Source organism: Nocardia sp. XZ_19_369 (assembly GCF_015355715.1).
In the GTDB taxonomy this organism is placed as follows: domain Bacteria; phylum Actinomycetota; class Actinomycetes; order Mycobacteriales; family Mycobacteriaceae; genus Nocardia.
Map to the genome: position 1 here is coordinate 975,282 of NZ_JACVED010000002.1, position 230,686 is coordinate 1,205,967.

Sequence of the window (230,686 nt, forward strand, 5' to 3'; positions counted from 1 at the left end):
GTCGAACGACCGGAGTACAGCAGCAGGTCGACCGGGCGGCTCAATCCTGTTCGCCACGTGTTGATTCCGTCGATCAGGGCACGTAGCGCCAGAGGCCGGTCGGTCGGCTCGCCGCCGCAGATCGTGACGCCGTCGATCCGGTCGGCGGGCAACTCGCGCAGCCAGTCGAGAACCGCTTCGACACCGCAGCGGGTCGATTCGTCGAACACCCAGGTGTGTCCCGTCAGACAGTCGCGACAGAAGATCCGGCAGCCGGGCAGCCATACCTCCGCGCGAACTCCATAACCGATGTCCACCACCGGAAATCGCAGCCGCGACAACAGCATCGCCGGGCTGTCCGGGTGCCGACTCGAGTGCACGTCCTTCTCCCTGTGTCCATTCCGCCCGGGGGCGGTGCGCCCCCGTGGCCTCATCCAGTGAGTCTCGTGGCGCCGGTGCCCACTGTCTGTCCGCTGAACACTCGACACCTACATCCATGATCCGGGACCACCCCCGCCACCATTCGCGCCTCGGTGAAGTCAAAATAGGTAATTCGGAGCAAATCCAGGAATTAATGCGCGCACCGCACACACGTCGACTGATGTCCGATCCGCATGTGAAAATGCGGAATTCGAATCAGCATAAGCCTAGGTGCCGAAAACAGCTACGGACCACCGACGGGTACGGCCGCTGATCACCACTGCCACAACCAGTTTCACCAGGTATCGCACCGAACCGACCGGTCGATATCAGATTACGTTGTACGACGCGCAATGCCGGACCCGGCATTCGCTCCCACCGCCGCCGAGGCCGAAATCCTAATTGCCGAACGGATTCACTTGGAACTTTCGGGACCGAGTGATTTAATGCCATTCATGGTGCTCCGTCGACTCCTCACAATGGCCGGCGTCGCCGTCACCGATCTGCCAGGCCCCTACGCGACACCGGGCACCGTGCGCCGCATCGGCATCGTCGAAGACCACCAGGCGGTCGCGGTCGGCCTGGCCGCGATCCTGTCCGAACAGCCCGATCTCACTGTCGTGGCGATCGCGCAGACGGTGCCCGCCCTCCTGGAGCGGACCACCGATCTCGACCTGGCCGTGCTGGACCTGCGGCTGCCCGACGGCTCCAGCCCGCGCGCGAATGTCGAACTGCTGCACAGCCTCGACATTCCCTGCCTGGTCTACACCACCGGCGACTGGCGGGACCTGATCCGCTCCGCCGCCCGCGCGGGCGTGCTCGGCGTCGCGCTGAAAAGCGATCCCGCCGAACGCACCACCGCGATGATCCGCGCGGCCGCCTCCGGCAGGCAGGTCGCGACAATGGCCTGGGCCTCGGCCATCGACAGCGACCCGGCGCTGACCAACATCGATCTGCCGCCGCGGCAGCGAGACGTGCTGGAGCACTACGCGAACGGCGAGACCGCCGCCTCGGTGGCGCACAAACTCGGCCTCTCCGAACACACGGTCAACGACTACCTGAGCCGGATCCGCCGCCGGTACGCCGAGGCGGGCAGACCGGTCCGCTCGCGCGTGGACCTGTACCGCGAGGCCAAGCGGGACGGCTTCCTCGGCGGCGATTCCCGGCCCCGATGATCGAAACGGCCGCGCCACGGCGCAGCGCCGAAGCCCGACTCGTCCGTGGCGCAAGCCTGTTCGTCGGTTCCGGGGGCATCTTCTACGCCGCCCTGACCATGCCCACCGCCTTGTCCCAGTCCTCGCTCGCCGCGCCGTGGTGGACACCGTTCGCGCTCACCGCGATCTACCTGCCCACCGTTGGCCTCGTGGTCGCCGCGGCGCGCTGGCGCTTCGATCTGGTCCGGTACGCGGTCCTGGCTTTCGCGCTCGGCTACCTGCTCGCCGCGATCGGCTGGCTGGTGGTGCGCGCCGATACTCTCGTGCCTGCCGAGAAGTCGTTGTGGATCACCTGGATTCCGGGTCTGCCCGCGCTGGCGCTCTGTATCTTCTGGCGGCTCATGCCCTTCGGCTATCTCACCGTTGCCGCGACGCTCGCCCAGATCGCCGCCGCGTACGCCCGAGGACCGGACGCGGGCAACCCGATCGTGCCGGAACTGCTGTTCGCCCTGGCCTATTCGGCGCTCCCCTGCGCCGCGTGCGTGGTGCTGGTGCGGGTCGGACGCACGCTGGATCGGACCTCACACGCCGTCCGTGCCAAGGCCACCGCCACCGCCGCGGCCGAGGCGCGCCGATTCGAGCGGCGGCGCTTCGACGCCCTGGCCCACGACTGGGTCATCGCGACATTGCTCGAGGCCTCGCGCGCGCCGAACTCCACCGTCCTGACCCATCACGCGGACGTGACGCTGCGCGATCTCGAGCGGCTGCGCACCGGGCGGCCCGAGCCGGACACCGTCGACCTCGACCAGGTGGTCGCCGGCATCCGCGCGACGGCGGCCGAGGTCGACGACTCGGTGCGGCTGCACGCCGACCGCCCCGCGAGCGGCACCCTCGCGGTGCCGAGCGACGTGGCGACCGCGCTGGCCGCCGCGGTGGGCGAGGCGCTGCGCAACTGGCAGCGCCACGCCGGTTCGCGCACCCGCGCGGCCGACTGCGCGGTGCGGGTGACGGCCGACGCGAATTCGGTGCGCGTCGATGTCGTGGACGACGGCGTCGGATTCGATCCGGCGACCGTCCCGCCGGACCGAATCGGCTTGCGCGCCAGCATCACCGATCGGCTCGCCGAACTACCGGGCGGTTGGTCCGCCATCGATGCCGCGCCGGGGCGCGGCTGCCATGTCAGCGCCGGGTGGGTGGCACGATGACGGCGAACCAGACGGTCCGGGACGACGTACGCGACATCCTCGGCATGCGCACCCCGGCGGCGTGGCTGCTGTCGGGCCTGCTCGCCGTCGCGGTCTGTTCGATGGCGCTCGCCGCGAACGACGGCATCCGCGATATCCGACTCACTGCCTTCGCGGCACTCCTCATCCTCAGCGCCGCCGCCGCGATGATCCTCGCGCCCGGCGATCCGCTGCCGGTCCGGTTCGCCGCGCCCGCCGCGCTGGCCGCCCCGCTCGCGACCGCACTGGCCATCCGGCAGCTGCCGATTCCGATGGACAACTCCACCCAGCTCTGGTTTCTCGGCGCGGGGTCGGCGTATCTGAACTTCCTCTGCGTGCGCGGGGCGCCGCTGTGGGCCTGGTCGGGCGTGCTCGGGCAGATCGCCGTCTGCGGCTGGTGGACCGCGCGCACCGGTCAGGGACTCCTTACCGGCGTGGGGTTCTCGTTCATCAACCTGACCCCGCTGCTGATGGCGACCTTCTTCGCCAGGGTGGTCCGTCCGATGGCGCATTCGATTCTCGCGCTGCGCCAACAAGATACCGACCGCGCCGCCGCCGAGGCCGCGGCGCAGGCCGCCCAGCAGGAGCGCGACGAGCGCGTCGCCCGGCTCGACAGCGCCGCGCGGCCGCTGCTCGAGATCATCGCGTCCGGGCGCGCACTCACCGTGCAGGAGCAGGCCGAGTGCAAGCTGGTCGAGGCGGAGTTGCGCGACGACATCCTGGGTGGTCTGATGATCGATGCCTCGGTCGGCACCGCGGCACGCTACGCGCGCCAGCGCGGGGTGACGGTGGTGCTCGACGACGGTGGCGGGCTGGACGAGGTCGACACCGACCTCCGAGAACAGGTGCGCACGGTCTTACGTGACGCGCTCGACTATGCCGACGGCGGGACCGTCACGGCGCGCATACTGCCACCGGGCCGCGCGACGCTCGCCTCGATCCTGTTGCGCGACAACGGCGAACTGCGCATCGAGGTGCAGGCCAACGGCGCGATACGGTCCGACCTGGACGACCACCAACTCGTTCGCGACGCGAAGCAAGACCCCAGACCTGCGGGCTGAAAGCTGGGGAATTCCCAGAAGCTTCCGCGGATCGTATATTCAGTGGGCACATCGGTTATTGGTCTGCAACCTTCGGGGAGGTGCGGCACCGGAGCCGACTTGATACTGCACGAAGCGGGAAATACAGATGCACTCCATCGTTCCGGATCCCCGATCTCAACCGACCCCGAACCCGATCGCCTTGTGGCGCGACCCGCACCTGTCGGCGCGCGAACTCGAAGTGCTGGTCGCCTGGGTCAAGTGCGACTCGAAAACCCAAGTGGGCATGCAGCTCTACCTGTCGATCGGTACGGTCAACACCCACATCACCCGCATCCGCGCCAAGTACGCGGCGGTCGACCGGGCGGCCAACACCAAGGCCGCGCTGGTGGCCCGCGCCCTGCAGGACGGTGTGATCACGTTGGATGAGTTGTAGTCGCATTGCGCCACTGTCTTTCGTTCATTTCGACGCTAACATCGCGATAGTCGAAGCGAAGTCATTCGAACAGTGGATGCGGTCCGGTAACCTCCATTACTCCCCGACGACGGTGTCGGACATTTGACCGACAGACAACGATGCGAAATCGTGACATCGTCAGGGTTCGCGGACGGAACAGACCACGGCACTCGGCAAGCACTCTGCCGTCGTGCACATCGGTTGCGCCCTCGATCTTCTCGGGCATTACTTGTTCTGGACTCGGTCGCCGGTGCGACACATCGCGACCACACGCGGAAGGTGTGGGCACCTATCGTGAACCGTCGCTATACCTATGAGGTGACCGTCCCCGCTCCGGCGCTGGACGATCTCATCCTCGCGGTGCACGAGGCCGTCGGACAGTCGGGCGGGCGATCACCGCGCCGGTGGCGCTACGGCAACGTGGTCGGCATCAGCACCCCGCGGGTGCGCGACCTGCCGCTGGCCACCGTGGAGGTCAAGCATTGCGTCGAGCGCCGGGCGATCGCGGCGATCACCGTCACGGTGCACCGCAAGGTCGCCGTCGATGTGATCTTCGCGCTGGACGACAGCGTGGCCTCCGCTCAGTTCCACTGCACCACAGCGAACTCCGCGATCGCCCTGGCGCAGGAGTTGTCCTGGGCCGAGCATCTGGCGTCCAAGACCTCGGCGGCGCTCACCGCGAGTGACATCGAGGTCAGGATGTCCCACGAGTGCGCGAGCGCCGCCGAGTCGGCGTCAGAGATGTCCGCCGCCGCCGATCAGCCACGGGTTGAAGGTGCAGACTAGATCCGGGTGCCCGGCCGGGTCCAGGGCGCGCAGGGCGATGGACAGGGCGCGGGGTGAGTACATCATCGTCTGGTGATCGGAGAGGTCCTGTTCGCAGCCCTCCTGGAGGGTGATGTTCTGCACCGACGCGTCCCGGCCCGGGCGCAGGAAGGTCAGGTTGTAGGGGGTCATGATCTCGTCGTAGCGGGTGCCGACGATGGTGTAGTCGACGCCGGGGACGGTGTCGCCGTTGGCATTGAGCTGGTTGACGAAGTCCGAGCCGATGGTCTGCTCGGCGACCGCATGGCCGACAACGATCGAGCTGGCGCCGACGATGTCGGCACCGATGTTGTTGATGGCCCGGCCGAGCGCGGCGATACCGTCGATGGTGGAACCGTGATGCGTTGCGCCGTAGGTGATCAGGTTCTGCACCTTGGCCGCGCCGCCCTCGAACTTGGTGTACCAGTTCGCCATCGCGCCACCCTGCGAATACCCGATGATGTCGACGGCGGGCGCGCCGGTGGCGGCCACTACCCGGTCGACGAAGGCGGCCAGCTGCTTGGCCGAGATCTCGATGTTGCCGGTACCCATCACGCCGGGTAGCAGCGGCGGCAGGCCGCCGCCCTGGGTCGGATCGGCGCGGCCGTAGTTGAACGCGAAGGTGCAGAAGCCCGCGTCCTTGATCGGCTGGCTCATGAACGCAAAGCTGTTGTAGGCGTTCATCCAGGTGCCGTGCAGCAGCACCACCGGGCGCGGGTGCGCGGCGGTGGGCCGGCAGTTCCAGTCGTTGGCGCCGGGCGGGGCGGCATCCGGATGGGTGAGACCGTAGCCGAAGGCCGCCAGCCACGCGGGCAGCGCCGGACCGGAACCGACTGTGTCGCTGGCGAATCCGCCGGAAAGACCCGCGCTGAAGCCGTAATCGGCGACCGCGGCGCCGGGTCCGCTCGCGTCGATCCGGTCGGCGATGCGCTGCTCGAGCGACGCGTCCGGCGGTGCCGCGTTCGCGCCGGCACCCGCAACACCCATGAGGAGCGCGGAGACGCCGAGCAGCGCCGCCGCCATCGATAATCGACTGGAGGTCTTTCGTTTCATCGACATGCCTTCCTGCGTCGGGCGCAGCGTTCGGGATACACGGAAACGGCACAGTCCGGCACGGGAAGATCCGGGGCGATTACCCCGAACAAACCCGTGCCGGACGGTGCGACCTACAGGCAAACAGCGACTCATGGAGCGGATATAACCACGCGACCAATGCCGCGTAAATTTCATCCAGATTCGGTAAACCTGATGCAGATTCGGTGAAAAGCACAGTGCCCACCGGGCGGCGCGTGCGGTCGCCATCCGGTGGGCACTTTCGCCACGGGCCGAAATTCGCTACGGAACAGAGAGGCGGGGTTGAAGAATCCGTTCTGTGCGCATCGGCCGCGACGGTGGCGCATCCGTCGGAACAGGCTCGGAGGGTTGGGGTTCCACCTGTTCGCCGAGATGCACGTTCTATCGAGGTGCTACAGCTGCCCGCCGCCGCCGATCAGCCACGGATTGAAGGTGCACTCCAGGTTGGGGTGGCCCGCCGGGTCCAGTGCACGCAGCGCGATGGACAGGGCGCGCGGCGAGTACATGATCGTCAAATGATCCGAAACGTCCTGTTCGCAGCCGTCCTGCAAGGTGATGTTCTGTACCGAGGCCCCCGGTCCCGGCCGCAGGAAGGTCAGGTCGTACGGGTTGGTGATCTCGTCGTAGCGGGTGCCGACAATCGTGTAGTCGACGCCGGGAATGGTGTCGCCGTTGGCATTCAGCTGGTTGACGAAATCGGAACCGATCGTCTGCTGGATACCGGCGTGCCCGACGAAGATCTCGATGAAGCCGAGAATGTCGATGCCGAAGTTGTTGATCGCCCGGCCCAGCGCGCCGATGCCGACCAGGGAGGTGCCGTGATGGGTGGCACCGTAGGTGATCAGGTTCTTCACCTTGTCCGCGCCGCCCTCGAACTTGGTGTACCAGTTCGCCATCGCGCCACCCTGCGAGTGCGCCATGATGTCGACCTCGTCGGCGCCGGTCGCCGCGATCACCCGGTCGACGAAGGTGGCGAGTTGCTTGGCGGAGTCCTGGATGTAGCCGGTGCCCATCACGCCGGGCAGCACCGAGCCGAGGCCGCCGCCCTGGACCAGGTTGGACCGGCCGTAATTGAAGGTGAAGGTGCAGAAGCCGGCGTCCTTGATCGGCTGCCCCATGTACGCGTAGCCGTTGTAGGCGTTCATCCAGGTGCCGTGCAGCAGCACCACGGGGCGCGGGTGCGCGGCGGTGGGCTTGCAGTTCCAGTCGTTGGCACCTGGCGGCGCGACGTCCGGATTCATCAGGCCGTGGCCGAAGGCGGCCAGCCAGGAGGTCATCGGCGGGCCGTAACCGACTGTGTCGCTGGCGTATCCGCCGGACAACCCGGAGCTGCTGCCCGAGCCGCCGAAACAGTTGCCCGAACCGTTGCCCGAACCGGCGCCGCTGCCGGAATTGCAGGCGGAGCCGGACGAGCTGCCGGATTCGGCGACCGGCGCCGCCTTCCGGCCCGCGGCGATGTAATCGGCCAGGGACTGCTCGGTCGCCGCGGCCGCCGGGTCAGCGCTCGCGCCGACCCCGGCGATGCCCATGATCAGCACCGAGACACCGGTCAGCACCGCCACCGCGAGCGACGATCGGCCGAAGGTACTTCGTTTCATTGCATGCCTTCCTACGTCGAGCAAGAATTGGTGTCGCAGTGCCGAGGGGGATGCCGTTCGGCGGCACCGAAACTGCGCCAACGCTAAAACCGGGAAGGTCGCAGGCCGACGGGACAGCGCGGTTACTGGACAGCTCACCAAAGCTGCTGTCGCGGTTAGGTATACGACACAGTGCGGCCCGGCAAACCGGTCTATGAGGAATGGTCACAGTGCGGCGGCACGATATTTCCGGTTTCCCACAAAAGGCACGTGCTTATCTCCGAAACGCGGCGGCGCCCGACGGTGAGGTCTACAGACAACAAAACAATTCTGCGGCGAATACCAGCGAATAGCCGAGCATGGGTGAATCTTTCCCGCTGTTCGCAGCCGGCTGATCCTCGGAGCTGCCCATGTTCGCTAATCCTTTTCGCGGACCGTCGTGCCCGGCACGGCGCACCGTACGCACTCTCTTCGGCGCGGTCGCCGTCGCCGCCGCGCTCGTCCACTACCCGGCCGCGCTGGCCGAGGGCACCGGCTCGACCGACCGCGCACTCCCGGATGTGCTGCGGGCCCTGGTGCCGCCCGAACCGGAACCCCTTCCCGCGCTGCACGGTCCGGCGACCGCGATCGTGGTGCTCGGCTACGGCCTGTTGCCCGACGGGTCGATGCGCCCGGAGCTGATCGACCGCCTGCACGCCGGCTTCGTGCAGGCACTGCTCGCCCCGGCGTCGCCGATCATCGTCACCGGCGGCAATCCGCACAACGGCATCACCGAGGCGCGCGCCATGGCGGATTGGTTCGTCGAACACGGCATTGCCCCCGAGCGGATCCATTTGGAGCCGGAGGCGGCGTCGACCGTGCAGAACGCCGAACACTCCGCGCGGATCATGCGGGCGATCGGCGCGCGGGACGCGGTGGTGGTCACCTCGGCCGACCATATCGACCGGGCCGTCGGCACCTTCACCGATGCGGGCGTCGAGGTGGTCGGCACGGTGACACCCGATCAGATACCGCCGCTGGCATGGCAATTCGGACCCGGTTCGTAAGGCAGGAGCAATGATGCGCGACCTTTCCGTCACACCGTCCGACCAGGTCGGTGCCCTGGTGAACCACCGGTACCGGTCCACGACCGCCTACGCGATCGACCGGGCGACGATTCGCGAATTCGCCCGCGCGGTACAGGATTATCACCCGGCGCACTGGAGTGCGGACGCGGCCGCCGAGCTCGGTTTCGCCGGGCTGCTCGCGCCGGCCACGCTGTCCTCGATGATCCTGAACCGGGTGCAGCGGGAAATACTGGACACCTTGATCACCGGTTATCCGCCGACCCGGATTCTGCACGCGGACCAGGTCCTCGACCTCGGCAGGCCGCTGGTCGCCGGCGACCGGCTGAGCTGTGACATCTACTTCGAGTCGTTCCGGCATTTCGCCGACTACGACGTGCTGGCGATCAAGAGTGTGCTGATCGATCAGCACGGCGAGACCGTGCAGACCGGCTCGACCGCGCTGCTCACCAGGACCGGGCTCGCCGAGTCGGTGCAGGGCTACTCCCCTATCCGGCCGGGTCCGAAGCCCGGCAACCTCGTCCCGATGGCCGCTGCCCGCGTCGCCCCGCCGTGTGCGACGCGGATGCCCCGCACCGTCATCGATTTCGACACGCTCGCCGTCGGCACCGAACTTCCTTCGCACACTGTGCATCTCTCGCGCGGTGACGTGGTGAACTACGCGAAGGTGGTGGGTGACGCCGAGTCGGCCACCTACGACGAACGGACCGCGACCGGCCTGCCGTCGGTGGTCGCCCCCGGCATGCTGAAACTCGGTCTGGCAGCGGGCTTTCTGAGTTCCTGGCTCGGTGATCCGTCCGCTGTCAGCAGGTTTCGCGCGCAGTTCGCCCATTTTGCGCACTCCCTGCGGGTCCCGACGCGTGCGACGAGCGCTATCGAGTTCAACGGCCGGATCACCTCCCTCGATCCGCGCCGCCGCCGGGCCACCATCGCGATCGACGCACGGTCCGACGGTCGCAAGCTGTTCGGCTATGCCGCCGCGGAAGTCCGCTTCCCGCCGGCCGATTGAGCCGTGGGCTACACCGCCGAGGTTGTGCGGGCGGCGCTCGCCGAGCCGAGCAGTCCGGTGAGTCGCGCGAGCCGGCGATGCGACTCCAGCCGGGCCGATCGATCGTAAGTGCTTGTGTGCACCAGGATTTCGTCGGCGCCGGTGCTGAGCACCAGCCGCTCCAATTGGTCGGCGACCTCGTCCTCGGTGCCGTGCACCTGACCGCGCAGCGAGTCCTCGAAGATGCGCCGTTCCCGATCGGTCATGGTCATCGCCTCGATCTCGGCGGGCGGGATCAGCGTCGGGAATTCGCCGCGGGTCCGCGAATACGCGTTCGACCACGCTTCAGGCAGCAGCAGCCGGTGCGCCTCCTCGGTGCTGTCGGCGATGACGACCGACCCCGACACCATGACGTACGGGTGCTTGCCCCAGGCGGTGGCGCGGAACTCGGTCCGGTAGCGCTCGATCGCCTCGATCATCCGGTCCTGCCCGCCCACCGCGGCGATCACCAGCGGCAGCCCGAACCGCGCGGCCCGCTCCGCCCCGGAGCCGGTCGCCAGCAGGAACGCCGGAATCCGCAGCCCTTCGGCAGGCCAGCCGTGCACGCCGTTGCGGCCGTGGTCGAAGTAGTCGAGCAACTCGGTCAGCTGGGCGTCGAAGTCCTCGGCGTCGCGCTTGTCGTGGCCGAGTGCACAGCGTACCCCGTCGGTGAAGCCGACCGAGCGGCCCAGACCCATGTCGATCCGGCCCGGATACAGCGACTCCAGCACGCCGAACTGTTCGGCGACGATCAGTGGCTGATGGTTGGGCAGCATCACCCCGCCGGTGCCGATCCGGATGCGTTCGGTCGCCGCCGCGGCCGCCGCGGCGAGCACCGTCGGCGCCGACCCGGCCACACCGGGCACGCTGTGGTGCTCGGACACCCAGAAGCGGTGATACCCCCACTCCTCGGCGAGCCGGGCGAACTCGACAGTGTCGCGCAGCGCCGCAGGGTGACTCTGCCCGCGCCGAACGCGCGAGCGGTCCAGGATCGAGAACCGGACGGAGGGAAGTGCCGAGGTCATACCTTTGTCAACGCAACAACCTCCCGCTGATTCCACCCGACCACAGCACAGCCGCACTCTCTCTCGGGATCCGCACCGACTCTGGGCACCGTAAGCAGTGCGGATCCCGAGAAAGAGTGCGGATATTCCGGCAGCGGCGTCAGTAGAGGGCGGGCGTCAGGAATTCCCATGCCTTGGGGAGTTGCGCCTCGAAATCGGGCCAGGTGTGCATGCCCGCGGTGTCGTAGTGCACGGCAGCGGGGATGTTCAGCTCGATCAGCCGTCCGGCGAACCGCTCGGTGCACGAGCGGGCGCCGGCTTCCAGCGCCGCGCCGCCGCCCGCCAGCCGCAGCGCCTCGACGATGGTGGGCGACTGCGCGATGGCCACCAGGTCGGCGCCGGTGGGCACGCCGGTGGCGGCCGAGAGGTAGATGGCGGTGCCGCGCAAGGCTTCCGCGCCGAGCAGGCTGTCGTGTGCCGCCCACTCCGGCGATGTCGGTGGGCCCCAGAGGTTTTCGACATTGCCGCCGCGCGAGGCGACGGTGATCGTGGTAACGGCGCGGCCCAGTGGATCCGCCGTCGAATAGCACCCGCTCATCCCCGCCACGGCGTGGTAGCGCCCCGGATGCCGTTGTGCCAGCATCATTGCCGCCTGCGCGCCCATCGAGACCCCGGCGATGGCGCGGCGGCCGCTGGACCGTAACAGCGATTCCACGATCGGCGGCAGTTCCTCGGTGAGGAAGGTTTCCCACCGGTTCAGGCCGAGGGCGGTGTCGTGCCGGACCCAGTCGCTGTACATGCTGCCGGTGCCGCCGCCGGTCAGCACCACGTCCACCGGTTTGTCCGCGAAGAACTCCGCCGCGCCGCCCTTGCTCAGCCAGCCCGAGGTGGCCTCGCCGTCGACGCCGTCGAGCAGGTACAGCGTCGGGCGCGGTGCCGTGCCGGTGCCGCGCAGCACGTCGACCTCGATCACCCGCCGCATGGCCGCGGACGAGATCCGCAGCCGCTCGCGCTGCGGGCCCACGCTGTCGATCGAGAGCAGCCCGGTCCTGGTCATCGCCGGGTCGACGGCGGGCGGCGGGGCGCTCGCTACGCCCGGAGTGTCGGCCACCGCGGGCACAGCGACCGTCGCGGCGATGACTGCCATCGCCGCCGCGCTGATCGGACCCCGGAGTCTCATGGTTTCGCGGCGGCTCGTTCTGCCTGTCTGGCCGCCACCCGGTCGCGCTGTTCTTCGAATCGTGTTGCCTTCTCGGCCAATTCGTCGAGGTAGGCGCCGAGCTCGTCGCGGGCGCGTTCACCGTCGCCGGATAGGTCGGTGCGCTCGAACACATCCCACGCTCGCAGCACCGGCCGGACCACCACGTCGAGGTGCTGGCGCAGATCGTAGATGCCGTGTTTGGCGAGCACGACCGCGTTGCGGCGGAAGTTCGGCTGGGTGAGGCCGGGCATCTGGAAGCGCGTGACGACGTCGGTGATGGCACGCAGCGTCTCGTTCGGCATCAGGTCGAGAGCCGCGGCGCTGATGTTGCGATAAAAGATCATGTGCAGATTTTCGTCGGCGGCAATCCGTTGCAGCATACGCTCGGCGATGGGTTCGTCGCACGCGGTTCCGGTGTTGCGATGACTGATTCTGGTGGCTAATTCCTGCAGCGTGACATAGGCGACCGAACGCAGGAACTGCTGGCCCTTCACGGGTTTCGCGATACCGGTGGTCATATGCGCCATCCTGGCCTGTTCCAGCAGCACCGGATCGACCGCGCGGGTGACCACCAAATAGTCGCGCATGACGATGGCGTGGCGATTCTCCTCGGCGGTCCAGCGACCGACCCAGGTGCCCCAGGCGCCGTCCAGGGAGAAGGTTTCCGAGATCTCCCGGTGATAGGACGGCAGATTGTCCTCGGTGAGCAGGTTGGTCACCATGGCGGTCCTGGCCACCTCGGTCAGCCTCGATTGACCGGGCTCCCAGTCTATTCCGCCCATCGCGGCGAAATTGCGGCCGTCGTCCCACGGCACGTAATCGTGTGGATTCCAGGCCTTGGCTTTGCGAATGTGGTCATTGAGCAAACGTTCGGCGACGGGTTCCAGTTCACACAGAATATCGCGATCGGTCAACGCGGTGGTCACACGGACTCCTTATGCTCGGCGCGGCGGAATTCGACCCTAAAGGCGAGACATCAAGCGGAACGACTGATTTCATGATCGTTGGGCGAGGTGACGACGGGAATCCGGACCGGCTGGGCCGGGTCACAATCGGGCGAATCCTGCGGTTCGGCCACCCGGTAGAGCCCGGGCGCCCGCTCCGCGCCGCGGATACGGTCCAGCAGATCGTGTGTGCGCGCGGCGAGTTCGGGAATGCGCGCGGTCGCACCGACCGCCGCCACGGCGGTCAGCGGCACCTCGGCGGCGTCGCTCAGCATGGCGAGCACCTCGGCGGTCATCGCGGGCGAGCCGATGCGGGCGGGCCGGACATCGGTGGGCACGAGCACGGTGCCGCCCGCCGCGGACAGCAGCGACAAGGCCCGGGAGCCCAGCGGTTTGGCCAGCGCGGACTGCACCCTGCGCAATTTGCGCCGGGCCGCCGCGGCGCCGAGGCCGGGTCTTCGCTCCTCGGGATGGGCCGGAATGCTCAGCGCCACCACCTGATACGCCGGTGCGACCGCGATCCCGGTCTGCATCGCCAGATCGCCGACGGCATGGCCGCCGAGCAGTGCGGACACCAAAGTCTGTGCGGCTGTTTGGTGTTCCCTGGCCACCACTCGATGCTCGTCGACATAGGCGGTCGACGCCGTGAGCGTCACCATTTCCAGGATTCGCAAGATCAGTTGCGCCCCCGCGACGACGTCGTCGCCTTCGGTATCCGCCGCGACGAATTCGAGCCCGGCTCGAATTTCGTCGTGGTAGGCGGCCAGCACCGTTTCCAGCGCGATGCCTTCGCGTGCCCAACGCGTTGCGGTACCCGCGATTTCGGGCGGCTCGGCCACCCGCGACGGTGTCCGGGGCGCGAGCAACCGCACCGCGGCGACCACACAATCTCGGGTGGTGGCCGTGACCTCGCCCGGCAGACCGGCGCCCGCGTGCCCGGCTAAGTAGTCGAGCAGTTTCGTCGCCAAACTCGCGGAACTCGAACTCACTTGCATTGCCGTCATGACTCATGAAGGCTAGCGCCGGATCGTGATCAAATCGGGATACGAGCGCGAAATCGGGGATCTCATCAGTGATCTCGCCACCCATTGGGCGAATTCACAAGCCACCGAGTGATTTTCGGCACAGCCAACCGACCACCCGGGCATGATTTCGGCGGCGACCGCGCATTCGGCCCGCCGGGATTTTCCACCGCACAGCGGCCGCGCGCATCAAAGAATGTGTGACGCAGCGCCGACCGCGCATTCCGGCGCTGCGTCGGCGTCACCTTAACGTCGCCCGAGGGTCCCCGAACAGACATCCGCGCGAACCTCGGGACCACTCATCGGCGCGGCCCGCGCAGACTGGTAACTTGCACAAACACCGTGCCCCTGCGCAGGCCGCTCGGGGTGTCCCATACACCGAGAGCGGGCCGACCGCACCTGTGAGCTGTCCCATCGGATGTGACGAACAACTGTGCAGTAGCTCTCACCACGGATAACATCGAGCGCTGCGCCCCCGTACGGCGACGCTGCAGAGTTTCGAAGGGCAAAACACTACCTATGACCGGTACGCGAGAGAAGCTGGAAGAGCTGCGGGGGATCCTGGAGCTCGCTGAGGAACCCGCCGGCGAGACCGGCATCGCGAAACGCAAGACCAAAGGCATTCCGAGCGCGCGGGAACGGGTGCGGGCGCTGCTCGACCCGGGCAGCTTCGTGGAGATCGGCGCGCTGATGCGCCAGACGGCGCAACCGGGCGCCATGTACGGCGACGGCGTGGTGACCGGCCGCGGCCGCATCGACGGTAGGCCCGTCGTGGTGATCGCGCACGACCAGACCGTGCACGGCGGTTCGGTCGGTGAGATGTTCGGCCGCAAGGTCGCCACCGCGATGGAGTTCGCCTACGAGAACGCCTGCCCGGTGGTGGCGATCAACGACTCCGGCGGCGCCCGCATCCAGGACGCGGTCACCTCGCTGGCCTGGTACGCGCTGATGTGCCGGCGCCAGGGCGACATGTCCGGCTATGTGCCGCAGGTGGCCATCATGCTCGGCAAGTGCGCGGCCGGTTCGGTGTACGGCCCGGTCAATATGGACGTGCTGGTCGCCACCGAGAAGTCGTACATGTTCGTCACCGGCCCCGAGGTCACCAGGGAGGTGACCGGCGCCGACGTGAGCGCGGACGAGCTGGGCGGCGCCGCGGCGCTGGCCCGCAACGGCACGGTGCACCACGTCGCGCCCGACGAGCAGGCCGCCTTCGACTGGGTGCGCAGCTACCTGAGCTTCCTGCCGTCGAGCTGCCTGGAGCTGCCGCCGGTGGTGAACCCCGGTCTGGAGCCGGAGGTGACCAGCCATGACCTGGAACTGAATTCGATCATCCCGGATTCGGACAAGGTCGGCTACGACATGCACGAGATCCTCGTCCGGATCTTCGACGACGGCGACTTCCACGAGATGGGCGCGGCCACCGCGCAGAATCTGATCACCGGTTTCGCCAGGGTCGACGGCCGCAGCGTCGGCGTCGTCGCCAATCAGCCGCAGGTGCTCGGCGGCGCGCTCGACGCGCAGTGCTCGGACAAGGCCACCCATTTCATCCGGCTCTGCGACGCCTACGGGCTGCCCCTCGTCTTCGTGGTCGACACCCCCGGCGTGCTGCCGGGCATCGAGGAGGAGCGCAGCGGCGTGATCAAGCGCGGCGGCCGCTTCTTCCGCGCGGTCATCGAGGCGACCGTGCCGATCGTGACGGTGGTGACCCGCAAGGCCTACGGCGGCGGCTACGCGGTGATGGGCTGCAAGCAGCTCGGCGCCGACATCAGCCTGGCCTGGCCGACCGCCCGGATCGCGGTGATGGGCGCCGAGAGCATGGTCGGCATCGTCGGCCGCAGGCAGCTCGAGGCCGCCCCGGTCGATCAGCGTGCGACGGTGCGCCAGCAGATGATCGACTTCTACAACGCCACCATGGCCACGCCGTGGATCGCCGCCGAACGCGGCTACATCGACGCGGTCATCGAGCCGTCGCAGACGCGGCTGGAGATTCGCAAGGCCCTGCGGTTGCTGCGCGACAAGAACACCGCCAAGCCGAATCCGCGCAAGCACAGCCTCTTGCCGGTGTAGTCGAGCGCGTCCGGTCGCGCTGTGTCACAACGCGACCGGACGCCGACAGTGGCGTATTCGCGTCAGCTGTGGCTGCCCCAGCGCAGATCCGCTGTCGCCCACTCCATTTCCCACATCCGCAGCCGCCTGCGGTCGAGGCTGCTGCGCAGCGCGACGTAGCAGCCCGCCGCCACGGCCATGGTGCCGAGCACAGCGCCGGTGGTGAACAGCACCGCCTTGCTGAGCGCCTGGCTCGGCGACGGCGGTTCGACGAGCTTGCCCGCGCTGTTGCGCCAAATGGTCACGGCCTGACCGGGTTGCACGACGGTGGTCGATTGGTAGTCCTCGTTGTGCACCACGCCGTCGGCGTCTGTCCACCGGACCTTGGCCGGCATGATCGGCGCGTACAGCGGCGCCTTGCCGGTCTCGGTCACCGTCGCCTCGATCCGCTGCAACTGTGCCGTTTTCGCCTGCACCACAGCGGTTTCGGTGTGATAGACCCGCGCGCCGACCGACATCACCAGCACCGGTACGAGTATCAGGAACACCAGCGCCAGGGCTACCCCCACCATGGTCTGCACCCGGTCTTCTTTGCGGCGCATGGGATTTCGATCGAGTCCGACGCGACGGCACGTCCTGCGATACATATTCACCGACCCTGTGGTCATGACGGTGACTCCTCGGTCCGGAATTCGGTGGTGAGTGCGACGAGTGTGTCGAAATATCCCTCGATGAGGTCGGGCAGGCCGCTCGGATCGTCGCCGGCGGCCCAGGTCTGCAAGGCCGAGATCAGCAGGCCCGCACCCGCGGCCACCGCGGTGGCCGGGCGCAGGTCCCGCTCCGGGTCGACGCCGAGCCGGGCGGCAATGATCCGCACCGATTCTCGCTGACCTTCGATGCGGATGCGCTGATATCCGGCGAAAAGTTCGGGTTCTTCCTCGAAGCGCTGGAACAGCGCCCACCGCCTGGCCAGCAGCGCGGCGCGTTCGCCGCGGTATTCGGCGTCGAACCAGTCGTGCACGGCGTTGCGGTAGGCGACCAGCGGCGATTCGTGCGCCGGTCGGCGACACAGGGCCTCGTTGAACAGGTGGACGTCTTGGTCGACATCGCCGAGGATCGCCTCCGCGATGGACGTGAAATGCCGACTGAAGGTGCGCCGGGTGACGCCGGCCCGCACCGCGATGTCCTCGACGGCGACCGCGCCGAGCCCCCGCTCGGTGAGCAGCTCGAAGGCCGCACGCGACAGCGCTTCCCGGCTGCGTCTGGTCCGCAGCCTGCGGCCATCGAGATCGACACCGGTGTCGCTCATAATGTCACTTTACCACCTTATTGTCCCATTGGGACAATACTTCGCGCCCTGCGAGGACTCGGTTTCGGGGGTCACGCTGACCGACCTCGACCGAGCGCGCTACAGAGCGCGAACGTCCAGTTTGTTCGACTATCGGGTGCCCAATTGAGCCGAGCCGAATCCACTTCGGCCGAGCGGAATCACTTGACGAAAAGCCGTCAGACTCGGCGGGTGCCGGCCGGCTGATCGAGGATCGGCGGCTGACGGCGGCGCAGCGCTTCCAGCAGCGAGATGGTGTACTCCGGCGGCGCGGCGTGCACCGAGAGTTGGTTGGCCACGGCGCGATACGCGTCCACGTCGGCCTGCTTGTCCAGGTACAGCGCGCTGGTGAGCTGCTGGAGATAGACGATGTCGGGCAGGTCGGCCTCGGCGAAGCGGAGCATGGTGAACGCGCCGTCGGCGAGCGCAGGCCCGCCGACATGGTCGGCCAGCACCTGGACGGTGATGTTGCGCTTCTCGACGACTTTCAGTAGGTGATTGATCTGGGCGTTCCACACCGCGGATCCGCCGATCGGCCTGCGCAGCGCGGCTTCCTCCACGATCACCCAGAGCTGCGGCGGATGCGGGCGGCTCAGGATCTCCTGGCGGCGCATCCGCAGCGCGACGCGGCGTTCGATGTCGGGCTGTAGCTCGCCCGAGTGGGCCAGCGACAGCAGCGCGCGGGCATACTCCGGGGTCTGCAGAAGTTCGGGCACCGCACGCGGTTCGTAGGCGCGGACCAGTGTTGCCGCCTGTTCCAGGCCGAGGTACGTGTCGTACCACCTGGGTAACCAGTCGTTGTCGCGGTGCCACCAGCCCGACTGATTGCCCTGCCGCGCCAGCTCCAGGAATTCCTCGCGCTCGGTGGGGTCGGTGACCCCGTAGAGGTCGAGCAGATCGGTCAGGTCCCGCACCCGGAAACCGGTGCGGCCGAGCTCCAACCTGCTGATCTTCGAGTGCGAGCCGCGAATGGCCTCGCCCGCGTCCTCGCGGGTCATCCCGCAGGCTTCACGGAGTTTGCGCAGCCTGCTGCCCAGCATCATGCGCAGCACCGTCGGTGCGCCCGCCGGAACTGCCCCACCGATCAGCGAGGATTCAGCCGACTGACGCACCTCCGAAGGACGCATAGATCGAGTCTGCCATGCGAAGCTTGTCTGTTTCTACTGACCAAAGACCCTGTGCCCGGTGCCGGGCCCTCGATACAGCGCCAGCTCACAGTGGATCCAGCGCCGAACCGGCGCGCGGGATCAGCGCAGCGCGACGTCCGCCGTCGCGCGACCGAACAGCTTGCGGCCGTCGCAGGTGGCGGTGAGGGCGACGGTCGCGGTCCGCCGTTCCGGGTCCAGCGACTTGACCTTGCCCCGGAATTCGATGGCACTCGCCTTGGTCGCCGCGACCGGCGCGAACCCGGCGAACCGCACGCCGTAGCTGGTGACCGCGGCGGGATCGCCGAGCCACGAGGTCAGATACCCCGCGCCGAGACCCATCGTCAGCAAGCCGTGCGAGACCACGTCCGGCAGGCCCGCACTGTGCGCGACCGCGTCGCTGAAGTGGATCGGATTCGAATCACCGGACACCCCTGCGTAATTCACCAGGTCACCGCGCGACAGCGGCATCGACTGCACGGGCAGCTCCATGCCGACGGACAGTTCGTCGAAACTCGGCACGGTGCGCGGGGTCCGCTTGCGGTCGAGCGGGTCGGTGCGCACGGGTTCGTCGAAGCACTCGACCACACCTGAGTCCTCGCCGAGCGTGCTCCGCTGCGTGGCGGCATCGTGCCGATCGGCGGTCGACTGGCCGGTCATGATGACGCCGTCGACCGCGGACCGCAGCTCGGTGGCGATCGCCACGCCGGTCTGCGCGACGGCGGTCGAGGTCGCGATCTGCAGCAGTTCCTTGTGCTGGTTGGTGAGCACGCTCTTGGTCACCATGAAGTCTTTGTCACCGAACTGCCGGAACGACTCGATATAGGAGACGCAGTGCAGCTGGTCGCCGGCCAGCACCGGGCGGTGCACCTCGATGGACTGCTCGGTCTGCAGCACCTGGCCGATGTCGTAGGCGGTGAGCACCGACTCGAACATCTTGCGCTGCATCAACATCAGCACGATCGAGGTGAAGGTCAGCGGCGCGATCAGCGCGTCGTAGCCGAGCTCCGCGGCGGCCGCCTCGTGCCAGTGCGCCGGATGCCGCTCGTGCACGGCGCGGGCGAATTCCCGGATCTTCTCGCGCCCTACTTCGTAGTGCTCGGTCATCCGGTAGTGCCGGCCCACCAAGGCCAGGGCCTGTTCGGACGCGGTGGTCGTGATGTCGTTCATCTGCCTCTTTCGAAAAGTCCCGGCGTCGAGCCCGCCCGGACCGGCCCACAATACCGAAACACGGCAGAGTCGAATCGCGTGGGCGGCAAGTCCGGACGTCGCCCAACCGGCATCGTGCAGGGTTTGTGGTCCGTCATAGATCGCGACAAGCGCGGCAAACGCTAACAGCAATAATTCAGTGGGCTTGACGGCGCGCCGGGGTTCGGCAAATCGTCAGCACTCATTCGGTGCGGGCACTCCCTGAAGCCGATCGTCGAGCCACAGCATGGCCTCCGGATAACCGAGCCCACCGGCGATGATGTGCTCGCCGAGCACACTGCGATAAACCGAAGGCACGCCGAGCCTGCATTGCTCGAGATAGAGATTGCGCGCACCTTCGGCCGGGATCCAGAATTCCTGCTCGCCGTTGTAGATATACAGCGGCGTGCCCGACTTCATCTCCGCCATCCTGGTCACCCGGTAGATCTCGGACGCGACCTCGGAGTGCAGCGGGTCGGGGATATTGGCGGCGATATCGATCGGCAGCATGAGCAGACCGATCGCGCCGAAGGTGCTGCCGCAGAGGTTCTTCACCGGCGAGGTCGCCACCCACTGCGCCAGATTGTTCATGCGCGCGAGGATCTCCGGGCGCTCCCGGCCGATGCCGAACACCGCGCCCATGAAGATCGCCGAGGCCAGGTTGCCGTTCATGCTGCGCGCCAGGATCTCGTAGTCCGCCGGCACGCCGCCCAGCACCGCGCCGACGATGACGTCCGCCAATTCGGGTGCGTACCCGTCGATCAGCTTCACCGCGCCGTGTGTGGCGATGGCGCCGCCGGAGTAGCCGGCCATGCCGAACTTGCTCGCGCCGAACTCGTCCGGGAGCAGGCCGCGCACCGCACGGATGCCGTCGAGCACCGCGTGGCCCGCGACGAACGGCTCGGCGTAGGCCATCCGCGGACCCTCGTGATCCGGGATGAGCACCGCGTAACCGCGCAGCGCAGCGACGTAGCTGGTCGGCGGGATGAAATCGGTGACGCTGGTGTCGGGGTTGAGGCCGTGCGCCAGCGTGTATCCCGCGGTGCAACTACGGCCGAGCGCATCGATCGGCAAATTGTTGACCACCACCGGACGAGGACCCTGCCCCGGCCAGGCCGCGCTCGGCACCACCAAGGTCGCGGTCGCGAAGGAGGGCGCGCCGTGCGCGTCGGTGGTGCGGTACTTGAGCAGTTGCGCGCGCTGGGTCGGCAGCAGCATCAGCGGTGCGGCCGTCGCGGTGATGTCCCTGACCTCGATAATCTGCCCCGGGGCCAGTTCCGCAAGGTCAGCAGGCCAGGCATCGAACATCGGATCACCGACGTTCGCGGGCATCGACGCGTCGCGCAAGGCGACCACCGACGGCCCGAGACTGCTGGCCTGCCAGCCGGGCGTGGACGACTCGGGGGCGGGGGCGATCGGCGGCGGCGGGATGACCTGATCGATCAGCTTCTGCACGCCGGGCAGCAGCGAACCACCGGGCGGCGGTGGCGGGAACAGCCCGGGGAATTCAGGCAACGCGGGCAGGCCGGGTGGCGGGGGCAACGGCTCGGCGGCCGCCTGCCCCAGCGTGGTCGGGCAGACGAGCAGCAGTGCCATGGCAATGGCGGGTAAGCATCTCATGGCACACGCCTTTGGGTGCGGACGTCGGGTTCACCTGGCGCGCAGGGAGATGCGACGTGCGCCCCCGAAAGGCCCTGTTGTACCAGACAGTCAGGCTAACCCGCCGTACGCGCTGCGACGCGCCGAAACGACCGAGTTGTGGGTGACACGTGGCCGAACCGCAACAACCGAGCCCAATGCCGCTCGTGGCGAGACAGGTTCGGCTCGGTGCTGTGCGTGGTTTCAGCAGTTGTTCGGGGCGGGCTCCCCTCGGAAGCGGGCGTCGAGCCAGTTCAGCGCCGACGGCATGCCGAGCACCGCCGCGGTGAGATGGTCGGGCACCGGAATCTGTTCGGACTGCACCGCCGCCCCGGCGGCACACCAGCGCTTGGCGGTGTTCACCACGGCGTCGATCGGGATGAGCCCGTCGATCGGCGAATGCCATTCGAACACCGGCGTTTTCGGCACGCCGTCGTAGAGCTCGAGGCTGTTCTCCTCCACCACCGCGCGGGCGGTGCTGTCGTTGATCATCGACGTCGACTTCGCGAAGTCCAGCGCGCCCTTGCCCGCGCCCGCGGAGAGGATGTCGTTGGTGCAGCTGTTGGCCATCTTCGCCCGGGCGGCGAGGCCGCGCTCGTTCAGTTGCTCGCTGAGCGGGAAACGCTCGGGATACTCGCGTTCCAGGCCGAGACCCGCGGCCAGCGCGAGCCCGAACACCGGATGCGAGCCCAGACCGAGCCCTTCCAGCATCTTCACCAGGTTCATCGGCACGCCGCCCATCGCCGCGCCCGCGATATCCAGTTCGGGTGCGTACTTCGGGGCGAGCGCCGCGGCCCACGCCGTGGCCATGCCGCCGCCGGAGTAGCCGACCATCGATACCGGGCTCTGCCGCACTTTCAGTTCGGCCACCTGCTTGACCGCGCGGATGCCGTCGAGGGTGATCTGACCACCCAGCTTCGCCGCGCCGTAGGCGAAATTCGGGCCGAGATGATCGGGCAGCGCCACCGTCCAGCCACGTTGCAACAGCACATTCCAGCCCGGCGCCTCGCGCACGACGAGATTCGGGTCTTCGGTGTAGAGCACCTTGGAGACCGAGCATTCGGCGCCGAGCCCGTTGATGATGTGCTGGAACGACAGCAGCGGCCCGTCCTCGACGTGCGCGCGCGGCGTGAGCACGGTGGTGGTTGCCGCGATCGGCTTGCCCTCGGAGCTGGTGGAACGGAAACGCACGACCGTCACTGTGGTGTCCGGGAAGATCAGCAGTGGCGGCATCACCCGGGTCGCGAGGACATCGCCGGGATTCTTGTCGGCGATATCGGCCGGGGTCGAATAGAAGGGGTCGGGGTCGGGTGCGGGATACAGCGGGGAGCCGGTGCCGGGTCCGGCCGTCGTGGCGACGAGCGCCAGCCCGACGGCCATCGCGCCGAACGCCCGGAGCACTCTGTTACGGGTCGCTCCCCTGCCCATAGAACGTAGGGCCTGACTCATCGATAGATGCCTCTCGAATGGGTCCAACGTTGTGACTCATCCTCGGCAATTTCGCCGACGAGCGGCAGAGCAGGTGGAGATCATGTTGATATCTCACAAGTTTGGAGCGACCGGTCTGTGATGGTTGTCCGCATTCGCTCGTGACACGACCCCACCATCGCGCGGCGGCCCTGTGACATGTCCAGCCAACGAGACGGAACATGTTCCGGTCCATGGCCTGGCCTTACCTTCACAACTACCCGGCGCGGTTGCCGCGCCCGGTCCGGAAGGAGACGGTGGCATGGACGGCACTGTGCGCAGACTGGCTTACCGCGAGAACATCGACGAGGCGCCAACACGGCGCGTCACCGTGTACTTCGACGGCCCGACTCCCGATGACGCGCTGGTCCTCGAATACGCGGCAAGCAGCACGGAGGCCTGGGAATTCACCTCCGCCGCGGTGCACGCCGGGCTCACGGTCACGGTGGACGGCATGGTGCGGCCCGGATTACGCCGACTCCCCTGCCGATCGCTCTGGCACTGAACGGATTCCGCCGCGTGGGCGGCGGAAATCACCGTGTTTCAGCACATTCCGCAATTCGGCACCGCACGCCAGTCGGCACCGAGTGCAGTTTCAGAGGCCTGTCTAGGCCGGATCCAACACACGATGCAGGAAGGACACCGCATCGGGCAGCGCCGCCCGCGCGGCACCCAGATGATCGCCGGGATAGAGGTGGGTTTCCAGGTCGGTGCCCGACAAGCGCAGCTCGGCAAGCAGTTTGGCGGTCAACGGCGGCGGCACCTCCATATCCGTCAGGCCCTGCCCGACGAACAACGGCAGCGTGTACCCGGCGGTCGGTATCCGCATCATCGCCCGCGCGGCGGCCCACAGCGCCGGATCGTCGAGCGGCTTGGCCAGCATCGCGCCGATCGCGACGTCGGCCAGCCTGGCATTCGCCTCGGTGATGCACTCCGACTCCACCACCCGCAAGGCCTCCTGGCCGGTCTCGGTCAGGTAGCTGTCGACATCGAGTTCCGGTGCGCTCGCGCGCAATCCGGCCAGCAGCATGGCCACGTACGCAGGTGTCTTCTCCAGCGGCAACCGCGGAATCCACGGGCCGGCGAGCGGAATGAGCAGCTCGAGGTTCGACGGCGGGCCGGTGGCGGCCGCGCCGCGCAGTTGCAGTTCCGGCGCGTCGGACGGCGCGAGATTCGCCGTGAACAAAGCGGCTTGGGCGCCCTGCGATTGGCCGAACACCGCCCACTTGGTGCCCAGGGTCGGTGCGACCGCCCGCGCGGCACGGACACCGTCGATCACGCTGCGAGCCTGCGAGGGTCCGTCCAGGTAGGGGTGCGTGCCGGGGGTGCCGAGGCCGACGTAGTCCGTGACCATCACCGCGTATCCGGCCCGCAGCAGCTCCGGATACAACGTATCCAGGTAGTACACCCGGGGTTCCAGGGTGAACGCGCACTGATCGGCGATCCCGGTTGTGCCGTGCGCGTAGGCGACGATCGGCCAGCCACCGGGTGGCGGCGGGCCCTCGGGCACGTAGATCGCCGCAGTGCTCTGCATCGGTCCGCGTGGCCCGCGCGACCAATAGGTGAGCCGCTCCGCCGTCGCCGCGCCGTCCACCCGGAAGCGCCCGGTCAGTTCCACCGAATTCGTCACCGTGCCCGGTGCGTCACCCACTGCCGCCACCGCGGGCGTCGCGAACGCGAGGCCCACCGAGATCACGACCCCGGCCGCCCCCGCCATGATCCGTGTACACATCATCGAACGACTATCCCCATCCGGGTCTCCAGGAGCAAGCCACCACAATCGGTGGCCTAACCGGGGGCAGCATGCCATTCGACCGAGTGTCGTCGGGGCGCGGCTCGGCCCGCGCTGCGGTCGACCGAGATGCCGTAGGTACCGGGCGGTCGCTAGGCTCGAAGGGCGGGGCCGGATCACCGACGGTCCGAACGCGACGCGGAAGGAGCCGGAGTGGGGCACCCGAATCGGCCGACTCGCGCGTCGCGGCGGTCCGATATCGCGCGTCAGGCCAGGACGACCGTGCTGCTCTTTGCCGCACTGCTGCCGACTGCCTGCGGGTCGAATGCCCCGGCCGATCAGTCGGTGACCACGTCTTCCGTCACGACCTCCGCCCCACTGCCGTCCCGGACGGTTACGACAGCCCCTGGCACGTCCCGGGCAGCTGCCACACCCACCGTCGACCCCTACGCGGGGATGCCGCTGATCGACCACGTCGAGTGGATCGAAACCGTCGACGGGTCACGGCTGCGCGTCTACCCGACAACCGCCGGGCGGCAGACCACTTTTCCGGGCACCGATGAACGGGCCTGGCAGGAAGTGCTCGCGGAATCGCCGGACGCGGACACGCCCGGCATGCGTGATCAATTCATCTGCCATTGGATCTGGGCACGATTGGTCGAGCCGAACAAAACGAGTTGGAATTTGGAACCCTGGCGTCCGGCGGTCGGTTATCAGGCCACCGTCGATGCGCGCTGCAACCCGGGTGGCCCCGAACGCTGAGTCCAGGACCGCCCCCGATCGGAAGGACCGACCCATGCGCATTGTCATCGCAGGCGGACACGGAAAGATCGCCCTGCTCCTCGCCGACCTGCTCACCCGCCGCGGCGACGAGGTCGTAGCGCTCATCCGCAATCCCGACCACGCCGCGGACGTGACCGCCGTCGGGGCCGAACCCGCCGTGCTCGACCTGGAAAGCGCCGCAACCGCACACCTGATGGATACCGTGAAGGGTTCGGACGCAGTGGTTTTCGCGGCGGGCGCGGGGCCGGGCAGCAGCGCCGAACGCAAGTACACTGTCGACAGGGACGGCTCTGTCCGGCTGGCCGACACCGCCGAACGGGCAGGCGTGCGGCGTTTCGTGCAGATCTCCACGATGGGCGCCGGTCAACCTCCCGCACCCGGGAGCGACGACATCTGGGCCGCCTACATCGATGCCAAGACGCAGGCCGAAAACGACCTGCGCGAGCGGATTCTGGACTGGACGGTCCTGCGGCCGGGGCGCCTCATCGATACCGCGGGCACCGGACTGGTCACCCTGGCCGCACCCCGCGTTCCGCGCGGCGACATCCCCCGAGCCGACGTCGCCGCCGTGCTCGCCGAACTGCTGCCTGCGACACACACCGCGGGCGCGACACTCGAACTCGTCTCCGGCGACACGGCGATCAGCAGGGCGGTTGCCGAGCTCGCCGACAGCATCGTTTCGGGAAATGCTGCCCCCCTTGCCGATTGACCTTCGCGTTCTCGTTAGGAGAGAGCAAACTTGTTCAGCCGCATCGTGTCCATGAAAATCCGGGAGGGATCGCGCGCCGACTTCCTCGACGCCATCTCCCGCAGTGCGGTGTCGGCCCTGCGCGACGAGCCGGGTTGTCTGCGCTTCGATGTCTGTGCCGACCGCGTCGATCCGCATCGATTCTTCCTCTACCAGCTATATACCGACGACGAAGCGGCCGAGGCACACCGCTTCACCGAACATTTTGTGGCCATGCGGGCAGCGGCCGACCGGTATGTAGAACCCGGCACGCAGATTCATTACAGCACAGACGTCCTTTTTGCCAACTGATCGTCTTATTGGAACACCGTGTCAGCAAACTTGCAGACGCCAAATCCCGCACGTGCGCTTGCAAATCGATCGTGCAGATGTACTTGCATCTGAAAGGCACAGCGACCTAAACTCAGTCGCGCAACGCTTTACAGGGGACAACCAGGGGAGGCCGGATGGTCGAGCCGAAGGCAGAAGTCGCCGTGGGTCCGCTGCCGCCAAACGTCAGGGGCGTTCGAATGAACCAACCACTCTCCGCCGGCGGCCGGCTCGGAATAGCCGCCGCCGCACTGGTCGACAAGCCAGCGAACGGTACAAAAATGAGCACACCGTCGGCCCGTAGCGGCCAAAGGAACACCGCGTACTCGCGGGAAACCGCCGTCGCGTTCGTCATCGATGCCGTCGAATCCAAGGGTGCGGCCACCCGACATGATTTCGACATCGACCGGATCGTCACCACGGCGCACGACGTCGTCGACGACTGGGACTTCCATACACTGCAGCCTTCGACGTTCTGGCGGATTGCCTCCAGCTTCATCAGGCAGTAACACTTCCGGGCAGCCCGATGTCCGGCGGACACCGAATTGCCTTGTGCCGCAAGCACTGAGCCACCCTGCTCCACTGGCGATGATCCACCCTCAGGCCCAGTACTCGCGACACAAGGCATTACGGCCCCACCCCGACTTGCGCCGCCCACCCGCGCCCCCGGCCCCCAATCGGAGCCGCCGCGCCGCCCCGCCGAAGTGTTCCGCAGCCCTAGTGAAGGTCCACGAGCCCGCGCCAAGTCACCCAGCGCCCCCGCCCCATTGCGCAGCGCCCGGGTCCCGTCGCCCAGCGGCACCGCCGAATAGCTGAGCATCCGCGCCTGATTGCGCGGCACCCCCGCCGGGTCGTTCAGCGCTCGCGCTCCGTTGCCCAGAGGCACCGATCCATTGCACAGCGCACCCGCTCTGTCGCTCCACCGGCCAGCCGGACTGCGCCGCATCGGCGCCCAGTTACTTAGCGCCCCTAGCGAATTGCGCGACGGACCCGCCCAGCCAGCCAACGCCTGCGGCGATTCGCGCGGCAGCCAAGACCAGTCGCTCGGCACCTTCGCCTGATTGCGCGGCTCCCCCGCCGAATCATGCGGCTCCTGCGCCGAGTCGTTCAGCGCTCGCGCTCCGTCGCCCAGCGGCACCGATCCGTTGCAGAGCGCACCCTCTCGGACGCCCCACCGGCCAGCCGAATCGCGCAGCAGCCACGCCCAGTTGTTTAGTGTCCCTAGCGAATTGCGCGACGGACCCAGCACGCCGGTCGAATTGCGCGCCGGCCGAATCAAGTTGCCCAGCGGCCACGCCGAATTGCTAGACCCTGTGGCGAAGTCCCAGCCAGCCCAGATGCCGCAGTGGTGTCCCGTTGGGCACCGGCGGCATTCGAGAATGGGACTTGGTGGCGGGGCCACTCGATAAATGGCGCTGTGGTGTCCCGTTGGGTGCGGATGGTCTTTGCGGGCGGGACATGGCGGTGGTCCCACCCAGTGGGTGGCGCTGCGGTGTCCCGTTGGGCGGGGATGGTGTTGGCGGGCGGGACGTGGTGGTGGTCCCATTTGGTGGGGGCCGCCGTCGTGTCCCGCTGGTCGCGGATGATGGTTGCGGGGGCTGAGGATCGACGCCCAGTTGCTTAGTGTCCCTAGCGAATTGCGCGACGGACCCGGCCCGCCGGTCAACGCGTGCGGCGAATCGCGCAGCCGAGCCTCGGTGCCGAGCGCACCCGCCGAATTGCTGGACCCTGTGGCGAAGTCCCAGCCAGCCCAGATGGCGCAGTGGTGTCCCGTTGGGCACGGATGGCATTCGGGAATGGGACTTGGTGGCGGGGCCACTCGATAAATGGCGCTGCGGTGTCCCGTTGGGCACGGATGGTCTTTGCGGGCGGGACATGGCGGTGGTCCCATTCGGTGGGGGTCGCCGTGGTGTCCCGCTGGCCGCGGATGATGGTTGCGGGGGCTGAGGATCCACGCCCAGTTGCTTAGTGTCCCTAGCGAATTGCGCGACGGACCCGGCCCGCCGGTCAACGCGTGCGGCGAATCGCGCAGCCGAGCCCCGGTGCCGAGCGCACCCGCCGAATTGCTGGACCCTGTGGAGAAGTCCCAGCCAGCCCAGATGGCGCAGTGGTGTCCCGTTGGGCACGGATGGCATTCGGGAATGGGACTTGGTGGCGGGGCCACTCGATAAATGGCGCTGCGGTGTCCCGTTGGGCACGGATGGTCTTTGCGGGCGGGACATGGCGGTGGTCCCATTCGGTGGGGGTCGCCGTGGTGTCCCGCTGGCCGCGGATGGTGGTTGCGGGGGCTGAGGATCCACGCCCAATTGGTTAGTGTCCCTAGCGAATTGGGTGACGGACCTGACCAGCCGGTTAACGCGTCCGGAGAATAGCGCAGCCAAGTCTCGGTGCCGGGTGCCCACGCCGAGTTGCCCCGTTCCCGCGGCCGGTCGCCCAGCGCGAACTGCCAGCCGTCCGGCAGTCGCGCCCAGTTGCCCGGCGGCCACCCCCGTTTGCGCCGGGCCCCCTCCTTGGAACCCCGCCTAACCTGCGCTCGGTTGCTCGGCGCCCACGCCCGGTTGCTCAGCGGCCCCTGCGAGCTGCCTCGCATACCCGGCGCTCGCCTCCGAATGCTCAGCGCGCCGGTCGAATTGCGCGCCGGCCGAGCCGAGATGCCCAGCGGCCACGCCGAATTTCTAGCTCCTGTGGCGAAGTCCCGGCCAGCCCAGATGGCGCAGTGGTGTCCCGTTGGGCACCGACGGCATTCGCGAGCGGGACTTGGGGGCGGGGCCACTCGACAAATGGCGCTGTGGTGTCCCGTTGGGTGGGGATGGTGATTGCGGGCGGGACATGGCGGTGGTCCCACCCAGTGGGTGGCGCTGCGGTGTCCCGTTGGGCGGGGATGGCGTTTGCGGGCGGGACGTGGTGGTGGTCCCATTTGGTGGGGGCCGCCGTCGTGTCCCGCTGGTCGCGGATGATGGTTGCGGGGGCTGAGGATCGACGCCCAGTTGCTTAGTGTCCCTAGCGAATTGCGCGACGGACCCGGCCCGCCGGTCAACGCGTGCGGCGAATCGCGCAGCCGAGCCCCGGTGCCGAGCGCGCCCGCCGAGTTGCCCCGTTCCTGCGGTCGGCTGCCCAGCGCGAACTGACAGGCTCCCGGCAGCCGCGTCCAGTTGCTCAGTGGCCCTGCCGGACTGCTCAGCGCCTGTTGCGGGTTCCGAGCTTCCGAGGCCGAGTTGTCCGGTGCTGGACCACCGCGCGTTCGCGTTGAGTCGTTCGGCTTCGCTGACCGAGCACTGTGCAGTGTCGTCGGCACGGCGAGGACTGCCCTGTCGAGTTGCGGTGCGCCACAGGCACCGTCGAACCTCGGTGGTCCAGCGCGCGGCAACGCGACTGCGGCAGAGCTCGGATCATGGGGCAGCGCTGACGAATAGCCAGCGTCTGCGCGTGCCCGCATAAGTCCCCCTCGCAGGGGTGATCAGCGATCGTAGCCTTCGGCGTACTTCGCCAGGATTTCTATCGACTTCTCCGGGCGCTCGGCCTGCACGCTGAGTCGGTCCATGACCGAGAGATACAGTGCGAGGTCTTGTCTGCGGTCCAGGTAGAGGGCGCTGGTCAGGTGTTCGAGGTAGACGATGTCGGGGAGCTCGGTTTCGGAGAAGCGCAGGATGCTGAACGAGCTGCCCGCGGCGGCGTGCTCGCCCGCGGAGTACGGCAACACCTGTACCGTGACGTTTGGCAGCTGGGCGAGTTCGATGAGATGTTCCATCTGTTCGCGATGCACGCGCGGACCGCCGACCGGCCGATGCAACGCGGCCTCATCGATGACCGCCCACACGATCGGCGGATCGGAGCGGTGCAGAATCTCTTGCCTGCGTTGCCGTACCTGAACCCGCCGATCCGTGTCGGCATCTTCGTAGCCGAGGGCGACTACCGCCCTGGTGTATTCGGGAGTTTGCAGTAGTCCGGGAACAAGATGCGCCTCATAGGTGCGGATCTTGCTCGCCGCCTGTTCGAGACCCAGGTAGGTGCCGAACCATTGGGGCAGCAGATCGCTGTAGCGATGCCACCATCCCGGCTCGTTCGCCTGCCTGGCCAGATCGAGGAACTTCTCCCGCTCTTCGGTGTCGTGGACGCCGTACAGCGACAGCAGGTCCCTGATGTCACGTTCTTTGAAACCGGTGCGGCCCAACTCGAGACGACTGATCTTCGCGTGCGAACCACGAATGGCGTCGCCAGCTGCTTCTCGGGTGATGCCGGTGGCTTCTCGCAGCCTGCGCAACTGGCCGCCGAGTGCAATACGCAGCACTGTCGGACCACGTTCCGCGACAACGGGATGCACCAGACCATCGTCGTCGGGTTCAGCGATCATTGAGTTCGTCTCCGATACTCGGGGAGGTTGCCCACAGTGTGTCACAACCACCTGTCGCGAAACACACCGCACCGATCGCTTATGTTACCGCTCAACTCGTCAGATAGTCGAACTCCCCGGCCTTCGCGCCGCGCACGAACGCGTCGATTTCCGGGCGGGTGTAGAACAGCACCCCGCCTTCGGGATCCCGGGAGTTCCGTACGGCGACCTGGCCGTTGGTCGCCTCGGCGACTTCGACGCAGTTCCCGCTCGGATTGCTGTACGTGCTCTTTCGCCACGAGCCAGTGATCTTGTTGGTGGATGTATCCGACATGTTCCCCACTCCTCGGTTACGCCAATGTTCGGCTGATCGGTTCGTGCAGATGCACGCTCAAACGTTCTTGCATCTGCACCGACAGTTTGGACGATAGCACGAAGTTCGCCGCCGCGCGCCTACTAATTCGGACCACTCGGTCCGCGATCTGACGTACCTACGTTTCGCCTCGCGAACCCCCTGCTCAGACAGTCGAACGCGACCATCCAGCAGAGTTGAATCTTGTACTGTCGCAGGGCAGATCGGATATTTCAGTCATTGGCGACACCCCCGGCACACACCGGCAACCGGTGCCCGCGCCGGCGTTCCCGAGGAGCCCCATCCATGCCGCACGCGGACAACAGCCCCGTGATCCGGACCGACATCCCGCACTCGGCCCGCATCTGGAACTACTGGATGGGCGGCAAGGACTATTACGAAATCGACCGAATCGCCGGCGACGCGGGCATCGGCATCGACCCCGAGATCGTCACCATGGCAGTGCAATCGCGCCGGTTCCTGATCCGCGCGGTCGGCTGCCTCACCCGCGAGGCCGGCCTGCGCCAGTTCCTCGACATCGGCACCGGCCTGCCGACCATGCAGAACACCCACGAGGTCGCCCAGGGCATCGCCGCGGCGTCGAAAGTCGTTTACATAGACAACGACCCGATGGTGCTCGTTCAGTCAAGGGCCCTGTTGACCAACACAACTCGCGAAGGTGTGACCACCTATATAGAGGCCGACTACCACGATCCCGAGCGCATCGTCGCCGACGCGCGCAACGTCTTGAACTTCGACCAGCCGATCGGCGTCATGTTCATGGGCGTGCTCGGCCACGCCGAGTCGTACGCCGACGTGTCCCGCATCGTGCGGACCGTGCTGGACGCCGTGCCATCGGGCAGCTACCTCGTCCTGTGGGACGGCACCGACGACAGCGCCGACTTCGTCCAGCTCTGCGACAACTACATCGGCACCGGCGGCGCGCCGTACATTCCGCGTCCCAAGGAACAGCTCCGGCAGCTCTTCGACGGGCTGGAACTCGTTGAGCCCGGCTTCGTTTCGATCACCCAGTGGCGTCCCGACGGCTCCGACACCGCCCTGACCAGGCCGATCTCTGCCTACTGCGCGGTAGCCCGCAAACCCTAGCCTTATCGACGACGATAACGGCGGTCGATAAGGGCCGCCGTTCCCTCCGATTTCGTCCGGAGTTCATCGACGGCGTCCGTGCAAATGTACTTGCATCTGTAAGCGACGCAGGCATAGACTCGTACCCATATCGGGGAGGTACGCAGGGAGTTCGAGCCGGCGGCGCCTACACAGCAACTTCCCCACATGCCACACGCGAGGGGCGGTCGAATGAGCCAGCCATTCCGGACTCCCCGCCGGGTTGCCGTCATCGGCACCGGCGTCGAGACTTTGCGGCAATGTCCCGCTCCGGTTCCGGTATCCGACTGCACTGTCGAACCACCCGGTCTCACCTACCGGCAGGCGCGGGAAATCTTAGCCGCCCACGAGGTACACGGCCCGCAGTGCAGGCAGTGGCTGGCCGCGGCCGCCTACCTCTCCGCCGGTCTCGACGACGAGTAGTCGCTCGAATCCTTTGGTGCCGATCGATGTTCGAACATGTCGGCTATTCCATCCGGCCGAACATTCCACGGAGCATAACGTGATTCCACGTGGATGTTTCGCCAGTAGTGGTATGTCACGAACGGGTCACCGCATAATGCCGTAGGCTCCCAAGGGATCTCGCTGATAACTTCCCACGCGCAGGACCCTTTCGTATAGTGAGCCGAACGATTCGGGCACAGTTCTATTACGCCCGACGTGGCAATGGAGCGACCCGAATGACCTTCTCCGCGCTGCATCTACCCCCCGATTCGCCAGAATCGGCGCTCGAAATCGGTGGCCAGTTGGCTTCGGTGCCTCTGCAGAACACCGACCGAGTCGCCTCACGGATGGTGGGTTACTTCGCCACCTGCATGGCGCCGTGCCGCACACTGCCGGGCGAGCAATTGCGCGGTGACGTCACCAAACTCACCCGCACCTGCCTGGGCCTGGTGGCCGAAATGTTCGACCGGCGTACCGTTCCCGGCGACGAGCAACTCGGCGAGGTGCGCGAGGCCGCCGCCCAGTGGGCTCGAGAAGGCGTGCCGCTCAGCACCATTCTGCGCGGTTACCACGAAGGCGTCCGCATCGCGTTCGGCCTGGTCACCGCGCCGGCCAGGGCCGATGACGTCAACGAACTACTGGTCGCCACCGACCTCATGCTGGAACTACTGGCCGCCGTCACCGCCGCCGTGGCCGACGCCTACGTCGACGAACAGCATCTCGTCGCCAAGGAGCACCAGACCGCCGCGCAAACCCTGGCCTCGGCGCTGCTGAGCGGGCGTGGCAGCTCGGCCCTGGCCAGGCAGGCGGGCATCCCGATCGCCGACGCGTATCAGGTAGTGGCCCTGTCTCTTTCGGAACATCCGGACGAACGCGATCCGCGGGTCGACGCGAACGTCGCGGCCCGGCGCAAACTACGCAGGTTGCAATCGGCCTTGGCCACCGTGTTCGCCTCCCGGGCGCTGGCATTGCTCAGCACCAAGGGCGGCACCATGCTCATCCCGGTGGACGACGGCGAAACCCCGCTCACCCCTGAGACTCTCGGGCAACTGGCCGAGGCCGCCGAGGTGCCGCTCACCGCGACCGTCGTCGCCTGCGACACCGACGAGATCCCCGAATCCGCCGACCAGGCGCACGAACTGCTCAATCTGGTTCGGGTGGGTGGCAAGCCCCCTGGCCTTTATCACATGGCCGATCTGGCGGTGGAGTACCAGCTCACCCGCGGCGGCCCGGCGACCCGGCGGATCGCCACCATCCTCGACCCGCTGGAAGCGCACGCCGAACTGTTCGAAACCATGCGCGCCTATCTCGGCAACGATATGAATCGGCAGCTCACCGCACGTCAGCTCTACGTGCACCCGAACACCGTCGACTACCGACTACGCCGCATCGCGCAGCTCACCACCATCGACCTGGCCACCTCGGCCGGGATCTCGCAGGCCGCCATCGCACTGCTCGCCCGCGACCTGGACCGCAGTGTCACCCGCCGCCTGTGACCACCCCGTGACCCTGTAACTGATTCGTGCTGGTCACCAGCGCCCGAACTTGGGATCCTGAAACTGCCGCAGACATCTGGATGGGTGACAGCATGCGAATAGCCGAGATCTTGCGCAGAAAAGGTAGCGACGTAGCAATGGTCGCGCCCGACACGACAATTCGAAGCCTGCTGGCCACGCTGGCCGAGCACAATATCGGCGCCGTTGTCGTGTCACGTGACGGCGAAGGGATCGTCGGGATCATCTCCGAACGCGACGTGGTGCGTAACCTGCATGCGCGCGGCGCGGAGCTGCTCGATACCCCGGTGTCGGAGATCATGACCACCGACGTGCGCACCTGCGCGCCCGACGACCGCGTCGACGGACTACGAAATACGATGACGGAGCATCGAATTCGGCATCTGCCGGTGATCGACCAGGGCCGACTGATCGGCATCGTCAGCATCGGCGACGTGGTGAAGAGCGCGATCTCCGAACTGACCACCGAGCGTCAGCACCTGGTCGAGTACCTCCAGGGCAAGTACTGAGCCGACCGGCTCACACGCCGCCGAGGTCGGCGGACAGCCAGTGCTCGGGCCGCAGGTACACCACGACCTGATCGCCGAAGCCTTCCGCCTGCTTCAGGTAGTGGTCGACGGCGTCGCCGGTCAGGTAGCGCCGCACCATTTCCACGTGCAGCTCCTCGGTGAGCGGGATGATCTTGGCGACCGGACCCTCCACGGCAACATACCGAGTAGTCGGTTCCGTCCGCTGCACCAGCAGCGTGAACCGGCCGGCCTCCTGGATCAACCGCAGCTTCCGCGAATCGGCCCCGGTCATCACCCACGGCTCACCGCCGGGCTCGTATTGATACCAGATGGGCACCGACAGCGGACCCCGGTCGGGACCACCTGCCACCGACAGGGCCGCGACGTGCGGCTGCGCGAGGAACTCTTGACGCTCTTTCAAGGTCAAAGACATGGCTCCACCCTAGTAGGTGAAACCCGTTGCCCACGAGAATCCTTCGAAGACCTGCCAGAAGTGCGTATCGTTGGTGGCGTCCAACGCACCTTGTGAAACGGTTTTGCGGAGGGAGCGTCAGGTTGCGATCCCATGCCTCGAGGCCGCATTTCGCGCGGGCCTCGGCCGGACGACTATCGCCGGCGGCGGCGCACGCCCCCGCCGACATCCGCAAGCTCTTCCCCGCACTCGCCGACTCCACCGAGATCTATCTGGACAGCGCCGCGACCACGCAGAAGCCGCTGCCGGTCATCGAGACCATTCACCGCTATCACAGCTCACGCACCGCCAACGCCGGACGCGGCACGTACCCGTGGGCGACCAGCCTCACCACCCGCCTGAGCAGAATCCGGGACCGCACCGCCGCCTTCATCGGCGCCGAACACCCGGACGAGGTGGTCTTCACCGGCGGCGCCACCGCGGCAATCAACGCCGTCACCCTCTCCTGGGGTCTGACCGTACTGGAGGACGGCGACGAAATCCTGTACAGCCCAGCCGATCACGCGTCCAACGTGCATCCCTGGCATCACCTGCGCGGGCTGCTCGCGCGATTCGGGCGCCGGATCGAGCTGATCCCCTACCGGGTGACCGCCGGTGGCGAGGCGGACACCGCCGACATCCTCGCCAAGGTCACCCCGCGCACCCGATTGATCACCGCCAGCCACCTGCACCACGTGTACGGCGGACTGACCACACTGGCGCCCCTGCGCGGCAAGCTGGACCCCGCGATTCTGCTGTGCGTCGACTGCAGCCAGAGCGGCGGGCACGTTCCGGTGGATGTGACCGAACTCGGCGCGGATTTCGCAATCTTCGCCGCGCACAAGATGTTCGGCGCACCGGGAACCGGAATCCTGTACTGCCACAGGCGAGTCCACGATAAACTGGTGCCCTTCCTGCCCGGCGGCAATTCGGGGGTGCTGGTGAGCGAGGCCGGGCTTGTCCCAGCGGCGATGCCCGCGCTCCTCGAGGGCGGTACCCACAACATCCCCGGCATTCTCGCGTTCGGCAGCGCGCTCGAGGTGCTGGAGTCGTTCGATATCGGCGCCATCGCGGCGCACAATCGCGAGCTGACCGTGCGGCTCATCGACACCCTCCGGCCGATCGACGGACTCGAATTCCTGCCGGGGCCCGCATATACGCCGTCCCCGGTCGGCTACGGCATCGTCTCGTTCACCCTCGACGGGATCACCGCGACCGACCTCGGCTTCGTGCTGAGCGAACTGGGTTTCCTGGTACGCACCGGCCTGCACTGCACGGCCGCCGACGGCGCGCAGGCCGACGACTCGGTGCGAGTCAGCACCCATATCTACAACACCGCCGACGAGATCGACCGATTCACCAAGTGCGTCATGACGATTGCCGAGGAGGTCAGATGACAATGGACACCCCGCGCTACGACCGGCGGGCCGCGTCCCGGGTGCTCGCCGAGCTGGCACAGCCGGGGCTGTTCGCGACACCGGTAGCCGTCCCTGAACAGCGCAGGTTCGAATTCACCTGCACCGCACTGCATACCGAGCCGAACAGTCACCTGACCTACTCGCAGCGGTTGTACCTGGAGCGGTTCATGCGACCGTGCCGGCCCTACCAGGTCACCAGCGCCACCCACCGGATCACCTGGACCGACAGCGACGGCATCCCGAACACCGGCCACTACCGCGCCGACGGCCTCGGCCCGCTGGTGCCGATCGCCATGCGCGAGACCGTGCTGGCGCTGTGGCACGCGCTCGACGCCAATACCGCCTTCGCCGAACGCATTTCCGCGCTCGGCCCGCGCGCGCACGCGGTACTCGACGGCACCACCACCGATCACGAGCCGATGGATATCTTCCGGGTCGGCATCGAAGCCGCCGGGCGAGCGCTGGCCCAGCATGCCCTGCTGGCCAGGCAGACGCCGTATCGCAGCGCCATCGAGCTCGCCCTCGGCATGCGCGAATCCGGCCTCTTCTCGGCCGTCGCCACCCGCTGGTATTGGGAGTTGCAGGCGTCGACCTATCGGCGCGGGATGATCCCGGTGACACTCATCGCGCAGCCGGACGGCACGGTGCGCTACTCCGCCGAGACCGTCGCGACGCTGCGGGCGATGAAGGACGCGACGATCGCCGACGCGCACACCGTAATGCGCCGGGCCACCCATGTAGAAGGCCTCAGCATCCCGGCGGCCCTCGCCAAGTATCACGACGACCTCGACCTCATCTCGCGCCAGTACGCGCTGCTGCCCGCGGGGACCCGGCCCGCCTGCCTGGCCGCGATGCCGCATCACCTCGGCGGCGGGCACTACACCGTCCTGCCGGTGGTGGTCGACCAGTTCGTCACGGTGTTCACCCAGGCCGTCAGCCGATGCGAGCTCGTCGAGGTGAGCGCCGCGCTGGACGAGGACACCGCCGATCGCGCCGCCACCGCCGAAGATCAGGTGTTCTACGTGCCGGACATGACCTGTAAGCACTGTGTCCGGACCATCGGCGGGGTGCTGGAGTCGATGGACATCCGGGTGGTCGAGATCGATCTGATCAGCAAGCGGGTGGTCGCCGAATTCCGTAGCCCGCGCAACCGGGCCAGGGCCTTCGAGGCCATCCGGGACGGTGGCTACAACCCGGTCGCGGAGAAGCCGGAACGCGCGGCGGAGGGCGCCAGGACCGCCGAGCCGTCGGAAACCGCGGTATGACGGCACCGCTACCGGCGCTACCCGCGAAGCTGCATCCGCTGGTGCGTGCCTTCCTCGATACCCCGGATGCGGTGGCGGAGACCCTGATCCGGTTCGGCTCCCCGGTGCACCTGGTTTTTCCGCAGGTGTACGCGGAGAACGTGCGGCAATTCCGCGAGGTGCTCGACCGCGGACTGCCGCGGCATCGAATCTGCTACGCGCACAAGGCCAATCAGTCGCGCGCCTTCGTGCGGGCGGCCGAGTACGCCAAGATCTGCATCGATGTCGCCTCCCCGCAGGAGCTGGCGAGCGCGATCGGCGGCGGGTTCGGGCCGATGCGGATCGAGGTGACCGGGCCGAAAGGTGAAGTGTTTTTGCGTGATCTGATCGACTGCGGCGTCACGATCAATGTGGACAATCTCTGGGAGCTCCGGCGCATCGCGGAGCTGGCCGGTGACCGCGCCAAAGTGCCGGTGCTGCTGCGGGTCTCCGGTTTCGACGAGGGCCAGATCAGTCGTTTCGGAGTGCCGCTCGCCCACATGCAGCGTGCGTTCGACGTGCTTTCGGCGCACCGCAGCCGAATCAACCTGCTCGGCTTCGCCTTTCACCTGGACTCCGGCGACCTCGGCGAACGGGTCCGCGCGATCGACGCCTGCCTGGCGCTGATCGAACGGGCCTACGGCTACGGGCTGACACCGACCGTGCTGAATATCGGCGGCGGCTTCCGGCAGGTCTTCACCGAGGACGCCGATCGGTTCGACGGTTATGTGCGCGCACTGCGCGAATCACTACTGGGCCGCGGCGAACCGATGAGCTGGGGCAGCAACACTTTCGGCTACCACGTCGCCAATGGCGCGGTGCACGGCACACCGGTGTTCCACAAGTACGCCAACACGATTCCGGCCACCACAATGCTCGACGATCTGCTCACCGCCCCGCTGGAGCGCCACGGCGGGCGCACCGTCGCCGAGGTCGCCTCGGACAATCTGCTCGAGGTGTGGCTGGAGCCGGGCAAAGCGCTGCTCGACCACGCGGGCGCGACGGTGGCCAGGGTCGACTTCGTCAAGGAGCTCGCCGACGGCAGTGTGCTGGTCAATGTCGATCTCAGCCGCGACTCGGTGACCCCGGCCGACCAGGAGGTGATGGTGGATCCGATCATCCTGCCGAGCACCGCGCACCGACCCTCCCCGCCGGTGCCGCCGGGCGGCGCGGTGGTGCCGACCCGCGGCGCGGGCGACACCGCGCCGAGCCTGCATCCGGTGACCGAAACCGGGCCCGTCGGAGTGTATTTCGCGGGCCGGCTCTGCCTGGAGCGGGACCTGATCACCAATCACAAGGTATGGCTGCCGGAACGGCCACGCGCCGGCGATCTGGTGGTGTTCCCCAATACCGCTGCCTACCACATGGACCTGTCCGCGGCGACGGCCTCGATGCGGCCGCCACCGATCAAGCTGGCGGTGGCGCACCGGGCGGGCAGCTTCCAGGTGTACCGCGATGCCGACTACGAACCGCACCTCTCGGTCGCGCTGCCGCCGCAGCGGCGCACCCCGCCGCGCGGGCCGTGGCGTCCGCCGGTACCGCGCCGACCCACCGGGGCGCCCTGATGCGCTACGACCACATCACCGAACTCATCGGCAACACTCCCCTGCTGCGGCTCGATCCCGCGGTGCATGGTCTGTCCAATGTCGAGTTGTACGCGAAGCTGGAGTCGCACAACCCCTTCGGCTCGGTGAAGGACCGGGTGGCCTGGGGCATGATCCGCGACGAGCTCGACGCCGTTCGGGCCGGCGGGCAGAGTTTCATCGAGGCGTCCAGCGGCAATACCGCGAAGGCGCTGCGGGTGCTCGGCGCGCTGCACGGCATTGGCTTGCGCGCGGTGACCAACCGGATCAAGGTCACCGAGGTACGAGAACTGTTGCAGCTGTTGGGCACTGAGATCGTAGAACTGCCCGGCCTGTCCGAGTGCCCCGACCCGACCACGCCGAACGACGTGTACTCGGTGATCGAGGCGACGATGGCACAGCAGCCCGACGCTTACTACCACGCCTCGCAGTACACCAACGAGAAGAACATCGAGGCGCACCACGACGGCACCGGCCGGGAGATCCACGAGGACCTGGCCGCCGACGGTATCAACCGGGTCGACTACCTTATCGGCGGGCTCGGCACGACCGGGTCCACCAGGGGCACCGCCACCTACCTGCGCAAGCACAATCCCGAATTACGCACCGTGGCAGTGGTTTCCGACCGGGCCGACTTCATTCCCGGGATCCGCTCGGAGAGTGAGATGTGGGATGTCGGGCTGTTCCAGCCTGATTTCTACGACAACATCGTGACCGTCGAGTCCGGCGTCGCGGTGGACGCCACTTTGCGGCTGGCCACCGGTTACGGCATCCTGGCCGGGCCGACCAGCGGCGCGAGTTACGCGGCCGCGCTGGAAGCCCTTGCGGTACCGGATGTTTCGGCACACCGGCCGGACGGGCCGATCGTCGCGGTGTTCATCGTCTGCGACCGGCTGGAACCGTACCTGTCCTATATCAAGAAACGCAGGCCGGAACTGTTCGACCGCGCCGAGCGCCGACCACCCCCGAGCGCCGCCGAACAGGCGGCCACGCCGACCCTGACGCCCCACGAGCTGGCCGAGCTGGAACGCACCGGCAAGCCGACCATCGTGGACACCCGCGGCGCGATGGCCTACCGGATCGGACATGTGCCCGGTGCGCTCAATATTCGCGACGACCAGCTGGACGAGATGTTCGCCCAGGGCATCCCGTTCCCCCGGTCCCGGCCGGTGGTGTTCGTCTGCCCGGTCGGCGAGCTGTCGCTGCGGTTCGCCACCCGGGCCACACAGGCGGGTTACGACGCGAGCAGCCTGGCCGGGGGCGTCGTCGCCTGGCGGGACGCCGGTCTGCCACTGGAACGTGGCGGGTGACGCGCGCGAGTCATCCGGCCATTACGGGCGTGTCTCTTTCGCGACGCGCGGAGACTACTCGAGAGCGCGGACGCCCGCGCCGTCTCCATTTCACGCCCGAGAGAGAAGATTCCTCATGTACCGGTCGAAGAAATCCGTCGCCGCCGCACTGACCTCCTTCGGTGCCATGACCGCCGCCCTGGTGCTCACCGCACCCGCCGCGCCCGCCGCCGTCACCGCCGTCGGCGTGGCACCCGGCCTGAGTTTCGGCAGTTCCACCGCGTTCGGCACCACCTGCAGTTACATCGCCACGGCCACCGCGGCACCCGGTGACGTCATCGGCTTCTTCGACGCCACCGGCACCTTCGATCCCGGCGGCTGGATCACCGTGCCCGCCTCCGGCACGGTGACCGCGAAGTGGACGCCACTGCTCCCCGGCAACCACACCGTCTACGCGGTGCAGAACTCGGGTGGGTTCGTCTCGACCGCCGCCACGGTCGGCAACGGGGTCAACCTCGGCCCGGTCTGCGTCGTCCTGCCCTGACCGACGCGCCGCAGGCAAGCCCGGCGACCCGCGTGCCCAATCCGTTTCGGCAGGACCCGAAGTCGGGCGGTGCGGGTCGGCGGGCTCGCCGCGGACTAGTCTGGTGCGGTGCAATCAGCCCAGGAATCAGACGACGACGCGGGCCCGCGGATCTGGGGCGGCACGACCCTCACCGAACGCAGGGAGGCCCGCCGCAGCGCGCTACTCGAGGCCGCACTCGATCTGATCGGTGAGGCCGGCGCCAGTGGGGTGACCATGCGCGCGGTCTGTCGCCGAGCCAACCTCACCGACCGGTACTTCTACGAGAGCTTCACCAGCCGCGACGAGCTGCTCGACGTGCTCTACCGGCAGGTGGCCGAGGAGTTCCTCGAGCCGATGACCGCGTTCGCCGCCGCCGACGAGCCGTCGCGCGACCGTGAGCTCGCCCGGATCCTGGTCGACAAGGTGCTCGCCGACCCGCGCAAGTCCCGGCTGTTCCTGGTGGAGCCGTACTCCAGCACCGGCCTCGGCCAGACCACCATCTCGGTGATGCCGGTGTTCACCCGGCTCATGCAGGACCACCTCTTCTCCCACATCGACGACCCGGTCAAACGCAGGCTCGCCGCGGTGACCATGGCCAGTGGCAACGCGGGCATGTTCTCCGCGTGGCTCAACGGGTCGCTGCGCGCCACCCGCGACGAGATCATCGACCACTGCGTCGCGATGATCACCGCGTACCGCTCGCTCTACCGGTCCTGATTCGCCCTCGGCGCAACGGGATTCGGCCCCGGGTGCGACTGCGCTCACATCTGGGTTGCCAATGTTTCCATTCGGGTGTTTACTGACCAGCGCAAGGTGCCGATCGTTCGCTGAGGCTCCTTCACGGAAACAGGCCAGCGACCCCGAACGTCGAGAGACGCCCCGGGTCAGGACAGATCTCCCCGGCTTAAGGGGTGATCCCGATTGGCTCCCGGATCCACCGGGTTTACGCCGTGAAGTGCCAAAGGTCTTACGAGGACGGGTGCTGACCGGCGTTTTTAGCGGTCATTCGTGCTGCGCTCTGCAACGATCAAAGACGTGAAGCCCGGCATTTCGTCGTGCGCTGATGGACGAAGGAGGTGAGCCGGATGCCCGGCGGTAATAGTCCGTATCCCCCGTTAGCCAAATATTCACCCGGTGACACCTCATCAGCCGATTTCGTTTCGGGAAATACCCCGTAACCTGCTGGTCTCGACGGTGCGCTGACGATTGTTCAGGGAGTGCGGTCATGACAACAGTGGAAATGATCCTCCGGCTGCTCGCCGGCGTCGGCCTCGGTGCCGCCATCGGCTTCGAGCGGCAGTACCGGGCCCGGATGGCGGGCCTGCGCACCAACGCGCTCGTCGCCGCGGGCGCCACACTGTTCGTGCTGTTGTCGGCGCACGGCTTCTCCGGCGGCACCGCCGACCCGACCCGGGTGGCCGCCCAGATCGTGTCGGGCATCGGCTTCCTCGGCGCGGGCGTGATCATCCGCGACGGGCTCAATGTGCGCGGTCTCAACACCGCGGCCACGCTGTGGTGCGCGGCGGCGGTCGGCGCCCTCGCCGGCGCGGGCATGTTCAGTACCGCGGCCGCGGGAACGGTCGCGGTGATCGTGGTCAATGTCGCGCTGCGGGCGGCGGGGCGCGCGGTCGACAAGCAGCCGGAAGCCGGACACGAACAGCCGGCGTCCTACGAGTTCGTCGCGGTCACCAACGACGACAACGAAGCCCATGTGCGTGCCCTGCTGGTGCAGGCCCTGACCCGCACCGACTTCCAGCTGATCTCGATCTCCAGCGCGAATACCGGCACGCCGGGCCGGGTCGAGGTGCGGGCCGAACTGTTCGGTGATCAGCGCGACGACCGGCAGATGGAGACGGCGGTCAGCAGGCTCAGCCTGGAACCGTCGGTGACCAGCGTCGGGTGGCACATCGCGACCTCGGATGTGAAGGGGCCGCAGGCATGACGTTGCTTCGTTCCTACCCGGCGGGCACCGCGCTCGATCGGCCGCGCAACCGGTTCGCCGATGTCGTGGTGTTCGTCGGGGCCGCGGTGCTGATCTGGCTGGTCGTGCGGGTGTCGGCGAGCGCGAACGTGCCGTTCGACCAGGCCGCCGCGCCCGCCACCGTGTCCACCGATCCCGGACAGCTGCCCTACTACGCGGCGCGCTCGCTGCTGCGGATGTTCGCCGCGCTCGGGCTGTCGATCCTGTTCACCTTCGTCTACGCGACCGCCGCGGCGCGGCTGCGGCGGGCCCGCACGGTGTTGCTTCCGCTGCTCGACATCTTGCAGTCGGTGCCGATCCTGGGGTTCCTGTCGATCACCGTCGCCGGGTTCATCGCGCTGTTCCCCGGCTCCGAGCTCGGTCTCGAAAGCGCCGCCATCTTCGCGATTTTCACCTCGCAGGCCTGGAATATGGCGTTCGCTTTCTACCACAGCTTGGCCGCACAGCCGCGTGAGCTCGATGAGGCCGCGCGCAACCTGAGACTGTCTCGCTGGCAACGGTTCTGGCGGGTCGACGTGCCGAGCGGCATGATCCCGCTGGTCTGGAACGGGATGATGAGCTTCGGTGGCGGCTGGTTCTTCCTGGTCGCGTCCGAGGCGATCAGCGTGAACAACCATGAATACGCGTTGCCCGGGATCGGGTCCTACGTCGCGACGGCCACCGGGGACGGCGATCTGAGCAAGGTGTTCATCGCGATCGGGGTGATGATCGTGATGGTCGTCGGGGTGAACTTCCTGTTCTGGCGTCCGCTCACGGCGTGGGCGGAGCGGTTCCGGGTGGAGGACACCGGCGCCGCCGAGGCGCCGCGCAGTGTCGTGCTGAACCTGTTGCGGCGCTCGCACACTCCGCTGCTGCTCGGTAAGGTGCTCGGTCCGCTGGTGGCGCCGTTGGATCGGCTGATGAGCGTGTTCGGCCTCGCCGAGTACCCGCTGCACGCCTCACCGGTGCGGCGCCGGGCCGGTGATCTGGTGTTCGCCGTGCTGGTCGGCGCGGCGGTCGCCTACGGCGGGTATCGCGTGGTCGGGTACATCGAATCCACCGCGGGCTTCGGCGAAGTCGGGCACGCGTTCGGGCTCGGCTTCCTCACCTTGCTGCGGGTCGTGGTGCTGCTCGTGTTCGCCACCGTGATCTGGGTGCCCATCGGCGTGTGGATCGGGTTGAACCCCAGGGTGTCCCGGCTCGCGCAGCCGGTGGTGCAGGTGCTGGCCAGCTTCCCGGCCAACTTCCTGTTCCCGTTCATCACCGCGGTGCTCGTGTGGAGCGGGGCCAGCCTGAATTGGGCGGGCACCATCCTGATGGCACTCGGCGCGCAGTGGTACATCCTGTTCAACGTCATCGCGGGCGCGAGCGCGGTACCGACCGATCTGCGCGAGGCCGCGGCCAATCTGCAACTGCCGCGAAAACTGTGGTGGCGCAGGCTGATTCTGCCCGCCATCTTCCCCAGCTATGTGACCGGCGGGATCACCGCGGCCGGTGGCGCGTGGAACGCGTCCATCGTCTCGGAGGTCGTCGACTACGGGTCCACCACGCTGGTCGCGGCCGGGCTCGGCTCCTACATCCACGAGGCGACGAAAGTCGGTGACGCACCACGGATCCTGATCGGCGTGCTGGTCATGAGCATCTACGTGGTCGGCATCAACCGGCTGTTCTGGCGGCGGCTCTACGCACTCGCCGAACGGCGGTACTCGCTGTGACCACCGGCTACCGCTCCACTAGTTCGACGGGAGATCGATCATGACCGTGACCACCACCGAGGCCGATCGCGCTGTGCTGCTGGACATCTCGGGCGTCGGCAAGCGATTCATCGGCGCCGCAGGCGACGAGTTGCGGGTGCTCGACGGCATCGATCTGCAACTGCGCAGCGGCGAGATCGTCGCCCTGCTCGGCCGGTCCGGCTCCGGCAAGTCCACGCTGCTGCGCATCATCGCCGGGCTCATCGCGCCGTCCGACGGCGAGGTGACCTACCGCGGCACACCGCTCAACGGCAGCAATCCCGGTGCCGCGCTGGTGTTCCAGTCGTTCGCGCTGATGCCGTGGCTCACCGTGCAGGACAATGTCGAGCTCGGGCTGGCCGCGCGCAACGTGCCGACCGCCGAGCGGCAGCAGCGGGCGCTCGCCGCGATCGACATGATCGGCCTGGACGGCTTCGAATCCGCCTATCCCAAGGAGCTTTCCGGCGGGATGCGCCAGCGCGTCGGCTTCGCTCGCGCGCTCGTGCTCGAACCGGATCTGCTGCTGATGGACGAGCCGTTCTCGGCGCTCGACGTGCTCACCGCGGAGAATCTGCGCACCGAGTTGGTGAACCTCTGGGCCACCGAGGGTTTCCCAACCAAGGCGATCTGCGTCGTCACCCACAACATCGAGGAGGCCGTGCAGTTGGCCGATCGCGTGCTCGTCCTCGGATCCAATCCTGGCCGCATCATCGCCGAAATCCAAGTGTCGCAACCGCGTCCGCGGGACCGGCGCGCACCGTGGTTCGAGGCGATGGTCGATCAGATCTACGGCTTGCTCACCGGGCGCGACACCGAACCCGTTGTCGCCGAACCGGATAAGGCCACGCCGACCGCGCAGCCGCTGCCCGACGCGTCCGTCGGTGGGCTGGCCGGTCTGGTCGAGCTCGTCTACGCCAACGGCGGCCGCGCCGACCTGCCCGACATCGCCGACGAACTCAACTTCGAGATCGACGACCTGTTGCCGCTGGTCGACGCCGCCGAGATGCTCGGCCTGATCACCGTCGAGGACGGCGACGTCCTGCTCACCGACATCGGCTCCCGCTTCACCACCGCCGACATCCAGGAGAGCAAACGCATCTTCGCCGAACAAGCCCGCCACCGTGCGCCTTTGGTCCGCACCATCTGTAAGGGCCTGGCCGGTAGTGCGGACGGTAGCCTTCGCGCCGGGTTCTTCCTCGACCTGCTCCGTCGCGGGTTCGGACCGGAGGACGCGCGCAGGCAACTCGACATCGCCATCGACTGGGGGCGGTACGCCGAGTTGTACGACTACGACACCGATTCCGACAAGATCACCGCGGATCCGGCGGCGCAGGTGTTCGCGGGCGTGCGTGGGAAGTGGACTTCGTAGCGGTCGATACGGGGTCGATTACCTCCGAGGTAATCGACCCCGCACGGCCTTTCGGGGACCCTCGTGTTCATGGCAACGAACACCACGCCGACCCGCTCCCCGCTGGCCGGCCCACTACGCGGCCTCGCCGTCGGTCGAATCGTCTTGGGCGCGGCGGCCCTCGCCCTACCAGGAAAACTGAGCGCCGCCTTCGGCATCCGCTCTACACCTGAGCTCACCTACATGACGCGAATCTTCGGCGCACGAGCCATCGCACTCGGCGTCGGCTACCTCACGGCCCCCGCCGAGGAGCGGCCGCGCTGGCAACGCATCGCCCTCATGGTCGACATCATCGATACCACGCACGGTGCCACCCACGTTGCCCGCGGCGACGTCCCCCGCCCCACCGCCCTCGCCATGACCGCCCTCACCGGCAGCTACATGGCCGTCGGCGCGACCCGACTCGCGCGGGATCTGCGGTAGCTACACCGCTTGCATCAGTGGCATGGCCCCGCGCCGATGGCTGCGTTGTATTGGCGGGCGCATCGACACGGCCGCGGTCAAACCGGGCTCGGTGCCGCCGAGTTGCCTCGAGGCTCACTATTCGTGGAGTCGGGAGTGCCACTGCGCCAGGTTGTTTCGGGTTACCTCGGTGTCACGATGATCCGCGCCCAACACCCGCTCCCGGTCGGTGAGCAGGCGCGCGAGGTCGGCTACCGCGCCCGCGATATCGCCGGCGTGCGCGCGATAGGCGGCGAGGTTGTTGCGGGTGAGCAGCGTGTCCGGATGGTCAGGGCCGAGTACCCGGAGGCGGTCGGCGAGCAGCTGCTGGGTGTCGTGCACAGCGCGCTGCACGTCGCCCGATCGCTCCCGGTACGACACGAGGTTGCTGCGCGTGACCAGCACGTCGGGGTGGTCCGGGCCCAGGACGCGCAGCTGATCGGTGATGACCTGCTCGGCTTCGGCGATCGCACCGGTCAAGTCGCCACCGCGCGCCCGGAGGGAGGCGAGATTGCCTCTGCTGTACAAGGTTTCGCGATGATCGCGGCCCTGCACCCGAATTCGGTCGGCCACTACGTCTTCCAGCTCGGCCGTCGCCCGCGCCAGGTCGCCGGCCTGTGCGCGATAAGCCGCGAGGTTAGTGCGCGTCCGCAGCACGTTCGGGTCGTCGGGCCCGTGCAGGCGAAGCTGTTCGGCGAGCACGGTTTTGGCCGCCGCGATCGCCCCGGCGATGTCGCCGTCGCGCGCTTGCACGGTGGCGAGTTTCGCACGCGTGAGGCGCACCCGGCTGTCGTCGGGCCCCAGCACCTCGAGCTGATCGGTGAGTAGCTCCGACAGCTCCGTTATGGCGCTCGCCGAGTCCCCGTTCTGGCTGAGATATCCCGCGAGGTTGCTGCGGGTCGCCATGGTGTCGGGGTGATCGGAGCCCAGGATGCGACGCTGATCGTCCAGCAATTCTCGTGCCTCGGCGATGGCGCCGGACAGATCGCCCCGCAGCGCCTGGAGTGAAATGAGCCTGTTCCGCGTCGCCAACGTCGACTCGTGGTCTACGCCGAGCACTCGACGCCGGTCGGCGAAGACCCTGGTCAACTCTGCCGAGGCGTCCGTCGCATCGCCGGACTCACCGCGGCACACGGCGAGGTGGTGGCGTGTCGCGAGAGTGTTCGGATGGTCCGGGCCGAGGATCGTGAGCTGGTCGTCGAGCAGGCGCGTGTACTCGGCGATCGCACCGGGCAGATCGCCGCTCTCCGACCGCCGCAGCGCCAGATACTCCCGGGCCTGCAATGCATCCGGATGAAGCGGACCGACCACTGCCTCGATCGACGGCAACCACGCGGCCCACAGATCGCGGTTGTCGGCGGCACGCGGCGTCTCGAGGGTGGTGAGGTAGGCCAGCGCTCGGCCGCTGTCTCCACATTCGAGGTAGTGGCGGGCTGTCGATCCACGGGCGTACTCGACAGCTCGGGGGCTGGTGCACCGCACAGTCGCCGCGATGATCGCGCGGTGCGCGTCGTCGAGGCCCACCTCGAACTGCTCTGCCAGCGCCGGCAGCAGTGCGGTGTGGGCGATCCCGAGGGATTCCTGCGCGGTGCCAGGGTTGCTGCGCGTGATCAACGCGCCCAGGCTGACCGTGATGTCGCGGATACGGACCGAGGTGATGTCTTCGCGGAACGACGACATTGCGCTCTCGAGCACCTCGATGGGCAGCACTGGGCCTGCCCCGGCCGCCGCGAGGACAGCGAGCATCGGACCTATCGCACTGGCCGCGGCGGATCCGACCGTGTACATCGCTGTTCGCACTCGCTGGGCCACAACGGCTTCCAGTTCCGTGCCGACCGATACCGAGCGCCCGGACAACAACAGAAGCACTTCGCTTTGCAACCGGGCCAGCAACCAGCCCCCGGCTGCGACATCCAGCTCTTTGTCGGGCGCGCGTGCGGGCTCATCCTCGGAGATGCCGCGCCGCTTTTCACCGTGGCCTGGGTCCTCGTGCGACCGGTCCGTCTCGTAGAGCCAGGGCGGGAGCCCTTTTCGGGTGGGCGGCGCGCCGCTCGGCGACCTCGTAGGCTCACCGAGTGCGGCGGGCACGTCGGACTGGCCGAACGGACTGGTCGGGGCGACGGGAACGAACTCACGCCACCCAGCACGAATAAGGGCCGCGATGTCCGCGGCGGTCGGCTCGGGCAGCGCGACGCGATGCATGTGTCCAAGGGCAGGGTGCCGATCGGTGCCGGATCCCTCCCGTATCGCGGCGATGACCCGGACATGTCGCAGATCGTCGCCACGGGTGAGCTCGGCTACCGCAGCCACCAGCAGTTTTCGGCTGCCTGCGGCCGGCTGATCCAGGCCGTCCAGTACAAGCGTGATCCGGCTACCCGGCCGCGACACCTCGGCCAGCGGCCGCCGGACCCAGATTTCGAAGACATCCGACTCGGCGACGTCAGCACGCTCCTGAGCTGCGCGCAGCGCTTCGGCATACCCCGGAACCCGCGCTGCCAACTGAGCAGATAACTCCTCGGCCACCGATTCGAGCGAGCTGCTCGCCGTGAGAAAGATTGCCGCAGTGACATATTCGGGCGCGATGGCCAGACCGTCGACCACGCTGGGCCGGATCAACAGTGCCATCAGCGTCGACTTGCCTGCGCCAGGCGGACCGACCACTCCGCGCAACCGCTGCCCACCCGCGTCGATCACGTCGGCAAGGCACTCACGCATCGTGTCGGTGCACAGCAATCGGCGGGTCAGCTGGTCGACGACACCGGCCGCAGGCCGACCGGTGAGCGCGTCTCTGCGCCGAGCCGCGTTGGGTACCAGCCACAGTCCGGCATCACCACCGGGACTGGTCGACACCGTGCCCGCGGTGAACGACAAGTGCAACGGCTGCTGCAGGGCACAACCGCGCGCGACCGGATCGACCAGGTCGTAGGGCAGCAGATTCTCGCCACGCAGCGGCAGTCCGGCACCGAAGGTGGAAAGCATTGTGCGGGTGAAACATCCCGCATAGGCAGGCCCGTCCCCCGCCGCCACCAGCAACTCCATCCGCCCCGCCGACCGCGCCAGCGGCCCGGTCCACAACCGCGCGGCACCCCGCACCCCCTGCTCGGTCTCACACGCGTCGACCAGCACGATCAACCCGTCCAGCGCCGAAGTATTGAGCCGCTCCCTGATCCCCTGCGTCAGATGAAACGCGTTGTCCGACCGCGGCATCACCGGCGAATCGCGCGCCATCAAATAGAAGTCCCCCGAATTGGTAGCCGTCCCATGCCCGATGAACGCAACCAACAGCGTTGCCCGCTGCTCCGAAGCCCGGTCGAACGCCGCATCGATCGCCGTAACCAGTTCTCCCGCAGTCGGATCGAGCACCGGCCCGTCGACCCCCGTCGCACTCCCCCACCCACCCGCCTCCCGCAGCCGCGCATACAGATCAGTAGCCAGCCCATCCGTGAACCCCAGCTCCCCCAACGCCGCACACTCCGACCCCACCACCAGCGCAAGCCGTCCTCCCATGCAAGGGAACATACTCGTTCACCTGCACCCGGCGGACGCCGCCGACCGATCAGCCCACGCCCGCTGCCATCAGCAGCACGTGCCCGCCGTCACGAATTGCCAGGGCCGGCGCCCGACAAATCGTCACTTGTCGCGGCCCAGTACGCGAGTCTCGCTTCGGCGGCAAGTGTATTCGGATGAAACGAACCGACGGCCGCGGCGAACAGCGGCGACCACGCGGCCCACAGGTCGCGGTTGTCGGCAGCTCGGGCCGTCTCGAGCGTGCCGAGGAACGCTAAGGCAGCGGCGGAGTCGCTGTACGCGAGATAGTGGCGCACCGCTGAACCGCGGGCATAGTCGTCCGCCCCGGCACTGCCGCCCGCCTCGATCGCCGCGGTGATCGCGCGGTGCGCGTCCCCGAGGTCGAGGTCGAGCGCGGCGGCCAGCCCTGGCAACAGTGCTTCGTGAGTGATACCGAGCGATTCCCGCGCACTGCCCGGCCGATCCCGCGTGACGAGGACGCCCAGACTTACTGCGATATCACGGATTCGAGCCGTGCCGATGGGGGTCCCCAGCGCGACCAGCGCGGCATCGAGCAGTTCGATGGGCAGCACGGGCCCGGCACCGGCCGCGACGAGAACAGCGAGCAGCGGGTCGATCGCGCTCGCCACCTCCATGATCGGTGTCGCCGTAGCGCGCTGCACACGTTGAGCGACAACAGCATTCAGCTCCGTTGCGCCCACGACGGAGTGGTCGTAGAGGGCGACGTCGACCTCGACGAGGAGCCGGGCCAGCAGCCAGCCACCCGCGTCGGGCCCGATCCTCGGTCCGCCGAGCGGCCCCAAGGTCACCGGTTCGGCGTCCCACGGCGCGGGGCCGTACGGCGGCCGCACCCGGCTGGCACGGATAATGGCAGCCAGCGCGCCGTCGGTCGGCACGGTGAGCGCGATGCGGTGCATGTGCCGGAGTTCCGGCACCTGCTCGACGCCGGTGCCTGCCCGAATGCCGACGATGACCCGCACGTGCCCGAGATCGTGGCGGCGCGTCAGATCGGCGACCGCGGCGATAAGCAGCCGCCGGGGACCTTCCGCCGGCTGGTCGAGCCCGTCGAGCACAATCGTGACGCGCACGCCCGGCCGCCCCATGTTGGCCAGCGGCTGACGGACTTCGACGTCGAAGGCGTCCGAGTCGAACCCCTGACTGTCGGCGAAGTACCGCGCCTCTTCGAGGGCATCAACGTACCCGGGCAGGCGTTCGCTCAACTGCGCGGACAGTTCGGCGGCGACGGCCTCGACAGAGCTGTTCACCGTGAGAAAGACTGCCGCGGTGACATATCCGGGCGAGATCGGCAACCCGTCGGCCAGGCTCGGCCGAATGAGCAACGCCAGCAGGGTCGATTTGCCACTACCCGCTGGTCCGACGACGGCACGGAGCCGATGACCACCCGCGTCGACGACATCGTCCAAATGCCCGCGGATGGTGTCGGTGAGCAGCAGGGTGCGCGTCAGCTGATCCACGAACCCCGCCGCCGGGCGCCCCGTCAACGCATCTCGGCGGCGGGCGGTGTTCGGCACCAACCAGAGGCCGGGATCGCTGCCGGGAGCCGTCGAGATCATGCCCGCGGTGAACGACAAATGCTGTGGAAACTGGTAGCGGCACGAGTGCGCGATCGGCGCGATCAGATCACCGGGCAGCAGATTCTCGCCGCGCAACGGCATCCCCGCGTCGAACGTCTCCAGCATTGTCCGGGTGAAACATCCGCCGAACGCGGAGTCTTCGTCCGCGGCGACGAGCATCTCCATTCGGCCGTACGACTGAGCGAGCAGGTCGGCCCAGCGGCGCGCGGCGCCTTGCACACCCTGTCCCGTCTCGCAGGCATCGATCAGCACGATCAAACCGTCCAGTGCCGACGCGCCGATCCGTTCCCTGATGCCCTGCGCCAGGTGAAACGCGTTGTGCGAGTTCGGCACCGCCGGGGAGTCGTGGGCCAGCAGGAAGAAATCACCGTCGCCGATCGCCGCGCCGTGCCCGACGAACGAGATCAGCAGGGTCGCCTGTTGCGCGGATGCCGCACCGAACGCCTCGTCGATGACCGAGACGAGTTGTGCGGCAGACGGATTGAGCACCGGCCCGGCCACCGCCGTGGCGGGCAGCCACCCACCCGTGTCACGCAGCCGCCCATACAGGTCGGTGGCCAGTTGATCGGTGAACCCCAACTCCCCCAGCGCAGCACCTCCGACCCCACCACCAGCGCAAGCCGTCCTCCCATGCAAGGCAACATACCGTGTGCGCGCTATGCCTAGACCCTGCACCGACTCTCGGGACCCGAGCCCTGCCCGTGGTGCCCCTGACGATGCGGATCCCGAGAACCAGTGCGGATCAGCCCCTGATCAAAGCCCGAGCTGCTCGCGCCAGTAGGCGAGGGTGGTTTGGGTGCGGATGGTGGCGGCGTGGGTGGGGCCCAGGGCGCGGAGTTCGGCGACCAGGAGGACTTCGAGTTCGGCGATGGCGCCGACGATGTCGCCGTTCCGGGCTTCGCGGTCGGCCAGTTCGTTGCGGGTGGCGAAGGTGTCGGGGTGGTCGGGGCCGAGCACGCGCAGCCGGTCGGCGAGCAGGCGGGCGAAATCGCCGATCGCGCCGGGGAGGTCACCGGCGTCGGCACGGTAGCTCGCCAACGAGCTTCGGGTGGTGAGGGTGTCGGGGTGATCGGGACCGAGCACGCGGAGGCGGTCGGCGAGCAGGTGTTTGAACTCGGCGCCCGCACCGGCCAGGTCGCCGCTGCGAGCGCGAAACGCGGCCAAGCTGTTTCGCGCGGCCAGGGTGGCCGGGCGGTCGGGACCGAAGACGCGCTGGCAGTCGTCGAGTATCTGCTCGAAATCGGCTCGGGCGCCGGCGAAGTCGCCGGTCTCGGCGCGCCAGTAGGCCAGGCTGTTGCGGGTCTTCAGGGTTTGCGGGTGCTCGGGACCGAGCACCCGGGAGCGGTCGGCGCGTAGTTCTTCGAAATCGGCGATGGCGCCGACCAGGTCGCCCAGGTCGGCACGGTTGGACGCCAAATCGTTTCGGGTGCGCAGCGTGTCGGGATGGTCGGGGCCGAGCAGGCGACGCTGGTCGCTGAACAGCCGCTTGTATTCGGCGCGGGCGCCGATGTAGTCGCCGCAGCGGGCCCGGTAGGTAGCCAGATTCGCGCGCGTGCCAAGGGCTTTGGGGTGATCGGGACCGAGGATGCGCAGCCGGTCGGCCAGCAACAGCTCGAAGGCGGTGATGGCGCCGACCAGGTCGCCGCTCTCGGCGCGGTGGTAGGCCTCGCGACTGCGGGTCGTCAGGGTGTCGGGGTGGTCGGGGCCGAGCGTCTCGATGAAGGCCGGTACCCAGGCCGCCCAAAGATCGCGGTTGTCCGCGGATCGCGCGGTCTCCAGTAGTTCGAGGAAGTGCAGGGCGCTGGCGGAATCCCGATAGGCGAGGCAGTGCCGCACGGCCGAGCCGCGCGCGTAGTCGGCGGCGCGGTCGCTGGTGCTCTCCTTGATGGCGGTCACGATGGCCCGGTGCGCGTCTTCGAGTTCCGCGCCGAGCAGCCTGCACTCGTTGCGCAGTCCGGGCAGTAGGGCGCTGTGCGTCACGCCGAGCGACTCGCGCGGGGTGCCCGGCCTGCTGCGCGTCACCAGCGCGCCCAGGGCCACCGTCATATCCCGGATCCTGGCGATGTGGAAGTCCACGCCGAGCGCCGTCATCGCGGCATCGAGCAGCTCGATCGGCAGCACCGGCCCCACCCCGGCGGCAACCAGCACACTGAGGAAAGTGCCTGCCGCACCGGACGTTTCGGCCGACATGCCGCGCACTGCCCCCTCGACCCGCAAGGCGACGATGCGGTCGAACCCGATACCGGCGGCGACCGCGCCATCGGTGATGCTCGACGCCACCTCCGCCAACATCCGAGCCAGCAGCCAGCCGCCGGAAACCACATGCGACTCGTCGCCGACGGCCGTCGGCGTCTCGGCCAGCAACGACTGGATCCAGTTCACCCAGTCCGCCGGGTCGGCGGGCGCCCCGCTGCCGCGCGCGGATCCGACCACGGTGGCGATGTCGTCGGCGGCCGGTTCACCCACCTCGATCCGGTGCATGTGCGCCAACTTCGGCGTGCGTTCGACGCCGGTCCCGTCCCGGATTCCGACGATCACCCGCACGTGCCGCAGATCATCGCGCCTGGTCAGATCGGCGATGGCGGAGACGAGCAGCCGCCGGGTGCCTTCCTGCGGCTGGTTCAATCCGTCCACCACCAGCGTGACCCGCCTGCCCGCGGTCGACAGTCGCGCCAGCGGATGCCGCACCGACAGGTCGAAGATGTCGAACTCGTCCCTGGCCCGGTGCGCGCGCACCGTCTGCGCCGCCTCCGCGAACCCGGGCAGTCGCGCGGTCAGCTGCGCCGCCAGCTCTGCCGCGACCGCCTCGATCGAGCTGGCGGCGGTGAGAAATACTGCGGCGGTGACATATTCGGGCGTCACCGCCAGCCCTTCGACCAGGCTCGGCCGAATCAGCATGGCCAGCAAGGTGGACTTACCCGCACCCGCCGGACCGATCACCACGCGCAGGCGATGGCTGCCCGCGTCGACGATCGCGTCGAGATGTTCGCGAACATCCGGCGTCACCAGCAGTCCACGGGTGAGCTGATCGACGAATCCCGCTGCCGAACGGCCGCTTACGGCATCTCGATGCCGCGCGGTATTGGGCACCAGCCAGAGCCCCGGATCCGCGGTGTGCGCCACCGAGACCGAACCCGAGGTGAACGAAAGATACTGCGGCTGTTGGTGAACGCAGCTGCCTGCGATCGGATCGACCAGATCGGCGGGCAGCAAATTCTCGCCACGCAGCGGCAGTCCGATGTCGAACGTGGACAACATCGTTCGGGTGAAACAGCCGGAGAACGCGGGTCCCTCGCCGGCCGCGACCAGCATCTCCATCCGCCCGGCCGACTGGGCCAGCAGGTCGGTCCACCGGCGCGCGGCACCGATCACGCCCTGCCCGGTCTCGCAGGCATCGACCAGCACCACCAGGCCGTCCAGCGCCGACTGGTTCAGCCTTTCCCTGATCTCCTGAGTGAGATGAAAGGCGTTGCGCGAGTTCGGTACTGCGGGCGAGTCATGCGCGAGCAGATAGAAATCCTCGGCGCTGGTCGCCACGCCGTGGCCGATGAACGCGAGCAACAAGGTCGCCTGCCGTTCCCCGGCCTCGGCGAACGCCGCATCCATCGCCGTCGCCAGTTGCCCCGCAGTCGGATCCAGCACCGGCCCGTCCAGCTCCGTGGCCGAGCGCCAGCCACCGACCTCGGTCAGACTCGCGTACAACCCCGTGGCGAGTTCGCCGGTGAACCCCAGTTCCCCCAGCGCCACACACTCGGACCCGACAACCAACGCGAGCCGTCCTCCCATGCAAGCAACATACCCGTGGGCTATCGACGGCGATCAGACACCCGCAACCTGGGCATTCCGTCATGACAACGATCGCGTTACGTTCGCCGCCTCCGTTCGGATACCGAAACGTGCTGTGCGGGACGTAGTGTGGCGGTCTGGTTGCCAGCGGGAGGAGATCGGTGCGATGAGCGACCCGGTGGTCGGTTTGGCGGGTACGCTCACATCGCCGATCCGGGGTCCGGGCTTGCTCGCAGAGGTGCTGATAGCGATTCGAGGGGGGACAGAGCTGTACATCGCACGCGCCGCCGAGGCAATTCCGGCGGGCGCGACCGTGTTGGTCATCGCGGTGAATCCGGGACGCATCCTCGATGTGGTGCCGTGGATTCCGCTGACGCCGGAACCGGCCGGGCCATTCTGAAGCAGTTCTGAAACAGTAAGGGAGACAACCGTGCTGGGTTACCACGTACCCAACCCGGACGAGGCGATGCTGATCAGCGGCGCCAAGAGCAAGGACAATGCGCCGTTCAAGGTGGTGATCGGCCGCGGCAGCTGGGTGATTCCACTGTTCCGCAAGGTCAGCTACCTGTCGCTGGCCATGTTCGAGGCCGAGATCAAGGAGCGCTGCGTCACCAAGCAGGCCATCCAGCTCGAGGTCCGCGCGGTGATCGCGTTCAAGGTCGCCAACGACACCACCTCGATCGTCAATGCGGCGCAACGCTTCCTGTCCGAACAGGAGAAGGAGATGTCGGTGCTCACCGGCCGCATCTTCTCCGGTCACCTGCGCTCGATCGTCGGCTCGATGACGGTCGAGGAGATCATCCGGGAGCGCCAGAAGCTGGCCGATGAGGTGCTTGTGGCCTCGAAGGTGGAGATGGGCAATATCGGGCTCTGGGTGGACTCCTTCCAGATCCAGTCCATCGACGACGGCAACCTCGGCTACATCCAGGCGCTCGCCGCGCCGCACAATGCCTCCGTGCAGCGCGACGCGCAGATCGCGCAGTCGCAGGCGGCGCAACTCTCCGCGCAGGCCGAGCAGGAGTCGCTGCGCAGGCAGGCGGAGTACCAGCGCGAGACCGCGATCCTGCGCGCGCAGTACCAGCGCGACATCGACAAGGCGAATGCCGAAGCGGCACAGTCGGGTCCGCTCGCCGAGGCGATGGCGATGCAGGAAGTGCTTACCGCACAGGCCATTCAGGCGCGCAAGGAAGCCGAACTCCGCGAACAGCAGTTGCAGACCGAAGTGGTGAAACCCGCTCAGGCCGAAGCGGAACGGGTGCGCATCCTCGCCGAGGCGGAGGCCGACCGCACCAGGATCCAGGCCGCCGCGGCCGCGTCGAACAACCGGATCGCGTTGGACCAGTTGTTGATCGAACAACTTCCGGAAATCGTCAAGCAGGCCTCGAACGGACTGGCGAACGCGAATCTGACCGTGCTCAACGGGCCGGACGGAGTGAGCGAACTCGTCAACGGAATGGTCGGCCAGGGCCTCACCGTTTTCAATTCATTGCAAAAGGCGCTTTCAACCAACGACAGCGAAAACGCGGGCTAAGGTGGCCGGGTAGCGACGGCGCGGCGAGGAGCGGGTGTTGGTGTCCATCGGGAAATTGGTGTCGTTCGACAGCTCTCGGGGATTCGGTTTCATTCGACCGGAAGATGGCGGGCCGGACGTATTCGTGCACGTCAACGACATCGGTCTGGACGAAGACGAGTTGCGCCAGGGGCGGGTGTTCGAATTCGACATGACAGAGGGTGATCGTGGGCCGAAGGCCGTCAATCTGACCGTGGTGGCAGGTCAGCCGGGCCCGCCGCCGGCACCGCACAAATCCAAACATCGGTCGAACTCGGGCCAGCTCAACGCGAGCGAACACAAACGACTGATCACCGAGCTGCTCCTGGACGCGAGCCCCGCGCTCACCGCGGGCGAGATTCTCACCATCCGCGACCGGCTCACCGTCTTCGCCGAGCAGCATGGCTGGCTGGACAGCTGAGCGAGAACCGCCGCATCCGCACGTTCGATGATCTTGTCGGATGCGGCGCATACGATCATCGGCGAGGCCACTACCCGTACCGATGAATTTCGCGCGATCGCGGCGTCGGTACGGGTAAGCAACGAACCCGAGGAGGATCGCGTGGACCTGCCGGTCATGCCGCCCGTCAAGCCGATGCTGGCCAAAACCACGTCCGGCGTGCCACGCGAGGCGGGGCTGAGTTACGAGCCCAAATGGGACGGATTCCGCTGCATCGTATTCCGCGACGGGGACGAGGTAGAACTCGGCTCACGCAACGATCGCCCGCTGACCAGGTACTTCCCCGAGGTCGCCGAGCTGCTGAAGCAGGCGCTGCCGGATCGGTGCGTCGTCGACGGCGAGATCGTGGTGGTCACCGAGCAGGGCCTCGACTTCGACACTTTGCAGAACCGGCTGCACCCGGCCGCGTCGCGGGTGAACAAGCTGGCCGTGGAGACCCCGGCCAGTTTCGTCGCGTTCGACCTGCTCGCCCTCGGCGACAAGGACCTGACCGAGGAACCGTTCGCCGAACGCAGGCGGCTACTGGAAACGATCTTGGACACCGCGCTCGCGCGCGTGCATCTCACGCCGATCACCCAGGATCCCGACGTCGCCGAGGACTGGTTCACCCGGTTCGAGGGCGCCGGCTTCGACGGGGTGATGGTCAAGGGCAACGACCTCACCTACCTGCAGGACAAGCGGGTGATGCTCAAGGTCAAACACGAACGCACCGCCGACTGTGTGGTCGCCGGATTCCGCTGGCACAAGGACGGCGAGGGCGTCGGTTCGCTGCTGCTCGGCCTGTTCGACGACGAGGGCAATCTCAACCACGTCGGGGTTGCGAGCAGTTTCACCGCAGCCCGGCGCAAGGAACTGGTCGAGGAACTGGCACCGCTGCGCGAAAACGCCTTGGAAAACCATCCGTGGCGGGCATGGGCCGACGCCGCGGCGCAGGCCAGGGCCGACGGCAAGATGCCGGGCGGGGTGAGCCGCTGGACCGGCGGCAAGGACCTGTCCTGGGAGGCGCTGCGCACCGAACTGGTCGCCGAGGTCCGCTATGAACACGTGCAGTCCGGGCGGCTGCGCCACGGCGGCAGGCTGGTCCGCTTCCGGGCCGACCGCACGCCGGAATCGTGCACCTACGCCCAGCTCGATGAGGCGCCGCCCGCCGAATTGAGTGCGATCTTCACCGAGGCACGAGCTCAGGGCCCGGAGGCGGTAGCGAAGCGTGACCACGCAGGGCCTGCGAGTGCCTCGAAATCCAATACCGAGGCGCCGGTCCCGGCAAAGGGCGACGGGGCAGGGCCGGCGAAAGCCGATAGCGAGGCGAAGTCATGACCGAGTCGGTCGATATCGAGCTGGACGGCCAGACGGTCACCATCAGCAATCCCGACAAGGTGTATTTCACCAAGCGGGGCGAGACGAAACTCGATCTCGTGCATTACTACCAGGCGGTGGCCGAACCGTTCCTGAATGTGGTCGGCGGGCGTCCGCTGCTGCTGGAGCGTTATCCCGACGGCGCCTCCGGTAAGTCGTGGTTTCAGAAGCGGGTGCCGAAAACCGCGCCGAAGTGGCTGCACACCGTCGAGGTGTCCACGCCGAACGGCACCACCGCCGACGCGCTCGTCGCCCACGATCTCGCGCACATTCTGTGGGCGGTGAACCAGGGCTGCCTGGGTTTTCACGTGTGGCCCAACCGGGCCGACAACCTGAAGATCGCCGACGAACTGCGCATCGACCTCGACCCCTCCCCCGGCATCACCTTCGACGACCTCAAGCACGCCGCCGTACTCACCCGAGAGTTGTTCGCGGAGTTGGGCATCGAGTCGCGGATCAAGACGTCGGGCTCCCGCGGCTTGCACATTTATGTTGCGCTGGAACCGAATTGGGATGGCTACCAGGTGCGGGCCGCCTCCGTCGCGCTGGCCAGGGAGCTGGAGCGCCGCCATCCCGAGGAGATCACCGCGCAGTGGTGGAAAGAGGAGCGCGGCAACCGCGTGTTCGTCGACTTCAATCAGAACGCCCCGCACAAGACGGTGTTCGGGGCGTGGTGTGTGCGCCCGAAGGTCGGCGGGCAGGTCTCCACCCCGATCGACTGGTCCGAATTGGACACCGTGGTCCCGGATGAGCTGACCATCGCCACCGTGCCCGCGCGGCTGGCCGACAAGGGTGATCCATGGGCCGACCGCGCACCGCAATCGATTGCCCCGCTACTGGAAATGTCGGAACGCGATATGGCCTCGGGTCTCATGGACGCGCCATGGCCACCGCAGTATCCGAAGATGCCGAACGAACCGCCCCGCGTTCAGCCGAGTCGTGCCAAGAAAGAGGAGTAGAGCGCTACTCGGTCCAGAGCACCCAGGTGCCGCTGCGGCCCGAGAGTTCACAGACCAGCGCGCGCCCGTCCGCGGTGCGGCCCGTCTTCGCGGTGCTGCCATCGCATTTGCCGCCGGCCTGCTGGATCGCCGTCGACACCACGAACGGGCCCGACCACCGATAGCTGCCCGAACTGAGTAGACAGATGAGCGTGCCGCCCTCGGCGCCGCTGCCGATCTGGCCGACCTGACTCTCCGTGCACGACGCACCCTTTTTCAGGTTGCTCGGCTCGGTCGTGCTCGTACCCGTCGTGGTGGTCGCCGCCGTGCTCGGCGCGACGGAGGTGGTCGGCGGGGGTAGTCGATCGGCGGTCGACGGCGCCGACAGGCTCGCCGTGGTCGGCAGCTTGTCCGCGCGAGTCAGCGAGTCCGGCAGCATGTTTCCCGACAGCACCACCAGTCCCGCGACGGCGGTCACCTCCGCGACACCGATCAGCAGCGCGAACATCGCCATCACCCGGCCGCGCGGATGCGAGAACGCGATGAACCCGAAAACGATGGCGACCGGAAACAATCCGATCAGCGCGGCCACCAGCGCGACGATCGCATAGGGATTCACAATGGGCGGAATCTCCACCCGCAACCGGCCGGTCCGGCGCCGCGGCGCCTCCTGCCAACGCTCCTCGGGCTCCGGCTCGACCCACTGCTGCTCTTCTTCGGCCGCCGGCCACCTGTCATCCGGCGCTGCCGCAGGCCAACGTTCACTTTCACGGCGATCCGCCCGTGCCATGCCAGGACCCTCTCCACACAAACCACCGTGCAGGAACCTCGGACTGCCCGGACCCGCCCCGATATCCCGACCCACAATAGGGGCACGGCGGCGCGACATCATCTGAAACGTCCAATTGCTGGCTGTTTTGCCATTCGAGGTTCATGCTGATCGGAAAGTGTCACTGATCTTGCGCTGACTCCCCAGGAGGAACCATGTTCGGTAGCACCACCCCCGACGACCGCGAAAACCGGCCGTGGCACGCCCAGGCGGGCGATCTACTCGGCGACAATTACAACGTTCCCGGCCTCATTCTCTGCGCGCTCGGCATGGTCGCGCTGGCCTGCACCCTCACCGCCGCCGGCTACGGCTTCAGCAATTGGACGCAGATCGGCGCGATCGCGACGGCCGCGCTGTGGATTCTCGGCATCGGCGCACTGCTGGTCGAGCATCGGCGCGAGGAGGTGCTCGAACGCAAGTACGGCAGGCTCGGCCACGCGCCGGGACATCGGCGGCCGGTGCGCTACAGCATGGATCCCGCCACCCCCGGCGATGCGGCTCCGGAGCCACTCACCTAGGCCCTGTGTCGAAGTCCGGCCGGATACATCCGGACTCAACGAACACGGACCGCCGTGCGCTCAGCGCCGGCGGTCCACCTTCGGCAGCGACTCGGTGACCAGAGTCATCAGCATGTCGGCCAACAGCTCGTGCACCTGCGGGCGGGTGAGCGTGCCGCGGGTGATCCATTCGCGCCCCGCGACTTTCACCAGCCCGCCGTACGCGCGGACCATCGCGCGCAGTGCCGCACTGCGTGCCGAATCGGCCAGTCCGACCATGAGCAAGAGGCGCTCGGCGGCCGCGTCGTCGGCCTGATCGAGGATCTGCTGCACCTCGGGGTCGTCGCCGACGCCCTCGTGGCTGGTCACCTTCACCCAGGTGCTGCCGTGCTCGGCGATGGTATCCAGCAGCCAGTGCACACTTGCATCGACACGCTCGCGCTCGGTGCCGGTCGGCACGATCATGTCGTCCAGCTTGGGCAGGGTGACCATGCGGCGCACCACCGCGAGATACAGGTCGCGCTTGTTGCCGAAGTAGTGGTTGATCAGCCCGCGGGCCACCCCGGCGCGCTGGGCCAGCTCGGCGGTGGACACGGCCGCGTAGGGCCGCTCGCCGAACATGTCGATCGCGCAGGCCAGGATCTGGGCCCGCCGCTCGTCGGGTTCGAGCCGACGCCGGCGCGGCAGCGCGGCTGCGTCGGTGTCGTCCCGGCGAGCGGTGGGATCGCTCGTCGTATCAGAGAGACCGGGCAATGAGATCCTTCATCACCTCGTTGCTACCCGCGAGGATGCGCAGGACGCGGGCGCCGGTGTAGAGCTGCGAAATCGGATACTCCGTCATGTAGCCGTAGCCGCCGAACAGTTGCAGGCAGCGGTCCACCACGATACCCAGCTGGTCGGTGAGCCAGTACTTCGACATCGCCGCGGTGGGGATGTCGAGTTCGCCGCGCAGATGCTTGACGATGCAGTCGTCGAGGAAAGTGCGGCTGACCTTCGCGATGGTGGCGCACTCGGCGAGCTCGAACTTGGTGTTCTGCATCGCGAACAGCGGCTTGCCGAAGGCCTCGCGGCCCTTGGTGTAATCGATGGTCAGCTGCACGGCCTGCTCCATCATCACGACCGCGATGATGCCGGTTACCAGGCGTTCCTGGGCCAGCATCTGCATCATTTGATAGAAGCCGAGGCCCTCCGCCTCGCCGAGCAGGTTCGAGGCGGGCACCCGCAGTCCGTCGAAGAACAGCTCCGCAGTGTCCTGCGCCTTGCCGCCGATCTTGTTCAGGATGCGGCCGCGTTTGAAGCCCGGGGTGTCGTCGGAGACGTCGGCGAAGATGAGCGAGACGCCGGAGGCGCCCTTGGTCGGGTCGGTTTTGGCGGCGATGATGATGCCGTCGCAGAGCCAGCCGTTGGTGATGAAGATCTTCGAGCCGGTGATGACGTACTCGTCGCCCTCGCGGATCGCGCGGGTCTTGATGTTCTGCAGGTCGGAGCCGGTGCCCGGTTCGGTCATGCCGATCGACAGCACCATTTCACCGCTGGCCGCCTTGGGCAGCACCCGCTGCTTCAGTTCCGCGGAACCGAATTCCTTGAGGTAGGGCGCGATGATCGAGGTGTGCACCGGCATGCCCATCGAGCCGTCACCCGCGCGGGACTGTTCCTCGATGATCGCGGCCTCGTGCGCGAAGGTGCCGCCGCCACCACCGAATTCGGTGGGAATGGCGGTGCACAGCAGGCCGAGCTCGCCGGCCCGGTTGTACAGCGCGCGGTCGGGGTGGCCCTGCGCGACGAACTTCTCCTCGTGCGGGACGACCTCCTTCTCGAAGAACGCCTTCGCCAGGTCGCGTACCGCCTCGACCTCGTCGTCACTCCATGCGGCGCGTGCCATCATCGGATCCTTTGCTCGCTGCTCTCCGGCCTCGGTGCCGGTCACTCGCCATCAGATTCTCGCACTATTGGCAGCGTGTCAACAAAGCGGGCACGCGTTGATTCGACCCGGTGCGATGGGTTATCGGAAAGCGGTCAGCTTGCGGGCTGCTGCGCCTGATTCACGGCGGCGAGCGAGGTGAAGATCGGTGTCTCCGGATCGGCGGAAATGCCCTGCCTGCGCAGGAAACCGTCGATCAGGCCCCAGACGAACTCGGTGGCCTGATCGATGAATTCGGCGGTCCGGTCCGGGTGCGGCACCACCGAGTCGGCCAGCCACAGGTCGGTGATCGCGACGACCACACCGACCACCGCGCGGGACAGATAGTCGATGCCCGCGGTGTCGATCGGGATGGACTCGGCGATGTCGCGGGCCTGCCTGGCAAAACGGTCCGAGGCCGCGCGCCCGAGATCGAATTGCAGCACCGTGCCGTCGGCCTGCTGGGTCACCTGCGCCTGGCCCAGGAAGCGAAAAACGTTGGGATGCTGGAGAATGCTGTCGGCGTATCCGGTGAGCACCCGCCGCAGTGCGGTTCGCGGGGGTTGCAGCATGAGCGTCAGATCGTTGCCCGCGGCGGCCGCGGCGGCCTTGGCCATCCGGTTGCCGATCTCAGTGTAGAGATCGGCCTTGTCGGCGAACTGCCGATACAGGCGGGGCTTGGTGATGCCCGCTTCCCTGGCGATGTCGTCCATGCTCGGCCGCGGCCCGTCCCGGTCGATCACCCGGATCGCGGCATCGACGATCTCCGCGCGGGAGGTCGGCGACGAACGAACGCTGGGACGGGGCACGACCGCAGCATACACGTACCGCCGGTACGGTTATCAGCGTGAGCTACGCCATAGTCTGCGGCTAGGTCTCCCGTTGCCGGAGTTTTCTTCGTACTGTCAGTATCGGAAAACGTACTAGCGGTACGGGAAGCCGATTTCGAGCCACCCCACCGACGAAGTGCGTGCACGGCCGGCCGCTCGCACCGAACGAGGCAACGACATGACCAACCTGCTCGACACCGACACCGACACCCCCCGCCCGGACCGGCAGTGGACGGTGACCGCCGACGGCGCCGAACTCGCGGTCTTCGAGTGGGGCGACCCCGCTGCCCTGCCCTTGGTCCTGGTGCACGGTCTCACCGATACCCACCGCGTGTGGGCCACGGTGGCCGCCCTGCTCACCGACGGCTTCCGCGTGATCACCTACGACGTGCGCGGCCACGGCCGCTCGACCAGCCCCGCGCTGCTCGAAGACTTCCGGCTCGACCGGCTCGCGGACGACTTCTACGCGGTGATCGACGCGGCGAGCCCGAAGCGACCGGTGCATACGTGCGGGCACGGCTGGGGTGCGGTGCAGCTATGGGAAGCGGTGTGCGATCCGCGGGCGAACACCCGAATCGCCTCGTTCACCGCCATTTCCGGCCCCAACCTCGACCATCTCGGTCTGTGGTTGCGGGCCGTCGCACCGCAGGCCAAGCTGCGGGCCGGCGATCTCGGCTGGTGGTTGCGTAACGCCCGTGGGACGCTCAGCCCGGTTCCGGTGGCGCGCAGGCTCTACCCGCCGCGCATCCGCACGCTGCTGCTGGAACAGCTCGGTGGGCTCTCCCCCGTGCCCGCCCGGATCGCGCGCACCTGGCGCACGGATCTGCTGGCGGGCGGGCGGATCGCGCAGGCCAACCTGCTGCATCATCTGCGACGGCCGCGGGTGCGGCGCACCGCGGTGCCGGTGCAGTTGCTCGTCGACAGCACCGACCCGTTCGTGCCCGCCGCCCTCTACGACACCTCGACCCGCTGGGTGGACCGGCTGTGGCGCTGTGCGGTCCCGGCCGATCATTGGCTGCCGGTCACCGAGCCGCTGCTGGTCGCCGAGGCGATCGCGAATTTCGTGGACGACATGCGCGCCGATCGAGCGGCGATCACTCCGCGCAGCAGCTGACCTCTTTCGACAACTCGACACCGATACGGAGATCTCATGCCGGACGCAGCCCTGAGCCGAACCCTCGGCGCACCACTGCCCGACGAATTCGACCGGCTCACCGACTCCGACCTCGATGAACTCGACCGCCTGCTGCGCAACGCGGTGGCCGCCCGCGGCGAGCGCCTCGGCGCTGCGGTCGAATCCTCGCTCCAGCTCATTCCCCGGCTGATGCGGCCGACCGTGAAAAGAGCGCTGGGTTTATGAGTACCCCACTGATGGCCCGGGCGGAGACCACGAAACTCGCCCGCCTGCTCGATATTTCCGATCCGGCGCAGCTCGACTTCCTCAATGAGCTTTCGCCAGAAGCCATTCGGGCTTTCCGCGAGCGAGCCACCGATCTGCTCTTCGACGGTGACGCCGCACGCATGAAACGCGTTGCCGCCGCGACGAAGTTGGTACCGACCGCGATCAGCGCCAAGGCCGCCGAGCGCGCGTTCGGTCCGGTGCTGTGCGCGGCCGTCGCGGGCTCGGTCGAACCGTCGCGCGCGGTCGATATCGCCAAGGCGCTGCCCGCGCGGTTTCTGGCCGAGACCGCGGTCCAGCTCGATCCGCGGCGCACCGCCGACATCATCGCCGCGGTGCCGCCCCGGCTGGTGGTCGAGGTGGCGCGGGAGTTGCTGCGCCGCGACGATCACGTCACCATGAGTCGTTTCGTCGGCGTGGTGCCGGAGGAATCGATGCGCGCCGCGGTGCCCGCGATGGGCGACGCCGATCTGCTGCGCATCGGCTTTCTGATGGAGGACAAGTCGGCCGTCGACCGGCTGATGGGCCTGGTCACCGACCGGCTGGCCGGCGTCATCCGGGCCGCGCACGAACAGGATCTGTGGGCCGAGGGCCTCGACCTGCTCGACAGCGTCGGCCCGGAGAATCGGGCCGCGCTCGGCGATATCGCGGCCGGGCTCGGCGGCGAGGTGCTCGACGGCCTGATCGAGACGGTGCGAGCACTGGACGCCTGGGAATCGCTGTTGCCGATCACCAGCGCGATGAACGCCGACAGCCTGCGCGTCTTCGCGGAGCGGCCCGCGGTACAGGAGGAATCGGTGCTCGCCTCGATCATGAATGCCGCACTGAGCAAAGGGTTCTGGCTCGACCTGCTGCCGCTCGCGGTGCACTTGCAGCCGGCACAACTCGCGGTGCTGGCCGCGCGCCTGGCCGACAAATCCGACGAGGAACTCGGCGACCTTGTCACCCAGGCGGATTCGGCGAAGCTGTGGGACGCCATGCTGCCGATCGCGCTCGCCATGACCGATACCGACCGTCGCCGGATGGCCGGCCTACCGATCATGCGTGACCCGGCGGTGCTGCGCGCGGTGATCGCCACCACCGCCGAGCACGAACTCTGGTCCCAGGCACTGCCTTTGGTGGATGCGCTGCCCGACTCCGCGACCCCGATCCTCGCCTCGTGCCTCGGCGATCTCACCAGGGAGCAGCTACTCGCCGCCGTGCTCACGGCCATGCGCAGCGACAACATCGACACGCTGGTGGATGTCGCGCTCGCCCAGGACGTCGACGGCCGCGCACGAGTACTCGACATCATCGACGGGATGGATGATCTCGACGAGTTCCTCGCCGCATTGACGCCGGAGACGCCAGATGTGGTGTGGGCCGGTCTGATCGAGGTCCGTGCGGAGATCCCCGCCGAATTGCGCACCCGGCTCGCCGCCCGCGCGGACAGCTGCGGCCGCGGCGGCGAGGCGGCCGATCTGCGCGCCGAACAGGCCTGACCGAACGACCGGCGGCGCCGACGGCGAAGTGATACTTTCGCCCCCATGACGGGACCGGCGGGTCAGGGTCCTCGCCTCAGCAACGCCGGCTGGCTGCATCAGCCGTTGGCGCCGATCGGACCGATGCGGCCGTACCCGGACGGCCGGGTGCCGCCGCAACCGCTCGGGCGCTGGAAACAGCCCGGCGGCAACCGACTACGCACGCTCGGCGCCGTGGTGGGGGTCTCGACGCTGGTGATCGTCGGCGTGCTCGGTGTCGCCGACAGCGACCGCCACGCCGACCCGGTGCCCGATCTGCGGGGCTATCACTACGTCGACAATCTGTGCGCGATCACCGACACCGCGCCCTACACGAACTCCGGCTTCGTCTTGGCGCCGTCGAGTTCGACCGGGCCGAAGTATCCGCTGCATCAGACCCTGCTGCACAACGCCGTCGACTCGATGACCTGCACGATTCGCCTCGCCCCGCCGGGGTCCCGGGAGCGGTCCAAGGACACCACGCTCAAGGCCGGCGCCGCCGTGCACAAGCAGACCGACCCCGGTCCAGAATTCACCGCCCGCTTCGAGACCTGGAACAAATCCGAACTCACCGAGGACGATGACGTCACGAAGATCGATGGTCTCGGTGACGAGGCCTACGTCGTCCGGAAGCAGTCCGAGCACGGCCCGAACACGGGCGTCACCGTCGCCGTCCGTGAGGGCTGGACCACCTATGAGATCAGCTGGCTGCACCCGCCCTCGCTCAACCCGAACACCGATCTCACGGTGGCCGCCGTCATCGAGTTGCTGAAGGGGACCGCTGCCTCGACCATGGTGCTGCTGCGCGCGTAGGTGACCGCGCGGTAGCCGGGTGGTGGGGTTTGCGACAATGGTCGGGTCGATTTCCCAGCTCACCGAAGGATGCCTGTACCACCGATGGCCGAAAGCATGATTGATCCGGACGAGCTCGCGACCTGTCTGCGGGTACTGGACCAGGCCGGGCAGCTGGAAAAGGAGCATCCCGACTCGGTGGCGGTGCAGCGCGCGGTCGGCCACATGTTCAAGAAGCTCAAGCAGCGGCGCCGGATCGAGGCCAGGACGGCGGTGGCGCAGGCCGACCGCGAGGTGATCGCCGCGACGGCCACCGGCTCGCCGCAGCGGATCGACGACGAGACCGCCGGCATCCCGCTGGCCTCCAACGCCCGCGGCGCGAGTGCGGGCACGCTGCTCCGTGCGCGGCCCTGCTACATCTGCAAGCAGTCGTACACGCAGGTCGACGCGTTCTATCACCAGCTGTGCCCCGAGTGCGCGGCGAGCAGTCACAGCAAGCGGGACGCCCGTGCCGATCTGACCGGTCGCCGCGCGCTGCTCACCGGCGGCCGCGCCAAGATCGGCATGTACATCGCGTTGCGGCTGCTGCGCGACGGCGCGCACACCACCATCACCACACGTTTCCCGAACGACGCCATCCGCCGCTTCGCCGCGATGGACGACAGCGCGGACTGGCTGCACCGGTTGCGCGTGGTCGGCATCGATCTGCGCGATCCGGCCCAGGTGGTCGCCCTCGCCGACGATGTCGCGGCGCAGGGCCCGCTCGACATCCTGATCAACAATGCCGCCCAGACCGTGCGCCGCTCCCCCGGCGCCTACAGCGCGCTGGTCGACGCCGAGTCCGGTCCACTGCCTGCGGGCGCGCTGCCCGACGTGGTGACGTTCGGCAAGACGATGCAGGCGCATCCCACCGCGCTCACCGCCTCGCTCACCCCGACGCTGACCGCCGCCGACGTCGCCGAGCTCGCGCTGGTCGCGGGATCGGCCACGCCCGAACGCATTTCGCGTGGCGTGGCGATCGACGCCGGTGGCCTGGTGCCGGATCTGGCGCACACCAACAGTTGGGTGCAGACAGTCGCCGAGGTGGACCCGACCGAACTGCTCGAAGTGCAGCTGTGCAATTCGGTCGCGCCGTTCATCCTGGTCTCCCGGCTGCGCCCGGCTATGGCCGCGTCCGCTGCGCGGCGCAAGTACATCGTGAACGTGTCAGCGATGGAAGGCCAGTTCGCCCGCGCCTACAAGGGACCCGGCCACCCGCACACCAACATGGCCAAGGCCGCGCTGAACATGCTGACCCGCACCAGCGCCGGCGAGATGCTCGAAGCCGACGGCATTCTGATGACCGCCGTCGACACCGGCTGGATCACCGACGAGCGGCCGCACTACACGAAGGTCCGGCTCGCCGAGGAGGGCTTCCACGCGCCCCTCGACCTCGTCGACGGTGCCGCACGCGTCTACGACCCGATTGTCCAGGGCGAGAACGGCACCGATCTGTACGGCTGCTTCCTGAAGGATTACCGCCCCTCGCCCTGGTGACCCCGGCGCGGATCGCGGGTCGATGGCTAGGCTGGTGGAGTGTTGTACCGGTTGCTGGCCGATGTCACCGCCGCGGCGCATTTCGTGTTCGTGGCGTATGTGGTTGTCGGCGGGTTCCTCGCATGGCGCTGGCCGCGCAGTATCTTCCTGCACCTGATCGCGTTCGGGTGGGGGTTCAGCACGATCTTGTTCGGGCTCGACTGCCCGCTCACCCATGCGGAGAACTGGGCGCGGCACAAGGCAGGCGACGCCGGACTGCCGTCGAGCGGGTTCATCGACCATTACCTCACCGGGGTGATCTATCCGGAGAGCGCGCTCGCGACCGTGCGGGTGCTGGTCGCGGTGTGTGTCGCGGTGTCCTGGGTGGGGTACGGATGGCTGCGGCGGCGGGCAGCCGGGTCGGCCACCCGCCTGCAGGCATCCCACTAGTGACACGCGTGAAACAGTCTGGGCCGGAATAGTTTTCATGCGCGCGTTCGGTCGCGCGCGAGGTGTTCCGCGACCACCTCGGCCACCTCGGCGGGGCGTTCGTCCAGATAGAAGTGACCGCCGGAAAACGTTGCGCGGTCGAAGGTTCCGGTGGTGAAGTCGCGCCACTCGTCGGCCTGCTCGGGTGTCATCGTGGGGTCCTCGGTACTGACGAGGGCGGCGATATCGGCGGTCAGCGGGTCGCCCGGGGTGTACCGGTACGTCTCGACGGCCTGGTAGTCGCCGCGCACCGCGGGCAGCACCAATTCCGCGAGACTCGGTTCGTCACGCAGCATTTGGATCGGCGCGGGATCGGCGGCCAGCCGCTCCAGCTGCCCGATCAGTTCCGCGTCGGTGCCGAGGTGCACGCGCTGGGTCTCCACGAAACTCGGTGCGGGACGGCCGGATGCGAACAGCGTCGTCACCGGCTGCCCCCTGCGCTCCAGACGTCGCGCGGTTTCGAACGCGACGCTGGCCCCCATGCTGTGGCCGAATAACGCGAGCCGGTCGATGATTCCGTGCCGCAGCACTTCTTCAGCAATCCGGTCGGCGAGCTCCGCGAGGTCGGTGATCGGCGCCTCGCCGAGCCGGTCCTGCCGACCCGGATACTGCACCGCGACAACGGCGATGCCCGCCCCGAAGTGCTGCGCCAACTCCCGATACGCGGTCGCCGGACCGCCGCCCGGCGGGAAACACAGCAGGTGGTGCCGGGGAGTCGCCTCGGATCGCAGGATCCGCAGCCACTCGCCGGACTCGATTGTTCGGCCCACGTAAATCTCCTTCTCAGACGGAACTATTACGCTCTTTCGCGTGAACGCGCACACACGGCTGGTCCACGACTACGAAGCCGGAATCGGTGTCACCCCCTCTGCCATTACGCCCGCTCCCGATCCCGGCAGCAATCTGGCTGCGACACTGCCGGTCTGGTCGCTGGCTGCCGGGTCGGTCGCCGCGCTCATCGCCGCGGCGAACCGGATCCGCGTTGTCCGCGGACTCGATCCGGTCGCGCATCGCATCGACCCCGCGCGTATCACCGCCGCCTTCTGTAGCGAACGCTTACTACTGATCAACGGTCGTCCCGCGACCTTGTTCGGTGACCTCTCCGGATTCTTCCCTACCTTCGACGGATGGGTTCGCACCCACGCCAACTACCCGCACCACCGTGATCGCTTGCTCACCGCGCTGGGCCTGCCCACCGATGCGCCCTTCGATCTCGCCGTGGCGCACATGGCGATGAGCCGCGCTGCCGACATCGAGGATCATGCCGCCGCGCACGGGGCGATCGCGGTTCGCGTGCGCACCGAACAGCAGTGGCTGGGCAGCGCCGAAGGGTGGGCGGCCGCCACCGGGCCCGTGGTGGCGATCGAATCGCGCGCCGACCGTGGCGAACCCGGATTGCCGATCGGTGCCGCGCCGTTCCAGCCCTTGCGCGGACTCCGGGTGCTCGACCTGACCCGGGTGATCGCCGGGCCGGTCGCGACGCGGACGCTGGCGCTGCTCGGTGCGGACGTGCTGCGCGTCGATCCGCCGCAGCTGCCAGAAATTCCGTGGCAGTACGCCGACACCTGTCAGGGCAAGCGCTCCACGCTGGTGGATCTGTGGACGCAGCTGCCGTTGATCAGGGACCTGCTGGCCTCGGCCGATGTGCTGGTCACCGGATACCGGCCCGGTTCGCTGGAACGCGCGGGGCTGATCGCCGCCATGCGGCCCGGTCTGGTGCACGGCCGGGTGAGTGCCTGGGGTGAGGTCGGGCCGTGGGGTGGGCGGCGCGGGTTCGACAGTATCGTGCAGGCCGCGTCGGGCATATCGATCGCCGAGGGTGCGCCCGCCGTGCCGAGCGCGCTGCCCGCGCAGGCCCTCGATCATGCCTCCGGATATCTGCTGGCCGCGGGCGTGATCGACGCGCTGGCCGCCCGCGCCACCGACGGCATCGGGCGCGATGTGCGAGTTTCGTTGGCGCGCACCGCTTCCTGGCTGCTCGCCGCGCCGGACCGCACGCCACGTCATCCGCAGGCAGCGCTGCCCGATCCCACCGAGGTGATGTCGCACGGGGAGGTCATCACGGCTACGCCCGCCATTGCCGAGTACCCCGCGTACAACTGGCCGGCCCCGGCCTACGGTGGGGATCGGCCGGCCTGGCCGTTGAAAACCCGGTAGTCACTGCCCGCATGCCACGCACGGTTCGCGTGCGCGAACCGAAAATCGTTTGCGGTTTCTTACCGGTGACCGATGAGATAGACGTGCCGTGTTCGTCTGAACCGGCATGACCCGCTCGGCCACCACGGAAGGAAACCGTCCCGTGGACAGCACCCTCGACCGGACCTCGGACACGGTGCGGCCACGCGCCGGACGGCGGGAGTGGATCGGGCTTGCGGTGCTCGCACTCGCCTGCTTCGTCTACGCCATGGACCTCACGGTGCTCCATCTCGCCGTGCCGATGCTCAGTGCGGATCTGCATCCGACCAGCGCGCAACTGCTGTGGATCATCGACGTGTACGGGTTCATGGTGGCCGGACTGCTGATCACCATGGGCACCCTCGGTGATCGGATCGGACGGCGCCGCATCCTGCTGGCCGGCGCGGCGGCGTTCGCGGTGGTGTCCGTGATCGCGGCGTTCGCCCCCACCGCGGAGCTGCTGATCGTCTGCCGCGCGCTGCTGGGCATCGCGGGTGCGACGCTCGCGCCGTCGACCCTGTCGTTGATATTCAACATGTTCCGCGACAGCAAGCAGCGCTCGGTCGCCGTCGGCGTGTGGGTCGGCGCGTTCTCCGCGGGCGGCGCGGTCGGTCCGCTGTTCGGCGGGGTGCTGCTGGAACAGTTCTGGTGGGGGTCGGTGTTCCTGCTCGCCGTGCCGGTGATGGCGTTGCTGCTGGTGATCGGGCCGAAGGTGCTGCCGGAGTTCCGTGATCCCGAGGCAGGCAAGCTCGATCCGGTCAGTGCGCTGCTCAGCGTGGCCACGATGATCGCGCTGGTGTTCGGCATGAAGAAGATCGCGCAGGACGGGCTCGGTTTCGCCGCGCTGCTGGCATTGGCCGTGGGCACGATCGTCGGCGTGCTGTTCGTGCGCCGCCAGCTGACCAGGCCCGATCCGATGCTCGATCTGCGGCTGTTCCGGCTCGGCGCGTTCCGGCTCGCCTTGCTGATCAATATCGTCGGCATCTTCGTCGCCTTCGGCTACTTCCTGTTCGTCGCCCAGTATTTCCAGCTGGTGCTCGGGCTTTCGGCGCTGGCCACCGGTGTGGCACTCGCACCCTCGGGTATCGCGTTCATCGTCGGTTCGCAGATGTCGCCGCTCATCATCCGGGTGGTTCGGCCCGCGTATGTGATCGGCGTCGGCATGGCGATCACGGCCGTCGGGTTGCTGATGATGACGCGGGTCGGGCTCACCGGCGGCGTCGCGCTCACCGTCGCCGCCTCGGTGATCATCTCGCTCGGTCTCGCGCCGGTGTACGGCATCACCACCGAGCTCATCGTGGGTGCCGCGCCGCCGGAGCAGGCGGGTGCCGCCGCGGGCGTCTCCGAGACGGGCGCGGAACTCGGTGGGGCGCTGGGTATTTCGATTCTGGGCAGTATCAGTATCGCGCTGTATCGCGGCGATCTGGCCGACACGTTGCCCGCGGGGCTGCCTGCCGAGGCGAGTCGGTCGGTGCGCGATACCTTGGGTGCGGCGGTGCAGACGAGTGCTGAGTTGCCCGGGCAGCTCGGTGAGGCGGTGTTGCTCGCGGCGCGAGAGGCGTTCCTGCATGGCATGCAGGTCACCGCTTGGGTTACTGCCGTTGCGGCGGCTGTTATTTCGGTGGTCGCGGTGGTGCGGTTGCGGCATTTGCCCACGGGGGTCGGTGAGGAGCTGCACTGATCGGGGTGCGGGACGGGGCGTTGCTGCAGTCGGCTCTCGCGGGGCTGCCATAATCGGCTCGCACAGAGCGCTGCCGCATCCGCCTCTCACATAGCGCTGCCGCAATCGGCTCTCGTAGAGCGCTGCCACATCCGGCTCGTCGCACGACGTCGGCGCAATGGGCTCGTCGCGCGGCACTGCCACATTCGGATCATCGCGGGGGTGCCGCATCGGGCCCGTCGCGGGGTATCGCCACATTGCGCTCATCGCGGAGTGCCGCGGTCGGCTCGTCGCGGCGGGCAGGGCGGTGAACGGGGTCCAGCCCGCCGGGGCGGGGCGGGGCAGAACGGCAGCGTTAGTCTCGTGGGGTGCGGCAGAAGATCATCATGGATGTTGATACCGGGGTCGACGATTCCCTTGCGCTGCTCTACCTGCTTGCCTCGCCCGAAGCTGAGATCGTCGGGATCGCCTCGACCGCGGGGAACGTGCCCGCGCCGCAGGTGGCCGCCAACAATCTCGCCTGGCTGGATGTGTGCCGTGCGCCCGAGATCGAGGTGACGCTCGGCGCTGTCGAGCCGTTGGCGGTTCCGCTGCGCACCACCGAGGACACGCATGGTCCGCAGGGTGTGGGTTATGCCGAGTTGCCGGCGTCGGACCGGGTGCTTTCGTCGCGGTCCGCCGCTCAGATGTGGGTTGATCTGGTGCGCGCGCATCCCGGCGAGATCGTCGGGTTGTGTACCGGGCCGCTGACCAATCTCGCGTTGGCCGTCCGGTTGGAGCCCGCGTTGCCGACTCTCCTGCGCCGACTCGTGATCATGGGCGGTGCGTTCAACCACCCCGGTAACACCACGCCCACCAACGAATGGAACGTGCACGTCGATCCGGAGGCGGCGAAGGAGGTTTTCGACGCCTTCTCCGCCGCGCCGCCGGACCGTAAACCGATCGTCTGCGCGCTCGACATCACCGAGACCATCGAGATGCGGCCGAAGCATCTGTCGCTGCTCGCCGAGCGGGCGGGCAGCCTTCCCATAGAAGCGGTTTCGGAGGCCGATCTGTCCGACGCACGATCGGTGGCGAGCAATCCGATCATCCGGCATGTCACGGACGCGGTGCGGTTCTATTTCGACTTCCACCGGCTCTACGACCTGGGTTACCTCGCACACATGCATGATCCGTTCGCGGCGGCGGTCGCGTTGGATCCCGCCCTCGCCGTCACCCGACCGGCGACGGTCGACGTCGAGCTCGCGGGGACGCTGACCCGCGCGACCACGGTGGCCGACTGGGCGGGCATGTGGGGTCGAGAACCCAACGCGGACATTGTGATCGGCACCGATCAGGAGTTGTTCTTCGACCGGCTGATCAGCCGGATCGGCGACTTCGCGCGGGTGCTGTACCCGCACGAGGCGGGAGCACCCGAATGACAGGAGAAGCCGTGACCGGCGATCAAGACGACAACACCTACCTCGCCGACTTCCGCCACCGGCTCGGCCTCCCCGGAATCATCGACGTGCACACACATTTCATGCCGGAACCGGTGATGCGGAAGGTATGGGCCTACTTCGACTCGGCCGGTCCACTCACCGCCCGCGCCTGGCCGATCGCCTACCGAGCCGACGAAGAAGTCCGGCTGAAGACGTTGCGCGGCTTCGGTGTTCGCGCCTTCAGCGCCCTCGTCTACCCGCACAAGCCCGAGATGGCAGCCTGGCTGAACGAGTGGACCGCCGAGTTCGCCGAGCGCACCCCCGACTGCCTGCACACCTCGACCTTCTATCCCGAGCCGAGCGCCGAAACCTATGTGGCGGAGGCGATCCGACGCGGCGCCCAGCTGTTCAAAGTGCACATCCAGGTCGGCCGCTTCGACCCCCGCGACCCACTGCTCGACCCCGTCTGGGCGCTGATCCAGGATACGAGCATTCCGGTGGTGATCCATTGCGGGTCCGGGCCGGTGGCAGGCGAATTCACGGGCCCGAAACCCATCGCCGCGCTCCTACGCCGTTTCCCGCGCCTACCTTTGATCGTCGCGCACATGGGTGCCCCCGAGTACACCGAATTCCTCGACTTGGCCGACGAATATCCAGACCTCCGCTTCGACACCACCATGACCTTCACCGACTTCTTCGAAGAGGCCGACCCCTTCCCCACCCACGAATGCACCCGGCTGCTCGCTTTCGGCGACCGAATCCTGTTCGGCAGCGACTTCCCCAACATCCCCTACACCTATGACCACGCCATCGACGCGCTGGTTCGCCTCGACCTCGGCGACGACTGGCTACGCCGAGTCTGCTACCAGAACGCCGCCGACCTGTTCGGTATCGAGTAGCGGTCAGGACGTCGGACGGGGCGGACTGCCGGGAGATGGCGTCTGCGGCGGCGCGCTCGGGCTCGGCGGGGGCGAAGTCCTCGATGGCACAGGGGTTTTCGACGGAGCTGTTCCGGTTGCTCCCGATGGCGTGAACGGAATTTCGCGCGCGATCGCATCCTTCATCCGATTGCGCACCTCGTCCCGATTCTCGGGCGGCCGGTTCACCTTGGCACGCGGAGAGCCGTTGCCCGTGACGGGGATATCTCCAGCCACCGGAATCAACGTGTACCAGTCCTCATCTTTGCTGAACCGCGCCGCGATCAGATACGACTGGCCCAGCACGAGCAGTTCGTCCCCAGATTCGACGACAACAGTCCTGTCTTTGCGGCCACCCCGCTGATTGACGGTGACCCTTCCCGCAGCGTCGCCCTTCAACCGCTCACTGACCTCGATCGAGAACTGCGACTCCAGCTGTCCCCGCCGTTCGGTAGATCCGATCGACTCGACAACCTGGCCGAAAAAGATGTCGGTAGCCGCCCCGGTGACCGCTGCCGGATTGTTGCGATCGATGACACTGCTCGAGTTGAGATAAGAGGTGACAGGCGGTGCCGTGCTCGGCACGATCGATGGTCCCTCTACCGGCGAGCACCCCACCACCGCTGACATCAACAGCAACGCAGACGCTGGTCGTGCGATCCGATTCTCGCGCATGTCACCCATCGTTGCGGTACCGGCCGACGCGTGTCTCGTCCGATATCGAATCCGTTGTGATTTTCTAGGTTGCGGCGACGGTGAATCGAGTGCGCCGGTGGGTGGGGTTTTCGGCTTCATCCAGCAGGGCGACGGCGAAATCCTCCATGGAGATCGTTGATTCGCCATCGGGTCGAACGAGGAGTTCGTTCGTGCCTGACTGGTAGGTGCCGGTGCGGGGGCCGGGGCGTAGGTCGGCGGGGGGGCTCAGATAGGTCCAGTCTGTGGTGGTTTCGGCTCGGCAGAGGGCGAGTTGGTCGGCGCAGGCTTGGGCTATGGGGCGCAATTCTGCTGGGAAGTCGGGGGTTTCGTGCAGTGTGACGCCGTTCGTGCCGGGGACGAGCAGGGTTGATGCGCCGCCGACGAGGAGCAGGCGGACTTCGGTGTGGGCCAGGGCTTTCAGTAGTACGGCGGTGATTTCGGGGAGCTCGTGTTCTCGGCCTGCGGGTGGGCGGGTGGCGGTGATTACGAGATCCCGTCCGAGACTGAGGGATACGACGTCGTCTAGGTCGGCGGCGTCACCGATGCGGACCTCGGCGGCGGCGGGTACGGCGGCGGCGCGGGCTGGGTCGCGGATGACGGCGAGGACCTCGTGTCCGCGGGCCAAGGCCTCGGCCACCACTCGACTGCCAACGTCACCTGTCGCGCCGAATACCGTGATGCGCATGATTCGTCCTCCTGTCGGACCCGAGCCCGTTTCGATTGCTTAGCACTAAGTAACTTAGCTTAGCGCTGAGTAATTCCCGCGTCGAGATACCTCAGCGCTGAGGTATTCGCTAGAGTGCGGTGGTGACCGATCACGTCGACCAGGTGCTTGCGCAATGGCGGGAACAGCGGCCCGACCTGGACGTATCCCCGATGGCCGTGCTCGGGCGGCTGTCCAGGCTGACGCAGCTCACCGGTGTCGAGCTGCGCAAGACCTTCACCGCGCACGGGCTCGACGCGGCGTCCTTCGACGTGCTCGCCACCCTGCGGCGCAGCGATCCACCGCACTCGCTGACCCCGACGGAGTTGATGCACTCAGCCATGGTGACCTCCGGTGCCATCACGCAGCGACTCGATCGGCTCGAGGAGCGGGGGCTCGTGCGGCGAACTCCCAACGAGTCCGACGGCCGCGGGGTCCGCGTCTTTCTTACCGACGCAGGGCACGACCTCATCGACGAAGCGCTACCCGATCACGTCGCCACCGAGGAGCGCATCCTCGGTCCGCTCAGCTCGAAGCAGCGCGCTGCGCTCGCGGATACGTTGCGCGTACTGCTCGAATCACTGGGCGACACAATCTGATCGGCGCACGGGACCACAGGTGATTCCGCCGCACGTGAACGTCGGGCCGACCTTCGTCGCAATTGGTGTCCGACCACCCGCGTTTCCCCGCGCGCGAACTCCGGGCAGACCTTCGCGGCAATCGGCGGCAGGTCAAGCGGCAGGCAACGCGGCGACCAATGCGCGGATGTAGTTGACGCGCTGTTCGGTGTCGAAGACCTGGGCGCGATCGGTGATCTTGACCTGGGTCGCGTAGTAGAAATCCGGTCCTTGCACGCTGACCTGGACGAACCCCTGGATCTTCTCCTCCTTGACGGCCAGGAACACCAGCCCGAGCAGACAGAAGATCATGAGCAGCACCGCGAGCACGATCGCGTACGAAGGGATGCGGCGGTCGACGGTGGTCTGATTGGTGACAATCCAGACGGTACCCGCCAACGGACGCTGCCCGGACGGTGTCATCACCCGGGTCGCCGTGCATCCGATATCGCCGACGGTCACCAGAACCGGCTCCGGAGTGAACGGTTCACGCTGTGGCGGAGGTGGCTCCGGCCCCGAAACCCATTGCGGCCGACCCATTTCGGGTTCGGGCGTGCGATCGATCGCATCATCGGACATCGCCCTGCACCTCCCTGCCCGCGAAGGGGACGATCCCCCCGCATCACGTCGGCCGGCGAGTCCTCGTTGCCGCGTCGTCGCCAGCTGAGGAACCTTCCACGTTACTACTCGTCAATGCCACTCGACAACTAGTAGACGGTCAGCAAATATGCCTTCCGGTCGAGGACTATGCAGGTAGAGCGGATGGCAGAGGCGGCCAACAACCCGCCGCCTCCGCCGTCCAGCGACCGATCAGCGCTCGGTGCGCTCCCAATGGAACGGGCAGTGCGTGCCGCCGAATCCGATGGTGGTGGCGCGGTCGAAACGGAATCCGTGCTTCGCCGGGTCGATGGCACGGATCCAGTTCGCGTCGAACTCACACATCACCGGCGTCAGCTCCGACGCCGAATGCGCAACCAGCACATCATGATAGAAGCACTGGACGACGTCCACGTGATACCGCTGATGGTCGTCCGCAGGTCGCTCGAAGGTGAATCCCGCGCCGAACGCGTGTTCCTCGCGCGACTTCGACACCGCGACCATGGCGGCGAACGGGTCGTCGGCGGAATCGAGCATCGACCGGGTCGCTTCCTGAACGGCGTCGCCGAGCGGTTCGACGAACGCACTGCGCAGCGCAGCAATGGTGGCGTCGCGGCCGAGCCGAGGGCGCAAGGCCCGGTAGGCGACCACCAGGGCCAGGGTCATCCGCAGGTTGTAGCGCGCGGGCTCGTCCACGCATCGATGCGCGTCGGCGGCTTCCAACTCCGCGAGTTCCCCGCGCATATCGGCGATCAGGTCCTCGGGCAGGTCCGCATCTGGCAACCCCGCTGCGAGGTGGTCGGAAAACGCTTCGACGACGGCCGCCGAATCGCGTGCCGCATCGGGCACGTAATCGTTGTCGGCAAGGTCGAAGGGGTCGGTGTGCATACTGCGTCCTTTCGAGACATCGCCGGTCTCGAACACAGCACAACCACAAGGCAGGGGTCGGCCGTGCCCGTCACCGACGAGCACGCCAACGCGCTCCACCGACCTACCTGGCGCTGACGATATTCTTGGATAGTCCCGCGGCTGCGAGACATCCGCAGCATCCCACGCGCGGCAATTCTTGTCCAATTCCCCTGGTACCGAACCCTTTTCGCGGTCGGCAGGCCCGCTCGGTCAGCAGTCGCACTGTAGACCCCCGACGGCCGCATCCCAAGGGTCGACATACCCGATCCGGTCTGTCTAGACTGTCCAGGCGGGGACACTTCAGCCAGACCAGGAGGCAGAGACGGTGCAATGGCAAGTTCAGGAGGCCAAGCAACGATTCTCCGAGGTATTGCGCGCGGCGGAATCGGACGGGCCACAGACCATCACCCGCCACGGTGACGCGGTGGCGGTAGTCCTCGATATCAACGAGTACCGCAAGCTGACCCGACCGGACATCAGCTTCGTCGACCATCTCCTGGTGACGTTCTCGGGTCTCGGCGACGACGTAGCCGACGTACTCGACGAAGTCGAGAGCGCGCGACAGCACAGCATGCCGCGCGACGTCGACCTGTTCGACGATGCGGCCGGGTAGTCGTGCGGGAGCGCCAGCGAGCGAACCGAAAACACAGCGCGCCGGAGCGCACGACGGAGCCGAGCGCTAGCGAGGCGGAGTCGTGAGTTACCTCCTCGACACCAACGTGCTGTCCGAAATCATGCGCCCGAAGCCCGCACCTGCGGTTCTCGACTGGTTGAGCAAGGCCCGCCTGGCCGACCAGTGGCTCAGCGTCGTCACCGTCGGTGAGCTGCGCCGAGGCGTCGCGTTTCTGCGCCATCGGGGCGGGACAGCGCGGGCGCAGCTCTTCGAGCAGGCGATCGCCGATATCGAGACCCGGCACGGCGATCGGATCTTGCCCGTCACCACCGAGATCGTCCGGGCGTGGGCCCGCATCAGCATTCATTCGATCGACATGGCGGACGGGCTCATCGCGGCCACCGCACTGACGCATGGACTAGCCGTGGTCACCCGCAATGTGAATCACTTCGAGGAGACGGGAGCGGCCGTGATCAACCCGTTCGGGTGAAGCGGGTCAGCGGCTGTCGAAGGCGCGCAGGAGTTCTTCGGCCGCTAGTGCGGCGGTGAGGGTTCCGTCGCGGACCTGCTTCTCCACCTGTGCGCGAATGGCTTTCACCTCGGGATTGTCGGCGAGACGGCGCAGCAGCTGATCGTGCACCATGGTCCACGTCCAGTCGATCTGCTGGCGGCGGCGCTTCTCGTCGAATTCGCCTGCGTCGGTAAGGACCCGGCGATGTTCGAGGACGGTGTCCCAGAACTTGTCCAGCCCGATGCCTTCCAGGCCGCTCATGGTGAGCACCGGCGGACGCCACAGCGCGTCGTGCGGGTGGATCAGCCGGAGCGCGCCGGCGAGTTCGCGGGCAGCGGACTTGGCTTCCATCTCGTGCTTGCCGTCGGCCTTGTTCACCGCGACCAGATCGGCCAGCTCCAGCACACCTTTCTTGATGCCCTGCAACTGATCACCGGTCCGGGCCAACGTCAGAAAGCAGAACACGTCGACCATATTGGCGACCGTCACCTCGGACTGACCGACCCCGACCGTCTCCACCAGGATCACGTCGTACCCGGCGGCCTCGAGCAACACGATGGTCTCCCGGGTCGCCTTGGCCACACCACCGAGGGTGCCCGCGGTCGGCGACGGCCGGATATAGGCGTTGCGCTCCACCGACAGTCGCGCCATCCGCGTCTTGTCACCCAGGATCGAACCACCGGTCCGCGTGGACGACGGATCGACCGCAAGCACCGCGACCCGATGCCCCTTGCCGATCAGATCCATCCCGAGCGCATCGATGAACGTCGACTTGCCGACCCCCGGGACACCGGTGATGCCAACACGATTCGACACCACCGCCGTCTCGGAGCTGTGCTTGTCGGGCGTCAACTTCAGCAACAACTGCTGCGCCTGATCCCGGTGATCGGCGCGCGTCGACTCCGCCAGCGTGATCGCCCGCGCCAGCGCGGCCCGCTCCCCCGCCCGCACCGCCTCGGCCATCGCGTCGATGTCGATCGCCCGACCGCGTCGAGCGGACCCAGTACCCTCCGCCCGCGAGCCCGGCTCGAGAGCGGCCGACCCACCCGATGCCGGCCCCTGACCCGCACCGGACGAGTCGGACCGAAGGCCGCCGTCGACCGAGGTAACCGCGGGATCCCGCTCGCTCATTCGGCCGCGGCGGAATCCTCGGCGCCGCTGCCGCTTTCGGGAGACAACTCCGGGTGGCCGAGCTCGGTGGCGAGCTTCTTCAGCAGATCGATCGCGGCGTCGGCGATGACGGTGCCCGGCGGGAAGATCGCCGCGGCGCCGGCTTCGTAGAGCGCGTCGAAGTCACCGGGCGGGATGACGCCGCCGACGATGACCATGATGTCGGGTCGCCCCGCCTCGGCCAGCGCCTGCCGCAGGGCAGGCACCAGCGTGAGGTGGCCCGCCGCGAGCGAGGACACACCGACAACGTGCACGTCGTTGTCGGCGGCCTGCTGCGCCACCTCTTCCGGGGTCTGGAACAGCGGGCCCACGTCCACGTCGAAGCCGAGGTCGGCGAAGGCGGTGGCGATCACCTTCTGGCCGCGGTCGTGCCCGTCCTGCCCCATCTTCGCGACGAGGATGCGCGGGCGACGACCTTCCGCCTCGGCGAATGCCTCGACGAGATCGCTCGCCTTGGTGATGTTGCTGACCTTCCCGGCCTCGTCGCGGTACACACCGGAGAGCGTACGGATCTCGGCCTGATGCCTGCCGTATACCTTCTCCAGCGCGTCGGAGATCTCACCGACGGTGGCCTTGGCGCGCGCGGCATCGATGGCGAGGGCGAGTAGGTTGTTCGCCATGCCGCCCTCGGAAGAGGCTGCGGCACGGGTCAATTCGGCGAGTGCGCGTACGACCGCGCCGGCGTCCCGATCGGCGCGCAGCTGCCGCAGCTTCTCGATCTGCTCGGCGCGCACCCGGGAGTTCTCGACCTTGAGCACCTCGACCTGCTGGTCCTCTTCGGCCTGATACTTGTTGACGCCGATCACCGGCTGCTGCCCGGTGTCGATCCGCGCCTGGGTGCGCGCGGCGGCCTCCTCGATGCGCAGCTTCGGGATGCCCTCACCGATCGCCTGCGCCATGCCGCCGTGCGCTTCCACCTCGGCGATGTGCGCGCGGGCCCGGTTGGCCAGCTGGTGGGTCAGCCACTCGACGTAGTACGAACCGCCCCACGGGTCGACCGGCCGGGTGGTGTTGGACTCCTGCTGGATCAGCAGCTGGGTGTTGCGGGCGATGCGGGCGGAGAAGTCCGTCGGCAGCGCGAGCGCCTCGTCCAGGGCATTCGTGTGCAGCGACTGGGTGTGCCCCTGGGTCGCCGCCATCGCCTCGATGCAGGTGCGTGCGACGTTGTTGTAGGCGTCCTGCGCGGTCAACGACCAGCCGGAGGTCTGCGAATGGGTGCGCAGCGACAGCGATTTCGAGCTCTTCGGCTCGAACTTCGCGACCAGCTCGCTCCACAGCAGCCGCCCGGCGCGCAGCTTGGCGACCTCCATGAAGAAGTTCATGCCGATGGCCCAGAAGAACGACAGCCGCGGCGCGAACTTGTCCACCTCCATGCCCGCGTCGATACCGGCCCGGATGTACTCGACGCCGTCGGCGAGGGTGTAGGCCAGTTCCAGGTCGGCGGTCGCGCCCGCTTCCTGAATGTGGTAGCCGGAGATGGAGATCGAGTTGAACTTCGGCATCTTGGCGCTGGTGTACGCGAAGATGTCGGAGATGATCCGCATCGAGGGCTTCGGCGGGTAGATGTAGGTGTTGCGGACCATGAACTCCTTCAGAATGTCGTTCTGAATGGTTCCGGCCAGCTGCTCCGGTGCGACGCCCTGCTCTTCTGCCGCAACGACATACAGCGCGAGGATCGGCAGCACCGCGCCGTTCATCGTCATCGACACGCTGACCTGGTCGAGCGGGATATGGTCGAACAGCTGGCGCATGTCGAGGATGGAGTCGATGGCCACGCCGGCCATGCCGACGTCACCCTGCACGCGCGGATGATCGGAGTCGTAGCCACGGTGCGTGGCGAGGTCGAAGGCGACCGAGAGACCCTTCTGCCCGGCCTGCAGGTTGCGGCGGTAGAAGGCATTCGAGTCCGCGGCGGTGGAGAAGCCCGCGTACTGCCGGATAGTCCACGGCTGGTTGACGTACATCGTCGGGTACGGACCGCGCACGAACGGTGCGACGCCGGGCACGCTGTCGAGCGGATAGCCCTCGGCCGCAACGGCATCCCGGTCGGCCTTGGTGAACACCGGTGGCACGTCGATGCCTTCGGGGGTCGACCACTTCAGCTGCTCCGGCGCGTAGTGGTTGGCCGCGGCCGCCTCGCCCACGAAAGCCTCGACCTGCGCGGCGTCCACGGCGGCGGGCTCGGGTGCCCGTTCGGTCAGCGGCACCTCGGCGAAATTGCCTATCAGGTGCTTGATCTCGCGAGTAGTCATCAGGCTCCCACCTTCTCCAACAGGCCGGACAGCGCGGCGACCGCATCGATCTTCGCCGCGAGGAATCCGTCCGGACGCTGCGCGTCATCCAGCTCGGCGATCGCCTTCGCGGCACCCGCCAGCAACACCGTTTCCACGCCCGCCGCACGTAACTGCTGCACTGCCGCACCGGCTTCCGCGCCGTAGCGCTTGTCCGAACCACACAGCACCGCGATCGGCGCACCGGCTTCGGTTGCCGCCGCGGCGATTCCGTCCACCGTCAATGGTCCGGGATTGACGGACTCGATACCACCGGAGGCGAGCAGATTCGCGATAAAGGTCACTCGCACGTTGTGCTCGGCGACCGAACCCAGCGGCACGAGCAGCGCTTTCGGCCGCGTGCCGTGCTCGGCCAGATAGGCGTCGGACCGGTTGCGCAGCGCCTCGAACGTGGCACCGTAGCGAGCCACCTGATCGGCCTGACGCGCCGCCTCGGACAGCGGCGGTTCGGCCAGGTTCGGGAATTCGTTCACCCCGGTGACCGACGTCTTCCGGTGGGCCACATCGGTATCCCGGGCCGCCTTGGTGGCGGCGATGCGCTCGGCGATGAGCCCGCTGTCCAGTGCGGCGAGATAACCGCCCGCGGCCTCGATCTCCTGCATGAACTCCCACGCCTTCGCGGCGAGCGCGCCGGTCAGGTCCTCGACATACCAGGAGCCGGCACCGGGATCCTGCACGAAGCCCAGGTGCGATTCCTCGAGCAGCAGCAGCTGGGTGTTGCGAGCCATCCGGTCCGCGAAGGATTTCGAGACGCCGAGCTCACCGGCGGGCAGCGCGGCGTCGAACGGCAGCACGGTTACCGTGTCCGCGCCGCCGACCCCGGCGCCGAACGCCGCGAGGGTGGTGCGCAGCAGGTTCACCCACGGGTCGCGCTGGGTCATCATGGCCGCTGAGGTCACCGCGTGCTGCGGTGCGCCACCGAAATCCGGTGCGCCGCACACGTGCGCGACACGGGCCCAGAGTTGGCGAGCGGCACGGAATTTGGCGATCGTGGCGAACTGGTCGTCGGTGGCGGCGAAGCGGAAGTTCAACTGCTCCAGCGCATCCGCGATATCCAGGCCCTCGGTGAGGGCGCGCAGGTAGGCCAGTCCGGCGGCGACGGCGGCGCCGAGCTCTTGGGCGTCGGAGGCGCCCGCGTTGTGGAAGACGGTGCCGTCCACGGTGATCGCGCGGACCGTCTCGGCGCGCGCTACCGCGGCCCCCGCCAAGGTCACCGTCTCTGCAAGCCCGATGTCGGCGATTCCGGCGAACCGGCTGGTGAGCGGCGCAGCACCGAGCGAAACGTGAATGTCCTTGCGCGAGGCCGTGTCATAGCTGTCGAGCGCGGTGTACAGCTGCGCCGCCGCCTCGACCGTGGCGGTGCCCGCGTCGAGGGTCACCGGCGCGAGGTCGAACAGCAGCCCGGCGAGCGCGGCGGGCAGCTCGGCCGCCGGAACACCCCGGTCGCCGACGCCGAGCCAGACAGCGCTGATCCCGCTGCCCAGACCGGCCAGGATCTCCCGATTGACCGCAGCCGCATCGCCGCCGCCGAAATGCGCGCTGACGTACCAGCCGCGGTGGACGTCGCGGGTGGCGTCACCACCGCGGACGAACGGATAGGTGCCGGGCAGTGGCTGCTCGGGCAGCTCGTCCTTGCGGGTGTACAGCGGGGCGATGGTCAGCCCGTCGTAGGTGGTTTCCGCGAGCAGATGCTCTGGTTCCGCAGGCAGGTCGGCAATATCGACCCGGCGGACCTTGGCCAGCACCCCGGCCACGCCCTTGCGCCACGCGGCGAACTGCGGAACCGGATCCGCGCCCGTGGGCGCCGCATCCGGCCCGGGCTCTGAAGCAATCGGCATAGCTTGCTTTCCTCTTCCACTCGACTGCAGGCGCACCCGTGGTGTGTGCCGAAACCGCCGCATTCGCCCAGTTCAGCGACTACTTTGGTTAACGAGCATTCGTCCCGTTTCTTCTGATGCTAGCGGGACCGCTGCGACACGTTGTCCCCCAGTACCACTACCACCCGGTAACCTGGCCCCGGTGACCAGGCTGATCCGTGACCCGCGCGTGCTCGCGACGATCGTCGGCGTCGCCGCGTTGTTCGTCGCCGCGCTGCTGGTCCCGCTGCCGAGTCCCCAGCAGATCCAGGACTGGGCGGGCTCGGTCGGCCCGATCTTTCCGTTGGTGTTCTTCGCGGTGCACGCGCTGGTGACGGTCGCGCCGATCCCGCGCACCGTGTTCACCGTGAGCGCCGGGCTGCTGTTCGGTCCGGTGCTCGGCATCGCGCTGGCCGTCGGCGCGACCACTGTCAGTGCCGCGCTCGCCGTCCTGCTCGTGCGCGCCCTGGACCGCGAACAGGTGGCCTCGCGCCTCACCCACCCGGCCGTGCGCGCCGTCGACGATCGGCTGCGGCGGCGCGGCTGGCTCGCGGTCGGCTCGCTGCGCCTGATCGCCTTCGTGCCGTTCTCGGTGCTCAACTACTGCTGCGGACTGTCGTCGATCCGCTTCTGGCCGTACATGGTTGCCACGCTGCTCGGTGTGCTGCCCGGCACCGTCGGCACCGTCATCCTCGGCGACGCGCTCACCGGCAACACCCACCCGGCCCTGATCGTGTTCTCCGGTGTGCTGATCGCCATCGGCGTAGTCGGGTTGGTTGTCGACGCGCGCTGGAACAACGGCGAGAGTGTCGTACCGGCCGAGGAACCCACACCGGCCGCGGTCGCCAAGTAGCCTGGCCGGTCGGTTCAGTCGACGGTCAACTCGATCGGGACGGCGACCACGTCGACCATGGCACCGTTGCGCAGCACGGTGACCGGCAGTTTGACACCGATCGCCTCGGCGAACAGCTGGCGTTGAATGCCCTGTGCGTCACGGACTTCGGCGCGACCGACGCTGAGGACCAGATCGCCGCGGCGCAGGCCCGCCTGCTCGGCCGGACCGCCGCGGACCACCTCCATGATGCGGACACCGGCGCTCTGCCCGGTGCGGGCGGCGACGGCAGCGGGTAGCGGCGCGGGCATGCCGACCAGGCCCAGGTAAGCGCGGCGCACTCGCCCGTCGGCGTGCAGGGTATCGATGATGCGCCGAGTGGTCGCGTTGATCGGAATCGCCAGGCCCAGACCGATTCCCGCGACGGCGGTATTGATGCCGACCACCCGGCCCGCCGAATCCGACAACGCGCCACCGGAATTGCCGGGATTGAGGGCCGCGTCGGTTTGGATCACGTCTTCGATGACCCGCCCTGCACGGCGCGAGGCCACCGGAACGGCGCGGCCCAGCGCGCTCACCACCCCCGCGGTGACCGAACCGGCGAGTCCGAGCGGACTGCCGACGGCCACCACCAGCTGGCCAACGACGAGCTCGTCCGCGTCGCCCAGCGTCACTGCCGCGGGCGCGCCGTTGCGAGAATGCAGGACGGCCAAGTCGGAGAGCGGATCGATGCCGACGACCTCGAACTTGGCTTCTACTCCGTCGGCGAACACCACCTCGCCGCCGCTGGCCGACCCGATGACGTGCGCATTGGTCAGCATGAAGCCGTCTTCGGTGAACACCACCGCCGACCCGCTACCCCGCCGGGTGCGCACGCTGGCCACGTGCGGCGTGACCGACGCGGCAACCCTGATCACCGTGCGCGAATAGGCATCCATCGCGGCGTCATCGTCCACGTCGACCACCACCCCTGCTTACACGTCTACACCAACCCCTCCAGCATGCCCGGACTCAGCGCGGGGCGCACTGTGTTCACCAGAGCCCCAACCAAATCGACCAGGCGAACCGGGGTGTCGGTCAGGCGGCGGGGCTCATGGTGGCGCCTTCGAAGAACTCCGCTTCGGTCATGCCGAGCCGGGTGGTGACCAGCTCGAGGGCGAGGCGAAGCACCTCCGGCGCGGTCGGCGCGACGACCTGTGACTGCTCGAGTCGCGTGGTCCCGCATTCGACGCGTACCCGGCAGCGCCAACCGGTGCGGTCGGGATACGGCTGGGGTCGTCCGATCGCGACGTACACCGGCACACCGTCGTGCAGGAACTCGTTCGTGGCCAGCAGGTCGTCGGCCGGCGTGATCATCACAGCCATATCAGCCACGACCGATCACAAGCAATGTTGCAGCTACAAGTCGGTTCCTCATCGGATGCTCCCGGTAATACTCAACAGGCAGGGCACTTACGACTATCCGTTCGCGATGAATCTAGCTCGACCGCCGACACTCCGCAACATTTGAGCAAACATTCAGTCACGGCGGTTGAACCCCACACCTCGGCGACGGCGGCGGCGACCGTCGGCCGACCAATTCGGACCAGCATTACCAGACACGCCAGGCCAACAGGCACAACAGAATTGCGTCTACCCGCGGCATCCGAAACACCTATTGCCTCATCCGTCTGAGACGGTATCGTACTAGTAGTACCGCATACTGACGGTACCGAGCTCAATGAGGTGCGAGATGACCGAGCAGAGTGTGCGAACCAAGGAACGCGCGGGCAGCGGATATCCGAGAGCGAGGCGAATCAGATTCCGCTTCGGCGAGCCGGTGCCCATGTCGAAGTACTACGCCGGCGGCGACATGGTGTTCAGCCATTTCATCGCCGGGCTGTCCGCGGGATTCCCGCCGGGCGAGGAGTCGTTCATCCGCTCGGTGCGCCGATTCGCCGACGAGATCACCGATCCGGTGCTCAAGAAGCGAGTCGCCGGGTTCATCGGCCAGGAGGCGATGCACGGCCAGGAACACCGGCGGCTCAACGAGAAGCTGATCGAGATGGGCTACCCCATCGAGTGGCTGGACGCACCGGCGGCCGTCGAACGGCAGAAGCGCCTCGAACAGCGCATCCCCGCACGGTTACACCTGGCTGCTACCGCGGCGGCCGAGCACTACACGGCGGTGCTGGCCGAACGGGTGCTGTCCAGTCCGGAGATCCAGGCCCTCGCCGGCGACGACGAAGTCCGAAACCTCTTGAACTGGCATGCTTTCGAGGAGCTGGAGCACAAGTCGGTGGCCTTCGACGTGTACCGCGCGGTCGGCGGCACGGAGACGATGCGCATCCTCACCATGGCGACGCTGGTGGCGCTCACCCTCCCCCTCACAGCCGTCGGCCTGAGCGTGTCGCTGGGCCGGGATCCGGACGCGCGACGTTATCCGTTGAACCTGGCCAGAGAAGCTTTCACGCTGTTCCGCGGGCCGGTCTTCCGTGGCATCGGCCGCGAGCTGGTGCTGTATCTGCGGCCCGGCTTCCATCCCGACGACATCGATTCGCGAGAGTTGTTGCAGCGCTGGCAGAAAGAACTCTTCGGCACCGACGGCACCCTCGTCGGCCACCTCAAGTAGCCCCACCGAACCCCGAATCAATGGAGATTCCCATGACTTCCAGCGTGCAGCACACCGGCGCGGGCAGCTACCCGAAGGTGCGGCGGATGAAATTCCGCTTCGGCCAGCCGGAACCGATGACCAAGTACTACGCGGGCGACGACATCGTGCTCAGCCATCTGGTCGCACTGCTCTCGGCCGTCTTTCCGCCCGGCGAGGAATCGTTCATCCGCTCGGTGCGCCGATTCGCCGACCAGATCACCGATCCGGTGCTCAAGAAACGAGTCGCCGCCTTCATCGGCCAGGAGGCGGTGCACGGCCAGCAGCACGGAAAGCTGAACGAGCAACTGTTCGCGCTCGGCTATCCCCTGCAACAGGTGGTGAGCCGACAGCACCGACTCGTCCAACAGGCCGAGCGGCTGGCACCGCCCGCCGCGCACCTCGCCATCACGGCCGCCGCCGAGCACTACACCGCCGTGCTGGCGGCGCGGGTGCTCTCCAGCAGCGAAATCCAGGCCCTCGCAGGCGATCCCGAGGTGCGTAACCTGCTCAACTGGCACGCCCTCGAAGAGCTGGAACACAAGTCGGTGGCCTTCGACGTCTATCGCGCGGTCGACGGACCGGAGTGGCTGCGGATCGCCGTCATGTCGGTGCTGTACGCCTTCACGATTCCGGTGGTCGGGCTGGGCGTGCTCGCCTCGATCGCGGCCGATCCCGCCGCATGGCGGCCGGTCACCGTCGCCCGGCAGTCCTACCGGCTGGCGCGCGGTCCGATCGTGCGCGGTCTGCTCAGCGAGATCCAGGTGTATCTGAAGCCGGGCTTCCACCCGGACGATGTGGACACCGCCGCCCTGCTACGGCAGTGGCAGACCGAATTGTTCGGCGCCCGAGGCGCGCTCGTGGATCGCGTCCGATGAGCGCGGCGCTGCCCGACTTCGAGGTGATCGTGGTCGGGGCGGGGTTCGGCGGCATCGGTGCTGCCATCGCCCTGCAACGCAAAGGTATTCACGACTTCGTCATCGTGGACAAGTGGGACCGGGTCGGCGGAACCTGGCATGCCAACACCTATCCCGGTGTCGCCGTGGATATCCCGTCGTTCATCTACAGCTTCTCCTATGAGCAGCGCGGCGACTGGTCGCGAATCTTCGCGCCGGGCACCGAGTTGCGCGACTACGCCGAGAGCATGGTCGACAAGTACGGGCTCCGGCCGAAGCTGCGGCTTAACACCACGATCGTCTCTGCGGTGTTCGACGCGGAGGACAGCGTCTGGTTGCTCGGCACCGACGGCGGCCGCACGCTCACCGCCCGCTACGTCGTGATGGCGATCGGCGGACTGGAACGCCCGAAGATGCCCGACATTCCGGGCCTGCACGACTTCGGCGGCACCCTGATGCACACGGCGCTGTGGGACGACGATGTCGCGCTGACCGGCAAGCGGGTCGCGGTGATCGGCACCGGCGCGACCGCGCTGCAACTGGTGCCCGCGATCGTCGACGAAGTGGCGCACCTGAGCGTCTTCCAGCGGACACCGATTTGGGTGTTCCCGAAAACCGATGCGGCGGTGGGCTGGATCGGGCGCGCGGTGCTCGAACGCCCATGGGTCCGTTCCGGTATCCGCCTGGTCGGCACCGTCGCCACCGAAATCGGCATGGGCGGCATGGTGGCCGGCCCGACCTGGCTGTCCGACGCGGGTCGGCGGCTGGCGGAGATTCCGGCGCGGCGGTGGATGCGCGCCCAGGTGCACGATCCGGTCCTGCGCGAGAAGCTGATTCCGGCCTACGGGCTCGGCTGCAAGCGGCCGTCGATGTCGAACGACTACCTCTCGACGTTCAATCGACCGGATGTCAGCCTGGTCACCGAGCCGATCGGGTTCGTCGGCGAGCGCGGGATCACCACCGAGGACGGGGTAGAGCACCCGGTCGACGTGCTGATCTGCGCCACGGGATTCAAACTGTGGGAAAAAGATTCGATACCGCCCTTCCCGGTGACCGGCCGCGACGGCCTCGATCTTGGCGAATTCTGGGACCGGCATCGATTCCAGGCGTACCAAGGTGTTTCGGTGCCCGGGTTCCCGAATATGTTCACCATCACCGGACCCTACGGTTTCGTGCTCGGCTCCTACATCTGGATGATCGAGGCCACCGCCGCACACCTGAGCCGGGCCATCGCCGAAACCAAGCGCCGCGGCGCCACCGAGTGCGAGATCAGCAGACAGGCGCACGACAAGTACTTCGCCCAATGCCTACGCCGCCAGCAGAAGAACTTCCTGTTCACCGACGCCTGCACCGGATCGAACACCTACTACATCAACAGCCACGGGGATTCGCCCTTCCGGCCGTCCACGCATGGCGAGATGTACTGGCAGAACCGGCATTTCGATCTCGACGACTACCACTATCGGAATACCGTTCCCGCACCGCGGACCGGCGCGATCCTCGAGGAATCCGTATGAAACTCACCAACATCGAGCCGAACCTGGTGGTGGTGACCGGTGCGGGCAGCGGCATCGGCCGGGCCATCGCCCTCCGATTCGCCAGGGCGGGCGCGCATGTCGTGGTCTCCGACCTCGACCTGGATTCGGCCCTGGCGACCGAGGCGATGATCCACGCACGCGGCCGCCGGGCCTCCGCCGCCCGTCTCGACGTCACCGATCCGGCCGCGTGGGAAGCGTTCGCCCGGGACGTGCTCGCCGACCACGGTGTGCCGGATGTCCTGGTGAACAATGCGGGCATGCTGGTCAGCGGCGCGTTCGTGGACCTCTCGCCTGCGGATTGGGATCGCCAGCTCAGTGTGAACCTGCTCGGCGTGGTGCACGGCTGCCGCGTCTTCGGGCAGCAGATGATCGACAACCGTAAGCGCGGGCACATCGTGAATATCGCGTCGGCGGCCGCGTTCACGCCGACGCCGGTGATGTCGGCGTATTCGGTGTCCAAGGCCGGGGTGAAGATGCTCACCGAGTGTCTGCGACTCGAGTTCGGGCCCAAGGGCATCGGGGTCAGCGCGATCTGTCCCGGCGTGATCAACACCAATATCGGCGAGCACGCCGTCACCGTGGGAGTGGATCAAGACCTCATCGAGCGCGGCAAGGAACTGACGCGGCGGGTACAGGACGCGGCCGCGAAACTGCCGTTCTCGCCGCTGAGTCCGGATCTGGTCGCGCGGGCAGCGCAACGGGCGGTGCGCTATGACCTCGCGGTCGTACCGGTACGGGCCGAGGCGTGGCTGGGGTACTTCATGCTGCGCATCGCGCCGGGGGTGAACAGGCGTTTGACGCAACCGCTGGATGTGCAACGGCTCGAACGGATCGGGCGGCGCGTGCTCCGGCTGATCGATCCGGTCGCGGCAACGCCGGCAGCCCAGCCGCTTTCACCGCCGCTCGAGGTGTCGAGATAGCACGATGAACGCGGACAACGGCGTGCGCGGACATGTTTTGAAGGTCGGTGCGGTCGTCGAGGAGACGGCCGATGCCCGCACCCTGTTCTTCGAGGTACCCGACGAGCTGAGCGAACGCTTCCGCTACCGACCCGGTCAGTTCCTCACGTTGCGGGTGCCCAGCGAGCGCACCGGCTCGGTGGCGCGGTGCTACTCGTTGTGCAGCAGCCCGCACTGTGACGACCGGATCGCGGTGACCGTCAAGCGGATCGCGGGCGGCTATGCCTCGAACCTGCTCTGCGACAACGTCGCCGTGGGTGATCTGATCACGGTGCTGGAACCGTCCGGTTCGTTCGGACCGCGTGATCTGGATGCCGATGTGCTGCTATGCGCGGCGGGCAGCGGCATCACACCGGTGATGTCGATCATCAAGTCCATGCTGGTCGGCGGTAGCGGGAATATTGTTGTGCTGTATGCCAATCGGGATCGGCAGTCGGTGATCTTCGCTGACGCGCTCGACGAGTTGGCGAGCCGCTACCCCGGTCGTTTACGCGTATTGCACTGGCTGGAATCGGAGCGCGGGCTGCCGACCGCAGAGGTGGTCGCCGCACTCGTACAAGCACATTCGGATCGTGACTGGTTTCGTTGCGGGCCCGCCGGATTCATGACTGTCGTCGGCGCAGCGGCCGAGGCGTTGCACGTACCGGCGACTCGTATACACACCGAGGAGTACCGATCACTACAGTCGAATCCGTTCGATGAACCTCGCCGCGCCTGCGAAACACCACCAGCCGCAACAGATGTAGCCATTGCCGAAGTGGAGATCGATGGCGCAACCCACATCCTGAACTGGCCCAAGCAGACTCCCCTGCTGGATGTGCTGCTGAACAACGGGATCGACGCGCCCTACGTCTGTCGCGAATCCGCCTGCGGCACCTGCGTCTGCTCGGTGCAGCAAGGCCGCACCCGAATGCGGCAATGCGAGGCACTCATCGATGACGAGATCGCGCTCGGCCTCACCCTCGCCTGCCAAACCCTGCCGGAGTCACCCCGGGTACACATCGCCTTCGACCAATAGCCGGGGCGATTCACTCCGGCTGGAACGCGAGATGAGCCGGTTTATCCACGTCGATCGACAGATTATTGAGTTCGGCGACACCGTCGAGCATGCCGCGGGCGATGGTGCTCACGTGCTCGGTGAACCGCTCGGTCGACATCACCTCTGTCCTGGCCCGATTCGCGCCGAGCCACCAGTCGGTCGCCGAGCCCACCGCGCCGAAGATGGCGTAAGCGGTGAGCTCCAGACTGCCGGTATCGACGTCCTGCCCAGCCAGCCGTTCCTCGATCAGCTGCGCCGCCACCAGTGCCGAGCGCTGGGCCACCTCGATGGCGCGTTCCGGCTGCTCGGCCTGCTGCGCCATCCGGCTGTGCACCAGGAACCGGAACACATCGGGCTGTTCCTCCACCACCGCGACATACTCGGCGATCGCGGTGCGCAGCAATTCGGCCACCGAATCGGTGGTCAGGCTGATCTTCGCGAGCACGCGCTCCCACAGCAAGCTCTGCACCCGCTCGAGAATCGCCAGATACAGATCCGACTTGTCCGCGAAATGCCGGTACAGCTTGGGCTTGGCACAACCCGCCGCCCGCGCGATGTCATCCATACTCACGTCGGGCCCGTGCTCGGCCAGCGCGCGGAACGCGGCATCCACGAACTCCCCGCGCACCTGCTCCCGATGCGCACGCCACCGTTCGGTCCTGGCATCCAGGCGCGGCGCGGCGGGCGAGCTACTACCGGCGGCCGTCATGCCAGTCATGATATTGAATGCCGAGCTCGGCCACGCCGCACGGGCCGGTTCCACCGTCAGCGCAGCCAGCCCTTTCTTTTGATGTAGGCGAGCGGGATCACCGCGGCCACCAGGGTCATGCAGGTGGTGGCGACGAAGCCGTGTTGCCACTCCAGTTCGGGCATCCAGGTGAAATTCATGCCGTAGAACGTGGCGATGAGGGTGGGCGGCAGGAAGACCGCGGTGATGATGGTGAACACCTTGACGATCTGATTCTGTTTGACGTCGAGCCAGGTCATCACCGACTGCTGCAGGTAGCGGACCTTGTCGTGCTCGAAGCCCGCGTGCTGTTTCACCCCGTCGATGTCGGCGATCAGGATGGCGAGCAGGCTCTCCAGTTCGGCGCTGTGCACGGTGCTGTCGGCCATCAGATGCCGTGCGGCACGGGCCAATTGGAGTTGCGTCTCCTGGGTGCGCGAGACGATCTCCTCGGCCGCGTTCATCCGCGACATGGTGCCGCGCATGTCGGCCACGCCGATCTCGCGGCCGCGCTGGTCGTAACCGTTGGTGGCCATCTCGATCTCGTCGTTCATCGCCTCCAGCGCGTCGCTGGCGTAGTAGATGACCCGCTCGGACGCCTCGTTCAGCGCCCAGAGCAGCGCGTACATCACGCCGTGCGCGGAGCCGGTGAGGGCGGGGTTGCGGCGCATCTTGGCGATCGCCTTGTCGAACGGGACGAAGTGCTCGTCCGGTTGCAGCGTCACCAGGAATTCGGAACCGAGTGCGAAGACGATCGTTTCGCGTTCGATGGCGTCGCCGCGCTTGTAGTTGGCGACGACCGGCAGGTACAGAAAATTGTCGGTCTCCCAGACCCGGTTCCGCGCGGCGGCGAAGTCGACGCCGAGCCGCTCGCGCAGGACCGCGGCGGTGTCGGTGTCGCCCGCCGCCAGCGGAATCCAATGTTGTTGCAGGACTTCGGTGTCGAACCGGTCGGCGGGCACGGCGCTACTGAGGGCAGGCATCACTACCGACCGTACGATGACTGGGCGGGTGAACCCGACGAGGAACCGACGGGCCCCTGCGGATGGGCGTAGTGCATGGTCAGCAGTCCCGCGCTGATCAGCAGGTAGAGGCCGATGGTGAACCAGATCGACTGCCGCTCCAAATTCGGTGCGCGGTGCGATGTTTCGGCCTTCTTGAACATGATCGCCATGGCGGAACTCCCCTACTTCGTTGCGTCTGGTACTGGCAGTGCCCGCCTACCTCGCGGGTCGAATGTCCGTGCGCGGGTGGATCGAACCGCGCCCGGATGCCGGCGCGCGGCCTTGCACATGCGCGCCGGTAAGCGCCCTGTGCGACCTCCCGCGCTCGCACTTTGCCACGCTGTATCCGGTAGACAAGTGCTCCGTCGGGGACGGTCGCGCCGACTGGACAGGCTGACGCCGTATGCGCCGACCCGTCGGGTCGAAAAGATCGAGAAATGGTGCCGCGTCAGGCGACCGGCCGCTCAGCACGGCCACGGATCGCGCGGGCAGATCAACGACGAACCGGCACAACCCGTTTCGTTAGGGAGAACCGGCCAGAGACGTCGATACTGTCAACCGGCATCAGCCGCTCACCCCGCTTCGTTGGTTGTTCATTTACGCGGACTCGCGCACTCATTATTAGAAACCCGCTGCCCCACATCCGTCAATCAGTTGCGCAAGTATTCCACTCCGTGCCACGCTACCGACAGGTTGGAGGCGGACGTGACCGAGCACGGCGAGCCGGGTCCCATCCCGGCGGCTCAACTACATGACGCGGCAGCGGTTTTCGGCATGCTCGCGGCCACCGCCCGGCTGCAGATTCTCTGGTTGCTCAGTCAAGGCGAACGCGATGTCGGCACGCTGGCCACCGAGATCGGCCAAACCGTGCCCGCGGTGAGTCAGCATCTCGCCAAACTCAAACTGACCGGTCTGGTGCGTATGCGCAAAGAGGGCCGGCGCAATGTCTATACGATCGCCGATCCCGGCATCGCCGATATCGTCCGACTCGCCTTCCGGCACCACCGGCTGCACGGCGGCCGATTGCCCGATGGAGTCGACTGAGACCAAGATCGCCGCTGCTCAGGTCGCATATCTACAGACCGGTCGGTACCGTGACCTGGTCCGACCCCTGTGATGATCCAGAAAGGGAGCGGTGATGACTCCGTTCTCTGCCCGCAATGCCGGATTCGCCGTGCTCGCCTTGGCCGGGTTGGTGACGGGATGCAGCAGCACCAGCATCCCGGACGCCGCCCCCGCGGCGCCCGCCGGTCCGTTCGCCGACTGTGCGCCGGTGACCACCCAGCAGCTCAGCGACGCCGTCCATGCCGACAGCTTGACCGCCCATCGCACCGCGCAGGCCTGCTTCTGGGAGGCGCAGGTGGGTGACGGCGACGCGGGTATCAGCTTCACCTTCTCCGCGCAGGACTCGCTCCAGCAGCTGTGGGACCGCGCCAGAGCCGGCGGCTTCCGGACCGAGCACATGGTGATCACCAAGCAGGCCCTCGGCACGGTCACCGCGACCGCGTTCTACGTGCGCAACCCGCACGATCCCGGCGACTGCGCGGTCGTCGCCGCGTCCAACGGCGCCATCACCTGGCGGGTCCAGAACCGTTCGCGCACAACACCACTCGACCCCTGCGCGGCTGCCTTGCAGCTGGCCACGCTGATGGTCGACCTCTCCCCCTAGAACAGGAAATAGCGCTGTGCCATCGGAAGTTCGGTGGCGGGCTGCTCGGTCCAGACCTCGCCGTCGATGCGCACGGTGAAGGTGTCCGGGTCGACCTCGATGCGCGGCATGGCGTCGTTGTGCGGCATGTCGGTCTTCTGGCGATCGCGAACGTTCTTGACCGGAGCCAGCTTTCGGTTGATCCGCAGCCGGTCGGCGAGCCCGTCGTCGATCGCCTGCTCGGAGACGAAGTGCAGGGAGGTCGCGGCCGCCACGAGCGGGGCGGCACCGAACATGGGACGCGGCAGCACCGGCTGCGGGGTCGGAATGGAAGCGTTGGCATCGCCCATCGCGGCCCAGGCGATGGCGCCGCCCTTGAGCACCGCGTGCGGGCGGACACCGAAGAAGGCAGGCTCCCACAGCACCAGGTCGGCGAGCTTGCCGACCTCCACCGACCCGATCTCGTGGTCGAGACCGTGCGCGACGGCCGGGCAGATGGTGTATTTGGCGATGTAGCGCTGCACCCGGGCGTTGTCGGCGGCACCGTCGCCGGGCAGCGCGCCACGGCGGCGCTTCATCACGTGCGCGGTCTGCCAGGTGCGCATGACCACCTCACCGATGCGGCCCATGGCCTGGGAATCGCTGCCGATCATCGAGATCGCGCCGAGGTCGTGCAGCAGGTCCTCGGCGGCGATGGTGGACGGGCGGATCCGGCTCTCCGCGAACGCGAGGTCCTCGGGGATGGACGCGCTCAGGTGATGGCACACCATCAGCATGTCGAGATGCTCGTCGAGGGTGTTCACCGTGTGCGGGCGAGTGGGGTTGGTCGAACTCGGCAGCACGTTGAGATGCGCTGCGACAGTGATGATGTCGGGCGCGTGGCCGCCGCCCGCGCCCTCGGTGTGATAAGCGTGGATGCCGCGGCCCGCGATGGCGCCGAGGGTGTCCTCGACGAAACCGGCCTCGTTCAACGTGTCCGAGTGCAGGGCCACCTGGACGCCCGCCGCGTCGGCGACGGTCAGGCAGGCGTCGATCGCGGCCGGGGTGGAGCCCCAGTCCTCGTGCAGCTTGAAACCTGCTGCGCCGCCGCGCAACTGCTCCCACATGGCGTCGGCGCTGACCGTGTTGCCCTTGCCGAGCAGCACGATGTTCAGCGGCCAGCCGTCGGTGGCCTCCAGCATCCTGGCCAGATGCCAGGAACCGGGCGTGACGGTGGTCGCCTTGCTGCCCTCGGCCGGGCCGGTGCCGCCACCGATCAGCGTGGTGATGCCGCCGCCGAGGGCCTCGTCCATCAGCTGCGGACAAATGAAGTGCACGTGGCAGTCGATGGCGCCCGCGGTGAGGATGCGGCCGTTGCCCGCGATGATCTCGGTGGACGGGCCGACGACCAGGTCGGGGTGCACCCCGTCCATGGTGTCGGGGTTGCCCGCCTTGCCGATGCCGCAGATGCGGCCGTCCCGAATTCCGATGTCGGCCTTGATGATGCCCCAGTGGTCGATGATCACCGCGCCGGTGATCACCGTGTCCGGGGCACCGTCGGCGCGGGTCGCGCGGGACTGGCCCATGGATTCGCGCAGCACCTTGCCGCCGCCGAAGACGGCTTCGTCGCCCGCGAGTCCCGGTCCGCCGCTGCGGTCTTCGGTGATCTCGACGAAGAGATCGGTGTCGGCCAGCCGAATTCGGTCGCCGGTGGTCGGCCCGAACAGCTCCGCATACCGTGCGCGGCTCAACTCACTCATAGTGCCCCCTCCGGGTCGCCGCACACTTTTTGATTTCCCGCACCGAAAATCGCATGCGATTTCGTGTGCGGGAAATCAGAAGTCGTGCGGCTACGCTTGCTCACTGCGGATCGTCCAGGTGACCGGGGGCCGGGAAGGTGATGCCGTGGACCTCGCGGGTGCCGCCGATGGGGACCAGCGAAACGCGTTGCCCTAGACCGGGTTCGAAACGCACGGCGGTGCCGGCCGGAATGTCGAGCCGGTGGCCGTGCGCGGCTTCGCGGTCGAACCGCAGCGCGGCATTGGACTGCGGGAAGTGCACATGGCTGCCGACCTGCACCGGCCGGTCGCCGGTGTTGACCACGTCGAGTTCGATCCGGACGGCACCGGCGTTCAGCTCGATAGTGCCCTCGGCACAGTGATATTCACCGGGAATCATGCCGCGCGCACCCGGCCATCGGCTTCGCGTCGTTGTCTCATGCGGCGCTCCTAGCCGATCGGATGGTGGACGGTGACCAGCTTGGTGCCGTCGGGGAAGGTGGCCTCGACCTGGACGTCGTGGATCATCTCCGGCACACCCTCCATCACATCGGCGCGGGTGAGAACCGTTCGCCCCGAAGACATCAGCTCGGCCACCGAGCGACCGTCCCTGGCGCCTTCGAGCACGTGGTCGCTGATCAGCGCGACGGCTTCGGGATGGTTGAGCTTGAGCCCGCGCGCCTGCCTGCGCCGGGCCAGCTCGGCCGCGTAGCTCAACAGCAGCCGTTCCTGCTCGTGCGGCGACAGTCGCATTCGGGTTCCTCACCGGGTCGGGGTGGTCGGGGTGACGGTCATTCTGGCACGCCCGTCCCGGCGGTGCGGGACGAGCGCCTGGTCAGTCCCTGGCAGGCAGGTTCTGCAGCCGGACTTGGCCGCGCGCGACCACCCGCTCCTGCTCGTCGGTGATCACCACCTGCCACAGCTGTTGCAACCGGCCGCGGTGGACCGGGGTCGCCTCGCCGTAGAGGGTGCCGTCGCGGACCGCGCGCAGGAAATCGGTGTTGTTGTTCACCCCGACGACCGTGCCCTTGCCGCCGTACCAGATCCCGCCCGCGACACTGGCGAGCGTCTCGATGACGGTGCAGTAGACGCCGCCGTTCTGGATGCCCGCAGGCTGGTACAGGTGCGGTTTGACGGTCCACTCGCCGCGCACCCGGTCCGGGCTCAGCTCGGTGTATTGCAGGCCGATCAGGTCGCTGAACGTGCCTTCGCTGGCCTCGGTCATCTGTTCCGGCGTGATGGTCGCGAGCCAGTCCGCCGCCGGCTTCTCCTGATCTGTCATGTGGTCCACTTTTGCACAGCGGTGTGCACCGATTACCGCTGGCTCACCCGCCCGCCAGCGTGACCGGTCGTCCGTTCAGCGGCTGGGTGGGGCGGTTGCTGTGCGGGAACAATGCTCGGAACCGATCCACGCCTGCGGTGGCGACCGGCACCGGGTGTTCGAGCACGGTCCACGAGACGCCCTCGCTGCACGGTGGCGTGGTGAGCGAGCCTTGGTAGCGGAACTGGTCGAGGTCCGGGGGCAGGAGCGCGCGCAAGTCGGTCGGGGTGTCGATGATCGTCTCGGTGTCCACCGTTGTCGGTGCGGTGGAAAGGATTTGGTCGAACGAGGACGGCTCGTCCACCTCTTCGAGCAGTACGCCGAGCACCGCGAGCTTGCCCGCGCTGCTCTTGTGCACCAGGTGCAATTCCATGGCCGTGCCGCTGCCGTCGACGGTGTGTTCGCTCGGCAGGTGGAAGTGGAACTGCGTGAGCTCGTGCGCCACTCCCCCGGCGACGAGGCGATTTCCGTTGCCCGCCTGCAGGTTCGCCTGCACGGTATGTCCGTTGTCGACCAGCCGCAGCGTCGGCACCGAGCCGTAGTCGAGGGTGATGTGCTCGGCCGGGTCGAGCCGAGTATGGCTCGGTAGATCGATGGGCGACTGTTCGTGGCCGCTGCCACAAGTGAGGTAGTCGTGATCCAAATCGGCCCAGTGGTCGGGACCTTCGGCGTCATAGTCCCAATGCGGTGCGGCATGCGCGGCCGCGCTGACCGGAACCTGACTGCGCGATTTCGGCTCATCGCCACAGGCGGCGAGCAGCAGAGCCGTCGCGGCCGAGGCCGCGGCGACGGAACGGAAACGGGATGGTTCGGCGAGCACCCGGCACACTCCTCGGTACAGGATGAGCGACGGCGAGAACGTTTGCCGAACAAGGCAAACGGGCGTCGGCGACTCGGCAGCGGTGCGGCGGCGGTCGCACCGAAGGTCGGCGACACGGCATCGGACAGCTCGGCGATGCGACGGTTTCCGACCCGCCGTTCTGTCCGAAATGCGACGAATCACCCAGGGGTTCAGGGGATTTCGCTTCCGTGTCGGCGTCACAGTAGACCCGCGAAATCGCGGCACGCCAGGAAACGGAAAAGCGAGATAGGTCACATCTGGACAAAGCGAAGGGCTCCACCCCTAGGGGTGGAGCCCTTCGCGGCAATGGATCGGGGGTCACCGCAGCCCTCGGGACTCTCGACCAATCCTTACGCCGGTTATGAGTATAGGTCAGGCTTACCTAACTTAGCAAGGCCGTCGCGCGGCGAACCGGTAATCCACGCTGCTCCAAGGCCGCCAAGAGCCCTTGACCGCGGCGCGTGCCGATCACGGCGTCGGTGCCGGCCAGGTCCGGCACGTACGTCGAAGCGCCCGCGATGGATTCACCGACCAGCAACCAGAATCGGCGCGCGCTCAGCCCGGAGTAGCGGGCCATGCTCGACTGGATCAGCGTCAGCGAGGGCTCGCAGCGATGCGCGAGCCAGACATACATCGCGCCCTCGCACGGCAGGCTCACCACACCCGGCTCCTCGGCCAGCGGGTCGCCGTCGAGCACGCGAATGGTGGTGTCGCCCAGCCCGGCCCAGTCGATGCCACCATCGTTGTCGGTGTGGATCCACAGGTTCTCCAGGCCCGGATCCCAGGCCCGCCCCTCGGCCACCAGCAGCGCGATCACCCGGCCGACCACCGCGTGGATCAGCGCGGTCGCCACCACCTCGGCCGCGACATCGGCGCGGATCATCTCCGCGGCGTGCCTGCGATACATCCGTTCGATGCGACCTTCGCGCACCCCGTCGGCGAGCCGCCACCATCGGCGCTTGCCCTGCTCGACCATCGCCGCCACCGCATACACACGCGGATGCTCGGGCTGCAGCGCGCGCAGCCTGTCACACGTGCGATCGAACGCCAGGTACGTATGGCGCGGCGGGCAGGTGGTCATGAGCTCGGGCATTGAACCTCCTCGAGGATTGGCCGTAGCGGTGCGTACCGCAAGATAGGTTAGGCTTACCAGACCAACCAGTACTCTGCTACAACGAATCTCAGGAGTAGTTCGTCACCGTGACCACGCTCGGCAACACACGGCGGCGTCGCCTGACCGGCCTGCTCGTCCTGACCGCACTGCTCCTGCTCGCCTTGGTTGCCAGCATCGCGATCGGCACCAGGTCGCTCGCGCCGGGCACCGTCTACGACGCGCTGCACAACGCACTGACCTGTCCTGGTGGACCGTTCAGTTGCCCGGCCGGTTCCACCGCCGAGGAAATCGTACGTGGACTTCGGCTCCCGCGCACGGCACTGGCGCTGGCCACCGGACTCGCCCTGGGCATGGCGGGCGCGCTGATCCAGGGTTACACGCGCAACCCGCTCGCCGATGCGGGACTCCTTGGCCTCAACTCCGGCGCGGCATTTCTCGCGGCACTGAGCATCTACCTGTTCGCGTTCACCTCGCCGGAGCAGTACATCTGGTTCGCCTTCGCCGGAGCGCTGATCGCCGGGGTGGTGGTGTTCAGCGCCTCGGCCATCGGCGGCGGCAAGGCGAGCCCGTTGAGCCTGGTGCTGGCCGGCGCGGCAGTCACCGCATTTTTGCAGGCGATGACGAATGCCATTGTGCTGCTGGATCCCGCGGCGCTCGATACCTACCGGTTCTGGGTCGTCGGCACCGTCGCGGGCCGCGACGCCTCGGTGTTATGGCAGGTACTGCCATTCCTGGCCCTCGGCCTGCTGCTCGCCCTCATCGCATCCCCCGGCCTGAACCTGCTCAGCCTCGGCGACGACGTGGCGCGCGGGCTCGGCGTGAACATCGGCCGCAGCCGCGCACTCGGACTGGCCGCGATCGTGCTGCTGTCCGGCGCGTCGACCGCGGCGGTCGGCCCGATCGCATTCCTCGGCCTCGTGGTGCCGCACCTGTCCCGGGTAATCACCGGGCCGGATTACCGCTGGCTGGTCCCGTACTCCGGATTGTTCGGCGCGCTGCTGCTGCTGATCGCCGACATCGTCGGCCGCGTCGTGGCCAAACCGGGTGAGCTGCAGGTGGGCGTGATGCTGGCCGCGGTCGGTGCGCCGTTCTTCATCGCGTTCGTCCGTCGTCGGAAGTTGGTGAGCCTGTGACACTGTCGCTGAAGACCGAGAGCGCACGGCCCGCGCTGCGGGTCGGGCCCGCCTCGGTGGTGTTGCGTCCGGTGATGGTGCTCGTCATTCTGGCACTTGCCGCGCTGCTGGTGCTGTGCTTCTGCCTGGACATCGCCACCGGCGAATCGCACATCCCGCTCGGCCGGGTGATCGACGTGCTGACCGGCGGCGGAACCCGAGCCCAGCGGTTCATCGTGCTCGATTCCCGGCTGCCGCGGGCGCTCACCGCGCTGGTGGTCGGGGCGGCGCTCGGGCTCGCGGGGGCGATCACCCAATCCATCCTGCACAACCCGCTCGCCGCGCCGGACATGCTCGGCATCACCAGCGGCGCCAGCCTCGGCGCCGTCGCGGTGGTGGTGCTCGGCGGCGGGGGCACCGGGCTGCTCGCCACCTTCGGCGCGCCACTGGCCGCGCTGGCCGGCGGTCTGCTCACCGCCGTGGCGATCTATCTCCTGGCCTGGGGCCGCAGTCCGACCGGCGACCGGGGCGTCACGGGTTTGCGCCTGGTCCTGATCGGCGTCGGCATGAACGCCTTGCTGCTGGCCGGCATCAGCTGGTTGCTCACCCGCGCCACGCTGCAAGACGCCCAGCGAGCCCAGTTGTGGCTCAACGGATCTCTGAACAACGCCGATCGATCCGGTTTGCTCCCAGCGACATTGGCGCTGGCCGTGGTGGTGGTCGTCGCGCTCGGCTCGGCCCGCACCTTGGCCGCGCTGCGGCTCGGCGCCGACACCACCCGGTCGCTGGGTGTGCGTATCCAAACCCAGCAGGGCATCCTGATCGGCGCGGCGGTGGTCGGCGCCTCGGTGGCGACCGCGGCCGTCGGGCCGGTGAGTTTCGTCGCGCTGTCCGCGCCGCAGATCGCGCGGCGGCTGCTGCGCACCCCCGGCGAACCGCTGATCGGGTCGGCGCTCACCGGTGCCATCCTGGTGGTCGGCGCGGATGTCGCGTCGCGCTCGATCTTCCCGGCCGACCTGCCGGTGGGCATCGTGACCGCGGCGTTCGGCGGACCGTTCCTGCTCTACCTGCTCGTGCGAATGAATCGGAAGGCGACGCTGTCATGACCACAGACGCTGCGACCACCGCGGAATCGGTGCCCACCCGGCTCGCCGCCGACGACGTCACGCTCGCCTACGGCGACCGGGTGATCATCGACGGGCTGACCCTCGACATCGCGCCCGGCGTGATCACCACCGTGATCGGACCCAACGGCTGCGGCAAATCCACCCTGCTGCGCTCGCTCGGCCGGCTGCTCCGCCCGCAAGAGGGCCGAGTGTTGTTGGACGGCAAGTCTATTTCGACGATGAAGACCAAGGACGTGGCCAGGGTGATCGGCATGCTGCCGCAGTCACCGGTCGCGCCGGAGGGACTGACCGTCGCCGATCTCGTCGCGCGCGGGCGTCATCCGCATCAGTCGTGGTTCCGGCAGTGGTCGGCCGCCGACGAGGACGAGGTGATGACCGCGCTCGCGCAGACCGGCATCGCCGACCTGGCCGACCGCGCCCTCGACGAGCTCTCCGGCGGACAACGCCAGCGGGCCTGGATCTCCATGGCGCTGGCCCAGGGCACCGACATCCTGCTGCTCGACGAGCCGACCACCTATCTCGATCTGGCGCACGCGGTGGACGTGCTCGACCTGGTCGACCGGTTGCACGCCGAGCTCGGCCGCACCGTGGTGATGGTGTTGCACGACCTCAATCTGGCGATCCGCTACAGCGATGAGCTGATCGTCATGCGCGAAGGTCGCATCGTCGCGCAGGGCAAGCCCGCCGACATCATCGACGTCGCTTTGCTGCGCGAGGTTTTCGACCTCGACGCCTCGGTTCTGGAAGATCCGGTGTCCGGTCGGCCGATGGTGGTGCCGATCGGAACACGCCATGTTCTCGGCAAGGCAGGCGGGCCCGTCATGCCCGAATCCACCGCCATATGACAAATACCACACCAGCTATTCCATAGTTACGACACCCTGTAGTACGCATGCGCGTCGTTGAGTCCGTAAAATTGTGGAATGGCAGGACTTGGTGAACTCGAGAAAGCGGTCATGGACCAGTTGTGGTCGACCGACGAACCGCAGACAGTCCGGCAGGTGCACGAGGCATTGGCCGCACGCCGCGAGCTCGCGTACACCACGGTGATGACGGTGCTGCAACGACTCGCGAAGAAGAACCTCGTGGTCCAGCAGCGCGACGACCGTGCGCATCGCTACGCGCCCGTGCACAGCAGGGACGAATTGGTCGCCAGCCTCATGGTGGACGCACTGCAACAGGCCGACGCCGCGGGCAGCCGCGCCGCCGCGCTGGTGCACTTCGTGGAACAGGTCGGAAAGGATGAGGCTGCCGCACTTCGCGAAGCACTCGCTAAGCTCGAAGCGAACGAGGACACACCGCCCCCGCAGTAGACTCCTCGCGACCTTGCCCCCAACGCAGTGAGCTGAGTCGATGAACGCAACCGCGCCGGTATTCGCCGGACTCGCATTGCTTCTCGCGGGGCCTGCCCCGGCCTTGCTCAGCCGGGCGACCTGGACATACCGGACGCCCCGCGCTGCGCTCGTGCTCTGGCAGGCCATCGCGCTCGCCGCCGTGCTCAGCGCGTTCGGCTCCGGTTTGGCCATCGCCGCCGAACTGCTGGTGCCCGGACCCGACGGCAGGCCGACCACCGCACCCACCCGCGAGATCGACGCGCTCGGGTTACCGCTGTGGCTGGCCTACGTGTTCGTGTTCGCGCTGACGCTGCTGGTCGGCGCGCGGTTGTGTTACGCGATCGTCCGGGTCGGGGTGCACACCCGGCGCAGGCGGGCCAGGCACCGGATGCTCGTCGACCTGCTCGATCAGAGCGGTCCGCGCCGCCGCGCTTCCGATATCCGGGTGCTCGCCGCGACCGAACCGATCGCCTACTGCCTGCCCGGGCTCCGCCAGCGCGTCGTGATCAGCGAAGGCACCCTGACAAACCTGGACGACGCGGAGATCACCGCGATCGTCAGCCACGAACGCTCACATCTGCGCGCCAGGCACGACCTGGTGCTCGAGGCGTTCACCGCTGTGCACGAAGCGTTTCCGCGATTCGTGCGAAGCAAGGCCGCGCTGGGCTCGGTGAAGCTACTCATCGAACTGCTCGCCGACGACTCCGCGGTGAAGGTGACCGGGCCGAAGCCACTGGCGCGCGCGCTCGTCGCCTGCTCGAAGTCCACCGCGCCCCAGGGTGCGCTCGCCGCGGGCGGGCCGACCACCCTGATTCGGATCCAGCGGCTCACCGGGCGGATCGGTGACGTTCGGGTTGCCACCGCCGCGTATCTAGGCTCGGCCGCCATTCTCGTCGTGCCGACCATGGCCGTCGCGGTGCCGTGGCTGGTGGAGCTCGAACGCCTGTTCCGCGGTTAGCGGATCGTAGGACGTATCCTGGACACTTGGCCTGCTACTCGGCCGGCATCGTCTCTTCGCGCTGTTGTTCTCCCGTAGCGCGCACCGCCCCACCTACAACGCGTTTTCCGAGCACGTCCTACGAAAGGCACACAGCACCCGTGACCCCCTCGACACCCGTCGCCGCGGCGCCCTCCGTGACCTTCATGGACCTGGGGCTGCCCGCCGTGCTCGTGCAGGCACTGCGCAACGACGGCATCGAGGCACCGTTTCCCATCCAAGCCGCCGCGGTGCCGGATGCGTTGGCGGGCAAGGATGTGCTCGGCCGCGGCCCGACCGGGTCCGGCAAGACGCTCGCGTTCGGGCTGCCCATGCTGACCCGGCTGGCCAGCGGGTCGACCAAGCCGGGACGGCCGCGCGGGTTGGTGCTGGTGCCCACCCGCGAACTGGCCGCGCAGATCGAACGCGCGCTGGACGGGCCCGCGCTCGCGATGGGGCTGCGGGTCGCGTCGGTGGTCGGTGGCGCGCCGATCCGGCGCCAGGCCGAGCGGCTCGCGCGCGGTGTCGATCTGCTCATCGCCACACCCGGGCGACTGTCCGATCTGATCGCGCAGGGTTCGGCCGGGCTGTCCGATGTGCGGATCACCGCGCTGGACGAGGCCGATCACATGGCCGACATGGGGTTCCTGCCGCAGGTCACCAAGCTGCTCGACCAGACACCGAAAGACGGTCAGCGCCTGCTGTTCTCAGCCACGCTGGACGGCGAGGTGGACAAGCTCGTCAAGCGCTACCTCCGCTCCCCCGTCACCCACTCCACCGCGCCCGCGTCCGCGTCGGTCACCACCATGACGCACCACCTGCTCTTCGTGCGGGACAAGCTGGCCAAGCGATCCGTGGCCGCCGAGATCGCGGCGCGCGACGGGCTGACCATCATGTTCGTGCGCACCAAGCATGGTGCGGACCGGCTGGCCAAGCAGTTGCGCGGGGCAGGGGTCGCGGCGGGTGCGTTGCACGGTGGTAAGGCGCAGAACAACCGGACGCGCACGCTGGCGGCGTTCGCGGACGGGTCGATTCCGGTGCTGGTCACCACTGATGTCGCGGCCCGCGGTATCCACGTCGACAACATTTCGCTTGTGGTGCACGTTGATCCGCCCGCGGAGTCCAAGGCTTATCTGCATCGCGCCGGGCGGACCGCGCGGGCGGGTGAGGACGGAGTGGTCGTCACGCTGGTGATGGACGAGGAACGTCGCGAGGTCGAGGCGATGACTCGTAAGGCGGGCGTCGAAATCGTGGGCATCGATGTGCGGCCCGGCGATCGTCGGCTGATCGAGATCACCGGGGCGCGGCAGCCTTCTGGCGTTCCGGTCGCCGCGCCCGCACCGCCCAAGCAGCCTGTGGCGGAGCGTAATTCGGGGACTGGTCGGCGACGCTCCGGAGCCGGGCGGCGGTCGGGTGAGACGCGCGGCGGGGGTGCGCCGGTGCGGGCGGAGCATGCTGCGGCCGATCGGCGCAAGGATGGTTCGGCGAAAGGATCGTCGCGCGATCAGGGTTCGAAGGGCCGGTCCAATGCGGGTGGCGCGGGCGGGCGCGCTGCGGGTTCATCGAGTGGCACTGGGTCGAGCGTGCGTGGGGCCGGCTCGGCGAAAGTCGGGGGTGGCGCGGGCGGACGTGGGCGCGGGTCCGGGACCGGCTCGGCGAAAGCGCCGGGTAGCTCGGGCGGTCGCGGATAGCTCGGGCGGTCGCGGGCCGCCCAGGTGACCTCGGATAACTCGGGTGATCGCGGGCACCTCAGGTGAGCTCGGGCAGCTCGCGTGGTCGCGGGCAGCTCAACAACGGTCGCGGACGGTGAGCGCGCGTGGGGGCCGGCTCGGCCAAAAGTCGGGGGCGGCGCGGGCGTGGGTCAGGCTCAGCTGGACTACCGGCGGCGACACGCCCGGGAATGCGCGGCGACGCGCCGTGCACCCGGAGCGCTCGCTGAGGACTCGCAACCGTGGGGCAAACTGACGGTTGTGACCAACCATCCGGTGGGTGCTGTGGCTTGTGCACTGCTGGCGGCGTTGTTCTTCGCGGTGGCTGCGGTTGCGCAGCAACAGGCGGCGGCTGCGGTTCCCGAGGGTGATTCGCTCGTCCGGGCACTGCTGCGCAGCCCGCGCTGGTGGGCCGGGATAGCCGGCGATGTCGGTGGTTACGCGATGCAGGTCGCCGCGCTCGCGTTGGGCGCGGTGCTGCTGGTGCAGCCGATTCTGGTGAGCGCGTTGGTGTTCGCGCTGCCACTGGCGGCCAAACTCAACGGCCGTCGCATCAGCGCACGCACCTGGGCGGCCGCTCTCGCGCTCACCGCAGCCCTGGCCTGTTTCCTCCTCGTCGGCAATCCCTCCGCCGGCAATACCGATGCGCCCCTACATCATTGGCTGCTGCCGCTAGCCGTCCTGGCCGTGCTCATCGGCGCAGCCACGATCATCGGCCTCCGCAGCGCCACCCCCGGCCGCCGCGCCCTCCTCCTCGGTGCCGCGAGCGGTTCGCTCTACGGCGTCGCCGCCGCCCTCACCTCCTACGTCACCACACTGTTCGAACACGGCCTCACGGATGTACTCGGCAGCTGGCAGACCTGGACCCTCGCCGCCGTCGGAATCACCGGCGTCTACCTGCAGCAACGAGCATTCCAAGTCGGCCCCCTCGCCGCGTCCCTGCCCGCGGTCACCATCGCCGAACCCCTCGCCGCCGCCTTCATCGGCGTCACCGTCCTCGACGAACGCTTCCGCACCAACACCTTCGGACTCGTCGTCACCGCCCTCGCGGTGGTCGTCATGTGCGCCACCACAATCCGTCTATCGAGTGCCCAAGCCGCCGCCTGATCCGGCATCATGAGTAGCGGGCTGTCAGCGATAGCCGAGGATCAGGGGGAACGCATGCAAGGGTTTCTGGTTGCCGCGCTCGGGGCCTTCGTCGGCGGGTTGGCCGGTTTCCTGTCCTCGCTGCTGCTGACCCGGCAGGAAAGACGAGCCACCATCACCAGTGAGCTCATGGCCACGTTCTTCTCGGATGCGTTTCTCGCGCATCGTATTTCGATCTCCGACCTCTGGTACAAATTCAGGGCCGGTGAGGTAGCGGCCGAGGATATCGCCGGTGGGTTCTGGTTCCCCGGCGTCTCCCCGCACTACATCGGGGACACCTTCGGCACCCTCAACACCCATCAGCACCTCACGGCCTACATCGGCTTCATCGTGCGACTCGATCACGAGATGACGCACCGCCGGCTGCATCGAGACGAGATCCGTAGCGCATTCGGGATGCAGTTGCACTACGCCGACGAACTGCTCACCCGAGTCGCACAGGCGACAGCCGCGCAAGCCGAGCGCCACAACGCGCTCGCACCCGCGTGGATCGAAGCGGTGCAGCGCGTCCACGATGCCCTAGTCGTCTCGACCACCTCGATGAACCGCCGCTGAATCCGGTCCGCCGCGCACACAACGCCTGCCCCTTCGGTGTACTGGATACGCGACCTTGCACGCCGCACCTTCTCTCGGGATCCACACTGTCTCTGGGCGCCCTAGTGGGTGCGGATCCCAAGTAAGAGTGCGACAGTCGGGACGCGCCTCCGCCGGGCCGTAACCGCCGCGCTGTGGCCGCCGGGCCGTAACCGCCGCGCTGTGGCCGCCAGGCAGTGGTCGCCGGACCGTGGCCGCCGCACCCTCTCTCGGGATCCGGACTCTCTGGGCGCCCCTAGTGGGTGCGGATCCCGAGTAGGAGTGCGGCTATCGGGACGTGCTTTCGTCGGGCCGCGGGCTGTAGCCGACGGGCCGTAACCGCCGGGGCGTGGCCGCCGCGCCGTGGCCGCCGGCTGGTGGCCGCCGGGCTGTAGCCGCCAGCGTCGTAGCCGCCGCACCCTCTCTCGGGATCCGCACTGTCTCTGGGCGCCCTAGTGGGTGCGAATCCCGAGTAAGAGTGCGGCTGTCGGGTCGCGCCTTCGCCGGGCCGCCAGGCCCTAGCCGCCGCGCTGTGGCCGTCGGGCAGTGGTCGCCGGACCGTGGCCGCCGGGGAGGTGGCCGCCAGGCTGTAGCCACCGGGCCCTAGCCGCCGCACCGTCTCTCGGGATCCGCACTGTCTCTGGACGTCCCTAGTGGGTGCGGATCCCGAGTAAGAGTGCGGCTATCGGGACGCGCCTTCACCGGGCCGCCGGGCAGCGGTCGCCGGGTCGTGGCCGCCGCACCCTCCCGAGTAAGAGTGCGGCTATCGAGACGCGCCTTCACCGGGCCGCCACGCCCTAGCCGCCGGGCCGTGGCCGTCGCACTTTAGCCCCCGGGGTGTGATCGCCGGGCTGCGGTCGCGGCAGGCAGTCTGTTTCGCAATGCGCACGCCGGGACGTTGCGGACGACGGCCGCAGGCGGCTCAGCGATATGGGTTCCGCCGTCCTCGCAGCCAGCGTGCCCGCACCACCCTGTGACCTTCATCTCCGCCGAGTGCTGGAGAATTGCGCGCTACCGACCGGACTTGGTTATCATCGGTTAAGTGCAGTTTCTCCCTGGCCATCAGCCGCCGTATGACCTGACCTACGACGACCTCTTCCTCGTCCCTAATCGGACGGATGTCGCCTCACGGTTCGATGTCGACCTCTCCACCGTCGACGGGTCCGGCACCACCATTCCCATCGTCGTGGCCAATATGACCGCGGTCGCGGGTCGTCGGATGGCCGAGACGGTGGCCCGCCGCGGCGGCATCGTGGTGCTTCCGCAGGATCTGCCGATCAGCGCGGCCGCCGACACCATCGCGTTCGTCAAGAGCCGCTCGCTCACCGCCGACACCCCGGTCACCCTCGACCCGGAACGTTCGGTGTCCGAGGCCGTCGCCCTGATGCACAAGCGCGCCCACGGCGCCGTCATCGTGATCGACGCGGGCCGCCCGGTCGGCGTCGTCACCGAGGCGTCCTGCACCGATGTGGACCGGTTCGCCCGGCTGCGCGACGTCGCGGTCACCGATTTCGTGCAGGCCCCCGCCAGCACCTCCCCGCGCGACATCTTCGAACTGCTCGAAGCCAAGCACGCCCAGCTCGCGGTGCTCACCGCCGAGGACGGCACGCTGGCCGGCGTGATGACCCGTACCGGCGCGGTCCGTGCAGGCATCTACCAGCCGGCCGTCGACAACCAGAGCCAGTTGCGCGTCGCCGCCGCGGTCGGCATCAACGGTGACGTGGTCGCCAAGGCCAAGGCCCTGGTCGACGCGGGCGCCGACGTGCTGGTGATGGACACCGCGCACGGCCACCAGGCCAAGATGCTCGAATCTCTCAGCGCCGTACGCGATCTCGGCCTCGGCGTGCCGCTGGTGGCGGGTAATGTGGTGTCCGCGCAGGGCACTCGCGATCTGGCCGCCGCGGGCGCGGACATCATCAAGGTCGGTGTCGGCCCCGGCGCCATGTGCACCACTCGCATGATGACCGGTGTCGGTCGCCCGCAGTTCTCCGCGGTCGCCGAATGTGCCGCTGCCGCCAAGGAACTCGGCGTGCACATCTGGGCCGACGGCGGCGTGCGGCACCCGCGCGACGTCGCTCTGGCGCTGGCCGCGGGCGCGTCCAACGTGATGATCGGCTCGTGGTTCGCAGGCACCTACGAATCCCCCGGCGACCTGCGCCTGGACCGCGACGGCAACGCCTACAAGGAGAGCTTCGGCATGGCGTCCAAGCGCGCCGTCGCGGCCCGCACCGCCACCGACAGCGCCTTCGACCGGGCTCGCAAGGCCTTGTTCGAGGAGGGCATCTCCAGCTCGCGCATGCGCCTGGACCCCGAGCGCCCCGGTGTGGAGGACCTCATCGACCACATTTGCTCCGGCGTGCGCAGCGCGTGCACCTACGCGGGTGCCCGCAGCCTGGCCGAGTTGCACGACAAGGCGGTGCTCGGCGTGCAGTCGGCCGCCGGTTTCGCCGAGGGACGCCCGCTGCCCAGCGGTTGGTGAGACACGCCGACACGGCACGACCACCGGCCCACGCGACTCGACGCGTGGGCCGGTAACATAGTGGTTGCCGGTCTCCGGCATTACATCTTCGGCTTGCGAAAGGATCCAGTTGTCACCCGCGTCCGAGGGCGCAGCACAGGAGGGCTCCTCTACCGAGCCGGGTGACAAACCCGGCGTCCTCCTTCCCCCAGCCCCATTCCCCACCGTGCAGTTCCCAGTCCCGTTCGGCGGGTGCTGACGATGTCCGTCGCACTCACGGTGCTCAGCCTGCTGGGGTTCGTCGCTCTCACGGCAGGCACCGCCCTCTTCGTCGCCGCCGAATTCTCGCTCACCGCGCTGGAACGCAGCACCGTAGAAGCGCATGCGCGCGACGGTGACGTTCGCGCCAGGATGGTCCGCCAAGCCCATCGGACGCTGTCGTTCCAGCTGTCCGGCGCCCAGCTCGGCATCACCATCACCACCCTGATCACCGGTTACATCGCCGAGCCCGTGCTCGCCCGGCTGCTGGATCCGCTGTTCACCGGAGTCGGGCTGAGCGACACCGCCGCCCGGGGCATCTCGCTCGCCCTCGCCCTGGTGCTGGCCACCTCGCTGTCGATGATCTACGGCGAGCTGGTGCCGAAGAACATCGCCATCGCCAAGCCGCTGGCCACCGCGCGCACCACGGCGCCGCCGATGGTCGCGTTCTCTGTGATCTTCAAGTGGCTGATCCATTTCCTCAACAACACGGCCAACTGGGTCGTCCGCAGGCTCGGTGTCGAGCCGGCCGAGGAACTGCGTTCGGCGCGGTCGCCGCAGGAACTCGGGTCGCTGGTGCGCACGTCCGCGCTGCGCGGCTCGCTGGACCAGCGCACAGCCCTGGTGATCGACCGGTCGCTGCAGTTCGGCGAGCGCAGCGCCGAGGAACTGATGACGCCGCGGGTGAAGATCGAGGCGCTCGACAAGCTGGACACCATCGCCGACCTCATCGACGCCGCCCGCCGCACCGGTTACTCCCGCTTCCCGGTGATCGACGGCGACCTGGACAACACCCTGGGTGTCGTGCACGTCAAGCAGGCGTTCACCCATCCCGCGAACGTGCGCCGCACCATCCCGCTGCAGATGCTGGCCCACCCGGTGCCGATCGTGCCCGCCAGCCTGGACGGCGACGAGGTGCTCGAACGAATCCGCGCCGACGGCATGCAGGTCGCGCTGGTCGTCGACGAGTACGGCGGCACCGCGGGCATCGTCACGATGGAGGACATCATCGAGGAGATCCTCGGCGACGTCCGCGACGAGCACGACGAGGAAGAACTCGACGTGCGCCGGGTAGCCGACGGCTGGGACTGCTCCGGCCTGCTGCGCATCGACGAGGTCTCCCGCGCCACCGGATACGACGCTCCCGAAGGCGAATACGAGACCCTCGGCGGACTCGTGCTCACCCGGCTCGGACGTATCCCGGAGGCCGGTGACGAGGTCGTGCTGCCCAATCCCCGTTCCCAGCAATGGTCTTCGGGCGACCAGCCGAGCACCGGCGGCTGGATCGCGCGAGTAGAGCGCATGGACGGTCGCCGGATCGACCGGGTCCGGCTGCTTCCGGTCGCCCCCGACGACCTCGCGTTCCGGCAGCTGCAAGCCGAACCAGAGCAGGAGCACAGCCATGGGTGACCTCTTCGGTGTCCTGCTCACCGTGGTGCTGCTCGCCAGCAACGGCTTCTTCGTCGCCGCCGAATTCGCCCTGATCTCCGCGCGCCGCGATCGCCTGGAAGCGCTCGCCGCCCAGGGAAAGCGCAACGCCGACATCGTGATTCGGGCGGGCGAGAATCTGTCGATGATGCTCGCCGCCGCCCAGCTCGGCATCACCATCTGCTCGATCCTGCTCGGCCGCGTCGGCGAACCCGCGGTGGCCCACCTGCTGGAGGGGCCGTTCGATTTCCTCGGCATGCCCGAGCAGCTGCTGCATCCGGTGGCCTTCGCCATCGCCCTCGCCATCGTGGTGGTGCTGCACATCCTGTTCGGCGAGATGATCCCCAAGAACATCGCGCTGGCCGGGCCGGAACGCAGTGCGCTGCTGCTTGTTCCGGTGCACCTGATGTGGTTGCGGGTGGCCCGGCCACTCATCGCCTTCTACAACCTCTGCGCGAATCTCACGCTGCGGATGTTCCGGATCGAGCCGAAGGACGAGCTGCAGGCGACCGTCTCCTCGGTGGAGCTCGCCGAGATGATCGGCGAGTCGCGCTCGGAGGGCCTGCTCGACGAGGAGGAACACCGCAGGCTCACCCAGGCGCTGGGCACCAGTGATCGGGTGGTCGCCGATGTGATGGTGTCGCTGGCGACGACCAGAACAGTTCCGTTGCGCGGCAACGGAACCACGCTCGGTGACATCGAAAGCGCAGTCGCCGAGACCGGATTCTCCCGCTACCCCGTGCGCGCGAGCGACGGGTCGCTGGTCGGCTACATGCACGTGAAAGACGTGCTGGACAAGGTCGCCGACGAGAACGCGGGGCCGACGACGCCCATCCCGCGCACCGACATTCGGCCGTTGCCGACGTTGAGCGTGCACACACCGCTGTACGAAGCGCTGGCCAGGTTGCGCCGGACGAACAGTCACCTGGGTCGCGTCGTCGATGCGCGCGGTAACACCACCGGCATTGTCGCGCTGGAGGATCTGGTGGAAGAGTTCGTCGGCACCGTCCGCGACGGGACGCACCGGATCGTCGAATGAGCGGGTCGGAAGTCGCTGTCCTAGCCGAAACGCAGTGGCGGGCAAAGGCGGCGGAGCATCTGGATCGGGTGGATCGATTGGTCGGCCCGTATGTCGAACGGCGGGCTTCGGGGTCGTCGCATCCGGTGATCGACTTCCTGTTCACCTATTACGGGCACAAGCCTGCCCAGTTGCGGCGCTGGCATCCGGGGTTCGGCGTCGGACTGGCGGGAGCTCGCGAATACGACGGTGCGCGTGGATACCACCGGCTCGAGGCGGATTCTTCCGTGATTTTCACGGCGGACCCCGGTTATCTCGCGCGCCGTCGCGACACCATTCAGTTCATCGCGAACCTGTTGCGCGCCACCGCATCCCGGCCCGCACAGCTGTCCTGCTTCGGGTTGCACGAATGGGCGATGGTGTATCGCACCGACGACGTCAGACATCAGCAGGTGCCGCTGCGACTGGGCCGGTCCGGCACCGACGAGGTCGTCGAGTCGATGTCGCTGCGCTGCACGCATTTCGACGCGTTCCGGTTCTTCACGCCCGACGCGGTGGGCCGCAATATCGAGCCGCTGACCCGTGCCGATCAGGTCAGCCGGGAACAGCCCGGGTGCCTGCACGCGAATATGGATCTGTACAAGTGGGGTTTCAAGCTGGTCCCGCTGATCCCATCCGCGCTGATTCTGGACTGCTTCGAATTAGCCTGTGCGGCACGTGAACTCGATATGCGTGCCAGTCCCTACGATCTGGCCGAGTACGGGTATGAACCGGTGCGCATCGAAACACCCTCCGGGCGTGCGGAATACGTGCGGTCACAGTCTGCGTTGGCGGAGCGATCGGCGGAGTTGCGTGGGGTACTGCTCGAGGTCTGCGAAGACCTGCTCGCCCATGACGTGGCGACACTTCTTACAGACTGAACCCCGCACAGCGAGTGGCGGCTGACCCCCGCTCGCACTTCCGGCCCTGTCTGTGGCCCGCGCCCCGCTCCTCGCCCCAAGCCCCGGCACCACGCCCGCGCCCCGCACTCGCATTCCACACCCAGCGCCCTTGGCACCGCGCCTCGCGAGAGCGCCCAGCACATCGAAACATCCTCCGGACGTGCGGAATACGCGCGGTCCCAGTCTGCGTTGACGGAGCGATCAGCGGCGTTGCGGCGGACGCGCTGCTCGAGGCCTGCGAAGACCTGCTCGCCCACGACGTGGCGACGCTTCTTGCAGACTGAACCCCGCACAACGAGTAGCCGCTGACCCCCGCTCGCACTTTCCGCGCGCCCGTGTCCCCGCATCTCACCCCGCATCTCGCGCCTCACTACAAGCGTCCCGTGCCCACGCCCAGCTTCCCGAGCCCCCACGCCGCACGCCCCCGCCCCACGTCCCAACTCCGACGGCCCCGAGTCTCACGCCCCGCGTCTCCTCCCACGGCCCCAAGTCCGCGGCCCACGGCCCACCTCCCGCGCCCCACGTGACGCGCCCCGCGTCCTGTGCCCATGTCCTGCACCCCACCTCGCACGCCCAACCTCCCACGGCCCACTTCCCTGCGACCCCAAGTCCGCCGGCCCCACGTCCTGAGTCCCGCCTCGCGCGCGCCGCATCCCATGCCCAGCCACTTATGCCCCGCACCGCCGAGTCCTGCACCCTGCGCCCGCGCCTGAGACGGTCCGCCATGCCGACGACACCTTCCTGACCAGCCAGTTCATCGCATTTCCGCAAAACCCCCCGCATAAGTTAACGGTAATTACTACCATTCAGTCAGTTCCCCGAGCTGTCCCAGTCAGCGGAGGGATGACACAGCAACACCTGATGAAGGTTGGGGAGTCCGACGATGCGCTCATTGGCGAGCCTGCGGCGTTTCAAACCACTGGCCCTGGTCACGGTCGGTCTTGCCGCCGTGTTGATGCTGCCCACCAGCGCATCGGCCGACCTGCAATCCGATATTCAGAACGCGGTCCAGGAGTTCCTGGACGTCGGCCGCACCTCGGTTCCCCGGGCCGACTGCGGGCCGGGCTCGCTACCGGAGAACGGCATGCAGGGCGACGTCACGGCGGCCGACCGAGACAGTGGCCGCAGCACTCAGGGCTATCGCTGCAACATGTCGTTCGTGGGCGGGTTCGCCGGTCGCGGCGCGGGCATCACCTCCACCAGCTTCGAGCACTGCTCCTACATGGGCTCCTTCTTCCCCGGCGACCTGATCAGCGAGGGGCGCGGCGTCCAGGTCGTCGACGCGTCGGATCCCGCGAACCCGCGACCGACCGCCAACCTGACCGAACCCGCGATGCTCGCGGGCACCTGGGAGAGCCTGAAGGTCAACACGGCGCGGAAGCTGCTGGTCGGCACCGGGGTCCCGGTCGGCATGGGCGTCGGCTACCTGTCGGTCTACGACATTTCCGATTGCGCGCATCCGCGGCTGCTCAATCCCGGCCCCGGCACGAATATGCTGATGCCACTGCCGATTACGACGCACGAGGGCGGTTTCTCCCCCGACGGCAACACCTACTGGGCCTCGGGCATCGCGCCTGGCTTCGTCAGCGCGATCGACCTGACGGATCCGGCCAACCCGCATGTCGTCTGGCAGGGCCTGACCGGGATCGAGGCGCACGGCTTCGGTATCAGCGCGGACGGCAACCGGATGTACATCTCCGCGCTCGGCGGCTTCACCGTGCTCGATATCAGCGCGGTGCAGCGCCGCGATCCCAACCCGCAGGTGTCCCATATCGGCCGGGTGTTCTGGACCGACGGCTGGGCGACCCAGCACAGCATTCCGGTGACCTACAACGGCAAGCCCTACCTCTACACCGTCGACGAGGGCGGTTCGGGCGGTGTGAAACTCATCGATATCTCCGACGACACGAATCCGAAGATCGCCGCGAAGATCAAGCTGGAGATCAACCTGCCGCAGAACCTCGACAGCAATATCGGTTCGTCCATGGGCGGTTCGGCCTTCGCTTACGAATCGCACTACTGCACCGCCGACCGCCGGGACAATCCCACGGCTCTGGCCTGCGGCTGGATCTCCTCCGGTATCAGGGTTTTCGATGTACGCGACCCGTTCAACATTCGTGAGATCGCCTACTTCAACCCACCGGCCCGCACCGGTCAAAACCTGAGCCTGTGGAATTCACCGCACGCGCTCGCATCGATCATCGGGGTGCCGTTGATGAGCGCGCCGCCCGCGATTCGCGCGGTGCTGGAGGGGCAGTTCAATCCGTCGGACGCGCTCACTCCGCGTACCGGCAGGCTCGCCTTCGGCGACGTCTCCACCGACTGGTGCCTCTCGCCGCCGGAATGGCGTGGCTCGCAACTGTATGTCACCTGCTCCGACAACGGGTTCATGGTGTTGCAGCTGGAGAACGACGTGTATTCGCCGCCGGCGGACCAAGAGTCGATCGTCGGGTCCTAGCATGCCACGCTGGATGCGCGGCGCCGCGCTCGCCTCGCTGGCCTTCGCGCTACTGGTGCTCGGCGCAGCGCTGCGCCCGCTCGTCCTGCCGGAATCACACACGGCCGCAACGGTTCTCAGTGCCGTCGAGATCGGTTTCGTGCAAGACATGACCGCGCACCATCAGCAGGCGCTGATCATGGCGCAACGCCTCGACCGCACCGTCGATCCGGCGGTGCTGCGGCTGACCCAACAGCTCGACGACACCCAGCGACTGGAGATCGGCACCATGCTCGGCTGGTTGCGTTTGGCCAACGCCTCGCCGCTGCCCGCGCGGCCGATGGCGTGGATGCACACCGATGAGCCTCTGCCGCATCAGCATTCGGCGCCGGTCGCGCTACCCGATGGGAAGAAGTCATCGGATAGCGTGATGCCCGGAATGGCGACCATGGCGGAACTCGATGCGCTCGCCGCCGCGCGCGGCCGTGATGCCGAGATCCTGTTCCTGCAGCTCATGTTTCGCCATCATCAAGGCGGGATTCTGATGGCGCAGGCGGCCGATCACCTGCTGCCGTCCGGGCCGGTGAAGGAGACGGCGCGTTCGATGATCCACGCGCAGGGGCAGGAAGCCGGGCTGATGGGTGTGCTGCTCGCCCAACGAGGTGCGGCGCCGCTGCCCTGAATGCGGCGAGGGCTGCGCAGACCTCGTCGACACTCGGATTGACCAGTTGGTGCCCGTTCGCCAGCACGGTAGGCGTGATCTCGTCCCCGCCGGTCGACTTAATGGGCGATGTGCAGGCCGAATCCGGTGGACCCCAGCGTTTCCCGGCCTGCCACTAATCGAAGGCTTCGGTCATAGTCGCCGCCACCTTGCGGCCGATAGCGGATCGGTTCGAGCTTTTCCAGCTCCGATACCCGGCGACGCAGATCGTCAGCGATCTCACCGAACCGTTCGTCGTCGACCCGAATCGTCCCGTGCACCACGAACGGCGGCAGCACGTCCATGCCGGGGTAATACAGGATGCCGTGCTGAATCGGAAACAACAGATCCTCGATCGGCCCGTTGATCCCCCGATCGGAATAGGACGGTTCTTTCCCGCCGACCGAAACCACCAGCATCGCCCGCCGTCCCGCCAACACCCCCGCACCGTAGCGCGGTATCGCATCACCGCCCGCCCCATAAGCGAACCCGCAGGTGAGAACCCGATCCACCCACCCCTTCATGATCGCGGGCATGCTGAACCACCACAGCGGGAAATGCAGCAGAACAGTGTCGGCCCACAGCAGGTTTTCCTGCTCAGCGCGAATATCAGCGCTCAGCGTTCCATTCCGATAGGCCTCCCCGGAGGCCAACATGAAATTCGACTCCCCCACTGCCCCGAAGTCCTCAACATCGGCCTGCGCTTTCCACCCCATCGCATACAGATCAGTTATCCGGACCTCATGCCCGTCCGCCCGCAACTGTTCCACCGCAACATCTTTCAACGCTCCGGTCAATGAGCCGGGCTCAGGGTGTGCGTACACGACAAGTACGTTCATTCCAGCTTCCGTCACACCCCCCTCGCAACACCCCACCCACCACAGGAATTCCAGGTGTGTTCGTGGGTGCGACGAAACCCGCTCGGAATGCGGGACCGCGGCGCCGTGTTGGCCACGACGGAGGGCCGAAGCCGATGTTCGGCCTACAGGAGAGAGGCACGGCATTGTCCGAGAAGACGTTTGCGGAGCAGCATGTTGTCGTCACCGGTGGTGGAACCGGGATCGGTCGGGCCGCGGCACTCGCGTTCGCCGAGCAGGGTGCGGCCAGCGTGACGATCACCGGTCGCCGCAGCGCGCCCCTCGACGAAGTCGCCGCCCTGCACCCGGCGGTGATCCCCGTGGTTGCCGACGTCGCTACCGAGGAAGGTGCTGAGGCGGTCGCAGCAGCCGTGCACGCCCAAGGCGGCACACTCGACGTACTCGTGCACAACGCAGGCATTTTCGGCACCACCCCGCTCGACGATCTCGACCCCGCCGCCGTCCGTCGGCAGTTCGAGGTCAACGTTTTCGGCCCGATCCTGTTGACCGCCAAAGTACTTCCGCTGCTGCGCTCCCCTGGCGGCAACATCGTCGTGGTCTCCAGCATCTCCGCCCGCCTCGCCGCCCCGACGCAATCGGTGTACTCCGCGAGCAAGGCCGCCGTCGACAGCCTCATCCGCAGCTGGGCAGTAGAACTCGGCCCCAAGGGCATTCGCGTCAACGGCGTCGCCCCCGGAAACGTCCGCACCCCCATCCTCGCCACCAGCGGCATCTCCCCCACCGAAATCGCCGACTGGCGCTCCGGCTACGCCGACACAGCCCCCACCGGCCGAATCGGCGAGGTCACCGACATCACCCCCTGGATCACCCGCCTAGCCGAACCCACCAGCTCCTGGGTAACCGGCGAAATCATCACCGTAGACGGCGGCAGACTCGCCCTGTAGATCCAATCCGACTTGACGCACGGCGCGTGCTCTTGACGCATGCTGCAACCTACGTCAAGAGCATGCTCAGTACGTCAAGTCAGCGGGTGGCTCGGGTTATGGCGTTGCGCCAGCGGGTAGCGGTGGGGTGGAAGGGGTTTAGGTCGGGCCAGGTCCAGCGGAGGACTTGGAGGGTTTGGGAACGGAGGGCGTCTTCGCGGAGTTTTTCTTCGTAGACGGCTTGGGCGGGGGTGGTGTGGGGGCGTAGGAGGCGGGTGTATTTGGCGCGGCCGTCGAATTCGCCGACTATGCCGAATTCGGGGAGGGCGAAGTCGACGCGGGCGATGAAATTGCCTTGGGCGTCGGTTATTACGTGTTGGAGTTCGGGCTCGGGGAGGCCGGCCAGGTGCATGCGGACTCGACTGCGGGATTCGCCGGGGCTTTCGCTGCGGGCATCCATGAAGGCGATCGCCCGTCGGGCTTTTGCAGCTCCAGGTCTGCGCGGCCAGCGGTCCAACGCTTCCAGCAGGTCTTCCGTGGTGAGCCGATAACTGTGCATTGCGGCGTCACCGATGACCACAGCTTCCTCGAACGGCACCGTCCTGGCCAGATCCACCACGGTGCGGGCAGCCGAGAGCACCCGCAACCCGTCGACGATCGTCACCTCCGTCTCGTCGAATGGCGCACTGTGCACATGAAGGCGATCAGTTTTCCTGGACTGCCCACGCGCACAAGTACTTACATGCACCCGCCCCAACTCCACATTCCACAACGGCAACCCCCGCATGATCGCCGACGACTGATGACTCACCACCACGTCACCCCCGAGCCCACTCAACGCAGCCCGCACACCTAATGCAAGCCGCGCCCCACCATCGAGCCGCTCGAACTCCGCCCGCTCGACATAAACCCCCCGACGAACCCGCTCCAACTCGCCCCGCCGCCGCCCCGCCCGCAACTCCCCATCCGAAACCCCTTCCCGCCGAGCATCCCTCCGAAAAATCAACGACTCCATCCCCCCACCCCACCCAACTCCCCCACCAAAAACCACCCCCACCTCCACACATGTGAACAACGCACACTTGACCCACCGAGCCCGTTCTTGACGAAAGCTGCAGCATCAGTCAAGAGCGCGCAACCTACGTCACGTGAAACTGGCTTGCTGACGGTGCAACTGTCTTGCTGACGGTGGCACCGGCGGTAGGTTTTGGGGTTGCCTGCGGGACGGTGAGGGTGCCGACGGTCTCAGCTGTTGGACGGGCTGGGAGGTGCAGCTGCTCAGGACTCTTCGGTGAAGCGGTACCAGTTTCCTTGGAAGGTTTCGTATCCGATGCCGGAGGTGGGGGTGCCGAGGTAGGGCGGGGCGGTGTCGGGGAAGTAGGCGAAACCCTTGGCGGAGTTGGATTCTTCGCCTTGGGTGTAGAAGAGGCAGCCGCCGTCTCGGCGGGTGATGTAGGTGATGGTGTAGACGCCAAGACGGGTGCGGTTGCCGGGGTTGGCGCAGTCGGCGGCTTGGTTCTGGAGGATGTTGCGGGAGAGTTTCCAGCCGGTGGTTTCGGGGACGTCGTACCAGACGAGGGCGACGAAGATGCCGATCACGAGCGGGGCGATGAGGCTGTAGAAGAAGGAGCGGTAGCGGAACAGGCCGAGCAGGGCGAACAGCAGTGCGACCGCGCCGAGGATGCCGATGGCCGACCACAGCACCACCTGGACGGGGAAGGTGCCTTCGGCGGCCAACTGCCAGAACAAGGCTAGGCAGCACAACACGATCAGGGCTGTCAGCAGCCCCATCCAGAGGACGAACCAACTCGGGGTGCGGCGCGTGGTTCCGGGGGTGCTCACGGTGCTCAACATACGGGGGGTATACCCGGATGGACGGCGAAATCCCGTTAACCCAACGGCGTTCAGCACACGCCGGGCAGATTCCTGCACCCAACGCGGGAGGTACCCACTGGAGCTACGCCGGATCGAAGGACGAACACCTCGGCCGGAAAGACTATGGGGGCCAGATTCCCGCGCCGAACGACGCCGGGAGGTACGCACCAGATCTACACCGGGCCGAACAACGAACACCTCGACCGCAAAAACTATGGCGGCCAGGCTCCCGCGAACGAGGCGGGAGATACGCACCAGATCTACGCCGGGCCAGAGAACGAACACCTCGGTCAAGAAGACTATGGCAGCCAGATTCCTCCGCGAACAAGACGGGAGGTACGCACCGGGTCTACGCCAGGCCGAAGAACCAACACCTCCGTCAGGACACGCTGTTAACGGCGCACCGGAAGAACGGCACGGCACATCGTCTTCGCCGGCGACGTCGACGGCTACTTTCCCGGCCGTCCCGGTGGGAGTGCCGCAAGCTGGCCGCCGAAAACACTAGGGCGGCCAGATACCTGCGCGAACGAGGCCGGGACGTACGCAACTGATCTACGCCGGACCGAAGAACGAACACCTCGGCCGGAAAGACTATGGCGGCCAGATTCCCGCGCCGAACGAAGCCGGGACGTACGCACCAGATCTACACCGGGCCGAACAACGAACACCTCGGCCGCAAAGACTATGGTGGCCGGATTCCCGCGCGAACGAGGCGGGAGGCAGCACCGGATCTACGTCGGGCGACGAGCGAACTCCTCGGTCGAGAAGACTATGGGGGCCAGATAGCTGCGCCGAGCGAAGCCGGAAGTATGCACCAAATCTGCGCCACGTTGAGACGTCGGCGAAAACGAACGCCCCGGTCGAAAGACCAGGGCGTTCGCAAATTATCCGTTCAGCGTGCAATCACAGCGGCGGAAACCCCGACGACCCGGTGGCCATCCAATTCCAGAACATCGCTGCACGATTGGCGAGCAACGCGACAACGTCGAGGACAACGCTTCCCATAAAACTTCCTCACATCCGACAATCTCCAGTGCAGCGCCCAGGGTAGCCGATCCAGCCCGCGCCGACCTGGACGCCAACCACAATCCCCCGGCCCACCGCAGCGGACCAGGGGGATTCCTTGCCGCCCAATGCTTTACAGGCAGTACAGCGCCTTGGCCGACGACGGTGCACAACCTCATCCCCGACCGCGCCGGGTTGGGCGTGCGATTCTGGTCTCGTTATCAGCGCTCGTGGCGGTTGGCTGCTCTGAGGTTCGCCACCAGGTCTGCGGGCGCTTTGTCGGGGGATCCGGCTTGGTAGGGAGGCTGCGGGTCGTATTCGGTCATCAGCTGCACCGCCATCGCAAACTGCTCACCGGCGATGGTTCCGAGCAGACTCAAGCCCATATCGATACCGGCAGAAACTCCGGCCGCGGTCACATACTTGCCGTCGACGACCACTCGTTCGGACGTGGGCGTCGCGCCGAGCCGGCCGAGAGTTTCCAGCGCCAACCAATGTGACGTGGCGCGGCGCCCGTCGAGCAGTCCCGCGGCGGCGAGCAGCAGCGACCCGGTACACACCGATGTAGTCCAGGTACTGGTCTGGTCGACGGCGCGCAGCCAATCCAGCAGCACCGTGTTGCTTCGCTGCTTCGTTTCACCGGGCCCGCCGGGCACCACAATGATGTCGGGCGCGTCGACCTCGTCGAACGCGCGATCGGCGACGATCGCGAGGCTGCCCGCGTTGTCGTTGCGGACCGCACCCCGCTGTTGGGCCACGAACACTGTTTCAGTCTCGGGTAACCGGCTGAGAACGTCGTAGGGTCCGACAGCATCGAGGGCGGTAAACCCGTCGAACAAGACAATCGCGATCTGCATACGGTGCTCCCAAGGAAGTTGTTCGGCCCAGTCCGATAGTGCCCGATAAGAAGGCGATGCTTCACCCGACATCGATCACTCGGCTTCAGTGGAGATATCTGACCAAGATGTCGTACTCCCCCGCTGTCGTGTGGGTAGTCCATCCTTCGTTGCGGTAGAGCCGTTGCGCCGGTTGGTTGTCGCGATGGACCCCGAGTGCCAAAGTTTGCAGCCCCGCTCGTCGGGCGGCGTCCTGAAGTTGCCGGAGCAATGCAGTGCCCAGCCCTCGACCACGAACATGCGCGGTTGTCGCGATAGTGAGTTCGGGGGTGTGGTCATCGATGAACGCCGGTGACCCGATGGAGCCGTCGAAAAGCCTCGCCCACGCCGCGCCGACGGGCGTGCCGTGTTCATCGTGGGCAATTACGCCGAGGTCGCCGGGTTTTCCCCACTCGGCGACGTAGCGGTAGGAGCCGGGGGTGTCGGGCAGGTCGTGGATGGTGAGGGCGTCACCGGAGGCATGGGCGGCTTCGATCAGCATCTCGGCCAGGAATTGCTGGTCTCGGGTGCTGGTTTCGCGGAAGGTGAATCGACTGGGTGACATGGTGGCCTTCGGTGGTCGCGGCGACGGTCCGGTCGGCTCGGATATGCAGTAACGACCGGGCCGCCGCCGCGAGGTTAGTGCGTGCAGGTGGGTCACTACCGGTTGGGCGGCCGTGGTCGAACGCCTGCCTGCGTGCACCGATCGCACGGGTGACCAGCCACGGAGGCGATCGCGATGGCTTTTCGGGATCGGGTGATTCGGTGCAGATCGCATGGAGTCTGGTGCGAAGTGCAGGATCGCTGGGATCCGGCCGCGGCGAGGAGCGATCCGAATCCTCGCGAGCCGGTTGCGTGTGCCGAGGTCGCGCCGCGCATCGACGGCACCGGCAGTCCCCGTCCACGCGCCGTTAGACGCAGCCGAGCCGCCGGTGCCCTGTCGAACCGAGAACCTCAGCGAGCCAGCGCCACCTCGTGCGCGAAGGCGAGCAAGGCGGCCAGTTCCTGCTGCTCGGACTCGTCGAGAACCTCGAAGTAAGGCTGAATCATTCGATCGGTCAAAGCCTCCGCGGCCACCCAGCGCTCGCGCTGCTCGGTCGTGATCTCCTCGTACGGTTCCGGCCAGCCGAGCAGCCGGGCCTGATCAGGCCCGTCGAGAATGGGCGATCCGGCGATCAGGATCGCCTGCAAGGGAGTCAGCAGGTTCGCGGTCAACGCCATGAAGTGCAGCCCACCACGCAGTTCGCGAAGCACGTGAACCAACTGCAGAACTCTGGCAGAGTCGTTCTGCGGCAACGGCATTGCGCGCCACCCCGCGAACAGCGCCAGCCCGGCGGGCGAGGCCGCGGTCGCGACTGCCTGCAGCAGTTCCGCCAGCCTGTCCGCCTCCGGGAACGCGACGAGCTTGCGGCGGCCGAAGTCCTGACATGCGGCGAGGTAGCCGTCGGCGGCCTCGGCGGGCGGGATCGATACCGATTCCCAGGCCGACCGGACCCGGTCCGGTGCGAAGAACCCGAACGCCGCGGTGACCACGTCGGCATCCACCTCACCGAGCACGCCGCCGCGGCCGCGGGTGTAGGGGCCGTGGAATCCGTCCACCCCGGTTGCCCGCCCGAATTCTCTTGCCTCGCGCGACATCATGAACGCCCCACCCAGCTCCAGGATGTGCTTCTTGACCGTAACCGCGGTTGTCATGTCCGTCTTCCCTGCGTCCGATTCGCCCAGTCTCACAAGCTATAGCTAACCATAGTCAGACCGATCAGTCATCACTCAGCGAACAGCGGGTGCAGCCGACGACCGAGGTCGGCAGCGCCACCGAGTTCGGACTCCGGGAGCGAATCACCATCTCCCAGTGCCGATCCGGCAGATCGCGCTGGAGCCGCGAATCGCCGAGCCCTCGATGAGCCAGGACACGCATACGGAGCGGTTGACCGCCCACAGCGAGACACCATCTTGACGGATGACGTACGGCACCAATCAACGAGAAGGACTCAATCTGCCTGCGAATGAGTACGCAAGCCCCGAATACCAGGGTGTTATCTCGACTCGGCAACGCAACCCTTATCAGCATTCACCCAACCTGAGAACGCTTCGGTGCATTCATGCCGAACGCATAAATACGCGAACTCGCTATCCCCCGGCGATTCCGGACACTCGGTTTGTTTCTGTTGCGCCGCAACATAATCGACATGTCACTCTTGACTCGGCCACGGGCGCGGCCGTATGGTCATCGCACGGCCCTATGGGGCCTCAGGAGGGTCGGCGGGGATACCAAAACCCCCTCCAGCATGGGGTATAAGCACACATCATTGACAATTGAGCAAACGCATGCGAGCACGACGTCGATTCAGGCTTTCGCCCTGAGTCTGCGCGCGAAGTCGAACTAACACATATTCATAATTGGACAACCCTATGGGGGGTAGTGTGACAACGTCGGTAGTAATCGGCCAAAATCTTTCGGCCATTGTTCAAGAAATCCAGTTCGGCCCTGCTCGATCCATTCAGGGCCGGTTCAGCGGAGACGCTGCGGCCGAGTCGGCGAACATACTGAGATCAGCCGCCGAGGATACAGTCGAGCGAGCTCGCAAAGGTTCCACCGGCGCCTTGACCGAGTTGCATCTCGCACTGGAGTCCATTCACCGATCGTATTTCACCAAGCCGCGCCCCAACGAGTCGTGGTGCAACCGGAAGGGGATTCTCGATCCGGTACAGGCGATCCTCGAAGATTTCGTCATCGAGTACGAAGACCAGTGGATGGACGAAGGGCAGATCCCTTTCACCGACGATCCCGATCAGTTCGTTCAGCAACTGAAAGAAGCGGTCCGCGCCCACCCCGCCAATCGACACCCCTTCTACATCGACTTTCTTCCGTTCAAAGCCGGCGTTGCCGATATTCGATACTACCTTGCCCAGGAAACCGCCCTCGATCCGCGATTCGACGACTTCATCGCCTTGATGCAACTGGGCTGTGACAGCCAGCAGAAGCTGGAGTTGGCCGGTAACTACTGGGACGAGATGGGCAACGGCAACGCCGCCCAGGTGCATACTTCGATGTTCGAGAACGCGATGCGCGAGGTCGGGGCGGATCCCGAGTTCGTCAACACCCACCGGCTGGTGGAGACGCTCATCTGCGGGAACCTGTCGGCGACGCTGGCGGTGAATCCGCGGTTCTACTACCGCTCCATCGGTAGCTTCGCGGTGACGGAGTTCCTCTTCCCGCGGCGCTGCGCGCAACTCCTCGAGGCGTGGCGGCGGAACAATCTCTCCGAGCGCAACGGCGATTACCACAAGGAGCACATCGGTATCGACGCCCGGCACGCGAGCGGTTTCTTCAGGAACGTCATCAAGCCGGAGATTCGCAAAGATCCGAGCGCAACCGGCGACATCTACTGGGGGGCGATAGCGCGGATGAACTCTTCGCAACGCTATCTCGATGCGCTGCTGAACGAGCTCGTCTCATGCTGATCGAGGTCGACGACAATACGCTGGCCGTCCGGAAGGGCGAGATCAGCGTCGAGTCCGCCGCGTTCCATGAATGGTGTCTGTCCATCAATATGCACACCGCCGAGCTACGCGTTTCGGCAACCGCAGCGGATCTGGACGAGAACGAAAGAGAACTCGTCATCGCCATCACCGAATTGTCGGATGTGTTCGATGTTCCGTGCACCATCACTGTCGCGCCGTCCTGTGCACCACTGATCCACCAACTGCCGCTGGCAGCCGACTTCGTCACCGTGCGTATTTCCGGCTGACCGAACCAGCCCACTTCGAGCGGGCTGCACACTGAAAGGAAGACTCGTGTCCGAACTGCAAGATCGCGGCTTCAAGTTTGTCACCCTGCCACCTGTCGGTGCTGACGTGCTTTCCAGCTATGACGAAATCGAACTCGATCCTTACATGGCGCACGGCACCAGGTACAAGCGGTTCTCCCAGTATCGGCTGAAGTTCTCCGGCGACGAGGGATGGCAATTCGAACTGCTGCCGCACCGGGCCTACTCGGCATTCAAGAAATTCAATAATGTCGCGGGCGGCATCCTTCGTGAGTACACGCCGATCGCCGTCGACTTCGTCAGCACGATCAAACACGTCATCGATCAGGAGCGCTTCCTCGACCAGACCGTCGACTGGCAGATCAACGTCCACCAGAACCGGAGCAAGACCACCACCGACAAGTCGGCGGAGCTCACGCCGGAGGGAATTCACCAGGACGGGCACGAGTTCGTGATCATCTCGATCCTGAGCAGGAACAAGGTCCGGGGCGGCGAAATGCGTCTCTGGCCCGCGAAAGACGCCGACCCGATCTGGCGCGGCACGCTCGGCGCCGGCGACGCGGTCATTCTCGACGACCAACGCGTCTATCACGACGTGACGCCGATCGAACCGGACGGTTCCACGACCGGTACCCGAGACATCCTCATCGTCTCCTTCTCCCGGTGGGACGAACGCTGGTACGGCGAAGAACACGAACAAGCGGTCCTCTCCGATGTCAGCTGAACCTGGTGACGTCGCCTCGGTTCCGTCGGCGATAAAGCTGGTTCACGGTGCCTGTCCACTGGATTGCCCCGACGGCTGCAGTTGGACGGTCACCGTCGACGGCGATGAGCCGGTGAAGCTGGCCGGGCGCAAGGATCACCCGTTCACCGCGGGTGCGCTGTGCGTCAAGGTCGGCCAGTACCTCGAACAGACCCGGTCACCGTCGCGGCTGCTGAACCCGAAACGGCGAGTGGGACCGAAGGGTTCGGGCAAATTCGAAGAGGTCGAGTGGTCCACGGCGATCGACATGATCACCGACCAATTCGAGCACGCGATCGATCGGTGGGGCGGGGAATCGATCTGGCCCTACCAGGGCACGGGAAACCTCGGCTATATCCAAGGCCTGCAGGGCAAGTCGGGCCGGCGGCTGTGGAATGCGATCGGCGCGTCGCGCCATGACATGACGATCTGTTCGATCGCCGGTCAGGAAGGCCTCGCGCAGTCCACCGGTACCTCGTTGGGAATCGACCCCGAATCGTTGGCGGCGTCTCAGCTGGTGCTCATGTGGGGTGTCAATACCGTGACCTCGGGGCACCATCTGTGGAAATTCGTCCAGCAGGCACGCAGGCACGGCGCGTGGATCGTGGCGATCGACCCGATCAGGACCCGGACGGTCAAACTGGCCGACGAGCACATCGCGCCCCGCCCCGGCACCGACGCGCATCTCATTCTCGGCTTGATCCACGAGTTGGTCGCACACGAGGCGGTCGACGTCGACTACCTCGAGTCGATGACCAACGGGTGGCCTGATTTCCGCGGCCGCCTGCCCGAATTCGCGCCTGCCGCCGTCGAAATGACAACGGGCGTACCGGCATCGGTGATCACTCGCCTCGCCGCACGGATCGCGTCGTCGCCCCCGGTCGGCATCCGCGCGGGAATGGGGTTGCAACGCCATGCCGGCGGCGGCAACGTCCTGCGGTTGCTGGCGTGCCTGTCGGCAGCGACCGGCGACTGGGGTCGCTACGGCGGCGGCGTGTCCTATTCGACCGACGGGTATTTCGGGCTCAACCGAGCGGCCCTCGACCGCGACGACCTGCAGACCCGGCCGGTGCGGGGACTATCCATGACCAGGCTCGGTGACACACTCAACGATTTGAACCTGTCGCCGCCGGTCAAGGTGCTGTTCGTCTACGGCGCCAACCCCGTGGCCAGTGCGCCCGGCCAGGCCAACGTCATCCGGGGATTGTCGCGCGAAGATCTGTTCACCGTGGTTGTCGACCACTTCCAGACCGACACCTGCGATTACGCCGATATCGTGCTGCCCGCGACGATGCAGACAGAGCATCTCGACATTCACGACGGTTACGGCCACATGTATATCGCCTGGAACGAACCCGCGGTCGTCCCGGCGGGCCAGTCGCTGTCGACGACCGAAATTTTCCGTAGAATCGCCGCCGGGCTACGGCTGCGTGAACCGTGTTTGTACGACAGCGATTTCGACATAGCATGCCAGCTGATGAACTCTACGCATCCTTCGCTGGAGGGCATCACCGTCCAATCATTGCGCGAGCAAGGATGGCAGCGGCTGAATTATCCCGACGAGTTCATCCCCTTCGCCGATGGTTTCCGCACCGCGAGCGGAAAGTTCGAATTTCCGACGAGCGCAGACTTCAGCGCACAGGTTGCCGCGGAAACATCGGGAGCGGACGCCCGATACCCGCTGTCCCTGTTGGCGACAGCCTCGCATTACACCCTCAACTCGACGTTTCTCAACAACGAGTTGCTGGCGGGCAAGTCGAGTGGGGCTGCGGTCACCCTGAACCCGGCGGATGCCGACTCCCGCGGAATCGCTGCGGGGTGCCGGGTCCGAGTTTTCAACAGCCGGGGCGAATTCAGCACCTGCGCCGAAGTCAGTGACGCGGTTCCACCGGGGGTGGTCGCGATGACAAAGGGCAGCTGGCGCAAGATCGTCGGCGGTCCGACCGTGAACGCGACGGTCGAGGAACGCGACGCCGACCTGGGCGGCGGAGCCGTATTCCACGACAACAATGTCGACGTCGCGCTACTCGACCGAAAGGACATCGATGATTGACTGGAATTTGTTCTGGCCGTTCATGCTCGCCGCGGTCGTCCTGGTGATTATGCCCGGCCCGGACATGATCTTGATCATCACGCTCGGCACTCGGCACGGCAAAGCCGCAGGAGTGGCGGCGGCCGCGGGCGTAGCCGCCGGACTCGCTGTCCATATCGTCATCACGGTGCTGGGATTGTCCGCGCTCGTGCACAAGTTCCCCGCCGTTTACCAGGGGCTGAAGTGGCTCGGCGTCATCTACCTTGTCTACCTTGCGATTTCGTCGTTCCGGGCCGACCCGGAGCCGCCCACCGGCGAGGTTTCCGACACAAAAGTACTGCGCAAGCCGGTGCTGGCATCGTTTCGCAGTGCCGCCATCACCAATATGTTGAATCCCAAAGTGATTCTCTTCAACCTTGCGTTCCTGCCGCAGTTCACCAATCCAGGCCTGGGGCATGTACCACAGCAGCTCGCCATTCTCGGGCTCGTCCTCGTCATAGTCGACTTCGCCATCGACGGCCCGATCGGTTACCTCTCGGGCATGTTCGGTAGCCGCATCGCCGAAACCAGCAACAACTACAGTCGCCGAATCAATAATGTCGCCGGGACGATATTCCTCTGCCTCGCGGGCTGGCTGGCGACGACGTGAAAGTAGCGAATAATGGTCCCCTTCACCAAGATGCAGGCACTCGGTAACGACTATCTCGTGGTCGAACCCGACCAGCTCGAGACTCCGATGGACGGCACCCTCGTCCGGCACCTGTGCGACCGGAACTTCGGTATCGGAGCCGACGGAGTACTCTTCGGCCCGACCGACCGGATCATCGAGCGTGGTGCGGACACATCGGTAGCCTTGCGGATCTTCAATTCCGACGGTTCCGAATGCGAAAAGAGCGGGAACGGCCTGCGCATGTTCGCCGCGTACCTGCGCCGCAACTATCTGCGCTCCGATAAATTCGTGCTCGAGGTCCTGGCGGGCGACTGCCCCGTCGAGATCATCAGCACAGACCCGTGGGAGGTGTCGGTGGACATGGGAATGGCGAAGTCCCTCGGTGATCTGACATTGGAAACCCCCGAGGGCACGGTTGTCACGTTCGATCGCGTCGACATCGGCAATCCGCACGCCGCCGCCTTCGTGCCGGACGCCACCGAGGAGTTGGCGCGCAGTGTCGGCGCCTGGGCGGCCCACCACCCCGCATTCGGTCCGGACGGCACCAACGTGCAACTCTGCACTGCCGTCGACAGGCGAACGTTGAAACTCGAGATTTGGGAACGTGGCGCCGGCTATACGCTGGCATCGGGCAGCAGCAGCTGCGCGGCCGCGTATAGTGCCTTCCGCGCTGGATACGTCGACAGGTCGGTCACGGTCACCATGCCGGGCGGCGAGGTCACCGTGCTCATCGATAACGACCGTATCCATTTGCAGGGGCGCTGCGAGTTCGTCGCCCACGGCAGTACTTTCGACAGCTAGCACGCAAGGTGATCATCTGGGCGACGGCAACGTCGCCGTGGCGAAAGGGACGCTCAGATTTCGGATATCGGTGGGGTTTCGGTGGCAAGCGAAATGAAGCTGTATGTCGTGATCAACAAGGTGCTTCGCGAGGAGCCAGGACGGGCGATCAACGTCGCGACCCACGCAATGGCGGGACTCGTCGCCAAAGCCGCATGCAAGGCGCCCGACTTGCTACAAGCGATGGCATTCATCGACTACCCCGACGCGTCGGGCACCTCGCACGACTTCATCTCCGCCCATGGGCTGATCGTCCTGTCGGCCAAAACCGGTCAGCTGAAGACACTTCGGCGCACCTTCACCGAGCAGGATGTCCACTCGATCGACTTCTGTGACGGCATGCTCGACGGATCGACCGAGGAACAACTCGCCCGTGTCGCGGCAACGCTTGCGGAAGACATCGTCCCGCTGTGCGTCGCGGCGTTCGGGCCGGTGGACACCATCGACCCGCACACCCGCCGACTGTCACTGTGGCGGTAGCGCAGGGCCCGTTTCGGGTGTACTGATCCGGTATTCGAGCTGATCTCCACAATGGAGGAGGCCCCCAGCTCCGCGGCGAACGAGGCAGGATTCCGATGCGCCGCGCCATCCGCGCCGTCTGTGATAGAACGATGCTGGCTAACGACTTCCCGTCCAAGGGATCGCTCTGTCGCCTACAGGGTCGGCGCTGATGCTTCGAATTCGATCAGGAACAGCCCGGCTACTGTCATGGCTCCGGAATCGCTTGGTGCCCGCGACGGGCCTGCGTGCGTCGCCGGTCCACATCGCGGTTGTAGTGGGCGTGCTCGTCGCCGTTGCGGCCGGGTTGGGGTCTTATGCCGTCGTCGCCGCTGAGTCGCGTTCTGAGGCAGGCAGATACAAGGTGGAAGCGACGATCGCCGATGCGCCGCAGCGGGTCGCGCCGTATCGTTATCACGCCCGGGCGGAGTGGCACCGCAGCGGCCGAGACGCAACGGCGACCGTCGCTGTGCCACGTACCGCGGCGCGGGGCGACAATCTGACCGTATGGCTGGACTCCGACGGTGTCCCGGCCAGCGCTCCGATGACCATCACGCAGGCAGTGATGGCCGGAATCGGCGCAGCGGTCGTGACATTGGTGACGGCCGGCATCGCCGCCTGGGCATTGGTCTGGGTGTTCCATCGGCGGCACCGGCGCGCCGGATTCCCATGACCGCCACGTCGGCGCGACCGCACAGCACTGCCACGGACCGCGCGTCGACCCTGTCATTTTCCGGAGCGTCAACCGGGCGGCGTATCAAGTGGATGGCGCCGTCACCCTGGTTTGACCGCGGCTGCCAGCTTGGTCTGTTGTTCTCGGCTTGCCAAGTCGGACAACGTGTTTTCGATGTGCGGTGGCACATCGGTGATCGTGAGATCGACACCGTCTCGGTCCGAGTGGTCGATGAAAGTCAGCAACGCCTTGGCCCCCGACATGTCCAGGTAGCTGACCTTGGCCAGTGACACGGAAAGTTCGGGTTTGTCCTCGCGCAGGTTGCTGAACACGGCGTCGGTGGACAGGAAGGACAACGGCCCGTGGATCTGATATGCGTTGTCGTCCTTGACGATCAAGGCCTTTCGCTGCCGCGACTGCACTAGATGCACTGCGACAGCAAGCGTGACACCGACCGCGACCGCGACGGTGAGATCGACGATCACCGTGATCGCCATGGTCACGAACAACACGACCACATCACCTTTCGGGGAAACGTGCGCCTTGCGCATCGTGTCCCAGTCGAACATGCCGACGGCGGTGACGATCAGGATGCCCGACAGCACCGCCAGCGGGATGTACTGGACGACGACGCCGAGTCCGGCCACGAAGATCAACAGCACGACGCTGTGGGTCGCCGCCGAGAATCCGGTGCGGCCACCGCTTCTGATGTTCACCACCGATCGGACGGTTGCTCCGGCGCTGGCCAGACCGCCGAACAAGCCGCTGGCGATATTGCCGAGGCCCTGCCCGATGAGTTCTTTGTTGCTGCGGTGTCGCGTGCCGGTGATGTTGTCCATCACGACCGAGGTCAGCAGCGAGTCGATCGATCCGAGCAGCGCGATGCTCAACGCGGGCAGCAGCAGGCTGACGATCAACGATCCGCTGAGCTCTGGTGTGTTGATGGTCGGGATGGCCTCGGGAATCTTGCCGATGTAGTCGACCGCGGTGTTGAGCGGCACCGGGCCGACGGTGACATTCGTGAGCCAGTCCGCGGTCAGCGGCAAGAGCGCGGTGATGATCACCAGCACGATCAGGCTGGCCGGAATGGACTTGATCAGCCGTGCTGATACGAGCATCAGCACGATGGTGACCGCGACCAGCAGGAAGCTCTTCTGCGCTTGATCGAGCTCGCCGAGAATGATGATCAGCGCGATACCGCCCATGAAGCCCGAGACCACGGGGTGCGGGATGTAGCGGATGAACGATCCGAGCCGGCAGAGCCCGAACAGGATCTGGAACGCACCCGCCATGATGAACGCGACGAACGCCGATTCGAGTCCGTGGGCGGCGATCACACCGGTGGCGACGACGGTGATCGGGCCGGTCGGGCCGGTCACCTGGCCTGGTGTGCCACCGAACACCGCTGCGAAGAACCCCGCGAAAATGGCACCGTACAAACCGACCAGCGCACCTTCGGGCGTGCCGGTCGCGGTGATGCCGAAGGCGATGGCCAGCGGCAGCGCGACGATCGCCACGGTCAAACCGGACACTGCCTCAGCGGCGAATCGTTGCAACCCCATGCGAGCACCACATCCCCACTGGCAAAACTCGAACCCGACCCACGATGGGTCGAGTTGCCGACCAGACTTCCCGGCGCTCCACCCGTAAAGATGCCGTAAAGACCCAGCAAAGACAAGCGCGCTACGCGTGGGGATCTTGGTAGCACGGCTCTCACCGACCGTTATCCGATCGATCTGGACGACCTAACACCGCTGTGACCGGTTTGTAACAAATGACCGCCTGTTTCGTGGGACGATCTCCGGCGATGTCGATCGTTCGATAGGAGCCCGTCTTGACCGAATTTCTCGCCGCGATCAACGAGTACATCTGGAGCGATGCGCTGATCTACCTGTGCCTGGCCGCTGGGGTGTACTTCTCGATCCGCTCCAGATTCGTTCAGGTACGCCAGGTTCCGGAGATGATCCGGCAGATGCGGAACGGGGAGACCTCGCCGTCAGGGGTGTCGTCGTTCCAAGCACTCGCCATGTCGCTGTCCGGCCGGGTCGGCACAGGCAATATCGCAGGCGTCGCCACCGCCATCGCCTTCGGCGGGCCGGGCGCGCTGTTCTGGATGTGGGCCGTGGCCTTCCTCGGCGCTTCTACCTCGTTCGTCGAGTGCACCCTCGGCCAGATCTACAAGACCCGCGACAACCTCACCGGCGAGTACCGCGGCGGGCCTGCCTACTACTTCAGCCGAGCGATGGCGCACACCAAGGCAGCCCCGGCGTTCAAGGTCTACGGGTTCGTGTTCGCAGCGGTGACGGTACTCGCCTGCGGCCTGCTGATGCCCAGCGTGCAGTCGAATTCGATGGCCTCGGCCATGCACCAGGCCTGGGATATCTCGGAATGGACAGTGGCAGTCGGCACGGTGATCGTGCTGGCCTTCGTGATCATCGGCGGCGTCAAGCGCATCGCGGCGTTCGCCGCCGTCGTGGTGCCGTTCATGGCGATCGTCTATATCGCGGTGGCGCTCGTGATCGTCGTCGCCAACGCGACCGAGCTCCCCGGTGTGCTGCGCTTGATCTTCGCCAGTGCGTTCGGCGTCGACTCGGCGTTCGGTGCGATCATCGGATCGGCGGTCATGTGGGGCGTCAAACGCGGCGTCTACTCCAATGAGGCCGGCCAGGGTACCGGCCCGCACTCGGCTGCGGCGGCCGAGGTTTCCCACCCGGCCAAGCAGGGCTTGGTGCAGGCGTTCGCCGTCTACGTCGACACTCTGTTCATCTGCACCGCAACAGGTTTCCTGATCCTGTCGACGGGCGCGTACCGGGTGTTCGAAGGCGAATCGGCGACCGGCCGAGTGCTCGCCGAGGGCGGTGCGCTGCCCTCGGACGCCGCGGTCGGACCGGCCTTCGCCCAGGTCGGGTTCGACACGTTGTGGAGCGGCGCCGGAGCGACATTCGTCGCGATCTCGCTGGCCTTCTTCTGCCTGACCACGATCATCGCCTACTACTACATGGCGGAAACGAACCTACGGTTCATGCTCGGCAAGTACGCGACGATCCCGGTGCCGCTGATCCGCGGAACAATCGGATCCAACGTCACCCTGCTGCTGCAAGCGCTGATCCTGGTCTCTGTCGCCGTCGGCGCAGTCTCAACCGCGACCGACGCGTGGACGCTCGGCGATATCGGCGTCGGACTGATGGCCTGGCTCAACATCGTCGGCATCATCATCCTGCAACAGCCCGCGTACAAGGCGCTGCGTGATTTCGAACGGCAGCAGAAGGCGGGTTTGGATCCGGTATTCGATCCACTGACACTGAACATTCCCGGCGCCACGTTCTGGGAGACCTACCGCCGGAGTCCCGACAAGGACCAGGTGACGACCAAGGTGTAACCGAAGGCGGTCAGGTACACGAGGGTGTACCTGACCGCGTCTTCAGAGCGATGGCATCACCCTTGCAGGTCGCGTCGGGCGTAGCCGTACATTCCGATCGCTATCGCGGCGATGGTTATGGCGGTCAGCGTGGTGCCGGCAGCCCAATTCGGTGCGGTATCCGGGACGGCGGCGAGGTGGGCGAAGGGCGAGATCTGCCGGATCCAGCCGGGTGCGCCGGTGCTCTGGGCCAGGACGTCGAGCAGGAACCCGCCGACAACGGGTATCGCACCGATCACATCGACCGCGTCGGGACGCCAGCCCAAGGCCAGTACCGCGGCGCCGAGGGCGAGCAGGGCCACCGGAGCCACGTTGGCGGCACCGGCGAGGGCATCACCGAGAGTCAGCGGCGCACCGGCGAGTACCGCGCCCGCCCACATCGCGCTCGCCGCGGCGACCAGCAGGACCACCAAACCACCTACGGTGACGGCGATTTCGGTTCCCGCCGAGTAATAGCGCGACAGCGGCAGCGCGTGCAGGGCGGTCCAGCGGCGTGCCTTCTCGTCGGCGACCATGGCGGAGATACGACTTTCTGCGTAGCCCCCGGCCGGCAGTGCCAGCAGAGCGAACATCGCCGCCGCGAACCCGGCGGCCGAGCCGAGGCCGCCGAAACCAGCTGTCGCGGCGAGTTCGGCGAAACGTGGGTTCTCGTCCATGAATTCGAGGATCGAGGAGATCAGCGCCCCGATCAGCAGGAAGTAGGCGCCGATACCCACTGCCCACCCGGCAGTGGGCGCTGCGGCACGCCGAACTGCGAATCCGGCCACTGATCCGAGCAGGCGGGTACGCGGAGCGCGAGTGCCGGACACGACGATCACCGCACCGCCGAGGTCGCGGCGCGCAACGACGGCGAACGCGCTCGCAGCCGGGACGACAACGAACAGCAACAGCACGAAAAGCGGTGCGACGCGGTTGTCTGCGTAGGGCGCGACCCGGGCGGCCAGGCCGAACGGGGTAAACCACGCCGCCCAGGCGAATGCGGCGACACCGTCGGCGAGCATCCGCAGCAGCAGACCAACTCCTACTACAGCCGAGGCGAGCCAGGTGGCCGCGGCTCGCGACGAAACCAATTGCGCCGTCAGCAATCCCACGCCGCCGAAGGTCGCGGTGGTGCCGAATACGCAGGCGGCGTGCAGGAGTGCGCCCAGTGCGTCGGTACCGGTGACGACCAGCGCGGTCCCGACCCCGACCGCGATCACCGCCGCGGCCAGCCACAGCGTGCCGGTTACCCGCACGAGCAGATCGAGCGGGCGTAGCCGACCGCCGAGCAGCAGCTCCCAGTGCCCCGCGTCCTCCGCACCGCGGGTGAGCCGGGTGGCGGCCAGCAGTGCCCACACCCCGCACAGCACCAGAATCGGCGTGCCGGTGCGCCACACGGTGAATCCACCGGGATCCGACAGAGCCAGCGGCGGACCGAAAAGCACTCGGATGGCCGGGTTTTCAGCCAGCGCGCGGATCGCGCCGGAGTCGACGGTGTCGGCGAAGGTGGTGCGGTATTGAAAGGCGACCAGCGCTGACATACCGGCGGCGACAGCCGCGACGAACAGTGCGCCGCGCTGGGTTTGGCGACGGGTGAGCCGGGCGACCGCCCGTCCTGGCGCGAATACACCTCCCGGCAAAGCTGTCGAGGTAGCCATCGTCACGCCTGCCCGTAGTAGTCGAGGAAGATCTCCTCGAGGCTGGGCTCACGCGAGGACAACGTCGTCACCTGCGCGGCCGACAGCGCGCGCAGCGCAGGCGCCGCCGACCCCGAGACCGTGAATCGGAGCCGGCCCGACTCAGGCGCTTCGACACCCTCGACACCGGCTACCCCGTCCAGCACCGGCGCTTGGCCCTCGTAGGTGACCTCGACGATGGTGCGGTGCAACCGGCGCAACTCGGCCAAGGTCGCGGTCTGCACGAGCCGACCGGCGCGCAAGATCGCCACTCGATCACACAGCGCCTCGACCTCGCCGAGCTGGTGCGAACTCAGGAACACGGTCTGCCCCCGATCACGGGCCTCACCGACGCACCGCCGGAACTCGTGCTCCATCAACGGATCCAGCCCGCTGGTCGGCTCATCGAGAACCAGCAGCGGCGCCCGCGAGGCGAACGCCGCTATCAGCGCGACCTTCTGCCGGTTGCCGGTCGAATAGGCCTTGCCCAGCTTGTCGACCTCCAGGGCGAACCGCTCGATCAACTCCGCGCGATACGCCAGATCGGTGCCCGCACCGATCCGAGCGAGCAGCTCCAACATCTCCGCACCGGTCAGCGACGGCCACAAGGCCACGTCGGCAGGCACATAAGCCAGGTGGCGATGCGCACGCCGCACATCGGCGGCGTCGGCATCGAATACCCGCACGATCCCCGCCGAGGGCCGGATCAGACCGAGCAGCAACCGGATGGTGGTCGACTTCCCGGCACCGTTGGGGCCGAGGAACCCGAACACCTCACCGGTGGCGACCGAGAGGCTCAGCTCATCGACCGCGACGGTACGGCCGAACCGTTTGGACAGATGCTCGATCGAGATAGCAGAACAGGTAGTGGTGGCGTGCACAGGCAACGCCGAAACAGCAGACACGGAAGCCCTCCGAGGTCAGCGAATATGACATGCCGACCAGACTTCCCGGCGCTCCTGACACCAACGCTACGCCGCCACGGCAGGCACCGTGGGCTTTTGTCAAGCGCCGCAACCACAACGGCGAGAGATACCGATCTCCCCCGCTGCTGCGGCCGGTAGCTCGAGCGTGAGCAGCGGTGCAAACGTTCCGTCAATTCGGAACGAGCGGGCTTGTCTCCGGCGCCGCCGATGGGCTTGTATCGCGGTATGACTGCGACTTCGGGCCCTCGGCGCGCTGTGCGCCGGGTCGACGAGGTTGCCCGGCACCGCGGGGAGCGGATGCCTTCTGCCCTGGAGCTTTTCGGCTTCGGCAGTGAGGACGAGCCGCCGAGTCCGGCGTAACGGTCCACCACATCCCGCGCTGCAACGGACGGTCTGTGCCGTGCGGTGTCGCCGCTCTAGAAGCGGTGTCCCACTTATCTTTTCGCGATGACTGATCGCGACATTCCTGCGCGTCTCGTGCACCGGCGCCGATCGGCGCACGACGATCGCACGACCCTGAGGGGAGAACCATGTCCGCAAGCTCGCCGACCACCCGCACCGTCCTGGTGACCGGCGCCGATAGCCGCCTGGGTTTCGCTACCGCACGGCTGCTGATCGCCGACGGCGCCACCGTCATCGCCCACGTCCTGGAAAAAGACCGTGCCGACGAGACGATGGAACGACTACAGGGCGAACCCGAGCCCGGTCGAGTTCGTCTGGTGCACGCCGACTTCACGCGCTTGGCCGAGGTCGACGAACTCGGTCGCGCCCTGGCCGCGGAGCTACCCCGCCTCGACGCATTGATCAACGTCGCGTCCATCCCCGCGCCGCAACGGCGCACCCACACCGACGACGGGCACGAATTGACCTTCCAGGTCGATTATCTCGCGCCACGACGCCTCACCACGGCATTGACCCCCGCCATCGCGGCGGCGCAGGGGCGCGTCGTCACGGCGACCTCGAAACTGCACGCCGGTGGCAACATCGATTACTCGGACCTGGACCGCAACCGAGCCATCTACACCCCGCTCGCAATCTACGCCCAAGCCAAACTCGCGCTGACCATGTTCAGCCGGTCCTTGCCCGACACCGCACCCGAAGGTCTCACCTCGATAAGGGTGCACCCCGCCGACTTCGAAATCGACCTGCCCCAATTACGCAGTCACCGAACCGCTCCCGTCGACGAGGCCGCCGCATTGCTCGTCGAGCTCAGCGCCCCGACGACGCCGGTGGTCAACGGCGGCTACTACGAGGGCCCCGAATGTGCGATACCGGCTGCCCTGGTGCGTAATTCACGCGCACGCACCCGGCTCACGATATGGAGCAACCAGTTCGAACACGCGGCATAACCACCTCCTCAGGACCGAAGGAACATGGCCTCGTCACAGCAGACCGGCTTCATGTCCTCGCGTCGGCGTTCCGGTGCGTTTCGTAGTAGCGCGCCATGAGCTCCCAGTACCAGAGCAACAACACCATCAGCGCCCCGATCCCAACAGACGCAGGAACCGGACGGCGACGCCACGCCCCCAGCAGCGCAATCATCCCCGCACCGGTGGCCGCGGCGTCCACCGCCAATGCAGCATCCCTGGGGTGGCCGGCAAGCCATAGTTCTTCCCCGAGGATGGCTTTCGTCGCCCAGGCCCGCCGGTCGGCAGGCTCGGGGAAAAGCACCGGGTTCACCGCGAACCACGCGCCGACCGCGGCGGCGTGTGGCCAGCTTCGCATCCACACCGGAACCAGGATCAAGGGCGCGGTCGCCCAGCGGGACCACGCGCTCCACGGGTTCGAATGCCTGGCAAACACCGTGCGACGAACACCGGCAAACGTACTTCCGGACCTCATCTCTCCAGTGTGCTCCCTCCAGTGCAGGGTCAACCGACGTCCCGGTCGCGAAGCACTGCGGATAGCGCCACCCGATAACCTGCCGACCGGCGACGCCGACCCCAAGCTCGGCGCCGACGATGTCGATCACGCACCGGAGGCACGCCGCGACCAGCGCCGGCGCTTCACCACCATTGGGTTATTTCGCCGATTCGGCGGCCGAGTTCAGGCGCTATCGAGCGGGCGTAGCTGGCGGTGAGGTGGTGCTCGTCGCGATAGATCAGCACGTTGCCCTCGGCGGCCAGACAACGGTCGGGGCGGCAGATGGCGTCGGACAGGTCCAGCGGAAAGATGTTGGGATGTCTCGATGCCGGTAGCTCGGCGGGGTTCTCCGGGGCGAGCGCGGCCGCTCGGTCCATCCCGCAACTGTAGGGGGTCCCACGCTGCGCCAGGCAGTCGACGGCACGGTAGTGCACCTCGCCACGACGCAGCCAGGGGACGTCGCGGATCGCGAGAACGTTGAGTCCGCGGTCCGCCAATGCGGTCCAGACATCGATGAATTCCGTTGGTACGTAGTCTCCTTCGTCCCAGCGGGGCCGGGTGCCGATGGTGAACAGCCACTCCGGGCGGTGTTCGGCGAGCAGATCCAGGACCTCGATGGACCATTCGCGGCATTCGGGGAACGGCGCCAAGGCATAGGAGGGCTGGTCGGCCAGGGTGAGCGGGCAACTTTCCTTCAGATAGGTCACGATGCGGAATTGATGCTCGCTCGCAAGGATTTCCAAGGCAGGCAACCAGTGTTCGGAGTGTGAGCCGCCGACCAAGGCGATGGTGCGGGCGGCGTTCACGTCACCGTAGGTGCAGACACGGACTTCCCGGCTCGAGGTGATGCAGCCGTCGGAGGTCGGTGCCGGCGCGTCGAGCGGGCCTTCGAACACGGTCGGCCGCATCGGCTCCGGCGCGACGGCTATCTGCTCGAAAAGCGCTGCCGCGCCGGGATATCGGTTGACGGCCAGCTCGGCCGCCGGGTGCGCGGGGTTCGCCCGGACCACCGCTTGCCAGCTGACCGAGGCGGCCAGCACCGCGATGCCCAGTACCGAGACCGCCGCCCCGATTCCGCGCCGAGAACGCGCGGCCACACCGGACCGGGTAGTGGCCTGGCGCAGCCGCAGCGGTGTCTCGATCAGCCGCTGCGTCGCCACCGCGAGGACGAGCGAGACGGCGATGACGAGGATTCCGCCGCCGATGCCGGGACTACTCTCGCCGTATTCGGTCAGGTAGAAGATCAGCACCGGCCAATGCCACAGGTAGAGCGAGTAGGCCAGCGCACCTAGTTCGACGAGCAGCGGTGTCGCCAGCAGCCGGTTGATCCACGGCCGCGGTGCGGTTCCGGTGTTCATACCGGACACGATCAGCGCGGCAGTGGCGAGGACGGGATAAAGCGCGGCGGGGCCGGGGAATTCGGTGCCACCATCGATGAGCAGCCCACAGGAGATCACCATGCCCAGACCGACGACCGCGAGTATCGCGCGCACCGGCTTGGGAAGCGAAATCCAGGGTGCGGCAACGGCCAATGCCGCACCGACGAGCAGTTCCCAGGCGCGGGCGCCGCTGTCGTAGTAGGTCCACGCCTGATGCTGCGCCGATCCGGAGGCCGCGTACCAGAACGAGGCCACGCCGAACCCGGCCAGCCAGGCCAGCAACCGCCCACGAAATCGTAGAGTCCACGACCAGATCCCGACGACCAGCAGCATCAGCAGATAGAACTGCCCCTGTACCGCCATCGACCACAGGTGTTGCAGCGGACTGACCGAGGGATCCGGTGCGAGGTAGTCCAGTTCCGCCCCTGCCAGGTACCAGTTCTGGTAGTACAGCGCCGAGGCGAGCGTCTGGGCTGAGATATCGGCCCAGCGCGTGTAAGGCTGGGCGAGCACCGTGGCGGCCAGCACCGCGGCGAGGACGAGACACAGCGCGGGCAACAGCCTGCGTACAGTTCGACGCAAGGTGTATCCGAGACCGATCGAATCCGTGGTCTCTATGCGGCGCAACAACATTCCGGTGAAGAAGAACCCCGACAGGACCAGGAACACGTCCACCCCGCCGGAGACCCGGCCCATCCACACGTGGAACACCACGACCAGCGCGATCGCGAGGCCACGCAGACCGTCGAGGTCGTACCGATACCCGGCCGCTGCCCCGGTCCGGTCCCCCTCGATTTCGTTCGGCACCGATCTCGGACGCACGGCGCCATGCACCCAAGTCAACATGCGCCACCGCCTTTTACACCGTGCACCGGCTTCGCCGCCGACCTCCGCGTGAGCACCGTCCGACTCCCACCATCGCTATGACCGACCCGCCACCCGGGCCGGGTTGCCGACCAGACCTCCCGGCACTCCGCCCGCAAACCATGCCGCAGCAGGCACCGTCGAATCAAACCGGCAGCAACACCCGGCGTCGGATGATGCGATTCGGTTGCCTTGGCACCGAGGATGTTCAGGGTTCTCGATACATATCGGGAATTCCATCGCAGGCCTCGTGTTCGATGATGACGCGATACGCCCGGTTACGGAACCGCAGCACCCCGGTGGCCGGCAGTGCGGGTGCCCGCTGTGGACCATCGTCGTCGCGGGCGTGGCGTGCGCGCGGCGGGGAATCTTCGCGGTGAAATAAAGGGCTCCGCATCCAGCCGCTCGACTTGCTAGGATCCGGAGGTGAATTTCTTCTTCCTGCGCTGACGAACCCGTCGGCGAAACGAGGATCGCCCGTCGTCGACGAGGCGGCACGGCATACCACCGTGCCGAACCTCGATGCGGGAGCGAAGTATTCATGGGCATTCGCCTGGTGGCGCGGTGTGTGCACGGGCTGGAATCCGTGGTTGCGGCAGAGATCCTGAGCATCGGTCTCGGTTCCATCGTCGAGCTCGGCCATCGCGAAATCCACTGTGACACAGCACAGCCGGAGACGACGGTCCAGCGGCTACGGACGGCCGACGACGCCTTCGTACTGGTCGCGACCACTCCGGATATCGGCCGGACCAAAGGCGAGGTGGCAGCACTGACCGAGCTCGTCACGGAATTGGACGCACCGGCACTGCGGGAGGCAAGGCGACGGTGCGGCGGGCCTGCCGAGTTCGGCGCGGGGATCGCGGTATCGGCATCGTTCCTGGGCCGACGCAACTTCAACCGTTACGACGTAGAGGACACCGTAGGCGCGGCGCTGTCAGAACGCCTTGGACTCCAGTATCATTCGCGCCGCAATGGTGCGCGGCCGCCGGACCACTGTAGTGGTTGGCGCGTAGTTCTGGACGGACGCCGCGCGCGCCTGATGCTCCGGATCGCCGTGCAGCCGCTGCACCGGCGCGCATACAAGCTCCAGTCGGTGCCGGGCAGTCTGCATCCGCCGGTGGCCTCGGCCATGGTCCAGCTGGCCGATCTGCGCGCCGGTGATTGGGTACTCGATCCCTGTTGCGGGGCAGGGACCCTACTGGTGGAGGCGATGCATGCGCAGCCGGACGCCAGGTACAGCGGTTTCGATATCGATCCGGCCGCGGTGTGCGCGATCCGAGCGAACGCCGCGAACACCCTCACCACCGGCTCGGCCGATGCCGCGAATGTCCCACTGCCGCAGGGCAGCATCGACCGCATCGTCTGCAACCCACCATGGGGCGGTCAGGTTCCGGCCCGCGGACGGCTCACGCACGGTTCGACACCGCTGTGGGCCGAACTCCGTCGGCTGATCGCGACCGACGGCACCGCGGTCGTCTTGATCCCGGATACCAGGGAACTCGCCATCGCGATCCGTGCGGGATTTCACCCGACCCACCTTCAGCAGATACGGAACTCGGGCAAGCATTCGTTCATCGTCCGCCTCACCCCGAATCGTGAGCGAAATCGGTGATTACCCCGATGTGGACACAGCCCCGGGCGGCATAGAGTTTATTCGCGGGGCTCGAAACAGCAACGGGCCAACGCTTTCCGAACAATGCGGGGGCTGAGGTGACAGGCAATCGGTGGTCGGCGACCGCTGCCGCGCTGTACACCGTGTGGGGTTTGCTGCACACGGGTCTAGGCATCTCCATGGTGATCGGCGACCTCGCCGACGGCGCGCCCGGCACCGAATCGGCGGCCGAAAGCCTGCTGTACTTCCTTTGCGTGACCACGCTGGGGGCGCAGGCCATCTTCGTCGCGGTGACCATGAACAGGGTCAATAGTCGCCTGGGTTATTGGCTCAACGCCGTCGTGCTCGGCGTGGTCGACCTGGCCTTCCTGGTGCTGCTCGCGGCGCCCGGTTACGTCGATCTGATCGGCGCGATCGTGGGACCGGTCGTCTGGCTGCTGGCCACCGTGTGCGCGACCGTCGCATTGCGGCACCAGTCCACCCGATAGCGGCGTCCCCGGCGGTACCTGCCGGGGACGCCGCGTACTCAGCCGAGTGTGAACGTCGCGCGGCCCGCGATGTGCTCCAGATCAACATTCTGCGGATAGACCTTGGAGTACGTGTCGATCCACGCCTCCACCTTCCCGGCGCCCGGCCCCATGCCCATGCCGGTGATCACGTTGTCCGGCAGGCCGACCACCGAGGTGCCTTCGACACGCTGTGACTGCCCGCTGGTCCGGCCGGTGTCGAGGTTGCGCCAATGCACGGTGACGAAGTAGGCCCCGCAGAACTCCCCGGTCTGCGTGATCTTCACCCGAACACCGAATACACCGGACTGCGGCTGCGGCACCGTCTCGGCATTGATGATCGCCGCACAATTGGGCCCCGGCACCCGCGTGAGAGTCGAGGTGAACTGCGTAACCGGATCGTCGGGGTTGGCGCCGGCCGACCCGGTGAATCCGCTCACCGCGGCCACCATCGCCGTCGCGACCACACCCGTGCGGAAGATAACCCGTTGTAGGAAAACGTTTTTCATACTCATACCCTCGTTTTCGCCCGGCACCGCGGCGGCGTTATCGATCTTCGAGCCCTCAAACTCAGGGGCTGGACAATGCCCGCCACTCGGTGATGGACGGGCCGAAGCGTTTCGATTCCTCGAGGGTTCGGCGAACCCGATCGGTCCCGTTGGACTGGGCGAACTCCGCGCGGGATCCCGGTATAAGCGGCGACCCGGGCCGGGGTCGAGTCTCCGCCCGCCAGCTACTAATTCGCTAGTTGCATGCCGGAATCGGCTGTGTCGCAGGTTATTCGACGTACGGATCTCACCATTCAGCAGGATTGGCGGTCACTGTACCCGACAATGGGGAATACCGGCGTTTCGTTGCCGGTCAGTGGCCGACAGGAGAGCCCGATGACACAGCTCGAATCCCCTTCCACCGCACCAGATTCCCCCAAACCCGACCAACCCGTGGCAACCAGTGTGTTCGTCAATGGATACATTCCGCGGCGCCGTGGGCTGGTCCTACTGCTCGGTGTACTCGCCGGGTTCCTGCTCACCGTGGTGTGGTCGGCGCCGTTCGTGGACACCACGATCGGCGGCACGGTGGCCGACGGGCTGCTCGGCCACGACGCCAAGGAAACCGCGATCACCGGCATCGGCGCGGGCATCGTGTTCGCGTTCGTCTCCGGCCTGGCCGGCACGTTCACCGCGTGCAATATCGCCGTCTTCGGCGCGGTGGCGCCGCTGGCGGGCAGCGCGGGCGGCTGGTGGAGCCGGGTGCAAGCAGTGATGCGGCCGCTGCTGTGGATGGCGGTCGGCATGGTCGCCGTGTCCGCCGCCTACGGTGTCGTGGTCGGCATCTTCGGGACCGACATGCCGCAATTCGACACCGCGCCCAGCCAACCCGGCCAGATCTCGCCGCGGCTGATCCAGTCCATGGTGGTGTTCGGCGTGATCGGGGTGATCATGACCTACCTCGGACTCGCCGTCCTCGGTCTGGTGCGCGACCCGTTCGCCCGCATTGCCGCCCGCTTCCCCAACGCACCGTTGGTCGCCTTCGGCGGCCTGATCGGCGCCTTCCTCATCGGACGCCCGTTTCCGTTGTTCCGCAAGCTCTTTCGCGACGCTGCCGAAGAGGGCAACATCCTCTACGCCGCGAGCGCCTTCGTCCTGCAGTCCCTCGGCAACATCATCATCCTCGCCGTCCTCCTGATCCTCACCGTCCTCGTCGGTGGCCGCCTGCAACGCTGGTTCCAAACCGACCCACGCCGAGTCAGCATCCTCAGCGCCACCGCCCTACTCACCGTCGGCGTCTTCACCTTCCTCTACTGGGATGTGCGCCTACTCGCCATGCGCGACATCATCCCGTGGTATCCGGTGGCGCCCTGGGTGTAGGCGCAGCACGACGGAAGAGGCCCCGCACCGGATGTGTCCGGTGCGGGGCCTCGAGCTGAAAAAAGCTGATCTTCTGCACCACCGAACAGAGCGTCGTCATGCTCGATCTATCCCGCATGTCCGTTGTTCGGCCGACGCGTCGTGCACAAGAAACTGGCTAAACTCCTGTTGTACTTCCACGAACCCAGTTGAGGCTGAACGCATGTCGGCATACGCCTTCGCACACGATAAAAGTGCGCCTGGCTGATCAAATCTCTTCGACTGATGGCCATCGCGAAAGGTACTTTCGCTCGGCCATACAAAGGTTTGATATTTTGCTCGATCGGAGAAATGTGCACAGCCTGCTCGCAAGGCTCCTACTAGTCGGCCTCGGAGTCCTATGCACCATCTGCCCGAGTATGCCGTTCGCTTCGGCAGCCCCTTGTAGCGTGCCGCCGATCCCGCTGTCCGAGGTCGTCGATGCTCTAGAGCTCGACGCTGTGCCGATCGACTACGTGGTAGTGGTCGACACATCCGGCTCGATGCAGGAATCAGGTCTGTACCCGAAGGTAACGAGCGCACTGCGCACCTTCTTCGCCGCAATGAAACCGTCAGATCACTTGTCGATACTGACCTTTGATACCGCTCCGACCTTGCGCTACTCGGATCGCGTCGGTCCCGACGCCTCGGCTGCGATTGGGCAGCTGCCGCCGGTCGCAGACGGTCGAGGTACCGATATCGGGGCGGGGATCGCGGCCGGTCTGGCCGAGTTGGAACGCCCAGGGCACGGCCCGGCCGGGGCTATCGTGCTGGTCACCGACGGCCAGATACAGGCGGACGGCTCTCTCTATGCCACCGCAGAGTCACCGGCCTGGAATGCGCTTCGTGACCGCGCGAACCGTCTTACATCGGATCACCACATCGCGTCCTATGCGTACGCTCTGACGCCGACGACCGATGCCGCACTGTTGAAGAAGGTCTTTGACGAGACGGTAGTGGTAGCGATTCCACCTGCCCAGATCGGGAGCTACCTGAATCGGGTGACCGAGGAGAACCTTCGGCACAAGGCAGCGGCAGCGCTGCAACAGGATTCGCAGGCCGGAGTAGAAGCAACCTGGGATGCGGATATCGCTCAGTTGAATCTGGACGGCGGTGCGGTGGACCTCCCCGTTACCTTGCACTCGACACTTTCCCATGTCCCGGTTGTCGTTTGCGACGTCAGTATCGACGTCAAGGGCTTCGATGCGAACATCTCCGCTTTTGGGCCGCCGATCGAATTGCAGCCCGGCGAATCGAAGACGGTCTCGGTTGGCCTGTCGGTAGACACCCTGGGCGGCTTCGGCTTCGGCAAGAGAACGGAAACCCGAAGTGGCACTGTCGCGCTCACGGGGACAGTCGGCACTGCATGGTCCGATCCCATTGCCAAGGACCTGGGCCTGAAGTTCGCGCCGAAGCTGAGTGGTCCCTCCGGTCCGATCAGCGTCGTAGGCACCACGGGCTGGAGTTGGGTGACGTTGATATCGATCCCGCTCGTTGCCCTCCTGCTCGGAATTGTACTGTGGGCGACCCGGCGACTACGGATGCCGCGATTGACCGGCTCGCTCGAGCTGATGGACGAGGGCAGACCCGTTACCGAGTTCGCGCTCGGCGGCAGAGTTTTCGCATTCGGCAAGGGGACGCGCACAATTCCGGGCAAGCCGCTCAACGGCAGCGTCCGCGCTGTCCATCGGACGACCGACTACCGGGACGGTATCGAGCATGGTGTGCTGGTAGCAGCCAAGCTCGGCGCGGCAAGTCGCAGTGCCCGGCTTTTCGGCGGTGATTCGCTGGACATCGACGGCGTGACAATCACCTACACGAATTATCGAAAATAGAAGGGAGTCGGGCATGTACACCGCTGCCTTGGTAATTGGAGTTGGAGGAACCGGCCGTTGGGTGTTGACCCACCTGCGGTCGAGGCTGCTGGCCGACGGCCGGTTGGCCGGCGCGGATCCTGCGGCACTCGACGCAGTCAAACTGCTGGGCTTCGATATCGACAGTCAGAATGTCTACGAGTTCGCCGGACACTCACTCGCAGAGTCGGAGGTGCAGTATTCGACGCCTGAGCTCGCCGACGTCATCCACAATATCCGTGACAATCGAGACAACGACCACAATGCGCGATACCAAGAGATTAGAGAGTGGATCAGCCAGGAGGACGCCGAAGCGTACGACCTCGCTCTGCTCAACGACTTCATGGATTCGGGCGCGGGACAGATGCGCCAGTGGGGGCGGCTCGGTGTCGTTCTGGCTCAAGGTTTGTACGAGCGCATCCGGACCATTGTCGGCACCCTCGCGAAAGGTGGCCGAGTCGATGTCTTCGTCACTGGTTCACTGTGCGGCGGAACAGGTTCCGCGACGCTGTTCGATGTAGCCGCGATCGTTCACGACGTACTCCAGTATGTGGCACCGGACACGCGGAATGTGAGTGGCGTCTTCCTCCTGCCCGCCGGCCTGACGAGCACGGTGAGCTCGGCCGAATTCCCCTGGCTCGAGGCCTGCGCGTACGCCTCGCTGCGCGAACTCGACCGATTCCAGCGCGGTTCGCTGCATAACACGCTGAAACACAATGGGCGCGAGATCGTGCTGCGAAACCGATTGTTCTCGACCTGCTACCTGCTCGATGGCGTGCGGGAACAGGTGGGCGGCACAGTACAAGACGTCATCAATACCCAGGCCGACCACGGCGTCGACGCAGCCATGGGCGACCTCATCTACAGCTACTTGAACCCGGCCTCCGGCAGCCGCTTGAACTCGGACGCGGGCAATGACGTGTCGCACATGGGCGGCAACCACCCCTTCAAATACAGCAAGTTCGGCGTCCACACCTTGTGGTCACCGCTGCCGCTGGTGCAGCGGTCGCTGGTGATCGACGATGCCCTCGCGGTGCTCGATGCACTCACCGCACCGACCGCGCAGGCGATCAACACGGGCCTGGTCGCCACGCCGGAGACCAGCTTCGAGGGGAAAGACGGTAAGCGCACGGTATTCAATGCCCAGGTCTTTCAAGCGATCGGCCAGCGCGCTGTGCGCGCGCCGCGCTGGTCTGAAGTCCTGCCGTGGTTGTTGCCTGCGGATCCGAAGCAGAAGCCGAAGACACCGGCGAAGCCGGACTTTGCACACGAATTTCCGAACATCCGGCGGTTCAGAACCCCGTACGAGAATGCGACGGTCAAGCCGCGGGTCGATGATCTACTCCGCAGGCATCTCGATGAGATCCGCGACTTGAGCGCTGATCACCGCGCGCCGCTCATTCGCGATTTCCGCACATATCTGCTGGTGCAGTGTCAACGGATCACGAACGAGCCGTCGCGGAAGGGTGGGTTGGCTCGGGCACGAGGCGCGCTGGTGGAGATGGAGACCGCGGCCAGGACATTGCGCGAGCGTTTCACAAGCCTCAACGAGGAAGAGGCGAAGGCCGGACGCTTGGCCACGCTCCGGCTCAACTACGCCGACGCTCGAACTGCGCTCGACAACAACAGCATTCGACGAGATGCCGCCAACCAGAGAGAGCTGTTCGAGGCAGCGTACCGCTTGATCGATGCCGAGCTGGACGCGCAGACCCGCTCGGTCCTCATCGAATTGATGGAGGAACTCGAGCGCACCATCACGAATGTTTGTGACGATGAGATCTCCACTTGGCAGCAGACCCTGGAAGAGCTGAGCGCGGAGGCCAGACAAGCATCGAGCGAACTGGATCGGATCTGGGCTGAGCACAAAGCCGTCGTGGTGCGAACGGTTCTTTTGAACCGGCACTCCGGCTTGGAGCGGGAGGTACGCCAGCAGCTCACCGAGCAGATCGTCGCTCGCGTACCGCGGGGCCGGCGGAGCATGATAACTTCCCCAGCCGCCGCGTTCGTCGAAGAGCAGACGAGCTGGAGCGTGGCGCCGGACCCGCTCAGTGGCACTGAGACCATCACGCTGCGCGGGCCGTGGCGCCGCGAGGGCAGGATAGAACTGACGGATCTGATCACGGCGCTCGAAGCGCAATACGCATTGGTCTTGCAGACGCCCTTCGGTAAAGCCGTCGAGCACGCGGCACAGTCGGTCGAATCCTTGGCTGCTGAGCTGCGGGACAAATCGGGCATGCTCGCTTCGGGCGCACAGGAGGCGACCCGGCCGCCGCATCCGCTACCGATCGAAGACATCGAAGTGTTCGGGCCGTGGGGGGATGGCACCCCGGCAACGAACCTGCTTCGGCGTGAGTTGGTCTCCCGCGGTATTCCAGCTACAGCGTTCGAGGATGTGCTGTCACTGCGCGCCGCCGATCCCGACGCTGCGCGCGACGTGCCGCTGAACCAGAATCTCTGGGCGCTACGCACGTACCACGGCGTCAGCATCGATGGCTTCGGCAAGACCGATGGGCTCCGCCGCCGCTACCTCGAGCTGCGCGGTGGCGAGAAGCCACTGCACATCTTCCCGGAAGAACAGGCCGCGGTAGTGTTGGAAAAGGAGATCCACGAGCTGATCCGCAGTGGCGAAATGTCCTGGGACGGTGGGCTACTCGGCCCTGAGGCGGCCAGCCTCGCCAAGGGTCGGCGGCTGTTACGGCAGGTCGTCTTGGTACTCGCCGGCGATTCGCTCAAATGGGTCTACGACCGCGTGGACGATGTCGGTGAATGGAGCCTGGACAGGGCCGGCGCAGCATCGCTCGTGGTTGCGCGGGGGCCGAAAGCCGCCATCCTGATCCCCACCCTGCTGCAACACACCAACGATTCGTCACCGATGAGTCAACGTGTCGTCGAGGCGATGGACCTGGCCGCCAGAGCGGCGCAGCACCATGAGGACGCCGATACGACTGCCGCCATCGAGCACATCGCGGCCGGAAAAGTCGCCAAATTCGGCCTGGACGGGCTGAGCGACGACGTTGCCCTGATGCTGCGGATAAGTGCGACCGCATTGCTCCGGTAGCTGCTCGTTGTCGATGCGGTCACCAGTGCTCCAACGACCGCGAGCCGGTTTTTGTGACCGTTTTGAGCGTGACGGACCGTTATCCGACCTGAGCCCGAGCAAAGGAAGAGGCCCCGCACCGGATGTCTCCGGTGCGGGGCCTCCAACTGAAAAGAGCTGCTAGCCGCTACTTTTCAGCACTGCTACTTACAAGCTTCCTTGGCCTCCCGCCGACGCCGATGCAAAATCGGCTCGGTGTATCCGTTGGGCTGCTTGGTCCCCTCGAGGATCAACTCCTTGGCCGCCTGGAAGGCGATGCTGCCTGCGAAGTCCGGCGACAGGGGACGGTAGTTCGCGTCGCCGTCGTTCTGCCGGTCCACGACCGGTGCCATCCGTTCCAGGCTGGCCACCACCTCGTCGGCGGTGACGATGCCGTGGCGCAGCCAGTTCGCCATCAGCTGGCTCGAAATGCGCAGGGTGGCACGGTCTTCCATGAGGGCGACGTCTTCGATGTCGGGGACCTTGGAGCAGCCGACGCCCTGGTCGATCCAGCGCACCACGTAGCCGAGGATGGACTGGGAGTTGTTGTCCAGTTCCTGCTGCTTCTCCTCGGCGGACCAGTTCGGTGCCGCGGCGAGCGGGATCTCCAGGATCTGGTCGACGGTCGCGCGCGGGCCGCCCTTGATGATCTCCTGCTGCCGCTCCAGCACGTTCACCTGGTGGTAGTGGGTGACGTGCAGGGTGGCGGCGGTGGGCGAGGGCACCCATGCGGTGTTGGCGCCCGCCTTCGGGTGCCCGATCTTCTGCTCGAGCATGTCGTGCATCAGATCCGGCATCGCCCACATGCCCTTGCCGATCTGCGCCTTACCGGGCAGTCCGGTGGCCAGGCCGGTGTCGACGTTCCAGTCCTCGTAGGACTTGATCCACTGCTGGGCCTTCATGTCGGCCTTGCGGACCATCGGCCCGGCCTCCATGGAGGTGTGGATCTCATCGCCGGTGCGGTCGAGGAAGCCGGTGTTAATGAATACGACGCGGTCGGCGGCGGCCTGGATGCAGGCCTCGAGGTTCACCGTGGTGCGGCGTTCCTCGTCCATGATGCCGACCTTGAGGGTGTTGCGCGGCAGGCCGAGCACGTCCTCGATCCGGCCGAACAGTTCGTTGGTGAACGCGACCTCGTCGGGGCCGTGCATCTTCGGCTTCACGATGTAGACCGAGCCGGTGCGGCTGTTCTTCAGCTCGGTGTCGCCGCGCAGCGAGTGGGTGGCGACGAGCGAGGTGACCAGGCCGTCCATGATGCCTTCGGGCACCTCGTTGCCCTCGGCGTCGAGGATGGCATCGCTGGTCATCAAGTGACCCACGTTGCGCACGAACAGCAGCGAACGACCGTGCAGCACAAGCTCACTGCCGTCGAGCGCGGTGTAGACGCGGTCGGGGTTCATGGTGCGGGTGAAGGTCTTGTCGCCCTTGCTGACCTGCTCGGCGAGGTCGCCCTTCATCAGGCCGAGCCAGTTGCGGTAGCAGAGGACCTTGTCCTCGGCGTCCACTGCCGCCACCGAGTCCTCGAAGTCCATGATCGTGGTGATCGCGGACTCGAGCACCAGATCCTTGACGCCCGCGGTGTCGGTGCTGCCGACCGGCGACTCGGGGTCGATCTGGATCTCGATGTGCAAACCGTTGTGCTTCAACAACACTGCGGTCGGCGCGGCCGGATCGCCGAGGTAGCCGACGAGCTGCGACGGATCGGCGAGGCCGATCTCGGTGCCGTCCTCCAGGCCCACCTCGAGCTCACCGTCGACGATCTTGTAGGAGGTCGAGCCGACGTGCGAACCGGTGATCAGGGTCGCGGAGTCGTCGAGGAAGTTGCGGGCCCACTCGATGACCTTGTCGCCGCGAACCTTGTTGTAGCCCTTGCCCTTCTCCGCGCCGTTGGCCTCGGAGATGGCGTCGGTGCCGTATAGCGCGTCGTAGAGCGAGCCCCAGCGCGCGTTGGCGGCGTTGATCGCGAAGCGGGCGTTCATCACCGGCACCACGAGCTGCGGGCCCGCGGTGGTGGCGATCTCGGTGTCCACGTTCTGGGTGGCGATCTGGAAATCGGCGGGTTCGGGGCGCAGGTAGCCGATTTCGCTCAGGAAGCTCTTGTAGGCGGCCTTGTCGTAGTTCGCGCCGGGGTGCTCGGCGTGCCAGGCGTCGACCTTGCCCTGGATCTCGTCGCGTTCGGCGAGCAGCGCGCGATTGCGCGGTGCGAGATCGTTGATGACCTGCTCGGCTCCGGCCCAGAACGCGGCGGAATCTACGCCGGTTCCGGGGAGCGCCTGGTTCTCGATGAACTCGTGGAGAACGCTGGCCACCTGAAGCCCGCCGACCTGAATCCGCTCTGTCATCTACTGCCTCACTTCTGAGAAAGCCGGGTGGGAAAGACGCATCCATGTTACCCGTGGGTAGTGATAACACCCCGTACCGGGTCGAACGCGGCCTCTCGCCGTGGGAATTTCGGCACGCCGATCGTGAGGGGATCGATCAGTCGGCGCGTCGCGGGGTGTCGGCGGTCGGCCGGACAGCCCCTTGATTGTATCGCCGCCGCGATTTAATGTACTGATCGGAACATTTTCTCAGCTGGCGGGAGTGTGTGTGTCGCTCAGGAACAAGGTCGTCGTGGTGACCGGCGGTAGCCGGGGCCTCGGCAAAGAGATGGTGCTGGCGTTCGCCGCGGCGGGTGCGGACGTGGTGATCGCCAGCCGCAAACTCGACAGTTGTGTGACACTCGCCGAGGAGGTGCGCACCACCCACGGCCGCCGTGCGCTGCCGGTGGCGTGCAATGTCAGCGACTGGGCGCAGTGCGACGCACTGGTGGAGACCGCGTACGCCGAATTCGGCCGGGTCGACGTGCTGGTGAACAACGCGGGCCTCTCGCCCCTCTACCCGAGCCTGGATCAGGTCACGGAGGCCCTGTTCGACAAGGTGATCGGCGTGAACCTCAAAGGGCCGTTCCGGCTCTCCTCGCTCATCGGCACCCGAATGGCGGCCGACGGCGGCGGTTCGATCATCAACATCTCCTCGATCGAGGCGGTCCGGCCTGCGCCGTTCGCACTGCCCTACGCCGCGGCCAAGGCCGGATTGAACACGCTCACCGCGGGTCTCGCGCAGAGCTTCGGACCGACGGTGCGGGTCAACACGATTCAGTGCGGCGCCTTCGCTACGGACATCTCGAGGGCATGGACCGACGAGATGCGCACGCACCTCGACACTCTCAACGCCCAGCAACGGGTCGGCCAACCGCACGAGATCGTGGGCGCCGCAATATTCTTCGCCACGGACGCCGCTGCCTTCTGCACCGGTGCCACCCTCGCACTGGACGGCGGTTGGCGATGAAAGCACTGACTTACCAAGGCCCGCGGCAGATCTCGTACTCCGACGTGCCCGACCCCACCCTCACCGCGCCGGACAGCGCGATCATCCGGGTCACCGCGACCGGCATCTGCGGCAGCGACCTGCATATCTACGGCGGGCACGGGTTCACCGACAAGACCGGCTACAGCGTCGGCCACGAAGCCGTCGGAGAGATCGTCGAACTCGGCCCGGAGGTGCGTCGCCTCGCGGTCGGCGACCGGGTGCTGGTGGCCGCGTCCGCCGGATGCGACCGCTGCGCCAAGTGCCGGGTCGGCATCGTGGCCGCCTGCGAGCGCACGCCCCTGGCGATCGACGCCTGCTACGGGCTCGGTGGCGCATTGCCCGGCGGACAGGCCGAGCTGCTCGCCGTCCCGCACGCCGACGGAAACCTGGTGCGGCTGCCCGAGGAAGTCAGCGACGCCGCCGCGGTGGTGCTCACCGACAACGCACCCACCGCTTGGTACGGCGCCCGGCGTGCGCGCATCGCGCCTGGCGAGACCGTTGTCGTGATCGGCCTCGGCCCGGTCGGGTTGATGGCGATCCAGTCGGCGTTCGCGATGGGTGCGGCGCGGGTGCTCGGCGTCGACCTGATCCCCGAGCGCCGCAAGCAGGCCGCCGAACTCGGCGCCGAGCCGATCGAAGCCGAGGACCCCAAGCTCGCGATCCGCGACATGCTCGACGGCGGCGCCGATGTCGCGATCGAAGCCGTCGGCGCCGACGCCACCATCAAACTGGCCATCAGCGCGGTCGGGCACCGCGGCCGGGTGAGCGTCATCGGCGTCAACCAGAACCGGGCCTACCCGTTCCATATGCCGCTGGCTCAGGTCAAGGAGCTCGAGTTCCATATCGGACTGTGCTCGATCCAGTACGAGCTACCCACCTTGCTGAAGCTGACCGCGGCGGGCAGGCTTCGCCCGGAAGCCGTTGTCACCCATCCGCTCCCGATGTCCGAGGGCGCGGACGCCTACCGGTTGTTCGCCGAGCGCGCCGACGGGGTGAGCAAGGTCGTGCTGGACCCGACCCGATGAGTCCCGCATCGCGCTCCACGCGGGAGATGAGTCGCTGCCGACATCGCGTCGGCGGCGGACCCGACCGGGCGCGGTGGTGAGCCCATGACCCGGGTACCCGATGTTGCACCGACCCGCCGTCGCGGCCGCCCGCCGGCCGCCGAGTCGACGGCGGGCGATACCCGGCAACGCATCGTGCGCGCCGCAGTAGAACTGTTCGCGGAGAAGGGCTTCCACGGCACCGGTGTCGCGGAGATCGGCGACCGCGCCGACGTGCAGCGTGGTGCGCTGTACTACCACATCGGCTCCAAAGAGGAACTGCTCTGGCAGATCCTGCACGACTACATTCAGCTGATGCTGGTCGACGCCGAACGCATCACCGCGAGCGCCGACGACCCGATCACCAAGCTGCGCAAGCTGATCCACAGCCACGTCGGCCTGATCATCGATCACCGCCGCGAGGTCGCGATCCAACTGCGCGATGTCACCGCGCTGAGCGGCGAACGCGGTGCGCAGCTGCAAGAACTCCGCGACCGGGTGCAGCATTGCTGGCAGCGGGTGTTCGACGCGGGCCACGCCGCCGGACTGTTGCGCACCGACGACCACGTGGTCACCAACAGCGTGCTCGGCATGCTGAACATGGTGACCTTCTGGTATCGGCCGCACGGCGAGCACTCCCCCGCCGAGATCGCCGACATCCTCGCGACCACCTTCCTCGACGGCGTGGTGAGCACGTCCGACAACCACACGAAAGGCTGACCATGGCTTGGGATTTCGAGACCGACCCGGACTTCCAGCAGAAGCTGGACTGGGCGGCGGAATTCGTCCGCACCGAGGTGGAGCCGCTCGACCTGCTCTACCCCAATCCCTACGACCGCACCGACAAAGAGGCGATGGCGCTGATGCGCCCGCTCAAGGAGCAGGTCAAGGAGCAGGGGCTGTGGGCCTGCCACCTCGGTCCTGAGCTCGGCGGCCAGGGCTACGGGCAGATGAAGCTGGCCCTGCTCAACGAGGTGCTCGGCACGTCGTTCTGGGCGCCGTCGGTCTTCGGCTGCCAGGCACCGGATTCCGGTAACGCCGAGATCCTCGCGCACTACGGCACCGCGGAGCAGAAGGCGAAATACCTGGAGCCGCTGCTGGCCGGCGAGATCGGCTCCTGTTATGTGATGACCGAACCCACCGGCGGCTCGGATCCGACGACGTTCAAGACGCGCGCCGTGCGCGACGGCGACCACTGGGTGATCAACGGCGAGAAGTGGTTCAACTCCAACGCCCAGTTCGCCAGCTTCCACATCGTCATGGTGGTCACCAACACCGAAGTCAGCCCGTACCAAGGCATGTCGATGTTCATCGTGCCCGCCGACACCCCCGGGCTGGAGATCGTCAAGAACTTCCACGTGCACGGGTTCAGCGAGCACGAGGGCCACCTGCGCTTCACCGATGTCCGCGTCCCCGCCAACCACCTGCTCGGCGCCGAAGGCCAGGGCTTCATCGTCGCGCAGACCCGCCTCGGCGGCGGCCGCGTGCACCACGCCATGCGCACGGTCGCGTTGGTGCGCAAGGCCTTCGACATGATGGCCGAACGCGCCGTCTCCCGTCCGATGCGCAAGGGTCCGCTGGCCGGTCTGCAGATGACCCAGGAACGCATCGCGGACAGCTGGATCGAGATGGAGCAGTTCCGCCTGCTGGTCCTGCGCACCGCGTGGCGCATCGACAAGGAACAGGATTACCTGAAGGTGCGCAAGGACATTGCCGCCATCAAGGTGGCCATGCCCAAGGTGATGCACGACATCGCCCAGCGCGCACTGCATCTGCACGGCGCGATCGGCGTCAGCACCGACCTGCCCTTCGTGGACATGATGAACTACGCCGAGGTGATGGCGATCGCCGACGGCCCCACCGAGGTACACAAGATCACCCTCGCCAGGGAGGTCCTGAAGGACTACGCGCCAGGCGATCCCGTCTACCCCAGCGGCTACCGCCCGGCCCTGCGTGACAAGGCCCGCGAGCTCGTCGCCCAGCGCCTCGAACACATCGTCGGCAACCTGTAGGACGCGCGCCGGACCTCGGCGTAAACCGTCGAGGTCCGCGACTCTATTGTCGACCAAGCGACAGATAGGGCAGCTTCGGTCAGTGCGCCACCGCCATGTACCAACCGACGCGGAGTCGGACGGTGAACGGGACACGGTGGCGGAGAACTGCGAGTGGCGCCGCCGTCATGTCCCACACGACGCGGGGTCAGCTGGTGAGCGGGACACCGTGGCGGGCTCGTGGGCTGGGGGTCCATCCGTCCATGCTGGCCACCGCTGACTGCGGTTTTCGTTCTGGTGGTTATGAAGAAGGTCGATTCGATGTTGCCCGGGTCAGGCCGAATTGCTGTGGGCCAGCGGACTCAACTCAGCCCGACACACAGGAGGGGGCGGCGGGGGTTCCTGAGTCGCCGAGTACCCGAAAAGGTTCACCTACCAATGTATTCGCCCCGATAGTGCTGAGCGCGTCGTGTGCCGTACCCGGCTTTCCCCTTACGGTCAGGTGCGCGGGGGTCAGTTCCAGCGTGGCTGGCCGGCTGTGGTGGCGTCACGAGAGTTTCCGAAGCAAGTCAGGTGTGAATGGCCAGCTCCAGCCTGGGTAGTTTGGCTGACCGCTGTTACCTGACGGGGCTTTGGGGATCGGGCAGAGTCAAATGGTCGTTGGTGGAGATCACATAGCCACCATTTCACTCTGCTCGATTCCGACAAAGACCATTTGACTGTGCTCAACTCGGCACACACCGATCGGTTGACACCACATCCACCAGCCCCATGACCAAGTGGGGGCAATAACCGCGGGGGCGGTGTTGAATGACATGAGGCGGTCGTCCGAAGGAGGAACCATGGTGTCCGCACGCAAGATCGCGCGTTCCCCGATCACCTGGACGCTGGCCGTTCTGCTGGTGATCGGGCTCGGCGTGGGGCTGGCGCTGACTCAGCCGTGGCGGCTGTTCACCAACACCACCGTCAACGAGGCCGCACCCTCGGCCACCGCTCCGGCGGCGCCGGGTGCGACCGCCCAGCCGCGCACGCTCGCGCGCGGCAGCCTCATCTCGCACGAGCATCAGACCTCCGGCTCCGTGGTGATCCTGCAACTGCCCGACGGCAGCCGGGTGCTGCGGCTCGAGAACCTCGACACCTCCGACGGCCCCGACCTGCACGTCTGGCTCACCGACGCCGAGGTGCTGGAAGGTAAGGCGGGCTGGTTCGTCTTCGATGACGGCACCCATACCGATCTCGGCAGCCTCAAAGGCAACAAGGGCAGTCAGAACTATCCCATCGCCGCCGACACCGACCTGTCGGCACTGACCAGTGTCACGATCTGGTGCGAGCGATTCCGCGTCTCCTTCGGCGCCGCCCAGCTCCAGAGCGCCTGAGTCCGGAAATAAATGACCCGACAGCGGTAGGTCCGTTATGTCACCATGGGATTCGACGATGATCACCAGGTAGCGGTGATCGACGAGCGTATGGAGAGGAGGAGGTGGCGATGATTCCGATGAAGGCGAATGCCGCTGCGGTGCACCGATTGTCGACCGGCAAACCCGCATTCGACCGACAGCTGAGCTGCGGACATGAAGCCGGCCACCTCCCGGCCGATAGCTGACCGCCCTCCTCGCCCGCCCGCTCGACCTCTCCCGAAACATGGTGATTCCCATGCCATTTCGCCATGCCGCCGAACCTGCGGCACTCACCCCCGACAACTGGATACGCACCGGCGTGCTGGTGCTGAACGCCTCCTACGAGGCGCTCGACATGATCAGCGCCGACCGGGCCGTCGTGCTGCTGCTGGCGGGCGCCGCGGAGTCGATCGCCGACCGGGCACCGCACTTCCCGGTCCGCTCGAAGCACTTCGAGGTGCTGCTACCGGAGACCATCCGGCTGCTGCGCTACGTGTACATCGAGCACAGCGCGCGGGTACACGACGAGAGCCGGGCCACGCTGGCCGGCGTCCTGCGCCGCGACCGGAACCGGTGCGGCTACTGCGCCGCCTGGGCCCGCACCGTCGACCACATCCGCCCGCGCAGCCGGGGCGGCCCGAACACCTGGAGCAACCTCGTCGCCTGCTGCGGGCCCTGCAACACGACCAAGGCCGACCGCACCCCGGAGGAAGCGGGCATGCGGCTGCTGTGGCAACCCAAAGCACCCAACCACCACGTGAAGCAACAGCGGCAGATCTGGAAGCAGCTCGCCGCCACCTGACCCACCGAGAAAGGAGAGATCGCGATGACCGTTCGCAACCAGACCGCCGCGGTCGCGGAGCTGACCCTGGCCGAGCTGCTCCCGCTCTCGGACTCCCGAGAGTGGCATCGGGCGGCCTGCCGGGGTGATCCGCATCACGAGGCGTGGTTCCCGTACCCGTCGCAGGACTTCGACTACGCCCGCGGCGTCTGCGCGGGCTGCCCCATTCGCGCGGCCTGTGCCGAATTCGCCGCCCGCACCGGACAGTCCGGGGTTTGGGGTGGTCACGAGTTCGACCGCGGGCAGCTGATTCGCCCCTGAACACCGCCGCCGTGCCGCCGCGGGCACGGCGGCGGGCGTTTCGCGGCGGCTCGCCGATCTCGGCGAGCCCGCAAACCGCAGGTGAACATACACTGTGCAGCGTGGGCACTCATCGCAGCGGAGCCAGATCCCGAGGCATCAGCAAAGGTCCGGTTATCGCAGTGGTCGCCATCGTGCTGCTGGTCACCGGGGTCTTCGCATGGTTCCAATTACGGGACCGGGCGGCCGACGAGGACAGCGCCGCCGCGGCGGAGTGCGTGTCCGGCCCCTCGACGCTGTATGTGACCGCCGATCCGGACATCGCCACGCTGGTCCGCGCCGCCGCTGACCGGTACAACGCGACCAAACCACACGTGCGCGACCACTGCGCCCAGGTCGCGGTGACCGCGCAGCCCTCGGCCGCCATCGCCGCCGCCTTCACCAGCGGCAAGCCATGGGACCAAACCCTCGGCCCGCAACCGGTGCTGTGGATCCCCGATTCGTCGCGCTCGATCGAGGCCATGCGAGTGCCCGGGCTGATCGAAGGCACGCCCGCACCCATCGCGGTGAGCCCGATAGTGCTCGCGGTGCCCGACGAATTGCGTGGCGCGCTCGACCAAGCCAAGACCACCTGGGCGGATCTGCCACGCCTGCAACAGGGTTCGCTCAGCGACATCGGCCTGTCCGGCTGGGGCGGCCTACGCATGGCGCTGCCGCCCGGCGATGCTTCGCTGGCCGCCGCCGTCGCCGTCGGGTCCGCGGTCTCCGGCGCCGAGCCGCTCACCGAGCAGGCCGCACAGTCCGGCCAGGCCGTGTCCGCCATCTCCGGACTCGCGGCCGGCGCACCCGAGGCACCGCACACCGCCGCGGCGTTCGGCATCATCGCGAGCGCGCCGCAGACCGCCACCGTGCACGCCGTCGCCACCACCGAACAGCAGGCGAAAACCCAACCGGGACTTACCGTCTACCAGCCGACCGGTGCCGCACCGGTCGCCGACCACCCCGCCGCGCTGATGTCCGGCCCCTGGGTGGACAAGACGCAGAATCTGATCGGCGGCCTCTTCGCCGACTTCCTGCGCGCCCCCGAGCAAGCCCAAACGTTCACCGCCGCAGGCTTCACCACCGCGGCGGCGACCACCCCCGTGCCGGCACGCGCCGCGCTCGACAAAGTGCGCGACACCATGGCCAATCCGGTGCTCGGCGTGCAATCCACTGTCCTGGTGGATGTCTCGGCGTCCATGACGACCACCGACGGTTCGATGACCCGGCTAGCGAATGTCCTGGCCGCCCTGAACTCCACGATGACCGTGATGCCACCCGACTTCGGCCTCGGCGTCTGGACGTTCGGCAAGAACCTCGACGGCAACACGCCGTACAAGGTGCAGGCCGCCACGGCTCCCCTCACCAACGAGCAGCGCACCAAGCTCAGCACAGCCTTGAATGCCGTGCGCGCCAGCGATGTTCGCGCCGATCAGGCTTACCCGACACTGATCGCCGCGTACAAGAACGCGATCAAGGAGTACACCGCAGGCCGCACCAATTCGGTGCTGCTCATCACCGACGGGCCCGAGGACGACTCGACGGTCACCGGCGCGAAACTCGCCGGCGACATGGCCGCCGCGATCGACAAGGCCCATCCGGTGCGCGTCGATATCATCGTGATCGGCGGGCAAGGCACGCAGACGCTGAAGAGCATCTCCGAGCAGTCCGGCGGCACCTACACCCGCGTGGCGACCTCCGACGATCTCAAATTCGCGTCCGCCGTCGTGCAATCCCTCACCACGCCGTAGCGAACTCTCCCGCAACGGCTTTCGCACGCTACAGCGCGTGCGGGAAGTCAGCAGCCTGCGCCGATGCATCAGAGCAGCTTGCACCGTGCCCGCCCTTAGACGCACAACTCGCCGCCCAGATGAAGGCGCCCTCCAGCTGATTCAGCTGGAGGGCGCTTTCGTTGGTCAGTCGGCAGAAACGACTGCCTACCCGGTCCCTGTCACTCGGCGTACGCCTCGAGCGGCGGGCACGAGCACACCAGGTTACGGTCGCCGTAAGCCCCGTCGATCCGGCGCACCGGCGGCCACACCTTCGCCCGCGAATGCCCGAGACCCCGTGGGTAAACAGCGGTTTCGCGACTATACGGGTGCTCCCATTCCCCGACCAGGCTGGCCGCGGTATGCGGCGCACCACGCAGCGGGTTGTCGGTAACCGGCCACACCCCGGCCGCCACCTGATCGATCTCCTTACGGATCGCGATCATCGCCTCGATGAAATCGTCCAGCTCGGCGAGGTTCTCGCTCTCGGTGGGCTCCACCATCAACGTGCCCGCCACCGGGAAACTCATCGTCGGCGCGTGGAATCCGTAGTCCGCCAGGCGCTTCGCGACATCATCGACGGTGACACCGGTCTGCTTGGTGATCTCCCGCAGATCCAGAATGCACTCGTGCGCGACCATGCCGTGCTCGCCGGTGTAGAGCACCGGGAAGTACTCGTCCAGCCTGCGCGCGATGTAGTTGGCCGACGCGATCGCCGTCAAGGTGGCGCTGCGCAGCCCGTCCGCGCCCATCATTCTGATGTACGCCCAGGTGATCGGCAGGATCGAGGCGGAGCCGTAGTTCGCGGCCGACACCGCGTGCGAGTCGGTCACCAGCGGATCGCCCGGCAGGTACTGCGCGAGGTGCGACCGGACCGCCACCGGGCCGACACCCGGACCGCCGCCGCCGTGCGGGATGCAGAACGTCTTGTGCAGGTTCAGGTGGCTCACGTCGCCGCCGAACTTGCCCGGACGAGCAAGGCCGACAAGAGCATTCAGGTTCGCGCCGTCGACGTACACCTGACCGCCCGCGTCGTGCACCAGCTCGCACAGCTCGGCGACCTCGTGCTCGTAGACGCCGTGCGTGGACGGGTAGGTGATCATGATGCAGGCCAGCCGGGCGGCGTGGTCGGCGATCTTGGCCCGCAGGTCGTCCAGGTCGATATCGCCGTTCTCGCGGCACTTGACCACCTCGACGCGCAGCCCGGCCATCGCCGCCGAGGCCGCGTTGGTGCCGTGTGCGCTGGACGGGATCAGGCAGGTATCCCGGTGGGTGTCACCACGATCCAGGTGGTAGCGCCGGATCGCCAGCAGGCCCGCGTACTCGCCCTGGCTGCCCGCGTTGGGCTGCAGGCTCACCGAGTCGTAGCCGGTGATGGCGCACAGCCACTGCTCCAGATCGGTGATCACCTGCAGCAGGCCGGGGGCGTCCTCGACCGGCGCGTACGGGTGCACGCGGGCGAAGCCGGGCCAGGTGATGGCCTCCATCTCGGCGGTCGCGTTGAGCTTCATGGTGCAGGAGCCGAGCGGAATCATGCTGCGGTCCAAGGCGATATCCTTGTCCGACAGCGACCGCAGGTAGCGCAGCATGGCGGTTTCGGTGTGGTACTTGGTGAAGGCCGGGTGGTCGAGGAAATCGGAGGTGCGGTTCTCGATCGCGGCGACCGGGGCCGGCTCGCTCTGCTCGGCCGACAGTGTGGTGCCGAAGGATTCGAGCACGGCCGCGACATGCGCCTCGGTGGTCGCCTCGTCGCAGGCGATGCCGACATGATCGGCGTCGACCAGGCGCAGGTTGATCCCGCGCGACTTCGCCTTCGCGACAACGGCTTCCGCACCACCGGGCACGTGCGCGAGCACGGTATCGAAGAAGGTGTCGTGCACGACCGCACCGTCGAGCCCGGCGGCGATGGTGGCCGCGTGCCGGTGCACGCGGCGGGCGATCTCGCGCAGCCCGTCGGCACCGTGGTAGCTCGCGTACATCGCCGCGACGATGGCCAGCAGCACCTGCGCGGTACAGATGTTGGAGGTGGCCTTCTCGCGCCGGATGTGCTGTTCCCGGGTCTGCAGCGCCAGCCGGTAGGCCACGTCACCGTCGGCGTCCACCGAGACGCCGACCAGTCGGCCCGGCAGCTGCCTGGCATACGCCGTGCGCACTGCCAGATACCCGGCGTGCGGCCCGCCGAAGCCGAGCGGCACACCGAAACGCTGGGTGGTGCCGAAGCAGACGTCCGCGCCCTGGTCGCCGGGCGAGGCGATCAGCGTCATCGCCAGCAGGTCCGCGCCGACCGCGACCAGCGCGCCACGCTCGTGCGCAGCGCTGATCAGCGACGTCCAGTCCACTACACGGCCCGAGGCGCCGGGAGCCTGCACCAGCACGCCGAAGAACTCACCCTCGGGCAGCTCGCCGCCCGCCAGGTCAGCCGGAACGAGCTCGATACCCAGCGGCTGGGCCCGGGTGGTCAGCACGGTTTTGGTCTGCGGGAACAGATCGGTGTCGATGACCAGGCGCGCCGACTTGGACCGGCTGGCCCGGTGCAGCAGGGTCATTGCCTCGGCGGCCGCGGTGGCCTCGTCGAGCATGGACGCGTTGGCCACGTCCATGCCGGTCAGCTCCGACACCATGGTCTGGAAGTTGAGCAGCGCCTCGAGCCTGCCCTGGCTGATCTCCGGCTGGTACGGCGTGTAGGCGGTGTACCAGGCCGGGTTCTCCAGCAGGTTGCGAACGAGCACCGGCGGGGTCAGCGTGTCGTAGTAGCCGAGACCGATCATCGAGGTGGCCACGGTGTTCGAGTGGGCGAGCCCGGCGAGTTCGGTGAGCACCTCGTGTTCGGTTGCCGCGGGCGGCAATCCGGAAAGTCCGGAGCCGTCCAGGATGGTGGCCGGCAAGGCCTTCGTGGCGAGCTCGTCGAGCGAGCCGACGCCGACGACGTCCAGGATCCGGGCGAGTTCGCCCCGGTCGGGTCCGATGTGGCGATCGGCGAATGAGCGAGTCACGGCAGCTCCCATGGGGTCGGGCGGGTCGACGGCGGTCGACGGGTACCAGCCCTCCCCCTCTGTTTTGTTGCCTGAGAGATTCGGACGCTGCGGCCTACTCGAAGGCCGAGCCCCTTTCCCCATCGGCGGGCAGCCCGAAGCCACCGCTTTCCAGAGGCGCCCAAGCCCGCACGGTCCCTGTTGCCTGAGAGATTGACGGGGAGGTGCTGCTCCTTCGGCGCCCGGACTCTGACGAACCCAGGACTCTCCCGCACGGCGTTGGCGCGCCACCAGTTTAAGCCGATGACACGCCGGAACGTGTCACTGGTCCCGTCCCGGCGGTGTCGCGCTCGTCACGTGCAGGTCAGGACCGTTCCAGCAGAAACATAGTTAGATGCGCATATCTACTTAACGACATGTTCTTTGGAACTCCATAAGCCGTGGCCGGGTCCCCGCCCGCTGCACCAGAAATCAAGTGCCACACAGCACAACACCCCGCTACCCTCGACATGTCGGGGAGACGGGGTGTTGTTTCGGTTGGCTACTCTTAACCGGTCTTGCGGCCCATCCGCGCCTTGCGGCGATAGGACAGCTCGTCCTCCGGCCGCTCCGTCACCGCGGACGCGCGTTCCGCGGGGAAGTTGGCGATGGCGCCGGTGAGTTCGTGCATGGCTCCGCTGATGGCGATGCCGAAGACGCCTTGCCCGCCCTGCAGTAAATCAACTACCTCCTCGGCCGAGGTGCACTCGTACACCGAGGTACCGTCGGAGAACAGGGTGATGCCCGCGAGGTCCTGCACTCCCCTGCTGCGTAGGTGGTCGACCGCGATGCGAATGTTCTGTAGCGAGATGCCCGCGTCGAGCAGCCGCTTCACGATCTTGAGGACGAGGATGTCCTTGAACGAGTACAGCCGCTGGCTCCCCGAGCCTGCGGCGCTGCGGATGGAGGGCACCACCAATCCGGTGCGCGCCCAGTAGTCGAGCTGCCGGTAGGTGATCCCGGCCACCTGGCATGCACTGGGTACCCGGTAGCCGACCAGATCGTCGGGAACCGAGTCGTCCGGGAACAGGCCTGGCTGTACCACATCCTGCGATTGCTCTGCCACTGACCACTCCCTTGCTTCGCCGACGGCTAGCCTCATCGATGACCCGGCTCCGTTTCGACCACTGCTTGTACTGACGACCTGGCCAAAACGGACGTGGCCCAACTATCGAGATTACTCCCCTTGATTGTCCAGGGAGCACCATCATCGAGCCAAACGCGACGCGCGGTTGAAGTCTCGACCTCTGGTTCAGCTCCGCGCGTCGTCGGCGTGGCGGCACCGGGGCGGCGGATGGGCCGGTCAGCTGTCGGTGGCCTTGAAGTCGTCCGGTGAGACGGATTCGAGAAATTCCTTGAACTTCTCCACCTCATCCTCGCGCTCGTCCGGCATGACCAGCCCGGCTTCCTCGAGCACCGGCTCCTCGGCGTAGATCGGGCAACCGACCCGCAAGGCGATCGCTACCGAATCCGACGGCCTGGCCGAGATGTGCAGATCGTTCTCGAACACCAGGTCCGCGTAGAAGGTGCCTTCCTGCAGGTCGACGATGCGCACCTCTTTGAGGGTATGCCCGAGCTCGGTGATCAGGATCTTGATCAGATCGTGGGTCAGCGGGCGGATCGGGGTCACCCCCTCCTGCTCCAGCACGATCGCGGTCGCCTCGGCCTGCCCGATCCAAATCGGTAGGTACCGATCCCCCGATACCTCACGAAGCAGCAGCACGGGTTGGTTCTGTGGCTGCTCGACACGAATGCCGATTACACGCATTTCACTCATGCCAGCACCTCGCTCACGAAATTTCGCCCCGGCACGCGCGACACACGCTGTGACATGATTCGTTCGCTACGCTCACTCATCGCACTGCCTCCCAATACTCGCCGGCCGCCCGGCACGACCACCGCCCAGCTCGCCGTACCAACGAGTCTAGGCGAACCCGCGCGGGTGCAGTGATCGGTGTGCACAGCCGAAATCGGCGTGTTGGATGACCGAAACATGGCACGGATCGCGCGTCGGCGGTCGAACGGGATGTTCAGCCGCCCAGCGACGTCCGCACCGACGACTTCACCAGACAGGTGTGCAACGTCAGCGACAGCGCCGCGAGTTCGCGCACTGTTTCTTCGGCGCGGGCGCGGGCACCGGCGTCCCGGCTCTTCGCGATGGGGGCGGCGATCTGTGCGACCAGCGCGGCCTCCCGATCGGCGGCCAGCTTGAACGCACGCAAATGCCGTGCCTCCAAACCGAATTCGGCCATCGCCTTGGCGGTCCTCGCGAGCGTCACGTCGTCGCCGTCGAAGAATCCGGCCGGGCCGGGCGTGATGAGATTCGCGCGAACCAGATCGTTGAGGAAGGTCTCGTCGATGTCGGCCTGCGCGAGCAGATCGGCGCGGGTGAGCCGTATTTCGTGATCGAAACGCAGATCATCGGGGGAAATCTCGCTGGGCACCACGCCGAGCCTCCTCGGCGCCGCGGCACCGTTCCGATTTCCGCCGGGAGCGGCCGGGTGCTCGGAGTCGGACGCTGCCGACTCCGACGCACCCGCACGGCCGGAGTGCGCCCGGGCGCGGGCTTCGCGCACCCCGAGCGTCGCCGCACCGCTGTCGATCGCTTCGAGTTGTTCCTTGATCACCTTCAGCGGCAGGTACTGATCGCGTTGCGCGGTCAGCACGAACCGAAGCCGTTCACAATCGGCGACGGAGAATCTGCGGTAGCCCGAGGGCGTGCGCTCCGGCCGGATCAGGCCTTCCGCTTCGAGGAAGCGAATTTTGGAGATGGTGACGTCCGGAAAATCCGGGCGCAGCAGGTCGAGCACGGAGCCGATCGACATGCCTCCGCGGGCCCACTGCGCCGCGCCCGTCACTGCGCCGAATCCGTCACGACACCGAGTTCCTTCATGACCCCGAGCCCTTCACGTCTCGAAAGAACCCAGCGTCGCGTGCTCATAGGCTGCCTGCACCCGCAGACGGCTCGTTCACCTGGGCCCGCGGTCCGGTGAGGAACACGAGACGGAACTTGCCGATCTGTACCTCGTCGCCGTTCTGGAGTTCCGAGGAGTCCACCGGCTCCCGATTCACATAGGTGCCGTTCAGGCTGCCCACATCGACAACCTGGAACGAATCGTCGTCCTGGCGGAACTCGGCATGCCGACGGCTGACGGTGACGTCGTCGAGAAAGATGTCACTGTCGGGGTGGCGGCCCGCCGACGTCGTCGGCTGATCCAGCAGGAACCGCGAGCCCGCGTTCGGGCCGCGCTTGACGACCAGGAGGGCCGCACCAACGGGCAGACCCTCGACCCCTTGGACCGGCTGTTCACCGGTCGGCTCTCCGGAGCGCGACGCGTCGACCTCGTTCAGGAAATCCGCGCGGAAGACCGACGTCGTCTCGGCCGCGGTCTCCCCGTAACCCGGGTCTTTGTTCTCGCTCACCGTTTCTCTCCTCCTCGAACCTGATTATCCATGCAAGCAGGTGATACCTGTGGCACCACGACCTGCCGTCGAGTCCCTAGATTCCCGACAATGACTGTCGGCGCATCTGTTGGCATTGACCGTACCCTGCCAGGGCGTGCCCGTGCAGGTAGAACCGGGAAGGCTGATTCAGCCCCCGATAACTCCTTGATAACCTGCCGCATCCAGCAGTTCACCGAGGGTGGTGTCGAGGCCCGCGGCGTCCGCGATCTCGAGTTCGAACAACCATCCGTCGCCGTACGGATCGGTGTTCAGCGTTTCCGGCTGCTGCACCAGATCCTCGTTCACCGCAACAACTTTCGCGGCGATCGGGGCGTAGATGTCGGACACGCTCTTGGTCGACTCGACCTCGGCGATGCTGTCCCCGACGACGACGTCCTTGTCGGTTTCGGGCAGCTGCACGAACACAACGTCACCGAGTTGAGACTGTGCGTAGTCGGTGATGCCTACCCGAACCCGGGTCGGGCTGATCCGCTGCACCCACTCGTGCTCCTCGGTGTAGCGCAGATCTTCGGGGGTCTGGGTCACAGGCCGTCCGTCCTTTCCGTTGTGATCGTGTGGGCGCAACTCTATGCGAGGGTCGAGACAATGTTCGACTCGACGCCGTCGGTCAGGTCGAGCGGTGTGGCACAGCCGGTATCGCGCGGGCGACGGCGATCGCCTTACCGGTGTAGAGCAAGCCGGTCCATACATACACAGCCGTGCCCCAGACCAGTAATGCCCCACCGAAGGCGCGTCCGAAACCGTCCAGCGCCCAATCCATCTCCCCGGCCAGCAACCAGGGCAAGGCCGACATCAACGCGAAGGTGGCCGCCTTGCCGAGATAGATGACATCGGGCGGGGGCAGATCGCGGCGTTTGTAGACCGAGAGCGTCAGGGTGAGCACCAGATCGCGGCCGACCAGGATGACCGCCACCCACCAGGGGATCAACCCACGGATCACGAACGCCGCCAAGGTCGTCACCAGGTACAACCGGTCCACGAACGGATCGAGCAGAGCACCCAGGCGCGAGGACTGATCGAGCAGTCTGGCCAGCTTGCCGTCCAGGAAGTCGGTCACCCCGCTGGCGATCAGCAGGACGAACGCCCAGCCGTCGGCGTGTTCGACCAGCAGCAGCCACAGGAACAGCGGAACACCCAGCAGCCGCACGACACTCAGGACATTCGGGACGGTGAGGATGCGGTCGTCGAACACACCGCCTGCCGCGCCGTCGGTGTCGGCGCGCTCCCCCGGTTCCGTGGTGCCCGATTCGGTTGTCACGCCCCGTGCTTACCGCACCGGACCCGTTCGACGCCATCCGGGCACGCCGGTTTCCGCGATATCGCCGGGTAACGATGGTTTCCACCACAGCCCGCGCGGTGACAGAATGAGTATGAAATCGTCTCATCTGCCGGTACGGTGAGTGACCGGCCCGATGGGCCGGTGAACGAGAGGAAGTCATGCCCGCATTCGACTACGACGTGGTGGTGATCGGCTCCGGATTCGGCGGCAGCGTGAGCGCGCTCCGGCTGACCGAGAAGGGGTATCGGGTCGGCGTGCTCGAGGCGGGCAGACGCTGGCCCGCCGAGGACATCCCCAAGTCGAATTGGAATGTGCGCAAATCGATTTGGGCGCCGCGACTGGGCCTGACCGGACCGCAGCGGATCAGCGTGCTCGGCAAGTGCGCGGTGTTCTCCGGCGCTGGCGTCGGCGGCGGCTCCCTCATCTACGGCAATACCCTGTACGAGCCGCTGTCGAACTTCTACACCGACAAGCAGTGGGCCCACATCACCGACTGGCGGGCCGAACTCGCGCCGTATTACGACCAGGCCCAGCGAATGCTCGGCGTGGCGCCGAACCCGCGGCTGACCCCGGCCGACGAGGTGATCCGCGAGATCGCCGAGGACCTCGGCGTCCCCGAGACCTTCCATCCGACCAATGTGGGCGTGTTCTTCAACGAGAGCGACCCGGGCGCCGAAGTGGACGACCCCTATTTCGGTGGCGTCGGCCCCCGCAGGCGCGGCTGCGTGCACTGCGCGCAGTGTTTCACCGGCTGCCCGCACAACGCCAAGAACACCACCACCACGAACTACCTCTACCTGGCCGAACAGGCGGGCGCCGAGGTGCATCCGCTGACCACCGCCACCGAGGTGAGGCCGCTGCCCGAGGGCGGCTACGCCGTGCAGACCGAGCGCTCGGACCGCTGGGTGCGCAAGGAGCGCAAGACCTTCACCGCCGAGCAGGTGGTCTTCGCCGGCGCCGCGCTCGGCACGCAGAAGCTGCTGCACAAGATGCGCGACGAGGCAGTGCTGCCGCATCTCTCGCCGCGCCTTGGCGAGCTGACCCGTAGCAACTCCGAGGCGATCCTCAATGTGGTGAGCCGCTCGCGTCGCGACTTCGCCGAGGGCATCGCGATCACCTCGTCGATCCATCCGGCCGAGGACACCCACATCGAGGTGTGCCACTACGGCAAGGGCCAGAACGCACTGTTCCCGATGTCGGTGCCGATCGTGGACGGCGGCGCGTTCCGGTTCCTGCGCTTCCTCCTTGCCATCCTGGTGCATCCGCTGGTGTTCCTGCGCAGCCTCAATGCCAGGCGCGCCTCGGAGAAGTCGGTGATCCTGCTGGTCATGCAGTCGCTGGACAACTCGCTGACCTCGTTCCGCAGGCGCGGGCTGCTCAAGACGAAACAGGGCACCGGCGAGCCCAACCCGACCTGGATCCCGATGGCGCACGACATCGGCCGCCGGTTCGGTGAGAAGGTGCACGGTGACACGCACGGGCTGGTGATGGACGTGTTCAACATCCCGGCGACCGCGCACTACATCGGCGGCTGCGTCATCGGCGACACCCCGGAAACCGGTGTCGTCGACCCGTATCAGCGGGTGTACGGCCACCCCGGCCTGCATGTCGCGGACGGCTCCGCGGTGACCGCCAACCTTGGTGTCAACCCGTCGCTCACCATCACGGCGCAGGCGGAGCGGGCGATGGCGTTCTGGCCCAACAAGAACGAGGCCGACCCGCGTCCGGAACTCGGCGCGGCATACCAGCGGATCGCCCCGGTGCCGCCGAAGCAGCCCGTGGTGCCCGAGTCCGCCCCCGGCGCGTTGCGGCTGCCGATCACTCCGGTGGATCGGACGGTGCCCGCCACCTGAGACCGGTGGTGCCGCAGCCGACAGCTGGGGTTATAGCCGTCCGAACGTGGTGAAACCGACACCCGCGCAGGCTCCGGCAACCGCTAGCGTCAGCAGCGTGTCAGACAGTCGTATCGATCTACGCTCCTACGTTCCCGCGGCGGAGGTGCGTGCTCGCGGCGAGGCCGTGCGCGAGCGCGTGCCCGTCGACGCCAGGGATCGGGCCGCCGAGGGCGCTCGGCGGCCCGATGTGCTGGAGTTCATCGCCGCGAGCAATGCGGGCAGGCTCACCCACCTGGTGCCGCTGCGGATCGGCCGGATGATGGCGTCCCCGTTCACCTTCTACCGCGGCGCGGCCGGGCTGATGGCCGCCGATCTCGCGGACGGACCCGACACCGGGCTCACCGCTCAGCTGTGCGGCGACGCGCACGCCGCGAACTTCGGCCTGTACGGCACGCCACGCGGCGAAATCATCATGGACATCAATGATTTCGACGAGACCATCGCCGGGCCGTGGGAGTGGGATCTGGAGCGCCTCGCGGCCAGCCTGGTGCTGGCGGGCCGGGAAAGCGGTGCGGGCGAAGACGACTGCCGCACGGCCGCTCATGACGCTGCCCGCGCCTACCGCCTCGTGGTGGCCCAGCTGGCCGAGCAGCCGTTCCTGGAATCGTGGAGCGCGCTGCCCGACGAATCGGTGCTGGATCAAGCCGCCGCGCACGACCTGATCGACGACTTCAAGAAGGCCGCGAAGAAGGCGCGCAAGAACACCAGCGCGAAGGTGGTGGCCAAGTGGACCGAACGCCTCGACGATCACCGGACCGGCATCACGAAGCACCGATTCATCAGCGACCCACCGGTTCTCACCGCGGTCGATGATCGGCTCGCGGCCGCGGTCACCGACGGCCTGGAGCGCTACGCCGACACGCTGCGCGAGTCCCGGCGCAACCTGCTCGCTCGATTCGCGGTGTCCGACATCGCCTTCCGCATCATCGGCACCGGCAGCGTCGGCCTGCACACCTATGTCGCGCTGCTGCACGGCAACGAGGGCGAAGACCTGGTGCTGCAGCTCAAGCAGGCCAATCCGTCCTCGCTCGCCCCGTTCCTGCCCGCGCCCCGGCCGAAACACGAGGGCAAGCGAATCGTGCAGGGCGCCAGGCTGGTTCAGTCGGAGACCGATATCCTGCTCGGCTGGACCAGTGTCGACCCGACCGGCGACGGCACCGAAATCCCGTTCATCGTCCGCCAATTCCGCAATCTCAAAGGCAGCATCGACCCGGCCGGGCTGTCCGCGTCGGACCTCGACGACTACGGCAGGCTGGCCGGCGCGCTGCTGGCCCGCGCGCATGCGCGCTCACTCGATCCGCGACTGCTGGCGGGCTACCTCGGCGACGACGAGCGGTTCGAGAACGCGGTCGCGAATTTCGCGGTCCGCTACGCCGACCGCACCGAATCCGACCATGCCGCACTGGTCGAGGCGGTCAAGGCGGGCAAGTTCGCGGCCGAACTGCCGCAGTGAGCGCGGCACCAACACGCCGACTGTTGCCATGAGGGCGGCGAACTCGCCCGCGCACCTCGTATCCTGTGCACTGTCGAGTGTCGACGTGAAGGGCGGTCGTCAATGCTGGTGCGAGTGCAGAACGCGGCGGGCACCAATGCCGAGCGGGCGCTGATCGATTGGCTGCGCACCTGGAAGGACCCGGACAGTCCGCACGGTGTCGCCACCATCAACTGCAGTCTGTTCCACCGGGATCGGCTGCACCAGTTCGACGCGGTGGTGTGGACGCCGACCAGCTGCGTGGTGATCGAGGCCGAGGCGCTGGTGGCCCGGCAGGACGGCGTGCTGGAGATCCCGCTCAACGGTCAGTGGACGATCAACGGCGACCCCGCCGCCACGGAGGGCCGGGACCGGCGCACGCCGCTGGAGAAGTCGCGCGAGCACACCTTCGCGTTGCAGAGCTGGCTGGCCGACCGCGGCCTCGGTCAGCGCGCGGTGCACGGTCTCGCGCTGGTGGTCCCGCTGCGCGGGGCCGAGCTGACGATCAAGCAGGCCTGGAGCGACCCGAGCTTCGACGTGATCCTCGGCGACGATCCCGGCAGGCTGCGGCACTACTTCGACTCGCTCGCCGAGCAGGAGAAGCACCTGTGGACGGCCAACGATGTCGCTATCGCCTTCCGCGGCCTCGGCATCCTGCCCTACCTGCCCGCCCCCCAGGAGCTGTTGAACGAGGGCTTCCTCGGCCCGATCGACATCACGCTGTGGCACGGCGGGCCGAATCAGGCGCAGGCCGAGGCCTATGCGGAGGAGCTGGCGCAGGCCGAGCGGGAGGCCCAGAAGCCGGTGTACGCGGTTGCGGCGCCGTGGTACAGCCCGTGGAAGCTGTACCCGCGCGAGACTCGCGACATGGATTTCGGCCGGGCTTTCATGCGGATCACGCTGGCGGTGGGCATGGTGATCGCCTTCGCGTGGGTGCTGTGGTTCGTGATCAGCGTGGTGCTGACCTACGGGCCGTAGTCCGGCTCGGGGCTATGTCTTGCGCGCCACCGTGATTCGCGGCAGCTCGTCGTGCGCAGGTTCGCCGCGCCCCGCCCGCTCGGTCGCGGGCTGCGAATCCCGTTCCACCACCAGCGCGACGTGCAGCCGTGACGGACAGTCCAGCTTGATCATCACCTGGCGCACGTGATTGACGACGGTCCACTCCGAAATCCCCAGCTGAGTGGCGATCATCCGGTTGGTCAGGCCGGTGGCGACCAGCCTGGCGATCTCGCGCTGCCGGTTGGTCAGCGCGGCCAGCGGCGATCCGTCCGGATCGGGTAGCGTCGGGCCGGCACCGGCATAGGCCACCGCATCCGCGAGGCTCATCTCCCCCGCCTTGCGCATGATCTCCCGGAACCTGCCCTCGCCCAGGGCGTTTCGGTGGTCCGCTTCACGGGGCGCCGGATCGTCCGCGCCCAGCTGCGGTATACCGTGCGTGGCCCGCAGCTGCCTGGCCGCGAGCATCAGCGTCACCGCTGGTTCGGCGTACTCGACACCGGCCGCGTCGTAGGCCATGGCGCAGCCCTCCAGCGCGACGATCGCCTGCAGCGCATGCATTTCCAGATCGTCTTCGGCTAAATTCTCGCGATAGAGCGACTGGGCACGGTGCGCGGTCAGCGGGCCGATCTGCGTGCGCGCCAACGTGTTCAGTCCGATCAGCCGCACCGTACTGTCCAGACCTCGGGCCCGGCCGCACAGCTTGGCCAAGATCTCGGTGTCGCGCGTCGGCGGTTCCGGAATACGCAGCAGCATGGCGGAGCCTCGGAGCCGGGACGGCCACGGGCCATCGAGTTCGTCGGCATACCGCGAGGCCACGGCCACCTGCGCGGTGGCGGCCGCCCGTTCCCCGAGCCCGATCAGCACCGCGATCAACACCACGGTGACCCGGGCCGCGTCGACGTGTTCGCCGAAACGGCGGTACGCGGCAGCCGAATTCGTCAGCAGCCCGACCGCCCGCCGTAACCGCCCGGATCGGCCGGCCCAGGTGCCGAGCACCTCGAGGCACAGCGGCGCGGTCGCACCGGGATCCAGCGTGCTGCGGTCGCTCATCTCCAGCGCTTTGGCCAGGACCGACTCCAACTCGGACTGATAGCCGTACTGGATCCAGGCTGATTCCAGCTGGGCCGCCAGGTGCACGGCACGTTCCGGACGCCCGGTGTCGATCAGATAGTGCACCGCCGCGAGAAAGTCCACGATCTGCTTGCCCGCGGCCGCCAACGCGTCCGCCCGGTGCTCCTGCTGGTCGAATCGGGGTCCGATGTGCTCGGCGAGCCGGCACAGCCGGTCCACATGATCCTCGCGGATCGCGGTGGCGTGCAACGGATCAGCGGCGAGCACGTGGCGGCAGTAGGCGCGCACGGTGGCGAAGAGCCGGTAGCCGTGCCCGTGCGGCCCGCTGGACAGATGGTCCAGCAAGCTGCGCTGGACCAACTCCGCCATCGCGATGGTGGTTTCCTCCTCCGGCTTACCTGCCACCAGGCAAGCGATATCGGTGTCGATCACCGACCGGTACAGCGACAGGCGCAGCAGCAGGTCGAGTACCTCCGGGGTGACACTGCCCAGGCCCCATTCGACCGCGCCGTGCAGGGTCCGATGCCGCGCGGGCACGTCGACGAAGGACGGCGACCGCAGGTCCGCGCCCGCCTCGATGCGGTGCAGGGTGCGCACCGGGCCGATCCGGGCGATCGAGCCCGCGGCGAGTTCGATGGCCAGCGGCACGCCGTCGAGCTCGCGCACGATCTCGTCGAGCACCAGCCGATCGGCCACCGCGGCCGTGCCCCGGTAATGGCTGTCGATGCTGTCGAGCAACAGCTGGGCGGCGGGCGCGGAGCCCGGGTAGTAGTCGACGGTGTCGCAGCCCGTGCGCAGCGGACGCACGCACAGCACGCATTCGCGGTACAGGTTGAACGGGACGCGACTGGTCGCCACGAGCACCAGGTTCGGGCAGTGCTCCAGCAGGCGCGCCACATCGGTGGAGATCTGCTCGACCACCCGATCGCAGTTGTCCAGCAACAGGATTGCCCGGCAGGTGCCGATCCTGGAGGCCAGCACGGCCAGCGCCGCGTCCGGGTCGAGGTCTTGCGGTGCGCAGGCCAGCGAGCGACGACTCGCCTTCGCCAGCACCGCGTTCCACGTGCTCGCCCGGTCGGCACACTCGCCGAGATCGACCATCGCATCGAGGCAGCCATGGAACGCGCTGTCCGAGAGCGCCTCTCGGGCCAGCCGGGATTTGCCCACACCGGCGGTACCGGTGAGGGTGAGCAGCCGGACCCGGGGATCAACGAGCAGTCGACCGACCTCGGCGAGCTCAGCGGCCCGCCCGATGATGGTCGGAAGCCGATATGTGCCTGCCAGCGTAGGCCGGACCTCATCGCCCACCATGGGTACCTCTCAGTCACCTGCCACGGACCGGACGACCGCGCGAAATACGCCCGAGCCACAGTGCATCCAGGCCGACCGAGCCGAGATTTCGATCGGCGAACCGGAATGTTCACTGATCGAATACGACGATACCAAGACCTCGCAGCGTCGCGAGGTTTTCCACAGATCTCCGAGTTGACCTGGGGCTGCGGCGGTTTCGACGGCCCACCGAGTTCGGTCGAACGACCATCGACTTCTCCCCCAACCCTCGGTCGGGTAGCAAGGACCTGTCAGTAGTTATGGTCGACCGGTGTTCGGACTACGGCAAGACGTCAGCACCGGGGGCGCGCTCCGGCTCGGCGGCATCGCACTGGGCGGCACCGTCGCCGCCGTCCTGCCCGCGACCTTCCCGTCGGACGGCGGTCCGACGTCGCTCGATCGCGATCTCGCCGCCCCGATCCACTCGGCGCTCGACACCCGGCCGGGCATCTACCAGGCCTTGGTGGTGCCCAGCAACGCCTACATCCTCGTGCCACTGCTGCTGCTCGCCGCCGCCTGGTTCGGCTACCGCGGCCGATGGCGGCGGGCCGCGACCATGGTGGTGGTGCCCGAACTCGCGCTCGGTCTCAATACCTGGCTCTGGAAACCGCTCTGGGATCGGCACTTACACGACTACCTCGCCTATCCCAGCGGGCACACCGTGCATCTGGTCGCGATCGCGACAACGTTCATCGTGCTGATCGATTCGATCCGGGCTCGGCTGATCGCGCTCACGGTGGCGGTGGCGACACTGCTCGCGGTGGCCGTCGGCATGGTCGGACTCGATTACCACCTGCCGACCGACATCATCGGCGGCACGGCGGCGGCCATCGCCATGGCGCTCGCGCTGTGCCTGCTCGCGCAAACCCTTGGTGCCGATCGAGAAAGATGGTAGAACTTGTTCTAGTTCAGCCGATGGGAGCGTGTGCGGTGCGGTACGGGATTGTGTTGTTCACCAGCGATCGAGGCATTACGCCCTCGGCAGCGGCGGCGGCCGCCGAGGATTCCGGTTTCGACACGTTCTACGTGCCGGAGCACACGCACATCCCCGTGGTGCGGGCCGCGGCGCATCCGCAAACGGGCGATGCGAGCCTGCCGGACGACCGGTATCTACGCACCCTCGATCCCTGGGTGGCGCTGGCTACCGCGGCCGCCGTGACGAGCCGGATCGGCCTGTCCACGGCGGTGGCGCTACCCGCCGAGCATCACCCGATCACGCTGGCCAAGACCATCGCCTCGCTGGACCACCTGTCCGGCGGCCGGGTCAGCCTCGGCGTCGGATTCGGTTGGAACACCGACGAACTCGCCCATCACGGGGTGCCGCCGGGCAAGCGCAGGACGGTACTGCGTGAGCACTTGGACGCGATGCGCACCATCTGGACCGAGGAAGAGGCCAGCTTCGCAGGCGATTTCGTGAACTTCGGCGCGAGCTGGTCCTGGCCGAAGCCGGTGCAGAAGCGGATACCGGTGCATCTCGGCGCGGCGGGCACCGACAAGTCGTTCACCTGGCTGGCCAAGCACGCGGACGGGTGGATCACCACTCCGACCGAAGACGGGGTGGACACCAAGATTGCCCTGCTGCACCGGATCTGGCGCGAGCACGACCGGGCGGGCACGCCGGAGGTGATCGCGCTGGCCGGTCGGCCGGACCCGGCGCAGCTGGCGCAGTGGGCCGAATTCGGCGTCACCGAGGTTGTTTTCGGGGTGCCGGATCGGTCGGCGGATGAGGTACTCGCCTATCTGGGCCGGCTCGCCGGGAAACTCGGCATCGGCTGACAGACCTGCGACACCCAGACCGCGGTACGCCGTGCCGTGGTGACGGCGGGTTGCGATGCCGACGGCCCGCGCACCCTGTCGAGTGCACGGGCCGGGCGACACGGCGTCAGCGCAGATCGCGCCTGCGGAAAGCGACGATGCCGACCGCGAGCAACACTGCGGCGATGCCGAGCAGCCAGAGCACCGGGGCGGCCTGGAACTCCGCACCGGGCAGCTTCGGCGGATGAACGAACGGCACGAGATCGACCAGCCACTGCGGCAGCCCGTCCAGCGAGCCGATGAAGAAGATCACGATCAGCACGCTCAGCACACCCCAGGCAATCGGAGTGAAGCGCGGAGCGATTCCGTAGATCGCCACCGTGATCCCCGTGAACACCCACACCGCGGGTACCTGGACGGCCGCGGCACCCACCGCGTCGGTCAGCTTGCCCGCCATATCGCCGTCGGTCGCGCCGTAGACCACGCCGATCGCCAGCGCGGCCACCAGCAACAGCAGCGCGGGGCCCAGTAGCGCGAACCCGATGTGGCTCAGCGCGTATCGTTCCCGGCTCACCGCTCCGGCCAGGGTGGATTCGGCCCGCTGACTGGATTCCTCGTCGTGCAGCCGCAGCACGGCCGAGACGGAATAGGCGGCGGCGCCCGCGGCGAGCAGGGTGAGCGCGAGGGTGATGAACGAGTTCTGCAGCATGTCCGACCCGCCCATCCGGGTCACCAAATCCTGCACGGTCGAGTTGTCGTTGACCATGTTGCCGACGCTGCGCACCGCCCCGCCCATCAGCAGCCCGTACAGCAGGAACCCGATCGTCCAGGCCAGCAGCGAGCCCCGTTGCAACCGCCAGGCCAGTCCGGCCGGACCGGACAGCGCGGGCGCCGCCGCCGGTGGGCCCGGTCGCTCGGCGAGCAGGCCCGACCCGGTATCGCGCCGGCTCAGCAGCACATAGGCGGCCGCAATCGTGACCGCGGCCAGCACCAGCAGCGGAATCAGGATCCACCAGCGCTCCTGCGCGAAGGCCCGCATCTGGATGCACCAGCCGACCGGCGAGAACCAGGACAGCACACCGTTACCCGCGTCGCCGATGGCCCGCAGCGCGAAGGCCGCGGCGAGCGCGCCGAGCGCCACACCGCGGGCGATCCGCGCGCCGGTGCTCACCTGCGCGGCCACCGCCGCCACACCGGCCCAGGCCAGGCCGGAGCAGGCCAGCGTCATCGAGAACGCCGCCGACCCGGTGAGCGGCAGGTCGTTGCTGTACAGCATTGCGGTGGACAGGATTCCGACGACCACACAGCCGAACGTGGTCATCAGCAGCACCGCGGTGAGTCCGGCGAAACGGCCGATGCTGGTGGCGCCGACGAGTTCGGCCCGGCCGGTCTCCTCCTCGACCCGGGTGTGCCGGATGACGGTGAGGATGGTCGCGATTCCGATCATCGCGAAGTACGGGCCCGCCTTCCACAGCGCCATCGAGCCGATGTCGGTGCTGAACACCGGCCCGTACATGGCGACGAGCGCGGGGCTGTCGGTGATGGTCTTCGCGTAGTTATCGAGATCGGCTTGCGTGCCGTAGACGCTCTTGGTGCTCGCGACATAGAAGGCGGGCAGCAGCCCGAACGCGATCACCCACAGCGGCAACACGATTCGGTCGCGCCGCAGGAACAGGCGCAGCAGTTGGCCGGTCCCCGCCAGGTCGGCCGAGCCGCGCACGGCCGGGGCGGCGTAGTGCCTCCCAGCGGTTGCCGTTGTCATGCGCCCACCTTCTCCCCGCTCTTCGCCGCGTGCGCCGAGGCGTCGCCGTCGACGTGGTAATGCCGCATGAACAGCTCTTCCAGCGTCGGGGGTGCGCTGGTCAGGCTGCGCACGCCGGCGTCGCCGAGCACCCGGATCAGCTCGCCGAGGTGCTCACCGTCCACCTGGCAGCGCAGCGTCGAGCCGTCCCGCTCGATGTCCTCGACGCCGTCGATGCGGCTGAGATCGCCTGGGTCGCCCAGCAATTCGGCGGTGATCGACGTACGGGAGAGGTGCCGCAGCTCCTGCAGCGAGCCGCTCTCCACGGTGCGTCCGGCGCGAATGATGGTCACCCGGTCGCAGAGCGCCTCCACCTCGGACAGGATGTGGCTGGACAGCAGTACGGTGGTGCCGCGTTGCTTGGCCTCGTCGACGCATTCGCGAAACACCTGTTCCATCAACGGATCCAGGCCCGAGGTCGGTTCGTCGAGCAGCAGCAGTCGCACATCGGACGCGAGCGCGGAGATCAGCGCGACCTTCTGCCGGTTGCCCTTGGAGTAGGTGCGCGCCTTCTTGCGCGGGTCCAGATCGAACCGCTGGATCAGTTCTTCGCGGCGTTCGGCGTTGATACCGCCGCGCATGCGGGCGAGCAGGTCGATCGTCTCGCCGCCGGACAGCGACGGCCACAGCGTGACATCGCCTGGCACATAGGCGAGTTCGTGGTGCAGCGCGACCGCGTCGGCCCACGGGTCACGCCCAAGCAGTTCGGCGCGGCCGGAGGTGGCGCGCAGAATGCCGAGCAGGACGCGGATGGTGGTGGACTTACCGGCGCCGTTGGGGCCAAGGAAGCCGTGGATCTCGCCCTCGCTGACCGTGAGGTCGAGGCCGTCCAGTGCGGCGACATGACCGAAAGTCTTACGGAGATTGTTGATTTGGATGACTTCGGACATCAATGCTCCTCGATGAAAGTGTCCAATAGCGTGGGGTCGGTCAGGATGCCCTGGGTGTAGAACTCCAGGGCGGGGGGTGTGAGCTCCTCGGTCAGCTCACGAATCGCCTTGCGGAAGTCGAGCTTTTCGCCGGGCTGCTGGTGCATCTGCACCCACAGCAGGGTCGCGCCGACGTTGAGTGTCATCAGATATCTGGCCCGCGCCGCCGGGTCGCGGCTCGGTTTGAGCGCACCCGAATCGACGCCTTGCTGGATGTAGATCTCGGCATCGGCGACCATGTGCTCGAACAGCGACTGAGCCATCGGCCCACCCGCCTGCAGGCTGCGCACCATGTAGGCGACCAGTGGTCCGTACACCTCGATCTCGGCCAGCGCGGACAGCATGCCCTTCGCCACACTCTGCGCGGTGATCGCCTTGATCTTCTCGTCGCGAATCAGCTGGAGCACCCGCTCGTCACAGGCGGCGCGCAGGCCGTCCTTGGAGCCGAAGTGATGGTTCACCAGGCCGGGCGAGACGCCTGCCGCCTGGGCGATCACGCGCACGCCGACCTGGAAGCCCTGGTCGCCGAAGACCTCGATCGCGGCATCACGGATTCGGGCCGCCGTGGTCAGATCCGCGGCGGGTCCTTGCGGTAGGGGCTGTTGGTTAAACACATGTTCAATATATTAAACACTCGTTCAATCCGCCACAAGGGCCCTGCCCGGAATGTCGTGTCAACAGTCACGGTTTGCCCGGCGCGGCGCGGGCTAATGTCGAGTTATGACTACCGGCACCGCAACGACGGCGGATCACCTACGCGCAGCACTGGACGGACCGTGGGGCGAGATCCGGGAGCAGGCCCGTATCCAGCTCGCGGACGACAAGTTCGCCGGAGACCCCTACCTCGACTACAAGGCCGCTCGGGCGCGGGTGCTCGAGCAGATGCGCGTCATCGCCACCATGGGCTACGCCGAGCGCGGTTTCCGCCGGGAGAACGGTGGCACCAGCGAGCCGGGCGCCGCGGTCACGGGGCTGGAGATGCTGGCCTACACGGATCTGTCGCTGTGGGTCAAAGCGGGCGTGCAGTGGGGGCTGTTCGGCGGGGCGGTGGAGAACCTCGGCACCGAGCGGCACCGCGAGTACATCAAGCGGCTGATCTCGCTCGATCTGCTCGGCTGTTTCGCGATGACCGAGTCCGGGCACGGCAGCGACGTGGCCCACCTGGAGACCACCGCGACCTACGATCCGGACACCGAGGAGTTCGTGATCCACTCGCCGACGCCCTCGGCGCGCAAGGATTACATCGGCGGTGCCGCCGAACACGCAAGAATGGCAGCTGTTTTCGCGCAGTTGATCACCCAGGGCGAGGGTCGCGGCGTGCACTGCCTGCTGGTGCCGATCCGCAACGAGAACGGCGCCGGTCTGCCGGGCGTGACCACCATCGACGATGGACTCAAGGGCGGCCTGCCGGGTGTCGACAACGGACGCATCGTGTTCGACCACGTGCGCATTCCGCGGGAGAACCTGCTCAACCGATACGCAGACGTCGAGCCGGACGGCACCTACACCTCCGAGATCGAGAATCCGAGCCGTCGCTTCTTCACCACCCTGGGCACGCTGGTGCGCGGGCGGGTCAGCGTCGGCGGTGCGGCCGCGGCAGGGACTCGGGTCGCGCTGAGCATCGCGCTGCGTTACGCGTTGAAGCGCAGGCAGTTCTCCGACCCGGACAGCGGGCAGGAGACGGTGCTGCTGGACTACCGCAGCCACCAACGGCGATTGCTGCCACTGGTCGCCAAGACCTACGCGTTGGCGTTCGCGCAGAACGACCTGGTGCGCCGCATGCATCTCGTGCAGACCGGTCAGGATCTCAACCCGAGCTCGCAGCGGGCGCTGGAGAAGCGGGCCGCCGGTTTGAAGGTCGCACAGACCCGGCACGCCACCCGCGCCATCCAGGAGTGCCGCGAAGCTTGCGGCGGCGCAGGCTATTTGACCGAGAATCGCCTCGTCGGGCTGAAGGCGGACACCGACGTGTTCACCACCTTCGAGGGCGACAATGTGGTGCTCACCCAGCTGGTGGCCAAGGAACTGCTCACCGCGTACTCCGACGAGGTGCGTGATCTCGACGCGCTGGGCTGGGTGAAGTTCGCCGCCACCATGGCCGGTGACGAAGTGCGCAAGGTGACCGGTGTGCGTCAGCTGATCCAGCGCCTGCGCGACGGTTCCAACGACTCCATCGATGACGGCGATCTCGCCCGGCGCGCGGTGCAGCTCCAGCTGTTCGCCGACCGCGAGGAATATCTGGTGCGCACCGCGGGTCACCGCCTGCGCGCCAGGGCCAAGGACACCACGCCGTTCGAAGCCTTCAACAACGCCCAGGATCACATCCTCGCTGCGGGCACCGCCCATATCGATCGGCTGGTTTTGGAGGCCTTCATCGAGGGCATCGAGGACATTCAAGACCCGGACGCGCGCGCCCTCGCGGAGACGATCTGCGATCTCTTCGTCTACTCGACGCTGGAAGAGAACCAGGCGTGGTACATCATGCACCGGTTCATGTCCGTCGAGCGGGCCAAGGCGGTGCGCCGGGGCGTCAACGAGCTCGTCGACCGGCTCCGGCCGGAAGCGCTCACCCTCGTCGAGGGCATGGGCGTGCCGGAATCCATGTTGCACGCCGCGATGCTGGACGACGCGAGCGTGTTCGAGCGAGGCTAGAACACCTCGACTACCCGCGCGCGATCACGCACTCTTCTCGCGCGGGTAGTCGATGATCTCGTTGCCACCGAAGGTCCGGCAGACTTCGAACAGCGTCGGCAACTCGTCGATCGCATCCTTGATCACGGCTTCGTTCGACAGCAACGTCTTCACGTCCGACACCGTCTGACTCGAGCCGTTCAGCAGACTGCCGATGGTGTCGCCGACCAGCCGGGTGCCCTGGATGGTGCGCCAGGTCAGTGGATATTCCATCAATGTGTACTGCTGGACGAGCCTGCTCTCCTCGTCCGTGAGCTGCAGTCGGCAGGTGAGATTGAACTGCATGCCCTTGTGGCCGCCGAGCATCCCCTTGACGGCCGTTTGACTGCGCTTCACCACCAGTCGCATAACGCACTCCTCGCGTGCTGTGTCGAGACGGCACTCATCGTCCGGTGCCTTCCAGAAGAGTGTTGCACCAAGGACTTACGCCGTCTGTCCGCCGAACACCCGACATCGGCCGACCTTTCAGGAGGTGGAGGTCGAACGGCGCGAACCGGTCGGTGCAGCGGCCTCCCCCGCGATGTCGCGCAGATCGCGCCCGCGGGTCTCGCCGGCCCAGAGGAACGCGCTCGCGGTACAGGCCAGCGTCGCGCACAGCAGCAGGGTGATGGGCACGGTCGACGGAAAGCGGTGCAGCAGTGCCACACCGATGAGCGGAATCAGCGAACCACCGACGATCGTCGCGAGTTGGTAGCCCAATGACGCTCCGGTGTAACGCACTTCGCTCGGGAACAGCTCGGCGAAGAACGGCGCCTGCGCGCCCGTCAGCAGGCCGTGCAGCGTCAGTCCGACGGTGATGACCACGGTGATCCGGACCGCGCTTCCGCTGTCCACCATGGGCAACGCGCTCAGCGCCCACGCCGCGACCAGCACGGCGAGCAGCACGCTGGTCACCCGTCGCCCGAACCGGTCGCCGAGCGCCCCACCCAGCACGATCGCGGTCGCCTGAAAGACCGAGGCGATGGTAATCGCGGTCAACGCAGTGGATTTCGGCACATGCACCACCTGGGTCAGATAGGCGAGCAAGAAGATGCTGAAGGTGTAATACGTCGCCTTCTCGCCGACGTCGGCCAGCGCCGCCATCAGCACCTGCTTGCGATAACGACCCAGCACGATCCGCAGCGGCGCGTGCCCCTGCCACGTAGCTCCGTGCCGCTGTGCCGCCACGAAGATCGGCGATTCCTCTACCGCGTGCCGCAGCCAAAGCCCTACCGCGACAAGCACTATCGACAGCAGGAACGGTATCCGCCAGCCCCACGCCTCGAATTCCGCGTTGGAGACACCGAGTCCGAGTAGGGCGAGCACCCCGGTGGCCAGCAAATTCCCCAACGGCCCGCCGGTCTGCGGCCAGCTGCTCCAGAAACCCCGGTGCGCCGCCGACCCGTGCTCGGCCACCAGCAGCACCGCGCCGCCCCATTCCCCACCGAGCGCCAGCCCCTGCACCAGCCGCAACAACACCAGCAGAATCGGCGCCGCAATCCCGATGGTCGCGTACGACGGAATGAGCCCGATGGCCACCGTCGCCGCACCCATCAGCATCAGCGTGATGGACAGGGTGCGCCGCCGCCCGACCCGGTCGCCGAGGTGCCCGAACAGCACCCCACCGAGCGGCCGCGCGAGAAACCCCACCGCATAGGTCCCCATCGCCAGCAGAACCCCGACCAACGGATCACCGGCCGGAAAGAACACCTTGTTGAAGACCAGCGCCGCCGCCAGCCCGTAGAGGAAGAAGTCGTAGAACTCGATCGTCGTGCCCGCCACGCTGGCCGCGACCACCCGCGCGAATCGCGCCCCGGAAGTCGCCGCCGGTTCACTCGTCATCCCAGCCCCTCGCTCGTGCCGAATCACCTTGTACGACTATGACTTAGCACTGATCGCCGAGTCCGGTATTTCGACACGGCAACCGCTCATAGCGAGATCGAGGCGAGCTCGATGCCGCGCAACGGTGTGGCGATGACCTGATGTACCCGCGGCGTCCAGACCGCGTGGCCGTGGCCGGACCACAGTGGGGCCAGCGGGAGGTCGCGCAGCAGGTGGTTCTCGACGAGGCGGTAGCGCTGGCCGCTTTCCGCTGCGGTGGCCGCGGCATCGGCGGCTGCCAGGAGCTGGGCGAAACCTTCGTCGGGGAGGCCTGTGGTTTTCGCCAGGGCGGTGAGGAGTTCATGGGGGCTGGCGGTGCTCGGTGCATAGGTCAGCAGGAAGGGCGCGTCGGACGGTTGGGGGGCCTGGTCGCCGCGTGGTCGGGCGGTCACCTCCAACGCGAGGGCGGTACGCAGCTGCTCGGCGAGCGGCTGTGCCCATTGCTCTTGCGCGGCACCGAAATACAGCGTGACCGGGCCGGTGAAGGCGACCTGGCCGAGCAGCGACTTCGCCGCGGCCTGGTCGTGCGTGCACGGCCGGCAGGTGGCGGAACGTTCGCCGGGCGCGATGCCGGGTGGCAGTAGCGCGGCGGCCGGGTCGACCTGGTTCGCGAGCGGGCCCGCCGCCAAGGCCGCGCGGTCCAGCGCCATCGCGAACGCATGGCGCGCGGCGGCGTCCTCGAAACGCTTGTCGGACATGGGGAAGGCCAGATAGCTGACTTCCGGCAGCGGCCACATCGCGTGCCGGTCGGCGAAATCCTGGTGCATGGCCTCGTGCCGCGCGCCGGGCACCTCGGTGGCCAGGTCGAGCGAGCCCGCCCGCACCTGGGCGTACTGCGCGACGGAATCACCCACCCTGAGCTGGATCTCGCGCACGTTGCCCGCGGCCTCCCCGACCCGCAGGAGTCGACCGCCCGAGTTCGGCTGCCATGGCCCGGCCAGCCGGAACGGCCCGTTACCGACCGGGTTGACCGCGAAGCCCGCCCAATCCCGGGAGGCCAGCACCGACGCGGGCAATGGCAGCAACGCCGGAGCGGCCAGTACGGCGGGCACCTGACCGAACGGCCGGTCGAGCACGATCCGCAAAGTGTGCTCGTCCGGCGCGCTGATCTCCTTGGCGCGCAACACTTCGGTGAGCGCGACCGAGCCGGTCCACCGCTCGGCGGCCACGGTGCGCCAGGTGTCCACGTAAGACTTCGCGGTGACCGGCGTCCCGTCGTGGAACTGGTTTCCGTTGCGTAGCTTGACCTCCCAAGTCATCTGGTCCGTGCTGGAGACCGCCTCCGCGGCCCGCAGGGTGGTCGTCCCGGTCGCCGCGTCGTAGTCGACCAGTGGTGTCCACAGCGCGCCGACGATCATCCGGCCCGTCTGGTCCCGCAGATCGGCGGGCAGCAGGCCGGCCGGTTCGCGGACACCGACCGTGAGCACGCCCGGCTCCGGCCGCTCCGACGACGCCGCGCAGCCGGTGACGCCGAGCAGCAGGACGACGAACGCGGCCACAAGGCGCACGGCACTTGCAGACCACCGGCTATTGCGAGCAGCGACCCGGTTCGGGCATGGATCACCTGGCATATCAACATCATTCACCGAGCAGCGCGCGAATCACACCGCCGAACCGGGCATCACGCCGCCTACCACGTGAAAGTTGCTCCCCAGTTCGCGATCTGGCGATATGGGTATCGCGTGCGGCCCCGGCGGCACTTACAGTGAGGCATCTCGGCGACCAGGAATCCCCTGGTCACGCCTCGCTGGGAGGTAGTTGTGCGCCGCTTGTTCTTCCGGTCGTCCCTGCTGTTGATCGCCGTGACGGCGACCCTCACCGCCACCGCACTGCCCGCCGTGGCCTGCGGGGAGGAGGACGGCCCACCGGCCGTGGCTCCGTCGGCGACGAATGCGCCCGCTGCGGAAAAGAATGTCAAAGCCGTCGGCAGCGTGCCGGACGCACAGGGCGCGATCTCGCTGCAATTCCTCCAGTACGGCGCCAGGGACGTCATGGTGGTGGCCGGCGAGTTCGGGGTCAAGACCTACGACCTCACCGCCAACCCGGCGGCCCCGAAGCTCATCGGGCAGCTCAATATGCCGGGCATGTGGGAGACCGAGGACACCGAGGTCGACCCGGTCCGCAAACGAGTCTTCCTCGCCAGGGACCCGCGCGCCTTCGGCGGCAACGTCCGCACCGGCGAGTCCGGCATCTACGTGGTCGACCTCGCCGATCCGGCGAAACCATCCGTGATGAGCTACGTCAAGGTGCCTGCGGGCCACACCACCACCTGCATCAACGACTGCCAATACCTGTGGACCGGCGGCCCGGCCAAGGCCGACAGCATGCCCGCCGAGTGGGGCGGTCGCCCGATCTGGGTCACCGACATCAGGAACCCCCGCAAGCCCAAGGTCTTCCCCAACCCGATCGAACTGGCGCGCAACGACGGCAAGACCGACTACGTGCACGACGTCCAGGTCGACCAGACCGGTGTCGCCTGGGCGTCGGGCCGCGGCGGCGTGCGCGGGTACTGGACCGAGGGCATGCACAAGGACCCGGTGACCGGCAAGCTCCGGATGGCCGCGCCGAACGACCCGGTCCCCTACGCCGGCGGCGGCATCAAGGAGACGGCCGCGCCGTCCAAGTTCATGCACAACAGCTACCGCCCGATCGGCAACCGCGCGAAGGACGGCGGCGGCACCGGCCCCTGGGGCAACGGAAACCTGATCTACGCCACCGAAGAGAGCTTCGTCGACGGCTGCGCCGGTGACGGCGTGCTGGTGATCGCGTCCCTCGAAGGGTCCTACAACGGCGAAGGCTGGCGCTCGACCCCGCAGAAACCGTACCGCCTCAACACCATCGGCACCTGGAGCGTCGCCGGCCAGGAAGGCAGCAACCCCGCCTCCGCCGACTGCTCCGCCCACTACTTCGACGTCCAGGACAAGGTCCTCGTTCAATCCTTCTACGCTCAGGGCACCCGCTTCTTGGACGTCAGCGACCCCACCAACCCCAAACAAATCGCCTACTACCGCCCCGGCGACGCAGCCGCCTGGGCCCCCTACTGGCACCGCGGCTACGCCTACGTGGCCGACAACAACCGAGGCGTAGACATCCTCCAACTCACCCGCTGACCGATCAGGTACCACGCGGCGGCGCCTGCCGGGCGCCAGGCGGCGGATGATCATCGGGGGCGCTCGACACGCGGTCGGCGGGCCGTTGTGCCAGCCCGGATGCGAAGGTCGCCGGGAGGTGACTACGTTCGCGTGCATGGATTCAGACACGCTGCCGGGAGGCGACAGCACGGAGACGCGGGTCGATCATCTCGGTCGGCGGCGGCTGTTCCGGCGCGGGCGGCGGATGCCGGTGGTGAGTCAGGCGGTCGGGAAGCTGGTCGCCGATCGGCCGGCTACCGCGGACACGATCGTGGCGGCGCCTTCTCCGCTGCAACCGATCGACCTCACCGACGACGCGCGGGTGGCGGAGGTGCTGGATCTTGCGGTGCGCGTCGGCGAGGTGGTGCTGGCTTCGGGGACGGGCGTGATCGATACGACCACCCAGGTCCGCTTCATCGCCGCCACCTACGGGCTGGCGCGCTGCGATGTGGACGTCACCTACGACTCCATCAGGATCTGGGCCGATCGCGGCCCGCGGCTGCCGCCGGCCAGTTCCATGCGGATCGTGACCTACCGGTCGCTGGACTTCACCAGGCTGGCCGCGGTCGACCGGTTGACCCGCCGCATCCGCAACGAGGTGGTCGCGCCGGAGGACGCGCGCGCCGCGCTCGACACGATCACCACGGCGCCGCACCCCTACCACCGCTGGACGGCCACCTTCGGCTGGTCGCTGCTGGCCGCGGCGATCGCCGCGCTGCTCGGTGGCGGAATCGTCGTCGCGGCAGTCAGTTTCGTCACCACGCTGGCCATCGACCGGTCCAACCGCGTGCTCAACCGCTACGGCCTGCCGTTCTTCTTCCAGCACATGGTGGGCGGTGCGATCGCCGCCACCCCTGCCGTCGTGCTCGCCACCTTGGCGGAGCCGCTCGGCATCCAGGTGGATCCGGCGCTGATCATCGCGGCCGGAATCACCGTGCTGCTCAGTGGATTACAACTGGTCGGCGCGGTGCAGGACGGGATAACCGGGGCGCCGATCACCTCGACGGCCCGCATGCTCGAGGTGATGATGATGACCGGCGGCATCATCGCGGGCATCGCGCTCACGCTGCGGGTCGGCTGGCTCTTCGGCGCCACGGTGCCGCCGATCCTGACCACACCGGCGGGCGGCATCATCGATCTGCCGGTGCAGATCGTGGCCGGTGCGGTCGCCTCGCTCGCCTTCGCGCTCGCCTGCTACGCCGAGAAGCGCGCGCTCACCGCCGCGGCGGGCAGTGGCGCCGCGGGCACCATCTGCTATCTAGTGGTTCAGGAGATCGGGTTCGGCCCGGTGCTGTCCTCGGGTGTCGCCGCGACCGTGATCGGCATGGCCGGTGGTCTGATGGCGCGCCGCTCGCTGACGCCCCCGCTGGTCGTCGCCATCGCAGGCATCACCCCGCTGCTGCCCGGTCTCAAGCTCTACCGTGGACTGTATGCGGTGCTCAACGACGAGCTGGTGCTCGGCGCGAATCAGCTGCTGCTCGCCTTCGGCGTCGGCTGCGCGCTGGCCGCGGGCGTCACCCTCGGCGAATGGTTCGACCGTACCGTTCGGCGGCCGCGCATTCTGCGGCGCTTCGGCTCGCTGCGCCGCCCGATCGTGCGCCGGATCCGGCCGCGCGGGCGCCGCAGGCCGCCGCCGATCCAATAGACCCATTGAGTGAGGCAGGTACGTGCGCCACGCACGTGAACCCGGTATGGTCATATGAGTTAGTTAGGGTAGCCATACTAGAAGGCGATCCGCAGGTGCGCGAGTGAGGTGGTTCGGATATGTCAGAGGCAACGCCGTTCTCGAAACAGATCCGTAGCGCGACCGAGCAGCAGCACGCGGAGGCCGAGAACTCGCGGTTCATGAGCGACATGCTCGGCGGGGCGCTCGGGGTCGACTCGTATCACCGCTACACCGGCCAACTCTGGTTCATCTACCGCGCGCTGGAGAGTCGCTGGGACACGCTGCGCGAGGACCCGATCGCCGGTCCGTTCATCCGGCCCGAACTGGCCCGCACCGCCGAGCTCGAACGCGACCTCGCCCACCTGATCGGCCCGGACTGGCGCGCCGGACTCGAGCCGCTGCCCGCCACCGCGGCCTACGCCGCGCGCATCGACGAGTGCGCCCGGGACTGGCCCGCCGGCTACATCGCGCACCACTACACCCGCTACCTCGGCGACCTCTCCGGCGGACAGGTCATCCGCGGTACCGCCGAGAAGCTGTGGAACCTGCCGCATCGCGGCGACGGCGTCCGCTTCTACGTCTTCGACGGTGTCGGCAACCCGGCCGCGTTCAAGCGCGAATACCGCAGCCTGCTCGACCAGTTGCCGCTCGACGATCTCGAGCGCCGCCGCGTCCTCGACGAGGGGCAGCTCGCGTTCGCGATGAACACCGCGCTGTTCCAGGAACTCGCGCAGGAGTTTCCGGCAGCTCAGTAGGCTCCCGCGCCCCGGGTCACCGCGCCGATCGTCCTGGCGATGAGTAGCAGGTCCAGCACCATGGACCAGTTCTCCACGTACGAAAGGTCCAGCCGCACCGAGTCTTCCAGTGAGAGGTCGGACCGGCCACTGACTTGCCACAGCCCGGTGACCCCCGGCTTGACCAGCAGCCTGCGCCGCATCTCGCCGTCGTAGCTGTCCACCTCACGCTGCACCTGCGGACGCGGCCCGACCACGCTCATCTCACCGCGCAGCACGTTGAAGAACTGCGGCAGCTCGTCCAGGCTGAACTTGCGAATGATCTTGCCTATCGGCGTGATCCGCGGATCGTCCTTCATCTTGAAGAAGACCGGGTTGCCACCGTGTCGCGCGATGAGCGCGTCCACGCCCGCCTCCGCCTCGACGTACATGCTGCGGAACTTGATCATCTGGAAGGGCTTGCCGCCCCGCCCGATTCGCTCGGACAGATAGAGCACCGGGCCGGGACTGGTCAGTTTCACCGCCAGCGCGATAGCCAGCATGGTCGGCGCGATCACCACCAGCACCGCGGCCGCGAAGCACATGTCGAACACCGCCTTGCCGGTCGACTTGGCGCGGTCGTATTGCGGTTTCGCGATGTGCAGCATCGGCACACCCGCGACGAAACGATTCGTCAGCCGAGTACCTGCGATATCGACGACGCCCGGCGCGACGATCAACTCGACGCCGAGCGGGTCGAGTTCCCAGGCCATCCGCCGCAATTCGACCGGGCCGAGGTGGTCGGTCGCGGTGACCGCCACGGTGTCGGCACCACTGCGGCGCACCGCGTCGAGCACCGTGCGGTCGCTGCCGACCACGGAGAACGTGTGCCCCGAGGGTTCCCGGATGTACTCGGTGATCTCGTTGAGCCCGTTCGGAATACACACACCGACCACCCGGTAACCCGAGGCCGGGTCGCGGGCGAAGGCATTGGCCATCGCCTGCGCCGCCTCCGCGCAGCCGACGACGAGCACCGAGGTCCGATACTCCCCCTGGGCGCGCTGCTGTCGCGCGTGGATCCGCCACAGCAATCTGTTGAGCATCAGCCCGAACAGACCGAGCGGTAGTGCAATCGCCAAATAGCCACGAGCGAACTCGATCTGGAACACCAGCGACAAGATCGCGAGCACGCCGAACAGTCGCAGCGTCGCGGCGACCAAGCGCCGGTACTCCTCGCTGCCGCTGCCCACCACCTGGGGCGACCGGGTGTTGCCCACCGCGAGGAAGCCGGCCCAGCTCAGCGCGAGCACGCCGGAGACGACCGTGTACCCCACTTCGTAGGGCAGATGCCAGGCCAGCGGCGGCGCGGCGGGCCCGCCGAACCGGATGATCTGCGCCAGCGCCACCGCGACCACGATCACGGCGAAATCTGTTGCGCCTATTCGTTTTACGTATTCGGCCTGCCATCGTTCACGCTCGGAGCGCGGCATGCTGTGCGGCGATCGACGATAGTCCAGATCGTCGTCGTCGGTGAGCTCGAAGCTCATGGAAACGCACCTCCCCCTGGGAGAGAAGAAAACTAGCCCCCCGATCTGCGTTGACCGGTCCCCGCGACATCATCCTGACGCCTCGGATGTCCGTCCTTCGGCGGCCAGAAGCCGATTGTTACAGAACACAATCCGTTTCACATGTCGAATCATCAGGGCCGCAAAGTGTTCCACGGAGTAGCCGACAGAGTAACGGTCGGTTTTCCGCCCCGGTACGTTTCCGGCGGTCGGTGGCACAGGAGGCCAGGTCGCGAACCTCCGCTATCCGCAGGCGAATTCATCCGACGGGGGCAGAACCACCAATCCACCCGGTAGCCATCCGGAAGCTACTCGTCGGAAACAGGCCAAAATTACCGGAAATTACTTTCAGACCAGTCGATTTCAGCTACGACACGCGGGGCATTCGTTGTAACGTCTCACTGGATCGGGTCGACTTCAGGGGTGCGCCGGCAATGCGCCGGAGGTACGGCTCTCGGCAGAAGGTGGGCTTCGTTGTTATGTCGACTGTGTGATTCCGAGCGCTTGACGAGCGTGCTCGATTTGGGAGCGACGCCGCCGTGCGAGAAATTTCTCGCGGCGGACGAACTCGACCTTCCCGAACCAACCTACCCGCTGCATCTGCGGCTGTGCACGGACTGTCTGCTATTGCAGATTCCGGCGTTGATCACTCCCGCGGAGACGTTCACCGAATACGCGTATTTCTCGTCGTACTCCGACAGCTGGGTGCGGCACGCGCAAACCTTTGTCGCACAGGCGATCGAGCGGCTCGACCTGACCGCGCAGTCCTTCGTCGTCGAGGTGGCGAGCAACGACGGCTACCTGCTGCGGCACGCGGTGGCGGCGGGCATCCCCTGCCTCGGCGTGGAACCCTCGGTGAACGTCGGCGACGCCGCGCGGGCGGCGGGCGTACCCACCGAGACCACCTTCCTGGACGAGGACTCCGCCGCGAAGATCCGTGCGGCACACCGGCCCGCGGACCTGGTGGTCGCCAACAACGTCTACGCGCACGTGCCCGATCTGCGCGGCTTCACCAGGTCGCTGCGCGAACTGATGGCCGACGACGGCTGGCTCTCCATCGAGGTGCACCACGCGCTGAACCTGCTGCGACTCGGCCAGTTCGACACCATCTACCACGAGCACTTCCAGTACTACACCGTGCATTCGGCGCAGCGGGCGCTGGCGACGGCCGGTTTGTCGGTCGTCGATGTCGAGCTACTGGACACCCACGGCGGCTCGCTCCGCCTGTGGGCCCGCCCGACGGCGCTCGGCGCCACGCCGACCAGCCGGGTAGCCGACGTGCTCCAGCTGGAACGGGATGCGGGCCTGCACCAGGCCGACGGCTACACCCAGCTGCGCCCGCGCACCGAGGCGGTCCGCCACGACCTGCTGCGCTTCCTGCTCGACCAGCGCGCCGCGGGCAAACGCGTCGTCGGCTACGGCGCACCGGGCAAAGGCAACACCCTGCTCAACTACTGCGGCATCCGCACCGACCTGCTCGAGTACACCGTCGACCGGAACCCCTACAAGCACGGACGCTTCACCCCCGGCACCCGAATCCCGATCCACGCACCCGACCGGATCGAACTCGATCGACCGGACGTCGTGCTGGTGCTGCCGTGGAATCTCGAGACCGAGATCACCGCGCAACTGCGCCACATCGCCTCGTGGGGAGCCGAATTGGTCTACCCGCTTCCGGCACTGCATCGTGCCGATCTCACCAGTCACAACGAAGTGAACAGCGCTACACATTCAGGAAAGACAGGGAGGGGAGCGCGATGAAGGTTGTGCTGTTCTGCGGCGGGTACGGCATGCGGATGCGTGACGGGACCGATGACATGATTCCGAAACCCATGCAGCTCGTCGGCCCACGACCGCTGCTGTGGCATGTGATGCGTTATTACGCGCACTACGGGCACAAGGAATTCATCCTGTGTCTCGGCTACGGCGGTCTGCACATCAAGAATTTCTTTCTGACCTACCAGGAATCGGTGTCCAACGACTTCGTCATGCGGGACGGCCGGGTGGAAATGCTGCGCTCCGATATCAGCGACTGGCAGATCACCTTTGTCGACACCGGCCAGGAATCGCCCATCGGCGAGCGGCTGCGCCGGGTCCGTGACCACGTCGGGGACGACGAGCGTTTCCTGGCCAACTACGCCGACGTGCTCACCGACGCACCGCTGGACGACATGATCGAGAAGTTCACCGAGTCCGGCGCGGCCGCCTCGATGATGGTGGTGCCGCCGCAGTCGTCGTTCCACTGCGTGGACATGACGCCGACCGGTGAGGTGAAGGAGATCATGCCGGTGTCGCGAATGCCGTTGTGGGAGAACGGCGGTTACTTCGTGCTGAACCAGGAGATCTTCGATCTGCTGCCGCCGGGCGGCGATCTGGTCGCCGACGCGTGCGGCACGCTGGCCGGCCAGGGACGGCTGTACGGCTATCGGCATCTCGGCTTCTGGAAGCCCGCCGACACCTTCAAGGAGCGCGCCGAACTCGACGCGGGTTACCGCAGCGGCGCGCGGCCCTGGATGGTCTGGGAGCACGCGTGATCCGACTCGGCGTCGGAGCGGTCGCCGAGATCGCGGTGCTCGGTGCGCACTGCGACGACATCGCCATCGGTATGGGCGCGACGCTGCTCACGCTGGCGCGCGCGAACCCGGGTCTGCGGGTGCGCGCCCTGGTCCTGTCCGGCGGCGGGACCGCACGGGCGGACGAGGAAAGCCTTGCGCTGGCGGCGTTCTGCCCGGGTGCCGAGGTCGACCTCACCGTGCTCGACCTGCCCGACGGCCGAGCCCCGGCGCACTGGGACCGAATCAAGGACGCGCTGAGCGCTTTTCGTGGCAGCACCGAACCGGATCTGGTCTTCGCCACGCAACGCGGCGACGCCCATCAGGATCATCGGCTGCTGGCCGAGTTGGTGCCGACCGAGTTCCGCGATCACCTCGTGCTCGGCTACGAGATCCTCAAGTGGGAGAGCGACACTCCCACACCGAGCGTGTACCACCGGCTCCCCGCGGCGCTCGCCGAGGAGAAGGCCCGGCTGCTACTGAAGCACTATCCGTCCCAGGCCCACCGGGACTGGTTCGACGAGCAGGCGTTCACCGGCCTGACCCGGCTGCGCGGCGTGCAATGCCACGCCGGGCACGCCGAGGCATTCGTGCTCGACAAGGCCGTCATCGATTTCGGAGGTTCGTAAGCCATGCGGGTACTCGTCACCGGACACCAGGGGTATCTCGGCACCATCATGGTGCCGGTCCTGCGGGCCAACGCGCACGACGTGGTCGGTCTGGACGCCGGTTTCTTCGCCGACTGCATCCTCGGCGACCTGCCGGGCGATCCGCCCGGCCTGGCGGTGGACCTGCGCGATGTGACCGTCGACCAGTTACGCGGCTTCGACGCGGTCATCCATCTCGCCGCGCTGTCCAATGATCCGCTCGGCGCGCTGGCACCCGAGATCACCTACGCCATCAACCATCACGCGTCGGTGCGGCTGGCCCGGCTCGCCAAAGAGGCCGGGGTGCGGCGGTTCCTGTACGCCTCCACCTGTTCGGTCTACGGCGCCGCGGGCGCGGATCTGGTCACCGAGGACGCACCGTTGCGTCCGATCACCCCGTACGCGGAGAGCAAGGTGCGGGTCGAGGACGATGTCGCCGCGCTCGCGGACTCCGGCTTCTCCCCCGTATTCCTGCGCAACGCAACGGCATTCGGCTTCTCGCCACGGTTGCGGGCCGACATCGTGCTCAACAACCTGGTCGGCTACGCCACGCTGACCGGCGAGGTGAAGGTGCTCTCCGACGGCACGCCGTGGCGGCCGCTGGTGCATGCCCGCGACATCGCGTGGGCCTTCGCCAACTGTCTCACCGCTCCCCCGGCGGCGATCCACTGCCGCGCCTTCAACATCGGCACCGAGGCCAACAACTTGACCGTCGCCGAGATCGCGCAGGCGGTGGTCGAGGCGGTGCCCGGGTCGCGACTGAACATCACCGGCGAGAGCGGCGCCGACCCGCGCTCCTATCGGGTCGACTTCTCGGCGGCCCGCGCCGCCATCGGATTTCGCGCGCTGTGGACCGTGCAGGCCGGGGCAGACGAGCTGTTCCAGGAGTACACCGCACGTGGCCTCACCTACGACGACTTCTTCCAGAAGTTCACCCGGCTGCCGCACCTGGAGAAGTTACGCGACAGCGGGGTGCTCGATGGGTCGATGCGCCGGATACAGCCCGGACCCGCTCGTGTTCCAGCCACCTAGGCGGGCGACAGCGTCGACGGCGGTCGGCCACCGTACCGTGGCGTGCGGCCCGTACCGGCACGCAACGGAAGGCCGGTGATGGTTCCCCTCGATAGCGGCCACCCCTGCCGGGGCTGCGGGAGCACCGAGCTCACCACGGTGCTCGATCTGGGCATGGTCCCGGCCGCGGACTACTTCCCGCCGCTGGCCGCCCCGGTCGGCCTCGCCGAGACGGCGCATCCGCTGCGCATGGATCGGTGCGCACGCTGCGAGCTCGCACAACTGGCCGAGGACGACACCCGCACGCAGGAACCACGCGGCATCGAGCCCGCGGCGTTGCGCGAGCAAGCGGCCGACGCCGTCGCACGGGTCGCCGAATCCGGTCTGCTGCAAGGGAACACGGTGCGCGAGTTCGGCAGCCCGCACGGGGGCACCTGGGTGCCCCTGCTGACCGAGCGCGGCTACACCCCGACCGACGGTGTCGCCGATGTGGTGCTCGACTGCTTCGGCCTGATGCACGAACCCGACCAGCGTGCGGCCTTCGCCGAGCGGGCGGCGGCCACCGCACCCGACGGTCTGCTGTTGATCCAATTCCATTCGCTGGCCACCATCGTCGCCTCGCGTCAGTGGAACGCATTGCGGCACGGGCACTTTGCCTACTATTCGCTGTCCGCGCTGAGCCGATTGCTGGCCGCCGCGGGCATGAGCGTCACCACCGCGTGGCGGTTCGACCTGTACGGCGGCACCGTGCTGGTCGGTGCGCGCCACGGCAAGCATCGCCCCGACGCGGCGGCGCGCGAAATTCTTGCCCGGGAGTCCGCCTACACCGAGGTCGCCGCCGTCCGCAGCCTTCAGCGGGCTGCCGACGCACATGCCGAGGCGTTGCGCCGCTGGCTCACCAGGCATGCGGCACAGGGCGATCGGGTGTTCGCCTACGGCGCGGCCTCGCGTGCGGTGGCGCTGTTCAGTCTGGCGGGTGTCGATCGCGGGTTGATCGTCGCCGTCGCCGACGCGTCGCCGGCCAAGCAGGGCCGCCGGATGCCGGGCACCGACGTGCCGATCATCGCGCCCGACGAACTGGTCACGGCCCGGCCGGATCTCGTGCTGCTGACGCTGCCCGATCTGCTGCCGGAGGTCCGCGCGCGCTACCCGGAACTCGACGGCTGCTGGATCGTCGACGACCCGGCCGACACCACCGTACAAGGAGGCTGAGTTGCTCCGAATTCGCTGTCCCCCTAGCGCATTCCCGCCCGCTTGCTCGATGCGCTTGATCTGACATGATTCGATTTACCGAACACCTGATCGCCACAGATGATCGATGAGTTCTTCGCTCCCGCGTGTCGGGGAGCGGGCGTCGAGCGAACGACCACGCTCGGCCAGGTGTGTGTGCAGAGGGGACAAAACCTGATGAGGGATATCACGCAGCAATGCAGCCGTTGCGTTCGTATGTTCGCGATCGCCACCGTGGTGGCGTCGGGGCTGGCTTTGGGAATAGGCACCGCGGGAGCGGTCGTCGACAGCAGTAACCAGATCGTCGATCAGAAGGATCGTTCGATCGAGGCGATCCAGTCCGACACGCGAATCGACTTCGTGCCGCCGTTGGACGGAAACGCGTTGACCCGCGAGTGGTTTCACAATGGCGAGGCGGCATACAAGATCGCCGGGCCGAACGCCGAGGACTGGCGCGGGCACATCACCATCGGCTACCAGGTCGGCTATCCGGCGACCCTGAGCGGGCGGTTGAAGTTCAACTACTCGACGCCGGGTCTCGGGGTGGACCTCGGCAGCGACGGCGCGACTTTGAAGCTGGAGGGGCTGATCCCCCGGGCCGGCGTCGAGATCGAGGTCGGCTTCGGCCCCGGCATCCAGACGGTCGAATGCGCGGGCGGCGATGTTTCCGGCGCCGCGGGCTTCCTGCGTATGTCCGGCTTCCACGGCACCGTGACCGGCGTGGTCGGGCAGACCACGATCCGGCCGTTCGTCAAGGTGGTCAGTTCCAGTGGTGACGCCGTGTACACCTACGGGCGGCTCTGGTCGATCTGAGGCGATCGCGATCAGGTGATCTTTCAACAGAGAAACCGCCCCGCACTGCGGGGCGGTTTCTCTGTTTCTCGGACGCGCTCAGACCACTGATCGGACGGTGCTCAGACCAGCAGATCCGGCCGGTTCCGCACCGTGGCCACCGTGCGAACTCGTAAGCGGTACAACGCCGCCCGCGCCAAGCGGGTATCCCCCGCCAGCACGTCGCCGCGGCTCACCAGGTGCGGATAGTCCCCCGCGATGCGGTGATGGAACCGGTACATGTCGGTCAGCTTGCTCACCGTCGAGGTGCGGCTGCACAGATTGAACGACGAATTGCGCCAGGCCGCAAGGATTTCCGACATCCCGAAGAACGCGCCGAACGACGACACCCTGGCGAACAGGTCGACGTCCATCGGGAACACCAGATCGCCGCGCAACCCGCCGACCAGGTCGAAGTGCTTGCGATAGAACATCGCCGCCGCCGTCGGCCCGAAATCGGCCGGACCGCGCCGCACGATCACCCTGGCCAGGGCCCGCGCGGTCTGCTTGCCGAGCAAACCGGCCAGCCCGAGGCCGGTTTCGAGCACCTCACCCGCCTCGTCGATCACCTCGAAGCGACTCGACGAGATGGCGATCGACGGATCACCGACCATCACCGCGAGCTGGGCGGCCAGCGCACCGGGCCGCAGCACATCGTCGGCACAGACCACCTTGATCAGGTCCCCGGTCGACGCGGTGATCGCCTTGTTCCAGTTGTCCCCGATCGGTAGCACGGTGTCGTTGCGCAGCACGCGAATTCGCGGGTCGTCGATCGCATGCGCGATGTCACCCGTCTCGTCGGTGCTGGCGTTGTCCAGCACCAGGAGTTCGAAGTCCACGTCCTGATCGAGCACCGAGCGCAGCGTCGCGGCCAGCGTGCGTCCCGAGTTGTAGGCAGGCACGCAAACCGACAAACTAGCCATGATCTATCCCCCTAGCTGATGGCCCGGCCGCACCGGTCCGCTTTCCACCAGCCGGCAGACCCGTTCGAGCCCGGCCCGGCTGGCGTCGATCTGCTGGACGGCCTTCTGCTGCAACGTGTCCCGCACCGTCGGCGCCTCGGACCACGACTCTGCCACGGCCGTGGTCAGCGTCCGGTCCAGCGCGGGGTCGTCGAGGTGCACGATCCGCAGTCCGGTGCCGAACATCTGGCGCAGCCCGTGGAACTTGTCGTCGTAGTACTCCGACGCGGTGATGCCGACGGCCGGAATGCCTTGGGACAGTGCGAAAACCGCGAGATGATAGGCGCTGGTGACCAGCACCCGGCAGCCCGCGACCTGACGCGCCACATCCTCCGGCGTGCCGCCACGGCCGATGGCAGGCTTGGCGCACTCCGCTCCGGCGAGCAGCGGCAAGGTGGATAGTCGATCCTCGGACGCGTATTCGGAGATGATCAGCGGCACCACCCCGGCGTCGAGCTGACCCGCGCAGGCGCGGACCACCCGGCCGAGCGTGGCCTGCGCGGCCGCGCTGACCCGCGAATAGTCGGCCACCCGCAGGCACAGCCCGATATCCGCGCCGATCTTGGCTTGCCGCAGGCGGTAGCCGAACTCGATCGCGTCGTCACCGGTGACCAGCACCCGCTCCGGTGCGACGCCGAAGCGCGACAACAGTTCCGGGCCACGCCTGGCTTCGCGCAGGGCAAGGAAATCGACGCTGGGCAGCACCTCGGCCGCGCGCCGCACCAGCGCCGGATCACGCAGCGGCCCGAGGCCCTGGCCGACCAGGGCCGTCGGGATGCCCCGCGACCGCGCGTGTTCGAGCAGATTCAGCGTCCGGTGTGCCTGATAGCGGTCGACGTCGGTCATGTAGCCACCGCCGAGGGCGAGCACCAGGGAGGCCTGTTCGACGGCGGCCGGGATCTCCACCGGGAACTCGGTCTCCTCCGGTGTCGCGACGTGTTCGGTGCGGCCGGGGCCGTCCGCGCGGCGCCGGGCGGCCGAGCGCAGCGCCCGCAGCCGGTCCTTCGGTCCGTCGGTCGCGGCCCGCCAGCGCAGTGCGGCCGGACCGACCAATCGTGTTCCGGCCGTACGGGATAGGCGGCCGGGCCACCCGTCACGGCCCCAGCTCCAGTCGGGCCCGCACAGCGGTTCCGCCTCGGGCATCAGCGCCTGCAAGATGCCGGGTTGATGGGTGAGCACGCCGATCCTGGCGCGCGGCCAGCGTGCCCGCAGCCGCTCGACGGTCACCGCCATCATCGCGATGTCGCCGCGGTTACGCAGCCAGTACTCACCGTTCTCGACCAGCACTCGGATATCGCCCTCGGCGATAGCGGCGCGCTCGGCCTCGGAACCTACGGTCCCCACTGTCCATGTCCTCCCGCCAGTCCCCCGCGGGTCGGTCCGTGCCGAGCACGAACTCGTTGTGAAATCTACCTCACGCTATGCATCGCGGCTACCGGACCGAGGGTTACCCGCCAGCGCCGAGCTACTTACTCCGTTGCGCGCGAAGCTGCTTCGTGCCGACCGGATTGTTTGGTTATCCGCCCGGTGTAGAGCGCGCCGAGCGACGCACCGGCGAATGCCGTGCAATAGTCCACCAGCTCGTCCATCGGCAGGGTCACCCGCCCGCCCTGCTTCTCCACGAGGACCCGCTCGAGCATGCCGACGACCGAGAGCGCGTAGATGTCGACCAGTTCGGCGGGCGGCCGCGCTTCGGGGCGGGCCTCGGTGGCGGTCGCGGCCACCAATCGCGCGAATCGCCACAGCGCCTCGCGCATGCGGTGTTCCGCGCCCGCGCCGGTCGGCTCCACGAAGACGATGCGGAGTGTGCGCGGATCCTCGGCCAGCGCGGTGAGGTAGGTGCCGATGCCCGCGCGCAGCTTGCGGGTCCCCTCGGCGGGCACGGCGGCAACGGCGCGGGCGACCGCCTCGAACAGTTCGTCGATGACGCGGTCGAAGACCGCGGCGAACAACTCCTTGGTACCGCCGAATGATTCGTAGAAGTACCGGTCGGTGAGCCCGGCCGCCCGGCACAGGTCTTTGACGCCGGTCGCCGCGTAGCCCTGGGTGCCGAACAGCTCGAGGCCGGCGTCGAGCAGTTTGCCCCGCCGCGCGGCGACCCGATCCGCCGCGCCGACGCCGCCGTAGGGCCGCACCGGTCGTCGCTGTTTGGCGTCGCCGCTCATCGCTGGACCTTTCCCGTCATCTCCGCATTGTCTCCCATGGCGAGCGACCATCTGCTAAATATGACTATCAGGATAGTCAGAAATGCGAACGGGGTCGTGCAGTGACAGCTCACTATCGGGACAGCGCGGTCAGCAGGCGATCGGTACTGCGTGGCGCGGCGGGTCTGGCAGGCGCGGCCGGCTTGGCGGCGACGGCGGGTCCGGCGGCGGCACAGGGGGCACGCAGGCGAAACGGTCCGCCGCGCAATACGGTCGCGGTCTTGGGCGCGGGCATCGGCGGACTCACCGCCGCGCACGAGCTCGCCGAGCGCGGCTTCCAGGTGACGGTGTTCGACCGCAAGGAGCTGGGCGGCAAGTCACGCACCATCCCGCTGCCCGGCACCGGCGGCGGCGGACGCGCCCCGCTACCGGGTGAGCACGGCGCCCGTGGCTTCACCTCGTTCTATCACCACGTGCACGACACGATGCGCCGTATTCCGCTGCCGGGCACGCGGAACACGGTGCACGACAACCTGGTTCCGTTCTCGGTCAACGACCCGCGCTACCCGCGCGCCGGAAATCTGCCGGACGGCTTCCCGCTCATGTTCGGCTTCTACTTCGATCCACGGCAGGCGCTCACGCCGGATGGCTTGCAGCGCATACTGGTCGAAGTCTTCCTGAAGAACAACCTCATCCCGCTCCCCGAAGCCATCCACATGGCAGGCCGGGTCGTCACCTACCTGACCTCCAGCGAGGAGCGCAGGTTCGGCCAGTGGGAGCACGTGAGCTGGTGGGATTTCGTCGACGCCGGGACCCGGTCGGCCCAGTTCCAGGCCCTCGCCGCAACGGGATTGACGCGCGCGCTGGTCGCCGCGAAGGAGTACGTCGCCAGCACCAGGACGATGGGCAACATGATGGAGGGCTTCTTCATCGCCCTGCTCCAGGAGCTCACCGGCGGCCCCAAGGTGTACGAGGTGCTCAACGGCCCGACCAACGAGGCCTGGCTGGATCCGTGGATCACGCTGCTGCGCGACATGGGCGTCGAGTTCCGGCCCGGCCATGCGCTCGACGGCTTCGAGGTGGCCGGCGACCAGCTCGCCGGCGCGCGAATCCGCATGCCGGACGGCACAACTCGACTACACAGTGCCGACTGGTACGTCTGCGCGGTACCGACGGATCGCGCGCGGCGACTGTGGTCGCCCGAAATCCGTGGCCTGGACCCGGATCTCGCGCGGATGGACGAGCTCACCCTCGACTGGATGACCGGCTTACAGATGTTCGTCAGCGAAAAGCTGGAACTCGGCGCGGGATACAACATCTACCTCGACGCGCCGTGGCGCCTGACCTCGTACTCCCAGCGTGCGTTCTGGGAAGTCGACTACGCCGCGAAGTACGGCGACGGCACCGTCCTCGACGGCCTCACCATCGACATCGCCGACTGGGATACCCCGGGCATTCTGTTCGGCAAAACCGCCAAACATTGCACCCGCGAAGAGATTTACCAGGAGACCTGGGCACAGCTCACCGCCGCGCTCAACGACGACGGCCGAGTTCAGTTGAAGGACGGTATCGTCCGGGACTGGCTGCTCGATCCAGGCATCAGCTGGCAGGACGGCCGGAACCACAACGATGAACCGTTGCTGGTCAACACGATCGGCTCCTGGGCGGCACGGCCCAACGCGTACACGAAGATCCCGAACCTGTTCCTCGCCGCCGACTATGTGCGGACCAATTTCGACCTGGCGACCATGGAGGGCGCCAACGAGGCGGGCCGCGCCGCGGTGAACGCGCTGCTCGACGCCGCGGGATCCACCGCGCAGCGGGCCACGCTGTTCACCCGCGACTCGATTCCGGCGTTCGAACCGCTGCGTCAGATGGACGCCGCTCGCTACCGCGCAGGGCAGCCGAATCTGTTCGATCTCGGTTGAATTCTCGGTTGCTCGCCGACTGCCCGCCAGAAAAGCCTCGGTCCCCTAGACTTTTGCGGGAGAGACGGGTTCACCGACAGCGACTCGTCCGCCATCACCGCCAGTAGGGGGCATGGGTGACGGGAAGTACCGAGATCGTCCGGGTGCACATGACAGGATCCGAGTGGTTCGCGTCGGCGCCGGGTGGGCTCAACCGGTACTTCACCGAGCTGTTCCACGCGCTCGCCAGGCAGCCCGGTGCGGAGGTGTCCGCCGCGGCTTTCGGCGCGCCCGCCTCCGGTGCCCGATCATGGGGCGAGCTGGGCGGTTCCACGGTGCGCCGGGCCCGCACCGCCTTCCTCGATCGCGACCGCCTGCACCCCGGCACGGTGCTCGACCGGCACTTCTGCCTCTACGGGCCGGCTGCCGTCGCCCGGCACGGACGGCTGCCGCTGGTCGTCCATTTCCATGGGCCGTGGGCGGCGGAGAGCCGACTCACCGGGCAGAGCGCGACGGCGGCGCGCGCGAAGTATGTGATCGAACGCCTCCGCTACCTCGGCGCCGACCGATTCGTGGTGCTGTCCAACCACTTTCGTGAGATACTACATACCGACTACCGGGTTTCCCTGGACCGTATCGCGGTCATCCCGCCCGGTGTAGATCTGAAACGGTTCCACGCCTCCCCTATCCGGCCCGAGACGCCGACCGTACTGTGCGTGCGCAGGCTCGAACGCCGGATGGGGATCGACACCCTGCTGCGCGCCTGGCCCGATGTGCTCGATGAACATCCGACGGCGCGACTGGTAATCGTCGGCACCGGCACGGCCGAGACCGAATTGCGCGCCGCCGCAACACCACTCGGTGACACCGTCGAGTTCGCCGGACACGTCGACGATCAGCGCCTCACCGAGCTCTACGAACAGGCGCAGCTGACCGTGGTGCCCACCACCGCGTTGGAAGGCTTCGGCCTGATCGCGCTCGAATCGCTGGCGGCGGGGCGCGCGCCGATCGTCACCGACTGTGGCGGACTACCGGATTCGGTGCGCGGGCTCGATCCGTCGCTCGTCGTGCCCGCCGGTGCCGCCGACGCGCTCGGGGCGCGCCTGGTCGCCGGATTGCACGGCACCGTGCCCACCCCCGCACAATGCCGGGCTCACGCGGAGACCTTCTCCTGGGATGTCACAGCCGAGCGGCATCTCGCGATGTACCGGGCAATCAGGCAATGACCACGGCACTGTTCGTGGCCCACACCGCGGCGCCGTCCGGCGCCGAGCTCGCCACCTTGCGACTGATCTCGGCCCTGCGCGACCAGGGGCGGCTCGGCGTCGCCATGGTCTACACAGAGGACGGCCCCATGGTCGAACGGATGCGCGCACGCGGGATCGAAACCCGCGTGCTGCGTGGCCGATTCGACAGCCGGGCGATGACCATCGGTTCCGGCCCGCTCCGTCTGATTGCCGGATTCGCCGGTCTGCTGCGGCTCGGCTGGTCGCTCGGCGCGACCGCCAGGGAGCTCGGCGCGCACGTGGTGGTGGCGGAGAGCAGCAAGGCGCTGGTGATGGGTGCGGTGGCCGCGCGGCGCGCCCGCGTTCCGCTGGTCTGGCAGGTGCACGATCGGCTCGCCCGCGACTACTTCGGGCGGCTGCCCACCCTGGTGCTGCGGCTGCTCGGGCGGCTGTTCAGCCGTGGCTATCTCGCCAACAGCCGCACCACGCTGGCCACCCTGCCGGTCGGCCGCAGGCCCGCACTGGTGGCCTATCCGGGGGTCGAACTCGGCCCCGATCTCCCCCGTCGGGATCAGCGTCCGCCCGCCGACACCGTGGTCGCCGTGGTGGGCCGGTTGTCACCATGGAAGGGCCAGGACGTGCTGCTCCGCGCCCTCGCCGCCACGAAAGTCCGCCCGCGCCAAGTGTTTCTGATCGGTGGTACCTTCTTCGACGAGGAGCCGTACCGCGCCGAACTCGAACGTCTCGCCCGCGATCTCCAGTTGCCGGTAACTTTCACCGGCCACGTCGACGACCCGGCCGAATACCTGCGCGACACCGACATCCTGGTGCACAGCTCGGTCCTTCCCGAGCCGTTCGGCCAGGTGGTGGTCGAGGGCATGCACGCGGGCTGCGCCGTCATCGCCAGCACGCCGGGTGGTCCCGCCGAGATCGTCCAGCCCGGCGTCGACGGGCTACTCGTACCGGGCGGCGACGAACGGCAACTCACCACCGCACTCGACACCCTCATCGGCGACCCGGCACTGCGCACCGCGCTGGCCACGGCGGCCCGCACGCGCGCCACGGACTTCGACATCACCGAAACGGCGCGTACGGTCGCCACCTTCCTCTTCGACATCGCACAACGCAACGGCGCGGCGGGCACCCCCCATTCAGCAGAGAGAGCCCCGCATGGCTGAACACGCGGACCAGGACAACCCGGACCGTTCACCCGCTCCATCCGGAGCACACCGCCTGAATATCAAGCGCCGCCACGGCTTTCTCGGGATCGTTCGCGACATCGGCTATGTCAGCTTCGGCAAGTACGGGCAGTACGTCGTCACCATCGTGACCGTGCCGCTGATCGCCCGCGTGCTCGGCGCGCACGGCCTCGGCCTGCTCGCGATCGGCATGTCGGCCTATTTCATCGGCTCGCTGCTGGTCGATCTCGGCATCACCTCGTACCTGGCCGCGCGGGTGCACGACGCGGGCCTCGGCGACGACCGGCTCGCGCGCATCAACCAGCTGCGCGGCGACTACCTGGCCATCCGCACGAGCACCCTCGGCGTCCTCGGCGCCGCACTGCTGCTCAGCTACGCGCTCGGCGCACCGGTTCACCTGGAGATGATCCTGCTCGGGCTGTTCGCGGGCGGCTTCTGGTCGGTGTCGGAAGACTGGCTGCTCATCGGCCAGGGGCGCTTCGGCGCCTCCACCGCCTATCAGGCCGTCGGCCGCATCGGGTACCTCGTGCTGCTCGTTGCGGTGCTCCCCCGCGTGCCCAATGCCCAGGTCGCGGTGCTGTGCCTGCTCGTCTCGTCTATTCCGACCGTGCTGCTTACCTGGTGGGATTCGTTGCGCACCTTCGGGCTGCCGTCGCGACCGCGCGACGTGCGGACCGTGTTGCATACCGGCGCACCGGTTTTCACTTCCCGTCTCTTGGTGACCACCTATGGGCAGGGTGCGGCGGCGGTGTACTCGGGCGTGCTGGACGCCGTCTCGCTCGGTCTCTACTCGGCGGGTGACCGGTTGGTCCGCGCCATCCAATCCACCCTGGATCCCATCGGTTTCGCCCTGCTACCGCGGATGGCGCGCAAGAGCGCCGACGACAACTTCTGGCGGCACGCACTCCAGGCGCTGGCCGCCTGTGTCTGTACCGCGACGGTGGCGGCCGCCGCGGTATGGCTGGCCGCGCCGATGCTGATCCATCTGGTGTTCGGCAAGGACTTCACCGCCGCGATCGACCTGCTGCGGGTGGAGACGTTCGTGCTGCCCGCGACGGCGATCACCTCGTTCGTCACCACCGCCGTGCTCCCGGTGCGCCAGGACACCACCGGCGTACTGATCGGGGCGGTGCTCGGCACCTGCGTGGCGGCCACGGCACTGGCCATCGCGTTCCGCACCCACTCGGTGTGGACGTTGGTCTACGGCACCGTGATCGTCGAATTCACCGTCGCCGCTTGGTATCTGCTCAGGATCCGCACACTCATCCGCCGTGAGCGGGTAACACCCGCTCCGGATCCCGCGATTGTGCTGATGCGGGAGGACGGCGGGACATGAGAATTCTCTATCTTGGCGACGACTGGGTCGGCAGCAATGCCCACTCACTGGCCGACGGCTTCCGACAGGCCGGGCACGACGTGGTGGTCATCGACACGACCCGGGTCACCCTGCCGGCCAGGCTCTCGCCGCCCTGGGTGTATTCGAAGCTGGCCCGCAAGCGCGCGCCGTGGAACGTGGCCGGGTTGCACGCCGACATCGACCGGGCCGCGGCCGCGTTCCGGCCGGACATGTTGTTCGCGTTCAAGAGCATTCACCTCGACCAGCGCAGGCTGTTGGACGTCCCCGCGCGGCTGCACGTGCACTACAGCCCCGACGACGTCGCGAACCCCGAGAATGTCAGCGCGGAATACCTTGCGCACGAGGCCGACTGGGACCACATCGTCACCACCAAGCGCCACAATGTCGCCGAACTGCGCGACCGCGGCGCCCGCGCCGTCACCTTCGTGCGCAGCGCCTACGACCCGGCCTGGCACCACCCCACCGCGCGGCGCGGCACCCGGCAGTTCCTCGTCGGCTTCATCGGCGTGTGCCGCCCGGACCGCCGCGCCGATCTGGTCGGGCTCGCCCGCACCCACGGCCCCCGCATGCTGGTGCGCGGGCCGGGCTGGCGCCGGGTGCCCGAATTGCGCGCCACCGGCGCCGAAGTCGGCGGCGCCGTGTACGGCGAACGCTACTCGGAGGTGGTCGCCAGCGTCACCGCCAACCTGGTCCTGCTCAACTCCGACAACCGCGATACGCACACCTGCCGCACCTTCGAAGTGCCCGCCGCCGGTGGGCTTTTCGTCGGCGAACGCACCGACGAGCACGCCGAACTACTCCAGGACACCAGCGAGTGCTTCCTGTTCAGCGCGGCCGACGAGCTGACCGCCATCCTGGACTGGTGCGCCGCGCATCCCGACAAGGCGGCCGCGGTGGCCGAGGCCGGATACCAGCGCATCGTCGCGAGCGAGCACCGCTACGTCGACCGGGCGCGCGAGATCGTGCGTGGGGTCAGTGACGGCTCATGACGGCCACCACTGAGGTCCTGCTTATCGCGCTCGCGCTGGCCACGATCGTGGTGGCGGCCAGCACGATTCCCGGCGTCGCGCGGGTGTTCCTCATCGCGCAGGCGGCGTTCTGGTCACTGTCCTATCTGGCGCGCCCGCTCGTGCTGCTGTGGGTGCAGCCCGAACCGCACTTCGGTGACAATGTGGCGGACCCGCGGCTGGCCCAGTTCGGCTACGACCGCGGCATCGCGCTGGTGCTGGAGCACGTTGCCTTCGGCCTCTGGGTCTACGCGGGACTCGTTGTCGCCTATGCGTTCTGGGCTCGGCGGCACCCACCGGTCAAGCTGCCCGCGCTGACCGGCGATCCGAATTTCGTGCCGACCCTGGTGGCCACCTACGGCGTCGGACTGTTCGGCCGGGCCGCCTCCGTCGCCTCCGGTTCGGTCGGCGGCGCGGGCGAGATCGGCAGCGCCAATCCGATCCTGTCCTTCGTCGCCATCCTGGCCACCATCTCCGCCCTCGGGCTGATCATCTTCGTCCGGCCCGCCCGCCCGCAGCTGACCGCCCTGATCATCGGCGGATTGCTCATGGGCGAGCTGGCCTGGACCGCCGTTGTCGAGTCGAAGACGCCCATCATCGGTGCCGCACTTGCCATCGCCATCCGTTTCGCGATCCTCGGGTGGACCAAGACCAAGGCGATCTCGGTCGGCGCCATCGCGGTGCTCGGCGTCGGCGGGTTCGGCTGGTTGCAGTCGCTGAAGCAGACCGAGTACGCGAAAGCCGAAGCAGCGCTGGTCGATTCGAGCTACCCGCCGGTCGTGCAGCCCTTCCTGAGCATTCTGCGACGGTTCGATCTGCTCGAGGCCGCGACCGACGCCTACTTCCACCAGCCGGGCCTGTGGCTGTCGCCCGTCGAGACGCTCCGGCATGCCGCGGCCAGCCTGGTCCCCAGCCAGCTGCTCGGCACGGCCAAGTTCCAGTCCGGCACCGCGTGGGCGCAGGATGTGCGCGGCGCGTCCGTCGACATGACCAGGGTGTCGGTGTCGCTGGCCGAGGGCAACCTCAACGAAGGCTATGTGCTGGGCGGCTACCCGGGCGTGGTCATCTGTGCCGTCTTCACCTTCCTGCTGCTGCTCGCCTGGGCCAGAGCGCTGTATTCGCGCGTGTTCCCGATCGTGGTGCTCGGGCTCGCGATGACCGGCTCCTCCGCGCTGTTCGAACGCGGGATTCTCGGCAGCATGGAGAATCTCGGCAAATTCCTGCAAGCCGCCGTGCTCGCCTGGCTCATCTCACTGGTCGTCCGCGAGTACCGCAGGCGCACACAGACTGATCCACCCTCCGCGGGGCCACCACCTGCCGCGGAACCTGTTGTCGTCGGGGCTGTCACTACCGAAAAGAGAGAATCCCCATGGGATTGATCGATTATTGGCATATCGCGCGCCGACGCTGGGTCATCATCGTCGCGGTGATGGTGCTGTGCTTCGGCGCGTCGGCCGGATACCTCAGCACCGTCCCGACCACCTATGTCGCCACCAGCAGCATGTACGTATCGATGGCCACCGGCACCTCGGTCAACGACTCCTACCAGGGCGGACTGGCCGCCCAGCAGCGGGTCCGCTCGTATCTGGACCTGGCCACCAGCGCCACCGTCGCCAAACGCGTCATCGACGACCTGGGCCTGAAGATGTCGGTCAGCGAGGTGCAGGGCAACATCAAGGCGTTCTCGCCGCCCGCGACGACGAACATCATCCTCACCGTCCAGTCCTCGTCCGCCGAGGGCGCGCGCGACCTGGCCAACTCGGTGGTTTCCCAATTCCGGCGCCTGGTAGACGAATTGGAGACCATCGAGCGCGACGCGGCGCCGGCCGCACGGGTCACCGTGGTCGACCGCGCCGAGGTGCCCGCCGCACCGAGCGGACCGCAGTCGATCCGCATCCTGGCACTCGGCCTGCTGGCCGGGATCGCGCTCGGCTGCGCGGCCGCCTTCGTTCGCGATCGCACCGACCGCACCCTGCGCACCTCCAACGATCTGGCGGCCGTGCTGCCGGTACCGATCCTGGGCATCATCGACGCGGATCGGCCCGGCGCACCCGACGAGACACGGCGGCTACGCACCCGGCTGCTCCGTGAGGGCGAGAGCCGGAGCATGCTGCTGACCAGCTTTTCGTCGCGGTCCGAGCCGGAAGTAGCGGTGGCACTGGCGAAGTCGTTCGCCGATACCGGCAGCAAGGTGGTGCTGATCGACGCCGACACCTCGGGCCAGGGCAGTTCCCGCGCCTTGGCCGAGCAGCCGAGCGTCGGGCTGGCAACGGTGTTGCAGGGCGCCGCGCCGATTTCGGAGGCACTGACCGCCTGGCCGGAGACCGGCCTGACCGTGCTGCCGCTCGGCGCGGCCGACGAGCGGACACCTGATCTGCTCGCCTCGGACCGGTTCGCGGCCGTCGTCGCGAAACTGACCACCGACTACGACCATGTCGTGGTGCAGGCCGCACCCGTCGCGCACGCCGCCGACGCCATCGCCGTGGCCCCGCTCTGCGATCACGCCATCGCGGTCGTGCTGCTCGGCCAGACCAGCGCGCCGGAATTGCGCGGTGCGCTGGCCACATTCGGCGACAACAAGCTCACCGGCGCGGTAGCGTACAGCAAGCCGGGCAACCGGCTGCAGCGACTCAGCGGGAGGCTGCGGCGATGAACGACGATGCGGTCGGCCGACGGCGCATGCTCGCCGCGGCGCTCGGCGCGGCGGGTGCCGCCCCGATGCTCGCGGCCTGTAGCACCGGCTCCAGCACCTCCGGAACTCCGCACGTCGAGTTCCGTTCCCCACACGTCACCGACGCACCGGCGGCACGCAATGTTCGCGACTTCGGCGCGGTCGGTGACGGCGTCGCCGACGACACGGCCGCGATCGCCGCGGCGGCCGCGGTGCGCGACGTTCCGCTGGTGATGTACCTACCCGCGGGCCACTACCGGGTGACGGCGTGGCCCGAACTCGGCGATTACGCCACGATTCTCGGCGACGGCGCCGACATCACCATCGTGGTCTGCGAAACCGACACCACCCTCGTCGCGCTACGCAAGCGCAGCCGGGTGCGGTTCGCGCGGCTCGGCTTCTACCTGACCGGGCCGAAGGCCACCGCCGTGCTGCTGTCGGAGTGCTTCCGCTGCTCGTTCGACTCGGTGGTGATCCGCGGCAACCACATCGCCGAGAACCATCCGCGCTATCTCGGGCAGCGCGGGGTGGTGCTGGAGGGCAATACCGGCGGCACCGCATTTTTGAACTGCGACATCAACAATTTCGGCTACGGCATCGTCACCTCCTGCATCCAGAACTATGTGACCTCCTCCAAGCTCACCAGCAACTTCATCGGCGTGCTCGGCACCGGCAACGACCACAACGCCGGATTGGCGCTCACCAACGTCGAATTCGTCTCCGACGCCGACCCGCGTACCACCGACAAGCACATCCTCGTCGACGGTGCGGCCAACGACTGGTGGCTCACCAACGTCTGGTTCGAGGGCGCCGACATCGCGTTGTCCATCGGCCGGGCCGATCGCGGCGGGCCCGCGCAGTTCGGCATGACCAACTGCAAGGTCGCCGCGCGCACCGTCGCCGTCGACCTGATCTACTGCCGCCAGCCCTATCTCGCGAACGTCCAATTCGACCGGGACCTGGACCAGCCGCCCATCGAATTGCGGATCGACCCGGCCGGCTGCCCCGAAGGGACCGCGGTGAACCTGATCTCCACGGCCGCAGAGGATCTCAACCCGACACTATTTCCGCCACGATGGCATGTGCTCGGCCGCACCAGCACGCACGCACCGTCGTTCACCGGGACCATCGTCGCCAAGGCCGGACGCGGTGATGCCGACGTCTTCCAGGCGCAATCGCCCGACGGTGCGCTGCGCTCGGCCGTATTGGCCAGCGGGACTTGGCTTTCCGAGCAGACCGAAGGCGGCATCGTGCTCAAAGACGCTACCGGCACATACTGGCGGCTGTCCGTCTCCACCGAGGGCGTGCTGAAGACGATGTCGCTGGGCAAAACGCGACCGCGCGAGTAGCCGCCATGACGACAACTCCCAGATCGCTGGCGCACATCACTCTCGGTCCGGTCCTGCTGCACGGAAACAGTGTCGTGGTCCGGCCGCCGCGCATCGCGGACTACCCGCACTGGCGGCGCATCCGACTGCGGGACCGGCACTACATCGAGCCGTTCTGGTACAGCTCGACCCTGGACTGGGCGGCCCGACATTGCGGAACCCATTGGGTACGTGAGTGTTTGACCAGCCGCGCGGAAGCACGGACCGGTCGCAGACTGGCGTCGGTGATCGAGGTCGACGGCCGGTTCGCCGGGCAGGTCGAGCTCGGCTCTATCGACGACGCCGCCGCCTCGGCCGAGCTGGGCATCTGGGTCGACGCCGAGGTCGCCAGGCACGGGATCGGCGGCATGGCGGCGGCGATGCTGATGGACTACGGCGTCGAACACCTCGGCCTGCAGCGGATCACCGCGCCGATCTCACCGGCCAATGTCGCCGCCGCGCGGGGCGCCGCCGGGCTCGGGTTCCGGCGAGAAGCTTTGATGGGCCGGTACTTCGACGTCGGTGGTGCACGCCGCGACCACGAGCTTTGGGGGCTCACCAAGGCCGATGTTCCGCCCAGGGGCATCGTGCAGCACTGGATCGACCGTTACGACGCCCACCCCACCTCGCCGCCGCCCACCGCGGCCGGCGAGGCGACCGAGGCACCGTTGCCGAGAATCACCGTGCTCGCGGCGACCTCGCGCCACTACGCCGGCCGGGTGCTGCATCTGCTCGACCCGCTGCGCACCCCACGGCGGGTCCGGCTCGCCGATCCCGGCAGGCAAGAGGTGGTCATCCGGAACCGGCGCGTGACCGACTGGGGCCGGTGGCGCGCGACTCGGTTGCGCAGTCGTGCGGTGCTCGATCCCGATGCGGCGACACCTGGCGAAACCTGGGCCCGCAGGCACACCTGGTTCCGGTGGCTACGCGAATTCCTGTATGCGCGGCCAGGTTTGCGATCCGCACGCGGGCTCGTACTGGCGATCGAGGTCAAGGGCGACTATGTCGGCGAGGCCAGGTTGTTCGACCTCGACATGTTCGATCGCAATGCCCGGATGTTCGTCTGGACCGATCCCGCGCACGGCGACGATATCCGGACGGCCGCCACCCGGCTGCTGCTCACCCACGCGTTCGGCCCGCTCGGCCTGTGCCGGGTCTCGACGGCCGTCGAACCGGACGACACCCGCTCCGCCGATATCGCCGCGCGCGTCGGCATGACCCTCGAGGGGCGCATGCGCGGCTACGTCGGCGCCACCGGCCGGCGCGGCGACCACGACCTGTGGGCCGTCACCATGGGCACCGCCGCCGACGCGGAGCCGGAGACCCCCGCGCCCTCCGCCAGGCGGACGCTGGGCCCGGCCGACCCTCAGTGACCACGACCCGACCCTCCAGGAGCCCGACCATGGAGCCGATTTCCGACGATCCGGCGGCACCCCGCCGCTTCACCCGCAGCAACGAGCTCCAAGCCCGGCTGCACGAGCTGATCCCGGGTGGCGCGCACACTTATGCCAGAGGTCCCGACCAGTACCCCGAGCTCATGGCGCCGATCCTGGTGCGCGGCAAGGGCAGTCAGGTCTGGGACGCGGACGGCAACCGTTATATCGAATACGGCATGGGCTTGCGTTCGGTCACCCTGGGTCACGGCTTTCCACCGGTCCTCGACGCCGTGCACCGGGCCATTGCCGACGGCGTCAGCTTCAGTCGGCCGACCGAGCTGGAACTGCTTGCCGCGCAGGATTTCCTGAGCCTGGTGCCGGGCGCCGACATGGTGAAGTTCGCCAAGAACGGCTCCGACGCGACGACTGCCGCAGTCCGGCTGGCCAGAGCCGCCACCGGCCGGACCGCCATCGCCGTCTGCGATCAACCGTTCTTCTCGGTGGACGACTGGTTCATCGGCACCACCGCGATGAACAGCGGCATCCCCGCCGAAACCTCCGCGGGCACAGTGCGATTCCGCTACAACGATCTGCCGTCGCTGGCGGCCGTGCTGGATTCCGGGGCGATCGCGGCGGTCGTCCTGGAGGCCGCCACGGCGCTGGCCGAACCGGAACCCTGCTTCCTGGACGGCGTTCGGGCACTCTGCGACCGCTACGGCGCACTGCTCGTGTTCGACGAGATGATCACCGGCTTCCGCTGGTCCGCGGGCGGTGCGCAGGCGATGTACGGCGTGCGACCCGACCTGTCCTGCTGGGGTAAGGCCATGGGCAACGGGTTTCCGCTGTCCGCGCTGGCCGGTCGGCGCGAGTTCATGGAACTCGGCGGCCTGCGCACCGATCGGGACCGGGTCTTCCTGCTGTCCACTACGCACGGACCGGAAACCGGTGCGCTGGCCGCGTTCCGTGCCGTGGTGCACGAGTATCGGACCAGCGACCCCATCGAGCGGATGGAGCGCGCGGGCCGCCGGCTCGCCGACGGTGTCAACGCCGTCGCCGCCGATCTCGGCATCGCCGAGTATCTCCAGGTGCTCGGCCGCCCGTCCTGCCTCATCTTCGTCACCCGCGACCCGGACGGTCAGCCCTCCCAGGAATTCCGCACCCTGTTCCTGCAGGAGCTGCTGCACCGCGGCGTCCTCGGGCAGTCCTTCGTCACCTCGGCCGCGCACACCGACGCCGATATCGACGAGACGATCGCGGCCTGCCGGGAAGCGGCGGCCGTCTATCGCAAGGCGATCGAGCAGGGTGGTGTCGGTGGCCTGCTCGAAGGTCGTGCCGTCGCCCCCGCGATCCGCCGACACGCGGCGCCGCGGCGCATCTCGTCCGAGCTCGCATGACGCAGCCGCGCATCGCCATCGTGCACGAACGGTTCACCGAGTTCGGCGGCTCCGAGGCGGTCGTCGGCGCACTCGCCGAAACCTGGCCGGGGACCGACGTTTTCGCGCCGATCGTCGATCCCGCAGGCGTGCGGGCCCCGCTCACCACGGTGCACGACACCTGGCTGAGCCGGGCCTACGCCGTCTCGGGTGGCCGCTCGCACGCACCGTTGCTGCCGTTCGTCCCGCGGGCCCTGCGCCGCCTCCCGCTCCGGGACCGATACGACGCCGTCGTCGTCAGCCATCACGCCTTCGCCACGCAAGCCGCCTTCGCCACCGACGCGCCGGTGATCGCCTATGTGCACAGCCCGGCACGGTGGGCCTGGGACAAGGATTTTCGTGCGCAGGAGGCCGGTGGTCGTGCGGGTCAGCTCGCGCTCACCGCGCTGGGTTCGCTGGCTCGCCGGTCCGAATTGCGTGCTGCGCCTAGGCTTTCGCACGTCATCGCGAATTCCCGAGCCGTCGCCGACCGGGTCAACGACTGGTGGGGACTGCCCGCGACGGTCACCTATCCACCGGTCCAGATCGACCGCTTCACGCCCGAGCCGACGATTTCGCGCGAGGACTTCTTCCTCTTCGCGGGCAGGCTCGTCCCGTACAAGCGCCCGGACCTCGCCATCCGCGCCGCCCAGCGAGCGGGCTGCCGACTCGTCATCCTCGGTGACGGCCGGTTCCGCGCCCACCTCGACACGCTCGCCGGGCCGGAAACGACCTTCCTCGGCGCCACCTCCCATGACGTGCTGCTCGACACCTATCGTCGTTGCCGCGCCCTGCTCATGCCCGGTGTGGAGGACTTCGGCATCGTCCCGGTCGAGGCAATGGCTTGTGGCACACCGATTCTCGCGGTCGGGCACGGCGGCGCGCTGGACACCGTCGTCCCCGGCACGACCGGCGAGCACATCCGGCACGGACCCGACGCTGCGGTCGTCGACCACCTGGCCAAGGCGATGCTCGACTTCGCCCCCGCCTCCTATAGCCCGGCCGCTATCCGCGCCCACGCCGAGACCTTCTCCCCTGCCGCGTTCCGCGCCGACGTAGCCGCCACCGTCGCCCAGTTCGTGCGCTGACCCGCTCCGTGCCCACCGGGACGGTGCGGGAATAGGACCGGTCGCCGGCTGGTTGCGGCCGATGGTCGAGTAAGCAGCGTGCGCGAAGGAGGCAGCAGTATGTCGCAGGTCAGGGTCGACACCACCGCCGACGGTTCCGGCGCACCGAACGATGCCGGGGATCTGCGCGGGCGGACTGTGGTGCTGATCGGCGGCGGATCCGGCATTGGGTTGCGGGTCGCGCACCGGGTGGTCGCGGCCGGCGGGCGAATCGTCCTGGGTGGGCGCACCGCCGCCCGGTTGACCGCGGCGGCAGCCGAACTCGGGGACGCGGCCAGGTGGCAGACCGTCGACACCGGCGATACCGCCTCGCTCGCCGCCTTCTTCGACGGCATCGAGCGCGTCGACCATCTGTTAACCACGGCGGCGTCCTACCAGGTCGGGCCGATGCGCGAGCTCAGCGCGGCGGACGCGGCGTCACCGTTCGAGTCCAAGTTCTGGGGCCAGTATCACGCGGTCCGGTTGGCCGCGCCCAAGCTCGCCGCGGACGGATCGGTGGTCTTGATGTCGGGTGCCGCGTCGGCCCGTCCGGCCGGACTCGCCCCCGCGTACGTCGCCTGCAATGCCGCGATCGAAGGGCTGGGTCGCGGGCTCGCCGTCGAGCTCGCGCCGGTCCGCGTCAATGTCATCTCGCCGGGCACGGTGGACGGGCATCTGTGGTCGAACCGGCCGGACCTCGCCCGGGCGGCGGCATTCGATCAATACCGCCGCGAAACGCTGCTCGGCCGGCCCGCGACCGAGGACGAAATCGCGCACTCGGTCGTCTACCTGTTCACCAACACCTTCACCACCGGGTCCACCCTCTACCCCGATGGTGGCTACACACTTCGCTGACCGGACGACGCTCAGCCGAGCTGATAGGTCGCCAGCACGGCTTTGTGGTCGGTCACCCATTTCGGCGGCGAGGCGATGAAATTGTCCTGCGTGTTCTCGTCCTGGCGGGCGTTGCGCACGATCGAGCCGCGGGGGCCGACGATTCCGGCGCCGGTCAGCTTCAGCGCGGAGCCGGGGCCCGCGAAGATGTAGTCGATCCGGTCCCGCTCGTCGGCCTCGGGCGTCCAGGTGAGCTGGTTGACCGGTGCGTCCGGATTGCTGGCGGGCCAGGTGAATCCGGGATGCGTCACCGGGTTCGGGTAGGTCGTGCGGTAGGCGTCCACGAAACCGGCCTGTTGCAGGCGCCGCGTGCTCTCCCACGGCAGCACCACGCCGTGGTGGTCGAACAGATTCGCCGTCGCGGGCGTCCAGTCCAGCACGGACGGTTCATTGAAGTCGCCGCCCAGGAGCACCGAACTACCCGCTGCCGCTTCGGCTTTCGCATCATCGATGAAGGCGCTGAGTACGTCGGGACGGCCCGAGGCCAGGTTGACCCGCTGCACCGCCACCGGATCGGTCACCGGCCCGCCCGGCATCTTGTTCCAGCCGAACTCGGAGTACTCCCCCGGCGCGGGCACGCCCGCACCGTAGCCGCGCGGCAGATAGGTGGCGTACCAACGGTATTCGAGGTGGGCGGCGTAGGCGGTCACCCGCTTTCCGCCGATGTTCAACCGCGCCTTGACCATCCACCGCTGATCGGCGCTGTCCTCGACCGGGAACTCCGTGAGCAGGCCCGTGTCCCCGGAGGACACCGCGGTGAACTTGCGCCCCTTCTTCTCCAGCGCGGCCGCGATCGCGTTCGTCGCCTTGTTCGCTTCGGACAGCAGCACGATCGAGGCCTGCGTATCGATGATCAGATCGGCGACCAGCCCTATCCCGTTGGGGATCTTGGTACCGCCCAACCAGATATTGATCGCCAGTACCCGGATCTCCCCCGGCGCCGCGGCGGCCACCGGCAGTCCGGCACCGGCGGCCAGCACACCCCCGGCCACTCCGAACACCTTCATCGCATCGCGTCGCGTCATCGAACTCGTCATGGTGACCTCACTCCGATCGTCTGCACAGCGGGACCTCGTTCTGCCTTCGTGCCTAGCCAGCCCATCGGAATACCCGGTGAACTGAGCGAGAGCACCGCGCGAACACCGGCGCGGGCAGGCCTGTGCGGTGGCAGCGACCGGCCGCACATGGGACAGTCGGAGCATGAACGCGCGCCGTCGCTTTGCCGCAGTTTTCTCCGGGTTCGTGAGCGTCGTCCTGATCGCGGGATGCGGCACCGCCGACGACAAAGGCAGTGCGCCGACGACGTCGGCCGCGCCGGGCGCGATCCCGTTGGTCTCGACGAACGATCTGCCCGCGGCGAAATCCGACGAGGTGCACCTGTTCGGGTTCAACGACCTGCACGGCAACCTGCAGCCACCGGCCGGTTCCACCGGGAAGATCGCCGGCTACGACGCGGGCGGGGCCGCCTACCTGGCGACACATCTGGCGCGGCTGAAGGCGGCCTACCCGGCCAGCGCGGTGGTCGCGGCGGGCGACGACATCGGGGCCAGCCCGCTGGTGTCCGGGCTCTTCCACGACGAGCCGACCATCACGTTCATGAACAACATCGGCGTCGCCGCCTCCTCGGTCGGCAATCACGAATTCGACGACGGCGTCCTGGAATTGGCCCGGCTCCAGCAGGGCGGCTGCGCGCCGGACGGATGTTCGCCGGGCGAACCGTTCACCGGGGCAAAGTTTCCCTACCTCGCCGCGAACGTCACCGATGCCGAGGGCAAACTGCCGCCCGCGCTGACGCCGTGGACCATGGTGCAGGTCGGCGGGCACAAGGTCGGCGTGGTCGGCACGGTCACCCCCGATACCGTGAATCTCGTTTTCCCCGAGGGCATTCGGGGATATCGGTTCGACGACGGTGTGGAGGCGATCAACAAGTACGTGCCGGAGATGCGGGCGGCGGGCGCCGAGACCGTCGTGGCGCTCATGCACGACGGCGGCAGCCAGCGTGCCGAGAAGGACGCCCCGCTCGACTACAACGGATGCGCCGACCTCACCCCGAATGTCGTCGGGCTGGCCAAGCGCGTCGACCCGATGGTGCAGGCGCTGTTCACCGCGCACAGCCACCAGTCCTACGTGTGCACGATCGACGGCAAGGTGGTCACCCAGGCGGCCTCCTTCGGCAGGCTGATCACCGATCTCACGTTGCGTTTCGCGCCCGAGGGTGTGCAGGCGTCGGCCATGAACCGGGTGGTGACCAGGGACGTGACACCGGACGCGGCCACCACCGCGCTGGTCGACTTCTACGCCGAGCAGGCCCGCCCGCGCGCGGCACGGGTGGTAGGCACAGCCGCCGACGTACTGCCGCGCGAGCCGGACGCCTCGGGTGCCTCGACGCTGGGCAATGTCATTGCGGACTCGATGCTCTCGGCGACCGCGGGACCGGCCGGTGCCGTCGCGGCGTTCATGAATCCGGGCGGCGTCCGCGCCGATCTGAAGGCGGGGCCGGTGACCTACGGCGACATCTACACCGTCCAACCATTCGGCAATCAGGTCGTCACCCTGACGCTCACCGGGCAGCAAATCCTGCGCCTGCTCGAGCAGCAGTGGGACAACACCAGCAAGCCCGCGGTGCTCTCCCTCGCCGGTCTCACCTATGCCTACGCCGACTCGGCGCCCAAGGGCGGCAGGGTGATCGGCGACAGCGTCCGGATCGCGGGACAGCCGCTCAACCCCGCCGCTACCTATCGGATCGCCACCAACAGCTTCCTCGCCGGTGGCGGCGACGGCTTCACGGTCTTCACCGAGGGCACCGACAAGGTCCCCGGCCCAACCGATCTCGACGCTCTCGAAGCGCTCTTTCGCGACAAGTCTGCCGTCCAGGTGCCGCCCGCCCGGATCGAGAAGCGGTAGCCGGTCGGTAGCTGCGCCTTATTGGACAACCGACCAGTTAAGCGATACCTGGAAATTGTTGTAACACTTACCCTTTGACCTGCGCCGATGGGTGACCAGTCCCACATAGTGATCCAGCCCGGAAGGCTTGCCGGAAATGATCAGGATCATTACTGTTTCCTATAAGTCAGGACGAAGGGGTTCCTACTTTCCAAAATCTCCGCATTCACCGTTGCATGCCGGATGACTTGTGCGACAAAACGGTTCGAATGAACAGCAGGAGAGGGCGATGGCTACTTACATCGTGACGGGCGGTACCGGATTCTTGGGACGGCGGGTCGTTCAGGAACTCCTGGACAATGACCCCGAGGCCGTCATCCACGTGCTGGTGCGCGAGGAGTCGCTGCAGAAGTTCGCCGACCTCGCCACCGGATGGAACGGCGGTGAGCGGGTGTTCTCGCTGGTCGGCGATCTCACCGCCGAGGGGCTCGGACTCACCAGGGAGGCGCCCGCGGCGGATCACCTGATCCATCTCGGCGCCGTCTACGACATGACCGCCGACGAGGACACCGCGCACGCGGCCAATGTCGCGGGCACCCGGTCGGTGCTCGACCTGGCCCGCGCGACCGGCGCTGTGCTGCATCATGTTTCGTCGGTCGCGGTGGCGGGCGACCACAAGGGGAAGTTCTTCGAGGAGGATTTCGACCTCGGCCAGCGACTGACCTCGCCCTATCACCGGACCAAGTTCGCGGCGGAGAAACTCGTCCGCGAATCGCGCGGGGTGCGCTGGCGGGTGTACCGGCCCGCGATCGTGGTCGGCGACTCGCGAACCGGCGCGATGGACAAGATCGACGGCCCGTACTACTTCTTCTCGGCCATCGCCAAGCTGGCCGCACTGCCCTCGGAACTGCCGCTGCCGCTGCCCGACCTCGGCGCGACCAACATCGTGCCGGTCGACTACGTGGCCGCCGCGATGGCCGCCCTGGTGCGCAAGCCCGGCTTGGACGGGCGCACGTTCCACCTGGTCAACCCCGAGCCGCAGCCGTTCAGCGAGGTGTACAGCGCGCTGGCCGCAGCCGCAGGTGCGCCGTCCGGTATCGGCGTCGTGCCGCTGAGCGCTCGCGCACTCAGCGGGCTCTCCCAGCTGCCCGGTGTGCCCGCGGTGCGCGATTTCCTGTTGGAGCAGTTGGGGATTCCGGCCGCCGTCGCGCCGCACACCTCCTTCTCAGCGGAGTTCATCTCGGATTCGACTCGGGCGCAGCTGCGCGGCACCGGGCTGTCCGTGCCACCTTTCGCCGGCTATGCCGACCGGCTCTGGCAGTACTGGCGGGAAAACCTCGACCCGCATCGCGGGCAGCCCGCCGTGGCCAACGAGCCGCTCAACGGCCGGATCGTGCTCATCACCGGTGCGTCGTCGGGCATCGGCCTGGCTACCGCGCACGCGGTCGCGCGCCGCGGTGCCACCGTCCTGATGGTGGCCCGGGGCAAGGACGACCTGGCCGACTCGGCCGACTCCGTGCGCGCGGAAGGTGGTGTGGCCTATGACTATCCGTGCGACATCACCGACGCCGACGCGGTCGCGACGCTGGTGCAGGTCGTGCTCACCGAGCACGGCCACGTCGACTACCTGGTGAACAACGCGGGCCGCTCGATCCGCCGGTCGGTGCTGAACTCCACCGACCGCATGCACGATTTCGAGCGGACGATGGCGGTCAACTACTTCGGCGCGGTCCGGCTGATCCTGGCGCTGCTGCCCGCCATGCGGGCCCGGCGCTTCGGCCACATCGTCAACATCTCCTCGATCGCCGTCCAGACCAAGGTGCCCCGGTTCGCGGCCTACGTCGCGAGCAAGTCGGCGCTGGACAACTTCAGCGAGATCGCGGCCGTCGAAAACCGGGATGCCGGAATCACTTTCACCTCGGTGCGGATGCCGCTGGTGCGCACCCCGATGATCGCCCCCACCGACCTCTACAAGTCGCTGCCCGTCCCGGACCCCGACCAGGCGGCCGCGATCGTGGTCCGCGCACTCGAGGATCGCCCGCACCGCATCGACACCCCGGTCGGCACCTTCGCCCAGGCCGTCGAACTACTGATGCCGTCGGTGAAGCAGACCATCCTGCACCAGGGTTTCCGCCTCTTCGGGGAATCCTCTGCGGCACAGGGCAAGAAGAAGGCGGCGGCGAAGAAGGCCGATGCCGGACGCAGCCCGCTGCAAGTCCTCTCGCCGGTCCTCATGCCCTTCATGGCACTCCCCGGCCCGGCCGCGCGCGTGGCCCGGGTGGTGCCCGGCCTGCAGTGGTAGTCGCGAGCTGATCGACGCCGTCGTCCGTCAGGGCGACGGCGTCGCTCGTTATCGGATGTGGGTGAGCTTGTCCGGGTTGGTGACCGAGTAGATGCCGCCGATCGTATTGTCCGGCAGCACATCCAGCACGACCACGGCCAGCGGACCGGAGCCGTCGAAGACGACGGCGCACGGGTCGCCACTGACCGCGCGGTAGCTGATCTGGTAGTCGGCGCGCAGGCCGCGGGCGACGTTCAGGAAGAGTTCGGCGACGGCCGCGCAGCCGTGCACCGGACGCAGGCTGGTCGCGGGCCCCCTGCTGCCGCCGTCGGTCCACAACGTCACCTCCGGCGCCAACACGGCGAGCAACTCCGCCAGGTCGCCACCCATCGCGGCGGCCACGAACCGCTCGGTCACCGCTCTCCGCAGCCGCGCATCGGCCTGCTGTCGCGGCCGACGGGCCTGCACGTGCTGGCGCGCACGGTAGGCGAGTTGCCGCACTGCCGTCGGGCTGCGGTCGACCAACTCCGCGATCTCACTGTGCGAGTACGCGAAGACCTCGTTCAAGACGAACACCGCGCGCTCGATCGGTGTGAGTGATTCCAAGACCACCAGCAGTGCCATGGAGAACGACTCGGCGTCGATCACCGCGTTTTCGGCGCCCGCGGGTTCGTGTACCACCGGTTCGGGCAGCCATTGGCCGACATAGGTCTCCCGGCGCCGATTCATCGCGGTCCGTCTGCCGAGTGCGTGATTCACCGCGACGCGGACCAGATACGCACGCGGGTTCTCGATCGGCACGCTGCCGCGCGGCGCCCAGGACAGCCAGGTCTCCTGGAGCACGTCCTCGGTGTCGGCGATGCTGCCGAGCATGTTGTAGACGACGGAGAACAGCAGTTCCCGGTGTCGCAGGAACACCGCTGTCGCGGCGTCGGTCTCCGCCGCCGCAGCGGTGCGTGTTCGGTCCGGATCGATCATGGGACGGCTCCTGTGTCGGTGGCAGGTCGATCATCAGAGCGCCGGAAGCCCACCGCGATAACACTTTCGGTGACCGAGGGTGATCCATCTCACCCCCGCGTTACGTTCCGGCCCTGCACTGCCCTCCTGATGTGTGTACGCGGCACCGTTGCCGCCCGACCCGAAACCAGGAGGCTGCCATGCGCACTGCGATCCACGACGTCCGTGTGTTCGACGGCGAACAGACCGAATCCCGTGCCACCGTATTGATTGTCGACGACAAGATCGCCGCATACGACGGCGGCCCGGCGGATACCGACATCGATGGCGCGGGACGGACCCTGCTGCCCGGCCTGATCGACGCGCACACCCACATTTTCGGCGACGACCTGCGCACGGCACTGGCCCACGGGGTGACCACCGAACTCGACATGTTCTGTCTGCCCACCAATCTCGCGGCACAGCGCGTGCTGGCCGCCGAGCGCGACGATGTGGCCGACTTCCGCAGCGCGGGCACCCTGGCCACCGCGCCGGGCGGTCATCCGAGCCAATTGCTGTCCGCCCCTGGCATGGACGCCCTCGGCGCGGAACCGTTCGACATGATCCGGTCCCCCGATCAGGCCGCTGATTTCGTGCGGGCCCGGCAAGCCGAGGGCGCGGACTACCTCAAGATCGTCATCGATGACGGTGGCGTGCACGGCACCGAACTTCCGGTGCTGTCGCCGGACACGGTGGCCGCGCTGGTCACCGCCGCGCACGAGGCGGGGCTGATCACCATCGCGCACGCGCTCACCGCGGCGGAGGTACGCGTCGCGGTCGAGGCCGGGGTCGACGGCCTCGCCCATGTCTGGACGGAGACCGGCCCCGCCTCCGACGCGCTCGTGGAACAGGTTGCCGCACAAGAGCTTTTCGTCGTCAGCACGCTCGTCTACTTCGAGGCGATCACCCAGCATGCCGGGGCCGCCGCCGACTGCGTGATACCCGGCACGGCCGACGGCGCGGCCGGGGTCGCGCGCGCACTGCACCGAGCGGGTGTGCCCTTGCTCGCGGGCACCGACGCCACGCCGTTCGTGCCCGCCCACGGTGTCGATCTACACCGCGAACTCGTGCTCCTCACCGCGGCGGGACTGAGCAACGAACAGGCCCTCGCGTCGGCAACGAGCCTGCCCGCCAAGCACTTCGGGCTCACCGACCGCGGCCGGATCGCCCCGGGCCTACGCGCGGATCTGCTGCTGGTCGACGGTGACCCCACCGCCGATATCACCGCAACCTCGGCGATCGCCGAGGTCTGGCGCCGCGGCGTGCGCCGAACCCCCTGACCCGCAACGAACTCCACACCTTTTGTTCGAGCCGCACACCCCCTATACCGGGTGTGCGGCTTACCCAAAAGGTGTGCACCTTCCTTTCACAACCCGCGCCACCGCCCGGGTATTTCGCAAATTGGGGGCGATCGGGGCGGAAGTGTTCAGATTCGGGCGCGGTTCGGTGGGGTGATATGGGGGTAGCGGTAGTGGATTCGGGCGATGCAGTGGCGCACTGTGTGCAGCTCCGCGTGTAGGTCGCGCAGTCGCTGTGTTTGGAATGTCCTTTCGGCGGTATTGATGGCGCGCGCGAGGGTGCGGGCGTGTGCGGCGAGCAAGTCCAGAAAGACCCGGGCTTGTGCGATGTCGGAATCATCGGACATTCGCTGTTCCTATCACGCGTTCCCCGGGCCGCACCACCGGAACTCCCCGCGTTCCACCGGATTTCGCCGCAGCGTGTCCGAATCGAAAAGGACCACCGGTGTTTCAGAGAATTTGCTGCGCAGGGCGAACAAACGGCCGTCGGTGGTACCGACGCACCTGGCGCGAACAGCCGACAGCGGGACCGACCCTCGGGTCGGCCCCGCCGCGGATTCCCCGGTGGAGGACTCAGACTCGCGAAGCGGCGAACTCCGCGGCAGGCCACATGGCCCACCCGTAGTTGCCGTGCGCGCCGAAGTCGAAGCCGGCACCGCACACCGGATCGCCACCGGTGCAGTAGTTCGCGGTGCGCCAGCCGTACAGATCCGGCACGTTCCAGCCAACCAGCCGGACCGGATCACCGAACAGCAGCACCGCCGCCACCCGCCATTCCATGTCGAACGGGAGGGTGTGCATGCCACCGAGCGCGGTCACGATGCCGGTACCGAGCACGCCGTGGGTAACCACCGCGCCCTGCGAGTAGCCGACCAGGATGAACCGCTGATCAGGGCAGATCGAGGACTGCCACATGATGTGCGCGGTCATGTCCTGGGTGCCCCGGCTGATCGAGGTCGGATCCCGCAGGTCCGCAGGATAATTGACACGGTACGCGCTGGAGCTCACCGGAAGCGTCTGCAGCAGCGTGGCATACAGTGGATCGCCGACCCCCGAACCCAGATATCCGGGTTCGTCGGTACCTCGTGCGACCACCACCTCGACCGCCGTACAGGGCGACGCCCACGCACTCGATCCTGTCGTCGTTCCGAATCCCGCGACGAGCAGTAGCACAATGAATGCCTGCACCACCCGCCACTTTTCGAAATGAATTACCTTCCGGTTTGCCATCGTGATCACCCGCTCACGCCGTTGTGAGAAGCCGAGTGACACTTGTCATAGACAAGTGCCACTCGGCTATATCTGCGAAGGTAAGAACGGCGGAGCGGGCCGTCAAGCAAAAGAACCCGAACGATGCGTACTCAGAACCGAATCGTGTCCTGCTCGGCTTTTTCTATGGCACGAGAACCGCTGCGCCCGTGAAACGTCCGTGCGCGAGGTCGGCGAGGGCCTGATTTGCCGCTCCCAAGGAGTACCCACGGGTGGTCACTTCTATGCGGTGTTCGCCTGCGAGGGAGAGAAATTCGCGGGCATCCGCGCGGGTGTTGGCGGTGACCGAGCGAATTTCCCGCTCCTGGAACAGGTGCCGCTGGTAATTCAGCGCCGGGATGTCGCTGAGGTGAATGCCCGCGATGGCGAGGATGCCGCCGCGATCCAGCGCCTCGAGCGCCGGCGGCACCAGGCCGCCGACCGGCGCGAACATGATCGCCGAATCCAGTTGCACCGGAGGCAGATCCGCGGCACCTTGCGCGGAGGCGGCGCCGAGCGCCAGGGCCAGCTCCCGTGCGGCCGGGTCGCGGGTCATCACGTGCAGCTCCGCGCCGCGGGACAGCGCCACCTGGGCGGCGATATGCGCGCTGCCGCCGAAGCCGTAGAGACCGAGGCGGCCGCCGGGTGGCAGCGCGGCCCGTTCCAGCGCGCGGTAACCGATGATGCCCGCGCACAGCAGCGGGGCCAGTTCGGTATCGGCGTAGCCGTCCGGTAGTAGCAGCGCGTAATCGGCTGGCACAGTGGCGAATTCGGCGTAGCCGCCGTCGGCGTCCCAGCCGGTGTAAGTCGAACGGGGGCAGAGGTTTTCGGCGCCGCGCAGACAGTACTTACAGGCGCCGCAGGTATGCCGCAGCCAGGCGATGCCGACCCGATCGCCCACGGCGAAGGTCTGGGTGAACCGCGACTCTTCGGCCACCGCGCCGACCCCGGGTCCGACGGCCACCACCTCCCCGACCACCTCGTGTCCGGGTACCACCCCCACCCGGTGCACCGGCAGGTCGCCCTCGGCCACGTGCAGGTCCGTCCGGCACACACCGCACGCCAGCACGCGCACGAGTAACTCGTCGGCGGCGGGTTCGGGCACCGGCTCCCGCACCTGCTCCAACGGTGCCTCGTCGATAGGCCCGGGGCGTCGCACGCGCCAGCCGGTCATGGATGCGGGCCGGTCGACCTCGTTCATACCGATCTCTCCTTTGTCACCAGGATGCACGGTCGTATCGAGTAGCGATCACGCTACTCGTCCGATTTCACCACGTCACAGCGCCGAATCTGATACATTTATGTATTGAATACATTTCTGTATCCATTCGGCCGGTTCGCACCGGTCCCGCCCCAGGAGGTGCCCGTTGTCGTCCACCGACGCGAGAACCTCGGCGACCCGCGTCACCCGCCGCCGCGCCGAGACCAGGGAGCGGTTGCTCACCGCCGCCTACGAAGCCTTCGCCGAGGAAGGCTTCGGCAAGGCCACCGTGGAACGCGTCTGCGAGCGCGCCGGATTCACCCGCGGCGCCTTCTACTCGAACTTCGGCTCGCTCGACGAGTTGTTCCTGGCCATGTGGGAGCAGCGCTCGGCCGCCATGCTCGCCGACGTGCAACGCCTGCTCGACGATATCCCGGTCGGCGGCACCGATGTCCGCACGTCGATCGAGCAGTTGGAGCGGGCGGTACCGATCGACGAGGGCTGGTATCGCATCACCGCGGAGTTCACCACGCATGCGCTACGCAATCCCGAGCTGCGGCGAGTGATGGCCGCGCGCGAAGAGGCGATCGTCGGCGCGCTGATGCCGACCGTCGTCGCGGGCTTGGCCAAGATCGGCCGCACCGTGCCCGACCCGGAAGCCCTGGGCCAGGCTCTCGTCGCGGTGCACGACGGCACCAGCGTGCAGGTGCTGATGGAACCACGTAGCCGCGTCGTCCGACGCAGGCGCACCGACCTCTTCTACCACGTCGTGCTGGCCTACAGCACCGAGACCGAAGGATGAACATGACCGATTCCGCATTCGCCACCGAGGCAGATGTCATCGTCGTCGGCGCCGGGCTGGCCGGCCTGGTCGCGACGCACGAGCTGGTCAAGGCGGGCCGCAAGGTGCACGTGCTCGACCAGGAGAACCGCAACAACCTCGGCGGGCAAGCATTCTGGTCGCTCGGCGGGCTGTTCATGGTGGACACCCCGGAGCAGCGGCGACTCGGCATCAAGGACTCCTACGACTTGGCGCTGCAGGATTGGCTCGGCTCGGCCGGTTTCGACCGCGACGACGAGGACTTCTGGGGCAAGCAGTGGGCGCAGGCCTATGTGCGGTTCGCGGCCACCGAGAAGCGCGACTATCTGCACGAGCTCGGGCTGCGGATCACCCCGGTGGTCGGGTGGGCCGAGCGCGGCGGGAGTTTCGCCGACGGGCACGGCAATTCGGTGCCGCGCTTCCACCTCACCTGGGGCACCGGGCCGGAGGTGGTGCGGGTGTTCGCCGAGCCGGTCCTCGAAGGGGAACGAAAAGGGTTGGTCGGCTTCAGTTTCCGGCACCGGGTCGATGAACTGATCATCGAGGACGGTGCCGCGGTCGGCGTGCGCGGCAGCGTCCTGGCGGAGACCGACCTCGACCG

203 protein-coding genes, 1 pseudogene and 2 riboswitches (2 of these 206 only partly in view) are annotated in these 230,686 nt (G+C 67.4%); of the genes and pseudogenes, 124 read left to right on the top strand and 80 right to left on the bottom strand.

Annotation, left to right across the window (positions count from 1 at the left end; all coding sequences use genetic code 11):
• On the bottom strand, nt 1-326 hold the 5' portion of the coding sequence (locus IBX18_RS10465) for a 4Fe-4S cluster-binding domain-containing protein (protein ID WP_194833494.1). The gene continues 253 nt to the left of window position 1, outside the view; 326 of the gene's 579 nt are visible here — the first part of the coding sequence; it begins with the start codon at nt 324-326; the stop codon falls past the left edge of the window.
• Between the two features lie 552 nt (nt 327-878).
• On the opposite strand from IBX18_RS10465, the gene IBX18_RS10470 reads away from it, so the two are divergent.
• The 5 genes from IBX18_RS10470 to IBX18_RS10490 all read left to right on the top strand — a co-directional run bounded on the left by IBX18_RS10470 (nt 879) and on the right by IBX18_RS10490 (nt 5,059).
• Nucleotides 879-1,574: a response regulator transcription factor gene (locus IBX18_RS10470; protein ID WP_107656533.1), complete on the top strand. Its 696-nt coding sequence runs from the start codon at nt 879-881 to the stop codon at nt 1,572-1,574.
• The gene (locus IBX18_RS10475; protein WP_194833495.1) at nt 1,571-2,758 is read left to right on the top strand and encodes an ATP-binding protein; all 1,188 of its coding nucleotides are present in this window, start codon (nt 1,571-1,573) and stop codon (nt 2,756-2,758) included. The genes IBX18_RS10470 and IBX18_RS10475 overlap by 4 nt, the downstream gene beginning before the upstream one ends.
• Nucleotides 2,755-3,837, top strand: a complete 1,083-nt coding sequence (locus IBX18_RS10480) for a hypothetical protein (protein ID WP_194833496.1) — start codon at nt 2,755-2,757, stop codon at nt 3,835-3,837. The genes IBX18_RS10475 and IBX18_RS10480 overlap by 4 nt, the downstream gene beginning before the upstream one ends.
• Before the next feature lie 127 nt (nt 3,838-3,964).
• The gene (locus IBX18_RS10485) at nt 3,965-4,252 is read left to right on the top strand and encodes a response regulator transcription factor (RefSeq protein WP_194833497.1); all 288 of its coding nucleotides are present in this window, start codon (nt 3,965-3,967) and stop codon (nt 4,250-4,252) included.
• A gap of 315 nt (nt 4,253-4,567) precedes the next feature.
• Nucleotides 4,568-5,059, top strand: a complete 492-nt coding sequence (locus IBX18_RS10490) for a hypothetical protein (RefSeq protein WP_194833498.1) — start codon at nt 4,568-4,570, stop codon at nt 5,057-5,059.
• On the opposite strand, the gene IBX18_RS10495 is transcribed toward IBX18_RS10490, so the two are convergent.
• Both IBX18_RS10495 and IBX18_RS10500 read right to left on the bottom strand, forming a co-directional pair.
• Nucleotides 5,009-6,130 carry a triacylglycerol lipase gene (locus IBX18_RS10495; protein ID WP_194833499.1) on the bottom strand — a complete coding sequence of 374 codons (1,122 nt, stop codon included), beginning with the start codon at nt 6,128-6,130 and terminating at the stop codon, nt 5,009-5,011. The genes IBX18_RS10490 and IBX18_RS10495 overlap by 51 nt on opposite strands.
• Nucleotides 6,131-6,543: 413 nt before the next feature.
• Nucleotides 6,544-7,749: a triacylglycerol lipase gene (locus IBX18_RS10500; RefSeq protein WP_194833500.1), complete on the bottom strand. Its 1,206-nt coding sequence runs from the start codon at nt 7,747-7,749 to the stop codon at nt 6,544-6,546.
• A 389-nt stretch (nt 7,750-8,138) separates the two neighbouring features.
• Here IBX18_RS10500 and IBX18_RS10505 point away from each other — a divergent pair, with 389 nt between their 5' ends.
• Both IBX18_RS10505 and IBX18_RS10510 read left to right on the top strand, forming a co-directional pair.
• Nucleotides 8,139-8,774, top strand: coding sequence for a YdcF family protein (locus IBX18_RS10505; protein ID WP_194833501.1), 636 nt, complete (start codon nt 8,139-8,141; stop codon nt 8,772-8,774).
• A gap of 13 nt (nt 8,775-8,787) precedes the next feature.
• The gene (locus IBX18_RS10510; RefSeq protein WP_194833502.1) at nt 8,788-9,801 is read left to right on the top strand and encodes a fused (3R)-hydroxyacyl-ACP dehydratase subunits HadA/HadB; all 1,014 of its coding nucleotides are present in this window, start codon (nt 8,788-8,790) and stop codon (nt 9,799-9,801) included.
• 8 nt (nt 9,802-9,809) lie between these two features.
• On the opposite strand, the gene IBX18_RS10515 is transcribed toward IBX18_RS10510, so the two are convergent.
• The 4 genes from IBX18_RS10515 to IBX18_RS10530 all read right to left on the bottom strand — a co-directional run bounded on the left by IBX18_RS10515 (nt 9,810) and on the right by IBX18_RS10530 (nt 13,972).
• A complete protein-coding gene (locus IBX18_RS10515) occupies nt 9,810-10,844 on the bottom strand; it encodes an LLM class flavin-dependent oxidoreductase (RefSeq protein WP_194833503.1) in 1,035 nt (344 codons plus the stop codon).
• Nucleotides 10,845-10,983: 139 nt separating this feature from the next.
• Nucleotides 10,984-12,003 (bottom strand): alpha/beta hydrolase family protein, encoded by a 1,020-nt coding sequence (locus IBX18_RS10520; protein ID WP_194833504.1) that lies wholly within the window; start codon nt 12,001-12,003, stop codon nt 10,984-10,986.
• Complete coding sequence (locus IBX18_RS10525; RefSeq protein ID WP_194833505.1) at nt 12,000-12,950, bottom strand: acyl-ACP desaturase; 951 nt, start codon at nt 12,948-12,950, stop codon at nt 12,000-12,002. The genes IBX18_RS10520 and IBX18_RS10525 overlap by 4 nt, the downstream gene beginning before the upstream one ends.
• A 50-nt stretch (nt 12,951-13,000) precedes the next feature.
• A complete protein-coding gene (locus tag IBX18_RS10530; RefSeq protein WP_228540635.1) occupies nt 13,001-13,972 on the bottom strand; it encodes a transcriptional regulator in 972 nt (323 codons plus the stop codon).
• A 537-nt stretch (nt 13,973-14,509) separates the two neighbouring features.
• On the opposite strand from IBX18_RS10530, the gene IBX18_RS10535 reads away from it, so the two are divergent.
• A complete protein-coding gene (locus tag IBX18_RS10535) occupies nt 14,510-16,057 on the top strand; it encodes an acyl-CoA carboxylase subunit beta (protein WP_194833506.1) in 1,548 nt (515 codons plus the stop codon).
• Between the two features lie 62 nt (nt 16,058-16,119).
• Here the strand turns inward: IBX18_RS10535 and IBX18_RS10540 are convergent, their stop codons facing one another.
• From IBX18_RS10540 to IBX18_RS10565, 6 genes are all read right to left on the bottom strand, one after another.
• Nucleotides 16,120-16,704 (bottom strand): hypothetical protein, encoded by a 585-nt coding sequence (locus IBX18_RS10540; RefSeq protein WP_194833507.1) that lies wholly within the window; start codon nt 16,702-16,704, stop codon nt 16,120-16,122.
• Complete coding sequence (locus tag IBX18_RS10545; RefSeq protein ID WP_194833508.1) at nt 16,701-17,345, bottom strand: TetR/AcrR family transcriptional regulator; 645 nt, start codon at nt 17,343-17,345, stop codon at nt 16,701-16,703. The genes IBX18_RS10540 and IBX18_RS10545 overlap by 4 nt, the downstream gene beginning before the upstream one ends.
• Nucleotides 17,346-17,542: 197 nt before the next feature.
• The gene (locus IBX18_RS10550) at nt 17,543-18,490 is read right to left on the bottom strand and encodes a helix-turn-helix transcriptional regulator (protein ID WP_194833509.1); all 948 of its coding nucleotides are present in this window, start codon (nt 18,488-18,490) and stop codon (nt 17,543-17,545) included.
• 120 nt (nt 18,491-18,610) lie between these two features.
• Nucleotides 18,611-19,678, bottom strand: coding sequence for a fused (3R)-hydroxyacyl-ACP dehydratase subunits HadA/HadB (locus IBX18_RS10555; RefSeq protein WP_194833510.1), 1,068 nt, complete (start codon nt 19,676-19,678; stop codon nt 18,611-18,613).
• Between the two features lie 213 nt (nt 19,679-19,891).
• Nucleotides 19,892-21,316 carry a lipase family protein gene (locus IBX18_RS10560; RefSeq protein ID WP_228540636.1) on the bottom strand — a complete coding sequence of 475 codons (1,425 nt, stop codon included), beginning with the start codon at nt 21,314-21,316 and terminating at the stop codon, nt 19,892-19,894.
• A 222-nt stretch (nt 21,317-21,538) separates the two neighbouring features.
• A complete protein-coding gene (locus IBX18_RS10565; protein ID WP_373889177.1) occupies nt 21,539-22,762 on the bottom strand; it encodes a lipase family protein in 1,224 nt (407 codons plus the stop codon).
• Between the two features lie 301 nt (nt 22,763-23,063).
• Here IBX18_RS10565 and IBX18_RS10570 point away from each other — a divergent pair, with 301 nt between their 5' ends.
• On the top strand, nt 23,064-23,306 hold the full coding sequence (locus IBX18_RS10570; protein WP_107656518.1) for a hypothetical protein: 243 nt from the start codon (nt 23,064-23,066) through the stop codon (nt 23,304-23,306).
• A gap of 102 nt (nt 23,307-23,408) precedes the next feature.
• Here IBX18_RS10570 and IBX18_RS10575 read toward each other — a convergent pair whose 3' ends face one another.
• Entirely contained in the window at nt 23,409-24,536 is a 1,128-nt protein-coding gene (locus IBX18_RS10575; protein ID WP_228540637.1) for a lipase family protein, read from the bottom strand.
• A 210-nt stretch (nt 24,537-24,746) separates the two neighbouring features.
• Between IBX18_RS10575 and IBX18_RS10580 the strand changes: the two genes are divergently transcribed.
• From IBX18_RS10580 to IBX18_RS10595, 4 genes are all read left to right on the top strand, one after another.
• Nucleotides 24,747-25,295 (top strand): DUF2599 domain-containing protein, encoded by a 549-nt coding sequence (locus tag IBX18_RS10580; RefSeq protein ID WP_306796218.1) that lies wholly within the window; start codon nt 24,747-24,749, stop codon nt 25,293-25,295.
• A gap of 34 nt (nt 25,296-25,329) precedes the next feature.
• Complete coding sequence (locus IBX18_RS10585; RefSeq protein WP_194833512.1) at nt 25,330-26,025, top strand: SDR family oxidoreductase; 696 nt, start codon at nt 25,330-25,332, stop codon at nt 26,023-26,025.
• A gap of 30 nt (nt 26,026-26,055) precedes the next feature.
• Nucleotides 26,056-26,355: a putative quinol monooxygenase gene (locus tag IBX18_RS10590; protein WP_194833513.1), complete on the top strand. Its 300-nt coding sequence runs from the start codon at nt 26,056-26,058 to the stop codon at nt 26,353-26,355.
• Between the two features lie 155 nt (nt 26,356-26,510).
• Nucleotides 26,511-26,882, top strand: coding sequence for a hypothetical protein (locus IBX18_RS10595; RefSeq protein ID WP_147138588.1), 372 nt, complete (start codon nt 26,511-26,513; stop codon nt 26,880-26,882).
• Nucleotides 26,883-29,830: 2,948 nt separating this feature from the next.
• Here IBX18_RS10595 and IBX18_RS10600 read toward each other — a convergent pair.
• Together IBX18_RS10600 and IBX18_RS10605 are read right to left on the bottom strand one after the other, a co-directional pair.
• Nucleotides 29,831-30,724: a helix-turn-helix transcriptional regulator gene (locus tag IBX18_RS10600; RefSeq protein ID WP_194833514.1), complete on the bottom strand. Its 894-nt coding sequence runs from the start codon at nt 30,722-30,724 to the stop codon at nt 29,831-29,833.
• 91 nt (nt 30,725-30,815) lie between these two features.
• Nucleotides 30,816-31,037 (bottom strand): DUF397 domain-containing protein, encoded by a 222-nt coding sequence (locus tag IBX18_RS10605; protein ID WP_107656514.1) that lies wholly within the window; start codon nt 31,035-31,037, stop codon nt 30,816-30,818.
• A 324-nt stretch (nt 31,038-31,361) separates the two neighbouring features.
• Between IBX18_RS10605 and IBX18_RS10610 the strand changes: the two genes are divergently transcribed.
• From IBX18_RS10610 to IBX18_RS10625, 4 genes are all read left to right on the top strand, one after another.
• Nucleotides 31,362-32,162: an SAM-dependent methyltransferase gene (locus IBX18_RS10610; protein WP_194833515.1), complete on the top strand. Its 801-nt coding sequence runs from the start codon at nt 31,362-31,364 to the stop codon at nt 32,160-32,162.
• 210 nt (nt 32,163-32,372) lie between these two features.
• Nucleotides 32,373-32,603 (top strand): hypothetical protein, encoded by a 231-nt coding sequence (locus IBX18_RS10615; RefSeq protein WP_107656512.1) that lies wholly within the window; start codon nt 32,373-32,375, stop codon nt 32,601-32,603.
• 257 nt (nt 32,604-32,860) lie between these two features.
• Nucleotides 32,861-34,120 (top strand): CdaR family transcriptional regulator, encoded by a 1,260-nt coding sequence (locus tag IBX18_RS10620; protein WP_194833516.1) that lies wholly within the window; start codon nt 32,861-32,863, stop codon nt 34,118-34,120.
• A 92-nt stretch (nt 34,121-34,212) separates the two neighbouring features.
• On the top strand, nt 34,213-34,647 hold the full coding sequence (locus tag IBX18_RS10625) for a CBS domain-containing protein (protein ID WP_107660450.1): 435 nt from the start codon (nt 34,213-34,215) through the stop codon (nt 34,645-34,647).
• Nucleotides 34,648-34,657: 10 nt separating this feature from the next.
• Here IBX18_RS10625 and IBX18_RS10630 read toward each other — a convergent pair whose 3' ends face one another.
• Nucleotides 34,658-35,080: a pyridoxamine 5'-phosphate oxidase family protein gene (locus IBX18_RS10630; protein ID WP_194833517.1), complete on the bottom strand. Its 423-nt coding sequence runs from the start codon at nt 35,078-35,080 to the stop codon at nt 34,658-34,660.
• A gap of 122 nt (nt 35,081-35,202) precedes the next feature.
• Between IBX18_RS10630 and IBX18_RS10635 the strand changes: the two genes are divergently transcribed.
• From IBX18_RS10635 to IBX18_RS10680, 10 genes are all read left to right on the top strand, one after another.
• Nucleotides 35,203-36,495, top strand: coding sequence for an aminotransferase class V-fold PLP-dependent enzyme (locus IBX18_RS10635; protein WP_228540638.1), 1,293 nt, complete (start codon nt 35,203-35,205; stop codon nt 36,493-36,495).
• The gene (locus IBX18_RS10640; protein ID WP_194833518.1) at nt 36,492-37,781 is read left to right on the top strand and encodes a heavy-metal-associated domain-containing protein; all 1,290 of its coding nucleotides are present in this window, start codon (nt 36,492-36,494) and stop codon (nt 37,779-37,781) included. Before IBX18_RS10635 ends, IBX18_RS10640 begins: the two co-directional genes overlap by 4 nt.
• Nucleotides 37,778-39,364 (top strand): decarboxylase, encoded by a 1,587-nt coding sequence (locus tag IBX18_RS10645; RefSeq protein ID WP_194833519.1) that lies wholly within the window; start codon nt 37,778-37,780, stop codon nt 39,362-39,364. The genes IBX18_RS10640 and IBX18_RS10645 overlap by 4 nt, the downstream gene beginning before the upstream one ends.
• Nucleotides 39,364-40,692: a pyridoxal-phosphate dependent enzyme gene (locus tag IBX18_RS10650; RefSeq protein WP_194833520.1), complete on the top strand. Its 1,329-nt coding sequence runs from the start codon at nt 39,364-39,366 to the stop codon at nt 40,690-40,692. The genes IBX18_RS10645 and IBX18_RS10650 overlap by 1 nt, the downstream gene beginning before the upstream one ends.
• Nucleotides 40,693-40,807: 115 nt before the next feature.
• On the top strand, nt 40,808-41,215 hold the full coding sequence (locus IBX18_RS10655; protein WP_194833521.1) for a hypothetical protein: 408 nt from the start codon (nt 40,808-40,810) through the stop codon (nt 41,213-41,215).
• Nucleotides 41,216-41,323: 108 nt separating this feature from the next.
• Nucleotides 41,324-41,953 (top strand): TetR/AcrR family transcriptional regulator, encoded by a 630-nt coding sequence (locus IBX18_RS10660; RefSeq protein WP_107656506.1) that lies wholly within the window; start codon nt 41,324-41,326, stop codon nt 41,951-41,953.
• A 95-nt stretch (nt 41,954-42,048) separates the two neighbouring features.
• A riboswitch (M-box (ykoK) riboswitch) is annotated at nt 42,049-42,219 on the top strand.
• 242 nt (nt 42,220-42,461) lie between these two features.
• Nucleotides 42,462-43,178: an MgtC/SapB family protein gene (locus IBX18_RS10665; RefSeq protein ID WP_107656505.1), complete on the top strand. Its 717-nt coding sequence runs from the start codon at nt 42,462-42,464 to the stop codon at nt 43,176-43,178.
• A complete protein-coding gene (locus IBX18_RS10670) occupies nt 43,175-44,911 on the top strand; it encodes an ABC transporter permease subunit (RefSeq protein ID WP_194833522.1) in 1,737 nt (578 codons plus the stop codon). Before IBX18_RS10665 ends, IBX18_RS10670 begins: the two co-directional genes overlap by 4 nt.
• 40 nt (nt 44,912-44,951) lie before the next feature.
• On the top strand, nt 44,952-46,298 hold the full coding sequence (locus tag IBX18_RS10675; protein WP_194833523.1) for a nitrate/sulfonate/bicarbonate ABC transporter ATP-binding protein: 1,347 nt from the start codon (nt 44,952-44,954) through the stop codon (nt 46,296-46,298).
• Nucleotides 46,299-46,367: 69 nt separating this feature from the next.
• Entirely contained in the window at nt 46,368-46,760 is a 393-nt protein-coding gene (locus tag IBX18_RS10680; protein ID WP_194833524.1) for a hypothetical protein, read from the top strand.
• A gap of 117 nt (nt 46,761-46,877) precedes the next feature.
• On the opposite strand, the gene IBX18_RS10685 is transcribed toward IBX18_RS10680, so the two are convergent.
• The 3 genes from IBX18_RS10685 to IBX18_RS10695 form a co-directional block, all read right to left on the bottom strand.
• A complete protein-coding gene (locus tag IBX18_RS10685) occupies nt 46,878-50,285 on the bottom strand; it encodes a tetratricopeptide repeat protein (RefSeq protein WP_194833525.1) in 3,408 nt (1,135 codons plus the stop codon).
• A gap of 89 nt (nt 50,286-50,374) precedes the next feature.
• The gene (locus tag IBX18_RS10690) at nt 50,375-52,480 is read right to left on the bottom strand and encodes an ATP-binding protein (protein WP_194833526.1); all 2,106 of its coding nucleotides are present in this window, start codon (nt 52,478-52,480) and stop codon (nt 50,375-50,377) included.
• A 174-nt stretch (nt 52,481-52,654) separates the two neighbouring features.
• The gene (locus tag IBX18_RS10695) at nt 52,655-55,687 is read right to left on the bottom strand and encodes a tetratricopeptide repeat protein (protein ID WP_194833527.1); all 3,033 of its coding nucleotides are present in this window, start codon (nt 55,685-55,687) and stop codon (nt 52,655-52,657) included.
• Nucleotides 55,688-55,853: 166 nt separating this feature from the next.
• Between IBX18_RS10695 and IBX18_RS10700 the strand changes: the two genes are divergently transcribed.
• The 5 genes from IBX18_RS10700 to ligD all read left to right on the top strand — a co-directional run bounded on the left by IBX18_RS10700 (nt 55,854) and on the right by ligD (nt 60,011).
• Nucleotides 55,854-56,087 (top strand): hypothetical protein, encoded by a 234-nt coding sequence (locus IBX18_RS10700; protein ID WP_194833528.1) that lies wholly within the window; start codon nt 55,854-55,856, stop codon nt 56,085-56,087.
• 30 nt (nt 56,088-56,117) lie between these two features.
• Nucleotides 56,118-57,218 carry a flotillin family protein gene (locus IBX18_RS10705; RefSeq protein ID WP_135237226.1) on the top strand — a complete coding sequence of 367 codons (1,101 nt, stop codon included), beginning with the start codon at nt 56,118-56,120 and terminating at the stop codon, nt 57,216-57,218.
• 40 nt (nt 57,219-57,258) lie between these two features.
• A complete protein-coding gene (locus IBX18_RS10710; protein ID WP_371865768.1) occupies nt 57,259-57,657 on the top strand; it encodes a cold-shock protein in 399 nt (132 codons plus the stop codon).
• 141 nt (nt 57,658-57,798) lie between these two features.
• Nucleotides 57,799-59,013, top strand: a complete 1,215-nt coding sequence (locus IBX18_RS10715) for an ATP-dependent DNA ligase (RefSeq protein ID WP_306796219.1) — start codon at nt 57,799-57,801, stop codon at nt 59,011-59,013.
• Nucleotides 59,010-60,011 carry a non-homologous end-joining DNA ligase gene (ligD, locus tag IBX18_RS10720; RefSeq protein ID WP_135237224.1) on the top strand — a complete coding sequence of 334 codons (1,002 nt, stop codon included), beginning with the start codon at nt 59,010-59,012 and terminating at the stop codon, nt 60,009-60,011. The genes IBX18_RS10715 and ligD overlap by 4 nt, the downstream gene beginning before the upstream one ends.
• A 4-nt stretch (nt 60,012-60,015) precedes the next feature.
• Here the strand turns inward: ligD and IBX18_RS10725 are convergent, their stop codons facing one another.
• Nucleotides 60,016-60,780 carry a DUF4190 domain-containing protein gene (locus IBX18_RS10725; RefSeq protein ID WP_194833529.1) on the bottom strand — a complete coding sequence of 255 codons (765 nt, stop codon included), beginning with the start codon at nt 60,778-60,780 and terminating at the stop codon, nt 60,016-60,018.
• 194 nt (nt 60,781-60,974) lie between these two features.
• Here IBX18_RS10725 and IBX18_RS10730 point away from each other — a divergent pair, with 194 nt between their 5' ends.
• Nucleotides 60,975-61,337: a hypothetical protein gene (locus IBX18_RS10730; protein ID WP_194833530.1), complete on the top strand. Its 363-nt coding sequence runs from the start codon at nt 60,975-60,977 to the stop codon at nt 61,335-61,337.
• 60 nt (nt 61,338-61,397) lie between these two features.
• On the opposite strand, the gene IBX18_RS10735 is transcribed toward IBX18_RS10730, so the two are convergent.
• From IBX18_RS10735 to IBX18_RS10745, 3 genes are all read right to left on the bottom strand, one after another.
• On the bottom strand, nt 61,398-62,069 hold the full coding sequence (locus tag IBX18_RS10735; protein WP_228540640.1) for a TetR/AcrR family transcriptional regulator: 672 nt from the start codon (nt 62,067-62,069) through the stop codon (nt 61,398-61,400).
• Nucleotides 62,053-63,198, bottom strand: coding sequence for an acyl-CoA dehydrogenase family protein (locus tag IBX18_RS10740; RefSeq protein WP_194833531.1), 1,146 nt, complete (start codon nt 63,196-63,198; stop codon nt 62,053-62,055). Before IBX18_RS10740 ends, IBX18_RS10735 begins: the two co-directional genes overlap by 17 nt.
• A gap of 134 nt (nt 63,199-63,332) precedes the next feature.
• Nucleotides 63,333-64,025 (bottom strand): TetR/AcrR family transcriptional regulator, encoded by a 693-nt coding sequence (locus tag IBX18_RS10745; RefSeq protein WP_306796220.1) that lies wholly within the window; start codon nt 64,023-64,025, stop codon nt 63,333-63,335.
• 199 nt (nt 64,026-64,224) lie between these two features.
• Between IBX18_RS10745 and IBX18_RS10750 the strand changes: the two genes are divergently transcribed.
• The 6 genes from IBX18_RS10750 to IBX18_RS10775 all read left to right on the top strand — a co-directional run bounded on the left by IBX18_RS10750 (nt 64,225) and on the right by IBX18_RS10775 (nt 69,701).
• Nucleotides 64,225-65,160, top strand: a complete 936-nt coding sequence (locus IBX18_RS10750) for an alpha/beta fold hydrolase (RefSeq protein WP_194833533.1) — start codon at nt 64,225-64,227, stop codon at nt 65,158-65,160.
• 36 nt (nt 65,161-65,196) lie between these two features.
• Nucleotides 65,197-65,406, top strand: a complete 210-nt coding sequence (locus IBX18_RS10755) for a hypothetical protein (RefSeq protein WP_194833534.1) — start codon at nt 65,197-65,199, stop codon at nt 65,404-65,406.
• Nucleotides 65,403-66,926 carry a hypothetical protein gene (locus IBX18_RS10760; RefSeq protein ID WP_194833535.1) on the top strand — a complete coding sequence of 508 codons (1,524 nt, stop codon included), beginning with the start codon at nt 65,403-65,405 and terminating at the stop codon, nt 66,924-66,926. Before IBX18_RS10755 ends, IBX18_RS10760 begins: the two co-directional genes overlap by 4 nt.
• A gap of 45 nt (nt 66,927-66,971) precedes the next feature.
• The gene (locus IBX18_RS10765) at nt 66,972-67,757 is read left to right on the top strand and encodes a hypothetical protein (RefSeq protein ID WP_194833536.1); all 786 of its coding nucleotides are present in this window, start codon (nt 66,972-66,974) and stop codon (nt 67,755-67,757) included.
• An 84-nt stretch (nt 67,758-67,841) separates the two neighbouring features.
• Nucleotides 67,842-69,272: an SDR family NAD(P)-dependent oxidoreductase gene (locus IBX18_RS10770; protein ID WP_194833537.1), complete on the top strand. Its 1,431-nt coding sequence runs from the start codon at nt 67,842-67,844 to the stop codon at nt 69,270-69,272.
• 39 nt (nt 69,273-69,311) lie between these two features.
• Nucleotides 69,312-69,701, top strand: coding sequence for a DUF2784 domain-containing protein (locus IBX18_RS10775; protein ID WP_135237214.1), 390 nt, complete (start codon nt 69,312-69,314; stop codon nt 69,699-69,701).
• 35 nt (nt 69,702-69,736) lie between these two features.
• Here the strand turns inward: IBX18_RS10775 and IBX18_RS10780 are convergent, their stop codons facing one another.
• The gene (locus tag IBX18_RS10780) at nt 69,737-70,510 is read right to left on the bottom strand and encodes a thioesterase II family protein (RefSeq protein WP_194833538.1); all 774 of its coding nucleotides are present in this window, start codon (nt 70,508-70,510) and stop codon (nt 69,737-69,739) included.
• Between the two features lie 40 nt (nt 70,511-70,550).
• Here IBX18_RS10780 and IBX18_RS10785 point away from each other — a divergent pair, with 40 nt between their 5' ends.
• From IBX18_RS10785 to IBX18_RS10800, 4 genes are all read left to right on the top strand, one after another.
• Nucleotides 70,551-71,897: a CoA transferase gene (locus IBX18_RS10785; protein ID WP_194833539.1), complete on the top strand. Its 1,347-nt coding sequence runs from the start codon at nt 70,551-70,553 to the stop codon at nt 71,895-71,897.
• A gap of 142 nt (nt 71,898-72,039) precedes the next feature.
• Nucleotides 72,040-73,596: an MFS transporter gene (locus tag IBX18_RS10790; RefSeq protein ID WP_306796221.1), complete on the top strand. Its 1,557-nt coding sequence runs from the start codon at nt 72,040-72,042 to the stop codon at nt 73,594-73,596.
• Between the two features lie 365 nt (nt 73,597-73,961).
• Nucleotides 73,962-74,996, top strand: coding sequence for a nucleoside hydrolase (locus tag IBX18_RS10795; RefSeq protein WP_194833758.1), 1,035 nt, complete (start codon nt 73,962-73,964; stop codon nt 74,994-74,996).
• Entirely contained in the window at nt 74,993-75,895 is a 903-nt protein-coding gene (locus IBX18_RS10800; RefSeq protein WP_194833541.1) for an amidohydrolase family protein, read from the top strand. Before IBX18_RS10795 ends, IBX18_RS10800 begins: the two co-directional genes overlap by 4 nt.
• 3 nt (nt 75,896-75,898) lie before the next feature.
• Here the strand turns inward: IBX18_RS10800 and IBX18_RS10805 are convergent, their stop codons facing one another.
• The gene (locus tag IBX18_RS10805; protein ID WP_194833542.1) at nt 75,899-76,498 is read right to left on the bottom strand and encodes a hypothetical protein; all 600 of its coding nucleotides are present in this window, start codon (nt 76,496-76,498) and stop codon (nt 75,899-75,901) included.
• A 154-nt stretch (nt 76,499-76,652) separates the two neighbouring features.
• Nucleotides 76,653-77,294: an NAD(P)-dependent oxidoreductase gene (locus IBX18_RS10810; RefSeq protein ID WP_194833543.1), complete on the bottom strand. Its 642-nt coding sequence runs from the start codon at nt 77,292-77,294 to the stop codon at nt 76,653-76,655.
• Nucleotides 77,295-77,416: 122 nt separating this feature from the next.
• Between IBX18_RS10810 and IBX18_RS10815 the strand changes: the two genes are divergently transcribed.
• Nucleotides 77,417-77,911 carry a MarR family winged helix-turn-helix transcriptional regulator gene (locus tag IBX18_RS10815; RefSeq protein ID WP_194833544.1) on the top strand — a complete coding sequence of 165 codons (495 nt, stop codon included), beginning with the start codon at nt 77,417-77,419 and terminating at the stop codon, nt 77,909-77,911.
• A gap of 132 nt (nt 77,912-78,043) precedes the next feature.
• Here IBX18_RS10815 and IBX18_RS10820 read toward each other — a convergent pair whose 3' ends face one another.
• Both IBX18_RS10820 and IBX18_RS10825 read right to left on the bottom strand, forming a co-directional pair.
• Complete coding sequence (locus tag IBX18_RS10820; protein WP_194833545.1) at nt 78,044-78,508, bottom strand: hypothetical protein; 465 nt, start codon at nt 78,506-78,508, stop codon at nt 78,044-78,046.
• A gap of 231 nt (nt 78,509-78,739) precedes the next feature.
• Nucleotides 78,740-79,414 carry an L-2-amino-thiazoline-4-carboxylic acid hydrolase gene (locus tag IBX18_RS10825; RefSeq protein WP_194833546.1) on the bottom strand — a complete coding sequence of 225 codons (675 nt, stop codon included), beginning with the start codon at nt 79,412-79,414 and terminating at the stop codon, nt 78,740-78,742.
• A 346-nt stretch (nt 79,415-79,760) separates the two neighbouring features.
• Here IBX18_RS10825 and IBX18_RS10830 point away from each other — a divergent pair, with 346 nt between their 5' ends.
• Together IBX18_RS10830 and IBX18_RS10835 are read left to right on the top strand one after the other, a co-directional pair.
• Nucleotides 79,761-80,048 (top strand): type II toxin-antitoxin system Phd/YefM family antitoxin, encoded by a 288-nt coding sequence (locus IBX18_RS10830; protein WP_107660439.1) that lies wholly within the window; start codon nt 79,761-79,763, stop codon nt 80,046-80,048.
• A gap of 82 nt (nt 80,049-80,130) precedes the next feature.
• Nucleotides 80,131-80,538, top strand: coding sequence for a type II toxin-antitoxin system VapC family toxin (locus IBX18_RS10835; RefSeq protein WP_306796223.1), 408 nt, complete (start codon nt 80,131-80,133; stop codon nt 80,536-80,538).
• A gap of 6 nt (nt 80,539-80,544) precedes the next feature.
• Here IBX18_RS10835 and meaB read toward each other — a convergent pair whose 3' ends face one another.
• The 3 genes from meaB to IBX18_RS10850 are packed head-to-tail and all read right to left on the bottom strand — an operon-like array spanning nt 80,545 to nt 85,858.
• Nucleotides 80,545-81,690 carry a methylmalonyl Co-A mutase-associated GTPase MeaB gene (gene meaB / locus IBX18_RS10840; protein ID WP_228540641.1) on the bottom strand — a complete coding sequence of 382 codons (1,146 nt, stop codon included), beginning with the start codon at nt 81,688-81,690 and terminating at the stop codon, nt 80,545-80,547.
• Complete coding sequence (gene scpA, locus IBX18_RS10845) at nt 81,687-83,981, bottom strand: methylmalonyl-CoA mutase (RefSeq protein ID WP_194833547.1); 2,295 nt, start codon at nt 83,979-83,981, stop codon at nt 81,687-81,689. The genes meaB and scpA overlap by 4 nt, the downstream gene beginning before the upstream one ends.
• Nucleotides 83,981-85,858 (bottom strand): methylmalonyl-CoA mutase family protein, encoded by a 1,878-nt coding sequence (locus IBX18_RS10850; RefSeq protein ID WP_194833548.1) that lies wholly within the window; start codon nt 85,856-85,858, stop codon nt 83,981-83,983. Before IBX18_RS10850 ends, scpA begins: the two co-directional genes overlap by 1 nt.
• Nucleotides 85,859-86,039: 181 nt before the next feature.
• Between IBX18_RS10850 and IBX18_RS10855 the strand changes: the two genes are divergently transcribed.
• Complete coding sequence (locus tag IBX18_RS10855; RefSeq protein ID WP_194833549.1) at nt 86,040-86,729, top strand: TVP38/TMEM64 family protein; 690 nt, start codon at nt 86,040-86,042, stop codon at nt 86,727-86,729.
• 14 nt (nt 86,730-86,743) lie between these two features.
• Here the strand turns inward: IBX18_RS10855 and IBX18_RS10860 are convergent, their stop codons facing one another.
• Nucleotides 86,744-87,646: a S1C family serine protease gene (locus IBX18_RS10860; RefSeq protein WP_194833761.1), complete on the bottom strand. Its 903-nt coding sequence runs from the start codon at nt 87,644-87,646 to the stop codon at nt 86,744-86,746.
• Nucleotides 87,647-87,785: 139 nt separating this feature from the next.
• Complete coding sequence (locus IBX18_RS10865) at nt 87,786-88,073, bottom strand: hypothetical protein (protein ID WP_228540822.1); 288 nt, start codon at nt 88,071-88,073, stop codon at nt 87,786-87,788.
• Nucleotides 88,074-88,440: 367 nt separating this feature from the next.
• Here IBX18_RS10865 and IBX18_RS10870 point away from each other — a divergent pair, with 367 nt between their 5' ends.
• From IBX18_RS10870 to IBX18_RS10890, 5 genes are read left to right on the top strand one after another with little or no spacing between them, the layout of a single operon-like run.
• Complete coding sequence (locus IBX18_RS10870; RefSeq protein ID WP_194833550.1) at nt 88,441-89,319, top strand: metal-dependent hydrolase; 879 nt, start codon at nt 88,441-88,443, stop codon at nt 89,317-89,319.
• Nucleotides 89,320-89,351: 32 nt separating this feature from the next.
• Nucleotides 89,352-90,215, top strand: coding sequence for a metal-dependent hydrolase (locus tag IBX18_RS10875; RefSeq protein WP_194833551.1), 864 nt, complete (start codon nt 89,352-89,354; stop codon nt 90,213-90,215).
• Entirely contained in the window at nt 90,212-91,750 is a 1,539-nt protein-coding gene (locus IBX18_RS10880; RefSeq protein ID WP_194833552.1) for an NAD(P)/FAD-dependent oxidoreductase, read from the top strand. Before IBX18_RS10875 ends, IBX18_RS10880 begins: the two co-directional genes overlap by 4 nt.
• A complete protein-coding gene (locus tag IBX18_RS10885) occupies nt 91,747-92,691 on the top strand; it encodes an SDR family NAD(P)-dependent oxidoreductase (RefSeq protein ID WP_194833553.1) in 945 nt (314 codons plus the stop codon). The genes IBX18_RS10880 and IBX18_RS10885 overlap by 4 nt, the downstream gene beginning before the upstream one ends.
• A 4-nt stretch (nt 92,692-92,695) precedes the next feature.
• Nucleotides 92,696-93,748, top strand: a complete 1,053-nt coding sequence (locus tag IBX18_RS10890; protein WP_194833554.1) for a ferredoxin--NADP reductase — start codon at nt 92,696-92,698, stop codon at nt 93,746-93,748.
• 10 nt (nt 93,749-93,758) lie between these two features.
• On the opposite strand, the gene IBX18_RS10895 is transcribed toward IBX18_RS10890, so the two are convergent.
• Genes IBX18_RS10895 through IBX18_RS10905 form a run of 3 tightly spaced genes read right to left on the bottom strand, consistent with a single transcriptional unit; the run spans nt 93,759 to nt 95,670 of the window.
• Nucleotides 93,759-94,478 (bottom strand): TetR/AcrR family transcriptional regulator, encoded by a 720-nt coding sequence (locus IBX18_RS10895; RefSeq protein WP_194833555.1) that lies wholly within the window; start codon nt 94,476-94,478, stop codon nt 93,759-93,761.
• Between the two features lie 56 nt (nt 94,479-94,534).
• On the bottom strand, nt 94,535-95,479 hold the full coding sequence (locus IBX18_RS10900; RefSeq protein ID WP_107656470.1) for a magnesium transporter CorA family protein: 945 nt from the start codon (nt 95,477-95,479) through the stop codon (nt 94,535-94,537).
• A gap of 2 nt (nt 95,480-95,481) precedes the next feature.
• Nucleotides 95,482-95,670, bottom strand: a complete 189-nt coding sequence (locus tag IBX18_RS10905; RefSeq protein ID WP_194833556.1) for a hypothetical protein — start codon at nt 95,668-95,670, stop codon at nt 95,482-95,484.
• 535 nt (nt 95,671-96,205) lie between these two features.
• Here IBX18_RS10905 and IBX18_RS43080 point away from each other — a divergent pair.
• Together IBX18_RS43080 and IBX18_RS10915 are read left to right on the top strand one after the other, a co-directional pair.
• Nucleotides 96,206-96,544 carry a metalloregulator ArsR/SmtB family transcription factor gene (locus IBX18_RS43080; protein ID WP_234390940.1) on the top strand — a complete coding sequence of 113 codons (339 nt, stop codon included), beginning with the start codon at nt 96,206-96,208 and terminating at the stop codon, nt 96,542-96,544.
• 94 nt (nt 96,545-96,638) lie between these two features.
• Nucleotides 96,639-97,169 carry a DUF3558 family protein gene (locus tag IBX18_RS10915; RefSeq protein WP_194833557.1) on the top strand — a complete coding sequence of 177 codons (531 nt, stop codon included), beginning with the start codon at nt 96,639-96,641 and terminating at the stop codon, nt 97,167-97,169.
• Here IBX18_RS10915 and IBX18_RS10920 read toward each other — a convergent pair.
• The 6 genes from IBX18_RS10920 to IBX18_RS10945 all read right to left on the bottom strand — a co-directional run bounded on the left by IBX18_RS10920 (nt 97,166) and on the right by IBX18_RS10945 (nt 102,160).
• On the bottom strand, nt 97,166-98,887 hold the full coding sequence (locus IBX18_RS10920) for an urease subunit alpha (protein ID WP_194833558.1): 1,722 nt from the start codon (nt 98,885-98,887) through the stop codon (nt 97,166-97,168). The genes IBX18_RS10915 and IBX18_RS10920 overlap by 4 nt on opposite strands.
• A 100-nt stretch (nt 98,888-98,987) precedes the next feature.
• Nucleotides 98,988-99,305: an urease subunit beta gene (locus tag IBX18_RS10925; protein WP_194833559.1), complete on the bottom strand. Its 318-nt coding sequence runs from the start codon at nt 99,303-99,305 to the stop codon at nt 98,988-98,990.
• 50 nt (nt 99,306-99,355) lie between these two features.
• Complete coding sequence (locus IBX18_RS10930; protein WP_107656465.1) at nt 99,356-99,658, bottom strand: urease subunit gamma; 303 nt, start codon at nt 99,656-99,658, stop codon at nt 99,356-99,358.
• Between the two features lie 82 nt (nt 99,659-99,740).
• Nucleotides 99,741-100,130, bottom strand: a complete 390-nt coding sequence (locus IBX18_RS10935; RefSeq protein WP_373889180.1) for a PaaI family thioesterase — start codon at nt 100,128-100,130, stop codon at nt 99,741-99,743.
• Nucleotides 100,131-100,230: 100 nt separating this feature from the next.
• A complete protein-coding gene (locus IBX18_RS10940; protein ID WP_194833561.1) occupies nt 100,231-101,046 on the bottom strand; it encodes a carbonic anhydrase in 816 nt (271 codons plus the stop codon).
• Nucleotides 101,047-101,449: 403 nt separating this feature from the next.
• A complete protein-coding gene (locus tag IBX18_RS10945) occupies nt 101,450-102,160 on the bottom strand; it encodes a hypothetical protein (RefSeq protein WP_194833562.1) in 711 nt (236 codons plus the stop codon).
• Nucleotides 102,161-102,267: 107 nt separating this feature from the next.
• On the opposite strand from IBX18_RS10945, the gene IBX18_RS10950 reads away from it, so the two are divergent.
• The 14 genes from IBX18_RS10950 to IBX18_RS11015 all read left to right on the top strand — a co-directional run bounded on the left by IBX18_RS10950 (nt 102,268) and on the right by IBX18_RS11015 (nt 119,380).
• Nucleotides 102,268-103,314, top strand: a complete 1,047-nt coding sequence (locus tag IBX18_RS10950; RefSeq protein ID WP_194833563.1) for an iron ABC transporter permease — start codon at nt 102,268-102,270, stop codon at nt 103,312-103,314.
• Nucleotides 103,311-104,399 (top strand): iron chelate uptake ABC transporter family permease subunit, encoded by a 1,089-nt coding sequence (locus IBX18_RS10955; protein ID WP_194833564.1) that lies wholly within the window; start codon nt 103,311-103,313, stop codon nt 104,397-104,399. Before IBX18_RS10950 ends, IBX18_RS10955 begins: the two co-directional genes overlap by 4 nt.
• Complete coding sequence (locus tag IBX18_RS10960; RefSeq protein WP_194833565.1) at nt 104,396-105,265, top strand: ABC transporter ATP-binding protein; 870 nt, start codon at nt 104,396-104,398, stop codon at nt 105,263-105,265. Before IBX18_RS10955 ends, IBX18_RS10960 begins: the two co-directional genes overlap by 4 nt.
• A 78-nt stretch (nt 105,266-105,343) precedes the next feature.
• Complete coding sequence (locus tag IBX18_RS10965) at nt 105,344-105,733, top strand: BlaI/MecI/CopY family transcriptional regulator (RefSeq protein WP_107656458.1); 390 nt, start codon at nt 105,344-105,346, stop codon at nt 105,731-105,733.
• Nucleotides 105,734-105,773: 40 nt separating this feature from the next.
• On the top strand, nt 105,774-106,712 hold the full coding sequence (locus IBX18_RS10970; protein ID WP_107656457.1) for a M56 family metallopeptidase: 939 nt from the start codon (nt 105,774-105,776) through the stop codon (nt 106,710-106,712).
• Nucleotides 106,713-106,897: 185 nt separating this feature from the next.
• A complete protein-coding gene (locus IBX18_RS10975; RefSeq protein WP_194833762.1) occupies nt 106,898-108,421 on the top strand; it encodes a DEAD/DEAH box helicase in 1,524 nt (507 codons plus the stop codon).
• 279 nt (nt 108,422-108,700) lie between these two features.
• Nucleotides 108,701-109,546 (top strand): DMT family transporter, encoded by an 846-nt coding sequence (locus IBX18_RS10980; protein WP_194833566.1) that lies wholly within the window; start codon nt 108,701-108,703, stop codon nt 109,544-109,546.
• Nucleotides 109,547-109,555: 9 nt separating this feature from the next.
• Nucleotides 109,556-110,140 (top strand): hypothetical protein, encoded by a 585-nt coding sequence (locus tag IBX18_RS10985; protein WP_194833567.1) that lies wholly within the window; start codon nt 109,556-109,558, stop codon nt 110,138-110,140.
• 1,060 nt (nt 110,141-111,200) lie between these two features.
• On the top strand, nt 111,201-112,637 hold the full coding sequence (locus IBX18_RS10990; protein ID WP_194833568.1) for a GuaB1 family IMP dehydrogenase-related protein: 1,437 nt from the start codon (nt 111,201-111,203) through the stop codon (nt 112,635-112,637).
• Nucleotides 112,638-112,877: 240 nt separating this feature from the next.
• Complete coding sequence (locus IBX18_RS10995; protein WP_194833569.1) at nt 112,878-114,284, top strand: hemolysin family protein; 1,407 nt, start codon at nt 112,878-112,880, stop codon at nt 114,282-114,284.
• On the top strand, nt 114,277-115,341 hold the full coding sequence (locus IBX18_RS11000; protein ID WP_194833570.1) for a hemolysin family protein: 1,065 nt from the start codon (nt 114,277-114,279) through the stop codon (nt 115,339-115,341). Before IBX18_RS10995 ends, IBX18_RS11000 begins: the two co-directional genes overlap by 8 nt.
• Nucleotides 115,338-116,240, top strand: coding sequence for a 3-methyladenine DNA glycosylase (locus tag IBX18_RS11005; protein ID WP_228540642.1), 903 nt, complete (start codon nt 115,338-115,340; stop codon nt 116,238-116,240). The genes IBX18_RS11000 and IBX18_RS11005 overlap by 4 nt, the downstream gene beginning before the upstream one ends.
• Before the next feature lie 904 nt (nt 116,241-117,144).
• Nucleotides 117,145-118,719 (top strand): LVIVD repeat-containing protein, encoded by a 1,575-nt coding sequence (locus IBX18_RS11010; protein WP_194833571.1) that lies wholly within the window; start codon nt 117,145-117,147, stop codon nt 118,717-118,719.
• Between the two features lies 1 nt (nt 118,720).
• Nucleotides 118,721-119,380: a DUF305 domain-containing protein gene (locus tag IBX18_RS11015; protein WP_194833572.1), complete on the top strand. Its 660-nt coding sequence runs from the start codon at nt 118,721-118,723 to the stop codon at nt 119,378-119,380.
• Between the two features lie 98 nt (nt 119,381-119,478).
• Here IBX18_RS11015 and IBX18_RS11020 read toward each other — a convergent pair whose 3' ends face one another.
• Entirely contained in the window at nt 119,479-120,237 is a 759-nt protein-coding gene (locus tag IBX18_RS11020; RefSeq protein WP_194833573.1) for an NAD(P)H-dependent oxidoreductase, read from the bottom strand.
• 164 nt (nt 120,238-120,401) lie between these two features.
• Here IBX18_RS11020 and IBX18_RS11025 point away from each other — a divergent pair, with 164 nt between their 5' ends.
• Entirely contained in the window at nt 120,402-121,160 is a 759-nt protein-coding gene (locus IBX18_RS11025; protein ID WP_194833574.1) for an SDR family NAD(P)-dependent oxidoreductase, read from the top strand.
• A 79-nt stretch (nt 121,161-121,239) separates the two neighbouring features.
• Here IBX18_RS11025 and IBX18_RS42020 read toward each other — a convergent pair whose 3' ends face one another.
• From IBX18_RS42020 to IBX18_RS11050, 6 genes and pseudogenes are all read right to left on the bottom strand, one after another.
• A complete protein-coding gene (locus tag IBX18_RS42020) occupies nt 121,240-121,803 on the bottom strand; it encodes an endonuclease domain-containing protein (protein ID WP_228540643.1) in 564 nt (187 codons plus the stop codon).
• A 249-nt stretch (nt 121,804-122,052) separates the two neighbouring features.
• A pseudogene (locus IBX18_RS43400) lies at nt 122,053-122,154 on the bottom strand (hypothetical protein); the annotation flags it as partial.
• A 263-nt stretch (nt 122,155-122,417) separates the two neighbouring features.
• Nucleotides 122,418-122,981 carry a hypothetical protein gene (locus IBX18_RS11035; RefSeq protein WP_194833576.1) on the bottom strand — a complete coding sequence of 188 codons (564 nt, stop codon included), beginning with the start codon at nt 122,979-122,981 and terminating at the stop codon, nt 122,418-122,420.
• 1,259 nt (nt 122,982-124,240) lie between these two features.
• Complete coding sequence (locus tag IBX18_RS11040; RefSeq protein ID WP_194833577.1) at nt 124,241-124,876, bottom strand: DJ-1/PfpI family protein; 636 nt, start codon at nt 124,874-124,876, stop codon at nt 124,241-124,243.
• Nucleotides 124,877-124,961: 85 nt separating this feature from the next.
• A complete protein-coding gene (locus IBX18_RS11045; protein ID WP_194833578.1) occupies nt 124,962-125,459 on the bottom strand; it encodes a GNAT family N-acetyltransferase in 498 nt (165 codons plus the stop codon).
• Nucleotides 125,460-125,848: 389 nt separating this feature from the next.
• Nucleotides 125,849-126,589 (bottom strand): hypothetical protein, encoded by a 741-nt coding sequence (locus tag IBX18_RS11050; protein ID WP_194833579.1) that lies wholly within the window; start codon nt 126,587-126,589, stop codon nt 125,849-125,851.
• A 729-nt stretch (nt 126,590-127,318) separates the two neighbouring features.
• Here IBX18_RS11050 and IBX18_RS11055 point away from each other — a divergent pair.
• The 8 genes from IBX18_RS11055 to IBX18_RS11090 all read left to right on the top strand — a co-directional run bounded on the left by IBX18_RS11055 (nt 127,319) and on the right by IBX18_RS11090 (nt 134,119).
• Nucleotides 127,319-128,359: an iron-containing redox enzyme family protein gene (locus tag IBX18_RS11055; protein ID WP_306796224.1), complete on the top strand. Its 1,041-nt coding sequence runs from the start codon at nt 127,319-127,321 to the stop codon at nt 128,357-128,359.
• Complete coding sequence (locus IBX18_RS11060) at nt 128,353-128,646, top strand: hypothetical protein (RefSeq protein ID WP_194833580.1); 294 nt, start codon at nt 128,353-128,355, stop codon at nt 128,644-128,646. The genes IBX18_RS11055 and IBX18_RS11060 overlap by 7 nt, the downstream gene beginning before the upstream one ends.
• Before the next feature lie 46 nt (nt 128,647-128,692).
• On the top strand, nt 128,693-129,388 hold the full coding sequence (locus IBX18_RS11065) for a 2OG-Fe dioxygenase family protein (RefSeq protein ID WP_306796225.1): 696 nt from the start codon (nt 128,693-128,695) through the stop codon (nt 129,386-129,388).
• Entirely contained in the window at nt 129,378-131,459 is a 2,082-nt protein-coding gene (locus tag IBX18_RS11070) for a molybdopterin-dependent oxidoreductase (protein WP_194833581.1), read from the top strand. The genes IBX18_RS11065 and IBX18_RS11070 overlap by 11 nt, the downstream gene beginning before the upstream one ends.
• Nucleotides 131,416-132,087 carry a LysE family translocator gene (locus IBX18_RS11075; protein ID WP_194833582.1) on the top strand — a complete coding sequence of 224 codons (672 nt, stop codon included), beginning with the start codon at nt 131,416-131,418 and terminating at the stop codon, nt 132,085-132,087. Before IBX18_RS11070 ends, IBX18_RS11075 begins: the two co-directional genes overlap by 44 nt.
• A 12-nt stretch (nt 132,088-132,099) precedes the next feature.
• Entirely contained in the window at nt 132,100-132,909 is an 810-nt protein-coding gene (gene dapF / locus IBX18_RS11080; protein ID WP_194833583.1) for a diaminopimelate epimerase, read from the top strand.
• An 81-nt stretch (nt 132,910-132,990) separates the two neighbouring features.
• The gene (locus IBX18_RS11085) at nt 132,991-133,428 is read left to right on the top strand and encodes a DUF2000 domain-containing protein (RefSeq protein WP_194833584.1); all 438 of its coding nucleotides are present in this window, start codon (nt 132,991-132,993) and stop codon (nt 133,426-133,428) included.
• Between the two features lie 247 nt (nt 133,429-133,675).
• Nucleotides 133,676-134,119 (top strand): hypothetical protein, encoded by a 444-nt coding sequence (locus tag IBX18_RS11090; RefSeq protein ID WP_194833585.1) that lies wholly within the window; start codon nt 133,676-133,678, stop codon nt 134,117-134,119.
• Between the two features lie 101 nt (nt 134,120-134,220).
• On the opposite strand, the gene IBX18_RS11095 is transcribed toward IBX18_RS11090, so the two are convergent.
• Nucleotides 134,221-135,681, bottom strand: a complete 1,461-nt coding sequence (locus tag IBX18_RS11095) for a SulP family inorganic anion transporter (protein ID WP_194833586.1) — start codon at nt 135,679-135,681, stop codon at nt 134,221-134,223.
• 272 nt (nt 135,682-135,953) lie between these two features.
• Here IBX18_RS11095 and IBX18_RS11100 point away from each other — a divergent pair, with 272 nt between their 5' ends.
• Nucleotides 135,954-137,498, top strand: a complete 1,545-nt coding sequence (locus IBX18_RS11100) for a sodium:alanine symporter family protein (RefSeq protein WP_194833587.1) — start codon at nt 135,954-135,956, stop codon at nt 137,496-137,498.
• 56 nt (nt 137,499-137,554) lie between these two features.
• On the opposite strand, the gene IBX18_RS11105 is transcribed toward IBX18_RS11100, so the two are convergent.
• Together IBX18_RS11105 and IBX18_RS11110 are read right to left on the bottom strand one after the other, a co-directional pair.
• Nucleotides 137,555-139,174, bottom strand: coding sequence for a polyketide antibiotic transporter (locus IBX18_RS11105; RefSeq protein WP_194833588.1), 1,620 nt, complete (start codon nt 139,172-139,174; stop codon nt 137,555-137,557).
• A gap of 2 nt (nt 139,175-139,176) precedes the next feature.
• Nucleotides 139,177-140,097 carry an ATP-binding cassette domain-containing protein gene (locus IBX18_RS11110; RefSeq protein WP_373889178.1) on the bottom strand — a complete coding sequence of 307 codons (921 nt, stop codon included), beginning with the start codon at nt 140,095-140,097 and terminating at the stop codon, nt 139,177-139,179.
• A gap of 551 nt (nt 140,098-140,648) precedes the next feature.
• Between IBX18_RS11110 and IBX18_RS11115 the strand changes: the two genes are divergently transcribed.
• Nucleotides 140,649-141,467 (top strand): SDR family NAD(P)-dependent oxidoreductase, encoded by an 819-nt coding sequence (locus tag IBX18_RS11115; protein WP_194833589.1) that lies wholly within the window; start codon nt 140,649-140,651, stop codon nt 141,465-141,467.
• Nucleotides 141,468-141,516: 49 nt separating this feature from the next.
• Here the strand turns inward: IBX18_RS11115 and IBX18_RS11120 are convergent, their stop codons facing one another.
• Together IBX18_RS11120 and IBX18_RS11125 are read right to left on the bottom strand one after the other, a co-directional pair.
• Entirely contained in the window at nt 141,517-141,960 is a 444-nt protein-coding gene (locus IBX18_RS11120) for a DUF6653 family protein (RefSeq protein ID WP_194833590.1), read from the bottom strand.
• A 164-nt stretch (nt 141,961-142,124) separates the two neighbouring features.
• The gene (locus IBX18_RS11125) at nt 142,125-144,206 is read right to left on the bottom strand and encodes an acyltransferase family protein (RefSeq protein WP_194833591.1); all 2,082 of its coding nucleotides are present in this window, start codon (nt 144,204-144,206) and stop codon (nt 142,125-142,127) included.
• Between the two features lie 559 nt (nt 144,207-144,765).
• On the opposite strand from IBX18_RS11125, the gene IBX18_RS11130 reads away from it, so the two are divergent.
• Complete coding sequence (locus IBX18_RS11130; RefSeq protein ID WP_194833592.1) at nt 144,766-145,836, top strand: methyltransferase domain-containing protein; 1,071 nt, start codon at nt 144,766-144,768, stop codon at nt 145,834-145,836.
• A 98-nt stretch (nt 145,837-145,934) separates the two neighbouring features.
• The gene (locus IBX18_RS11135) at nt 145,935-146,324 is read left to right on the top strand and encodes a hypothetical protein (protein WP_306796226.1); all 390 of its coding nucleotides are present in this window, start codon (nt 145,935-145,937) and stop codon (nt 146,322-146,324) included.
• A 38-nt stretch (nt 146,325-146,362) separates the two neighbouring features.
• Here the strand turns inward: IBX18_RS11135 and IBX18_RS11140 are convergent, their stop codons facing one another.
• On the bottom strand, nt 146,363-146,851 hold the full coding sequence (locus IBX18_RS11140) for a hypothetical protein (protein ID WP_228540644.1): 489 nt from the start codon (nt 146,849-146,851) through the stop codon (nt 146,363-146,365).
• 375 nt (nt 146,852-147,226) lie between these two features.
• On the opposite strand from IBX18_RS11140, the gene IBX18_RS11145 reads away from it, so the two are divergent.
• The 3 genes from IBX18_RS11145 to IBX18_RS11155 all read left to right on the top strand — a co-directional run bounded on the left by IBX18_RS11145 (nt 147,227) and on the right by IBX18_RS11155 (nt 153,139).
• Nucleotides 147,227-148,210: a hypothetical protein gene (locus IBX18_RS11145; protein WP_194833593.1), complete on the top strand. Its 984-nt coding sequence runs from the start codon at nt 147,227-147,229 to the stop codon at nt 148,208-148,210.
• Nucleotides 148,211-148,608: 398 nt separating this feature from the next.
• Nucleotides 148,609-150,063 (top strand): vWA domain-containing protein, encoded by a 1,455-nt coding sequence (locus IBX18_RS11150; protein ID WP_194833594.1) that lies wholly within the window; start codon nt 148,609-148,611, stop codon nt 150,061-150,063.
• 13 nt (nt 150,064-150,076) lie between these two features.
• On the top strand, nt 150,077-153,139 hold the full coding sequence (locus IBX18_RS11155) for a tubulin-like doman-containing protein (protein WP_228540645.1): 3,063 nt from the start codon (nt 150,077-150,079) through the stop codon (nt 153,137-153,139).
• Nucleotides 153,140-153,321: 182 nt separating this feature from the next.
• Here IBX18_RS11155 and IBX18_RS11160 read toward each other — a convergent pair whose 3' ends face one another.
• Complete coding sequence (locus tag IBX18_RS11160) at nt 153,322-155,499, bottom strand: malate synthase G (RefSeq protein WP_194833596.1); 2,178 nt, start codon at nt 155,497-155,499, stop codon at nt 153,322-153,324.
• A gap of 247 nt (nt 155,500-155,746) precedes the next feature.
• On the opposite strand from IBX18_RS11160, the gene IBX18_RS11165 reads away from it, so the two are divergent.
• The 8 genes from IBX18_RS11165 (at nt 155,747) to IBX18_RS11200 (ending at nt 163,810) form a co-directional block, all read left to right on the top strand.
• Nucleotides 155,747-156,487 carry an SDR family NAD(P)-dependent oxidoreductase gene (locus IBX18_RS11165; RefSeq protein WP_194833597.1) on the top strand — a complete coding sequence of 247 codons (741 nt, stop codon included), beginning with the start codon at nt 155,747-155,749 and terminating at the stop codon, nt 156,485-156,487.
• A complete protein-coding gene (locus tag IBX18_RS11170; RefSeq protein ID WP_194833598.1) occupies nt 156,484-157,533 on the top strand; it encodes an alcohol dehydrogenase catalytic domain-containing protein in 1,050 nt (349 codons plus the stop codon). Before IBX18_RS11165 ends, IBX18_RS11170 begins: the two co-directional genes overlap by 4 nt.
• Nucleotides 157,534-157,617: 84 nt before the next feature.
• Nucleotides 157,618-158,271 (top strand): TetR/AcrR family transcriptional regulator, encoded by a 654-nt coding sequence (locus IBX18_RS11175; protein WP_194833599.1) that lies wholly within the window; start codon nt 157,618-157,620, stop codon nt 158,269-158,271.
• Nucleotides 158,272-158,273: 2 nt separating this feature from the next.
• Entirely contained in the window at nt 158,274-159,563 is a 1,290-nt protein-coding gene (locus IBX18_RS11180) for an acyl-CoA dehydrogenase family protein (protein WP_194833600.1), read from the top strand.
• Nucleotides 159,564-160,384: 821 nt separating this feature from the next.
• Nucleotides 160,385-160,918 (top strand): DM13 domain-containing protein, encoded by a 534-nt coding sequence (locus IBX18_RS11185; protein ID WP_194833601.1) that lies wholly within the window; start codon nt 160,385-160,387, stop codon nt 160,916-160,918.
• 277 nt (nt 160,919-161,195) lie between these two features.
• Nucleotides 161,196-161,741 carry an HNH endonuclease gene (locus tag IBX18_RS11190; protein ID WP_194833602.1) on the top strand — a complete coding sequence of 182 codons (546 nt, stop codon included), beginning with the start codon at nt 161,196-161,198 and terminating at the stop codon, nt 161,739-161,741.
• A gap of 24 nt (nt 161,742-161,765) precedes the next feature.
• Complete coding sequence (locus tag IBX18_RS11195; protein WP_194833603.1) at nt 161,766-162,041, top strand: WhiB family transcriptional regulator; 276 nt, start codon at nt 161,766-161,768, stop codon at nt 162,039-162,041.
• Nucleotides 162,042-162,142: 101 nt separating this feature from the next.
• Complete coding sequence (locus tag IBX18_RS11200) at nt 162,143-163,810, top strand: VWA domain-containing protein (RefSeq protein WP_194833604.1); 1,668 nt, start codon at nt 162,143-162,145, stop codon at nt 163,808-163,810.
• Nucleotides 163,811-164,010: 200 nt separating this feature from the next.
• Here the strand turns inward: IBX18_RS11200 and gcvP are convergent, their stop codons facing one another.
• The 7 genes from gcvP to IBX18_RS11235 form a co-directional block, all read right to left on the bottom strand.
• Entirely contained in the window at nt 164,011-166,833 is a 2,823-nt protein-coding gene (gcvP, locus tag IBX18_RS11205) for an aminomethyl-transferring glycine dehydrogenase (RefSeq protein WP_194833605.1), read from the bottom strand.
• 149 nt (nt 166,834-166,982) lie between these two features.
• Nucleotides 166,983-167,082, bottom strand: a riboswitch (glycine riboswitch).
• Between the two features lie 265 nt (nt 167,083-167,347).
• Nucleotides 167,348-167,941 carry a MerR family transcriptional regulator gene (locus IBX18_RS11210; RefSeq protein ID WP_194833606.1) on the bottom strand — a complete coding sequence of 198 codons (594 nt, stop codon included), beginning with the start codon at nt 167,939-167,941 and terminating at the stop codon, nt 167,348-167,350.
• Between the two features lie 201 nt (nt 167,942-168,142).
• Nucleotides 168,143-168,616 carry a bifunctional nuclease family protein gene (locus tag IBX18_RS11215; RefSeq protein WP_069160942.1) on the bottom strand — a complete coding sequence of 158 codons (474 nt, stop codon included), beginning with the start codon at nt 168,614-168,616 and terminating at the stop codon, nt 168,143-168,145.
• A 253-nt stretch (nt 168,617-168,869) separates the two neighbouring features.
• A complete protein-coding gene (locus IBX18_RS11220; protein ID WP_194833607.1) occupies nt 168,870-169,664 on the bottom strand; it encodes a MerR family transcriptional regulator in 795 nt (264 codons plus the stop codon).
• A 112-nt stretch (nt 169,665-169,776) separates the two neighbouring features.
• A complete protein-coding gene (locus IBX18_RS11225) occupies nt 169,777-170,262 on the bottom strand; it encodes an FHA domain-containing protein (RefSeq protein WP_040734653.1) in 486 nt (161 codons plus the stop codon).
• Nucleotides 170,263-170,430: 168 nt separating this feature from the next.
• On the bottom strand, nt 170,431-170,829 hold the full coding sequence (gene gcvH, locus IBX18_RS11230) for a glycine cleavage system protein GcvH (protein ID WP_194833608.1): 399 nt from the start codon (nt 170,827-170,829) through the stop codon (nt 170,431-170,433).
• Nucleotides 170,830-170,911: 82 nt separating this feature from the next.
• A complete protein-coding gene (locus IBX18_RS11235) occupies nt 170,912-171,496 on the bottom strand; it encodes a CDP-alcohol phosphatidyltransferase family protein (RefSeq protein ID WP_135238101.1) in 585 nt (194 codons plus the stop codon).
• A gap of 245 nt (nt 171,497-171,741) precedes the next feature.
• On the opposite strand from IBX18_RS11235, the gene IBX18_RS11240 reads away from it, so the two are divergent.
• The 3 genes from IBX18_RS11240 (at nt 171,742) to IBX18_RS11250 (ending at nt 175,927) form a co-directional block, all read left to right on the top strand.
• Nucleotides 171,742-173,436, top strand: a complete 1,695-nt coding sequence (locus IBX18_RS11240) for a GMC oxidoreductase (protein WP_194833609.1) — start codon at nt 171,742-171,744, stop codon at nt 173,434-173,436.
• A gap of 97 nt (nt 173,437-173,533) precedes the next feature.
• The gene (locus IBX18_RS11245; RefSeq protein ID WP_194833610.1) at nt 173,534-174,931 is read left to right on the top strand and encodes a DUF2252 domain-containing protein; all 1,398 of its coding nucleotides are present in this window, start codon (nt 173,534-173,536) and stop codon (nt 174,929-174,931) included.
• Nucleotides 174,932-175,033: 102 nt separating this feature from the next.
• Entirely contained in the window at nt 175,034-175,927 is an 894-nt protein-coding gene (locus IBX18_RS11250; RefSeq protein WP_194833611.1) for a nuclease-related domain-containing protein, read from the top strand.
• Between the two features lie 12 nt (nt 175,928-175,939).
• On the opposite strand, the gene IBX18_RS11255 is transcribed toward IBX18_RS11250, so the two are convergent.
• Complete coding sequence (locus IBX18_RS11255) at nt 175,940-178,330, bottom strand: LuxR C-terminal-related transcriptional regulator (protein ID WP_194833612.1); 2,391 nt, start codon at nt 178,328-178,330, stop codon at nt 175,940-175,942.
• 289 nt (nt 178,331-178,619) lie between these two features.
• Between IBX18_RS11255 and IBX18_RS11260 the strand changes: the two genes are divergently transcribed.
• Nucleotides 178,620-179,243, top strand: a complete 624-nt coding sequence (locus tag IBX18_RS11260) for a phosphatase PAP2 family protein (RefSeq protein ID WP_306796227.1) — start codon at nt 178,620-178,622, stop codon at nt 179,241-179,243.
• A 35-nt stretch (nt 179,244-179,278) separates the two neighbouring features.
• Nucleotides 179,279-180,124, top strand: coding sequence for a TIGR03619 family F420-dependent LLM class oxidoreductase (locus IBX18_RS11265; protein ID WP_194833613.1), 846 nt, complete (start codon nt 179,279-179,281; stop codon nt 180,122-180,124).
• 106 nt (nt 180,125-180,230) lie between these two features.
• Here the strand turns inward: IBX18_RS11265 and IBX18_RS11270 are convergent, their stop codons facing one another.
• From IBX18_RS11270 to IBX18_RS11280, 3 genes are read right to left on the bottom strand one after another with little or no spacing between them, the layout of a single operon-like run.
• On the bottom strand, nt 180,231-181,865 hold the full coding sequence (locus IBX18_RS11270; protein WP_194833614.1) for an ABC transporter permease: 1,635 nt from the start codon (nt 181,863-181,865) through the stop codon (nt 180,231-180,233).
• Entirely contained in the window at nt 181,862-182,794 is a 933-nt protein-coding gene (locus IBX18_RS11275) for an ABC transporter ATP-binding protein (protein ID WP_194833615.1), read from the bottom strand. The genes IBX18_RS11270 and IBX18_RS11275 overlap by 4 nt, the downstream gene beginning before the upstream one ends.
• Nucleotides 182,794-183,447, bottom strand: a complete 654-nt coding sequence (locus IBX18_RS11280; RefSeq protein ID WP_194833616.1) for a TetR/AcrR family transcriptional regulator — start codon at nt 183,445-183,447, stop codon at nt 182,794-182,796. Before IBX18_RS11280 ends, IBX18_RS11275 begins: the two co-directional genes overlap by 1 nt.
• A gap of 106 nt (nt 183,448-183,553) precedes the next feature.
• Between IBX18_RS11280 and IBX18_RS11285 the strand changes: the two genes are divergently transcribed.
• Nucleotides 183,554-185,485: an acyl-CoA dehydrogenase gene (locus IBX18_RS11285; protein WP_194833617.1), complete on the top strand. Its 1,932-nt coding sequence runs from the start codon at nt 183,554-183,556 to the stop codon at nt 185,483-185,485.
• Nucleotides 185,486-185,509: 24 nt separating this feature from the next.
• Here IBX18_RS11285 and IBX18_RS11290 read toward each other — a convergent pair whose 3' ends face one another.
• The 3 genes from IBX18_RS11290 to IBX18_RS11300 form a co-directional block, all read right to left on the bottom strand.
• Nucleotides 185,510-185,872 carry a hypothetical protein gene (locus IBX18_RS11290; RefSeq protein WP_194833618.1) on the bottom strand — a complete coding sequence of 121 codons (363 nt, stop codon included), beginning with the start codon at nt 185,870-185,872 and terminating at the stop codon, nt 185,510-185,512.
• Nucleotides 185,873-185,989: 117 nt separating this feature from the next.
• Nucleotides 185,990-187,345: an MFS transporter gene (locus tag IBX18_RS11295; protein ID WP_194833619.1), complete on the bottom strand. Its 1,356-nt coding sequence runs from the start codon at nt 187,343-187,345 to the stop codon at nt 185,990-185,992.
• 86 nt (nt 187,346-187,431) lie between these two features.
• On the bottom strand, nt 187,432-188,883 hold the full coding sequence (locus IBX18_RS11300; RefSeq protein WP_306796228.1) for an ABC transporter substrate-binding protein: 1,452 nt from the start codon (nt 188,881-188,883) through the stop codon (nt 187,432-187,434).
• Nucleotides 188,884-189,144: 261 nt separating this feature from the next.
• Between IBX18_RS11300 and IBX18_RS11305 the strand changes: the two genes are divergently transcribed.
• From IBX18_RS11305 to IBX18_RS11315, 3 genes are all read left to right on the top strand, one after another.
• Nucleotides 189,145-190,494, top strand: coding sequence for an LVIVD repeat-containing protein (locus tag IBX18_RS11305; RefSeq protein ID WP_194833621.1), 1,350 nt, complete (start codon nt 189,145-189,147; stop codon nt 190,492-190,494).
• A gap of 226 nt (nt 190,495-190,720) precedes the next feature.
• Nucleotides 190,721-192,160, top strand: a complete 1,440-nt coding sequence (locus IBX18_RS11310) for a threonine/serine exporter ThrE family protein (RefSeq protein WP_228540857.1) — start codon at nt 190,721-190,723, stop codon at nt 192,158-192,160.
• Nucleotides 192,161-192,279: 119 nt separating this feature from the next.
• A complete protein-coding gene (locus IBX18_RS11315) occupies nt 192,280-192,936 on the top strand; it encodes a heme oxygenase (biliverdin-producing) (protein WP_194833623.1) in 657 nt (218 codons plus the stop codon).
• Here the strand turns inward: IBX18_RS11315 and IBX18_RS11320 are convergent.
• Nucleotides 192,930-194,441 carry a sugar transferase gene (locus IBX18_RS11320; RefSeq protein WP_194833624.1) on the bottom strand — a complete coding sequence of 504 codons (1,512 nt, stop codon included), beginning with the start codon at nt 194,439-194,441 and terminating at the stop codon, nt 192,930-192,932. The genes IBX18_RS11315 and IBX18_RS11320 overlap by 7 nt on opposite strands.
• 492 nt (nt 194,442-194,933) lie before the next feature.
• Between IBX18_RS11320 and IBX18_RS11325 the strand changes: the two genes are divergently transcribed.
• From IBX18_RS11325 to IBX18_RS11350, 6 genes are all read left to right on the top strand, one after another.
• Nucleotides 194,934-196,220 carry a class I SAM-dependent methyltransferase gene (locus IBX18_RS11325; RefSeq protein WP_194833625.1) on the top strand — a complete coding sequence of 429 codons (1,287 nt, stop codon included), beginning with the start codon at nt 194,934-194,936 and terminating at the stop codon, nt 196,218-196,220.
• Entirely contained in the window at nt 196,217-196,993 is a 777-nt protein-coding gene (locus IBX18_RS11330) for a sugar phosphate nucleotidyltransferase (protein WP_194833626.1), read from the top strand. The genes IBX18_RS11325 and IBX18_RS11330 overlap by 4 nt, the downstream gene beginning before the upstream one ends.
• Complete coding sequence (locus IBX18_RS11335; RefSeq protein WP_194833627.1) at nt 196,990-197,640, top strand: PIG-L deacetylase family protein; 651 nt, start codon at nt 196,990-196,992, stop codon at nt 197,638-197,640. The genes IBX18_RS11330 and IBX18_RS11335 overlap by 4 nt, the downstream gene beginning before the upstream one ends.
• A gap of 3 nt (nt 197,641-197,643) precedes the next feature.
• The gene (locus IBX18_RS11340) at nt 197,644-198,690 is read left to right on the top strand and encodes an NAD(P)-dependent oxidoreductase (protein ID WP_194833628.1); all 1,047 of its coding nucleotides are present in this window, start codon (nt 197,644-197,646) and stop codon (nt 198,688-198,690) included.
• 78 nt (nt 198,691-198,768) lie between these two features.
• On the top strand, nt 198,769-199,881 hold the full coding sequence (locus IBX18_RS11345; protein WP_194833629.1) for a methyltransferase domain-containing protein: 1,113 nt from the start codon (nt 198,769-198,771) through the stop codon (nt 199,879-199,881).
• 234 nt (nt 199,882-200,115) lie between these two features.
• Nucleotides 200,116-200,712, top strand: a complete 597-nt coding sequence (locus IBX18_RS11350; protein WP_228540648.1) for an MspA family porin — start codon at nt 200,116-200,118, stop codon at nt 200,710-200,712.
• Between the two features lie 101 nt (nt 200,713-200,813).
• Here IBX18_RS11350 and IBX18_RS11355 read toward each other — a convergent pair whose 3' ends face one another.
• The 3 genes from IBX18_RS11355 to IBX18_RS11365 all read right to left on the bottom strand — a co-directional run bounded on the left by IBX18_RS11355 (nt 200,814) and on the right by IBX18_RS11365 (nt 203,857).
• Complete coding sequence (locus IBX18_RS11355; protein ID WP_194833631.1) at nt 200,814-201,653, bottom strand: glycosyltransferase; 840 nt, start codon at nt 201,651-201,653, stop codon at nt 200,814-200,816.
• Between the two features lie 3 nt (nt 201,654-201,656).
• Nucleotides 201,657-203,036 carry a polysaccharide pyruvyl transferase family protein gene (locus IBX18_RS11360; RefSeq protein ID WP_194833632.1) on the bottom strand — a complete coding sequence of 460 codons (1,380 nt, stop codon included), beginning with the start codon at nt 203,034-203,036 and terminating at the stop codon, nt 201,657-201,659.
• Between the two features lie 125 nt (nt 203,037-203,161).
• Nucleotides 203,162-203,857 (bottom strand): TetR/AcrR family transcriptional regulator, encoded by a 696-nt coding sequence (locus IBX18_RS11365; protein ID WP_194833633.1) that lies wholly within the window; start codon nt 203,855-203,857, stop codon nt 203,162-203,164.
• Between the two features lie 101 nt (nt 203,858-203,958).
• On the opposite strand from IBX18_RS11365, the gene IBX18_RS11370 reads away from it, so the two are divergent.
• From IBX18_RS11370 to IBX18_RS11425, 12 genes are all read left to right on the top strand, one after another.
• Nucleotides 203,959-205,764 carry an FAD-dependent oxidoreductase gene (locus IBX18_RS11370; protein WP_306796229.1) on the top strand — a complete coding sequence of 602 codons (1,806 nt, stop codon included), beginning with the start codon at nt 203,959-203,961 and terminating at the stop codon, nt 205,762-205,764.
• A 149-nt stretch (nt 205,765-205,913) separates the two neighbouring features.
• Nucleotides 205,914-206,969, top strand: coding sequence for a glycosyltransferase family 4 protein (locus IBX18_RS11375; protein ID WP_194833770.1), 1,056 nt, complete (start codon nt 205,914-205,916; stop codon nt 206,967-206,969).
• Complete coding sequence (locus tag IBX18_RS11380) at nt 206,966-208,147, top strand: glycosyltransferase (RefSeq protein ID WP_194833634.1); 1,182 nt, start codon at nt 206,966-206,968, stop codon at nt 208,145-208,147. The genes IBX18_RS11375 and IBX18_RS11380 overlap by 4 nt, the downstream gene beginning before the upstream one ends.
• Entirely contained in the window at nt 208,140-209,504 is a 1,365-nt protein-coding gene (locus IBX18_RS11385) for a lipopolysaccharide biosynthesis protein (protein WP_194833635.1), read from the top strand. Before IBX18_RS11380 ends, IBX18_RS11385 begins: the two co-directional genes overlap by 8 nt.
• Nucleotides 209,501-210,514: a glycosyltransferase gene (locus IBX18_RS11390; RefSeq protein ID WP_194833636.1), complete on the top strand. Its 1,014-nt coding sequence runs from the start codon at nt 209,501-209,503 to the stop codon at nt 210,512-210,514. Before IBX18_RS11385 ends, IBX18_RS11390 begins: the two co-directional genes overlap by 4 nt.
• The gene (locus IBX18_RS11395) at nt 210,511-211,911 is read left to right on the top strand and encodes a hypothetical protein (protein ID WP_194833637.1); all 1,401 of its coding nucleotides are present in this window, start codon (nt 210,511-210,513) and stop codon (nt 211,909-211,911) included. Before IBX18_RS11390 ends, IBX18_RS11395 begins: the two co-directional genes overlap by 4 nt.
• Nucleotides 211,902-213,185 (top strand): GNVR domain-containing protein, encoded by a 1,284-nt coding sequence (locus IBX18_RS11400; protein WP_194833638.1) that lies wholly within the window; start codon nt 211,902-211,904, stop codon nt 213,183-213,185. Before IBX18_RS11395 ends, IBX18_RS11400 begins: the two co-directional genes overlap by 10 nt.
• A complete protein-coding gene (locus IBX18_RS11405; protein ID WP_194833639.1) occupies nt 213,182-214,552 on the top strand; it encodes a glycosyl hydrolase family 28-related protein in 1,371 nt (456 codons plus the stop codon). Before IBX18_RS11400 ends, IBX18_RS11405 begins: the two co-directional genes overlap by 4 nt.
• Before the next feature lie 5 nt (nt 214,553-214,557).
• Nucleotides 214,558-215,943, top strand: a complete 1,386-nt coding sequence (locus IBX18_RS11410) for a GNAT family N-acetyltransferase (protein WP_194833640.1) — start codon at nt 214,558-214,560, stop codon at nt 215,941-215,943.
• Nucleotides 215,944-215,972: 29 nt separating this feature from the next.
• Nucleotides 215,973-217,340, top strand: coding sequence for a glutamate-1-semialdehyde 2,1-aminomutase (locus tag IBX18_RS11415; protein ID WP_194833641.1), 1,368 nt, complete (start codon nt 215,973-215,975; stop codon nt 217,338-217,340).
• Nucleotides 217,337-218,446 carry a glycosyltransferase gene (locus IBX18_RS11420; protein ID WP_194833642.1) on the top strand — a complete coding sequence of 370 codons (1,110 nt, stop codon included), beginning with the start codon at nt 217,337-217,339 and terminating at the stop codon, nt 218,444-218,446. The genes IBX18_RS11415 and IBX18_RS11420 overlap by 4 nt, the downstream gene beginning before the upstream one ends.
• 99 nt (nt 218,447-218,545) lie before the next feature.
• On the top strand, nt 218,546-219,319 hold the full coding sequence (locus tag IBX18_RS11425; protein WP_194833643.1) for an SDR family oxidoreductase: 774 nt from the start codon (nt 218,546-218,548) through the stop codon (nt 219,317-219,319).
• Nucleotides 219,320-219,330: 11 nt separating this feature from the next.
• Here the strand turns inward: IBX18_RS11425 and IBX18_RS11430 are convergent, their stop codons facing one another.
• Nucleotides 219,331-220,383: an endonuclease/exonuclease/phosphatase family protein gene (locus IBX18_RS11430; protein WP_228540649.1), complete on the bottom strand. Its 1,053-nt coding sequence runs from the start codon at nt 220,381-220,383 to the stop codon at nt 219,331-219,333.
• Between the two features lie 175 nt (nt 220,384-220,558).
• On the opposite strand from IBX18_RS11430, the gene IBX18_RS11435 reads away from it, so the two are divergent.
• The gene (locus IBX18_RS11435) at nt 220,559-222,262 is read left to right on the top strand and encodes a bifunctional UDP-sugar hydrolase/5'-nucleotidase (protein ID WP_194833645.1); all 1,704 of its coding nucleotides are present in this window, start codon (nt 220,559-220,561) and stop codon (nt 222,260-222,262) included.
• A gap of 268 nt (nt 222,263-222,530) precedes the next feature.
• Entirely contained in the window at nt 222,531-224,543 is a 2,013-nt protein-coding gene (locus tag IBX18_RS11440) for an SDR family oxidoreductase (RefSeq protein ID WP_194833646.1), read from the top strand.
• A gap of 48 nt (nt 224,544-224,591) precedes the next feature.
• On the opposite strand, the gene sigJ is transcribed toward IBX18_RS11440, so the two are convergent.
• Entirely contained in the window at nt 224,592-225,500 is a 909-nt protein-coding gene (sigJ, locus tag IBX18_RS11445; RefSeq protein ID WP_194833647.1) for an RNA polymerase sigma factor SigJ, read from the bottom strand.
• Nucleotides 225,501-225,679: 179 nt separating this feature from the next.
• Between sigJ and IBX18_RS11450 the strand changes: the two genes are divergently transcribed.
• Entirely contained in the window at nt 225,680-226,798 is a 1,119-nt protein-coding gene (locus tag IBX18_RS11450; RefSeq protein WP_194833648.1) for an amidohydrolase family protein, read from the top strand.
• Between the two features lie 146 nt (nt 226,799-226,944).
• Here IBX18_RS11450 and IBX18_RS11455 read toward each other — a convergent pair whose 3' ends face one another.
• The 3 genes from IBX18_RS11455 to IBX18_RS11465 form a co-directional block, all read right to left on the bottom strand.
• The gene (locus IBX18_RS11455) at nt 226,945-227,163 is read right to left on the bottom strand and encodes a hypothetical protein (protein WP_107656347.1); all 219 of its coding nucleotides are present in this window, start codon (nt 227,161-227,163) and stop codon (nt 226,945-226,947) included.
• 226 nt (nt 227,164-227,389) lie between these two features.
• A complete protein-coding gene (locus tag IBX18_RS11460) occupies nt 227,390-228,046 on the bottom strand; it encodes a cutinase family protein (RefSeq protein WP_194833649.1) in 657 nt (218 codons plus the stop codon).
• A gap of 163 nt (nt 228,047-228,209) precedes the next feature.
• A complete protein-coding gene (locus IBX18_RS11465; RefSeq protein ID WP_194833771.1) occupies nt 228,210-229,238 on the bottom strand; it encodes a zinc-binding alcohol dehydrogenase family protein in 1,029 nt (342 codons plus the stop codon).
• Nucleotides 229,239-229,431: 193 nt separating this feature from the next.
• Between IBX18_RS11465 and IBX18_RS11470 the strand changes: the two genes are divergently transcribed.
• Nucleotides 229,432-230,067, top strand: a complete 636-nt coding sequence (locus IBX18_RS11470; protein WP_194833650.1) for a TetR/AcrR family transcriptional regulator — start codon at nt 229,432-229,434, stop codon at nt 230,065-230,067.
• Nucleotides 230,064-230,686 carry the beginning of an FAD-binding dehydrogenase gene (locus tag IBX18_RS11475; protein ID WP_194833651.1) on the top strand. 1,063 nt of this gene lie beyond the right edge of the window, so the window shows 623 of its 1,686 coding nt (coding positions 1-623); it begins with the start codon at nt 230,064-230,066; its stop codon lies beyond the right edge, outside the window. Before IBX18_RS11470 ends, IBX18_RS11475 begins: the two co-directional genes overlap by 4 nt.

What these genes read in the sequence shown, in the direction of transcription:
- IBX18_RS10485 (WP_194833497.1), top strand. Translation starts at nt 3,965, where the DNA reads ATGCACTCCATCGTTCCGGATCCCCGATCTCAACCGACCCCGAACCCG.
- IBX18_RS10650 (WP_194833520.1), top strand. Translation starts at nt 39,364, where the DNA reads ATGCGCTACGACCACATCACCGAACTCATCGGCAACACTCCCCTGCTG.
- IBX18_RS10920 (WP_194833558.1), bottom strand. Translation starts at nt 98,887, where the DNA reads ATGAGTGAGTTGAGCCGCGCACGGTATGCGGAGCTGTTCGGGCCGACC.
- IBX18_RS11130 (WP_194833592.1), top strand. Translation starts at nt 144,766, where the DNA reads ATGGGCATTCGCCTGGTGGCGCGGTGTGTGCACGGGCTGGAATCCGTG.
- IBX18_RS10880 (WP_194833552.1), top strand. Translation starts at nt 90,212, where the DNA reads ATGAGCGCGGCGCTGCCCGACTTCGAGGTGATCGTGGTCGGGGCGGGG.
- IBX18_RS10510 (WP_194833502.1), top strand. Translation starts at nt 8,788, where the DNA reads ATGCGCGACCTTTCCGTCACACCGTCCGACCAGGTCGGTGCCCTGGTG.
- dapF (WP_194833583.1), top strand. Translation starts at nt 132,100, where the DNA reads ATGGTCCCCTTCACCAAGATGCAGGCACTCGGTAACGACTATCTCGTG.
- IBX18_RS10725 (WP_194833529.1), bottom strand. Translation starts at nt 60,780, where the DNA reads ATGGCACGGGCGGATCGCCGTGAAAGTGAACGTTGGCCTGCGGCAGCG.
- IBX18_RS10675 (WP_194833523.1), top strand. Translation starts at nt 44,952, where the DNA reads ATGACCGTGACCACCACCGAGGCCGATCGCGCTGTGCTGCTGGACATC.
- IBX18_RS11390 (WP_194833636.1), top strand. Translation starts at nt 209,501, where the DNA reads ATGAGAATTCTCTATCTTGGCGACGACTGGGTCGGCAGCAATGCCCAC.
- IBX18_RS10505 (WP_194833501.1), top strand. Translation starts at nt 8,139, where the DNA reads ATGTTCGCTAATCCTTTTCGCGGACCGTCGTGCCCGGCACGGCGCACC.
- IBX18_RS11290 (WP_194833618.1), bottom strand. Translation starts at nt 185,872, where the DNA reads ATGCGACTGGTGGTGAAGCGCAGTCAAACGGCCGTCAAGGGGATGCTC.
- IBX18_RS10515 (WP_194833503.1), bottom strand. Translation starts at nt 10,844, where the DNA reads ATGACCTCGGCACTTCCCTCCGTCCGGTTCTCGATCCTGGACCGCTCG.
- IBX18_RS10495 (WP_194833499.1), bottom strand. Translation starts at nt 6,130, where the DNA reads ATGAAACGAAAGACCTCCAGTCGATTATCGATGGCGGCGGCGCTGCTC.
- IBX18_RS10565 (WP_373889177.1), bottom strand. Translation starts at nt 22,762, where the DNA reads ATGGGCAGGGGAGCGACCCGTAACAGAGTGCTCCGGGCGTTCGGCGCG.
- IBX18_RS11250 (WP_194833611.1), top strand. Translation starts at nt 175,034, where the DNA reads ATGCTGGTGCGAGTGCAGAACGCGGCGGGCACCAATGCCGAGCGGGCG.
- IBX18_RS10550 (WP_194833509.1), bottom strand. Translation starts at nt 18,490, where the DNA reads ATGCGTCCTTCGGAGGTGCGTCAGTCGGCTGAATCCTCGCTGATCGGT.
- IBX18_RS11395 (WP_194833637.1), top strand. Translation starts at nt 210,511, where the DNA reads ATGACGGCCACCACTGAGGTCCTGCTTATCGCGCTCGCGCTGGCCACG.
- IBX18_RS10935 (WP_373889180.1), bottom strand. Translation starts at nt 100,130, where the DNA reads ATGACCGAGGCCAGCGAAGGCACGTTCAGCGACCTGATCGGCCTGCAA.
- IBX18_RS11215 (WP_069160942.1), bottom strand. Translation starts at nt 168,616, where the DNA reads ATGAGTGAAATGCGTGTAATCGGCATTCGTGTCGAGCAGCCACAGAAC.
- IBX18_RS10825 (WP_194833546.1), bottom strand. Translation starts at nt 79,414, where the DNA reads ATGCACACCGACCCCTTCGACCTTGCCGACAACGATTACGTGCCCGAT.
- IBX18_RS10885 (WP_194833553.1), top strand. Translation starts at nt 91,747, where the DNA reads ATGAAACTCACCAACATCGAGCCGAACCTGGTGGTGGTGACCGGTGCG.
- IBX18_RS10615 (WP_107656512.1), top strand. Translation starts at nt 32,373, where the DNA reads ATGAGCCAGCCATTCCGGACTCCCCGCCGGGTTGCCGTCATCGGCACC.
- IBX18_RS11240 (WP_194833609.1), top strand. Translation starts at nt 171,742, where the DNA reads ATGCCCGCATTCGACTACGACGTGGTGGTGATCGGCTCCGGATTCGGC.
- IBX18_RS10480 (WP_194833496.1), top strand. Translation starts at nt 2,755, where the DNA reads ATGACGGCGAACCAGACGGTCCGGGACGACGTACGCGACATCCTCGGC.
- IBX18_RS10475 (WP_194833495.1), top strand. Translation starts at nt 1,571, where the DNA reads ATGATCGAAACGGCCGCGCCACGGCGCAGCGCCGAAGCCCGACTCGTC.
- IBX18_RS10765 (WP_194833536.1), top strand. Translation starts at nt 66,972, where the DNA reads ATGACGGGACCGGCGGGTCAGGGTCCTCGCCTCAGCAACGCCGGCTGG.
- IBX18_RS10575 (WP_228540637.1), bottom strand. Translation starts at nt 24,536, where the DNA reads ATGATGTGTACACGGATCATGGCGGGGGCGGCCGGGGTCGTGATCTCG.
- IBX18_RS10925 (WP_194833559.1), bottom strand. Translation starts at nt 99,305, where the DNA reads ATGATTCCCGGTGAATATCACTGTGCCGAGGGCACTATCGAGCTGAAC.
- IBX18_RS10960 (WP_194833565.1), top strand. Translation starts at nt 104,396, where the DNA reads ATGACCACAGACGCTGCGACCACCGCGGAATCGGTGCCCACCCGGCTC.
- IBX18_RS10905 (WP_194833556.1), bottom strand. Translation starts at nt 95,670, where the DNA reads ATGGCGATCATGTTCAAGAAGGCCGAAACATCGCACCGCGCACCGAAT.
- IBX18_RS11060 (WP_194833580.1), top strand. Translation starts at nt 128,353, where the DNA reads ATGCTGATCGAGGTCGACGACAATACGCTGGCCGTCCGGAAGGGCGAG.
- IBX18_RS10685 (WP_194833525.1), bottom strand. Translation starts at nt 50,285, where the DNA reads ATGGGAGGACGGCTTGCGCTGGTGGTGGGGTCGGAGTGTGCGGCGTTG.
- IBX18_RS10645 (WP_194833519.1), top strand. Translation starts at nt 37,778, where the DNA reads ATGACGGCACCGCTACCGGCGCTACCCGCGAAGCTGCATCCGCTGGTG.
- scpA (WP_194833547.1), bottom strand. Translation starts at nt 83,981, where the DNA reads ATGACTACTCGCGAGATCAAGCACCTGATAGGCAATTTCGCCGAGGTG.
- IBX18_RS10945 (WP_194833562.1), bottom strand. Translation starts at nt 102,160, where the DNA reads ATGCCCGAGCTCATGACCACCTGCCCGCCGCGCCATACGTACCTGGCG.
- IBX18_RS10570 (WP_107656518.1), top strand. Translation starts at nt 23,064, where the DNA reads ATGGACGGCACTGTGCGCAGACTGGCTTACCGCGAGAACATCGACGAG.
- IBX18_RS10535 (WP_194833506.1), top strand. Translation starts at nt 14,510, where the DNA reads ATGACCGGTACGCGAGAGAAGCTGGAAGAGCTGCGGGGGATCCTGGAG.
- IBX18_RS10670 (WP_194833522.1), top strand. Translation starts at nt 43,175, where the DNA reads ATGACGTTGCTTCGTTCCTACCCGGCGGGCACCGCGCTCGATCGGCCG.
- IBX18_RS10680 (WP_194833524.1), top strand. Translation starts at nt 46,368, where the DNA reads ATGGCAACGAACACCACGCCGACCCGCTCCCCGCTGGCCGGCCCACTA.
- IBX18_RS11115 (WP_194833589.1), top strand. Translation starts at nt 140,649, where the DNA reads ATGTCCGCAAGCTCGCCGACCACCCGCACCGTCCTGGTGACCGGCGCC.
- IBX18_RS11175 (WP_194833599.1), top strand. Translation starts at nt 157,618, where the DNA reads ATGACCCGGGTACCCGATGTTGCACCGACCCGCCGTCGCGGCCGCCCG.
- IBX18_RS11075 (WP_194833582.1), top strand. Translation starts at nt 131,416, where the DNA reads ATGTCGACGTCGCGCTACTCGACCGAAAGGACATCGATGATTGACTGG.
- IBX18_RS11210 (WP_194833606.1), bottom strand. Translation starts at nt 167,941, where the DNA reads ATGAGGCTAGCCGTCGGCGAAGCAAGGGAGTGGTCAGTGGCAGAGCAA.
- IBX18_RS10975 (WP_194833762.1), top strand. Translation starts at nt 106,898, where the DNA reads ATGGACCTGGGGCTGCCCGCCGTGCTCGTGCAGGCACTGCGCAACGAC.
- IBX18_RS10585 (WP_194833512.1), top strand. Translation starts at nt 25,330, where the DNA reads ATGCGCATTGTCATCGCAGGCGGACACGGAAAGATCGCCCTGCTCCTC.
- IBX18_RS10740 (WP_194833531.1), bottom strand. Translation starts at nt 63,198, where the DNA reads ATGGCACGCGCCGCATGGAGTGACGACGAGGTCGAGGCGGTACGCGAC.
- IBX18_RS10795 (WP_194833758.1), top strand. Translation starts at nt 73,962, where the DNA reads ATGGATGTTGATACCGGGGTCGACGATTCCCTTGCGCTGCTCTACCTG.
- IBX18_RS10605 (WP_107656514.1), bottom strand. Translation starts at nt 31,037, where the DNA reads ATGTCGGATACATCCACCAACAAGATCACTGGCTCGTGGCGAAAGAGC.
- IBX18_RS11415 (WP_194833641.1), top strand. Translation starts at nt 215,973, where the DNA reads ATGGAGCCGATTTCCGACGATCCGGCGGCACCCCGCCGCTTCACCCGC.
- IBX18_RS11270 (WP_194833614.1), bottom strand. Translation starts at nt 181,865, where the DNA reads ATGACAACGGCAACCGCTGGGAGGCACTACGCCGCCCCGGCCGTGCGC.
- IBX18_RS11365 (WP_194833633.1), bottom strand. Translation starts at nt 203,857, where the DNA reads ATGAGCGGCGACGCCAAACAGCGACGACCGGTGCGGCCCTACGGCGGC.
- IBX18_RS10965 (WP_107656458.1), top strand. Translation starts at nt 105,344, where the DNA reads ATGGCAGGACTTGGTGAACTCGAGAAAGCGGTCATGGACCAGTTGTGG.
- IBX18_RS11355 (WP_194833631.1), bottom strand. Translation starts at nt 201,653, where the DNA reads ATGGCTAGTTTGTCGGTTTGCGTGCCTGCCTACAACTCGGGACGCACG.
- IBX18_RS11255 (WP_194833612.1), bottom strand. Translation starts at nt 178,330, where the DNA reads ATGGTGGGCGATGAGGTCCGGCCTACGCTGGCAGGCACATATCGGCTT.
- IBX18_RS10895 (WP_194833555.1), bottom strand. Translation starts at nt 94,478, where the DNA reads ATGACGGCCGCCGGTAGTAGCTCGCCCGCCGCGCCGCGCCTGGATGCC.
- IBX18_RS10970 (WP_107656457.1), top strand. Translation starts at nt 105,774, where the DNA reads ATGAACGCAACCGCGCCGGTATTCGCCGGACTCGCATTGCTTCTCGCG.
- IBX18_RS11315 (WP_194833623.1), top strand. Translation starts at nt 192,280, where the DNA reads ATGTCAGAGGCAACGCCGTTCTCGAAACAGATCCGTAGCGCGACCGAG.
- IBX18_RS11340 (WP_194833628.1), top strand. Translation starts at nt 197,644, where the DNA reads ATGCGGGTACTCGTCACCGGACACCAGGGGTATCTCGGCACCATCATG.
- IBX18_RS10610 (WP_194833515.1), top strand. Translation starts at nt 31,362, where the DNA reads ATGCCGCACGCGGACAACAGCCCCGTGATCCGGACCGACATCCCGCAC.
- IBX18_RS10755 (WP_194833534.1), top strand. Translation starts at nt 65,197, where the DNA reads ATGCCGGACGCAGCCCTGAGCCGAACCCTCGGCGCACCACTGCCCGAC.
- IBX18_RS10545 (WP_194833508.1), bottom strand. Translation starts at nt 17,345, where the DNA reads ATGAGCGACACCGGTGTCGATCTCGATGGCCGCAGGCTGCGGACCAGA.
- IBX18_RS11010 (WP_194833571.1), top strand. Translation starts at nt 117,145, where the DNA reads ATGCGCTCATTGGCGAGCCTGCGGCGTTTCAAACCACTGGCCCTGGTC.
- IBX18_RS10500 (WP_194833500.1), bottom strand. Translation starts at nt 7,749, where the DNA reads ATGAAACGAAGTACCTTCGGCCGATCGTCGCTCGCGGTGGCGGTGCTG.
- IBX18_RS10890 (WP_194833554.1), top strand. Translation starts at nt 92,696, where the DNA reads ATGAACGCGGACAACGGCGTGCGCGGACATGTTTTGAAGGTCGGTGCG.
- IBX18_RS10860 (WP_194833761.1), bottom strand. Translation starts at nt 87,646, where the DNA reads ATGGATGCCTATTCGCGCACGGTGATCAGGGTTGCCGCGTCGGTCACG.
- IBX18_RS11295 (WP_194833619.1), bottom strand. Translation starts at nt 187,345, where the DNA reads ATGACGAGTGAACCGGCGGCGACTTCCGGGGCGCGATTCGCGCGGGTG.
- IBX18_RS11145 (WP_194833593.1), top strand. Translation starts at nt 147,227, where the DNA reads ATGACACAGCTCGAATCCCCTTCCACCGCACCAGATTCCCCCAAACCC.
- IBX18_RS10865 (WP_228540822.1), bottom strand. Translation starts at nt 88,073, where the DNA reads ATGGCTGTGATGATCACGCCGGCCGACGACCTGCTGGCCACGAACGAG.
- IBX18_RS10625 (WP_107660450.1), top strand. Translation starts at nt 34,213, where the DNA reads ATGCGAATAGCCGAGATCTTGCGCAGAAAAGGTAGCGACGTAGCAATG.
- IBX18_RS11105 (WP_194833588.1), bottom strand. Translation starts at nt 139,174, where the DNA reads ATGGCTACCTCGACAGCTTTGCCGGGAGGTGTATTCGCGCCAGGACGG.
- IBX18_RS10870 (WP_194833550.1), top strand. Translation starts at nt 88,441, where the DNA reads ATGACCGAGCAGAGTGTGCGAACCAAGGAACGCGCGGGCAGCGGATAT.
- IBX18_RS11180 (WP_194833600.1), top strand. Translation starts at nt 158,274, where the DNA reads ATGGCTTGGGATTTCGAGACCGACCCGGACTTCCAGCAGAAGCTGGAC.
- IBX18_RS11465 (WP_194833771.1), bottom strand. Translation starts at nt 229,238, where the DNA reads ATGACCGGCTGGCGCGTGCGACGCCCCGGGCCTATCGACGAGGCACCG.
- IBX18_RS11050 (WP_194833579.1), bottom strand. Translation starts at nt 126,589, where the DNA reads ATGACAACCGCGGTTACGGTCAAGAAGCACATCCTGGAGCTGGGTGGG.
- IBX18_RS11460 (WP_194833649.1), bottom strand. Translation starts at nt 228,046, where the DNA reads ATGGCAAACCGGAAGGTAATTCATTTCGAAAAGTGGCGGGTGGTGCAG.
- IBX18_RS10540 (WP_194833507.1), bottom strand. Translation starts at nt 16,704, where the DNA reads ATGACCACAGGGTCGGTGAATATGTATCGCAGGACGTGCCGTCGCGTC.
- IBX18_RS10600 (WP_194833514.1), bottom strand. Translation starts at nt 30,724, where the DNA reads ATGATCGCTGAACCCGACGACGATGGTCTGGTGCATCCCGTTGTCGCG.
- IBX18_RS10915 (WP_194833557.1), top strand. Translation starts at nt 96,639, where the DNA reads ATGACTCCGTTCTCTGCCCGCAATGCCGGATTCGCCGTGCTCGCCTTG.
- IBX18_RS11125 (WP_194833591.1), bottom strand. Translation starts at nt 144,206, where the DNA reads ATGTTGACTTGGGTGCATGGCGCCGTGCGTCCGAGATCGGTGCCGAAC.
- IBX18_RS10800 (WP_194833541.1), top strand. Translation starts at nt 74,993, where the DNA reads ATGACAGGAGAAGCCGTGACCGGCGATCAAGACGACAACACCTACCTC.
- IBX18_RS10530 (WP_228540635.1), bottom strand. Translation starts at nt 13,972, where the DNA reads ATGACGGCAATGCAAGTGAGTTCGAGTTCCGCGAGTTTGGCGACGAAA.
- IBX18_RS11405 (WP_194833639.1), top strand. Translation starts at nt 213,182, where the DNA reads ATGAACGACGATGCGGTCGGCCGACGGCGCATGCTCGCCGCGGCGCTC.
- IBX18_RS10985 (WP_194833567.1), top strand. Translation starts at nt 109,556, where the DNA reads ATGAGTAGCGGGCTGTCAGCGATAGCCGAGGATCAGGGGGAACGCATG.
- IBX18_RS10875 (WP_194833551.1), top strand. Translation starts at nt 89,352, where the DNA reads ATGACTTCCAGCGTGCAGCACACCGGCGCGGGCAGCTACCCGAAGGTG.
- IBX18_RS11310 (WP_228540857.1), top strand. Translation starts at nt 190,721, where the DNA reads ATGCCGGTGGTGAGTCAGGCGGTCGGGAAGCTGGTCGCCGATCGGCCG.
- IBX18_RS10630 (WP_194833517.1), bottom strand. Translation starts at nt 35,080, where the DNA reads ATGTCTTTGACCTTGAAAGAGCGTCAAGAGTTCCTCGCGCAGCCGCAC.
- IBX18_RS10620 (WP_194833516.1), top strand. Translation starts at nt 32,861, where the DNA reads ATGACCTTCTCCGCGCTGCATCTACCCCCCGATTCGCCAGAATCGGCG.
- gcvP (WP_194833605.1), bottom strand. Translation starts at nt 166,833, where the DNA reads ATGGGAGCTGCCGTGACTCGCTCATTCGCCGATCGCCACATCGGACCC.
- IBX18_RS11330 (WP_194833626.1), top strand. Translation starts at nt 196,217, where the DNA reads ATGAAGGTTGTGCTGTTCTGCGGCGGGTACGGCATGCGGATGCGTGAC.
- IBX18_RS11450 (WP_194833648.1), top strand. Translation starts at nt 225,680, where the DNA reads ATGCGCACTGCGATCCACGACGTCCGTGTGTTCGACGGCGAACAGACC.
- IBX18_RS11410 (WP_194833640.1), top strand. Translation starts at nt 214,558, where the DNA reads ATGACGACAACTCCCAGATCGCTGGCGCACATCACTCTCGGTCCGGTC.
- IBX18_RS10665 (WP_107656505.1), top strand. Translation starts at nt 42,462, where the DNA reads ATGACAACAGTGGAAATGATCCTCCGGCTGCTCGCCGGCGTCGGCCTC.
- IBX18_RS11375 (WP_194833770.1), top strand. Translation starts at nt 205,914, where the DNA reads ATGACAGGATCCGAGTGGTTCGCGTCGGCGCCGGGTGGGCTCAACCGG.
- IBX18_RS11040 (WP_194833577.1), bottom strand. Translation starts at nt 124,876, where the DNA reads ATGCAGATCGCGATTGTCTTGTTCGACGGGTTTACCGCCCTCGATGCT.
- IBX18_RS11045 (WP_194833578.1), bottom strand. Translation starts at nt 125,459, where the DNA reads ATGTCACCCAGTCGATTCACCTTCCGCGAAACCAGCACCCGAGACCAG.
- IBX18_RS11285 (WP_194833617.1), top strand. Translation starts at nt 183,554, where the DNA reads ATGACTACCGGCACCGCAACGACGGCGGATCACCTACGCGCAGCACTG.
- IBX18_RS11185 (WP_194833601.1), top strand. Translation starts at nt 160,385, where the DNA reads ATGGTGTCCGCACGCAAGATCGCGCGTTCCCCGATCACCTGGACGCTG.
- IBX18_RS11140 (WP_228540644.1), bottom strand. Translation starts at nt 146,851, where the DNA reads ATGAAAAACGTTTTCCTACAACGGGTTATCTTCCGCACGGGTGTGGTC.
- IBX18_RS11015 (WP_194833572.1), top strand. Translation starts at nt 118,721, where the DNA reads ATGCCACGCTGGATGCGCGGCGCCGCGCTCGCCTCGCTGGCCTTCGCG.
- IBX18_RS10655 (WP_194833521.1), top strand. Translation starts at nt 40,808, where the DNA reads ATGTACCGGTCGAAGAAATCCGTCGCCGCCGCACTGACCTCCTTCGGT.
- IBX18_RS10760 (WP_194833535.1), top strand. Translation starts at nt 65,403, where the DNA reads ATGAGTACCCCACTGATGGCCCGGGCGGAGACCACGAAACTCGCCCGC.
- IBX18_RS11155 (WP_228540645.1), top strand. Translation starts at nt 150,077, where the DNA reads ATGTACACCGCTGCCTTGGTAATTGGAGTTGGAGGAACCGGCCGTTGG.
- IBX18_RS10640 (WP_194833518.1), top strand. Translation starts at nt 36,492, where the DNA reads ATGACAATGGACACCCCGCGCTACGACCGGCGGGCCGCGTCCCGGGTG.
- IBX18_RS10995 (WP_194833569.1), top strand. Translation starts at nt 112,878, where the DNA reads ATGTCCGTCGCACTCACGGTGCTCAGCCTGCTGGGGTTCGTCGCTCTC.
- IBX18_RS11070 (WP_194833581.1), top strand. Translation starts at nt 129,378, where the DNA reads ATGTCAGCTGAACCTGGTGACGTCGCCTCGGTTCCGTCGGCGATAAAG.
- IBX18_RS10750 (WP_194833533.1), top strand. Translation starts at nt 64,225, where the DNA reads ATGACCAACCTGCTCGACACCGACACCGACACCCCCCGCCCGGACCGG.
- IBX18_RS11220 (WP_194833607.1), bottom strand. Translation starts at nt 169,664, where the DNA reads ATGTCGATCGGCTCCGTGCTCGACCTGCTGCGCCCGGATTTTCCGGAC.
- IBX18_RS11150 (WP_194833594.1), top strand. Translation starts at nt 148,609, where the DNA reads ATGCCGTTCGCTTCGGCAGCCCCTTGTAGCGTGCCGCCGATCCCGCTG.
- IBX18_RS11000 (WP_194833570.1), top strand. Translation starts at nt 114,277, where the DNA reads ATGGGTGACCTCTTCGGTGTCCTGCTCACCGTGGTGCTGCTCGCCAGC.
- IBX18_RS11275 (WP_194833615.1), bottom strand. Translation starts at nt 182,794, where the DNA reads ATGTCCGAAGTCATCCAAATCAACAATCTCCGTAAGACTTTCGGTCAT.
- IBX18_RS10700 (WP_194833528.1), top strand. Translation starts at nt 55,854, where the DNA reads ATGAGCGACCCGGTGGTCGGTTTGGCGGGTACGCTCACATCGCCGATC.
- IBX18_RS11350 (WP_228540648.1), top strand. Translation starts at nt 200,116, where the DNA reads ATGTTCGCGATCGCCACCGTGGTGGCGTCGGGGCTGGCTTTGGGAATA.
- IBX18_RS10770 (WP_194833537.1), top strand. Translation starts at nt 67,842, where the DNA reads ATGGCCGAAAGCATGATTGATCCGGACGAGCTCGCGACCTGTCTGCGG.
- IBX18_RS11320 (WP_194833624.1), bottom strand. Translation starts at nt 194,441, where the DNA reads ATGAGCTTCGAGCTCACCGACGACGACGATCTGGACTATCGTCGATCG.
- ligD (WP_135237224.1), top strand. Translation starts at nt 59,010, where the DNA reads ATGACCGAGTCGGTCGATATCGAGCTGGACGGCCAGACGGTCACCATC.
- IBX18_RS10820 (WP_194833545.1), bottom strand. Translation starts at nt 78,508, where the DNA reads ATGTCCGATGATGCGATCGATCGCACGCCCGAACCCGAAATGGGTCGG.
- IBX18_RS11400 (WP_194833638.1), top strand. Translation starts at nt 211,902, where the DNA reads ATGGGATTGATCGATTATTGGCATATCGCGCGCCGACGCTGGGTCATC.
- IBX18_RS11120 (WP_194833590.1), bottom strand. Translation starts at nt 141,960, where the DNA reads ATGAGGTCCGGAAGTACGTTTGCCGGTGTTCGTCGCACGGTGTTTGCC.
- IBX18_RS11195 (WP_194833603.1), top strand. Translation starts at nt 161,766, where the DNA reads ATGACCGTTCGCAACCAGACCGCCGCGGTCGCGGAGCTGACCCTGGCC.
- IBX18_RS11385 (WP_194833635.1), top strand. Translation starts at nt 208,140, where the DNA reads ATGGCTGAACACGCGGACCAGGACAACCCGGACCGTTCACCCGCTCCA.
- sigJ (WP_194833647.1), bottom strand. Translation starts at nt 225,500, where the DNA reads ATGATCGATCCGGACCGAACACGCACCGCTGCGGCGGCGGAGACCGAC.
- IBX18_RS11455 (WP_107656347.1), bottom strand. Translation starts at nt 227,163, where the DNA reads ATGTCCGATGATTCCGACATCGCACAAGCCCGGGTCTTTCTGGACTTG.
- IBX18_RS11420 (WP_194833642.1), top strand. Translation starts at nt 217,337, where the DNA reads ATGACGCAGCCGCGCATCGCCATCGTGCACGAACGGTTCACCGAGTTC.
- IBX18_RS10810 (WP_194833543.1), bottom strand. Translation starts at nt 77,294, where the DNA reads ATGCGCATCACGGTATTCGGCGCGACAGGTGACGTTGGCAGTCGAGTG.
- IBX18_RS10695 (WP_194833527.1), bottom strand. Translation starts at nt 55,687, where the DNA reads ATGGGAGGACGGCTCGCGTTGGTTGTCGGGTCCGAGTGTGTGGCGCTG.
- IBX18_RS10930 (WP_107656465.1), bottom strand. Translation starts at nt 99,658, where the DNA reads ATGCGACTGTCGCCGCACGAGCAGGAACGGCTGCTGTTGAGCTACGCG.
- IBX18_RS10595 (WP_147138588.1), top strand. Translation starts at nt 26,511, where the DNA reads ATGGTCGAGCCGAAGGCAGAAGTCGCCGTGGGTCCGCTGCCGCCAAAC.
- IBX18_RS10850 (WP_194833548.1), bottom strand. Translation starts at nt 85,858, where the DNA reads ATGCCGATTGCTTCAGAGCCCGGGCCGGATGCGGCGCCCACGGGCGCG.
- IBX18_RS10900 (WP_107656470.1), bottom strand. Translation starts at nt 95,479, where the DNA reads ATGCCTGCCCTCAGTAGCGCCGTGCCCGCCGACCGGTTCGACACCGAA.
- IBX18_RS11170 (WP_194833598.1), top strand. Translation starts at nt 156,484, where the DNA reads ATGAAAGCACTGACTTACCAAGGCCCGCGGCAGATCTCGTACTCCGAC.
- IBX18_RS11160 (WP_194833596.1), bottom strand. Translation starts at nt 155,499, where the DNA reads ATGACAGAGCGGATTCAGGTCGGCGGGCTTCAGGTGGCCAGCGTTCTC.
- meaB (WP_228540641.1), bottom strand. Translation starts at nt 81,690, where the DNA reads ATGAGCGAGCGGGATCCCGCGGTTACCTCGGTCGACGGCGGCCTTCGG.
- IBX18_RS11380 (WP_194833634.1), top strand. Translation starts at nt 206,966, where the DNA reads ATGACCACGGCACTGTTCGTGGCCCACACCGCGGCGCCGTCCGGCGCC.
- IBX18_RS11425 (WP_194833643.1), top strand. Translation starts at nt 218,546, where the DNA reads ATGTCGCAGGTCAGGGTCGACACCACCGCCGACGGTTCCGGCGCACCG.
- IBX18_RS10730 (WP_194833530.1), top strand. Translation starts at nt 60,975, where the DNA reads ATGTTCGGTAGCACCACCCCCGACGACCGCGAAAACCGGCCGTGGCAC.
- IBX18_RS10560 (WP_228540636.1), bottom strand. Translation starts at nt 21,316, where the DNA reads ATGAGATGCTTACCCGCCATTGCCATGGCACTGCTGCTCGTCTGCCCG.
- IBX18_RS11440 (WP_194833646.1), top strand. Translation starts at nt 222,531, where the DNA reads ATGGCTACTTACATCGTGACGGGCGGTACCGGATTCTTGGGACGGCGG.
- IBX18_RS11005 (WP_228540642.1), top strand. Translation starts at nt 115,338, where the DNA reads ATGAGCGGGTCGGAAGTCGCTGTCCTAGCCGAAACGCAGTGGCGGGCA.
- IBX18_RS11020 (WP_194833573.1), bottom strand. Translation starts at nt 120,237, where the DNA reads ATGAACGTACTTGTCGTGTACGCACACCCTGAGCCCGGCTCATTGACC.
- IBX18_RS10470 (WP_107656533.1), top strand. Translation starts at nt 879, where the DNA reads ATGGCCGGCGTCGCCGTCACCGATCTGCCAGGCCCCTACGCGACACCG.
- IBX18_RS11095 (WP_194833586.1), bottom strand. Translation starts at nt 135,681, where the DNA reads ATGGGGTTGCAACGATTCGCCGCTGAGGCAGTGTCCGGTTTGACCGTG.
- IBX18_RS11435 (WP_194833645.1), top strand. Translation starts at nt 220,559, where the DNA reads ATGAACGCGCGCCGTCGCTTTGCCGCAGTTTTCTCCGGGTTCGTGAGC.
- IBX18_RS11190 (WP_194833602.1), top strand. Translation starts at nt 161,196, where the DNA reads ATGCCATTTCGCCATGCCGCCGAACCTGCGGCACTCACCCCCGACAAC.
- IBX18_RS10555 (WP_194833510.1), bottom strand. Translation starts at nt 19,678, where the DNA reads ATGAACGACATCACGACCACCGCGTCCGAACAGGCCCTGGCCTTGGTG.
- IBX18_RS11345 (WP_194833629.1), top strand. Translation starts at nt 198,769, where the DNA reads ATGGTTCCCCTCGATAGCGGCCACCCCTGCCGGGGCTGCGGGAGCACC.
- IBX18_RS10520 (WP_194833504.1), bottom strand. Translation starts at nt 12,003, where the DNA reads ATGAGACTCCGGGGTCCGATCAGCGCGGCGGCGATGGCAGTCATCGCC.
- IBX18_RS11430 (WP_228540649.1), bottom strand. Translation starts at nt 220,383, where the DNA reads ATGACGCGACGCGATGCGATGAAGGTGTTCGGAGTGGCCGGGGGTGTG.